This is a genomic window from Pectobacterium sp. S5 (genome assembly GCF_051707265.1).
Lineage (GTDB): Bacteria > Pseudomonadota > Gammaproteobacteria > Enterobacterales > Enterobacteriaceae > Pectobacterium > Pectobacterium polare.
On record NZ_JAULSZ010000001.1, the window covers coordinates 288,357 to 519,042 of the forward strand.

The 230,686-nt window shown below is 51.7% G+C and carries 194 protein-coding genes, 2 tRNA genes, 1 pseudogene and 1 other annotated feature (1 of these 198 running past the window's edge); of the genes and pseudogenes, 87 read left to right on the forward strand and 110 right to left on the reverse strand.

All coding sequences use genetic code 11. The features are described 5' to 3' along the window. Positions 1-953: the 3' portion of a carbohydrate porin gene (locus QWJ20_RS01380; protein WP_433992365.1), read on the forward strand. 427 nt of this gene lie to the left of the window's left edge; 953 of the gene's 1,380 nt are visible here — the last part of the coding sequence; its start codon lies off the left edge, out of view; the stop codon is at positions 951-953. A gap of 76 nt (positions 954-1,029) precedes the next feature. Here the strand turns inward: QWJ20_RS01380 and ruvB are convergent, their stop codons facing one another. The 6 genes from ruvB to aspS all read right to left on the reverse strand — a co-directional run bounded on the left by ruvB (position 1,030) and on the right by aspS (position 6,350). Beyond that, positions 1,030-2,040, reverse strand: coding sequence for a Holliday junction branch migration DNA helicase RuvB (gene ruvB, locus QWJ20_RS01385; RefSeq protein ID WP_433991678.1), 1,011 nt, complete (start codon positions 2,038-2,040; stop codon positions 1,030-1,032). A 7-nt stretch (positions 2,041-2,047) separates the two neighbouring features. Next, a complete protein-coding gene (gene ruvA / locus QWJ20_RS01390; protein WP_039480444.1) occupies positions 2,048-2,665 on the reverse strand; it encodes a Holliday junction branch migration protein RuvA in 618 nt (205 codons plus the stop codon). Between the two features lie 91 nt (positions 2,666-2,756). Further along, on the reverse strand, positions 2,757-3,278 hold the full coding sequence (gene ruvC, locus QWJ20_RS01395; protein ID WP_010307920.1) for a crossover junction endodeoxyribonuclease RuvC: 522 nt from the start codon (positions 3,276-3,278) through the stop codon (positions 2,757-2,759). A 63-nt stretch (positions 3,279-3,341) separates the two neighbouring features. Then, entirely contained in the window at positions 3,342-4,085 is a 744-nt protein-coding gene (locus tag QWJ20_RS01400) for a YebC/PmpR family DNA-binding transcriptional regulator (RefSeq protein ID WP_039480440.1), read from the reverse strand. A gap of 23 nt (positions 4,086-4,108) precedes the next feature. Beyond that, positions 4,109-4,552, reverse strand: coding sequence for a dihydroneopterin triphosphate diphosphatase (gene nudB / locus QWJ20_RS01405; RefSeq protein WP_010275904.1), 444 nt, complete (start codon positions 4,550-4,552; stop codon positions 4,109-4,111). 1 nt (position 4,553) lies between these two features. Beyond that, positions 4,554-6,350, reverse strand: coding sequence for an aspartate--tRNA ligase (aspS, locus tag QWJ20_RS01410; protein WP_433991679.1), 1,797 nt, complete (start codon positions 6,348-6,350; stop codon positions 4,554-4,556). A 543-nt stretch (positions 6,351-6,893) separates the two neighbouring features. Here aspS and QWJ20_RS01415 point away from each other — a divergent pair. The 5 genes from QWJ20_RS01415 to cmoB all read left to right on the forward strand — a co-directional run bounded on the left by QWJ20_RS01415 (position 6,894) and on the right by cmoB (position 11,567). Beyond that, complete coding sequence (locus QWJ20_RS01415; protein WP_262252385.1) at positions 6,894-8,111, forward strand: EAL and HDOD domain-containing protein; 1,218 nt, start codon at positions 6,894-6,896, stop codon at positions 8,109-8,111. Positions 8,112-8,202: 91 nt separating this feature from the next. Next, complete coding sequence (locus QWJ20_RS01420; RefSeq protein WP_174868266.1) at positions 8,203-9,015, forward strand: DUF72 domain-containing protein; 813 nt, start codon at positions 8,203-8,205, stop codon at positions 9,013-9,015. A gap of 154 nt (positions 9,016-9,169) precedes the next feature. Beyond that, positions 9,170-9,565, forward strand: coding sequence for an MAPEG family protein (locus tag QWJ20_RS01425; RefSeq protein ID WP_011094055.1), 396 nt, complete (start codon positions 9,170-9,172; stop codon positions 9,563-9,565). 278 nt (positions 9,566-9,843) lie between these two features. Next, positions 9,844-10,587, forward strand: coding sequence for a carboxy-S-adenosyl-L-methionine synthase CmoA (cmoA, locus tag QWJ20_RS01430; RefSeq protein ID WP_095994405.1), 744 nt, complete (start codon positions 9,844-9,846; stop codon positions 10,585-10,587). Further along, on the forward strand, positions 10,584-11,567 hold the full coding sequence (gene cmoB, locus QWJ20_RS01435; protein ID WP_039480427.1) for a tRNA 5-methoxyuridine(34)/uridine 5-oxyacetic acid(34) synthase CmoB: 984 nt from the start codon (positions 10,584-10,586) through the stop codon (positions 11,565-11,567). Before cmoA ends, cmoB begins: the two co-directional genes overlap by 4 nt. Before the next feature lie 172 nt (positions 11,568-11,739). Here the strand turns inward: cmoB and cutC are convergent, their stop codons facing one another. Both cutC and QWJ20_RS01445 read right to left on the reverse strand, forming a co-directional pair. Next, the gene (gene cutC / locus QWJ20_RS01440) at positions 11,740-12,498 is read right to left on the reverse strand and encodes a copper homeostasis protein CutC (RefSeq protein ID WP_039544582.1); all 759 of its coding nucleotides are present in this window, start codon (positions 12,496-12,498) and stop codon (positions 11,740-11,742) included. Positions 12,499-12,782: 284 nt separating this feature from the next. Next, positions 12,783-13,331, reverse strand: a complete 549-nt coding sequence (locus tag QWJ20_RS01445; protein WP_095994403.1) for a VOC family protein — start codon at positions 13,329-13,331, stop codon at positions 12,783-12,785. Positions 13,332-13,984: 653 nt separating this feature from the next. Here QWJ20_RS01445 and argS point away from each other — a divergent pair. Further along, the gene (gene argS, locus QWJ20_RS01450) at positions 13,985-15,715 is read left to right on the forward strand and encodes an arginine--tRNA ligase (protein ID WP_433991680.1); all 1,731 of its coding nucleotides are present in this window, start codon (positions 13,985-13,987) and stop codon (positions 15,713-15,715) included. Between the two features lie 110 nt (positions 15,716-15,825). On the opposite strand, the gene murJ is transcribed toward argS, so the two are convergent. From murJ to rimJ, 4 genes are all read right to left on the reverse strand, one after another. Beyond that, positions 15,826-17,361 (reverse strand): murein biosynthesis integral membrane protein MurJ, encoded by a 1,536-nt coding sequence (gene murJ / locus QWJ20_RS01455; RefSeq protein ID WP_174865713.1) that lies wholly within the window; start codon positions 17,359-17,361, stop codon positions 15,826-15,828. Positions 17,362-17,488: 127 nt separating this feature from the next. Further along, positions 17,489-18,469 (reverse strand): Gfo/Idh/MocA family protein, encoded by a 981-nt coding sequence (locus tag QWJ20_RS01460; RefSeq protein WP_433991681.1) that lies wholly within the window; start codon positions 18,467-18,469, stop codon positions 17,489-17,491. Between the two features lie 28 nt (positions 18,470-18,497). Next, positions 18,498-19,133, reverse strand: coding sequence for a YceH family protein (locus tag QWJ20_RS01465; RefSeq protein ID WP_433991682.1), 636 nt, complete (start codon positions 19,131-19,133; stop codon positions 18,498-18,500). Positions 19,134-19,142: 9 nt separating this feature from the next. Further along, entirely contained in the window at positions 19,143-19,727 is a 585-nt protein-coding gene (gene rimJ, locus QWJ20_RS01470) for a ribosomal protein S5-alanine N-acetyltransferase (protein ID WP_095699289.1), read from the reverse strand. 315 nt (positions 19,728-20,042) lie between these two features. Between rimJ and mdtH the strand changes: the two genes are divergently transcribed. The 3 genes from mdtH to QWJ20_RS01485 all read left to right on the forward strand — a co-directional run bounded on the left by mdtH (position 20,043) and on the right by QWJ20_RS01485 (position 22,844). Further along, a complete protein-coding gene (mdtH, locus tag QWJ20_RS01475; RefSeq protein ID WP_095699288.1) occupies positions 20,043-21,248 on the forward strand; it encodes a multidrug efflux MFS transporter MdtH in 1,206 nt (401 codons plus the stop codon). A gap of 182 nt (positions 21,249-21,430) precedes the next feature. Beyond that, positions 21,431-22,078, forward strand: coding sequence for a glutaredoxin 2 (gene grxB / locus QWJ20_RS01480; RefSeq protein ID WP_433991683.1), 648 nt, complete (start codon positions 21,431-21,433; stop codon positions 22,076-22,078). A gap of 199 nt (positions 22,079-22,277) precedes the next feature. Beyond that, the gene (locus tag QWJ20_RS01485) at positions 22,278-22,844 is read left to right on the forward strand and encodes a lipoprotein (RefSeq protein ID WP_120358349.1); all 567 of its coding nucleotides are present in this window, start codon (positions 22,278-22,280) and stop codon (positions 22,842-22,844) included. A 93-nt stretch (positions 22,845-22,937) separates the two neighbouring features. Here QWJ20_RS01485 and QWJ20_RS01490 read toward each other — a convergent pair whose 3' ends face one another. Both QWJ20_RS01490 and QWJ20_RS01495 read right to left on the reverse strand, forming a co-directional pair. Next, entirely contained in the window at positions 22,938-23,516 is a 579-nt protein-coding gene (locus QWJ20_RS01490; RefSeq protein ID WP_433991684.1) for a TorD/DmsD family molecular chaperone, read from the reverse strand. Between the two features lie 47 nt (positions 23,517-23,563). After that, complete coding sequence (locus tag QWJ20_RS01495; protein ID WP_039480392.1) at positions 23,564-24,301, reverse strand: phosphatase; 738 nt, start codon at positions 24,299-24,301, stop codon at positions 23,564-23,566. A gap of 279 nt (positions 24,302-24,580) precedes the next feature. On the opposite strand from QWJ20_RS01495, the gene QWJ20_RS01500 reads away from it, so the two are divergent. Then, a tRNA-Ser gene (locus QWJ20_RS01500) sits at positions 24,581-24,670 on the forward strand. Positions 24,671-24,955: 285 nt separating this feature from the next. On the opposite strand, the gene QWJ20_RS01505 is transcribed toward QWJ20_RS01500, so the two are convergent. The 7 genes from QWJ20_RS01505 to rlmKL all read right to left on the reverse strand — a co-directional run bounded on the left by QWJ20_RS01505 (position 24,956) and on the right by rlmKL (position 35,125). Continuing rightward, positions 24,956-26,515 (reverse strand): methyl-accepting chemotaxis protein, encoded by a 1,560-nt coding sequence (locus QWJ20_RS01505; RefSeq protein ID WP_095699281.1) that lies wholly within the window; start codon positions 26,513-26,515, stop codon positions 24,956-24,958. 420 nt (positions 26,516-26,935) lie between these two features. Next, positions 26,936-27,103 carry a ribosome modulation factor gene (gene rmf, locus QWJ20_RS01510; RefSeq protein WP_010276992.1) on the reverse strand — a complete coding sequence of 56 codons (168 nt, stop codon included), beginning with the start codon at positions 27,101-27,103 and terminating at the stop codon, positions 26,936-26,938. A gap of 317 nt (positions 27,104-27,420) precedes the next feature. Next, positions 27,421-27,990 (reverse strand): membrane integrity-associated transporter subunit PqiC, encoded by a 570-nt coding sequence (gene pqiC / locus QWJ20_RS01515; RefSeq protein ID WP_433991685.1) that lies wholly within the window; start codon positions 27,988-27,990, stop codon positions 27,421-27,423. After that, positions 27,990-29,657, reverse strand: a complete 1,668-nt coding sequence (gene pqiB / locus QWJ20_RS01520; RefSeq protein WP_370761854.1) for an intermembrane transport protein PqiB — start codon at positions 29,655-29,657, stop codon at positions 27,990-27,992. The genes pqiC and pqiB overlap by 1 nt, the downstream gene beginning before the upstream one ends. Further along, on the reverse strand, positions 29,617-30,999 hold the full coding sequence (gene pqiA / locus QWJ20_RS01525; protein WP_433991686.1) for a membrane integrity-associated transporter subunit PqiA: 1,383 nt from the start codon (positions 30,997-30,999) through the stop codon (positions 29,617-29,619). The genes pqiB and pqiA overlap by 41 nt, the downstream gene beginning before the upstream one ends. A gap of 94 nt (positions 31,000-31,093) precedes the next feature. Beyond that, entirely contained in the window at positions 31,094-33,004 is a 1,911-nt protein-coding gene (locus QWJ20_RS01530; protein ID WP_433991687.1) for an ABC transporter ATP-binding protein, read from the reverse strand. A gap of 3 nt (positions 33,005-33,007) precedes the next feature. After that, a complete protein-coding gene (rlmKL, locus tag QWJ20_RS01535; protein ID WP_433991688.1) occupies positions 33,008-35,125 on the reverse strand; it encodes a bifunctional 23S rRNA (guanine(2069)-N(7))-methyltransferase RlmK/23S rRNA (guanine(2445)-N(2))-methyltransferase RlmL in 2,118 nt (705 codons plus the stop codon). A 110-nt stretch (positions 35,126-35,235) separates the two neighbouring features. Here rlmKL and QWJ20_RS01540 point away from each other — a divergent pair, with 110 nt between their 5' ends. Beyond that, on the forward strand, positions 35,236-36,339 hold the full coding sequence (locus QWJ20_RS01540) for a YcbX family protein (protein WP_433991689.1): 1,104 nt from the start codon (positions 35,236-35,238) through the stop codon (positions 36,337-36,339). 169 nt (positions 36,340-36,508) lie between these two features. Here QWJ20_RS01540 and QWJ20_RS01545 read toward each other — a convergent pair whose 3' ends face one another. The 3 genes from QWJ20_RS01545 to pepN all read right to left on the reverse strand — a co-directional run bounded on the left by QWJ20_RS01545 (position 36,509) and on the right by pepN (position 41,129). Continuing rightward, on the reverse strand, positions 36,509-37,096 hold the full coding sequence (locus QWJ20_RS01545) for a cell division protein ZapC (protein WP_224071938.1): 588 nt from the start codon (positions 37,094-37,096) through the stop codon (positions 36,509-36,511). 201 nt (positions 37,097-37,297) lie between these two features. Beyond that, on the reverse strand, positions 37,298-38,308 hold the full coding sequence (gene pyrD, locus QWJ20_RS01550; RefSeq protein WP_095699274.1) for a quinone-dependent dihydroorotate dehydrogenase: 1,011 nt from the start codon (positions 38,306-38,308) through the stop codon (positions 37,298-37,300). Positions 38,309-38,513: 205 nt separating this feature from the next. Then, positions 38,514-41,129 carry an aminopeptidase N gene (gene pepN, locus QWJ20_RS01555; RefSeq protein WP_433991690.1) on the reverse strand — a complete coding sequence of 872 codons (2,616 nt, stop codon included), beginning with the start codon at positions 41,127-41,129 and terminating at the stop codon, positions 38,514-38,516. A gap of 223 nt (positions 41,130-41,352) precedes the next feature. On the opposite strand from pepN, the gene pncB reads away from it, so the two are divergent. The 4 genes from pncB (at position 41,353) to QWJ20_RS01575 (ending at position 47,263) form a co-directional block, all read left to right on the forward strand. Continuing rightward, entirely contained in the window at positions 41,353-42,558 is a 1,206-nt protein-coding gene (gene pncB / locus QWJ20_RS01560; protein WP_433991691.1) for a nicotinate phosphoribosyltransferase, read from the forward strand. Between the two features lie 392 nt (positions 42,559-42,950). Next, positions 42,951-44,351, forward strand: coding sequence for an asparagine--tRNA ligase (asnS, locus tag QWJ20_RS01565; protein WP_039481263.1), 1,401 nt, complete (start codon positions 42,951-42,953; stop codon positions 44,349-44,351). Between the two features lie 295 nt (positions 44,352-44,646). Further along, positions 44,647-45,750 carry a porin gene (locus tag QWJ20_RS01570; protein WP_306797354.1) on the forward strand — a complete coding sequence of 368 codons (1,104 nt, stop codon included), beginning with the start codon at positions 44,647-44,649 and terminating at the stop codon, positions 45,748-45,750. 322 nt (positions 45,751-46,072) lie between these two features. Continuing rightward, positions 46,073-47,263 carry an amino acid aminotransferase gene (locus QWJ20_RS01575; protein ID WP_095994386.1) on the forward strand — a complete coding sequence of 397 codons (1,191 nt, stop codon included), beginning with the start codon at positions 46,073-46,075 and terminating at the stop codon, positions 47,261-47,263. A gap of 98 nt (positions 47,264-47,361) precedes the next feature. On the opposite strand, the gene QWJ20_RS01580 is transcribed toward QWJ20_RS01575, so the two are convergent. From QWJ20_RS01580 to cmoM, 7 genes are all read right to left on the reverse strand, one after another. Continuing rightward, positions 47,362-48,009: an MBL fold metallo-hydrolase gene (locus tag QWJ20_RS01580; RefSeq protein WP_205591273.1), complete on the reverse strand. Its 648-nt coding sequence runs from the start codon at positions 48,007-48,009 to the stop codon at positions 47,362-47,364. A gap of 81 nt (positions 48,010-48,090) precedes the next feature. Further along, positions 48,091-48,639, reverse strand: coding sequence for a YcbK family protein (locus tag QWJ20_RS01585; protein ID WP_039481274.1), 549 nt, complete (start codon positions 48,637-48,639; stop codon positions 48,091-48,093). A 179-nt stretch (positions 48,640-48,818) separates the two neighbouring features. Continuing rightward, complete coding sequence (gene ldtD / locus QWJ20_RS01590; RefSeq protein WP_262252397.1) at positions 48,819-50,555, reverse strand: L,D-transpeptidase; 1,737 nt, start codon at positions 50,553-50,555, stop codon at positions 48,819-48,821. Between the two features lie 435 nt (positions 50,556-50,990). Further along, positions 50,991-55,430, reverse strand: coding sequence for a chromosome partition protein MukB (mukB, locus tag QWJ20_RS01595; protein ID WP_433991692.1), 4,440 nt, complete (start codon positions 55,428-55,430; stop codon positions 50,991-50,993). A gap of 167 nt (positions 55,431-55,597) precedes the next feature. Beyond that, positions 55,598-56,320 carry a chromosome partition protein MukE gene (gene mukE, locus QWJ20_RS01600; RefSeq protein ID WP_039481284.1) on the reverse strand — a complete coding sequence of 241 codons (723 nt, stop codon included), beginning with the start codon at positions 56,318-56,320 and terminating at the stop codon, positions 55,598-55,600. Next, positions 56,301-57,626 carry a chromosome partition protein MukF gene (gene mukF, locus QWJ20_RS01605; protein WP_095699264.1) on the reverse strand — a complete coding sequence of 442 codons (1,326 nt, stop codon included), beginning with the start codon at positions 57,624-57,626 and terminating at the stop codon, positions 56,301-56,303. Before mukF ends, mukE begins: the two co-directional genes overlap by 20 nt. Next, positions 57,623-58,408 (reverse strand): tRNA uridine 5-oxyacetic acid(34) methyltransferase CmoM, encoded by a 786-nt coding sequence (gene cmoM / locus QWJ20_RS01610; RefSeq protein ID WP_095699263.1) that lies wholly within the window; start codon positions 58,406-58,408, stop codon positions 57,623-57,625. The genes mukF and cmoM overlap by 4 nt, the downstream gene beginning before the upstream one ends. Before the next feature lie 167 nt (positions 58,409-58,575). On the opposite strand from cmoM, the gene elyC reads away from it, so the two are divergent. Further along, positions 58,576-59,424: an envelope biogenesis factor ElyC gene (gene elyC / locus QWJ20_RS01615; protein WP_174870453.1), complete on the forward strand. Its 849-nt coding sequence runs from the start codon at positions 58,576-58,578 to the stop codon at positions 59,422-59,424. Here elyC and QWJ20_RS01620 read toward each other — a convergent pair. The 9 genes from QWJ20_RS01620 to betC form a co-directional block, all read right to left on the reverse strand. Next, a complete protein-coding gene (locus QWJ20_RS01620) occupies positions 59,376-60,269 on the reverse strand; it encodes a YcbJ family phosphotransferase (RefSeq protein WP_433991693.1) in 894 nt (297 codons plus the stop codon). The two genes, elyC and QWJ20_RS01620, sit on opposite strands and share 49 nt — an antisense overlap. A gap of 201 nt (positions 60,270-60,470) precedes the next feature. Next, positions 60,471-61,784 (reverse strand): pectate lyase PelN, encoded by a 1,314-nt coding sequence (pelN, locus tag QWJ20_RS01625; protein ID WP_039481296.1) that lies wholly within the window; start codon positions 61,782-61,784, stop codon positions 60,471-60,473. 430 nt (positions 61,785-62,214) lie between these two features. Next, complete coding sequence (gene kdsB, locus QWJ20_RS01630) at positions 62,215-62,967, reverse strand: 3-deoxy-manno-octulosonate cytidylyltransferase (RefSeq protein ID WP_039500731.1); 753 nt, start codon at positions 62,965-62,967, stop codon at positions 62,215-62,217. After that, positions 62,964-63,146 carry a Trm112 family protein gene (locus QWJ20_RS01635; RefSeq protein WP_005967647.1) on the reverse strand — a complete coding sequence of 61 codons (183 nt, stop codon included), beginning with the start codon at positions 63,144-63,146 and terminating at the stop codon, positions 62,964-62,966. Before QWJ20_RS01635 ends, kdsB begins: the two co-directional genes overlap by 4 nt. 111 nt (positions 63,147-63,257) lie before the next feature. Then, complete coding sequence (gene lpxK / locus QWJ20_RS01640) at positions 63,258-64,259, reverse strand: tetraacyldisaccharide 4'-kinase (RefSeq protein WP_433991694.1); 1,002 nt, start codon at positions 64,257-64,259, stop codon at positions 63,258-63,260. Then, complete coding sequence (gene msbA, locus QWJ20_RS01645; protein ID WP_433992366.1) at positions 64,256-66,004, reverse strand: lipid A ABC transporter ATP-binding protein/permease MsbA; 1,749 nt, start codon at positions 66,002-66,004, stop codon at positions 64,256-64,258. Before msbA ends, lpxK begins: the two co-directional genes overlap by 4 nt. Positions 66,005-66,041: 37 nt before the next feature. Further along, positions 66,042-68,315, reverse strand: a complete 2,274-nt coding sequence (locus QWJ20_RS01650; protein ID WP_433992367.1) for a ComEC family protein — start codon at positions 68,313-68,315, stop codon at positions 66,042-66,044. Positions 68,316-68,562: 247 nt separating this feature from the next. Further along, positions 68,563-69,510 carry a choline ABC transporter substrate-binding protein gene (gene choX, locus QWJ20_RS01655; protein ID WP_433991695.1) on the reverse strand — a complete coding sequence of 316 codons (948 nt, stop codon included), beginning with the start codon at positions 69,508-69,510 and terminating at the stop codon, positions 68,563-68,565. Further along, positions 69,510-71,054, reverse strand: a complete 1,545-nt coding sequence (betC, locus tag QWJ20_RS01660) for a choline-sulfatase (RefSeq protein WP_433991696.1) — start codon at positions 71,052-71,054, stop codon at positions 69,510-69,512. The genes choX and betC overlap by 1 nt, the downstream gene beginning before the upstream one ends. Before the next feature lie 106 nt (positions 71,055-71,160). Between betC and QWJ20_RS01665 the strand changes: the two genes are divergently transcribed. The 3 genes from QWJ20_RS01665 to QWJ20_RS01675 all read left to right on the forward strand — a co-directional run bounded on the left by QWJ20_RS01665 (position 71,161) and on the right by QWJ20_RS01675 (position 73,886). Continuing rightward, positions 71,161-72,084 carry a LysR substrate-binding domain-containing protein gene (locus QWJ20_RS01665; protein WP_433991697.1) on the forward strand — a complete coding sequence of 308 codons (924 nt, stop codon included), beginning with the start codon at positions 71,161-71,163 and terminating at the stop codon, positions 72,082-72,084. A 110-nt stretch (positions 72,085-72,194) separates the two neighbouring features. Further along, complete coding sequence (locus QWJ20_RS01670) at positions 72,195-73,046, forward strand: ATP-binding cassette domain-containing protein (RefSeq protein WP_433991698.1); 852 nt, start codon at positions 72,195-72,197, stop codon at positions 73,044-73,046. Positions 73,047-73,055: 9 nt separating this feature from the next. Then, the gene (locus QWJ20_RS01675; protein ID WP_095699256.1) at positions 73,056-73,886 is read left to right on the forward strand and encodes an ABC transporter permease; all 831 of its coding nucleotides are present in this window, start codon (positions 73,056-73,058) and stop codon (positions 73,884-73,886) included. A gap of 148 nt (positions 73,887-74,034) precedes the next feature. Here the strand turns inward: QWJ20_RS01675 and tmaR are convergent, their stop codons facing one another. The 5 genes from tmaR to QWJ20_RS01700 form a co-directional block, all read right to left on the reverse strand. Next, on the reverse strand, positions 74,035-74,352 hold the full coding sequence (tmaR, locus tag QWJ20_RS01680; RefSeq protein ID WP_005967626.1) for a PTS system regulator TmaR: 318 nt from the start codon (positions 74,350-74,352) through the stop codon (positions 74,035-74,037). A gap of 132 nt (positions 74,353-74,484) precedes the next feature. After that, positions 74,485-75,243, reverse strand: coding sequence for an iron ABC transporter ATP-binding protein (locus QWJ20_RS01685; protein WP_010277081.1), 759 nt, complete (start codon positions 75,241-75,243; stop codon positions 74,485-74,487). Next, positions 75,240-76,247, reverse strand: a complete 1,008-nt coding sequence (locus QWJ20_RS01690; RefSeq protein WP_433991699.1) for an iron chelate uptake ABC transporter family permease subunit — start codon at positions 76,245-76,247, stop codon at positions 75,240-75,242. Before QWJ20_RS01690 ends, QWJ20_RS01685 begins: the two co-directional genes overlap by 4 nt. Then, complete coding sequence (locus QWJ20_RS01695) at positions 76,234-77,196, reverse strand: ABC transporter permease (protein WP_010277087.1); 963 nt, start codon at positions 77,194-77,196, stop codon at positions 76,234-76,236. The genes QWJ20_RS01690 and QWJ20_RS01695 overlap by 14 nt, the downstream gene beginning before the upstream one ends. A gap of 21 nt (positions 77,197-77,217) precedes the next feature. Next, positions 77,218-78,162, reverse strand: a complete 945-nt coding sequence (locus tag QWJ20_RS01700; protein WP_433992368.1) for a siderophore ABC transporter substrate-binding protein — start codon at positions 78,160-78,162, stop codon at positions 77,218-77,220. 303 nt (positions 78,163-78,465) lie between these two features. On the opposite strand from QWJ20_RS01700, the gene sbcB reads away from it, so the two are divergent. After that, a complete protein-coding gene (sbcB, locus tag QWJ20_RS01705; protein ID WP_433991700.1) occupies positions 78,466-79,893 on the forward strand; it encodes an exodeoxyribonuclease I in 1,428 nt (475 codons plus the stop codon). Between the two features lie 71 nt (positions 79,894-79,964). Here the strand turns inward: sbcB and QWJ20_RS01710 are convergent, their stop codons facing one another. From QWJ20_RS01710 to QWJ20_RS01760, 11 genes are all read right to left on the reverse strand, one after another. Beyond that, positions 79,965-81,335: an APC family permease gene (locus QWJ20_RS01710; RefSeq protein WP_095699252.1), complete on the reverse strand. Its 1,371-nt coding sequence runs from the start codon at positions 81,333-81,335 to the stop codon at positions 79,965-79,967. Next, complete coding sequence (locus QWJ20_RS01715) at positions 81,325-81,531, reverse strand: hypothetical protein (protein WP_095699251.1); 207 nt, start codon at positions 81,529-81,531, stop codon at positions 81,325-81,327. The genes QWJ20_RS01710 and QWJ20_RS01715 overlap by 11 nt, the downstream gene beginning before the upstream one ends. A gap of 409 nt (positions 81,532-81,940) precedes the next feature. After that, positions 81,941-82,696 carry a flagellar brake protein gene (locus tag QWJ20_RS01720; RefSeq protein WP_127156813.1) on the reverse strand — a complete coding sequence of 252 codons (756 nt, stop codon included), beginning with the start codon at positions 82,694-82,696 and terminating at the stop codon, positions 81,941-81,943. A 468-nt stretch (positions 82,697-83,164) separates the two neighbouring features. Continuing rightward, positions 83,165-84,070: a triphosphoribosyl-dephospho-CoA synthase CitG gene (gene citG / locus QWJ20_RS01725; protein ID WP_433991701.1), complete on the reverse strand. Its 906-nt coding sequence runs from the start codon at positions 84,068-84,070 to the stop codon at positions 83,165-83,167. Then, positions 84,048-84,575 (reverse strand): citrate lyase holo-[acyl-carrier protein] synthase, encoded by a 528-nt coding sequence (citX, locus tag QWJ20_RS01730; protein ID WP_433991702.1) that lies wholly within the window; start codon positions 84,573-84,575, stop codon positions 84,048-84,050. Before citX ends, citG begins: the two co-directional genes overlap by 23 nt. Positions 84,576-84,601: 26 nt before the next feature. Next, on the reverse strand, positions 84,602-86,131 hold the full coding sequence (gene citF, locus QWJ20_RS01735; RefSeq protein ID WP_226308870.1) for a citrate lyase subunit alpha: 1,530 nt from the start codon (positions 86,129-86,131) through the stop codon (positions 84,602-84,604). A 53-nt stretch (positions 86,132-86,184) separates the two neighbouring features. Beyond that, positions 86,185-87,060 carry a citrate (pro-3S)-lyase subunit beta gene (citE, locus tag QWJ20_RS01740; protein ID WP_103940548.1) on the reverse strand — a complete coding sequence of 292 codons (876 nt, stop codon included), beginning with the start codon at positions 87,058-87,060 and terminating at the stop codon, positions 86,185-86,187. Next, positions 87,060-87,350: a citrate lyase acyl carrier protein gene (gene citD, locus QWJ20_RS01745; RefSeq protein WP_323634921.1), complete on the reverse strand. Its 291-nt coding sequence runs from the start codon at positions 87,348-87,350 to the stop codon at positions 87,060-87,062. The genes citE and citD overlap by 1 nt, the downstream gene beginning before the upstream one ends. Before the next feature lie 23 nt (positions 87,351-87,373). After that, a complete protein-coding gene (gene citC / locus QWJ20_RS01750) occupies positions 87,374-88,438 on the reverse strand; it encodes a [citrate (pro-3S)-lyase] ligase (RefSeq protein ID WP_433991703.1) in 1,065 nt (354 codons plus the stop codon). Between the two features lie 87 nt (positions 88,439-88,525). Then, a complete protein-coding gene (locus tag QWJ20_RS01755; RefSeq protein WP_095994365.1) occupies positions 88,526-89,410 on the reverse strand; it encodes a fumarylacetoacetate hydrolase family protein in 885 nt (294 codons plus the stop codon). A gap of 116 nt (positions 89,411-89,526) precedes the next feature. Next, positions 89,527-90,897 (reverse strand): 2-hydroxycarboxylate transporter family protein, encoded by a 1,371-nt coding sequence (locus tag QWJ20_RS01760; protein WP_095699243.1) that lies wholly within the window; start codon positions 90,895-90,897, stop codon positions 89,527-89,529. Positions 90,898-91,316: 419 nt separating this feature from the next. On the opposite strand from QWJ20_RS01760, the gene QWJ20_RS01765 reads away from it, so the two are divergent. The 4 genes from QWJ20_RS01765 (at position 91,317) to QWJ20_RS01780 (ending at position 98,520) form a co-directional block, all read left to right on the forward strand. Next, complete coding sequence (locus tag QWJ20_RS01765; protein ID WP_226300906.1) at positions 91,317-92,912, forward strand: ATP-binding protein; 1,596 nt, start codon at positions 91,317-91,319, stop codon at positions 92,910-92,912. 92 nt (positions 92,913-93,004) lie between these two features. Continuing rightward, positions 93,005-93,706: a response regulator gene (locus QWJ20_RS01770; protein ID WP_109412793.1), complete on the forward strand. Its 702-nt coding sequence runs from the start codon at positions 93,005-93,007 to the stop codon at positions 93,704-93,706. A gap of 595 nt (positions 93,707-94,301) precedes the next feature. After that, positions 94,302-96,236: a methyl-accepting chemotaxis protein gene (locus QWJ20_RS01775; protein ID WP_433991704.1), complete on the forward strand. Its 1,935-nt coding sequence runs from the start codon at positions 94,302-94,304 to the stop codon at positions 96,234-96,236. Positions 96,237-96,567: 331 nt separating this feature from the next. Continuing rightward, on the forward strand, positions 96,568-98,520 hold the full coding sequence (locus QWJ20_RS01780; protein WP_433991705.1) for a methyl-accepting chemotaxis protein: 1,953 nt from the start codon (positions 96,568-96,570) through the stop codon (positions 98,518-98,520). A 113-nt stretch (positions 98,521-98,633) separates the two neighbouring features. Here QWJ20_RS01780 and QWJ20_RS01785 read toward each other — a convergent pair whose 3' ends face one another. After that, a complete protein-coding gene (locus QWJ20_RS01785; RefSeq protein WP_433991706.1) occupies positions 98,634-99,470 on the reverse strand; it encodes an SDR family oxidoreductase in 837 nt (278 codons plus the stop codon). Between the two features lie 281 nt (positions 99,471-99,751). On the opposite strand from QWJ20_RS01785, the gene hisL reads away from it, so the two are divergent. From hisL to hisIE, 9 genes are all read left to right on the forward strand, one after another. Then, positions 99,752-99,799 carry a his operon leader peptide gene (gene hisL / locus QWJ20_RS01790; RefSeq protein ID WP_106389040.1) on the forward strand — a complete coding sequence of 16 codons (48 nt, stop codon included), beginning with the start codon at positions 99,752-99,754 and terminating at the stop codon, positions 99,797-99,799. Beyond that, positions 99,775-99,896, forward strand: a sequence feature (His leader region). It overlaps the preceding gene by 25 nt. A 49-nt stretch (positions 99,897-99,945) precedes the next feature. Beyond that, complete coding sequence (gene hisG / locus QWJ20_RS01795) at positions 99,946-100,845, forward strand: ATP phosphoribosyltransferase (RefSeq protein WP_109412789.1); 900 nt, start codon at positions 99,946-99,948, stop codon at positions 100,843-100,845. Positions 100,846-100,850: 5 nt separating this feature from the next. Further along, on the forward strand, positions 100,851-102,179 hold the full coding sequence (gene hisD, locus QWJ20_RS01800) for a histidinol dehydrogenase (RefSeq protein ID WP_095701897.1): 1,329 nt from the start codon (positions 100,851-100,853) through the stop codon (positions 102,177-102,179). Next, positions 102,176-103,249, forward strand: a complete 1,074-nt coding sequence (hisC, locus tag QWJ20_RS01805; protein ID WP_174870441.1) for a histidinol-phosphate transaminase — start codon at positions 102,176-102,178, stop codon at positions 103,247-103,249. The genes hisD and hisC overlap by 4 nt, the downstream gene beginning before the upstream one ends. A gap of 15 nt (positions 103,250-103,264) precedes the next feature. Next, a complete protein-coding gene (hisB, locus tag QWJ20_RS01810) occupies positions 103,265-104,332 on the forward strand; it encodes a bifunctional histidinol-phosphatase/imidazoleglycerol-phosphate dehydratase HisB (protein ID WP_433991707.1) in 1,068 nt (355 codons plus the stop codon). Continuing rightward, positions 104,332-104,922 carry an imidazole glycerol phosphate synthase subunit HisH gene (gene hisH, locus QWJ20_RS01815; protein ID WP_014915086.1) on the forward strand — a complete coding sequence of 197 codons (591 nt, stop codon included), beginning with the start codon at positions 104,332-104,334 and terminating at the stop codon, positions 104,920-104,922. The genes hisB and hisH overlap by 1 nt, the downstream gene beginning before the upstream one ends. Before the next feature lie 6 nt (positions 104,923-104,928). Further along, positions 104,929-105,666, forward strand: coding sequence for a 1-(5-phosphoribosyl)-5-[(5-phosphoribosylamino)methylideneamino]imidazole-4-carboxamide isomerase (gene hisA, locus QWJ20_RS01820; protein ID WP_433991708.1), 738 nt, complete (start codon positions 104,929-104,931; stop codon positions 105,664-105,666). After that, positions 105,648-106,424 carry an imidazole glycerol phosphate synthase subunit HisF gene (gene hisF, locus QWJ20_RS01825; protein ID WP_039481360.1) on the forward strand — a complete coding sequence of 259 codons (777 nt, stop codon included), beginning with the start codon at positions 105,648-105,650 and terminating at the stop codon, positions 106,422-106,424. The genes hisA and hisF overlap by 19 nt, the downstream gene beginning before the upstream one ends. Further along, a complete protein-coding gene (gene hisIE, locus QWJ20_RS01830; protein ID WP_433991709.1) occupies positions 106,418-107,050 on the forward strand; it encodes a bifunctional phosphoribosyl-AMP cyclohydrolase/phosphoribosyl-ATP diphosphatase HisIE in 633 nt (210 codons plus the stop codon). Before hisF ends, hisIE begins: the two co-directional genes overlap by 7 nt. A 160-nt stretch (positions 107,051-107,210) precedes the next feature. Here the strand turns inward: hisIE and ihfB are convergent, their stop codons facing one another. The 5 genes from ihfB to serC all read right to left on the reverse strand — a co-directional run bounded on the left by ihfB (position 107,211) and on the right by serC (position 112,730). Continuing rightward, on the reverse strand, positions 107,211-107,495 hold the full coding sequence (gene ihfB, locus QWJ20_RS01835; RefSeq protein ID WP_005967571.1) for an integration host factor subunit beta: 285 nt from the start codon (positions 107,493-107,495) through the stop codon (positions 107,211-107,213). An 89-nt stretch (positions 107,496-107,584) separates the two neighbouring features. Beyond that, positions 107,585-109,258 (reverse strand): 30S ribosomal protein S1, encoded by a 1,674-nt coding sequence (rpsA, locus tag QWJ20_RS01840; protein ID WP_095701896.1) that lies wholly within the window; start codon positions 109,256-109,258, stop codon positions 107,585-107,587. A 116-nt stretch (positions 109,259-109,374) separates the two neighbouring features. Next, positions 109,375-110,052 (reverse strand): (d)CMP kinase, encoded by a 678-nt coding sequence (cmk, locus tag QWJ20_RS01845; RefSeq protein WP_010277170.1) that lies wholly within the window; start codon positions 110,050-110,052, stop codon positions 109,375-109,377. A 221-nt stretch (positions 110,053-110,273) separates the two neighbouring features. Continuing rightward, positions 110,274-111,563 carry a 3-phosphoshikimate 1-carboxyvinyltransferase gene (gene aroA / locus QWJ20_RS01850; RefSeq protein WP_127156801.1) on the reverse strand — a complete coding sequence of 430 codons (1,290 nt, stop codon included), beginning with the start codon at positions 111,561-111,563 and terminating at the stop codon, positions 110,274-110,276. Positions 111,564-111,644: 81 nt separating this feature from the next. Further along, a complete protein-coding gene (serC, locus tag QWJ20_RS01855) occupies positions 111,645-112,730 on the reverse strand; it encodes a 3-phosphoserine/phosphohydroxythreonine transaminase (protein ID WP_095994354.1) in 1,086 nt (361 codons plus the stop codon). 329 nt (positions 112,731-113,059) lie between these two features. Between serC and ycaO the strand changes: the two genes are divergently transcribed. From ycaO to pflA, 4 genes are all read left to right on the forward strand, one after another. Further along, on the forward strand, positions 113,060-114,823 hold the full coding sequence (ycaO, locus tag QWJ20_RS01860) for a 30S ribosomal protein S12 methylthiotransferase accessory factor YcaO (protein WP_095699233.1): 1,764 nt from the start codon (positions 113,060-113,062) through the stop codon (positions 114,821-114,823). A 439-nt stretch (positions 114,824-115,262) separates the two neighbouring features. After that, a complete protein-coding gene (gene focA, locus QWJ20_RS01865) occupies positions 115,263-116,123 on the forward strand; it encodes a formate transporter FocA (RefSeq protein WP_039481374.1) in 861 nt (286 codons plus the stop codon). Positions 116,124-116,180: 57 nt separating this feature from the next. Further along, positions 116,181-118,463 (forward strand): formate C-acetyltransferase, encoded by a 2,283-nt coding sequence (pflB, locus tag QWJ20_RS01870; protein WP_095699232.1) that lies wholly within the window; start codon positions 116,181-116,183, stop codon positions 118,461-118,463. A gap of 269 nt (positions 118,464-118,732) precedes the next feature. After that, positions 118,733-119,473: a pyruvate formate lyase 1-activating protein gene (gene pflA / locus QWJ20_RS01875; RefSeq protein ID WP_010277183.1), complete on the forward strand. Its 741-nt coding sequence runs from the start codon at positions 118,733-118,735 to the stop codon at positions 119,471-119,473. Positions 119,474-119,563: 90 nt separating this feature from the next. On the opposite strand, the gene QWJ20_RS01880 is transcribed toward pflA, so the two are convergent. Genes QWJ20_RS01880 through QWJ20_RS01890 form a run of 3 tightly spaced genes read right to left on the reverse strand, consistent with a single transcriptional unit; the run spans position 119,564 to position 123,594 of the window. Then, entirely contained in the window at positions 119,564-121,132 is a 1,569-nt protein-coding gene (locus QWJ20_RS01880) for a hydantoinase/oxoprolinase N-terminal domain-containing protein (protein WP_433991710.1), read from the reverse strand. 10 nt (positions 121,133-121,142) lie between these two features. Next, complete coding sequence (locus QWJ20_RS01885) at positions 121,143-122,252, reverse strand: DUF917 domain-containing protein (protein WP_433991711.1); 1,110 nt, start codon at positions 122,250-122,252, stop codon at positions 121,143-121,145. Between the two features lie 37 nt (positions 122,253-122,289). Then, complete coding sequence (locus QWJ20_RS01890) at positions 122,290-123,594, reverse strand: cytosine permease (protein ID WP_174876783.1); 1,305 nt, start codon at positions 123,592-123,594, stop codon at positions 122,290-122,292. A 275-nt stretch (positions 123,595-123,869) separates the two neighbouring features. Between QWJ20_RS01890 and QWJ20_RS01895 the strand changes: the two genes are divergently transcribed. After that, positions 123,870-124,811, forward strand: coding sequence for a LysR family transcriptional regulator (locus QWJ20_RS01895; protein WP_433991712.1), 942 nt, complete (start codon positions 123,870-123,872; stop codon positions 124,809-124,811). On the opposite strand, the gene QWJ20_RS01900 is transcribed toward QWJ20_RS01895, so the two are convergent. From QWJ20_RS01900 to lrp, 6 genes are all read right to left on the reverse strand, one after another. Next, entirely contained in the window at positions 124,797-125,951 is a 1,155-nt protein-coding gene (locus QWJ20_RS01900; RefSeq protein ID WP_249715763.1) for an MFS transporter, read from the reverse strand. The genes QWJ20_RS01895 and QWJ20_RS01900 overlap by 15 nt on opposite strands. 321 nt (positions 125,952-126,272) lie before the next feature. Beyond that, the gene (gene serS, locus QWJ20_RS01905; RefSeq protein ID WP_010277199.1) at positions 126,273-127,568 is read right to left on the reverse strand and encodes a serine--tRNA ligase; all 1,296 of its coding nucleotides are present in this window, start codon (positions 127,566-127,568) and stop codon (positions 126,273-126,275) included. Between the two features lie 103 nt (positions 127,569-127,671). Further along, the gene (locus QWJ20_RS01910) at positions 127,672-129,015 is read right to left on the reverse strand and encodes a replication-associated recombination protein A (protein WP_433992369.1); all 1,344 of its coding nucleotides are present in this window, start codon (positions 129,013-129,015) and stop codon (positions 127,672-127,674) included. Positions 129,016-129,022: 7 nt separating this feature from the next. Then, on the reverse strand, positions 129,023-129,634 hold the full coding sequence (gene lolA, locus QWJ20_RS01915; RefSeq protein WP_433991713.1) for an outer membrane lipoprotein chaperone LolA: 612 nt from the start codon (positions 129,632-129,634) through the stop codon (positions 129,023-129,025). A 249-nt stretch (positions 129,635-129,883) separates the two neighbouring features. Continuing rightward, on the reverse strand, positions 129,884-133,357 hold the full coding sequence (locus QWJ20_RS01920; protein WP_433991714.1) for a DNA translocase FtsK 4TM domain-containing protein: 3,474 nt from the start codon (positions 133,355-133,357) through the stop codon (positions 129,884-129,886). A gap of 114 nt (positions 133,358-133,471) precedes the next feature. Further along, positions 133,472-133,966, reverse strand: a complete 495-nt coding sequence (gene lrp / locus QWJ20_RS01925; protein ID WP_010277211.1) for a leucine-responsive transcriptional regulator Lrp — start codon at positions 133,964-133,966, stop codon at positions 133,472-133,474. A gap of 584 nt (positions 133,967-134,550) precedes the next feature. On the opposite strand from lrp, the gene trxB reads away from it, so the two are divergent. The 6 genes from trxB to QWJ20_RS01955 all read left to right on the forward strand — a co-directional run bounded on the left by trxB (position 134,551) and on the right by QWJ20_RS01955 (position 141,922). Next, a complete protein-coding gene (trxB, locus tag QWJ20_RS01930) occupies positions 134,551-135,513 on the forward strand; it encodes a thioredoxin-disulfide reductase (protein WP_010277214.1) in 963 nt (320 codons plus the stop codon). A 237-nt stretch (positions 135,514-135,750) separates the two neighbouring features. Next, positions 135,751-137,517, forward strand: a complete 1,767-nt coding sequence (gene cydD, locus QWJ20_RS01935; protein ID WP_039468949.1) for a heme ABC transporter permease/ATP-binding protein CydD — start codon at positions 135,751-135,753, stop codon at positions 137,515-137,517. Further along, positions 137,517-139,256 carry a heme ABC transporter ATP-binding protein/permease CydC gene (gene cydC, locus QWJ20_RS01940; RefSeq protein WP_289362609.1) on the forward strand — a complete coding sequence of 580 codons (1,740 nt, stop codon included), beginning with the start codon at positions 137,517-137,519 and terminating at the stop codon, positions 139,254-139,256. Before cydD ends, cydC begins: the two co-directional genes overlap by 1 nt. A 34-nt stretch (positions 139,257-139,290) precedes the next feature. Continuing rightward, the gene (gene aat, locus QWJ20_RS01945) at positions 139,291-139,995 is read left to right on the forward strand and encodes a leucyl/phenylalanyl-tRNA--protein transferase (protein ID WP_433991715.1); all 705 of its coding nucleotides are present in this window, start codon (positions 139,291-139,293) and stop codon (positions 139,993-139,995) included. 112 nt (positions 139,996-140,107) lie between these two features. Further along, positions 140,108-140,326 carry a translation initiation factor IF-1 gene (infA, locus tag QWJ20_RS01950; protein ID WP_002211347.1) on the forward strand — a complete coding sequence of 73 codons (219 nt, stop codon included), beginning with the start codon at positions 140,108-140,110 and terminating at the stop codon, positions 140,324-140,326. A 150-nt stretch (positions 140,327-140,476) separates the two neighbouring features. Next, a complete protein-coding gene (locus QWJ20_RS01955; protein WP_433991716.1) occupies positions 140,477-141,922 on the forward strand; it encodes a PLP-dependent aminotransferase family protein in 1,446 nt (481 codons plus the stop codon). Here QWJ20_RS01955 and QWJ20_RS01960 read toward each other — a convergent pair whose 3' ends face one another. From QWJ20_RS01960 to clpS, 3 genes are all read right to left on the reverse strand, one after another. After that, complete coding sequence (locus QWJ20_RS01960) at positions 141,923-142,402, reverse strand: carboxymuconolactone decarboxylase family protein (protein ID WP_010306367.1); 480 nt, start codon at positions 142,400-142,402, stop codon at positions 141,923-141,925. A 237-nt stretch (positions 142,403-142,639) separates the two neighbouring features. Then, a complete protein-coding gene (gene clpA / locus QWJ20_RS01965) occupies positions 142,640-144,913 on the reverse strand; it encodes an ATP-dependent Clp protease ATP-binding subunit ClpA (protein ID WP_010277232.1) in 2,274 nt (757 codons plus the stop codon). Positions 144,914-144,942: 29 nt separating this feature from the next. Continuing rightward, entirely contained in the window at positions 144,943-145,263 is a 321-nt protein-coding gene (clpS, locus tag QWJ20_RS01970) for an ATP-dependent Clp protease adapter ClpS (protein WP_005967385.1), read from the reverse strand. A gap of 422 nt (positions 145,264-145,685) precedes the next feature. On the opposite strand from clpS, the gene cspD reads away from it, so the two are divergent. Further along, positions 145,686-145,907 carry a cold shock-like protein CspD gene (gene cspD, locus QWJ20_RS01975; protein ID WP_010277240.1) on the forward strand — a complete coding sequence of 74 codons (222 nt, stop codon included), beginning with the start codon at positions 145,686-145,688 and terminating at the stop codon, positions 145,905-145,907. Positions 145,908-146,021: 114 nt separating this feature from the next. Here the strand turns inward: cspD and QWJ20_RS01980 are convergent, their stop codons facing one another. Then, complete coding sequence (locus QWJ20_RS01980; RefSeq protein ID WP_433991717.1) at positions 146,022-147,686, reverse strand: ATP-dependent endonuclease; 1,665 nt, start codon at positions 147,684-147,686, stop codon at positions 146,022-146,024. 313 nt (positions 147,687-147,999) lie between these two features. Between QWJ20_RS01980 and QWJ20_RS01985 the strand changes: the two genes are divergently transcribed. The 4 genes from QWJ20_RS01985 to QWJ20_RS02000 all read left to right on the forward strand — a co-directional run bounded on the left by QWJ20_RS01985 (position 148,000) and on the right by QWJ20_RS02000 (position 153,573). Further along, positions 148,000-148,899, forward strand: coding sequence for a lysine exporter LysO family protein (locus QWJ20_RS01985; protein WP_433991718.1), 900 nt, complete (start codon positions 148,000-148,002; stop codon positions 148,897-148,899). A gap of 189 nt (positions 148,900-149,088) precedes the next feature. Continuing rightward, positions 149,089-150,741, forward strand: coding sequence for a hydroxylamine reductase (gene hcp / locus QWJ20_RS01990; protein ID WP_039287019.1), 1,653 nt, complete (start codon positions 149,089-149,091; stop codon positions 150,739-150,741). Positions 150,742-150,880: 139 nt separating this feature from the next. After that, the gene (gene hcr, locus QWJ20_RS01995) at positions 150,881-151,906 is read left to right on the forward strand and encodes an NADH oxidoreductase (protein WP_433991719.1); all 1,026 of its coding nucleotides are present in this window, start codon (positions 150,881-150,883) and stop codon (positions 151,904-151,906) included. A 230-nt stretch (positions 151,907-152,136) separates the two neighbouring features. Continuing rightward, a complete protein-coding gene (locus QWJ20_RS02000) occupies positions 152,137-153,573 on the forward strand; it encodes a DUF2867 domain-containing protein (protein ID WP_433991720.1) in 1,437 nt (478 codons plus the stop codon). On the opposite strand, the gene QWJ20_RS02005 is transcribed toward QWJ20_RS02000, so the two are convergent. Both QWJ20_RS02005 and QWJ20_RS02010 read right to left on the reverse strand, forming a co-directional pair. Then, entirely contained in the window at positions 153,570-154,397 is an 828-nt protein-coding gene (locus QWJ20_RS02005; RefSeq protein ID WP_039514593.1) for an N-acetylmuramoyl-L-alanine amidase, read from the reverse strand. The genes QWJ20_RS02000 and QWJ20_RS02005 overlap by 4 nt on opposite strands. A gap of 61 nt (positions 154,398-154,458) precedes the next feature. Continuing rightward, positions 154,459-154,782 (reverse strand): heavy metal-binding domain-containing protein, encoded by a 324-nt coding sequence (locus tag QWJ20_RS02010; protein WP_014915058.1) that lies wholly within the window; start codon positions 154,780-154,782, stop codon positions 154,459-154,461. Positions 154,783-154,988: 206 nt separating this feature from the next. On the opposite strand from QWJ20_RS02010, the gene artP reads away from it, so the two are divergent. The 5 genes from artP (at position 154,989) to artJ (QWJ20_RS02035) (ending at position 158,828) form a co-directional block, all read left to right on the forward strand. Beyond that, complete coding sequence (gene artP / locus QWJ20_RS02015; protein ID WP_280927623.1) at positions 154,989-155,717, forward strand: arginine ABC transporter ATP-binding protein ArtP; 729 nt, start codon at positions 154,989-154,991, stop codon at positions 155,715-155,717. A gap of 20 nt (positions 155,718-155,737) precedes the next feature. Then, entirely contained in the window at positions 155,738-156,469 is a 732-nt protein-coding gene (gene artJ, locus QWJ20_RS02020; RefSeq protein WP_433991721.1) for an arginine ABC transporter substrate-binding protein, read from the forward strand. 11 nt (positions 156,470-156,480) lie between these two features. After that, the gene (gene artQ / locus QWJ20_RS02025) at positions 156,481-157,197 is read left to right on the forward strand and encodes an arginine ABC transporter permease ArtQ (protein ID WP_010277263.1); all 717 of its coding nucleotides are present in this window, start codon (positions 156,481-156,483) and stop codon (positions 157,195-157,197) included. Beyond that, positions 157,197-157,865 (forward strand): arginine ABC transporter permease ArtM, encoded by a 669-nt coding sequence (artM, locus tag QWJ20_RS02030; RefSeq protein ID WP_010277266.1) that lies wholly within the window; start codon positions 157,197-157,199, stop codon positions 157,863-157,865. Before artQ ends, artM begins: the two co-directional genes overlap by 1 nt. Before the next feature lie 231 nt (positions 157,866-158,096). Next, positions 158,097-158,828, forward strand: coding sequence for an arginine ABC transporter substrate-binding protein (gene artJ / locus QWJ20_RS02035; RefSeq protein WP_010277268.1), 732 nt, complete (start codon positions 158,097-158,099; stop codon positions 158,826-158,828). A 361-nt stretch (positions 158,829-159,189) separates the two neighbouring features. Here artJ (QWJ20_RS02035) and rlmC read toward each other — a convergent pair whose 3' ends face one another. The 9 genes from rlmC to nfsA all read right to left on the reverse strand — a co-directional run bounded on the left by rlmC (position 159,190) and on the right by nfsA (position 168,121). Then, the gene (gene rlmC / locus QWJ20_RS02040; RefSeq protein ID WP_433991722.1) at positions 159,190-160,323 is read right to left on the reverse strand and encodes a 23S rRNA (uracil(747)-C(5))-methyltransferase RlmC; all 1,134 of its coding nucleotides are present in this window, start codon (positions 160,321-160,323) and stop codon (positions 159,190-159,192) included. A gap of 125 nt (positions 160,324-160,448) precedes the next feature. Then, a complete protein-coding gene (locus tag QWJ20_RS02045; RefSeq protein ID WP_039509103.1) occupies positions 160,449-160,901 on the reverse strand; it encodes a YbjO family protein in 453 nt (150 codons plus the stop codon). 189 nt (positions 160,902-161,090) lie between these two features. Continuing rightward, entirely contained in the window at positions 161,091-161,936 is an 846-nt protein-coding gene (gene potI, locus QWJ20_RS02050; RefSeq protein ID WP_010277277.1) for a putrescine ABC transporter permease PotI, read from the reverse strand. Further along, positions 161,933-162,898, reverse strand: coding sequence for a putrescine ABC transporter permease PotH (potH, locus tag QWJ20_RS02055; protein ID WP_433991723.1), 966 nt, complete (start codon positions 162,896-162,898; stop codon positions 161,933-161,935). Before potH ends, potI begins: the two co-directional genes overlap by 4 nt. Positions 162,899-162,912: 14 nt before the next feature. Next, entirely contained in the window at positions 162,913-164,046 is a 1,134-nt protein-coding gene (gene potG / locus QWJ20_RS02060) for a putrescine ABC transporter ATP-binding subunit PotG (protein WP_039275501.1), read from the reverse strand. A gap of 201 nt (positions 164,047-164,247) precedes the next feature. After that, a complete protein-coding gene (gene potF / locus QWJ20_RS02065; protein WP_010277286.1) occupies positions 164,248-165,357 on the reverse strand; it encodes a spermidine/putrescine ABC transporter substrate-binding protein PotF in 1,110 nt (369 codons plus the stop codon). Between the two features lie 371 nt (positions 165,358-165,728). Further along, positions 165,729-166,208 carry a YbjN domain-containing protein gene (locus QWJ20_RS02070; RefSeq protein ID WP_039275494.1) on the reverse strand — a complete coding sequence of 160 codons (480 nt, stop codon included), beginning with the start codon at positions 166,206-166,208 and terminating at the stop codon, positions 165,729-165,731. Between the two features lie 265 nt (positions 166,209-166,473). Continuing rightward, entirely contained in the window at positions 166,474-167,385 is a 912-nt protein-coding gene (gene rimK, locus QWJ20_RS02075; RefSeq protein ID WP_014915049.1) for a 30S ribosomal protein S6--L-glutamate ligase, read from the reverse strand. Between the two features lie 16 nt (positions 167,386-167,401). Further along, entirely contained in the window at positions 167,402-168,121 is a 720-nt protein-coding gene (gene nfsA / locus QWJ20_RS02080; protein WP_320721805.1) for an oxygen-insensitive NADPH nitroreductase, read from the reverse strand. A gap of 308 nt (positions 168,122-168,429) precedes the next feature. On the opposite strand from nfsA, the gene QWJ20_RS02085 reads away from it, so the two are divergent. Beyond that, on the forward strand, positions 168,430-168,696 hold the full coding sequence (locus QWJ20_RS02085) for a GrxA family glutaredoxin (protein WP_010277298.1): 267 nt from the start codon (positions 168,430-168,432) through the stop codon (positions 168,694-168,696). Positions 168,697-168,789: 93 nt separating this feature from the next. On the opposite strand, the gene QWJ20_RS02090 is transcribed toward QWJ20_RS02085, so the two are convergent. Next, positions 168,790-169,161, reverse strand: a complete 372-nt coding sequence (locus QWJ20_RS02090; protein WP_014915047.1) for an inner membrane protein YbjM — start codon at positions 169,159-169,161, stop codon at positions 168,790-168,792. Between the two features lie 376 nt (positions 169,162-169,537). On the opposite strand from QWJ20_RS02090, the gene QWJ20_RS02095 reads away from it, so the two are divergent. The 3 genes from QWJ20_RS02095 (at position 169,538) to deoR (ending at position 173,039) form a co-directional block, all read left to right on the forward strand. Beyond that, complete coding sequence (locus QWJ20_RS02095; protein ID WP_014915046.1) at positions 169,538-171,226, forward strand: aspartate:alanine antiporter; 1,689 nt, start codon at positions 169,538-169,540, stop codon at positions 171,224-171,226. 338 nt (positions 171,227-171,564) lie between these two features. Then, positions 171,565-172,233 (forward strand): deoxyribose-phosphate aldolase, encoded by a 669-nt coding sequence (deoC, locus tag QWJ20_RS02100; protein ID WP_433991724.1) that lies wholly within the window; start codon positions 171,565-171,567, stop codon positions 172,231-172,233. 32 nt (positions 172,234-172,265) lie between these two features. Next, complete coding sequence (gene deoR, locus QWJ20_RS02105) at positions 172,266-173,039, forward strand: DNA-binding transcriptional repressor DeoR (RefSeq protein WP_110163059.1); 774 nt, start codon at positions 172,266-172,268, stop codon at positions 173,037-173,039. Here deoR and QWJ20_RS02110 read toward each other — a convergent pair. From QWJ20_RS02110 to QWJ20_RS02125, 4 genes are all read right to left on the reverse strand, one after another. Further along, positions 173,036-174,241 carry a serine hydrolase gene (locus QWJ20_RS02110; protein ID WP_043901850.1) on the reverse strand — a complete coding sequence of 402 codons (1,206 nt, stop codon included), beginning with the start codon at positions 174,239-174,241 and terminating at the stop codon, positions 173,036-173,038. The two genes, deoR and QWJ20_RS02110, sit on opposite strands and share 4 nt — an antisense overlap. Positions 174,242-174,526: 285 nt before the next feature. Continuing rightward, positions 174,527-175,186, reverse strand: coding sequence for a methionine ABC transporter permease (locus tag QWJ20_RS02115; RefSeq protein WP_014915042.1), 660 nt, complete (start codon positions 175,184-175,186; stop codon positions 174,527-174,529). Next, positions 175,179-176,195, reverse strand: a complete 1,017-nt coding sequence (locus QWJ20_RS02120; RefSeq protein WP_180789524.1) for a methionine ABC transporter ATP-binding protein — start codon at positions 176,193-176,195, stop codon at positions 175,179-175,181. The genes QWJ20_RS02115 and QWJ20_RS02120 overlap by 8 nt, the downstream gene beginning before the upstream one ends. 81 nt (positions 176,196-176,276) lie before the next feature. Further along, a complete protein-coding gene (locus tag QWJ20_RS02125) occupies positions 176,277-177,122 on the reverse strand; it encodes a MetQ/NlpA family ABC transporter substrate-binding protein (protein WP_205550884.1) in 846 nt (281 codons plus the stop codon). 143 nt (positions 177,123-177,265) lie between these two features. Here QWJ20_RS02125 and QWJ20_RS02130 point away from each other — a divergent pair, with 143 nt between their 5' ends. Further along, positions 177,266-177,883, forward strand: coding sequence for a glutathione S-transferase family protein (locus QWJ20_RS02130; protein WP_127156869.1), 618 nt, complete (start codon positions 177,266-177,268; stop codon positions 177,881-177,883). A gap of 194 nt (positions 177,884-178,077) precedes the next feature. Here QWJ20_RS02130 and QWJ20_RS02135 read toward each other — a convergent pair whose 3' ends face one another. Continuing rightward, a complete protein-coding gene (locus QWJ20_RS02135; protein WP_433991725.1) occupies positions 178,078-179,244 on the reverse strand; it encodes a PQQ-dependent sugar dehydrogenase in 1,167 nt (388 codons plus the stop codon). Positions 179,245-179,466: 222 nt separating this feature from the next. Here QWJ20_RS02135 and rimO point away from each other — a divergent pair, with 222 nt between their 5' ends. Together rimO and sanA are read left to right on the forward strand one after the other, a co-directional pair. Continuing rightward, positions 179,467-180,780, forward strand: coding sequence for a 30S ribosomal protein S12 methylthiotransferase RimO (gene rimO / locus QWJ20_RS02140; RefSeq protein ID WP_109412757.1), 1,314 nt, complete (start codon positions 179,467-179,469; stop codon positions 180,778-180,780). Positions 180,781-180,962: 182 nt separating this feature from the next. Next, entirely contained in the window at positions 180,963-181,742 is a 780-nt protein-coding gene (gene sanA / locus QWJ20_RS02145; RefSeq protein ID WP_095699194.1) for an outer membrane permeability protein SanA, read from the forward strand. Between the two features lie 9 nt (positions 181,743-181,751). On the opposite strand, the gene yeiB is transcribed toward sanA, so the two are convergent. The 3 genes from yeiB to QWJ20_RS02160 all read right to left on the reverse strand — a co-directional run bounded on the left by yeiB (position 181,752) and on the right by QWJ20_RS02160 (position 185,735). After that, positions 181,752-182,927: a DUF418 domain-containing protein YeiB gene (yeiB, locus tag QWJ20_RS02150; protein ID WP_433991726.1), complete on the reverse strand. Its 1,176-nt coding sequence runs from the start codon at positions 182,925-182,927 to the stop codon at positions 181,752-181,754. A 136-nt stretch (positions 182,928-183,063) separates the two neighbouring features. Further along, a complete protein-coding gene (gene folE, locus QWJ20_RS02155) occupies positions 183,064-183,726 on the reverse strand; it encodes a GTP cyclohydrolase I FolE (RefSeq protein ID WP_005967317.1) in 663 nt (220 codons plus the stop codon). A gap of 326 nt (positions 183,727-184,052) precedes the next feature. Next, positions 184,053-185,735, reverse strand: coding sequence for a methyl-accepting chemotaxis protein (locus QWJ20_RS02160; RefSeq protein WP_433991727.1), 1,683 nt, complete (start codon positions 185,733-185,735; stop codon positions 184,053-184,055). 702 nt (positions 185,736-186,437) lie between these two features. On the opposite strand from QWJ20_RS02160, the gene ptrR reads away from it, so the two are divergent. From ptrR to QWJ20_RS02185, 5 genes are all read left to right on the forward strand, one after another. Next, positions 186,438-187,328, forward strand: coding sequence for a putrescine utilization regulator PtrR (gene ptrR / locus QWJ20_RS02165; RefSeq protein WP_433991728.1), 891 nt, complete (start codon positions 186,438-186,440; stop codon positions 187,326-187,328). Positions 187,329-187,441: 113 nt separating this feature from the next. Next, positions 187,442-188,563, forward strand: coding sequence for an S-(hydroxymethyl)glutathione dehydrogenase/class III alcohol dehydrogenase (locus QWJ20_RS02170; RefSeq protein ID WP_161529211.1), 1,122 nt, complete (start codon positions 187,442-187,444; stop codon positions 188,561-188,563). Positions 188,564-188,605: 42 nt separating this feature from the next. Beyond that, positions 188,606-189,451 (forward strand): S-formylglutathione hydrolase, encoded by an 846-nt coding sequence (fghA, locus tag QWJ20_RS02175; RefSeq protein ID WP_039485562.1) that lies wholly within the window; start codon positions 188,606-188,608, stop codon positions 189,449-189,451. A gap of 199 nt (positions 189,452-189,650) precedes the next feature. Further along, the gene (locus tag QWJ20_RS02180; RefSeq protein WP_433991729.1) at positions 189,651-190,295 is read left to right on the forward strand and encodes a glutathione S-transferase family protein; all 645 of its coding nucleotides are present in this window, start codon (positions 189,651-189,653) and stop codon (positions 190,293-190,295) included. 213 nt (positions 190,296-190,508) lie between these two features. Next, on the forward strand, positions 190,509-190,721 hold the full coding sequence (locus tag QWJ20_RS02185) for a KTSC domain-containing protein (RefSeq protein ID WP_039275478.1): 213 nt from the start codon (positions 190,509-190,511) through the stop codon (positions 190,719-190,721). An 85-nt stretch (positions 190,722-190,806) separates the two neighbouring features. Here the strand turns inward: QWJ20_RS02185 and QWJ20_RS02190 are convergent, their stop codons facing one another. Continuing rightward, positions 190,807-191,895, reverse strand: coding sequence for an oxidoreductase (locus tag QWJ20_RS02190; RefSeq protein WP_174868197.1), 1,089 nt, complete (start codon positions 191,893-191,895; stop codon positions 190,807-190,809). Positions 191,896-192,161: 266 nt separating this feature from the next. Here QWJ20_RS02190 and QWJ20_RS02195 point away from each other — a divergent pair, with 266 nt between their 5' ends. Both QWJ20_RS02195 and QWJ20_RS02200 read left to right on the forward strand, forming a co-directional pair. Then, positions 192,162-193,673 carry a sugar ABC transporter ATP-binding protein gene (locus tag QWJ20_RS02195; protein ID WP_433991730.1) on the forward strand — a complete coding sequence of 504 codons (1,512 nt, stop codon included), beginning with the start codon at positions 192,162-192,164 and terminating at the stop codon, positions 193,671-193,673. A 71-nt stretch (positions 193,674-193,744) separates the two neighbouring features. Further along, positions 193,745-194,665, forward strand: a complete 921-nt coding sequence (locus tag QWJ20_RS02200) for an ABC transporter permease (RefSeq protein WP_207193806.1) — start codon at positions 193,745-193,747, stop codon at positions 194,663-194,665. 407 nt (positions 194,666-195,072) lie between these two features. On the opposite strand, the gene QWJ20_RS02205 is transcribed toward QWJ20_RS02200, so the two are convergent. The 4 genes from QWJ20_RS02205 to yieE form a co-directional block, all read right to left on the reverse strand. Beyond that, positions 195,073-196,062: a 2-hydroxyacid dehydrogenase gene (locus tag QWJ20_RS02205; protein WP_095699186.1), complete on the reverse strand. Its 990-nt coding sequence runs from the start codon at positions 196,060-196,062 to the stop codon at positions 195,073-195,075. Between the two features lie 463 nt (positions 196,063-196,525). Beyond that, entirely contained in the window at positions 196,526-198,655 is a 2,130-nt protein-coding gene (locus tag QWJ20_RS02210) for a TonB-dependent receptor (protein WP_433991731.1), read from the reverse strand. A 342-nt stretch (positions 198,656-198,997) separates the two neighbouring features. After that, positions 198,998-200,473 carry an amino acid permease gene (locus QWJ20_RS02215; RefSeq protein ID WP_095699184.1) on the reverse strand — a complete coding sequence of 492 codons (1,476 nt, stop codon included), beginning with the start codon at positions 200,471-200,473 and terminating at the stop codon, positions 198,998-199,000. 135 nt (positions 200,474-200,608) lie between these two features. After that, complete coding sequence (gene yieE, locus QWJ20_RS02220) at positions 200,609-201,481, reverse strand: DNA-binding transcriptional regulator YeiE (protein ID WP_039485583.1); 873 nt, start codon at positions 201,479-201,481, stop codon at positions 200,609-200,611. Between the two features lie 120 nt (positions 201,482-201,601). On the opposite strand from yieE, the gene QWJ20_RS02225 reads away from it, so the two are divergent. Then, a complete protein-coding gene (locus tag QWJ20_RS02225) occupies positions 201,602-202,675 on the forward strand; it encodes a YeiH family protein (protein ID WP_233967553.1) in 1,074 nt (357 codons plus the stop codon). A gap of 90 nt (positions 202,676-202,765) precedes the next feature. After that, a complete protein-coding gene (gene nfo, locus QWJ20_RS02230; RefSeq protein ID WP_224071993.1) occupies positions 202,766-203,611 on the forward strand; it encodes a deoxyribonuclease IV in 846 nt (281 codons plus the stop codon). Positions 203,612-203,718: 107 nt separating this feature from the next. On the opposite strand, the gene fruA is transcribed toward nfo, so the two are convergent. From fruA to fruB, 3 genes are read right to left on the reverse strand one after another with little or no spacing between them, the layout of a single operon-like run. Then, entirely contained in the window at positions 203,719-205,410 is a 1,692-nt protein-coding gene (gene fruA, locus QWJ20_RS02235; protein WP_039485590.1) for a PTS fructose transporter subunit IIBC, read from the reverse strand. Positions 205,411-205,428: 18 nt separating this feature from the next. Then, positions 205,429-206,367, reverse strand: coding sequence for a 1-phosphofructokinase (gene fruK / locus QWJ20_RS02240; RefSeq protein ID WP_005967280.1), 939 nt, complete (start codon positions 206,365-206,367; stop codon positions 205,429-205,431). After that, complete coding sequence (fruB, locus tag QWJ20_RS02245; protein WP_174865784.1) at positions 206,364-207,497, reverse strand: fused PTS fructose transporter subunit IIA/HPr protein; 1,134 nt, start codon at positions 207,495-207,497, stop codon at positions 206,364-206,366. The genes fruK and fruB overlap by 4 nt, the downstream gene beginning before the upstream one ends. 334 nt (positions 207,498-207,831) lie before the next feature. Here fruB and setB point away from each other — a divergent pair, with 334 nt between their 5' ends. Next, on the forward strand, positions 207,832-209,010 hold the full coding sequence (gene setB, locus QWJ20_RS02250; RefSeq protein WP_109412824.1) for a sugar efflux transporter SetB: 1,179 nt from the start codon (positions 207,832-207,834) through the stop codon (positions 209,008-209,010). Positions 209,011-209,020: 10 nt separating this feature from the next. On the opposite strand, the gene QWJ20_RS02255 is transcribed toward setB, so the two are convergent. Next, positions 209,021-209,275, reverse strand: coding sequence for a hypothetical protein (locus tag QWJ20_RS02255; protein ID WP_010294776.1), 255 nt, complete (start codon positions 209,273-209,275; stop codon positions 209,021-209,023). 287 nt (positions 209,276-209,562) lie between these two features. On the opposite strand from QWJ20_RS02255, the gene yeiP reads away from it, so the two are divergent. From yeiP to yejF, 8 genes are all read left to right on the forward strand, one after another. Then, on the forward strand, positions 209,563-210,135 hold the full coding sequence (gene yeiP / locus QWJ20_RS02260) for an elongation factor P-like protein YeiP (RefSeq protein ID WP_039485600.1): 573 nt from the start codon (positions 209,563-209,565) through the stop codon (positions 210,133-210,135). An 87-nt stretch (positions 210,136-210,222) separates the two neighbouring features. Beyond that, positions 210,223-211,224, forward strand: coding sequence for a CobW family GTP-binding protein (locus tag QWJ20_RS02265; protein WP_433991732.1), 1,002 nt, complete (start codon positions 210,223-210,225; stop codon positions 211,222-211,224). A gap of 38 nt (positions 211,225-211,262) precedes the next feature. Further along, positions 211,263-211,964 carry a phosphatase PAP2 family protein gene (locus QWJ20_RS02270; RefSeq protein ID WP_174865787.1) on the forward strand — a complete coding sequence of 234 codons (702 nt, stop codon included), beginning with the start codon at positions 211,263-211,265 and terminating at the stop codon, positions 211,962-211,964. Positions 211,965-212,286: 322 nt separating this feature from the next. Next, complete coding sequence (mepS, locus tag QWJ20_RS02275) at positions 212,287-212,868, forward strand: bifunctional murein DD-endopeptidase/murein LD-carboxypeptidase (protein ID WP_095699177.1); 582 nt, start codon at positions 212,287-212,289, stop codon at positions 212,866-212,868. A gap of 393 nt (positions 212,869-213,261) precedes the next feature. Next, positions 213,262-215,070 carry an extracellular solute-binding protein gene (locus QWJ20_RS02280; protein WP_433991733.1) on the forward strand — a complete coding sequence of 603 codons (1,809 nt, stop codon included), beginning with the start codon at positions 213,262-213,264 and terminating at the stop codon, positions 215,068-215,070. A gap of 9 nt (positions 215,071-215,079) precedes the next feature. Then, a complete protein-coding gene (locus QWJ20_RS02285) occupies positions 215,080-216,177 on the forward strand; it encodes a microcin C ABC transporter permease YejB (RefSeq protein WP_095699175.1) in 1,098 nt (365 codons plus the stop codon). Then, entirely contained in the window at positions 216,174-217,199 is a 1,026-nt protein-coding gene (locus QWJ20_RS02290; RefSeq protein WP_433991734.1) for an ABC transporter permease, read from the forward strand. The genes QWJ20_RS02285 and QWJ20_RS02290 overlap by 4 nt, the downstream gene beginning before the upstream one ends. Position 217,200: 1 nt before the next feature. Continuing rightward, entirely contained in the window at positions 217,201-218,817 is a 1,617-nt protein-coding gene (gene yejF / locus QWJ20_RS02295; RefSeq protein WP_433991735.1) for a microcin C ABC transporter ATP-binding protein YejF, read from the forward strand. Between the two features lie 40 nt (positions 218,818-218,857). Here the strand turns inward: yejF and QWJ20_RS02300 are convergent, their stop codons facing one another. The 3 genes from QWJ20_RS02300 to rsuA all read right to left on the reverse strand — a co-directional run bounded on the left by QWJ20_RS02300 (position 218,858) and on the right by rsuA (position 221,510). Continuing rightward, entirely contained in the window at positions 218,858-219,202 is a 345-nt protein-coding gene (locus QWJ20_RS02300) for a YejG family protein (RefSeq protein ID WP_039485625.1), read from the reverse strand. Between the two features lie 381 nt (positions 219,203-219,583). Further along, positions 219,584-220,774 carry a Bcr/CflA family multidrug efflux MFS transporter gene (locus QWJ20_RS02305; protein ID WP_095699172.1) on the reverse strand — a complete coding sequence of 397 codons (1,191 nt, stop codon included), beginning with the start codon at positions 220,772-220,774 and terminating at the stop codon, positions 219,584-219,586. A 40-nt stretch (positions 220,775-220,814) separates the two neighbouring features. Continuing rightward, positions 220,815-221,510, reverse strand: coding sequence for a 16S rRNA pseudouridine(516) synthase RsuA (gene rsuA / locus QWJ20_RS02310; protein ID WP_109412736.1), 696 nt, complete (start codon positions 221,508-221,510; stop codon positions 220,815-220,817). 224 nt (positions 221,511-221,734) lie between these two features. On the opposite strand from rsuA, the gene QWJ20_RS02315 reads away from it, so the two are divergent. From QWJ20_RS02315 to QWJ20_RS02330, 4 genes are all read left to right on the forward strand, one after another. Beyond that, positions 221,735-221,974 (forward strand): YecH family metal-binding protein, encoded by a 240-nt coding sequence (locus tag QWJ20_RS02315; RefSeq protein ID WP_249715054.1) that lies wholly within the window; start codon positions 221,735-221,737, stop codon positions 221,972-221,974. Between the two features lie 2 nt (positions 221,975-221,976). Continuing rightward, positions 221,977-223,737 (forward strand): DEAD/DEAH box helicase, encoded by a 1,761-nt coding sequence (locus QWJ20_RS02320; protein WP_433991736.1) that lies wholly within the window; start codon positions 221,977-221,979, stop codon positions 223,735-223,737. Positions 223,738-223,996: 259 nt separating this feature from the next. Beyond that, positions 223,997-224,281 (forward strand): 50S ribosomal protein L25, encoded by a 285-nt coding sequence (gene rplY, locus QWJ20_RS02325; RefSeq protein ID WP_005967246.1) that lies wholly within the window; start codon positions 223,997-223,999, stop codon positions 224,279-224,281. A 99-nt stretch (positions 224,282-224,380) separates the two neighbouring features. Continuing rightward, positions 224,381-225,529: a DUF1624 domain-containing protein gene (locus QWJ20_RS02330; RefSeq protein WP_433991737.1), complete on the forward strand. Its 1,149-nt coding sequence runs from the start codon at positions 224,381-224,383 to the stop codon at positions 225,527-225,529. Between the two features lie 82 nt (positions 225,530-225,611). Here QWJ20_RS02330 and yejK read toward each other — a convergent pair whose 3' ends face one another. Then, complete coding sequence (yejK, locus tag QWJ20_RS02335; protein WP_433991738.1) at positions 225,612-226,622, reverse strand: nucleoid-associated protein YejK; 1,011 nt, start codon at positions 226,620-226,622, stop codon at positions 225,612-225,614. A 238-nt stretch (positions 226,623-226,860) separates the two neighbouring features. Between yejK and QWJ20_RS02340 the strand changes: the two genes are divergently transcribed. From QWJ20_RS02340 to QWJ20_RS02350, 3 genes are all read left to right on the forward strand, one after another. Beyond that, on the forward strand, positions 226,861-227,091 hold the full coding sequence (locus QWJ20_RS02340; protein ID WP_005967239.1) for a YejL family protein: 231 nt from the start codon (positions 226,861-226,863) through the stop codon (positions 227,089-227,091). A 14-nt stretch (positions 227,092-227,105) separates the two neighbouring features. Further along, positions 227,106-228,854, forward strand: a complete 1,749-nt coding sequence (yejM, locus tag QWJ20_RS02345; RefSeq protein WP_433991739.1) for an LPS biosynthesis-modulating metalloenzyme YejM — start codon at positions 227,106-227,108, stop codon at positions 228,852-228,854. 78 nt (positions 228,855-228,932) lie between these two features. Beyond that, positions 228,933-229,009: transfer RNA gene (locus QWJ20_RS02350), tRNA-Pro, on the forward strand. A gap of 358 nt (positions 229,010-229,367) precedes the next feature. Here QWJ20_RS02350 and QWJ20_RS02355 read toward each other — a convergent pair. Together QWJ20_RS02355 and QWJ20_RS02360 are read right to left on the reverse strand one after the other, a co-directional pair. Then, positions 229,368-230,084 carry a YnfC family lipoprotein gene (locus QWJ20_RS02355; RefSeq protein WP_433991740.1) on the reverse strand — a complete coding sequence of 239 codons (717 nt, stop codon included), beginning with the start codon at positions 230,082-230,084 and terminating at the stop codon, positions 229,368-229,370. A gap of 69 nt (positions 230,085-230,153) precedes the next feature. Further along, positions 230,154-230,269 (reverse strand): annotated as a pseudogene (locus QWJ20_RS02360) (phage tail protein); the annotation flags it as partial. Positions 230,270-230,686: the final 417 nt, after the last annotated feature.

Consider the following 230,686-nt stretch of genomic DNA (forward strand, 5'->3'; position numbering starts at 1 on the left):
TGATCGACCACTGGGGCGACGAAGTTAACCTGAAAAAAGCCTATGCGGGAGTCACCAACCTGTTTGCTTCTCAGCCAAATGCCTATCTCTGGGCCGGACGTGATTTCCACCAACGCCCACAGCAAGGGATTAACGACTACTTCTGGATGAACCACGATGGTCAGGGCGCGGGGATAAAGAACTTTGATATCGGCGGTATTCAATTCGATGTCGCGACCGTCGCTGCGGTGGAATCCTGTAACCCCGAAATCATCACGAATAATGCGAACCCCTCGCGTATCAGCTGTACTGGCAGCTCCGGCACGGGCGATAAAGGCAATTACGCGCTGACGTCCAAAGTACATGGCATCAAGCTGGGGCCGTTGGATCTTGCGCTGTACGCGAACTACGGTTTTGACTCGAAAGCGGTGGATAACGATGCACGCCTGAAAGCCTGGCAAGGCGGCGCGGTCCTGAGCCACACGGGGAAAAATAGCCTCAATCAGTTTATCACTCGCTATTCGAACAATGCGGATAACAGCGTTTACAACAAAACGGACAACCTGAAAACCTTCTATGCCAGCTTTGAAGGTAAATACAAATTCACGCCGCAAACACAGGTCGAATATCTGCTGGCCTACCACGACTACTCGAATGACTCAGCCAGTCAGGACGATCGTCGTAACTACAATGCCATCGTTCGCCCGATGTATTTCTGGAATGATGTGCATTCCACCTGGCTTGAAGCGGGCTATCAACATGTAGATTACGGTCAGGGTGGTGATAACAAAGGGTGGAAGCTGACGCTTTCCCAGAATGTCTCGATCGCCATGGGGCCGGAGTTCAGACCGATGCTGCGCTTCTATGTCACCGGCGGAGAAGTGGATAACAAACACACCGCACGGACAACGACTGGCGTCAACACGCAGCTCGATTCGTTCAACGTTGGGGCAATGTGGGAAGCCTGGTTCTAATCACATAAAGTCAGGGAGACCGCGTGGTCTCCCTGAGTATGGAAAGCATTTCTTAATGCGATACGTTTTTCACACGTTAACTTAAATCTTCACGCGTTAAGCCAAAATGACGATAGGCATGCTGTGTCGCCATCCGACCGCGTGGCGTACGCTGAATGAACCCTTGCTGAATCAGAAACGGTTCCAGCACGTCTTCAATGGTTTCGCGCTCTTCGCCAATCGCTGCAGCTAAATTATCCAGCCCGACGGGGCCGCCCATGAATTTATCGATGATCGCCAACAGCAGCTTGCGATCCATGTAGTCAAAACCTTCGGTGTCCACCGCCAGCATATCCAGCGCCTGCGTCGCCACGTCACCGGTAATCGCCCCTTCCGATTTAACCTCGGAGAAATCGCGCACCCGTCGTAATAATCGGTTGGCAATACGCGGCGTACCCCGCGCGCGCCGCGCCACTTCAAGCGCGCCCTCGGATGTCAGATCCAGTCCTAAACACTGTGCGCTGCGACTGACGATATACTGCAAATCATCAACTTTATAAAACTCCAAACGCTGCACAATGCCGAAACGATCGCGCAGCGGTGAAGTTAACGAGCCTGCACGCGTTGTTGCGCCAATCAGCGTAAAAGGCGGCAAATCGAGTTTGATCGAACGGGCGGCCGGCCCTTCGCCGATCATGATATCCAACTGATAGTCTTCCATCGCCGGGTACAGCACTTCTTCCACAACGGGTGACAGGCGATGAATTTCATCGATGAACAGCACGTCATGCGGTTCGAGATTGGTCAACAGCGCAGCGAGATCGCCCGCTTTTTCCAGCACCGGCCCCGATGTCGTGCGCATATTCACGCCCATCTCGTTAGCAACGATGTTCGCCAGCGTCGTTTTACCCAGACCAGGAGGACCAAAAATTAACAGATGGTCCAGCGCATCCCCGCGCTTGCGGGCCGCCTGAATGAAAATTTCCATCTGCTCACGCACCTGCGGCTGCCCCACATATTCAGTGAGGAATTTAGGGCGGATCGCACGGTCGATAAATTCTTCTTCGGGAACGGCGTCAGCGGAAATCAAACGATCGGCTTCTATCATGAATACCTCACAGCGCCGCGCGCAGTGCATCCCTGATCAGGGTTTCACAGTCAGCATCAGGACGCGCAATCTTGGAGATCATGCGGCTAGCTTCCTGTGGTTTATAGCCCAGCGCAACCAGTGCAGCGGCGGCTTCCGCCTCGGGTTCGCCAACACGGCTGTCTGCAGTAGCAGGCGATGCCAGCGGAATATCGCTGACCGGATTAAACAGATCGCCACTCAAGCCTTTGAAGCGATCTTTCATTTCAACAACCAATCTTTCCGCCGTTTTCTTACCGACGCCCGGCAGTTTAATCAATGTGCCGATTTCTTCGCGTTCGACGGCGCTGACAAACTGCGTCGCAGACATCCCGGAGAGAATCGCCAGCGCCAGCTTCGGCCCGACGCCATTCACTTTGATCAGCTCACGGAACAGCGCCCTCTCCTGCTTATCATTAAAACCGAACAGCAGCTGTGCATCTTCGCGGACAACAAACTGGGTAAAGATGATCGCTTCCTGATTGAGTTCAGGGAGTTCGTAAAAGCACGTCATCGGCATATGGACTTCGTAACCCACGCCGTTAGCTTCTATCAGCACCTGCGGCGGCTGTTTTTCCAGAATAATGCCTCTGAGACGACCTATCACGTTGCGCTTCCTTTTACGTAGGGAAAGAATGGCTTGAAGTATGACGAGTATATAACATAAAAAAGGCTGGATGAATATCCAGCCTCCTGTTTCAGCGCAGTCTTCCTGCCAGTGGGTTCACTTTCGCCGCCGCGGTGCGCAGCAGGCTTTGGCTAAAGTGGCAGTGAGTAATGGCAATCGCCAGCGCGTCGGCGGCATCCGCCTGCGGACTGGCCGACAGTTTCAGCAGTGAGCGAACCATATGCTGCACCTGTTTTTTATCCGCCGCGCCCGTTCCTACCACCGTTTGCTTAACCAACCGCGCCGCGTATTCAAACACGGGCAGATCCTGATTCACACCCGCGACGATAGCCACACCGCGTGCCTGTCCCAGCTTCAAGGCTGAATCCGGGTTTTTCGCCATGAAAACCTGCTCAATCGCCATACAGTCTGGGCGAAATTGCGTAATGATCTCACTGACACCGGCGTAAATCAGCTTAAGCCGCGTGGGCATGTCATCCACCACGGTACGGATACAGCCGCTGCCGAGATACGTCAGATGACGTCCCTGCTGACGGATAATGCCATAACCCGTCACGCGCGAACCGGGGTCAATGCCGACTATTATTGTCATAGTGCCGCTCCGCCGATTCGCCCGTGTGGATAGCTGTTGCTACGTTGCATTACCAACCTGCCATTACAGCAGTTCAGCTATCTCATCGGAGATCTCACCGTTATGGTAAACCTCCTGCACATCGTCGCAGTCTTCCAGCATGTCGATCAGACGCATCAGCTTCGGTGCCGTTTCTGCATCCATATCCGCTTTGGTAGACGGAATCATAGAGACTTCAGCTGATTCCGCTTTCAGGCCAGCCGCATCTAATGCATCCTTCACATCACCGAACGTTTCCCACGGCGTGAAGACATCGATCGCACCGTCGTCGTACGTCACGACATCATCGGCACCAGCTTCCAGCGCTGCATCCATGATCGCATCTTCATCCAGACCCGGCGCGTAAGAAATGACGCCTTTCTTAGTGAAGAGGTACGAAACGGAACCGTCGGTACCCAGATTGCCGCCAGTTTTCGTAAACGCGTGACGCACTTCGGAAACGGTACGGTTACGGTTATCACTCAGGCATTCCACCATGACGGCCGTGCCGCCCGGGCCGTAGCCTTCATAAATGATGGTTTCCATGTTGGCATCATCGTCACCGCCGACGCCACGGGCAATCGCGCGGTTCAACGTATCGCGCGTCATGTTGTTGGACAGAGCTTTATCGATCGCAGCGCGCAGACGTGGGTTAGAACCCGGATCGCCACCGCCCAAACGGGCTGCGGTAACCAGTTCGCGGATAATCTTGGTAAAAATTTTACCGCGTTTGGCGTCCTGTGCTGCTTTACGATGCTTTGTGTTAGCCCACTTACTATGACCTGCCATAAAAATCTCCGAAAAAAGCCTGTTCAGGCCGGATAAATAACAAATTCCTCAATCGCCTGCCGGTTGCTCCAGGACTTGGTCAACTGCGCCGCGTGGGGCACATCCAGCCACTGGTAAGCAAGATGCTCGGATAATTGCACCTCGCGCTCAGCAGGTAACGCCAGACAAAACCAGTGTTCGGTATTGTGCGTAACCCCCGGCGCATAGCGACGTCTCAAATGAGCAAATAGCTCAAACTCAATACAGCGCTGACAGTCAAAGAGTGATAACGCTTCCGCGGATATATCGATGTTAACTTCTTCTTTGACTTCACGCTGTGCGGCATACGGCGCGCTTTCCCCTTCTTCTATGCTGCCAGTTACCGACTGCCAGAATTCAGGATCGTCGCGCCGTTGCAACATCAGCACCCGCCCGGTGTCACGGGCATAGATCACCACCAGAACCGAAACGGGTCGCTTATATACCATCTTATTCGTTCTCGGATTTTCCATCCTGAGCCGCTTTCCCTTTCACGACAACCGCAATGGCAAGCTCGTCCAGCGAAGCCGAGTTGGCGAAACTTGGCGCTTCCGTCATCAGACACGCTGCTGCCGTCGTTTTCGGGAAGGCGATAACGTCACGAATGTTATCGGTGCCCGTCAGCAACATCACCAGACGGTCAAGGCCAAACGCCAGACCCGCGTGCGGCGGCGTACCATATTTCAGTGCGTCGAGCAGGAAGCCAAACTTCTCACGCTGCTCTTGTTCGGTAATGCCCAGAATGCTGAACACGGTTTGCTGCATCTCACCACGGTGAATACGCACGGAACCGCCGCCCACTTCATAACCGTTAATGACCATGTCATACGCGTTGGCGATTGCCGAAACCGGGTTGGCAGCCAGTTCAGCAGGCAGCATGTCACGCGGTGCGGTAAACGGATGGTGCATCGCAGCAAGGCCGCCTTCGCCATCTTCTTCAAACATCGGGAAATCGACAACCCACAGCGGTTCCCAACTGTTGTCTTTTGTCAGGCTCAGATCGCGACCCAGCTTGAGACGCAGCGCGCCCAGCGCATCGGTCACCACTTTCGCGCTGTCCGCACCAAAGAACAGGATGTCGCCATCTTGTGCCGCAGTACGCTCCAACACGGCAGACAGAACGTCTTCGCTCAGGAATTTTGCTACCGGGCTTTGAACGCCTTCCAGACCCTTGGCACGCTCATTGACCTTGATGTAAGCCAGCCCTTTCGCGCCATAGATTTCAATAAACTTGCCGTATTCATCAATCTGCTTACGGCTCAGCTGTGCGCCGCCCGGTACGCGGATAGCGGCAACGCGGCCTTTGGCATCGTTTGCCGGGCCGGAGAAGACTTTGAACTCAATGTCTTTCACCAGATCGGCAACGTCGACCAGTTCCAGCGGGTTACGCAAATCTGGCTTGTCGGAACCGAAACGGCGCATGGCTTCTGCGAACGTCATGATCGGGAAATCGCCCAGATCGACGCCTTTCACGTCCTGCCACAGTTCACGGACCAGTTTCTCCATCACTTCACGCACCTGTGGTGCGGTCATGAAAGAGGTTTCCACATCGATCTGGGTAAATTCTGGCTGTCTGTCAGCACGCAGGTCTTCGTCACGGAAGCATTTGACGATCTGATAGTAGCGGTCAAAGCCGGACATCATCAGCAGCTGTTTGAACAGCTGTGGGGACTGCGGCAGCGCATAAAATTTGCCTTTATGTACGCGGCTTGGCACCAGATAGTCACGCGCGCCTTCCGGCGTCGCTTTCGTCAACATCGGGGTTTCGATGTCCAGGAAGCCGTGGTCGTCCATAAAACGACGCACAAAACTGGTGATGCGTGCACGCGTTTTCAGGCGCTGCGCCATTTCAGGACGGCGCAAATCCAGATAGCGGAATTTGAGACGCGCTTCTTCGGTATTGGTTTGGTTGGAGTCCAACGGCAGCGCTTCAGAACGGTTAATAATCGTCAGTGCGTTGGCAAAAATTTCGACTTCACCCGTCGCCATATCTTTGTTGATTTGGCTTTCTGGACGGGCGCGTACGACACCAGTAAGTTGGATGCAGAACTCGTTACGCAACTCGGATGCCAGTTTAAATGCGTCCTGACGGTCTGGGTCAAAGAACACCTGAACCAGCCCTTCGCGGTCACGCATATCAATAAAAATCAAACCACCCAGATCGCGGCGGCGGTTAACCCAACCGCACAATGTCACTTCCTGGCCCACATGGGACGAATTCAACTGCCCGCAATAATTAGTACGCATCACGATGTCCTTTTACTCATCCGCCAGCTCACACGTTCTCACGGTAGATTACTTTTCACGGTAAATCACAGTGCAAAAACAGTGGCATTTTCGCTGCACGGCATGGTTTTTCTGGGTTACTGTCCGATGAAAAAAGGCGGCTATTATAAAGGATATTCGCCCGAACGATAAGCATGAAGGTAACGCTCTGCGACGCCACCGCCTACTCTTTTTACGAAATTTCCTTTCTGGTTAACAGAATGTTCACGAATAGAGATGGAGTTGTTGCAAAACTGAACGACAGAGGAAACCCAAGTCAGCAGAACACGATGGTCCGAAAACCACCAGAAAGGCAACTTCTCAGCAGGCCAATTTTCTGAAACGTCATCGGCCCAAAGGCATACGACATGCCAACGCGCACAGCATGAGGATTTGAGGAAACCGATCTTCCCTTTTAATAAAACCTGCTAAAATTACCAAGTAACTGCTTATTTTTATAAAAATTTTAATAAAAAACGCTTTTCCATTATTGGCTAATGCGTATGGTTTACATGGAGAACAAGTATGTATTCATTTGTTGCCCGTCAACCCATTTTAAATCAACACCTCCAAACCGTTGCCTACGAGCTACTTTTTCGCATGGACATCACCAATAGATTTCCTGACGTGAGTCCTGAATTTGCAACCGCACAGCTTATTTCCGATCAGTTCTTAACCAATCCGTTGACAAAATCTGTGGTTGAACAGCCTTACTACATTAATTTCCCCCATCAGATGTTGATCAATGGTCAGGCTGAGGTACTGCCACAGGAAAAGGTCGTTATTGAGATCCTTGAAAATTCGATTCCCAATAATGATCTCTTTGCTGCCGTAAAAAAGCTAAAAAGAAAGGGCTTCAAAATTGCACTTGATGATTTTTCGATGGATTCAGAATGGGATCGGTTTTTGCCTTACGTTGATATCATCAAATTCGATTTAACTCTGTCAACCTTTGATGATATTGAAAATTTCATCAAAAGAACCACACAGCGCAAGCTAATCTACTTGGCAGAGAAAGTAGAGACACATGAGCAGTACCTGAAAAGTAAGAAACTGGGCATCTCACTGTTTCAGGGGTATTTTTTCAGTCGTCCTGAAATGATCAAATCAAAAAAATTGGTCAATAACTCCAGCAATACCATCAGGTTGCTGAGAGAAGTCAATAAACCTGAGATCAACTACGCCACTATCGAAGAATTAGTCTGTGCCGATCTGTCGCTTTATTATAAATTGATGCGCCACATCACCAATATCAAATACAACACCCGCTTTGGTATCACGGCAACCACCATGTCTTTCCGCGCGATGGCGATGCTGCTTGGACAACGAGAGCTTAAACGTTTTGTGTCATTAATTAGCATAACCAACAGTAATGAGAATAAACCCAGCGAGCTTTATCGCACGAGTTTAATTCGCGCCAGATTCTTCGAGTTGTTGCATGCCTCTTTCAATGTGAAGGACGATACTACCGAGGCGTTTCTCTGCGGATTATTATCGCTGCTTGATGCCGTATTAGATTCACCCATGCCGCTGTTGCTCTCACAAATCGCCCTATCGGAAAAAATTAACCAGAGCTTATTAGAAAATACCGGCGAGCTTGCGATTTATCTGACGTTAATCGCGAAATATGAACAGCAAGACTGGGAAGAGCTTGAACAACTGTTAACCCAGTTGGGTGTCGATGAAGAAAACTTCTTTAGCATGATCATGGAGGCCACACAGTGGGCGGACGAGATTTTATAAACGATATCTCTCGGTTCGCTCGCGCTGCCCCGACAATTACGCAATAATCGTAGGCATTCTGCTTGAGATTCAATGACGTTATGGTGCGATGATGTATATCGGATTACCACAATGGCAGCATCCTGCCTGGAGTCGGTTAGGCTTAAACGACCTTGCCGACTACAGCCGCTATTTTACCTGTGTTGAAGGTAACACGACCTTTTATGCGTTGCCTTCACGCGAAGTTGTCGGACGCTGGCGTGATATGACGCATGATGACTTTCGCTTTTGTTTCAAGTTTCCCTCAGCGATCAGCCATAAAGCTGCCTTGCAGAACTGTGATAGTGATGTAAGCCTTTTTTATCAATGCCTTGAACCGATTGAACACCGTATCGGACAGCTCTGGCTACAGCTTCCCGCGACTTTCAGCCCTGCGCAGTTGCCCGTTTTGTGGCGCTTTCTTGATGCCTTACCGCAAGGATTTAGCTACGGTGTGGAAGTCCGTCACCCGCTGTTTTTTGCTAAAGGCGATGAAGAGCGTGCGCTGAATCAGGGGCTACAGCAGCGCAGAATTAACCGTGTGATTCTCGATAGCCGTCCGGTTCACCACGCCGCACCAGATAGCGCGGCCATGCGTGAAGCCCAGCGGAAGAAGCCTCGCGTGCCGGTACACGCCGTGCTGACTGCCACGCAGCCGCTGATTCGCTTTATCGGTAGTGAAAAGCAGGAAGAAAATCTTCGCTGGTTCGAGTCATGGCGTAACAAGCTGCCGCAGTGGCGTGAGGCAAATCCCTTCTTCTTTATCCATACACCCGATATCGGTGATGCCCCACCACTGGCACAACAACTTTGGCCATTACTCACCGAGATCGACCCAACGTTGCCACCCCAGCCGGATTGGCCACAGCAGGCGACACTCTTTTGAACCGCCCAATACCGCATGTGTTAGTTCATTTAGTTATAAACAATTTCGTAACGTAATCCATTTCCGCTAAAAAAATCAGCCTTTACAGGCGACAGCTGCGTTAGGTAAAGCTATTATTCTGCAAGCCGTTTTCGGTTAGGTCACGGAGTAAAAAATGGTAAGTGCGCTCTATATCGTGCTTGGCGCAATCTTGTTGATAAAGCTGTCTATTGATGTTGTAAAACTCAGAATGCAGTATCGCGTGGCGTATGGCGACGGCGGATTTTATGAATTGCAAACGGCGATCCGAGTACATGGCAACGCGGTGGAATATATTCCGATTGCGGCGATTCTGCTGGTGCTGATGGAAATGAACGGCGCCCTTATCATCATGATCCACTTCTGCGGTATTTTATTGATTACCGGGCGTTTAGCGCACTATTACGGCCTTCGGCATCGCGAATTCCGCTGGCGGCGCTCCGGTATGTCGGCAACCTACGCCTCACTCATCCTGATGATTGCAGCAAACCTCTACTACCTCCCCTGGGATCTGGTTTTCACGCTGTATTGATGGCGTGAAACAAGAGCGGTACCTGTTCCTCCCGGACGCACGAACATTTATGCGCCCGGGAATCAAAAAGCTTGTCCACATGTGGAAGGCGAAGATCATATACCCTAAATAATTCGAGTTTCAGGCAGGCGGCAAGCGAGGGAGTCCCGATGAGCTTACTCAAGTAAGTGATTCGGGTGAGTAAGCGCAGCCAACGCACATGCAACTTGAAGTATGACGGGTATGGCGTATTCTGCTAGAATACGCGCCTCTTTATTACTCTCAGTGCACTTTCCGCCATGCCAAACCGCGATATGCTTTTCTCTGTGCCAATTGCCAATTTAGGCGACTGGACATTCGACGAACGCGTTGCCGACGTCTTCCCCGATATGATCCAACGCTCCGTTCCCGGCTATTCCAACATCATCTCGATGATTGGCATGCTGGCAGAACGCTTCGTCCGCCCGGATAGCCATGTTTACGATCTAGGATGCTCGCTGGGTGCGGCTACGTTGTCTATGCGACGTAATATTGCTGTACCGGGCTGCAAAATTATCGCGGTAGACAATTCTCCGGCAATGGTGAAGCGCTGCCGCAGCCACATTGACGCTTTCCGTTCCGATACGCCTGTCGACATTATAGAAGCCGATATCCTGAATATTGATATCGAAAATGCGTCTATGGTGGTTCTGAACTTTACCCTTCAGTTTCTGGAACCTTCTCAGCGTCAGGTGCTCATCGAGCGTATTTATCAGGGATTGAATCCCGGCGGCGTGCTCGTGCTCTCAGAGAAATTCAATTTTGCGGACAAAGACGTCGGTGAATTGCTGTTCAACATGCATCTCGATTTCAAACGGGCAAATGGCTACAGCGAGTTAGAAATCAGTCAGAAACGCAGCATGCTGGAAAACGTCATGCTGACCGACTCGGTAGATACCCATAAAGCTCGACTGGCAGATGCCGGTTTTGAGCACAGCGAGATTTGGTTTCAGTGTTTTAATTTTGGTTCGTTATTAGCCGTGAAAGCAGAGGAAAAGGCGTGATCGATTTCGGCAATTTTTATCAACAAATCGCAAAAGGCCCACTCAGCCACTGGCTTAACACGCTACCTTCACAGCTCAGTAGTTGGCAGCAGGAATCGTTGCACGGTAAGTTCAAACTCTGGTTTAACTCGCTGGAACACCTCCCGTCGCTGACGCCAACCTCTCTGGATTTGAACGACAGCGTCACGGCGCGCATGGAACCCGATATTTCCATCGGCCAGCGTGAAGGCATCGAAAAGTTGCTGCGTAACCTGATGCCTTGGCGTAAAGGCCCCTTTTCGCTTTACGGCGTAGATATCAACACGGAATGGCGTTCTGACTGGAAATGGCAGCGTGTTCTGCCGCATATCAGCCCGCTGAAGAATCGCCTGATTCTGGATGTAGGCTGCGGCAGCGGCTATCACCTGTGGCGGATGGTCGGCGAAGGCGCCACGATGGCAGTCGGCATCGATCCTATGCAGCTGTTCTTATGCCAGTTCGAAGCTGTGCGTAAGCTGCTCGGCGACGATCAGCGTGCGCACGTTCTGCCGCTCGGTATTGAGCAACTCCCCGAACTTGCTGCGTTTGACACCGTGTTTTCTATGGGCGTGCTGTACCACCGTCGTTCCCCGCTTGATCACCTGTGGCAATTGAAGAATCAGCTGGTGGCGGGTGGCGAACTGGTGCTGGAAACGCTGGTTATTGAAGGCGATGAAAATCAGGTGCTGGTACCGGGAGAACGCTACGCGCAAATGCGCAATGTGTATTTCATCCCTTCCGCCGCGGCCTTGACGAAATGGCTTGAGAAATGCGGCTTTGTTGATGTCCGCGTCGTGGATATCTGCACCACGACAACGCAGGAACAGCGCCGGACAGACTGGATGATCACGGAATCACTGGCTGAATTCCTCGATCCTGAAGATCCGACGAAAACGGTGGAAGGTTACCCCGCTCCGGTACGGGCCGTTCTGGTTGCACGTAAACCAGGGATCTACCAGTAAGTCTCATTCGTTCTAAATTACTGCGCTTGACAAAAAAAGCCCCAGCAACACGCTGGGGCTTGGTACTTGCCATGCACACCTGATGGTATGCGGCGCGGCAAAATTGAAGAATGACGGTGTGGTGTTTAGAACAACGCTGTCTCTCTCCCCCTACACCGTGAAATCCCTTACGTTATGACACGTACTGCATTTCACGGTCCGGGCTGACGGCCCGCTTCATGGCTTCCACCACATCACCATCCACGCAATACTGGCTAAACTCATCCAATTCCGTATCAGAACACATCGACACGCCGATTTTACGATAGCGCATCGGAGACGGTGTCCACTGGCCTGCCGAACTGTGCAGTTCTCGGATACCGGCCTGCTGAAATTTGTGCACGTTAGTCAGTCGCACGCCGGAACCCGCCATAATAATTGGACCGCGACTGGCCTGTGTTAGTTCACGTAATAACCGGAGCCCATTTTCCGCTGTCTGCTGCTGCCCAGAGGTTAATATGCGCGATACGCCAAGTTCAGTGAGCTGTTCCAGCGCAATGTACGGGTTCAGACACATATCGAACGCGCGATGAAAAGTCACCGCCATCCCTTGAGCCGCCGCCATAATTTCGCGCATTTTGGGCAAATCAATGTGTCCTTCCTCATTGAGTGCGCCAACAACAACGCCGGGAAAACCCATCTCACGAATCTGCTCAATGTCATATTTGATGGCAGCAAATTCCGTCGCGCTGTAGCAAAAATCGCCCCCTCGCGGGCGCACAATCGGGTGAACAGGAATCGCGACCTTTTCGCGCGCGCCACGCAGCGCACCATAGGATGGCGTTAACCCGCCTTCTCGCTGTCCTGCACAGAGTTCAATCCTGTCAGCCCCAGACTGCGCTGCTGTTATCGCACAATCAACGCTATAACAGCATACTTCCAGTTTCGTCATCGCTGCTCCTCCATGTAAACTCCCAGACCACTTTTCTTAATTATCGAAAAATCGACGAATCATCACGCCGATTAAAGTAATAACTATGGCATTCGCATTCATATCGTGAGGAGACAGGAGTCACAATGAACGCGATACATTGCCGAAATAAACATGACATAAACCACAGTTTTATTAATCTTTTCCACAGCAAAAGAAATTGGCATGAATAAAGTGACACGCCACGCTACCTTCCAGCCAATGTTATCTTTCTGATTACTTTAGGTACTGGTTATTCGCTATTTTCATAGCGATGACATTTCGCTTGCGACAACATCGCGTATATCAAATGGATGAAATTTTATTGTCACTTTCCCGTTGGTTACCGCCAGCGTCGGATTAGGGATTCGTTCTTTTTCGCCTTGCGGAGAACTGAATTTAAGCTTGATGCCCGGCGTACGCAGTGCGTCATCAGACAAGCAGGCCAGCGCACGCTGATGCAACGTTTCCGCGTCACCAGGTAACACCAGCTCCACATGCTCCCATCCTTCATGCGGGTAATGCTTTTTCCCCGGCCACGGTAGCTCGATACAGGTAATCTGCCAGGGGCCGACCGCGATGGCATTATCCAGAATAAACAAGCAGATTGTGCGGCCATTGATTTGGTTTTCAGACAGCAGGCTGCCGACCTGTAGCAGCGCCGCTTTCCATGATTCAGCCGTCGCATTCTGATGGCAGCGCAACGAGATATGATCAGCATGAAATGCGCCTAAATCCAGTTGAAGCACATCGGCCAATTCCTGTAGCGTTTGCTCAAAACGCGCTAAATCCGTTATCAAATCATCGGGTAACATATCGGGTAAAACTCCTGCGGCATCTCATATTGTCAATCACCATTTACGCAGTGAGAATATCACACCCATAACACATTCTAATTAAATTCTATTTTTCTCCAGGTACATTTATTTACACCTTCATTACATGGAACGCATTAAATGCAAAGAAAAGGTAATGATACCGTTTGATTAATAAGCGGAAATGTTTTTTACCTGGTGTAATCTGCGATACTTCTCGCAATCTATTCTGGGAGGAATCTTAAATAAAGCACGCCCCATTGAACGCCGAAAAAAAAACGTATAAATTAATAAAACAAATAATAACGCAGAGATATCACCATGGTTTTACTCATTATATCCATCGCACTTATCGCTATTGCGGCATATGCTATTTTTCGTCATTTTAAAACCAGAGACTCACATAAGATTGGTTCACATAGTCGGTCAAAAAAACGTTAAGATCGCGATTTGATTTATTTTTATTCTACCTAAAACTACTTTTTCTTTTTTGTCGTGTTCTCCTTATCCTTTTTTATCTCGTTCCCTCTTCTTTACTCTCACACTTGCCGGGTGTTTTTTCACCTGAACATCCCTTTGCCTCGCCCCGTCTGCTGACGAGGAAAGGCAAATATGGTATAAGCAAGGCTTAATTTTTTATTTAAGGTAAACCGGTGAATATTCAGGCTCTTCTCTCCGAAAAAGTCAGCCAGGCGTTAACCGCCGCGGGCGCGCCAGCAGACAGCGAAGCTCAGATTCGTCAGTCGGCAAAAGCACAGTTTGGTGATTATCAGGCCAATGGCGTCATGGCCGTGGCCAAAAAACTGGGCATGCCGCCGCGACAATTGGCAGAAAAAGTCGTCCAATTTTTGGCGCTGGAGGGCATTGCGGAAAAAACAGAAATCGCAGGCCCGGGATTTATTAATATTTTTCTCGATAAGCAGTGGGTTGCGAGCCAGGCTGAGAACGCCCTGAATGCACCAAAACTGGGTTTAACGCCCGTTGAACCACAAACGATTGTGATTGACTACTCTGCTCCTAACGTCGCGAAAGAAATGCACGTTGGTCACCTGCGCTCAACCATCATTGGTGATGCATCGGCCCGTACGCTGGAGTTTCTCGGCCACAACGTAATTCGTGCGAACCACGTTGGCGACTGGGGTACGCAGTTCGGCATGCTGATCGCCTACCTTGAAAAAATGCAAAACGAAAGCGCCAACGAGATGGATTTGTCCGATCTTGAAGCGTTCTATCGTGAAGCGAAAAAACACTATGATGATGATGCCGATTTCGCCGAACGCGCGCGCGCTTACGTGGTGAAATTGCAGGGTGGCGATGAATATTGCCGTCAGATGTGGCGCAAGCTCGTCGATATCACCATGACGCAGAACCAGATCAACTATGAACGCCTTAATGTCACGCTGACCAAACAGGATGTGATGGGTGAAAGCCTGTATAACAGCATGCTGCCGGGCATCGTTGCCGACCTGAAGGCAAAAGGTCTGGCGGTTGAGAGCGAAGGGGCAACGGTTGTTTTCCTTGATGAATACAAAAATAAGGAAGGCGAACCGATGGGCGTCATCATCCAGAAAAAGGATGGCGGCTACCTCTACACCACAACGGACATTGCCTGCGCCAAATACCGTTATGAAACCCTGAACGCCGACCGCGTGCTTTACTACATCGACTCCCGCCAACATCAACATTTGATGCAGGCCTGGACCATCGTGCGTAAAGCGGGTTACGTACCTGATTCTGTCAGCCTGGAACACCATATGTTCGGCATGATGCTGGGCAAAGATGGCAAACCATTCAAAACGCGTGCAGGCGGAACGATCAAACTGTCCGAGCTGTTGGATGAAGCCTACGATCGTGCATTGAAGCTCATCGCAGAGAAAAATCCACAGATGGAAAGCGATGAATTAACCGCGCTGGCGAAAGTGGTTTCTATCGGCGCGATCAAATACGCCGACCTGTCGAAGAGCCGTACCACAGACTACGTTTTCGATTGGGACAACATGCTGGCGTTTGAAGGCAATACCGCGCCTTACATGCAATACGCCTATACGCGCGTCGCGTCTATTTTCAAACGTGCGGGCATACAGGAAGACAGCTTAACGCAGCCGATTACGCTGAGCGATGAGCGCGAATTTGCGCTTGCCACGCGTCTGCTGCAATTTGAAGAAACCATCACCTCCGTCGCCCGTGAAGGCACGCCGCACGTGATGTGTAGCTACCTGTACGATCTGGCAGGTCTGTTCTCTGGTTTCTACGAGCACTGTCCGATTCTCAATGCCGAAAGCGACGACGTGCGTCAAAGCCGTCTGAGACTAGCGCTGCTGACTGCGAAAACGTTGAAGCAAGGTCTGGATACGCTGGGCATCGAAACCGTCGAGAAGATGTAATTCTCCATCGACTGAAAATCGATCCGTCGATTGACAGCAAAAACGCCATTGGTGCTGCCACCAATGGCGTTTTACGTTATAGGCAAAGACAGGCACGCTACGACTCGTTGTCACACGCTACGGCGGGCGAAATCCCGAGGGCGGAATCCCAACAACGCTAGCGTGGCAAAATAGGATCCGGCCCCTGCGACCACGACCAGCAACAAGCGCAGAATTCGCATCGTCATATTGCCGTCATCCCACGCGGGCATCCACCACAGCATACCCAGCAAAACCAGCGACATTACGATAACCGCAACGAGAAGGCGAACCAGAAACCCCCGCCAACCCGGTAGCGGCTGGAAAATATCCTGTTTACGCAGTTGCCAATACAGCAGCCCTGCATTCAGGCAGGAGGCCAGACCGATAGACAACGCCAGACCCGCATGCTGTAGCGGACCGATAAATATCAGGTTCATCACTTGCGTCAGAATCAGCGTGACTATCGCTATTTTGACTGGCGTCTTGATATCCTGCCGGGAATAAAAACCGGGCACTAACACTTTGACGACAATCAGTCCCATCAACCCAACCGAGTAGGCAATCAACGCCCGCTGGGTCATCAACGCGTCAAAGGCGCTAAATTTGCCGTACTGGAACAGCGACACGGTTAAGGGCTTAGCCAAAATGCCTAATGCCACCGCACTCGGCAGCGCCAACAGAAAACACAGGCGGAGCCCCCAATCCATCAGGCGGGAGTATTCGTCATGATTACCACTGGCAAAACTCTTCGCCAGTGATGGCAGTAAGATCGTCCCTAACGCCACGCCGAGAACGCCGGAAGGAAACTCCATCAGACGGTCGGCGTAATACATCCATGACACCGCCCCTTCGCTGAGGAAGGACGCGAAAATGGTGTTGATGATTAACGAAATCTGGCTCACCGAGACGCCCAGAACCGCAGGCCCCATCAGCTTCATGACGCGCCAGACGCTCGGGTCACGCCACTTCAGGCGCGGCAACACCAGCATGCCAATCTTTTTCAGATGCGGTAGCTGATAGCCGAGCTGCAGTAAGCCGCCAACCAAAACCGCCCAGGCCAGCGCCATCACCGGTGGGTTAAAATACGGGGCAGCAAACAGCGAGAAGCCAATCATGCTGACGTTAAGTAGTGTCGGAGCAAACGCGGGCACCGAGAAACGGTTCCAGGTATTTAGCACCGAACCGACCATCGAGGTCAGCGAGATCAGCAGGATGTAGGGAAACGTGACTCTTAATAGATCCGAAGTGAGCTCAAAGCGCTCTGGCGTCGCGGCAAAACCGGGCGCGGTCACCATGATGACCCACGGTGCGGCGACCATCCCCGCCACAGTGACTAACGCCAGAATCAGCGTCAGCATGCCGGAAACATAGGCAAGGAATGTTCGCGTGGCCTCGTCGCCCTGCTGGCTTTTATATTCGGCCAGAATCGGCACAAAAGCCTGTGAAAATGCGCCTTCCGCGAAAATTCGGCGGAGCAGGTTAGGCAGTTTAAACGCCACAAAGAAGGCGTCCGTCGCCATACCTGCACCAAAAATACGAGCGACGATAGCATCACGCACAAAACCTAAAACGCGCGATAGCATGGTCATGGAACTGACAGCAGCCAGTGATTTAAGTAGATTCATCCGATTATGTTCTGAACGGTTCAGGACCGATTATTAGCCCGTTGAGGTTATCCTGATTGCGAGGTGGGACTAGTCTACGCATTGCACGTGTAATAGCTACCGCACATTGTCATAACCGCCGAACTTTTCAGCTTTTTCCCAGCAATTTTTCAATCATGCGCTGGGACAGCAACGCTTGGTTACCTGATGTTTCCGCTGGTTTCCGTTGTTCAATGGCCGCGATGAAATGCTGCACCGCACCGACAAATCCGCGTTGTTCCAGCGTCGTTTGCCAGGATGGTACGGCCGGGCGGATCGTTATTCCGTCGCGATCTTCGCGCCATTCACGCATCTCATCTACCTGATAGAGGCCCCCATGGGTAACAGCCTGAACCCATTCGCGCTGGCTTCCAGCCTGACGGTGCATGCTGGTCGTCACCTGACAGCCGCCGCTCTGGAAATGGTGCTCGGCATACAGCAGTTGACCGTCCGCATTCGCATGCAACACGCCATCAATCAGTTGAGCGTCGCCGCCCGCAAGCCAGAGTGCAGTATCTACCACGTGCAGATAATCATCCAGCAGAGTAAAACGGACATCCTGCGGCCCAACGCCATTAATACGGTGTTTATCCATGCGCAAAGACGCCGGCTGATCCAGCCGCTGTTTTAGCTGCTGATAGCACGGTGCGAAATGGCGATTAAAACCAACCATCAAAATTTTTTGTTGTTGATCTGCCAATTCGACCAGTGCTTCCGCCTGCTCCAGCGTCTCTGCCAGCGGTTTATCCACATAAACATCGACACCGGCATTAAGCAATTGGCTCACAACGGAAAAATGGCTGGCGGTACTGCTATGGACGAAGACCGCATCGCACTGTGCTGCCAGCTCATCCAGCGCCGAGAAGTTCGTCATCCGATACTGCTGACAAATCCGCTGCGTTTTTTGCTGGTCGGGAGAAAACGCGCCGACCAAGTCCCAGCGTTCAGCCTGACTGAGAATCGGCAAATAGGCTTTCTGCGCGATGGATCCCAGCCCAACGACGCCGATACGAGGACGTCGGGTGGAGGCGTTATGTTCTGAAATACGATGTTCTGCGATGCTTTCCGCAGGCGTAAGCTGAGGCTTCATGACGAGCTTTCTCCCTGATACAGATTCGTTACGCTAACAGTGCGGCAATCTGCCGTTTGAGTTCAGCGACCTCTTTTTCTAACGCTTCAACCCGTTCGGCCAGCGGTGAATGATCACTTCCGCAGTCCACTTCGGGAGCAGCAACATCACTGACATCACCGCTGAAAAGATGCTGATAGCGGCTTTCCCGTTTACCCGCTTCCCGCGCCAACCGGACGACAAACGGCCCATCCTCACGCTGTTGCAACTGTTCAAGGGTGGATTCCGCTTCACCGACATCTGAAAATTCATACAAACGGGCCGCACGCGTCCGCAGTTCACCCGGTGTCTGTGGTCCGCGCAGAAGCAGCGTCGCCACCAACGCCACTTCCGCAGGCGAGAGCTTCAGGTCACCAAATTCAGAATTGCAAAAACGATGTTCATACTTCACGACACGGTTACCAAACCCGCTGAGCGTGCGCAGAAAATGTTTCTTCACGAGCAAATCCAGCGTTTGCTGAACCTCGCTTTCGCTCAGTTCCATCACAGGTTCACGGTTGGTTTTCTGATTACAGGCCGTGGTGATACCGTTTAACGACATCGGGTATTGATCGGGTGTGGTGATCTGCTTTTCCAGCATGCAACCAATCACGCGGGCTTCACGAGCATCTAATTGGTATTTCATCATTTTTCCTTAACGCGGAGACTTCCACTCGGCGTTGGTCAGCGCGGTTAATACATGATCCTGCCATTTGCCATCAATGAGCAGATAATTCTTCGCATAGCCTTCACGCTCAAACCCCAAACGCGTCAGTAACCCCCCACTACGCTGGTTATGCGGCATATAGTTAGCCATGATGCGATGCATATGCTGCTGACGCTGCATATAACGTATTGCCGGTTGCAACGCTTCATACATCAGCCCCTGCCCCTGCCATTTCTGACCGAGTGAATAACCCAGATAGCAGGCGTGAAACGATCCCCGCAGCACGTTGCTGAAATTCGCCACGCCGTATACTTCGTTTTCATTCGGATCCAACAGGAGGAAGTAATAGGCGCTGCCCTGCTTATGCATATCATTAATCACGCTCAACCGCGCCTGCCAGCCTGATGGGTAGCAATGGCTGGCGTCTCTCACAGGTTCCCACGGCTTAAGAAAATCACGGTTTTCAGAATAGTATTCGGCCAGACGCCATGCATCGCGTTCATGGGCCAGACGCACCACCAGCCTGTCAGTTGTCAATTGCACTCTTGCTGGCGTTGAACGGTAGCCAAACATTTTTCCCCCTGCCTCTCCATGTTATCGATAAGTAAAATTCATCGCCGCTGAAAAAGTGACTATTCCACACAAGCAGAAAATATCGGTATTTCTGATAATCCTTACTATAACCACATAAATTCATAGACGTAAAATCCCCGTCGTCGAGTTATTGCGCAGTTGAGTCAGGAAAGGCATTTTTTCTCGCCGAAATGCTACTCGGATAACGTTAAATCGATAAAAAAATATTATCCAACAATAGGCTATACCAAAGTCGAATTAGAGTACAAAATAGTCACGTCTGTTATTTTCCTCCTTTCTTTGTTGTGGTGAAACATGCCTCTGATGTCGCAAGCTCGGAGCTTGGGTAAATATTTTTTATTACTCGATAATATGCTGGTGGTTTTGGGATTCTTCGTTGTCTTTCCCCTTATTTCCATTCGTTTTGTCGACGATCTCGGCTGGGCTGCATTATTAGTCGGTATCGCATTGGGATTGCGCCAGTTTATTCAGCAAGGACTCGGTATTTTCGGCGGGGCCATTGCTGACCGTTTTGGTGCCAAACCGATGATTATTACCGGGATGCTGCTACGCGCCTCCGGTTTTGTATTCATGGCGATTGCCGATGAACCCTGGCTGCTCTGGCTGTCCTGTGCGTTGTCCGGTTTGGGTGGCACGCTATTCGATCCGCCGCGTACCGCACTGGTCATCAAGTTAATTCGTCCGCAGGAACGTGGCCGTTTTTATTCTCTGCTCATGATGCAGGATAGCGCGGGTGCCGTTATCGGTGCCCTAATCGGCAGTTGGCTGCTCCAGTACGATTTCGAGATTGTCTGCTGGACAGGTGCGGTCATCTTTGTGCTTGCCGCTGCGCTCAATGCCTGGCTGCTGCCAGCCTACCGCATCTCAACGGTCAAGACACCAATCCGGGAAGGCCTGACGCGCGTGATTCGCGACCGCCGTTTCCTGATGTATGTCTTAACGCTGACGGGCTACTACATGCTGGCCGTTCAGGTTTTGCTGATGCTGCCCATTATGGTCAACGAACTCGCCGGAACACCGTCTGCGGTGAAATGGATGTACGCCATTGAAGCGGTGCTGTCGCTGACGCTGCTTTACCCTATCGCCCGCTGGAGCGAGAAACGCTTCCGGCTGGAACAGCGCCTAATGGCGGGGCTTTTCATCATGTCCGTCAGCATGTTCCCAATCGGGATGACGACGGAGTTGCAAACTCTGCTGCTGCTGATCAGCCTGTTTTATATTGGTTCCATTATCGCCGAACCTGCGCGTGAAACTTTAAGCGCTTCGCTGGCAGACTCCAGAGCCAGAGGCAGCTATATGGGCTTCAGCCGACTTGGATTGGCGCTTGGTGGCGCGATTGGTTACAGCGGCGGCGGCTGGTTATTCGATACCGGACACGCACTGAATCAACCGGAACTACCGTGGTTCATGCTCGGCACCATCGGGTTCCTGACGTTAGCCGCACTGTATTGGCAGTTCAATCAACGCCGTATCGAACCCGCAATGCTGGGTGGTCATTAATCTGAATTTTACCGACGAGTTTGATCTCGTCGGTAAAGCCCTTCTATACTTTCCTAATACATTCAAACAATTGTTATCGGCGCGAGCCTTCTCGCACACTCGGTCTATCTTGTTTGATGATGGGTTACACGCTTGGTCGCCCCGCGGCCTTTGTCTACAACCTGTGATTTAGGAGACGATGCATGAAGCTCTACATTTACGATCACTGTCCCTACTGCGTTAAAGCGCGCATGATCTTCGGCCTAAAAAATCTTCCTGTCGAACTGCAAATAGTGGCGAACGATGACGCTGCAACGCCAGAGCGATTAATCGGCCAAAAGATGGTGCCCATTCTGCAAAAAGACGATGGCAGCTACATGCCAGAAAGCATGGACATCGTTCATTTCATCGATAATTACGACCGCAAACCGCTGTTGACTGGCTCAACCAGTCCAGCCATCGCCGCCTGGCTGCGTAAAGTCACCGAGTATACGCCACGTCTGATTATCCCTCGTTTTGCTCAGGCAGCCTTTGAAGAGTTTGCCTCCGCTTCCGCCCGGCACTATTTCGTCAATAAGAAGGAAGCCCAGCTAGGCAAATTTGCTGACCATCTGAGCCATTCACAGGGGCTGATTAAGAAATTGAACAATGATTTACAGGATCTGGATCCGCTGATTGTTCAGCCGAATGCCTGTAACGGTACGTTATCAACAGACGACATCAACCTCTTCCCGCTGCTACGTTCGTTGTCCATCGTTGCGGGTGTTACGCCGCCTTCCCGCGTTGCAGACTATCGGGATAATATGGCAAAACAGACTCAAGTCACGCTACTCAGCAGCCTGGCAATCTAACCGTTTAGTTTTACTCCGCCGCTTCGTTCTGAAGCGGCATTATCCGCCATTTCAGTGCTATCCTATTGTTTACCCTGCGCATCAGGCGCACGCTGCTCTTGCAGAATCGTGTTGATTGTTCACATAAAGCGATTGTTCATGTGAATAGACCACCGTAGAAATGAATTGTGCGCGTTAATAGCATCAAGAGGTCAGAATAATGAAAAAATCAGGATGGATGGCAGCGGCCGCAGTGCTGCTGGCTTTTACACTCAGCGGCTGTAATAAACTCACGCAATACACGCTCAGTGAGCAAGAAGTGAATGAGTACCTGCAAAAACACAATGATTATCAGAAACAGCTGGGCGTGCCTGGCGTGGTGGATGCCCATATCGTGTTGACCGAGCTATCCAGCCAGATTGGTCGGGCAGAACCGGGGAAAGTGACTCTGACGGGCAATGCGAAGGTCGATATTTCGTCTCTGTTGGGCAATCAGGCTGCCGACATGAAGCTGACGCTGAAAGCACAGCCGGTTTTTGATAAAACGCAGGGCGCGATTTACCTGAAAGACATGGAACTGGTTGATTACACCGTACAGCCGGAAAAAATGCAGGCGGTAATGAAAACGCTAAGCCCATATCTTAATCAATCGCTAAAAAGCTATTTTGACCAAAAACCAGCTTACGTATTGAATGCGGATAAGAGCACGGCGGAATCGATGGCGAAGAAGATGGCAAAAGGCATCGAAATCAAACCTGGCCAGATTGTTATCCTATTTACTGACTAATACTGACTCGCCGATAGCACACATCATGTCTGCTATCGGCGCACTAGGTTTCATACTGCGAAGTTTCATACTGCGAGGTTTCATACCGCGGTATTATTCTTCCGCTTCCGACTCGTCTTCTTCGTCGCTTTCACCCAGTTCATCTCGCATCGCTTCCAACGCTTCACGGCACACTATCGCCAACGTACGATAAAATGCGGTGGTGGCGTGACTTTCCACTTTCCCGAGAAAACGATCGCTCCACGGTAAAAGATACTCATCGAACAGGGTAATCTGTGCCGCCGTTTCGTCTTCTTGTGCCTGATCTTCCAACCATGACGCTGCAAGCAATAAGCTACCAAAATGACCAACCGCACCACCGTCATTTAGCGGCATGCCGCGCTGTTGTAAAAAGGTACGAATTTCCGCGTCATCAGCATCGCTTTCATAGGACGAACGCAACGGTGACACCGCGCCGTTTTCGCTATCAAACAGTGCCTGATAATCCGCCTCCATTGCGGGCAAATCCAGTCCCTTTTGCAAACGCTCCAACAACGCATCCTGTTCTAACGGCCAGTGCTGCACCAGTTTCCCGTCTTTAATCAGCGTGAATAACGGCGTCAGCAAAGGATCTTGCGGTTGGCGATAAAACAGTGTGCCCAATAGGCGGCACACAATAGAAAACTCGTTCATTCATAACCCTATTTATTGTTAAGTGACATTACTTTTAGGTGACAGCGTCACAAATCAGCAAGTTCAGCGATAGCAGGCATTCCACGCTGTTCGAGGAAATCCAACACGCGCCGAGGGCTTACGTTCAATATCCGATCCTGCGGAAAATTAACTTCCTGCAAAATACGTTCGCAGTGGGTAAAGTCTCCCAGAGAAAACGCAATATGGGAATCAGAACCTAAAGAAAGTAATCCACCCGCGTCACGAACGGCTTCAGCAATCGCCCGACAGTTTGGCTCACTGCCTTGGCGTGAATGCATGAAAGAGGAGTTATTTAGCTCCAGCGCAACGTTGTATTTCGCCGCAGCTTCCGCAATCGCGCGGATATCGACAGGAAATTTCGGGTTGCCGGGATGGCTAATGATATGCGCATCGCCACGTGCCATAGTCGCAATCATCGCTGTAGTATGCGTGTCTTTATCCTGTGGTGGAAAAACCGGCTCATGAAAGCCCGCAATAATCACATCCACCTGACCCAGCATCGGTCCGGTGCAGTCGATATCGCCTTCAATGTTTTTAATATTCGCTTCGATACCGCGCAGGATTCCGACGCCATCAACCAAACGCGGCCAAACGCGCATGTTCATGAAGTGCCAGTAATGCGGCGCATCCGCCATATCCGGGCCATGATCGGTAATAGCAAACAGGCGGATGTTCTTCTGCTGTGCTTCGACGATGTAATCATGCAGGGTACTGTAAGCATGTGTGCTGGCAACGGTGTGCATATGTAAATCGACGGGATACATAGGTTCTCCTGGGTCAACGTTTGCAAATCAGCATACCATTTTCAGGGCTATTCCGCAGCCAGTGAACGAAATTACAACGCATGATTAACAATACTGAAACATGATCTTTGGGCGCATAACTTGGGAATGCGCGATGGCGAGAATGAAAAGCGGTGAGCAAAGCAACAAATTGCGTTAACTTTAGCTAATTGCGCGCATTGAATGCAGAAGTTTGTTGACGCTGTTCGGCAATTTCCCTACATTAGCGCCGTCCGCTGCTATGCGATACAGCGAGGCCACGGTGAGGTGTCCGAGAGGCTGAAGGAGCACGCCTGGAAAGTGTGTATACGTGAAAACGTATCAAGGGTTCGAATCCCTTCCTCACCGCCATATAAAAGAAAACGCCCTTGACGCAAGTCAGGGGCGCTTTATTTTATATCGTTGGAACGGATGAGAAGCCTTGACAGGGTTCGACAAAACGACAGGACTGGCGTTTTGGACCGCCAAAGGCGGCCCGCAGGGCGAGCGGCAGGACGCCGCGAGTCAATCCCGCCACAGATGTACGCCGAACTGCCCTTGACGCAAGTCAGGGGCGTTTTCTTTTATATCGTTGGAACAGATGAGAAGCATCGGCAGAGTTCACGCTGACATCTGAACTCTGCCGTTTTGTCGCAGCTATCTTGCCCCCAACGCCAAATAGTTGCCCGCAGACTCATCTACACGAAATTGTTCAACGGTGCGTGACAGATCCTGTGCCTGCTCATTCAGCGATCTCGCCGCAGCCAGCGCTTCTTCAACCAACGCCGCATTCTGTTCGGTACTCTGATCCATCTGCGATATCGCGAGATTGACCTGTTCAATACCAGAACGCTGCTCCGCACTCGCCACGCTGATCTCTCCCATCATGGACGTGACGCGGTGCACGCTTTCAACCACTTCACTCATGGTATCGCCAGCCTGCTTCACGAAATCTGTGCCCTCACCCACCTTGGCAACCGAGTCATCAATCAAGCCTTTAATTTCCCGAGCGGCGGATGCCGAGCGCTGTGCCAGCGTGCGGACTTCACTCGCGACTACTGCGAAGCCGCGGCCTTGTTCACCGGCACGTGCCGCTTCTACCGCCGCATTCAGCGCCAGAATATTCGTCTGGAAAGCGATGCTGTCAATAACACCGATGATATCCACAATCTTACGCGATGATGTGCTGATGGAGTCCATCGTCACCACGACCCGGCTGACAACATCCCCACCACGCACTGCCACATCCGATGCCGACACCGCGAGTTCATTCGCATAGCGCGCGTTGTCCGCATTCTGTGTCACTGTCGCGGTCAGCTGCTCCATCGCCGCAGCCGTCTGCTCTAATGCGCTGGCCTGCGATTCGGTACGAGCAGACAAATCGCCGTTACCCGATGCTATCTGCGTCGAGGCTGTGGCAATGGAGTTTGTGCTGCTGCGAACCTGATTAACCAGATGCGACAGATTGTCACGCATCGCACGGATAGCGTAAAGAATACTGGTTTGATCGCCCGGCTTCGTTTCAACATCGACGCGCAAATTGCCTTCCGCAATTTCGCGCACAACCTCCACCGCATATTGCGGCTCGCCGCCAAGCTGGCGCATCAGCGTTCGCAACATATTCCATGCAAACGCGGAAATGATTAACAGCAGAACCAGCCCTAAAGACAGCAAGATCAGCGCATTACGCCAGAACGTTTGTTGGATATCGTCAATATAGTCACCGTAGCCAATCGTCCAGTCCCAAGGTTCGAATTTAATGACGGCATAAAGCTTCTCAACTTTATTCTGCTGCCCCGGACGCGTCCCTTCCGCGATCACCGTGCCAATCGTATTGCCTTGAAGCGACGCGCGGTAGCGTTCTCCCGCTTCTTTACCGCCATTAGCGTCGATGATGCCAATGCGTTTAGGATTAGGGTGAACGTAGTTCACATCATTCGTATAGCCGCGCACGAAGAAATAGCGATCGTCCTGATGGAAACTGCCAATCGCCCGTTTAGCCTCTTTCTCTGCTTCCTCGCGTGATAGTTGACCGCTTTTCTCAAGGTCATATGCCTTTTGAGCCGCCGCGTGAGCCAGTTGAACCAGCGTAGAAAGCTGGCCGGTGCGTTCGCTCATCATCGTGTTATAGAGCGTATTCAGCGCCACCGCAGATAAAATTAACATCCCTAACAAGGTCGTACTGCACAGCAGTGCAATTCTGGTTCGTAATTTCACGATATTCTTCTCTCTAACCGCTTTTCAGAAAATTCCGAGCAAAAAACTACACTACATTGCCGCCTTGAGCCATACCATCCAGGTAGTAATGATAGATTTTTTAACAATAAATAATGAATAATTACCTAAATCGCTCAATTTAAAATCAATATCGAGCAGTAACGACTAAAAAAATGATCGAAATCGAAATTAATAGGTAAATAACGTTACAGAAGTAACAACGCTCTGGATCGTTGTGAGAGGACATCTATTTGTTGAGGACGTGTATCGATCGAGTGTATCGATCGTGTCTGTCGGTTGAACTTTGTATCGATTGAACTCTGTATCGATTGAACAGAGAGAAGCAGAATCAGGGCATTTAGCCCCTAAAAACAAAAGCCTCCGCAAAAGCGGAGGCGTTCCCTTTAATGACAAGGCGCGCTAAGCGGTAACAGCCCTGTCCTCCATGGCTTTTCGCCAACCTCCCAACCAGTAAGACCGGGCATTAATTGATTGATAAGGACAAAATTCCTTTGGTCTACCGACAATACCTGCTTGATAACCACGTGAATGAGCCCGTTCCAGGCGATCGCGTTTCTGTCTCTTCATGCCTTATTTCCCTCATCATTTATCTGGTGGAAAGAAAACAATGATTACTTTATAAGCAACCACAGACTATCAATACCGATTCTGTCGCCAAAGGTCAAGGCGCAAAATTCACGCCAGTGTCATATTTGTGATCCAAAATAGGAATTTTCCCCACTAAAAAACGGAAAAACTTAACTGATTGAAAACAATAAAAAACCTCTAAAAACGTAATGCAATCACAGCATTACATCTTTAGAGGCCTGATTTTTTAGGGATTTGGTTTTTAGAACCATCGTTATTTCAAACCGTGACCGGATAATACCGAGCACCTGTCATCGTTATTTCAGTGTCCCCGCCTGCTGAGCAATCGACTGGGAAACCTGCTGCCAGCCTTGCGCCAGCGTTCTTACCAGCGCGTCATAACCATCTTCTGTTTGTGGCAGCATCACGCTAAAGGGGCGTTTAACCACTTTCCCCTGATAGGTCAGCATCCATTCGCCACGGACGATAACATTGCCATCATAACGGCCGTGAAAGCCCGTAACCGCCACGTTCAGAACCGCTTGTTCGCTTCCCTGCGGCTGCGTGGTCACGACCCAGCCGGGCAATTTATTCCCCAGATTAGTCACCAGCGCCTGCTGTAATTGCTGATCCAACGGGCTGGCCCACAGGTTGTTACTGGCAATGACATACTGCACATCGTTAGTCTGATAAACCAAGCCTGCATTGACGAGATAATCCGCCACGCTGACATGTTCAACCCATAGCGGATGGCCCTGAGTCACCGCAGCCTGTATCGTATTGGTCTCCGCGATTGTCGGCAGCTGATAATACGTTTTCTGCGTATTGCTACTGCTGCTGCACGCGCTCAATACCAGAGCCAGAACCAGTGTCCATGCTTTCATCATTATTTTGCCCTCTTCGGCTGAGGATCCTGACTACCCGAGGCCTCAAAGACCAACGCATTACTTTTCTCGTTCAGGGTACGCAGCACAGGCTGTAGCTCCCTCAGCACCTGATCCAAGCGCTGCATGTCCGCCACCATCTTGTTATACGCTGGTGAACCAGGCTGGAAGCCTTTCATGCTGCGATTCAACTCAAGCAACGTTTTTTGCATATCTTCCGGCAGATCCTGCATCGCTTTGCTGGACGTCAGCTTGTTCAGCGTCGCCAGCGTTTTTTGCATTTCACGCAGCGTTGCCTGACTTTCCGTCAGCGTCTTCGTTGCTTCATTGACCATCGGGTTCAGCGGCAGGTTATTCACCTTATCCAGCACCGCCATCAGCTTCTGCTGAATCTGTGACAGGCCACCGTCAATGGTAGGCAGAACCGGGTAGCCATCCAGGACGAACAGCCGTTTATCCACTTTCTCTTTTGGATAAAAATCGAGATCAATATAGAGCGCGCCCGTCAGGAGGTTAGCCGACTTCATCGACGCACGCAGCCCCAGAGACTGGGCTTGCTGCAGATGCTGTTCAAAGTCGAACGAGCCGCCAATTTTTTTCTCGAACCGATCGGGCTCAATACGAATCAGCACCGGAATGCGATAATCATCATCCAGTTCCTGCTTCATATTGCGTGGGAAAAACGGTGCTTCAGCAACCGTTCCCAGCCGAATCCCCCGGAATTCAACCGGTGCCCCCGCCTGCAAACCACGGATCGATTCGCTAAAGAACAGCAGATACTCTTTATATTCGGTGTATAGCGAGTCCTGAATACTGCGTTGGTTATCAAACAGTCGGTACTGTGCCATTGTCTTGGCCGCATCGCCCAGTTCCCATCCAGCGGGAACATCAAAGCTGACGCCGCCGCTGAATAGCGTAGTCAGCGAGCCCATTTCGACACGCATGCCCTGCGCCGACATATCGAACGCAACGCCGCTGTCTTTCCAGAAGCGAACATTGCTGGTGACTAGACCGTCATACGGCGCAGAGATAAACAGCTGATAGCGCATTTTGCGCGCTTTCGGATCGAATTCGCTGGTTTCCACCGATCCTACCCGATAACCGCGGAACAGGACCGGATCGCCCGCATTCAGCTGCCCGGATTGCTCACTGTCTAATATCACCCTGATACCTTTCGCATCCGGTGAGGCCAGCGGCGGCGCATCCAGCAGGGTAAACTCGTTTTTATCATCTTTACTGGCACCGGGCTGTAGCTCGATGTAAGCGCCGGATAAGAGCGTCCCCAGACCGGACACCCCTTCGCGGCCAATTTGCGGCTTCACCACCCAGAAAGCGGAGTCCTGCTTGAGCAGTTTATCCATACCGTCATGCAAACGTGCTTTGATCTCCACCCGATGGAGGTCATCACTCAGCACGACACTCTCTACGATCCCAACGTCTACGCTACGACTCTTGATGGCAGTTTTTCCCGCTTCAATGCCTTCTGCGTTGCTGGTAATCAGCGTAATTTGCGGCCCCTGATGGCTGAAATGGTAAAACAGTATCCAGGCACCGATCAGCACTGTGACAATCGGCACAATCCAGACCGGCGACCAGCGTTTAATCGTTTCTACATCCGCAATCGCATGGTTATCTTTCGCCAACGGCAGGCTCCTTATGAAGAACATCATCGCGACGATCCCACAACAAGCGGGGATCAAACATCATCGCGGCAAACATGGTCAGAATCACCACGGCCGCGAACAACACCGCCCCAACGGCGGGATAAATACTCATCAGGCGACCGATACGCACCATCGCAGACAGGACGGCAATAACGAACACATCAATCATCGACCAGCGTCCAACAAACTCAACCATCTCATAGATAACATGCATCCGCTCGCTGTCTTCCGTTTTCTTGGTTTTGCGATTCGCCTGCCAACAAAGCCAGCCTAACGCCAGCATTTTTAGCGATGGCACCATGACGCTGGCGATAAAAATCACCAGCGCGACGGGATAAGACCCCATTCCCCACAGCAGGATAACGCCCGACATAATCGTCGATCCCATGCGATCGCCGAAGGCTTCTGTCACCATGATCGGCATCAGATTCGAGGGGATATACAGCATGATGGAGGTAATCAGCAGGGCCAGCGTCCATTGCAGACTGTGCTTCTTACGGGCATGTCCACGTGAGTGGCAGCGCGGGCAGATTAACTGGTTGGCTGGCAGAATGGCGGTGCAACATGTGCATGAACGCAGCCCTTGCGATAACCCACTTTGTCCCAGAATCGGTGGCGCAGGCAGCGCGGGGGGCGGCACGATGTCATTCCACAACCAGCGGCGGTCGAGGCTTTGGAAGGCCAGCAGCTGTAGCAGACAGAACAGGACAAAAGGCATAAAACTGGTGCCGATGCCGATATCACCATAGGCCATCAGTTTGACAAAGCTGACCAGCACACCAGCCAGAAAAATTTCTGCCATACCCCAGCTTTTGAGGTGGAACAGCATTTTTCCCATGCTTTTTTTCAATGCCAGCGGCAGCGAAGCGTGTAGGCAAAGCAGAATGAGGGTCGCCATACTGAAAGCCGGGACCAGTTGGACAAAAAGCATAAACAGCGTCGCGACGCTGGCGTAGTTTTCCGCCACCATCACTTTAGGAATTTGTATCAGGGTAATTTCGCTGGTGATTCCCGCTACACGCATAGAAACGAAGGGGAAGAGGTTTGCCAGCAATAGCATGATCAGCGCGCTCACCGCGTAGCCAACAGGCCGTTTACGCGGTTCCGTCTGGTGGTTGGTTAGCGTGGTTTTACAGCGTGGGCAGGTCGCTTTCTGGCCGCGTGACAGCTCAGGTAACTCCACCAGCAGGTCACACTGCGGGCAAAGCATATAGTCATCGTGGTGATGATGTTCGTGTTCAGGGTTATGTTCAGAACCATGTTCAAGGCTATGCCCATGAGCAGGGTCATGTGGAAGATCGTGCTTGTGTTGAAGATCAGGGTCATGCCGATCGTGATGGGAACACACGCATTCTCTCCTTCAAAATTCGTCAGCTTATAACCAAAAAACCATCAATACGAGACGTTACGCCCGTATTGATGGTGCTACACAGCAACGCGTATTAGTCGTTTTTCTGTGCTTCCAGCTCTTCCCAACGTTCGAAACAGGTTTCCAGCGCACTTTCCGCTTCCGCCAGCGCACTTAAGACCTGCTGCGTCTCTTCGCGTGGGCGGTTAAAGAAACTGGCGTCATTCATTTGCGCTTGCAGCGACGCAATTTCCTGCTCCAGTTGCTCAAGACGCTGCGGCAATTGGTCTAATTCGCGCTGCTGGTTATAACTTAATTTCCCCGTGCTTCGTTTAGCGGACGGTGCGGTGTTGACCGTCGCCGCTGGCGCGGTTACCGCCGATGCAGCCGTCATCCGCAGTGGTGTCGCCGTTGCACGCTGCTGTTGCGCATCAAAATACCCGCCGACAAAGCGAGAAATCTTGCCCTCACCTTCAAAGATCCAGCATTCGGTAACCGAATTATCAACGAACTGACGATCGTGGCTGACCAGCAGAACCGTTCCCTGATAGCTTTCGATTAACTCTTCCAGCAATTCCAGCGTTTCCACATCCAGATCGTTGGTCGGTTCATCGAGAATCAACAGGTTACTGGGTTTGAGGAACAAACGCGCCAACAGCAGGCGGTTACGCTCCCCACCCGACAACGCTTTTACTGGCGTCATGGCGCGTTTCGGATGGAACAGGAAGTCCTGCAAATAGCCCAGTACATGACGTGAACGGCCGTTGACCATCACTTCCTGTTTGCCTTCTGCCAGATTGTCCATCACCGTACGTTCTGGATCGAGTTCAGCACGGTGCTGATCGAAATAGGCAACTTCCAGCTTAGTGCCACAGTGCACGCGTCCGCTGATCGGCTCTAACCCACCCAGCATTAATTTTAGCAGCGTGGTTTTACCGCAGCCATTCGGCCCGACTAACGCAATCTTATCGCCGCGCTGCACCTGAGCGGAGAAATTGCTCGTCAGCACTTTATTGTCAACCTGATAGCTTACCTCTTCCAGCTCAAACACAATCTTGCCGGAGCGGGCAGCTTCTTCAACCTGCATTTTCGCTGAGCCCATCACTTCACGGCGCTGCGCGCGATCCTGACGCATGGCTTTCAGCGCTCGTACGCGGCCTTCATTACGGGTACGACGAGCTTTAATGCCCTGACGGATCCACACTTCTTCCTGCGCCAGCTTGCGATCGAACTCTGCATTTTGCAGATCTTCTACCCGCAGCGCTTCTTCTTTCCCTTCCAGATATTTTTCGTAGTTACCCGGCCAGGAAACCAGTTTTCCGCGATCGAGGTCGACAATGCGGGTCGCCATATTGCGAATAAATGAGCGGTCATGGGAGATAAAGACAATGCTGCCCTGGAACGTTTTCAGGAAGGTTTCCAGCCAGTCAATCGTCTCAATATCCAGATGGTTAGTTGGTTCATCCAGCAGCAGCACGCGCGGCGAACTCACCAGCGCCCTGCCGAGTGCAGCTTTACGCAGCCAGCCACCGGAAAGCGAAGCCAGCGGCGCATCGGCGGACAGACCAAGCTGTTCCAGCACCTCGTGAATACGGCTTTCCAGTTGCCACAGGCCCTGATGCTCCAGAACGTCCTGCAACTTAGCCAGTTGATTCAGGTTCTTTTCACTCGGATCGCTTTCTACCAGACGCAGCATGGCGTGATAGTTTTTCAGGTGATCCGCCTGCGCGGCGACCCCTTCAGCAACAAAATCAAAGACGCTACCAGCAACATCACGCGGGGGATCCTGTTGCAGGCGCGCGACAATCAGATCCTGTTCATAGGTGATACGACCATCATCCAGCGGGATCTCTTTGGCCAGAATTTTCAGCAGGGTCGATTTGCCCGCGCCGTTACGGCCAACCAGACAAACGCGCTCATTCTCTTCGATATGGAGTTCGGTGTTATCCAACAGCGGCGCATCGCTGAACGACAGCCACGCACCTGAAACACTGATTAAAGACATCGGTTACTTTTCCTCACCGGCATGCGTTAGCAGCCAGCAGTTATGAATTTGACGATTACGGGCAAAATCCTGCGATTGGGTCTGTGCGGTAATTTCTTTGGCGTTCAGCCCCAGCGCAGTCAGACCGGCGGTATCCATCTGGAAGCCGCGTTTATTGTTCGAGAACATGATGGTGCCGCCACGGCGCAACAGACGTTTGAGATCTTTCATCAGCGCCAAATGATCGCGCTGGACATCAAACGACTCTTCCATACGTTTTGAGTTAGAGAAGGTCGGCGGATCAATGAAGATCACATCAAATTGCTCATGACCGTTATGTAACCATGACAGGCAATCTGCTTGGATCAGACGGTGCTGACGCCCAGTCAGGCCATTTACCCGCAGGTTTTTCTCTGCCCATTCCAGATAGGTACGTGACATATCAACGGTGGTCGTTGAACGTGCGCCGCCCAGTCCCGCATGCACACTCGCCGTGCCGGTGTAGGCAAACAGGTTAAGAAAATCTTTGCCACGGCTCATCTCACCCAGCATTTTGCGGGCGATGCGGTGGTCGAGGAATAGGCCGGTATCGAGGTAGTCGGTCAGGTTGACCCACAGCTTGGCACCAAACTCTTCCATCAGCAGGAAGTCGCCTTTCTGCGCCAGTTTCTCGTACTGGTTTTTACCTTTCTGACGTTCACGCGTTTTCAGCACCAAACGGTTCGACGGTAATTCCAGCACGCTCAGCGTCGCGTTGATCACATCAAACAGGCGCTGACGGGCTTTTTGTGCATCAATGGTTTTCGGCGGCGCATACTCTTGTACGACGACCCAACTGCCGTAGCGGTCAACCGCCACATTATATTCAGGCAGATCGGCATCGTAGATGCGATAGCACTCAACCCCCTGCTGCTTCGCCCACTTCTCCAGCTTGCGCAGGTTCTTACGCAGGCGGTTGGCAAAGTCTTCCGCGATTTGCCCCGCAGATTCACTCTGTGTTTCCGCCAGTTGATAATTTTTCTGTACGCAGTCCAGCGGGCCATTTTTCGCTTTGAATTGGCGCTCAGCACGCAGTTGCAGACAGCTCAGCAGTTCCGGCGATGCGCTGAACAGCGAGAGCTGCCAGCCACCAAAGTCGCTTTTCATCTTACGACCCAGCATATTATGCAGGGCGATCAGCGCGGGTTCACTTTCCAGACGCTCACCGTAAGGCGGGTTGCTGACAACCGTACCTTTCGGGCCTTCCGGCAGTGGATTTTTTAGCTGTGCAGCATCTCTCACGTCGAAAGAAATCAGTTCGGCAACGCCTGCGCGACGCGCATTCGCTTTGGCGATCTCGATCACTCGGCGGTCATTATCCGATCCGAAGAAACGCGACGTCGTCGTCTGCAAACCTTGGCTAGCCCGCTGCTGTGCTTCCGTCGTCACCTCTCGCCACAGTTCGGCATCGTGCTTTAACCAGGCGTTAAATCCCCAGTGCGTACGATGCAAGCCGGGCGCGCGATCGGATGCGATCATAGCCGCTTCGATCAGCAAGGTACCGGAACCACACATCGGGTCGACCAGCGGCGTGCCGTTCTGCCAGCCGGAGCGTAAAACAATCGCCGCCGCCAGATTCTCTTTTAGCGGTGCCAGCCCAGCCAGATCGCGGTAACCACGCTGATGTAAGCCGTCGCCGCTTAAATCCAGCGAAACGCTGGCCATATCACGCTGTAAAAAGACGTTAACGCGAATATCCGGCTGCTGTTTCGCCACGTCTGGGCGCTGCCCGGTTTTGCGTGTGAAGCTATCCACAATCGCATCTTTAACTTTTAATGCGCCGTACTGGCTGTTGCGGATATCTTCATTGGTACCGGTAAAATGCACGGCAAAGGTTTTATCGATGCTGAAGATCGTTGACCAGTCAATCGCCTGCACGCCCAGATATAAATCCAGATCGCTGTGTACCTTGAATCCATTCAGCGGCAGCAGAATGCGCGATGCCAGACGGCTCCACAGCAGGCTCTGGTACAGCAGGCGGTTGTCACCCTCAAAATGGACACCGCCCTGCACAACCGCACAGGACTGCGCACCCAATGATTCGAGTTCGCTTTTTAATAACTCTTCCAATCCCCGCGCCGTACTGGCAAACAAAGCATTCATGTCGTCACTATCACCAAAAAATAGATTCATAAAAGAAATTGAGGCGCATTATAGCTAATCCGAGACGCTTGTCATAAAGTTGCCGTTTTAGTTTGGCAAGGAACAGGTCAGTGATTGGCGTAACGCGGCTTTATATTCATCCGGTAAAATCGATGCGGGGGCTACAACTCTCCCACGCAATGGCGTCTGTCAGCGGTTTGGCGAACGATCGTGCCTTCATGATTACCGAATCGGATGGCACATTTATTACTGCCCGCCAGTATCCGCAAATGGTGCTATTTACCCCCGCCTTGTTACCCGATGGACTGTTTATTGCCGCGCCGGATGGTCAAACGGCCACTATCCGTTTTGCCGACTTCACCGAAACACCTCAGCCGACAGAAGTCTGGGGGACGCACTTTACGGCACTCGTCGCCCCTGAAGCCATTAATGTCTGGTTAAGCCACTATTTTCAGCGTGCCGTACAGCTTCGCTGGGTGGGCAATGAGCCATCGCGGCGAGTTAAGCATTATCCAGACGTTCCTCTGGCCTTTGCCGACGGCTATCCGTTTCTGTTAATTAATGATGCCTCATTTCAGGCGCTACGCCAGCGCTGTTCCGCCGGCATCAAAATCGAACAGTTTCGCCCCAATTTGGTCGTAACGGGCGCGGAAGCCTTTGCCGAAGACAGTTGGAAGACCATTCGGATTGGCGAGGTTATTTTTGACGTCGTCAAACCCTGTAGCCGCTGCATTTTCACCACCGTCAGCATCGAACGTGGCCGTAAGCATCCGTCAGGAGAACCACTGGCAACGCTGCAATCTTTCCGTACCGCCGAGAACGGCGACGTTGATTTTGGGCAAAATTTGGTCGCCAGAAATACGGGTATCATTCGCGTAGGCGATACATTGGAAGTGTTAGCAACCAAACCGCCACGTCCTTATGGTTCTGGTCAGGTGGTCGAAAGCCTTGTGGTTCCCGAAAAAAGCGAACAGGCCGTCACTATCCACTATCAGGGAAAATCGTTACAAGGGAACAATCAGCAGATTTTACTGGAACAGTTGGAGCAACAGGGTATTCGAATCCCCTATTCTTGTCGGGCAGGATTGTGCGGTTGCTGTAAATTGACCTTAGTCAGCGGAGAGGTTTCCGCACTGAAGCAAAGCGCCGTCAGAGAAAACGGCGAAATTCTTACCTGTAGCTGTATTCCACAGAGTGACGTTCATCTGCAATAGTCGAAGAAAATGCAGTTTGAAGTCTGATTAATCTATACCCTAAATAATTCGAGTTGCAGGAAGGCGGCAAGAGAGGGAATCCCGATGAGCTTACTCGAGTAAGTGATTCGGGTGAGTGAACGCAGCCAACGCGCATGCAGCTTGAAGAATGACGGATATATGACGAGGTTTAGACGACCTTGGCGTACTCAAATGCCGACGTGCCTTCACCCAACGTGGTTTCCCACTCAGCCCTATTCTGAACGACGGCAGGCATGAGTCTGTCGTGCATGATTTTTATGGCGTCGCCCAGCCCCATGGTTTTTCCACTTAATGACAGTTGTTCTTGCGCCAGCAAACAGAGGCAAGCTTTATCCCCGGCTTCCGCCACCAGGAAACAGGCCATTTCATGGGTTTCCGTGAGCTGTACTTGTACAACATCACCCGCCTGCGGCGAATACATTACGGCATCCGGCTGTTGGATGAAGTGCCAGCTTTTTGGCATAAGCGGTTTTAGGAACCGGCTTGCGACCAGTGCATTCAAAACTAATTCGCCTTGGAGGTCACGATGCAGTGCCGCTTTCTGACATTTATCGTTATAGGTAAAAAATAGCGCGGCATCGTCAACACAAAATGCACATTCATTGAATGCATCCGGCGTTAGCATTTTAGACGGAAAACGAGAACGGAATAACATGCCGTTAGCCAAATCCAACATCAGGCGGTCGTGTTCGGTATCAAAATACCAGCGCCAGTTATCGTCAGGTTTTAGCTTCATATTATTTACCCTTCGCCTTCACAGTAGAAATATCAGAAATGGCTGATTGTGTTTTCTCACATCACAATAATCGTTCATCGTCACAAACATTGCGGCAAGAAGATCAGTCATCGGTTGATAGATTATTTACGCAAACGGATAAAATATAGACTAGCCGGGGGGATAAATAAACCCCCAGCTAAAAATGAAAGGCATTTCGGATTAAATATGTGTAACGATATCTTTAATCAGGCGAGGACCATGGAAAATAAAGCCTGAATATATCTGTACCAGCGACGCGCCAGCTTCCATTTTTTCGCGTGCGGCGACCAAAGAATCAATTCCGCCAACGCCAATAATCGGCAAACGTCCCGCTAATTCCTGTGACAAACGGCGGATAATTTCCGTGCTGCTTGTCTGCAACGGACGTCCACTTAATCCTCCCGTTTGCCCACAGTGGTTTAACCCCTGAATCAGTTTTCTGTCGAGTGTCGTATTGGTGGCAATCACGCCGTCGATGTTATGGCGAACCAAACTGTCGGCAATTTGGATCAATTCTTCTTCAGAAAGATCCGGCGCGATCTTTACCGCCACGGGAACATATTTCTGATGCTTATCTTTTAATTCTGTCTGCTTGTTCTTTATCGCCAACAAAAGATCGTCCAGCGCTTCACCATATTGCAGGCTGCGTAATCCCGGCGTATTCGGTGACGAAATGTTGATCGCGATATAGCCTGCGTGAGGATAGACCTTATCCATACAGATCAAATAATCGTCTTTACCTTGCTCAACCGGCGTATCTTTATTCTTGCCGATGTTGATCCCTAATACACCGCCAAAACGTGTTTTCTTTACATTCTCGACCAGATAATCCACGCCTTTATTATTGAAACCCATCCGGTTGATCAATCCTTCCGCTTCCACTACGCGGAATAATCTCGGTTTGTCATTACCGGATTGTGGACGCGGCGTTACCGTCCCCACTTCAATAAAACCAAATCCCATTGCGCCTAACGCATCAATACATTCACCGTCTTTATCTAATCCCGCCGCCAGACCGAGTGGATTTTTAAAAGATAATCCCATGCAGGTAACGGGTTTAGTCGGAACGGATTGGCGGACGAGAAATTCAAAAGGCGTGTTGGTAATACGGCGTAATTGTTGGAAGGTCAGCTCATGTGCTCGCTCTGGATCGAGCTGAAACAGGGCTTTTTTGATAACGGGATAGAACATATTGTCTCCTGAGATCCCTATCGCAAAGGTATCTTGCTTACGCTGGAAGTAAGCAATAGTGGATTACGGTTTAACTCACGGTCGGTGATGGTAATTCCATCTTTGCGGAAAGTAAAACGTTTGCGGGAACCGGAGATCGTGATGCGGGAATTATCGCCACACGCGGCAGGATACCGCGTGTGGCTGTACTAATCGCGTGGCAGGATTAGTCTTGCAGTGCCTTGCTGATTTTCTCGAACAGATCGCCAGACAGATTTTCCAACGTCTTCAGTTGCTCCAGCGCCTGACGCATTTGCGCCTGACGTTTAGCATCATAGCGTTTCAGACGGATCAACGGTTCGATCACCCGCGCCGCGACCTGCGGGTTACGGGTGTTCAAGTCGCTCAGGATCTCCGTCAGGAAGCGATAACCGCTACCGTCTTCAGCATGGAACGCCGACGGATTAGCGGCCGCAAACGCTCCCACCAGCGAACGCAGGCGGTTAGGGTTGTTCAGGCTGAATGAACGATGTTGCAGCAGCTCACGCACGCGGGTCAGCACATCGGCTGCCGGGCTGGTGGCTTGCAGCACAAACCATTTATCCATGACCAGGCCATCCTGATGCCAGCGATTATCAAACTGCGTCAGCAGGTCATCACGCACCGGCAGTTGAGCCTCAACCGCCGCCGACAGCGCCGCCAACGAATCAGTCATGTTATCCGCCTGACGGAACTGCGCTTGCACCAGTTTATCCGCCTGATCGGCATCGTTGAATGCCAGATAATGCAGGCAGACGTTGCGCAGCGCGCGTTTACCCATATCTGCGTGTTCGATACGATATTGCGGCGCGTGATTCGCGTGGTATACCGCCAGCCACTCATCCGCCATCTCTTTCGCCATCGTACGCGTCATACTCTCACGCACGGCAGCGATCGCCGTCGGATCGATGATGTCAAACAGCTCGGCAATCTCATTTTCGCTCGGCAATGTCAGAATCTGAGACGCCAGCATCGGATCCAGCTTTTCATCCAGCAACACGCCACGGAAAGCATCCACAACATGCATCGGCACGGAAAGCGGCTGTTTCTGCTGATAGCGGGAAACGTTCAGACGGATATAGTTAGCCAGCAGGCTTTGTGCTGCATCCCAACGCGAGAACGCATTGCTGGCGTGGCGCATCAGGAACGTCAGCTGTTCATCGCTCCAGGCATAGTTCAGTTTTACCGGTGCAGAGAACTCACGTAATAAAGAAGGAATCGGGCGGCAAGGTACCTGATCGAAAATGAACGTCTGTTCAGATTCGGTCACATTAAGCACCGACGCCAACAGTTGGCCGTCTTTTTGTAGCGGAATGACCTGCCCTTGCAGATCGTACAGTTCAATATCCAACGGAATGTGCAGCGGCAGCTTCGGCTGTTTATCGGCACCGACTGGCGTCGTTTGGCTAACACTCAGCAGATATTGTTGCGTCTGCGGATCGTAATCATCACGCACAGTCAGCACCGGCGTACCCGATTGGCTGTACCAGCGGCGGAACTGTGTGAGATCGACACCGGAAGCATCTTCCATCGCCAGCACAAAGTCATCACAGGTCGCTGCGCTGCCATCGTGACGCTCAAAATACAGACGAATACCGGCCTGGAAGCCTTCTTCACCTAGTAAGGTGTGCATCATGCGGATCACTTCCGATCCCTTTTCATAGACCGTCAGCGTGTAGAAGTTGTTCATCTCGATCACCTGATCGGGACGAATCGGATGCGACATCGGGCTGGCATCTTCAGCAAACTGCGCACCGCGCATCACACGCACATTATCAATACGGTTCACCGGGCGCGAACCCAAATCGGAGCTGAACTCCTGATCGCGGAACACCGTCAGCCCTTCTTTCAGGCTAAGCTGGAACCAATCGCGGCAGGTGACGCGGTTGCCTGTCCAGTTGTGGAAATATTCATGGCCGATCACCGCTTCAATATTCAGATAGTCTTTATCCGTCGCAGTTTCTGCCTTGGCCAGCACGTATTTAGAGTTGAATACGTTCAGCCCTTTGTTTTCCATCGCCCCCATATTGAAGAAATCAACGGCGACGATCATATAGATGTCGAGATCGTATTCCAGACCGAAACGCTCTTCGTCCCACTTCATCGAATTCTTCAGCGAGGTCATCGCCCAGCCAGCACGATCGAGGTTGCCACGGTCAACATACAGTTCCAGCGCCACATCGCGACCAGAACGTGTCGTAAAGCGATCCTGAAGGACATCAAAATCTCCGGCAACCAGCGCGAACAGATAAGCCGGTTTCGGGAAGGGATCCTGCCATTCAATCCAGTGGCGGCCGCCTTCCAGCTCTCTTTGCGCGATACGATTGCCGTTAGAGAGTAAATAAGGATAGCGAGCTTTATCCGCTATGATGCGCGTCGTGAATTTCGCCAGCACGTCCGGTCGGTCGAGATAATAGGTAATGTGGCGGAATCCTTCGGCCTCACACTGCGTACAGAGCGCATCGCCAGAAAGATATAGCCCTTCCAGCGCGCTATTGGCGGCGGGATTGATTTCCGTTTCGATGCTGAGCGTGAAACGTGCAGGTAATTGCGTCAGAATCAGGCCATCGTCCTGTTGCTGGTAATCTGTCCAAGGCTGACCATCGACGCTCAGGCTAATCAGTTTCAGCCCTTCGCCATCCAGCTTCAACGGCGCGCCAGCGTCCCCCTGCAACACCACCTGACTAACGGCTTTTACGTGAGTTTTTTCAGCATGGAGATCGAAATCCAGTGCAATGTCGGTAATGGTGTAATCCGGCGCACGGTAGTCATGGCGATATTTTATTTGCGGCTGTTGATTCATATAAAGTTTCCACCTCGTCATAAGCATCAAAGATCAAGTCTAAGCCTGTTATCTTAATGTTACCACGACAAAATAATGAGGATAATCATCGTACCGCGGTTCACTCCCGCACGTCTCGCTATGTTGTCGTAATGTAATAAACGGATAATCAAGGTATACTGACCGAACATTGCTGATTGTCCCAATGGTGGATAGGCATCTTACAAGGATGCTGTAACGCATTATGACTTTGCACACTTCCCCGATTCTGCACTCATTGCTGGATACCGATGCCTACAAGCTGCACATGCAACAGGCGGTGTATCATCATTATTATGATGTCGACGTTGCGGCTGAATTTCGCTGTCGCGGTGATGAGTTATTAGGCGTTTACGCTGATGAGATAGCCCATCAGGTCGATCTGATGCGTTTCTTGTCATTAAGTGACGATGAGTTCACCTATCTTTCTTCTCTGCCGTTCTTTAAGCCGGATTATCTCCACTGGCTGCGGGACTTCCGTTTTAATCCGCAGCAGGTTTCGATCAAGAATCATGCTGGCAAGCTGGATATCCGCATCACCGGGCCATGGCGTGAAGTGATTTTGTGGGAAGTTCCCTTGCTGGCCGTGATCAGTGAAGTCGTGCATCGCGATCGCTCGCCCGACGTCACGACTGAGCAGGCGCTCACCCAGCTGTATGCCTCGCTGGAAAGCTTCCGCCAGAACAGCGCTAATGTGGATCTCAGTCGGTTTAAGCTGATGGATTTCGGCACACGTCGACGTTTCTCGCGTGATGTCCAGCAGACGATTGTTACGACGCTGCGAGCCGACTTCCCTTATCTCATCGGCACCAGCAACTACGATCTGGCACGCCGTTTGGATATTACACCTGTCGGCACGCAGGCACATGAGTGGTTTCAGGCGCATCAGCAGATTAGTCCGACGCTGGCAAACAGCCAGCGCGCCGCGCTACAAATGTGGCTACGTGAATATCCCACGCATTTGGGCATTGCATTGACCGATTGCATCACAATGGATGCCTTCCTGCGCGATTTCGATTTGCCGTTCGCCGAAGCCTATCAGGGGCTGCGCCACGACTCTGGCGATCCGGTCGATTGGGGCGAAAAAGCCATTGCGCATTATCAGCGCCTGAACATCGATCCGATGAGCAAAACGCTGGTCTTCTCCGACAACCTAAATCTGGATAAAGCGCTGACGCTGTACCGTCATTTCGGACAGCGCGTGAATCTGGTATTTGGTATCGGCACGCGCCTGACGTGTGATATCCCTGGCGTAAAACCGCTGAATATCGTCATCAAACTGGTGGAATGCAACGGCAAGCCGGTGGCAAAGCTCTCCGATAGCCCGGGTAAAACCATCTGCCAAGATCAGAACTTCGTGTGTGAGTTGCGCAAAGCGTTTGACTTGCCCCGCGTGAAAAAGGCCAGTTGAAACGTCCCCACTATCCCCTAATACCCTAAATAATTCGAGTTTCAGGCAGGCGGCAAGAGAAGGAATCCCGATGAGCTTACTCAGGTAAGTGATTCGGGTGACAAATCTGCCGGGAGCAGATTTGAACGCTGCTTGCAGCGGCCCTTCAGGGCGAGGCCCACGATGGGCCGAGTATTTGAGCACTGCCAACGCACATGCAACTTGAAGGATGACGGGTATTGACCAACTTTGCAGCAGATTCACCAGTATGAGCGAAAACTTCGCGCCATTCCGGTGATTTCTGCTTGTGTCCTGTTGCATCGCAAGTAACATAGCAAATGGCTCGGATTGGGCCATTTGGCGTTTTAACCACGATATTTTTCTTAAACACGATTAATTAAAGAGAGAATTTTATGAGCGTAGTGCCTGTAGTCGATGTACTGCAAGGCCGTGTCGCCGTTGACAGCGAAGTCACCGTGCGCGGCTGGGTACGTACCCGGAGAGATTCTAAAGCCGGTATCTCCTTTATCGCCGTTTATGACGGCTCCTGCTTTAATCCATTACAGGCTGTCGTTAATAATAATCTCTCCAATTATCAGGATGACGTACTGCGCCTGACTACTGGCTGCTCCGTTGAAATCACCGGTAACGTCGTCGCGTCTCCGGGTGAAGGCCAGAGCTTCGAACTGCAAGCCACCAACGTCAATGTTGTCGGCTGGGTTGACGATCCCGATACCTACCCGATGGCGGCAAAGCGTCACAGCATCGAATACCTGCGTGAAGTAGCGCATTTGCGTCCGCGTACGAATCTGATCGGTGCCGTTGCGCGCGTTCGCCATACGCTGGCGCAGGCGATTCACCGCTTCTTCCACGAGAACGGTTACTTCTGGGTATCAACCCCGCTGATTACCGCATCCGATACCGAAGGCGCGGGTGAAATGTTCCGCGTTTCTACTCTCGACCTAGAAAACCTGCCGCGTACCGAACAAGGTAAAGTGGATTTCAGCGAAGATTTCTTCGGTAAAGAAGCGTTCCTGACCGTATCCGGCCAGTTGAATGGCGAAACCTACGCCTGTGCGCTGTCCAACGTCTATACCTTTGGCCCAACGTTCCGTGCGGAAAACTCTAACACCAGCCGCCATCTGGCTGAGTTTTGGATGATCGAACCGGAAGTCGCTTTCGCCTCTTTGGATGACGTCGCGGCGTTGGCCGAAAACCTGCTGAAATATGTTTTCCAGGCCGTCCTGAACGAACGTGCCGATGATATGGCGTTCTTTGCTGAGCGCGTTGATAAAGAAGCCATCACTCGACTGGAGAAATTCGTCAGTTCCGATTTCGCACAAGTGGATTACACCGATGCCGTCGAGATCCTGCTGAATTGCGGACAGCAATTCGAGAACCCAGTTTACTGGGGCGTTGACCTCTCCTCCGAACACGAGCGTTATCTAGCGGAGCAACACTTCAAAGCACCGGTTGTCGTTAAAAACTACCCGAAAGACATCAAAGCCTTCTACATGCGCATGAATGAAGACGGTAAGACCGTTGCCGCAATGGATGTTCTGGCGCCGGGAATTGGTGAAATCATCGGTGGCTCTCAGCGTGAAGAGCGTCTGGCGCAGTTGGATAGCCGTCTGGAAGAGATGGGACTGAATAAAGAAGACTACTGGTGGTATCGTGATTTACGTCGTTACGGCACCATTCCACATTCCGGTTTCGGTTTAGGTTTTGAACGATTGATTGCCTATGTTACCGGTGTACAAAATGTGCGCGATGTTATTCCTTTCCCACGCACACCACGGAACGCCAGTTTCTAAATAAAAATTTAATATAAGTAAAACAAATATGTAGAAAAGAAGAGTCGGGTTTCCCGGCTCTTTTTTTTTAATTTTTGTTATGTCTCACAAAGTTCCCTGAATTTTACATTTAGACACACATTATTTCCATTTGTTACTCGATTACGAACTTTGTAGCATCTTTAGGGTGGATTAACTGGCGAGTGAATGGAAAACTGCGTTCAGACACAGGAAGACACCAAACTTTCAGGAATAGTTCCGTAAAGAATTATTTATGGCAGTGGCAGGTGTCTAAATAACACCAATGAGGGTAATAATGATGAAACGCAACATTCTTGCAGTAGTAATCCCAGCTCTGTTAGTCGCGGGCACAGCCAACGCAGCAGAAATCTATAATAAAGATGCTAACAAGCTGGATCTGACTGGTCGTGTACACGCTGGCTATACTTTCAATAACCAGAGTGATGAAAATGCAGACAACACCTATGCGCGTCTAGGCTTTAAAGGCCAGACTCAAATCACCAGCGACCTGACTGGCTATGGTACTTTTGAATATCAGTTTGATGCTAACAAAACTGAAAGTCGTAACGGTAATGCGGGCAAAACTCGTAAAGCATTTGCCGGTCTGAAATTTGGTGACTTCGGTTCTTTCGACTACGGTCGTAACACAGGTGTAGCTTACAACGGTATGGCTTACACCGACGTTCTGCCAGAAAACGGCGGCGACAGCAGCATCACTGATACCCTGACTGGCCGTATCGGTAACGCAGCAACCTTCAACACTACCAACTTCTTTGGTCTGGTTGATGGTTTAGGTTTCGGTCTGCAATACGTTGCTAAAGACGATGAACAAGGTACTAACGCCACCACAGGTTTGCCAGTTTCAGTTGATCGACTGGACCGTCAACACGGTGATGCGTGGGCAACCTCCCTGTCTTATGATACCGATTTCGGCGTAGGTGCAGTTGCATCTTACGGTTCGTATGACCGTACCCAAACTCAGCAAGCTGCTGCTGGCGCTAAAGGCGATCGCGCTGACGTATGGTCAACTGGTCTGAAATACGACGCTAACAATATCTATGTTGCAGCAACTTACGGTGAAGCTCGCAATTTCTTCTTGACCAGCAGCAATGATGGCAGAATTGCTGACGAAAGCAAAATCTTCGAAGTGGTTGCACAGTACAACTTTGATTTTGGCTTGACTCCAACTATTGCTTACGTATCTCGTAAAGACAAAATTGATAACGTCGCAAACGACTATGCCGTTAAATACGCAAGCATCGGCGGTACTTACGCATTCAACAAAAATTTCTCTACCTATGTTGAGTACGATATCAACCTGCTTGATAAAGACCAGAATAAAGCATTCAGCCAAGAAAACGGCGATATCGTGAACGTGGGTGTTGTTTACCAGTTCTAAGTTGCCTCAGCATAACGTAACGAGTTAATCGTTCGTATTGCATGAAAAGACAGAGCCTCGGCTCTGTCTTTTTTATTGAAAGCCCGATAGCACACCATTTTTACGAGCAATCGCCTGCAACGTTGAAAAACGCTCTCCCGCATTTTCTGTTTCTGCTTTACGCCACGCTGCGCCAATTATTCTCGCCTAACCAGTCTTTTATTTCGTCTCTCTCGTTCTCCCTGTTATTTCCCTTTCTTTTTGACATCAACGGTTGGCAAAGCCTTTTACTGACGGTACTCTGAGAATTCTTATTTCATCTCAGTTATGGAACATTCTGGCAATGTTTGAAAATATCTCTGCCGCACCGGCCGATCCTATTCTCGGGCTGACCGATCTTTTCCGCGCCGATGACCGCGCGAATAAAATCAATCTGGGTATTGGTGTCTATAAAGATGAAACCGGTAAAACTCCGGTTCTGACCAGCGTAAAAAAAGCAGAACACTATCTGCTGGAAAATGAAACCACCAAAAATTATCTGGGCATTGACGGTCTGCCAGCATTCGGTCAGTGCACACAGGAGCTGTTGTTTGGCAAGCAGAATGCCATCATTGCCGACAAACGTGCCCGCACGGCGCAAACGCCAGGCGGAACAGGTGCGTTGCGCGTAGCCGCTGATTTCATTGCAAATCAAACGTCTGCAAAACGCATTTGGATCAGCAACCCAACCTGGCCAAATCACAACAACGTCTTCTCTGCTGTCGGTTTGGAAGTTTGCCAGTACGACTACTACGATGCTGCAAACCACGCGCTGGATTTTGATGGCCTGCTGAACAGCCTGAATGCCGCACAAGCCGGTGACGTGGTACTGTTCCACGGCTGTTGCCACAACCCAACCGGTATCGATCCTACCGCTGAGCAGTGGGCTACATTGGCCGAACTGTCAGTAGCAAAAGGCTGGCTGCCACTGTTTGACTTCGCCTATCAGGGCTTTGCTCGTGGGCTCGAAGAAGATGCGGAAGGCCTGCGTCTCTTCGCCGCGAAGCACGATGAACTGATCGTATGCAGCTCGTACTCTAAAAACTTCGGTTTGTACAATGAGCGCGTCGGTGCTTGCACGCTGGTTGCTGCAGATGCCGCAACGGCAGACACCGCATTCAGCCAGGTGAAAGCGGCTATTCGCGCAAACTACTCCAACCCACCGTCACACGGCGCGACCGTTGTTGCGACCATTCTGGGCAACGATGCACTGAAAGCCGTCTGGGAACAGGAATTGACGGCGATGCGTGAGCGTATTCAACGCATGCGTCAGCTGTTCGTGAATACCTTGCAGGAAAAAGGGGCAAATCAGGATTTCTCCTTCATCATCAACCAGAATGGGATGTTCTCATTCAGTGGTTTGACCAAAGAGCAGGTTCTGCGTCTGCGTGATGAATTCGGCGTTTACGCGGTGAATTCTGGCCGTATCAACGTTGCAGGAATGACGCCGGAAAACATGGCTCCACTCTGCGAAGCGATTGTTGCCGTACTCTGATCGTTCTGCGATTAAAAAAGCCGACACACTGTGTCGGCTTTTTCATTTCTGTCTTTTATTGATAAATTTCTGCCCTTTATTGATAAAAAGAACAGAAACTACCAAATCGCGGCATCTTCACGCAGGAAAGGGTTGGTCTTGCGTTCATGTCCTAAGGTCGACATCGGGCCATGTCCTGGAATAAACGTCACATCGTCACCCAGCGGCAGCAGCTTATTTTTGATAGACGCAATCAACGCCTGATGATCCCCCTGTGGGAAATCGGTACGCCCTACGCCGCCGTTAAAAATAACATCGCCCACCTGTGCCAACCGCGATTCTGCATCAAAGAAAACAATGTGGCCCGGTGTATGGCCTGGACAGTGGAAAACCGCCAGCGTTGTCTCGCCCACGCTAACCTCATCACCTTCCTGTAACCAACGCGATGGCGTCAGCGGAGCACATTCTTCCAGACCAAACATCCGGCTCTGTGCCGGCAGCCCTTCCAGCCAGAACGCGTCTTCAATTTGCGGGCCAATAATTACGACCTGATAGTGCTCGGCCAATTCCGCCGCTGCACCCACATGATCCAGATGGCCGTGCGTCAATAGAATCTGCTTAACTGAAATGCCTGCATCCGCGACGGCACGTTTGATTTTTTCTGCATCGCCACCGGGATCGACAATCGCCGCTTCATTCGTTTTTTCACACCATAACAACGTACAGTTCTGGCTAAATGCCGTCACCGGGACAATTTGATATTTCATATCACTCCATGTTGAATAAACTGAGCGGTTCGCTCTGCATAACGAACCGTATCAGGAAAAATTTAGCGCTGCGGTAGCGAATTACCAGGTGCGAACGGGGCCAGTATCGATGTGAACGAAATCACTGCGTGGGTAATAGCCAACGCCGCCGGCACGCATTTTCATCGCCGCTTTACGAATGTTAGCGAGTTGAACGCCTTCAATATGGAAATCCATCGCCTGCCCTTTCGTGTGGTAGCTCTGCTTTGCTACACCTCTGCTATGCGCACGTAATTCGTTATTCGTATCTATCGCGCGATAACCAGAAATCAGCTGTACGGGCTTGTTGGTGCCCAACATGACCTGTAAGCGATAGAGCTGATCGAAAAGTTGAGGATCAATCGTTTTGACTTTATTGGCGCGATAGTCGCGGAAAAAGTGATTCAGGCGGGAAAGTTCTGACTTATTATACCGTTTGCCATCAAAGAATTCCGTTTTCAGCAGCTCTCCGGTATTCAGATTGTTCAGCGTCAAAATTCGTGGTCGGGGTGTAGATAACGTCGCAAATGCCTGACCGGGAAGCAGTGCGATACCCAACGCGGCACCACCCAGTGCAAGCCACTTACGGCGATGATTGTCAATGTGATCCATAGAACAAGTACCCTGGCTAAAGAACGGTATAAAAGGAGGCACAAAACGTGCCGCCTTGAACCTTAACTGCCAGAGAAAAGTGAGTCAACCCGCTTTGCTTACGGGTTTGCGGGAGATCGCATCGATCCCCCGCAAAAACGATAAAATACCGATACCGCTAATGCCCGTGTTTTCAATACTTACTGAAGCAACAGCCCTGCTCTGGACAGCACTTTCGTCCCGGCACGAGCGGTGTCATCATAATTGTAAATATCTGTTCGGAACTGTGGTCTGCCATCTTCGGCCACCCACGCGGTCAGGTAATAGAGGTTGACCGGAATCCGATGTTTCATCGACACGAAGGTGGTATTTCCCTGATCCAGTGTGGAAGAAATACGACTATTATTCCATCCCGCATCCTGCAATAGCATGCTAGCCAGTTCCGATGCCTTATTAACTCGCACGCAGCCGGAGCTCAGCGCCCGGATATCACGCTGGAACAGATTGTGATTAGGCGTGTCGTGCAGATAAATCGCTTCTGAATTCGGCATATTAAATTTGTAGCGTCCCAGCGAGTTATTCGCACCTGGGGCCTGACGCAGGCGATAGGGGAAACGCTCTGCTGAGACCATCGGCCAATCGATCATGGAAGGATCGATCGCTTCAGCATCCTGACTCCAGCCGGACAACACCGTGTAGCCATGGCGCTGTAGATAACCGGGATCGCGCACCACTTTAGGAATGATGTCCTGCCGAGTCAGCGTCGTAGGAACATTCCACGGCGGGTTGACCACGACGTTATACAGCGAGCTGCTCATCAATGGCGTTTTGCGTTTAGGCTGCCCGACAATCACGCGCGATGATAAGCGCTCAGCGCCATCTTGATAATAGATCAGTGAATAATTGGGGATGTTCACCATGATACCGGTGTGAACATTGTCCGGTAACAGACGCAGACGCTGGATATTCAGCGCCAGCAGCGTTGCGCGCATTTGCGGGGACACATTGAGCCAATCGCGCGTACGCTTACCAATAACGCCATCACCCTCCAGCCCTTGCCAATGCTGGAAGCGTTTAACCGCGTCAACCAGTTCGCCAGTATAACGATCGTCGATAGCAGCGCCCTCGACCTGCGGAGCCTGTCCTGTCGATACTGTCGTCGCTGCGGTATTTTCGTTAAATAGCGTAATGCTCTCCGTTGAAGACAGCATGCCAGTACGTTGCAGAATTTCACGCAGTACCGCCAGTTCCCGACTTTGTTGTTCCGGGCGCAGAGACTCCGCCAGATTCAGGCTCGGCCACGGGCGATTGTCCGTCAGCATTGTCTTCAGCGCTTCATGCATTTTGGCGTATTGCGAATGCTGGGGTGCCAGCGAAACGACATAAGCCGCGCTGGTGCCGGATTTCACGGCCTGTTGCCATTGCGTAACGATATTGAGCGCTGGCGATTGCAGACGGTAAGGCACGCTGCTGTACAGCCAGTCGTTACCGCTGCGTTCTACACCCGAGACGAACTGCAAATAGCCCAGCATCGCATCCGATAGCACAGCATCACGCGCAAATCCGGTCAATTGCGGATCGGTCAGCCAGGTTACCCATGTAGTGAACTGCGGCTGTACGCCAGCTATCGCCAATTCGGCCAGCTGTTGTTGAAACTGTTGAACCGCACGGTTATCTGCCCACATAGGTTGCATCTGATGTTGGGCATAAAGCGATGATAAATCAGAGAGATAATGTAACGACATACCGTGCGGCAGAGCAGCCAGAAGCCCTGCACGGCTATTTTCTACAGACACCACGCCCGAGCTTTGCGATAAGCCGGATACCACCGTCGGAGATGCTGCCAGCACCGAAAACGAAGGAGACAGGCTTCCGACCCAAATACAACCCACGCGTAACAGCAGCCTGACCATTTTTCGTTTATGTAACAACAACATCCATTTATCCCCTGTACTCATTAATCACTATGCTTTCACGATAATCCACGTTGGATATGGAAATAACAAACCGAATTCGCTCGTATACGGTCATACTGGCGTAAGCACATTCTTTAGGTTTTCTTATGTAGAAAATGAGAAAGAATGAAATATGATCATTTTTATATAGCGCCCGTTATTACGGTACGCCACCTTGCAACATAAACCGCAAATCCTTCTACGGTCTGTAATCGTTTCATCGTCAGTATATAAAGAGAAAAATATTTTTGCTTCTTCTTCTGGTTATTATCTTACGCGTTTGATGAAGCTATTCGTATTCAACATTCCCTTTACGCAACGCTTTACGAAAAAAATAAAGCCGCTTAAAAAAGCGGCTTTATCATTATAGAGGAAAATAGCGGCAAGGTTTACAACGATAAAATTTACCGCTCCCCGCTACGAGGCTTGCTCTTGCGTCTCTGGCGCTTCCGTTCCAAAACCACGCAGCCCGACCACATGGACGTGCTCGTTGTTCTGGTAGACTTTACGTACCAGTTTATAGGTGGTTCCCTTCTCGGGGCTGATATTTTCCGGTGCCGCGATGACCAACTGCATTTCCAGACGATCGCAGAGCTCAAACAGCGTCGCAATCGACTTGGCATCCAGGCGCGCCGCCTCATCGAGGAACAGCAGACGACACGGAATAATATCTTTACCACGCAGGCGCTTAGACTCTTCTTCCCAGCTCTGTACCACCATAACCAGAATCGACATCCCGGTCCCGATGGCTTCCCCAGTCGACAGCGCCCCACTTTCTGCTCGCAGCCAGCCATCCGCGCCACGGTTAACCTCAACTTCCATCTCAAGGTAGTTTCGGTAATCCAGCAGCTCTTCACCGATCGTTTGCGGCGTACGCTGCCCCATATCAATTTCAGGATTCAGGCGCTGATACAGTTTTGCCAACGCTTCAGAGAAGGTCAGACGGTTGCTGTTAAACAGATCCTGATGCATTTCCTGCTGTTCGGACAACACATTGAGCAGCGTGGTATGCGTTTCGCGCACGTTAACGTTGAGGCGAACGCTCTTCACCTGACCAAACGCAACCGCTTGCAGCCCCTGATTCAGCATCCGAATACGGTTCTGCTCACGCTGGATCGTTTTACGGATGATGTTTGCCACGCTGCGAGAGCTGATGGCCAGCATCTGTTCACGCGCCGTCAGTTCTTCAGTCAGACGGTTAAGCTCGATTTCCATCTGCTCAATGGCTTCTACCGGATCATCGGTGCGAATAATATCCTGACGGATACGCTCGCGCAGATGCTGGTAAACGGCGATATAGAACTGAATCTTGCGTTCGGGCCGCTTCGGATCTTCGGAAAGCCGCAGCACATCGCGCAGATGTTCGTTATCCGCAACCGCCAGACGCAGCGCACCCAGCGCCTTATCCGACATGGAACGCAGTTCATCGCCTTCCATATATGCGAGTTCACGACGGTGCAGACGACGCTCGACGCCGTTGTCTTTCACCAAACGCATGACCGCGCACCAGCCCGCTTTCGCCGTAACAACCTGCTCACGCATCTGGTGGTAATCACGTTCCAGTTTGCGCAATTTCTTCTGCAAACTGTCCATTTCTGCTTCACAGAACGTAATCTGTTTTTCCAACTGATTACGCCGCGAGCGGTTGGTGCTTAATGCCGCATGCAGCTCATCACGACGCTGACGGGCGCGCGCTTCGGCATCAGCGTCCGCACGTACACCGATATCCTGAAGCTCTTGCGTCAGTTCCTTCAGCATGTCCTGCTTGGCATCGTAAGAACTTTTCAGCGATGCCTGAACCTGACTGTACTGCGTCAGCTGTGCCTGATGCTGGCGTAGCTGCTCACGTGCTTTTGTCCGTTCTGCCTCAGCCTGTTCCAAACGATGGCGCAGTTTGTCATTCAAGCCAGCATTCTCACCCAGCATTCCAGCCGAATCGGCATAGCTGAAGTGCGCGCGACGCTGCACCACCTCAGTCAGTGCAAACGCCTGCTGTTTTGCCTGCCGTTGTGCGTTCTGCGCCTGCGTATAATCTTCCTGCAACTGCTCATGCTGCTGCGGATCGCTTTGCAGGACAGAAACCAACGGTTCCAGCTTAGCCAGCGTTGTACCGTGTTGCTGAATGAAGCGAGCAGACTCTTCGGTTTCATCCAATTCCGCACGAATCTCTTCCACGCGATCCTGCAATGTCTCATCACAAAGCAGGCTAATGCGCGGAATCAGTTTATTCAGCTGTGCGCTGGCTTCTTTCGCTTGTTCGTACTGCTGGCGCTGCTGCTGATTTTCGCCATCAAAGCTGGCCACCGCACGATCCAGCTCGCCGCGACGGGAACTGAGCGTACGGATTTCCACTTCGGGATCGTCATCAAAAACGACTGCCAGATGGGTACCGATAAAGCGACCAAAAGACTGGTGCAAGCGCTGCGTTTTCTGCACGTCAAACGACAGCGTTGCGTACTGTTCCGCCAGCGCTTCGCGCTCATCACGCAGGCTTTCCAGGCGCATTTCCCGCGCGGCGCGGCCAAACAGTGGCACTTCTGGGAAACGCGAATAACGCCACTGGCGCTCCGCGACTTTCACCACGACAGCACGTTCCAGCTCGTCAACGGCAAATACGCTGTCATCAAACGACTGTGGGTCCCCCTCGATCAGATACAGATCTTCAGGACAGTCTTCGAGACCAGCAAGTTGATCGCGCACCAGCGAGAGATCGGACACCACAATCGCATGGCGGGAAGGACCATAAAGCGCCGAGAAGTACGGCGCATCATCCAGTGTCACGTCATCATAAATTTCAGACAACAGCACGCCGCCAAAACGTTCCGCCAGCGCGTTCAGGCGCGGGTCTTCCGAACCGCCGGGCTGACTCAGGCGCTCAACCTGCGCTTCAATCTGGCGTTTGCGAGCAGCGATGTCGTCACGTTCAACCGTAGTTTCACGCTCGCGCTCCAGCAGTTGCTGCATGAATTCCGTCACCTGACGGCTATCTTCAAACGTTTCGCCGCTCTGCTCACTCAGTTGCGTCAGCATTTCCTGTGCGGCCAGCCAGACTGGCGCTCGCGCCGTCAGCTTCTGAATGCGCTGCTGGGTTTGCTCCAGCTCTTGGCGTAGTGCCATACGGCGCTCGCCCGCTTCTGCCACCAGCGATGACAGCGTTTCGATGCGAGCATCCAGTTCTTGCTGGAGGGATTCCAGCTCTTCCGGTTGATAATCCTGACCGTTGCGTTTGCTGAAATCCTGCAATAACCGCTCGGCATCCTGCTGTTCGCGTAGGCGCTGTTCCAACTCAGACAGACGCATCCGCAGCGGCTGTACCCGTTCCGCCTGATAGCGTTGTGAAGAGCTGTCACGCAGCAAATCGCGCGCAACCTGCCAGGCTTCGTTGCGATTCACCGCACCGACAATCTTAGTCACCAGCTGATAGGCTTGCTCAAACTGGCCGTGCGCCGCATCGGCCACGCTCAGTTTCTGCTCCAGCATCAGCAGAATTTCTGTCGCTTCCTGCTCTTTCGCCTGGTAGCTGTCCAGCCACTCATCCGCATTGTCTGCCGTTAAATCTGGCAACTGACACAGCGTGCGGGCACGTTCCAGCGCCTGCTGAGCCTGCTTGTACTGAATGGCGCGCGTTTGCTGCACGTCCAGCGCCTGCTGATAATCGGCAAGCTGGCTTTTCAGCTCATCCACTTCCAGCTCGGTCGCATCGGCACGTTCTTCGTTTTCCGCCTGCTGCTCCCGTGCTTCTTCCACCACCTCGTTCTGTTCTTCGAGGCGATAGCTCAATTCTTCCAGGTCGGCGTTATAACGCTCGATTTTTTCCTGCTGGCGCATGGCAGTCTGCACCAGATTCAGGTGATCGCTGGCCGCCTGATAATCCGTTTCCAGATCGCCTTCGGCACCGCTCTGCTCCGCCAGCTCTCGCGCCATTTCTACATGGCGATATTGCTCGCTGGACAGTTGCTTACGGCTGGAGAACAGGTCACGACGCAGTTCCAACGCCCCATCCAGATGAATACGACGCTCATTGGCGTGCCGCATATAGTCAGCAGCAACATAGGACGTCGCTTCAGAGATCAGGTGCTTAAACAGATCGCGATCTGACTGGGTAACGCGAATCGCTTCCAGCGTCATGCGGTTTTCACGCAGCGCCGCTTCCATATCCTGAAACGCTTTACGCACGCCGCTATTTTCCGGCAGCAGGTAGTCACGCAGCGAGCGAGTAATCGCACTGGAAATACCGCCGTACAGCGAAGCTTCGATCAAGCGATAGAACTTACTGCGATCGGAAGCAGAACGCAGGCGACGCGGCACCACGCCCAAATCAAACATCAGCGAGTGATAGTCGGTGATGGAGTTAAACTGCTTGAACTGAACGCCTTCCATCTCCTCGACGCGATCTTTCAGCTCCTGCAATGAGAGCACACGCGCCTGACGATCGCCGACCACCTGCGTCAGAATTTGCGTCGGCTGTATCGCCGTCGGTAATCCCTGAATAGTGAAAGGTTTGATATCGACTTTACGGTCGCGCCCTGCAACCTGCTGGAGACGAACCCCAACCAGCACGCGCTGATGACGCGAGTTAACGACATCCAGCGTGGAGTAGCAGACGCCGGCGCGCAATTTACCGTGCAGGCCTTTATCGCGCGAACCGCTGGTAGCACCGGCTTCGGTGGTGTTCCTGAAGTGCAACAGCGTCAGGTCAGGGATCAGCGCCGTAATAAAGGCGGCCATCGTGGTGGATTTCCCGGCACCGTTACCGCCGGATAGCGTGGTAACCAGTTCATCCAGATCGAAGGTGCGGGCGAAAAAGCCGTTCCAGTTGACCAGCGTTAGTGAGCGAAATTTACCGCGTTCAATCATTCCTGTTCATCCTCAACACTGAGAGCCCATCCCAGTAGGCGTTATTGGTGCAGTCAGTTTGGACACGGACAGCGCGCAGAAACCGGAGCGTACACGTAGTACGTGATGATTTCGAGCACTGCCCAGGTTCAAAATGGCAAATGAAATAGCTCTAATGGGATAAGCTCTTATTCATCCTCGCCCGTTTCTGGCGCGGTATCATCGGTGCGATCATTGTCGTCACTGTCATCTTTCAGCGACAAACTACCTTCAACAGGCATCGCTTCACCATCGCGAATCATGCGTAGCTGTGCTTCGCGGGCATCATCGCCGCTGCGCACATCGGCCCCGAAGCGGAACACCGATTCAGTAATTCTGAATTTGCTGCTGTCATTGCCCATAAAGTAGATCATGCCTAACCGACGTAAGCGGTTAAGTGACGTTCTGACTTTTTCCTGCAATTTTTGGCGATCCAGATCGGAACCGGTTGAACGCTGGTTAACCAGCTTCAGCAGTTTGCTTTCGTCCGCCAGACTCAGCAGCTCTTCATACAGCTCCTGCTGGCTGAAAATGCCTTCGTGCGCCAAACGCTCTGGGCTCAGATAGAGATAGCAGAGAATTTTCCCTACCATCATATCCAGCTCAGACAGCACCGAGCGCGGGATCAGCGTGGTAGAACGCGGACGCAGATAGAAGAACCCTTCCGGCGCGCGAATCAGCTCTACGTTGTAACGGCTGTAGAACTCTTCCAGCACGTCCTGGAAATCCATCAAAAATACATGGTTCTCCAGTTCTTCAATGCCAACATGACGCCCGGCGCGTAATTGGCTGTCCAGCGCAGGAAAGAGGTTATTCGACAGCGCGGTTGCCAGCTTCACTGGCATAAATTGTTCAATATTTGTCGATGACATGGGCCTGTACCTTGGCTCCGTAATCATTGATCGCCTGCCACAATGCAGGCAATCCGGTGAAATCTGTTTCGGCTACGCCCAGACGTACTGCCTGGTCGACCACGATTCGGGCAACATCAAAATGCCGCGAGCGAGGATGCTGTGCGAGGTACTCACGCATTACTTCACTCAAATCCAGCGGAATCTGTTGCGCTTTATATTTATGCAGCGCCTGCTCGACTAGCGCGATCAACTGCTCGCGCATTTCACTAAACTCTTCGTATTCCAGCTCCGGCGGCAGTTCACCGGTGACTTCTTCACTACGCAGCGTCAGCTCTTCGTCACGCATATCCAGCAGGCGATCCGCGTTGGCAAACGTCAGCGCCCAAGGGCTATCGAAATAGCTCTGCACCGACTGACGCAACCGCTGGGCAAAGACGCGGTTTTTATCCATATCAATCGCGGTACGGATAAACTTATGTACGTGGCGGTCGTAACCAATCCACAGATCTATCGTCTGCTGTCCCCAACTCACAATGCGGTCGAGTTTGTTTTGCAGGTCAAACACCAGCTTGTCGACAAACTCCAGATTATGCGGATTATTCATAATCGCATCCTGAATGCTCAACAGGCTCGTCTGCAATTTGTCGCCTGCGGCTTCCAGCGTATCCTGCAACTCACGCAGCGTCGATGACGTTTCCGTCAGCAGTTGTTCACAGCTACTGATCGCGGCTCGCCAGTCCTGATTTAACAGCGCGGCGATATCGTCTTTAACGCCCTGCTGCTGCTCATCCATCACGCGCTGTGACAGGTCGATACTGTCAAAAATTTCTGCAACGGAATATTTCAGCGGTGCAAATACGTTGCGGTGCCAGTGAAACTCATCACCATCTTCCTCCGCCGCATCGGCTGCGCGACTGAGTTCTTGCGCAACGATAGAGAGCTGCATGGAAAGGCGCAGCGTCGAGAACTCACGCTGCCGAATGTAATAATCGGTAATGCCAATCCCCAGCGGCGTCAGACGATAAATCGCATTACCTTCGGCCTGCTCGCTGGTAAAGCGGTTAAGCAAGCGCTGCCGCACCAGATCGTTAATCGCGTTATTGGCGCGAAGGGTAATAGTTTCATTCGTCTGATCAAATCCCTGACTCACATGACGGAAGGCATCAATCAACTCACCTTCACTCATTTCACCATCCATGCGTTCGCCGTTAAGCGTGGCAATCGCCATCAAAAACGCCAGGCGTTCGGTGGGGAGGGAAATGGAGAAATCGTTTTTTCGTGCCCAGGCGACCAGTTCGGGTACAGTCTGGGAAAAATCACTCATAATGCATCCTTCAAATGGGGTTTATGCGCCATGACATGGATATAACGGCCCAAACTCACAAAAGGCTCTTGCCGACAATACCGCTGTTCAATTTCCAGAATGTCGTCAAATTTCTCAACTTGCTGCTGTTTGTTTTTCAAGTAGTCATGAAACACGCGCACACCCGTTTTCCCGCTAATGGTCAGCCCCATCTCATCAAGCCAGCCGTACACGTCTTGCGGGTTCAGCGGGTGATCCGGCGAGAGCGAGCGCCGTTTGCCCTTAGGCATTCCGGCCTGAACATAATCAAAGTTGCCCACCACCATGTTACGCATCAACAGCCCATGATGGTTATAGAACATCAGGGACAATGCGCCACCCGGAGACAGGCTATCGTACAGTGTTTTCAGCACCTGCTGCGGTTGCGCGACCCATTCCAGCACCGCATGGAACAATATCAGATCGGCGGGGCTATCCATATATTGCGCGATATCCTGTGCGGCACACTGCACAAAACGCATATTATGGGTAACGCCCTGCTCCGCTGCCGCATTTTTGGCGCGCTGAATCATCTCACCGGAAACATCGCACAACAATACCTGATGTCCTAAAGCCGCCAAACGACAGGCCATCTGCCCTTCACCGCCTCCCGCATCAAGGATGCGCAAAGGCCGTGCCGGAAGTCGGGTCAAAAGATCGCTAAGATCCTGCCACAATACCGCCAGCCGAAGTCTCCCCTTCGTCGTGCCATAGATATTCTGAGCAAATTTTTCGGCGATATCGTTAAAATTGCGATCCTGCATCAGTCATTGTTCCGCATCATATAAACGGGGATCTCGTGCAGGACATGTCTGCGCGATGCGATTTTTTTCCAGCCTGCCATTTTGGCACAGGCTGGCTTAGAATAAATGGCCTTACCGCATGATATCTTCCCGGATGCGGTTTTTTCACTCAAAAGGAATGCAATTTTATGCTTTTCACACTCAAAAAGTTCGTCGGTGGCCTTCTTCAGCCCCTGCCATTGCTATTGCTTCTGATGGGTGTTGGTCTGTTGCTGCTTTGGTTTACCCAACGGCAACGCACGGGGAAAGCGATAATATTAGCCAGTTGGCTGATGCTTATTCTGCTCAGCCTACAGCCTGTTGCCGATCGACTGTTGTTACCTCTGGAATCACACTACCCAACCTGGCGGCCAACGCCGCAGACGAGCAAAGCCGAGTATATTGTCGTGCTAGGCGGGGGATATACCTATAACGCGGAATGGGCACCCAGTTCTAATCTCATCAGCAACAGTCTCCCACGCGTCACGGAAGGCGTTCGCCTTTATCATGCCAATCCCGGCGCAAAATTGATTTTTACCGGTGGAGCCGCGCAGGGTAACCCTGTCAGCAGTGCAAAAACCGCGGCGTTGGTCGCCGAAAGTTTGGGGATTCCCCAGCAGGATATCGTCATTCTGGATACGCCAAGGGATACGGAAGAAGAAGCGGCTGCAACCGCTAAGATTGTTGGCGATCGCCCTTTCTTGCTGGTGACCTCAGCCAACCATTTGCCTCGCGCCATTCGATTCTTCCAGGCTGAGGGGTTAGCGCCGATTCCCGCACCAGCAAATCAGATGGCGATCACCTCCGCGCTCAACCCGTGGGAAAAAGTGTTCCCTTCCGCTTACTATTTATCGCACAGCGAGCGAGCCTGGTACGAAACGCTCGGTCGCCTCTGGCAGGCACTGAAGGGAACTTCGGCAGCACCACGCGACGCGGAACAACCGCAGACTCACTCCAGCCAGGGAGATAGCTCTCGGGAAGCCACATCAAATAGCTGACGGTCTAGCTGCCCCGTATGGATATAGCGGGAGACGGCTTCCCAAATGACGTATAGCCAGCGCCGGTAGACAAAGGATTCTGATACCGGTGCCTGTTTCAGATAGTGATAAAGCAGCTGCTCCGGCATACCGGATTCACAAAGCCGGAAGAGTTCATACTCTCTGGGTGCCCACAGCATCATTCCCGGATTGATCATTGCCAATAGCTGATCGCTACGTGCATCCTTCAACATACTGCGCAGCGACAGGTTACCGTGTACCAACACACAGCCATCCTCGAAATCGTCAAACAACATATCTAAGCACTGGCGCGAACGATAAAGTACGCTCCGATCCTGCTGCGTAAGCTGCGGTGCATTGACGTTGAGCAACGTGGACCACAGGACTTCCAGACGCTGTTGGTACCAGCTGAACCAATCATTGTCCTGCGTGCTGTCCACGGAACCGACGCAGCCATGGCTATCAATTCGGTGCCAAGCCAATACATTTTCAACAATTTGGTCCATCAGCAGCGTCCAGCGCTGGCCGTTTCTTGGCGGCGCTTCCACCGATACACCGCGCAAGCGCTCAATCAGCAGCAGTTCCCGATAAGGCTGCTGTTGCGTCAGTACCAATCCATAAACGGTTGGCAAACGTACGTCGCCTTCACGCGCCAGCATCGAAAGCTTGTAGGCTTCCTGCTGCGCCACGCCCTGACAAACATAACTTTTAGCCAACAAAGGCATGGCGTTGCCTTCTTTATCATACAAGGCATACAGATCCGCATACGGCTGTTCGCTTATGCGCTCAAGCCGGCTGAGGCTTTCCCCCAACACCGTACTGAGTTCTGATTTCAATTGTTCCATAAACGGCTATACCTGAGTTGAGCCAAATGGCTCCACTCACCATGATGCGGCGAACAGAAGACAAATACTTCAACGCAGATCAAATAAAAGAGGATCAAGGGCAGCAGGGAGAACTCCCTGCTTCGGTTGTTGCAGCGCGATATTCCCTGCTCGTCAGCAGGGAATATCGGAGTGACAGGCTAGTGCGTTAACACACTGCCATTATTCGCGTTCGAAGGCACCCAGGTCTGGCGCTGAACCTTTGTAAGGTAGTTTGACATCCCCACCCTTGTTGATCAGCGCGCTGCCTGAAGCAAGACGCAGGCTCTTCAGTACTGGCAAACTGCCGTCAGCCTGACGCGGTGCGTCCCATCCGGTCACGGAAACGCTCTCGAAATCAGAATCTGATACCGCAATTTTCAGATCCCACGAGTTGTAGCGCATGTTCGCGCCATCCGAGAACGACAGGTCTTTCCCACCGTGAGAAACATTGTTGCGTAGCGTACCCAGCCCAATCGCTTTTCCGTTGGCATCAATGCCGCGGATATTAAAGTTCGGGTTATTTTTATAGCCCGTGTTGTTGAAGAAATCGTTCGCTACCGGATGGTGATTGGCATAAAAACCGGCCGCTTTATTTAAAAATGCAACCGAGTTACGCACAGTATGTTTCACCGCATTCGCCACATAAACGCCGCCGTAGCCACCGATTTTAAAACCATTGCCGTTACCCGCAGCCAGTGATTGTGTCGTCCCCGGTAAATAACCGTGTGACCAGGCCCAGGAGTTTTCAATCAACACTGGAGAATAGGCATTAATTAAATCGAAGCCATCATCCGAGTTTGACCACGCCCGGCAACCGCGGAAAATATTACCCGGTTGGTTAGCAGGGATATGTGCACCAAAACCATCTCCACTTTGGCCAGCACCATTAGAGGTCAGTGGATCGTAATTATGGTGAGAGTCACTATTCAATACCAGGTTATTCCCCCCACGCTGGATGAACAGCCCCGTCCCCATAATATGGTGAATATTCAACTGCTCGAATATATTATTGCTGCCCCTTATCCACACGCCCCAGGACTCATGGTTAAGGTTATTACGCTGTGGGACACCGGTTATTTCCAGTCCTTTTACGGAAACCCAATCTGCAACGACGTTGAACCCTTTAACCCGGCAATCATCCTGCATCTGGCTGAAATCAAAAATCGGCACTTCTCCGCTAGATGCCCAATACTCAATGCGCTTACCTTCAGTACCGCTCTTACTCAGCGTGATCGCATTCACCACATCGGTACGCGTCGTACAGACGTTTAGCCCTTTGGTAAACACGTATTTACCGCCACGGATCCACAGGCGGTCGCCAGGGTTTAATGTTTTCTGTGCGCGGTCGATTGTTTTCCAGGGGGAGTTTTTACTGCCGTTATTCGCGTCGTTGCCGTTGGGAGCCATGTAATAGACCGCCGCGCTGCTGCCCGCGGCAGCCCCCATTAACATACCGCCGAGAAGAATTTTTGCGATGTAACGTTTAGCATTCATATCATTACCGTCCTTAGTTGAAATAACAAAAACGCCATGCAAAAACATGGCGAATTGATAGTAGCATTTAACTATGAAAATAAAAGTTCCACTCGCGACGATTTAATTCATCATGGGAATAAGCCATCCGCATAAATAAAGCGACGTAGCGTAATTTGAGAATTTTTAAGAATACTTATCTAAATAAGTGCTAAATAATTTAAAAGATAATATGTCGTATTAAGAGAGACGTTATACCCTAAATAATTCGAGTTGCGTGAAGGCGGCAACTGCGCGAATCCCCAGGAGCTTACACCAGTAAGTGACTGGGGTGAGTAAGGGCAGCCAACGCACAAGCAGCTTGAAGTATGACAGGTATATAGGGAAAATCTATTCCGGCAAGAATAGATTCCCCCCATGACGTATTTATCGCAGCATAGCGTGGTAGATCTTACTGACCTGCCATGACCTGTCGCACACGGGCCAGATCTTCTGGGGTATCCACGCCGACGCTAGGAATAGCTTTGGCGACCGCAACGTGAATCTTCTCGCCGTACCACAGCACACGCAGTTGCTCCAGTAGCTCGATTTGCTCCAGCTGGCTCGGTGCCCAACTGACATAACGACGCACAAAGCCCGCACGGTAAGCATAGATGCCGATATGGCGCAGAAAGTGATCGCCAATGGTTTCCTTAGACTGAGCAAAACGCTCTCTGTCCCAGGGAATCGTCGCTCGGGAAAAATACAGCGCGTATCCCTCAGCGTCAGTAACGACTTTTACTGCATTCGGGTTAAATGCTTCTTCGCTGGTTTCAATCGGCACCGCCAGCGTTGCCATTCCTGCTTTACTGGCGGCAAGATTCTCCGCCACCTGACGAATGATAACGGAAGGAATGAGCGGTTCATCGCCCTGAACGTTAACGATGATGTCATCATCGGTAAAACCGTAACGTTCGATGACTTCAGCCAAACGCTCTGTACCAGAATTATGATCGGCGCGGGTCAGGCACACTTCGCCACCAGCTTGCTGCACAGCGGCCTCGACGTCGGGATGATCGGTGGCCACAATAACGCGCTGTGCCCCCGATTCCAGCGCCCGCTCCATCACATGGACGACCATCGGTTTGCCATTGATGTCCGCCAGCGGTTTACCCGGCAGTCGGCTTGACGCAAAACGCGCAGGAATGATCACAGTAAAGGTCATTGTGTTATCTCATCAGCCCCGAGTTTACGCGCTTCGTTTTCCAGCAGCACAGGAATACCATCACGAACCGGATAGGCCAAACCATCGACCTTGCAGATCAGTTCCAGTTTCTCTTTATTAAAGTACAGCCGACCATTACAAACAGGACAGGCAACAATCTCAAGTAAACGGTGATCCATGCTTCCTCCATCTTTGACCGATCGATGACCGATATTTTCTTTCTCGCTACAGCAGCGATCTAATAAGGTGATATCCACAAGGGATATCTGAAACCGTGGTAGCAGACCAATTTATGTTCTACTGCCCGCATTCCGATTAAGCACATTTTCCAGTTTGTCGAGCAACTGCGTGCCGTAGGGCTCAGCTAAAACGGCATCGACGGGCAGATACCACCAGTTATCCTGAGCAAATGCCTTACATTTTACGGCATCTTTCTCCGTCATCAGCAGCGGCTGCATCGCATCCTGAGTCAGCGAGTCGAGCTGTTCTGGCTGGTACGATTGATGGTCAGCAAAGGCGACTTCACGTGCAATGCTAACACCGGCATCACGCAGCGTCGCAAAAAAACGCGGGGGATGTCCGATGCCCGCCATCGCAACGACATCATGCAGTTGGCTCAGCGGTCGTGATTCACCAGAAAACAAGTTAACCGCCATACCCGCCGTTAATGTCATGCCTATCTCGTTTGCTCGCGGCGTACCGCCGTTAACAATGACGGCATCCACTGACGCCAGACGGCTTTCTCGTTCCCGCATTGGGCCAGCAGGCAGCCACCATCCGTTGCCAAAACGCCGCATCCCGTCAATCACAACCAGCTCGATATCTCTTTCCAACGCATAGTGCTGTAATCCATCGTCGGTGATCACCACATCTAGCGTGTGCTGTGCCAATAATGCACTCACCGCATCCCGCCGACGGGGAGCGACCGCAACGGGCGCACTGGTACGCTGGAAAATCAGCACCGGCTCATCACCGGCCTGCGCCGTCGTTACCGACTCATCCAGCAGCAGCGGATAACGTTCAGCTTTCCCACCGTAACCGCGTGACACCACACCGACACGATAGCCTCTGCGTTGCAACTGTTCGACGAGCCAAATGACGACCGGTGTTTTCCCATTGCCACCTGCCGTCAGATTCCCCACAACCACGACGGGAACGGGAGATCGCCAGCTTTTCCGCCACCCTAGTTGATAGCTCTGGCGAATCAGAAACGTGATGAGTCCGTATAGCCACGAAAGCGGCAACAGCAGCCAATAGAGCCGCGACCGCCCAGACCAGATGCGCTCAATCATTCGCCAAACTGCATTCTATGCAGTTGAGCATAGGCACCGTTCGCCGCCAGTAACGCAGTATGATCACCACGCTCAATGATTCTGCCGTCTTCCACCACCAGAATCTCATCCGCTTTTTCAATCGTGGAAAGGCGATGTGCAATCACCAGTGCGGTACGATCTTTTTGCAGCTCGTCTAATGCAGCCTGAATGGCACGTTCAGATTCCGTGTCCAGCGCCGACGTCGCCTCATCCAATATCAGGATCGGGCTATTACGTAGTAGAGCACGGGCAATTGCGATACGCTGCCGCTGTCCGCCAGAAAGCATCACGCCATTTTCACCAATGATCGTATCCAGACCATGTTCCATCTTATTGATGAAATCCATCGCATACGCCATTGTCGCCGCACGCTCAATATCCTCACGGCTATAGTGCTCATTGCGTGCATAGGCGATGTTGTTCGCTACCGTATCGTTGAACAGATGGACGTTTTGAGAAACCAGCGCGACCTGATTACGCAACGAAGACAGGCGATACTCACGTAGGTCGTGACCATCGAGCAGAATTTCACCTGATTGGATGTCGTAAAAACGCGTGATCAAACTGGCAATCGTTGACTTCCCAGAACCAGAACGGCCAACCAACGCCACGGTTTTACCCACGGGAATATGCAGATTGATATTCTTCAGCGCCAGATTTTCTCTTCCTGGATAGGCGAAATTTACCTGACGAAATTCAAGTTCACCTTTCGCACGATCGATCTCGAGTTTGCCCGTGTCACGCTCCTGCTCCATATCCAGAATCGCAAACAGCGTCTGGCACGCGGCCATACCCCGCTGGAACTGCGCGTTAACGTTGGTCAGTGATTTTAACGGACGCATCAGTGCGATCATGGAAGAGAACACCACCGTGATCGTCCCCGCCGTTAGCGTTTCCATCACGCTGGGGAAGCTGGCAGCATACAGCACAAATGCTAACGCCAGCGAAGCAATCAACTGGATGATAGGATCGGAAATCGACGATGCGGACACCATTTTCATGCCCTGCTGACGCATCCGGTTGCTGACCTGATCAAAACGCTTGGTTTCTACTTCCTGACCACCAAACATCAGTACTTCTTTGTGGCCTTTAAGCATTTGCTCCGTGCTGGTGGTGACATGCCCCATCGTATCCTGCATATTTTTACTGATATTGCGGAAGCGTTTGGATACCACGCGCATGGCGATCGACACGATCGGCGCAATCACAATCAGAATGATGGACAACTGCCAACTGTAGTAGAACATCAGAATAAACAGGCCGATAATTGAGGCCCCTTCTCTGACAACCGTAATCAACGCGCCAGATGACGACGCCGCGACCTGCTCCGAATCGTAGGTGATTCGGGATAACAACGTCCCAGTTGACTGCTGATCGAAGAACGACACCGGCATGCCCATAATATGGGAGAACAAGCGGCGACGCATATTCATCACCACTTTGCCGGAAACCCAAGAAACACAGTAGCTGGAGACAAACCCAGAGAGCCCTCTCACTAGCATCAACCCAATGACGACCAGCGGCATCCACAGCAATACGGAACGTTCTGCTTTACCAAATCCCTCATCCAATAAGGGCTTGAGCAGAGAAAGCATTAACGTATCGCCAGCGGCGTTAATAATGAGTGCGATTGCAGCAGCAGCAAGCCCTGCCTTAAAAGGAGAGATCATCGGCCATAGGCGGCGAAACGTCTGCCAGGTGGAGAGATCTTTATCATTCAGCATGTAGTAAACCTGAATCGGGAAGAAATAGCCGACCATTTTACTCATTATACCGCTCTACGCCAAACCACTGATGATACCAACGAGGCGATATGTGATCCCTGAACCGCAGAATGTGCCATGAATCGCTGAAAAAACGTGCACTTAACTGCCCGAATGATGCGGTATCCCGCCATGAGTAGCCATATTGCCGATATCGTTCAACAATCTTTACTGAAGGCAACCGCCACGGGTTATAACGCGCCGCTGAAGCCATAGCAAACTCGGCATTAACCGCACGAATAAAGGGAGGAGATGATGATGTCGTACTGCCATGGTGAGGGATTTGTAACAAATTCGCATGCAGGGCACTGCGATCTAACCTAATCAATGCCTTTTCCGCATCTGACTCCAAATCGCCCGTCAGTAGGACACTGTATTTTCCATCATCAACGCGAATAACGCAGGAGTCGTTATTTTCCGCTCGTTCTACAAGCTCCAACGGCCACAGCACGGTAAACGTGAGATCCTGCCAGCGCCAACGTTCGCCGCGTTGGCAAGAACGATGATTCATCGCATTGGTCGCGCTATATATCGTTGCTTCAGGGTAAGCAAGCTGTAGCGTTTCCAGCCCCCCAATGTGATCCATATGGCTATGGCTCAGGATAATGTTTTCCACGTCGACACCCCGCCATCGCAGGTAAGGTAGAATTTCTCGCGTCGCCATATCACCCCCTTCCCAGCGGTTTCCCGTGTCGTATAACACCGCTTTCCCACGCTGTTCGATCACAATCGCCAGACCATGACCAACATCCAACATGTCCACACGCCAATCCGGCTCATCAGTCTTTATGCGAAAGACCAGTAAAACCACAATCAGAGCACCGACACTCGCCGGATAGATGCGCCACCAGCTAAAGCGCCATATCACAACCGCGCCCCAACCCGCGACGCTCACGAGCAGCAGCGATGCATCAAGATAAATCCATCCCGTCTGTAGATACGTCAGCGGGGCGAATACCACACGCAGCGAAATATCCGCCAGCCACCAGAGTATTTCACCCAGCGGCGCGAATGCCATCGTGCTCAATGCCAGCAAAATGAGTGGTGTGGTAACGAAGGACACCAAAGGCACAGCCCAAAGGTTTGCGGGCAGAGAAGTAATACTGAAACCGTGGAAAATATGAAGCTGCAAGGGCATCAGTAGCAGCGTGATTCCCGTTTGCAGGTGGATCCAGCGCAGCCAAAACCAGCGCCGTCGAGTCTGTAACCGATGAGGAAGCGGTGCCCATTGAAACCAGAAAATCAGCGACGCAACAGCAAGGCAAGATAGCCAAAAACTGTCTGACAGTACGCTCAATGGATCGCTGACCAGAATCAACGCGACACACCATAGCCAGACCTGCCAGGCTGAGCCATTGACGTTCCACACTTTTAGGCAAATCCATACGCTAAGCGCCAGTGCCGAGCGCACCGCAGGCGGATTTCCCCCTGCCAGCCAGACATATCCCCAGGCAACCACAGCGCTCGTCAGTAATGGGAAACGATAGCCAATCCACTGCACGGGAAAGCCATACTGTAACGCCCGCGCCATTCCCCAACCAACCAGACCCGCAAGCACGATATGGAGACCAGAGATCGCCATCAGGTGCATCGTCCCGGTATTCTGAAGTAGCGCCTTGAGTTCCGGGCTAACCGTTTTCATCTCACCAAACGTCAGCGCCAGTAAAATAGAACGCCACGCTAATCCCTGCACCTGCTGCTCCGCCTGTACAATCGTGCGCTGGCGAAAGTCACAATGACTATCAACTGCCTTTGCCGTGAGCACACGACCCGACAACGGTTGCCGTTTGGCTATCGCCCAGCGTTGGCTATCAAAGCCGCCTTCATTGAGTCGACTGTGAATGGGTCGCAAACTGGCGGTGATTGCCCAACGTTGGCCACCACACCAGTTTTCCATAGCCGGTGATAAGGTCAGTTGGGCATATAATGGAGGGAAGATCCGGCGCTGATCGATCTCTTCCAGCCGAACCGTGATCCAATCATCACCATGCTCGTTGAACCGTATACTGCTGATCGTCACGACAGCGTTAACCTGACCCTGTGTAACGCGATCGACTTGTAACAGTAAAGTTTGAGCATTCAACGATGCCCAGCAAAAACTCATGGCAACCAGCGCCACACAGCGTATCCCCGCGTGACGATATCCGACTAGCATCACGCAGGTGGATAGCCCAATGCCCCACCACAGCAGCATTTGTGCGGGAATCTGCGGTAAGAAAAGCAACGGCAGAATACCCAGCACGCTCGTCCAAGCCAGACTATTTACGGACATCATCCCTTTGACTAGCATCGTCCCTTGCCATAACACACCCTTCCCTCTTTCCCTGTGGTTCGTCCTGGCATGTTGCAGCAACTCAAACTGATGCAACAGAACGAAAACGTCGGGTAGGGAAACGCTTCGCAAGAAAACAGCTAAATGTCAGTAAATGACATCCAAGCTGTGAACCTGATTCCACTTTCAGCTTCCTGCGTTTCCCTCAAATAGTGCGATGACAACAATCTGGCTGCGGCGTACCACATTAAATCCCGAGCGCTTTTTTCACGACAGCTTCGGCAGGCTGGCCTTCGCGGTTGGTTACGCCGTTAAGCCAGCTTGAAAGCCGTTCTGGGTGCTTCGCCAGTTCTGCGCGCGCCGCTTCTTCGGCAGTTTGTTTATCATCCAGAATGCGGGTAATGATGGCATTCTCCAGCGCGACATCAAACGTTAACTGACTGAAAAAACGATTAATATTCGGACACTGCGTGGCGAAATCCTTACGCGTCACCGTATTCACCGTAGCGCTACCGTAGTTAGGGCCGAAATAGGCATCCCCACCACTTAAATACTTAAGTTTGAAGCGCGTATTCATCGCGTGCGGTTCCCAACCGAGGAAAACGACCCACTGATTGCGGCTCGTCGCACGGGTCACCTGCGCGAGCATCCCGCTCTCGCTGGACTCCACGAGGTTCCAGCCTTGCAGCCCAAGATCCTGTTTATCCAGCATCTTTTTAATATTTTGGTTAGCTGGCGCACCCGGTGCGATACCGTATATTTTGTGGTCGAACTTATCGGCGTATTTTTGTAAATCGGCAAAGTCTTTTACACCTGCCTCTGCAACATATTCCGGCACCGCCAGTGTGAATTTAGCGGCCGGGAGATTCGCCCCGAGCACCTTGATTGAACCATCCGCAATATATTTGCTGATAACCGGTTCCTGCGCGGGCATCCAGTTACCGAGAAACACATCAACCTGCCCGGTTTTCAGCCCCTGAAAAGCCAGCGCCACGGAAAGATTCTGCACCTTTTGCTGATAGCCCAGCGCCTTGAGCACCACGCCAGACACGGCGTTGGTTGCCGCGATGTCCGTCCAGCCGGGATCGGATTGCGTAACCACCGCACAGCGTGGGTCTTCCGCGGCGAAACTGGTCACAGGCAGTAGCGCAGCACTGGCCAACAGCATGAATACCGACAATGATTTCTGCTTCATTATTCTTCCCCGATTGGTTTTTTTAACGGCTGTGGGTAGCGAGCAAAGGCTTCCTGCTCATCCAGTGTTTGATGGTTGCGAATATAGCGTTGCGAGGCTGCCTGATGAGGCTGGAAATCCCATTTAGGAATCGCGTCACGGCCTGCTATACGGGTTAAAAACAGTCTCTTTTGCTGGCTCGCCAGCACCTGTTGGTTCAGGTCGTCCAACTGCCAGCGCGCGGCCACTTCTTTAAAAAAATCCTGAACAACGCCCTGATATTCGCTGTCTGCCGCAAGATTGCGCTTTTCATCCGGGTCCTCTTGCAGGTTGAACAGCTGGGGTGCTTCACTCAGGGAGTGAATGTATTTCCACGGCCCACGCCGTATCATCACCATTGGGCCTATTGCCCCCTCAGCCAGATACTCGCTGTATACGCCATCTGGGCCAACGTCTCCACGCAGATGCGGTACTAAGCTGCGTCCATCCAGCGGCGCAATCGCCTGCGCTGAGCGATCCTCACCGCTAGCCAGTTCGCAGAGGGTGGGCAGCAAATCGACCAGCGAAACGTTCTCTGTGACACGACGCGGCGCGAAACGTTTCGGGTTATGCACAATAAACGGAATGCGAACCGCATTTTCGAAGAACGTCATCTTGTACCACAGACCGCGTTCGCCCAGCATTTCACCGTGATCGGCGACCACAAAAACGAGGGTATCGTCTGCAAGCCCAGTTTCTTCTAGCGTGCGCACAATCTCACCAAAACAGTCATCCACATAGGCCATCGCACCGTAATAGGCATGGCGGGCTCGGCGAATGTCATCTTCGCTAAGCAGCCCCTCCTCCAGTTGATACATTGCCCGCAGGCGGGCGGAATGGGGATCGTCCTCAACGTCGCCAGCCTGTGTTTTCGGCAAATCGATATCCTCGGCGTTGAATCGGTCGAGATAGCGGCGGGGAATGGCGAACGGATCGTGTGGATGCGTCAACGACAGCAGCAACAGGAACGGCTGATCCTCGGGGCGACGGGCGGCGTCATACAACCGTTGGCGCGCCAAGAACAGGGCTTCATCATCAAAATCAAGCTGGTTGGTTCGCACGCATTCGCCCGCCTCCAGCACTGAACTCATATTGTGATACCAGTCCAGATGCCGCTCGGGATGACGCCAGTCAGGCGTCCAGCCAAAATCCGCAGGATAGATATCCGTCGTCAGCCGCTCATCGAAGCCATGTAGTTGGTCGGGGCCACAAAAATGCATCTTGCCGGAAAGCCAGGTGCGGTAACCCTGTTCGCGTAGATAGTGGCAGAACGTCGGCGAATCGGCGTGAAACTCGGCGGCGTTATCGAATACGGCATTCCGTGAGATGAGCTGGCCCGTCATCAATGATGCCCGCGACGGCGCGCACAGCGGACTGTTGCAATACGCGGATTCAAATACCACGCCTTCACGCGCCAGCCTGTCAATATTCGGGGTCAGACTGACATTATTTCCATACGTTCGTAATGCCGAGGCTGTTAATTGATCGGCCATGAGAATAACGATATTCGGTTTATTTATAAGCATAATTAACCAGAAATTAAAATTGATTAAATGAATCGTGATATTTTTATCGCACGCCCTTTTCATTCTGTGAAGGGGGTATTTTATTATCATGGGATAAGGTCAGATTATGGCAAGTAAATTACAGTTACCGCCGTTACAAGTATTAGTGGTGTTTGAGGCGGCGGCGCGCCATGGCAATTTTACCGCAGCGGGAAATGAGCTTAGCCTTTCTCAACCAGCCGTGAGTCAGCGCATTCAACTGCTTGAAAATCTGCTGAATACACCGTTATTTGAACGTCGTCACCGTGGTGTAGAACTCACCGAATCAGGTAATGGGCTTTATCAAATTGTTCGCTCTTGTCTTAACGATATCAGCGAACAACTGGAACGCACGCGCTACCAGCGGAGCACATTGCGAATCGATACCGATATGGGGTTCGCTAGTTACTGGCTGCTGCCACGTCTGAACGACATTCAGGCGCTGATTCCCGGTGTAGAGGTACAAATTTCCACCTCGCCCAACGACTACAACTTTCGCGACAACAATGCGCATCTGGCCATCTATTTTGGCAACGGAAACTGGCCGGGTACGCAGGCGCAGCGCCTGTTTCCCGAAGACGTCGTTCCCGTTTGTAATCAAAATCTTATCGATGAAATCGGAGCCAATGCCTCGCCTGACAAACTACTGGAATATCCGCTAATAAAACTGCCAGAAACGCATCCGCAGCGCTGGTTAACGTGGGAAGACTGGTTCCGACAGCATCAGGTTGTCAGCCAGCAGCATACGGCATCACGTACGTTTAACGCTTACTCTCTGGTGATTCAGGCCGCGATTGAAGGTCAAGGCATTGCCCTCGGCTGGCGCCCCTTAATTGACTCGTTTCTCGCCAGCAAACAACTTTTCCGCTGCGGGCCAGAAATGCGAACCGAGCGGGGATATTACTTAATCTCTGCCAGTGGAAAGCCGTCATCAGCTCAGCAGGAAAAAGTAAAAGCGTGGTTATTAGATGAGGCGTGGAATTTCCACCTCAAAAAAAGTGCATTGCAATAATATCGCTAAACTAATGCGGAATAGTTCTATTCTCTGCAATGAAATCTTTAACTTGGCCTGGTTATTTTAGGTTAGCGTATAATGATTCTCAGAAAATAGGTGATATGGCCATGTCAGAGCCAATTATCGAATTGCGTGCAATCAATAAAAATTATTCCAGAAAAGAAAAAGGCAGTCTTTTTTTTCGCGCTAAACAGCAAACGTCGGTTAATGCCTTGAATAATATTAATCTGCAAATTTATCCGGGCGAAATTTTTGTCATCGTTGGCCTTTCAGGTTCAGGAAAATCAACGCTTTTACGCACGCTGAATTTTCTGATTCCCCCCACTGGCGGTTCGGTGTTATTTGACGGTCAGGAACTGGCATCACTCTCATCCGCGCAAATGATCGCCCTGCGTCGTCAAAAAATGGGCATGGTCTTCCAGTCTTTCGCGCTTTTCGATGAGCGCACGGTATTGGATAACGTGGCATTCGGTCTGGAAGTCGCCGGAGTGAGTCGTGCAGCACGTCATCAGAAAGCACAGGACATGCTGGAACAGGTCGGGCTCGGTCAGGTCGCAAACCACTATCCCCACCAGCTTTCCGGTGGGATGCAACAGCGTGTCGGGCTTGCCAGAGCGCTGGTGGTGAACCCGTCAGTGCTGCTAATGGATGAGGCGTTTTCCGCGCTGGATCCCATCATTCGTCGGGAAATGCAGTCGCTATTGCTGACATTACAGGCGCAGCAGCAGCGCACCATCGTGTTTGTCACTCACGATATGGAAGAAGCGCTACGGTTGGGAACACGCATTGCCATCATGGAACAGGGCAATCTGGTGCAGGTCGGTCAGGCGGAAACCCTCATCAATACCCCAGCGACACCCTACGTGCGCCATTTTTTCTCCGGCGTGGACACCTCACGCTGGCAACTCGCGGAAAATTATGCGGAAAGCTACGCCGATACCTCGGCAACGCGCCGATAAGGTCAATGTATGCGTTATCCACTCGATTTTAGCCGCCAGATTGACAGCGCGATCCACACACTCTTGTCGCAAAGCGGGGGCTTTTTTGACGCGTTGGCGGCGAGTATTGATGCCTTCGCGGGGGGCATGGAGACGCTCACGGGATGGTTAACACCCTGGGGGCTGGTGATCCTGTCCGTGGGTATCGGGTTCTGGCGTATCGGAAAAGGGTTCGCCCTGTTCGCATTGCTTGCCACGCTCTACATCATCTATAGCGGGTACAGCGAACACGCATCGATCACTCTCGCGCTGACGCTCTCTTCCACGTTTTTCAGCCTGCTGTTCGGTATTCCTCTGGGCATCTGGAGCGCACGCCGCGCGGTAGTGGGCAGCATAGTGCGTACGCTGTTAGATTTTATGCAGACCATGCCCGCCTTTGTTTATCTGATTCCCGCGACGATCTTGTTTGGTCTGGGTCGGCCGCCCGGTATTTTCGCCACCATTTTATTCTCCATGCCGCCAGTCGTACGTCTGACCGATTTAGGGATCCGTCAGGTAAATGCTGCCCGCATTGAAGCGGGTGTCGCCTTTGGCTGTACGCCGTGGCAACTGCTGTGGAAAGTACAGTTACCCGCCGCTCAACCATCGATCATGGCAGGGGTGAACCAGACCATTATGATGGCGATGTCGATGGTGATCATTGCCTCCATGGTCGGTGCGGGCGGGCTTGGCAATGACATTCTCAGTAGCATTCAGCAGCTTGATATCGGCTTGGGTTTACAAAGTGGAATGGTGGTGGTGCTAATGGCAATTTTGCTCGATCGGCTTTCCGCCAGTTTTGTTCGCCACAGGGAGCGCTAACGTGCCGCTTTAGTCAGGATTAACAAGCTTTGTTAAAAACCTGACGCGCTGCAAAAGAAAAAGGACCGCAGAAGCGATCCTTTTACAGCAGAGCCGTTTACAGTAGCTATTTACCGTAGCTGTTTACCATAAGAAATGGCGCATCAGGTTACTTAACTTCGCCCATCGCTTTCAGCTTTTTAGACAGTTCACGGCGCTCTTTCGACAGATCGGCGTTTTTGATGATGTAGTCATCGACGCGGTCTTCATAATCACCGCGCATGTTGGCGATGATATTCTGTACGTCCTCAATGGACATGCCAGGTTTAAGATATTCGCTCAGGTTGTCCAGCAGCAGAACGCGCTTCTGGTTATCACGAATTTTCTTCTCGTTGTCGACGATTTCACGCTGAAGTTTGTTTTTACGACGAAACATGCGCACGAATTCCAGCACATCCTGGAAACACGGCTTAGTGTCCTTATCCATCTTTTACCCTTACCTTAAGTCATACATAAATTCTTTATGCATTCACCATACAGGTTATACCCAGCGTCTTTCAAGCAGTGCTTACGCCCTTTGCGCTAACACCTCGCTGAGCGGATAATCTGTCATCAACCATCAACGATAATATACCGCGATACGCTGGTTATGAACCTGCTCGATGGCCACTTCCGTATCGAAAATATCTTCTAACACCTCGGACACCATGATGTCTTCCGGTTTTCCCGTGTAGATAATCTGCCCTTTGCGCATTGCAATAATGTAATCCGAATAGGCGGAAGCGAAGTTGATATCGTGGATAACCAGCACGATGGTTTTACCTAGCTCATCGGCCGCACGGCGAATCTGTTTCATCATCGCCACCGCATGTTTCATATCCAGATTATTCAGCGGCTCATCCAGCAGTACATATTCCGTGTCCTGACACAGCACCATCGCGACATAGGCTCGTTGACGCTGGCCGCCGGAAAGCTCATCTAAAAAGCGATCTTTCAATTCGGTCAGGTTGAGGAATGCCAGCGCAGCGCTGATGCGTTCACGATCGTCAGCATTCAGCCGCCCTTTGGTATAAGGGTAGCGGCCGAAACCCACCAGCTCCGCTACCGTTAAGCGGCTGGTAAACTGGTTTTCCTGACGCAGCACGGACAAACACGTCGCCAGCTTATCGCTTGGCGTGGTCATCACGTCCATGCCGTTGACCTTTACCTGTCCGCGATCAGCGTCCAGCAGGCGACTGATGATGGACAATAATGTCGACTTCCCTGCACCGTTCGGGCCGATAATCGACGTGACACCACCACGAGGCACCGTCGCGGTGACATTATCTAATACCTTAACGTTATTATACGCTTTGGTTACATTGCCGATCTCAATCACACGGAAACCTTTTTCAGTAGCAACACAATAAACAGCGATCCACCCACAAATTCGATCACGACCGACAGCGCCCCAGACATATCCAGCAGATGCTCAAGCACCAGCTGTCCACCAACCAGTGAAATCACACCTAGCAGGAAAGCGGCGGGCAGCAACAGGCGATGCTGGCTGGAACCAATCACTAAATAGGCAAGGTTCGCGACCATAAAGCCCAAAAAGGTGAGCGGACCGACCAGCGCCGTTGAAATGGCAACCAGCACGGAAACCAGCAGCAGAATGATCGTGACGCTGCGTTTGTAGTCGATACCCAGGTTAATCGCGTTATTACGCCCCAGCGCCAGTACATCAAACCGAAAGCGCATACGCCAGATCACCACGGCGACCACCAGCGTAATCACAACCGACAGCGCTACCAGTTCAGGCACTGTACGGGTGAAGGTGGCAAACATCCGCCCCTGTAAGATGGCAAACTCGCCGGGCGTCAGCAGACGCTGCATTAAGCCCGCCATGCTGCGAAACAGCGTGCCGCAGATAATTCCGACCAGTAAAACCAGATGCAGGTTATTGCGGCTGCCGGTAAACAGCCAGCGATACAGCAGCGCGGAGAAGAGAATGAGCAGCAGCGTCTCAAGAACGAATTTGCCTTCAACGCCCAGACCCGGAATGCCGCTAACCCCGAAAACAAATACTAACGAGGTCTGAATCAGGATAAACAGGGCTTCAAACCCCATAATCGACGGCGTCAGCACCCGGTTATTCGTCACCGTTTGGAACAGCACGGTCGACGCACTGGCGGCAAACGCTACCAGCAGCATCGTCGTTAGCATCAGCCCGCGGTGCGTCAAAATGTAGCGCAGGTTGCTGCCTAGATTGATGGTCATAAACAGCACGATCACCACAGCAGCCGCAACAGCCAGCCACATCAACCGCTGCGTCGGCGATAACCCCGCACGTTTTTCGCTGACGGCTCCGGTCAGCACCGTATTACGTTCATTGACTGACATGGCGTTTCTGGCTTAGCAATAAGAGAAGGAAAACGGCAGCGCCAATGACGCCAAGAATCACGCTCACCGGAATCTCGAAAGGATAGCGAATCACGCGGCTGATGATATCGCAGCACAGCACCAGACCGCCGCCGAGCAGGCACACCCACGGGATCGTTTTGCGCACATTGTCGCCCATCATCATGCTGATCAGGTTCGGCACGATCAGTCCGATAAACGGCAAGCTGCCGACCACCACGACCACCACACCGCTGACGATGGCGATAATGCTCAGCCCCATCATCATCACCTGCCGATAGTTAAGGCCGACATTAACGGAGAACTCGCGGCCCATGCCCGCAACCGTGAAGCGGTCAGCGATCCAGCAGGCCACCAGCGTTAACGCGCCAACCAACCAGAGCAGCTCGTAACGCCCCTGCAAGACACCGGAGAAATCGCCGGATTCCCAACTGCCAAGCGCCTGTAGCAGATCAAAATACATCGCGCCAAACGTGGTAATTGAACTGATCACCGCACCCAGCATAATGCCGACCAGCGGCACTACTAGCGCGGATTTCAGCACAATCCGCTGGAGCAGCATCATGAACAGGAAAGTACCCGCTAAAGCGAACAGGCTCGCCACCACCATCTTGGTGAAAATCGTCGCACCGGGCACGGCGATCATCACCACCAGCAAACCTAAGCTAGCCGACTGTGTGGTCCCCGCCAGAGACGGTTCAACAAAACGGTTTTGCGTCAGCAACTGCATGATGAGACCAGCCACACTCATGGCGCTGCCCGCCAGCAGCAAAGCTAGCGTGCGAGGAACGCGGCTGATAAAGAAAATATCGCGCATTTCCGGGTCGTTCCACACAGCCTGCATATTCAGTTGCCCTGCCCCAACAAACAGGCTGACAACGATCATACAGGCCAGAAAGACAAGACCCAGCGAATAGTAAAAAGACTTCATTGATTCTGCCGTAACCTGCCGTTATTGCTTATCTAACGCGTCACTGACGGTAGTCACGAGGTTTTTATAGCTTTGCAGCCCCCCAGCGATATACAGCGATGCAGAATCCAGATAGATCACGCGATTATTTTTCCAGGCGTTGGTTTTGTGAATCAGCGGGTTATCCAGCACCTGTTGGGCCGATTCCCCACCTGGGCGACCAATCGCACTGTCACGATCGAGGATGAACAGCCACTCCGGGTTCACGCTCAGTAAGAATTCAGAGGTCACCACGTTGCCATGTCGGCCGGAATCAGGGAACTCGGTCGCGGGTTTAAAGCCCAGCTCATCAAACACGAAGCCAAAGCGCGATTTAGGACCGTAGGCAGACATTTTGCCGCCGCTGACCATCAGGACCAGCGCATTGCCTGCATTTTCGGTTTTAGCGCGCGTTTGGGCGATCTGCTGTTTGAAATCATCAATCTGTTTCTTCGCTTCATCTTCTTTACCGAAGATTGTGCCCAGTTGCTCGATGCGTTGGATAAAGCTCGTCATAAACTGGTGCTCATCCACGTCCATCGAGATCGTCGGTGCGATGCCGCTCAACTTGTCGTAGGCGTCGCGCGTACGTCCACCGGCAATAATCAGATCGGGCTTCGCGCTGCTGAGCGTTTCATAGGCAGGTTCAAACAGCGTCCCGGCGTTCAGGTAAGTATCGCTGTTGTACTTTGATAAAAACGCAGGCAACGGCGTACTGCTTTTCGGTACACCGGCAATCCCGTCGACCTTCAACGCGTCCAGCGTATCCAATGAGGCAGGATCAAACACAATCACTTTTTTCGGCGGCTGTGGAACCTGAGTGGTGCCCTGCGCATGCTCAATGCTGACCGTGTGACTTCCTTCTGAAGACGATGCCTGCTGATCGCAGCCGGCCAGAACAAACATAGATGCCAATAACGTCGCCTTCACTGCAAACGTTGCATTCAATCGCACCGCATTTAACCGCATAAGTGTGTTCTCCATTTCGCTGTTTGTTGCCGAATGCTACCCCGCAGAGTGATCTACGGGGCAATAAAGAATTTAATTATCATTCGCATTAGAACGAAAATTGTAACCGAATGGACACAGTCATGCCTAGCGATTCTATCTACCCTCCTATTGATGTAAGTCAGGGAAGTGATGCAAATCAGGAAAGCGCCACAGAAAAGTGGATTCAATGGTATCCTTGCCGTTTTCCAGATTGTTTTGCCTGATTTCAGGCTCAGCGCGCACACGTAGCTAACTGCATATATGGCCGAGAAAACACAACCCACTTTTTTCATTCATGACTACGAGACGTTCGGTAAACATCCTGCGCGCGATCGCCCCGCGCAGTTTGCCGGTGTCCGTACCGATATGGATTTCAATATTATCGGTGAGCCGCTCGTCATTTATTGTCGTCCGGCGGATGATTACCTGCCGGAACCGGAAGCGGTGATGATCACCGGAATTACGCCACAGGTCGCGCTGGCAAAAGGCGTCAATGAAGCGGAGTTCGCTCGTCAGATCCATGAAGCGTTCAGCGTGCCCGGCACCTGCATTATGGGCTACAACAACATTCGCTTTGATGATGAAGTCAGCCGCAATATTTTCTATCGTAACTTCTACGATCCTTACGCCTACAGCTGGCAAAACGGCAATTCACGCTGGGATTTGCTGGACGCACTACGCGCCTGCTATGCCCTGCGGCCGGAAGGTATCGTGTGGCCGGAAAACGATGACGGCTTGCCCAGTTTCCGCCTTGAGCATCTGACGAAAGCCAATGGTATTTCGCACGAGCAGGCGCATGATGCGATGTCCGACGTTTATGCCACCATCGCTATGGCGAAGCTGTTCAAGCAGGCCCAGCCTAAACTGTTTGAATATCTGTTCCCGCTGCGTAACAAAAACAAAATTTCCGCGCTGATTGATATCCCGCAAATGAAGCCGCTCGTTCACGTGTCTGGTATGTTTGGCGCGGCAAGGAGTAACACCAGTTGGATTGTACCGCTCGCCTGGCACCCGGATAACCGTAATGCGGTCATCATGTGCGATCTGGCTGGCGATATGACACCGCTGCTGGAGCTGGACAGCGCAGCATTGCGTGAGCGGTTATACACCCGCCGCGATGCGTTAGAAGCGGATCAGAGCGCCGTTCCACTCAAGCTGGTGCACATCAATAAATGTCCGGTCTTAGCACCGGCCAATACCTTACGGAAGGAAGATGCAGAAAGGTTGGGTATCGATCGTCAACGCTGTCTGGACAATTTGGCGCTGCTGCGCAACAACGCAAGCGTCAGAGAAAAAGTAGTGGAGCTGTTTGCTGAAGCCCCCGCGTTCGCCGCATCTGATGATGTCGATTTACGGCTTTATGATGGCTTCTTTGGCGATGCTGACCGCATGGCGATGAAGATTATTCAGGAAACTGCCCCGCAGAACCTCCCCGCGCTGGATCTCACGTTTGCCGATAATCGTCTGGAACCGCTGCTCTTCCGCTATCGCGCCCGCAATTTCCCCGGCACGCTGGACGACCGCGAACAACAGCGTTGGTTACAGCATCGGCGTGCAGTATTTACGCTGGAGCGCTTGCAGTCCTATCTGTCAGAACTCAGCAACCTTTATCAACTGCATGAAGACGATAAAGAGAAAATGGCACAGCTAAAAGCGCTGTACGCCTATGCGCAGGAGCTGGTGGGCTAAGATAGCCGCAGCCATAAAAAAAGCGGAGCACATGGGCTCCGCTTTTTCTTTCATGCAAGTCGTCGGTTTATTTAAACCGGTTCTTCGCTACATTGCGGTACTGGCTGACGGAAACTGCGTGTCACAAATGCCAGATAGAGCAATCCAATCGTTGCCCACACCAGACCCAGCGTCATCGAGCTGGCTTCCAGATTCACCCACAGTGCACCTACCGTCAACGCGCCCAGCACTGGCATCACGAGGAAGTTAATGGTGTCTTTCACGGTGCGGTTACGGCGCTCACGAATATAGAACTGTGAAATGACCGACAGGTTCACGAACGTAAACGCCACCAGCGCACCGAAGTTGATCAGCGCAGTGGCCGTCACCAGATCGAACGACACCGCAGACAGTGCAATCACGCCAACCAGCAAGACGTTCAAAGACGGTGTACGCCATTTCGGGTGGATATAGCCGAAGAAGCGCTCTGGGAATACGCCATCACGCCCCATGACATACATCAGGCGAGACACGCCAGCATGTGCCGCCATACCGGATGCCAGTACAGTGACGCAGGAGAACACCAGAATAACGGACTGGAAGAATTTACCCGCAACGTACAGCATGATTTCCGGCTGAGATGCATCCGGCTCTTTAAAGCGCGAGATATCTGGGAAATACAGTTGCAGGAAGTACGCCACGGCAACAAAGATCACGCCGCCGATCAGCGCCGTCAGGAAGATGGCTTTTGGAATCACCCGACCTGCATCCTGCGTTTCTTCCGACAGCGAACTGATACCGTCAAAACCCAGGAACGAGAAGCAGAGAATGGTTGCACCGGTAATCATCGGCACCACGTGGGCGTTCTCAGACCAGAACGGACGCGTACTGGTCAGCGTACCCGCACCTTCGCCCAGATAAACACCGTGAATTACCAGACCGAGGAATACCGCCATGATCGCAACCTGCACCACCACGATAATGGAGTTCAGGTTAGCAACCAGACTGATGCCACGCAGGTTAAACAGCGTCATCAAGCCGACCAGCGCCGCGACAAAAATCCATGACGGTACGCCGGGGAAGATCGCTTCCAGATAGATTTTCGCCAGCAGGATGTTGATCATCGGCATGAACAGATAGTCCAGCAGTGACGACCAGCCGACCATAAACCCGACGTGCGGGCTGATCGCTTTTTGCGCGTAAGTATAAGCAGAACCCGCAGATGGGAAACGTTTTACCAATTTGCCATAGCTCAGCGCCGTGAACAGAATGGCGACCAGCGCAAACGCATAGGCCGTCGCCACATGGCCGTCGGTCAGGCCAGACACGATACCGAAGGTATCAAAAATGGTCATCGGCTGCATGTACGCCAGCCCCATCATAACGACAGGCCACAGCGTGAGCGTTCTTTTTAACTGAGCACGTTTTGCGCCAGCATTAGGCAGCTGAGAATCAAGCGACATGGCGCACACCTCCGTTCATCACGGCAGGCGCATACGCACCGGAAACAAATGAATGGATACAGGACTCGCCTGAATCACGATGAGAAGAGGTGGCTGTAACAGCACCAGAGATAACTTGCGACTGCGTCGCGCCATAACCAATACCTTTGCAGCACAAACCGGCGGGCACCGGTGCGAAACGTGTTAATTGCCCCATCTTTCCTTTCCTCACTGTGCTCACAGGCACACACAAATTATCTATCCGGATCGTTGTCCGGCCTCTTTGGTTGAAGACCCTATACCCAGCAAACCTGAGTCACAGAGAAAGGCAAAAAACCACACCAATACCCCTGTAACCTGAAGTATGACGAGCATAAATGTAAAAAAATAACCGACGCTATTAGACGTCGGTTATTTGCAAGGCGCGTATTCTGCACCACTCGATCTCATCTGACAAGGCTCTGAGAACGTTGGAAACCATTTATTTATCCCCACCCTTCTTCGTACTGCCTATACGTTGGCTTTTCGCATGAATTATGGGTAATAAGTAGGATAAATAAGCGAATACTCGTTATAAAAACGTTGCTGTTATGTGTAAAGCCCAAACAAAAAGCTGTGCTTAAAAATTACAACTCCTGGAACCGCTTTTTCTTTTCGTTTTGTAATCTTTCCAACTCAAAAATCACCTGCTGAAGATCGCGTTCCTGCGCCGCGTTCAGTGAAGGGAATTTGAAACTCAAACGCTGCGTCAGTTTCAATTCACCTTTGTTGTCGACGATCTTCACCATTGCCTGACCGACGAACTGCAAATCAACGCAGAAGAAACCGTGGTCAGCCAGGTCCATCTCGACGCTCTTAATGATGTCACCGTCAGTCAGCAGCCCCGTGGTATCCCGGTCGGTATACAGGCTCAATCCACCCAGAGAGAGATCTTTGATGGTGAACAGGAAAACACTCTCATCCGGCAGTTCGCCACGGCACGTCAACGGCGGCCACAGCGGCGTGTTGATGCGGAAATAGGTTCTACGTTGGATAAGATAAAGCAGTTCAGGAATCTGCGCGCTAAAGGCTGGCAGCCCGTCGTAAGTGACCGTTTTCGCAATTTCAGCATTAAATTCAACTTTTGCACCGGCAGGCTCAGCAACAAAAGACAGCGCTCCCGCATACAGTGCGCGGTTGTTTTCACGCTCAATGCCGCCTAAATCGAAGACAAACAGGTTGTTATCGGGTACGACATCAAGAATTTTACTGATGAACTGTCCATGAGGATGATGAACCATCAGAGACGTATCATTTTTCTTTAACTCGCGCAGTGTTGCACAGATGGCCAGTTTGTTGCGCTTAACAAACTGCTCTTTCAAATTTTCATTCACCGCTTTCATCCCCACCATTGTTTACACAGAATATGTGTCAATGGCTTATATTGATGCACGCCTCTTCGTTATCTTTCAAGTCCCATGTGTGCCAACACGATGTACTGCACTGGCTGCATATTGAAAACGATTACTCGGAGTACCTGAAACAGCATGAAACCTACCTTAAATACCTCGAGTGACAGGACAAAACGCTATCGTTTTGAACAACGTAAACGTTGGCCCTTAGGGCGAGGCACACTTATGCGCCTCGTCACGTGACAAGCGAAGAACAAACTCGTGGAAAGGAATTTGAGCAGCCAGCACGTACGTAACTTGAAGTATGACGGGTAGAAGTTGGTGAAAACGATATCGGCAATTTTCTCAATAACTTTAGTGGAACAAGAGGAAAAGTGTTAAGGCGCGGTCAAATAATAAAATGCACCGCGACCACCATCGCAAGGCCTGCCCGCGCCTTTTATCGCACTCGTTCGCTTGCTACTCGGCAGGATAGTGATACAGCAGCCAGGTTAACGCCAGTAGATCGGCGCTGCCGCCTGGGCTAAGGTTTCTGGCAATCAGCGCGTCGTCCATCTCTCTCAGCGCCTGACGATCCAGCGGACCCGCCAGCAATCTCTGTGCGTAATCTTGCACAAACACCAGTCCGTCCATTCCGCCGCGTGAAACGACATTGGTGTCAGGATTGTGAGCCATCAACACCAGTAGCGTCCGTAACAGCGCGGTTTCGTCATCCGCTCCGGCAGCAATCGCCTGCTGCAAGGCAGGCAACGCATACTGGCATACGGTACTAAAACCGCTGGCGGCTTCTCCCCTCGCCCCCGTCAGGCCATGGCGCTGATAGAGATGTTCGCCCGCCGTCGCCGCACCAGAACACGTCTCCAGCTCACCCCGCACCAAATCGTGACACATTGCGGCGACGCTATCGCACAGGCTGCGCTGCGTGACACGCTCTCCTCGTCCCGCCAGCCAACCGGCTGCGGTACACAGCAGGCCAAACGCGAAAATCCCACCTTTATGGGTATTCACGCCTTTCGTCGCCGACAGCATCGCCTGTTCGCAGGCGATGCCGATAGGCCGAACCTGAGACAGCAGCTGCGCTAGCGGTGTGTTAGCGTGCTGATAACCCGCATCGGTAAAATGCCGGAACCAGGGCGAAATCGCCTGAATGCTGGTCTGAAACAGCGCGACATCCATATCGTGGTGAGATCCGTTATTGGCGCGATCCACCAGTCCGGGCTTCGGCGTCAGCATCACTTCCATCGTCAGCGCATTCGCCACCCGCTGGTCGATATCCGGTAACGCGTCGCGCTCCCGATAATCGCCGACTGCGGAACGGGATACCGCAGTCGACAGTACACCGTCAGGCTGGCGTAAAGTAGGCATTAACCTTTTCCTCAATGTGCTTAAGTAGTTCAGGCAGCGAATGCCGACGCGAACGGCTACAGGCGTGTGCCATCTGGTCACACAATAGGCACGTTCGCCCGCTGTGCGCCAGCATCGATCGGCCAATCGATCCGTCTTCCGGGCTGAAAATGTCGAAATCCCATAGCCGCCCCAGTTCATGGCTATCTTCCAGCGCAATAGTCGCGGCTTTCACCGACAGCGCATCTTTAGTGATCGCCCACAGCCCTTCTGCCCCGGTTGCCAGCCAGCATGTCTGCTGCTCCAGCACCGTCCAACCTCTGGTCTGACATAGAAACGTGAATGCCTTGATCGCTTCGGCCATCACCTGCCGATAGCCTTCGCTATCTTTTACCGGCCCCGGCGTGACCAGCGTCAGCGACACCAGCGTCGCACCGTAGCGGGCAAGCCATTCTTGTTGGCGAACTGCGCGGCGTTCCTTCGCCGCGAGTAAGGTTTCCAGTGAGATGGAAACAGTCTTTGTCATCGTCGATTCCCTCATGCGTTTACCGCTTATTCGTCGGCTTCTTTCACCTGACGAACGACGTCAATCACGCTGCCATCGCGATAGCGAATCACACCGACGATGCGATCGTGAAACTCGATCGCGCGTGGTTCACCCACCAGCGCAATCGCACGCTGATACAGCGCTTCAATCGTCATCACCGTCAGCCCCGCCTGTTTCAGGCGTTCAGCAACCTCAGGTCGCGCCGGGTTGACGGCAATGCCGTGATCGGTCACCAGTACGTCAATGCTTTCTCCAGGCGTAACGCGCGTCGTCACCTGACGCACCACAGTCGGGATGCGGCTACGAATCAGCGGCGCAACGACGATGGTCAGGTTTGCTGCCGTTGCGACGTCACAGTGTCCGCCGGACGCACCGCGCATCACGCCGTCTGAACCGGTGATCACGTTGACATTAAAGTCGGTGTCAATTTCCAGTGCGCTGAGAATCACCATATCCAGCTGATCGCAGCAGGCCGCTTTAGAGCTGGGATTGGCGTAAACGTTAGTGGAAATCTCGACGTGATTCGGGTTCTTCGCCAGCGATGCGGCCGCATTGGCATCGAAACACTGGGTGTCGATCAGCTTTTCGATCAGCCCTTTTTCGTGCAGATCGACGATACCGCCCGTGATACCGCCGAGAGCGAAGCGTGCCACGATGTTCTGCTGACGCATTTTATCTTCGAGGAAACGCGTACAGGCCGTCGAAGCCGCGCCCGAACCGGTCTGGATCGAGAAACCATTTTTGAAATAACCGGCATGCTCAATCACGTCTGCCGCGGAACGGGCAATCAGCAGCTCACGCGGGTTGCTGGTGACGCGCGCCGCGCCGACGCTGATTTTGGCTGGATCGCCAACTTCATCGACCTGAACGATGTAGTCCACCTGATCCTGCACAATGCTGGCCGGCATGTTCGGGAACGGCACCAGCGCTTCGGTCAACAGCACCACTTTACGGGCAAACTGCGCATCGACCATCGCATAGCCCAGCGAGCCGCAGCTTGATTTTCCTGCGGTGCCGTTGGCGTTGCCAAATTCATCGCTGCACGGCACTCCCAGAAAAGCGACATCGATATTCAGTTCACCGCTTTGCAGCAGATGGACGCGACCGCCGTGGGAATGAATCTGTACCGGTTCTTTCATTAATCCGTGAGAAATGGCATCGGCCAGCTTGCCGCGCATCCCCGAGGTGTAAATCCGGCTGACCACGCCTGCTTTGATGTGGTCGATCAGCGATGCGTTACAGCTCATCAGCGAGCTGGATGCCAGCGTCAGATCGCGAAACCCCATCCGTGCCAGCGTATCAATCACCCGATTAATGACTTTATCGCCTTCGCGGAAATGGTGGTGGAAAGAGATCGTCATTCCGTCTTTCAGTCCGCTATGACGAATCGCCTCTTCCAGATCGGCGCACAGTTTGCGCTCATGCTTTTGGGTGACATCATTCAGCCACGGCGTATGTTGATTAGCGTTGACGAAGGGTTGCAGGTGGCGTTTTTCCGGGTACTGCTTTTGCAGTGCTTCAATAAAATGACTCATTGTCTAATCCTGTGATTCCTGAAAGCGGCAATTGCGGTGCAATCACGCAATGGCTATTTGCGAACGCCGGAGGCCTGAGCACGTCCCAGCACGCTTCTGGCGTGGTCGATAATCGGCCCGTCGATCATTTTCCCGTTCAGGGAAATAACGCCCAGACCGGCACGTTCGCCCTCGTCAGCGGCTTTGATCACCAGGTGGGAATAGTCCACTTCATCCTGTGTCGGGGCATAAGCGTTGTGTAACAGCTCAATCTGGCGTGGGTTGATCAGGGATTTGCCGTTGAAGCCCAGTCTGCGGATCAGATCGACCTCTTTCAGGAAGCCCGCATCGTCATTAACGTTGGGATAGACCACGTCAAAAGCGTCGATACCGGCAGCGCGAGCCGCGTGCAGCACCGCGCAACGGGCATAAAACAGCTCTGTGCCGTCACCGCGTTCCGTTTGCATATCCATCACATAGTCAAACGCCGCCAGCGCAATCCCAATCATGCGCTCGGAAGAGCGTGCAATCGCGACGGCGTTAATCACGCCCACCGCCGACTCAATCGCGGCCATGATGCGCGTAGAACCAACTTCACGGCCGCAGGCTTTTTCGATACGAACCAGATGGTGTTCCAGCTCATCAACATCGTCAGTAGAGTCAGTTTTCGGCAGACGAATCACATCGGCCCCGCCGCGCACCGCCGCTTCCAGATCCAGCAGGCCAAACGGCGTACTGAGCTGGTTAATGCGTACCACGGTTTCAATATCACGATACATCGGGTGTTGGAGCGCATGGAAAACCAGCAGGCGCGCGGTATCTTTCTCGCGCAGGGAAACCGCATCTTCCAGATCGAACATAATGGAGTCAGGCTTGTAGATAAACGCATTGGACAGCATGGCGGCGTTCGCGCCCGGGAGGAATAACATACTGCGGCGAAGTTTATTCATTACAATTTCTCCCATTCAATCTGCTGTCCGTCTGCGGCGCGCAGTACCGCGCTTTGCACGCGGGCACGGATAACACAATCCAGCGCACCTTTGTCATCCACAATGATCGTCCCTTCCTGTACGCCCAGTTCTTTCAGCGTGTCATTCACGACCTGTTTGATTTGATGGCCGAACTGTTTAATCACTTCGCTGTTGATGACCACGGTGAGTTTCCCGTCAGCCGGTGCCACTTTGACCAGCAAATCGCTGGATTCAAAGGTGCCTGCAAGGGACTCCTTAACAATCTTCATAGACTTATCCTGATTAATTTTAATTACGCGTATTCGGGTTCGTAATAGCGCTGTAAATGCGCAAAGGTTGAGGCTGGCACGATGTCCTGAATACGGCTGTACTGCCGAAGTTTGAGTAATTTCCTGACTTCCGAGGCGGAAATTGCCAGTCCTGAGGTTTGCCGTTTACGTTCAATTTCAACCACACTTAACGCCGGGGAAGACACCGTCTGGTCTTTCTCCAGCCAGTAGTGCATGTCCTGGTTGTACTGATACGTCACCGGGCAAAAGGGTTCGGTGCCGACGAAGCGCTGGGTAATACCGAGCGCTGGCGCGATATATTTCCTGAAAATGATTAAATCCAGCGCCGCATGGGCACGGGTGATGAGTTTCTCTTCCTTCAGGAAATAGCCGGGAAAGGTCGCCTTAGAGATCATGTAGTTCGAACCGGCATGTACCGTCACATTGCGGATGTGTTCCACGCCGCGTTGCACCATCTCCAGGCGTTCACTGAACGGGAAAAAGGACACGTCTTCCCGCACTACGAATACGTGCAGCCAGTCACACGACTGTGCCGCATGTTCCGCCAGATAGCGGTGGCCCAGCGTGAAGGGATTCGCGTTCATCACAATCGCGCCGATCTTTTTATCTGTTCGCGTGGCAAGCAGTTCAGGGTGCGCAAAGGCCGCCAAAGACTGGCAATACTGCTGGATGCCAATCGGCGTGTTTTCCATCAGCACCGCGCTGTCCTGATAGCACGCCAGCGGGTAGAAGCCACATCCGCGAAAGATGTCGACATTTTCCGGTCGGGTATAGAGAAACAGGTGGAAGTGGCCGCGCTGAGCCGCCTGCTGCATGACTTCATTCACCACCTGCACGCCCAGATTGAGGTGTCTGAATTCAGGATCGACCGCAACGCACTTAATGGTGTTGGCGGCCAGCCCCGCGCAGGCAATCAGCCGCCCGCCCCGTTTGCCAACCACAACGATGTCAATATCGTCATCCATGCCGAGCTGGCAGTGTGCAAGGAACTGGCGCACCGCGTCCCTCTCCTGCTCCCGAAGGCGCACATCCAGCGTGTCAAAAAAGACGGAATCATTGGCATACATCACGGTTCTTCCTGCAACTCGAATTATTTAGACAATCTATTGCAGGCTGCCGGTTTAGTGCCGACAGCCTGGTACTGACACGGATATTCAGTGCGCGACGGCTTCAGCGGCTGCCGGAACTGATTTCACCGGCGCAGCGGCATCCACGATCGTGTTACGCAAATGGCCAATGTTTTCGATTTCAACTTCAATGCAGTCACCGGCTTTCATAAACAGCGGTGGATTGCGTTTTTTACCCACGCCGCCCGGTGAACCGGTAATGATCACGTCGCCTGCGCTTAGCTCGGTGAAGGTGCTGATGTATTCAATCAATTCCGCGACTTTGTGGATCATGCTGCTGGTATTGTCATCCTGTACCATGCGGCCATTCAGATACGTACGGATCGCCAGCACATGTGGATCGGGAATTTCATCCGTGGTGGTCAGATAAGGGCCGAACGCACCGGTTTTCTGCCAGTTCTTGCCAGCGGTAAACCAGCTGTGCTGCCAGTCACGCGCAGAACCATCCATGTAGCAGCTGTAGCCTGCAACATGAGAGAGCGCGACATCCTGAGCAATATTCTGTCCACCTTTACCGATAACGACCGCCAGCTCGCCTTCATAATCGAACTCGCTGGAATAATGCGGTTTGATCACCGGCGTCGCATGTCCGGTTTGTGAATCCGCAAAGCGCACAAATAAGGTTGGCGCGGGATTCTCTTCATTAAATTCCTGACGCTTAGCGGCGTAGTTCATCCCCACGCACAGTATTTTCCCTGGTGCGGTAATAACCGGTAAGAACGTCACATCCGCGACCGGAATATCCGGCGTGCTCATACTGAATTCGTGTGCCACGTGTAGCGCATTCTGCGCCAGCAGTGTTTTCAGATCGGGGTAACGGTGGCCAATTTTACCGCCGAGATCGATTAATCCCGTTGGTGTATAAATGCCGTAACTGTCCTTACCGTTATAACGATAGCTTGCAAGTTTCATAATATTTCCTGTGCAAAATAAACCCACGTGCAGTGGCGGTTTTTATTCTGTTAGCTCAGCTCATTTTTCAACGTAATACTTATTTAGCTCCGCGCCTTTTTATTTTCTGAATGACATCAGACTAAAAAGTTGGCGAGCACGAGCAGTGAAATCGAAACGTTAATCGCACCGCCGATACGCGTCGCAATCTGCGCGAATGGCATCAGCACCATACGGTTGCCTGCCGTCAGAATCGCGACGTCACCAGTACCACCCTGTCCGCTTTGGCAGCAGGAAATAATGGCAACATCAATCGGATGCATACCGATTTTTCTACCCACAAAGAAGCCGGTCGCGACCAGCGTCACTACGGTAGAAATAATCACCAGCAGGTTTTGAATCGTAAAAGCGTTCACCAGCTCCTGCCACGGCGTAATCGCCACGCCAACGGCAAACAGAATCGGATACGTCACAGAGGTCTGGAAGAACTTGTAAACGACCTGAGAACCTTCCAGCATTTTCGGTGAAACACCGTGAGCCAGCTTCACCAGCACCGCCGCGAACAGCATGCCAACCGGTGCAGGCAGGCCAATGACTTTGTGACCAAGCATACCCACCATATACAGCAGGATGGCCAGCAGTGCGCCAGAGGCAATCGTCGTGACATCGGCTTTGCCGCTAAAGGCAGAAACCGGTGTGCTGCTTGCGCCACCGCCCAGATTATTGTCTTTATTCGGCATCAGTTCGCCTTCACCAGTCAGGTGTGGAAAGCGTTTACCCAACTGATTCAGAACACCGGCAAGGATGATCGCGGTCAGGCTACCCAGCATAACGATAGGCAAGACGCGCCCCAGTGCAACGCCCTGATCCATATGCAGAATCGTGGCATAGCCGATGGACAGCGGGATAGCGCCTTCACCCACCCCACCTGCCATAATCGGCAGAATCAGGAAGAAGAAGATTTGGAATGGATCCAGGCCGAGCGCAATACCGACGCCCATGCCCACCAGCATCCCAGCGATTTCACCGCACAGCATAGGGAAGAAAATACGCAGGAAGCCCTGAATCAGCGTCTGCCGATTCATACTCATGATGCTGCCGACAATAATGCAGCAGATGTAGAGATACAGGATGTTGGTACTTTTATAGAACTTGGTCGTGGATTCAACGACAACGTCCGGCAGCAGGCCATAATGCACCATCGCCGAGGGGATAAAGGTCGCACAGATTGCCGCCGCCCCCATCTTGCCGATAATCGGCAGACGTTTACCAAATTCACCGCAGGCAAACCCGAAGAATGCCAGCGTCGCCACCATCACGACAATGTCACTCGGCAACTTGCCACTCAGGCAGTCGATGCCGATTAATACCCCCGCCAGCACAAAGAGTGGCACAGGGATAATACCTACTTTATAGGTATCCAGAACGTGCCACCATTTTTCCTTTAATGAGGCCTTCCCAGCCGCCTCATTATTTACCACAATATATGAATCATCAGTCGTACTCATCACTCTGTCCCCGTTTTATTTTGTCCGCGAATGATAGGGGGCGATTACCTATTATTATGTGATTCCCTTCAAATTAAAAAACGAGTTTTAAAGGCGTTTATGGTTTTTATGGTTTATATTCAAAAATCGTTTATTACGCAGGCGGCTAGCTGATTTTACGCTCAAAATAAATTTTACGGTTTCTATGGAGTTTATGGCTTTTATTTCCTAAAAATGACTATGTTGATAAAACGTAATTAAGTTGTTTATTAAAGAAAACAGATGCGTTTAATTTTATCTATTTATTACCATCATCATATTGGTAGCAACATATTTAAACGTGTTATTGCTCACAAGTTTTTTCCTCTCAGCCCATTCTTATTACCATTCGTGATAAATTCATCAGCTATTTTTCGTTCACCAGCAGGCTACCGCACATCATGAGAGTGAGACTTTCCTTTCATATCAAATTATTTATCTATTTGATCGTCTTCTTCTCTTCGTTACTTCTGATGACGGGTATTTATTATTATCACGATATCGATAAGCAGCTCTATTCCGAGCTGGGTACACGAGCGCAGGTACAGGCCAGAGAAATCGCCATCATTCCGTCACTGATTGAGTCCGTGAAGCATAAAGACATTAAGCAGATAAGCACGCTCGTCCAGCAATTGAAGCTGCGCAGCGACGCTAGCTATATCGTGGTCGGGGATAATCAGGCGCATCACCTGTTTCATTCTGAAGATGCCAGCCTTGTCGGCACGCAGATGGTGGGCGGTGATAACGTTGAGGTGCTCGCTGGGAAAAGCACGATCACCGTGCGCCGGGGCGGCATTGGCATTTCGCTACGCAGCAAAGCGCCGATCGTGGCTGATGGTCAGGTGATTGGTATTGTCTCCGTCGGCTATCTGAAAACCCATATCGATAACCTGACGTTCAGTAAACTGGCGCATATCCTGCTGGCGATTCTGGCGATGTTTGTCGCGCTGTTTCTCTTTTCCTGGTGGTTCTCGCGTAATCTGAAGAAACAGATGTTTGGCCTCGAACCTCTTGAGATTCGTATGCTGGTCAGGCAGCAGAAGGCGCTGCTCGAATCGATCTACGAAGGGGTGATCGCCATCGATAAGCAGCACCGCATTGCCGCCATTAACCATGCCGCCAAAGAAATCCTCGGGCTGAACGAACCGTCCTATCTGTTGCGCGGCAAGCCGATTGATACCGTCATTAAGCCCGTGCCCTTTTTCTCCGGCGAGGCCATGTGGAACAGCGACACCCACGATGAAATCTGCCGTTTTAACCACGCTACCGTGATTGCCAGCCGAGTGCGGATCATGCTGGAGGATGAGCTTCAGGGCTGGGTCATCAGCTTCCGCGGTAAAAATGATATCCATACGCTTAGCATGCAGCTTAGCCAGGTGAAGCGCTACGCTAACAGCTTGCGTATTTTGCGCCACGAGCAGCTGAACTGGACGGCGACGCTGGCCGGACTACTGCACCTAAAACGCTATGACGAAGCTATCAAATATATTGAAGCGCAATCGGAAAGCGCGCAGGTGGTGCTGGATTTTGTTTCTCGTCGCTTCTGTTCGCCCGCGTTGTGCGGGCTGCTGCTGGGCAAGTATGCGACGGCACGAGAAAAAGGCATTGAGATTGTTTTCGACCCACGCTGCCAGCTCACCCACATTCCACCCGCACTGAGCGAAACGGAGCTGATGTCCATCATTGGTAATTTGCTGGATAACGCGATGGAAGCCACATTAGCCACCACCGCGCCACATTATCCTGTCGAGGTGTACATCTATAACAGCGAACAAGAACTGGTCATTGAAATCGCCGATCAAGGAACGGGTATCGATCCGGCCATTGCCGATAGCCTGTTTGAAATGGGCGTGACCAGCAAAACACAGGGCGATCACGGGCTGGGGCTGCATCTGGTCGCCAGCTACGTCAATCAGGCTCAGGGAATGATCGAAGTCTCGGCCAACCAGCCGAATGGCAGCATATTTTCCCTATTTATTCCGATGTCCCCCCCATAATTTGAGCGGCAGCATATTGAATAACGCACAGACCGCTTGGGGTATAGCGGACACATTATTTTATAATTCAGAGACTAACAGGGATTTACACCATGCAGCACACTGAACATTTCGATGTCTTAATCGTTGAAGATGAAAGTAAGCTGGCAAATATTCATGCTGAATTTATTGAGAAACATTTCAATCTGCGTGTCGTCGGGATTGCCGCTACGCTTTTTGAAGCCAAAAAGCTCCTTCAGCAGCACAGGCCGCGCCTGATCTTGCTGGATAATTATTTGCCCGACGGCGAAGGGGTTTCGCTGATTGAAAGCCAACTGCTTAAAGGAATGGACTGTTCCGTCATCTTTATTACCGCCGCCAGCGATATGAATACCTGCGCTCAGGCGATTCGCTGCGGGGCCTTTGACTACATTATCAAACCGCTTTCCTACCCACGGCTGCGCTCTTCGCTGGAGCGATTTATTCAATTCGTGAAAACCCAGCACACTTACAAAATTGTCGATCAGCAGAACGTCGATATTCTCTATCAGCTGCAATCGTCCGGCACAGCCACCTCATCATCAGCAAAAGGCATTGAAGAGAACACGCTGGGGCTGATCAAGCAGATTTTTGCCAACGATGGCGGCGATACACTCTTTTCTGTCGATGATATCGTCGAAAAAACAGGACTCAGTAAAACGACGGCGCGCCGTTATCTGGAGTTCTGCGTTGAAAACCAGTTCCTCGACATCGAAATGCGTTACGGCAAAATTGGTCATCCACGCCGGCTGTATCGTACAAAAAGCACCGGCTAGATCTTGTAGCCCTATCCTATGACGGCGAGGTTAGCCGTCATAGGGCATGCGGTACAGTCAGACGACGGTGTGCGATAAAAATTGGGATAAAAGTCAGATAAAGTAATAACGTCATTCACTACTTGGGAACGCCTCCTCAGTATTACGTCCAAACTTAACCATTCGTTATTTTCATCCTATTTATATTTCAATATATGTCTAAATTAACCTATTCCTTCTCAAATTTTTAAAAATTAAAAAAACAATCACAATTTCCTGTGCTTATTCTTATAACGGTTCGCATAACGCAGATTGGTAATTCAACCGGAGCCTGCTGTGCAGTTGTCCAAAAATAAGAGAGAAGCCTCACAAATTATTATTAGTTTCTTCACTCACACTAAAAAAAACCACTATAAATCCGATAAGCATTATGGGTCATATACTCTAAATAATTCGAGTTTCAGGAAGGCAGCAAGCGAAGGAATCCCGATGAGCTTACTCAAGTAAGTGATTCGGGTGACTGAACGCAGCCAACGCACATGCAACTTGAAGTATGACGAGTATCTTTTTATTAGTTTGTTACCTGACACCAGTAATTCATCCCCGGAGAGACATCATGTTCTTAGCCAAAAAAATTAGAAATCTTAAAATATCCCAAAAGCTGTATCTTGGGTTTGGGGTGATCCTGCTACTGGTCATCATTGCATCGCTACTGAGCGCAGGTCGTTTCAGAGAAATTCGTGATATCTATGAAAAAACCAATCTTATTTACAACATCAACATCGAAGTCTTTCAGGCCAAAATAAACCGCCTGAAGTATTTTTATTCGTATGAAGAGAAGTCGCGTGAAACTATGGCGGGCTTCGTTAAACATGCATCAGAGTTAACCACGGAAGCGAAAACGCTCTCATGGAGTCCAGAAGGCGCCCCCCTCGTCAACGATCTCGGCCAGAATCTGACTGAATTCCAGAACGCGATCACCGAGATGGGGAAAGCCACGCAACGCGTGGTAGAAAATCGCGACAAAATCAGCGCCGCCAACGGGCAAAACGTTACCACGGATTTTTACGCCAAGCTGCGCCAGCAGCCTTCTGATAGCACGACGCAATATCAGGCTGAAGATTTGGCAGCGCAGGTTTCAGAACTCAAGCAGTTATCCTATGAACTACAGCTTAAGCAAAATGCCGATGCCGCGAAGAAGCTTGATGAGGCTTTTGGTCGCTTTGACAGCAGCTATCAGGCCGTCACTGCGACGCTAACGCCGGAACAACAGGTCGCCGCAGAGGGTCTGCGAAGCTATGTCACCAGCTATAAAAAGCTCAACGCTGACTACTTCCAGAGCATCAGCGGCCTGAAAAAAGCCGAAGACGGCGTGAAGGTCGGCGGAGATAAAAGCAGCGCCTCCATTAAAGCGCTTATCACTATCGTCAAAGAGAAGAATGACGCACTGGCATACGGTTCCGCGACTATCACGATGATCATTGGCCTCATCGCCGTCGTGATCGGCATTATCATTTCGCTACTGATTACCCGCCAAATCACCCGCCCCGTGATTCACAACCTTTCTCTGGCGGAAAAAATCGCCGCAGGCGATCTAACCTCAACCATTGTGGCCGATCGCGATGATGAGCTGGGTCAGCTAACGGCCGCCATGGGGAGAATGAACGAAAAGCTGCGCCATATGATCAGCGATGTGCGTGACAGCGTGGACAGCGTGTCAACCTCTGCGGCCAAGATCGCCGCGGGTAATAGCGACCTCTCCTCGCGCACCGAGCAGCAGTCTGCCGCCGTAGTAGAAACCGCCGCCAGTATGGAAGAACTGACGTCGACCGTGAAAAACAACGCCGAGAACGCCAAACAGGCGAGCCAAATCAGTACCGAAGCCTCGCAAAATGCGCACAAAGGCGGCGAAGTGGTTCGGAATGTGGTGGATACCATGTCAGGCATTTCAGACAGCTCACGGAAGATTGCCGACATTACTGCCGTTATCAACAGCATTGCGTTCCAGACCAATATTCTAGCACTGAACGCCGCGGTAGAAGCCGCGCGAGCCGGTGAGCAAGGCCGTGGATTCGCCGTGGTTGCCAGCGAGGTGCGGACGCTTTCTCAACGCACCTCACAAGCCGCAAAAGAAATCGCCAGCCTGATATCTGAATCGGTGTCGCGTATTAATGTGGGCACGCAGTTAGTCGCCAATGCAGGAACGGCGATGGATCAGATCGTCTCCTCTGTCTCGCGGGTTAACGACATCATGGGGGAAATTGCCTCCGCCTCTGATGAGCAAAGCCGTGGCATTGAGCAAATCTCCCGTGCCATCAGCGAACTGGACACCACCACACAGCAGAATGCAGCGCTGGTGATGGAATCCTCGATCTCCGCTAACTCGCTGGAAGAACAGTCTGCGATACTGGAAAGCATGGTAGCGAACTTCCGCCTATCCGATCATGAGGGGCGTAAACCCAAAGCAAATCTCTCCGGTTTGCCGCCACAGCAGAAACGCCTGCCGCCTGCATCAAAACAGTCCCAGGACTCAGGCTGGACAACGTTCTAACTCCTAACTTCTAACGTTCGATCCCTCAGCCCTGATATGACGTCAGGGCTGAATTCACCAATAGAATATTATTTCAATGATAAATAAATCGTTAAATAATCAGTAAGCTACGTTATTTTGGCCGTATTCCCATAAAAGACTATGCATTTGCACAGCGCGCCTTGATACCCATCACAAAATGTTATTATCCCCTACTTTGGCTCTAACATCGTGATAAGAAAACCCGATAACTCATAGTAGTTAGAAACGACATCGTCGTTAATAGTGAAATAATCGTTAGCAATAAAACCGTAGTCATTATTACTAAAATCGTTATACATGGAGAGTTATAATGCAGAATCTTGCTAGTCGAATCCGTAACACAAAAATCGCACATAAACTGTATGCGGGATTTGGCATTATTTTATTACTCGTTATTGTTGCCTCATCGCTTAGTACAAAAAGATTTAAAGACATCAAAGATATCTATGAAAAAACCAATCTTATTTACAGCATCAATATTGAGGTATTTCAGGCAAAAATAAACCGCGTGAAATATTTCTACGCCCCCGATGAGAAGACAAAAGATATTCTGGCGAAATTTGTTAAAAGCGCGACAGACTTAACAGACAGCGCAAAAACTCTGGCCTGGAGCGCCGATGAGTTAGGCCACATCAATAGCTTAAAAGAAAACTTAGAGGGCTTTCAGACATCGGTATCCGGTATGTCTGTTGCAACACAAAAAGCGGTTGGGATTCAGGGAAAAATGAATCAGCTGCATGCACAAGCCACGCTGGAACCTGTTGCACAGACCATTCATAGCACCAGCTCATTCCCCGATAACGATGCTTATTACGCGATGAGCAGATTGGCTTTCTTGTTAAGTGAAGTGCAAAAGCTGAGTTATGAGCTGCAAATAACAAAAGATGAGAAAACAATCACTGCACTGAATAACCGTTATGCGGAAACGGAATCAGCCTATCAGGCCTTACCGATTTTACCTGCCGATCTGAAAGGTCAGGCTGACGCATTGCGGAATTACATCAAGCAATATCAACAGATTAATGCAGACTATTACACCGCTTTTGATGACGTGAAAAAAGCAGAATATCTGGTCATGAGAGCAGGAACGAAAAGCAGCGCAGACATCAACGCGCTGACGGCCATTATCAAAGCGAAAAACGATGAACTGGCCTATAACTCCGCCACCATTACCATGATTATCGGTCTCATCGCCGTCATCATCGGTATCATTATTTCGATCTACATCACCCGGATTATCACCAGACCCATCATCCATAACCTGTCGCTGGCGGAACGTATTGCCAGTGGCGATCTAACCACCTCAATTCAGACCGATCGCCACGATGAACTGGGGCGACTCACTCACGCGATGGGGACGATGAATGAACAGCTGCGTCACGTTATCTCCGAAGTGCGGGATAGCGTCGGTAGCGTCAGCCAGTCGGCAAGCAAAATTGCCACAGGCAATAGCGATCTATCATCGCGCACCGAGCAGCAGTCGGCAGCCGTCGTTGAAACCGCGGCTAGCATGGAAGAATTGACGTCAACGGTGAAAAACAACGCCGACAACGCCAAACATGCCAGCCAGATCGCTGCCGATGCCTCCAAGAATGCGCTGAAAGGCGGCGAAGTCGTGAAACAGGTTGTGACGACCATGGATAATATCGCGGCCAGCTCCAAAAAAATCGCCGATATTACTACCGTCATCAATAGCATTGCTTTCCAGACCAACATTCTGGCGCTGAACGCGGCGGTAGAAGCCGCGCGTGCCGGGGAACAAGGCCGTGGTTTTGCCGTGGTCGCAGGCGAAGTACGCAGTTTATCGCAGCGCAGTTCTCAGGCAGCCAAAGACATCGAATCCCTGATCGCAGAGTCCGTCGAGCGTACCAATGCAGGGAGTCATCTTGTGGCGGTTGCGGGCGAAACCATGGAGCAAATCGTCGATTCCGTTTCCCGCGTGAACGACATCATGGGGGAAATTTCCTCCGCCTCTGAAGAACAGAGCCGGGGAATTGGGCAAATTGCACAGGCGATCAGTGAACTGGACACCACGACACAGCAGAACGCCTCGCTGGTAATGGAATCGTCCATTTCTGCCAACTCGCTGGAAGAACAGGCCGTGCTGTTAGAGAAGTTGCTTGAGCACTTCCGCGTGTCCCAATCGGATAACCGCGCAGGCTCACGCGCCTCATCCTCCACGTCACGACACGCGCTGCCAAAACGTGTGTCAACGACAGACAAAAAAGCCGCGTCGTCAGAAGGCGACTGGACGTCGTTTTAACACCTCACGCCCGGATGCTTCACACACATCCGGGCGTATCAGAATCCCTGTTGCGGTATCAAAAATCGTGGCAAACATCGTGGCAAACAAAGCAGCACGCATTGCGGTTAGCGCTACAAACCCTCGTTCAATGGCATCGTTGAAGGATTAGGGTACTGATACTCAAACCCAAGTTCATGGCAGATACGCTGCCCATCAACAATCTTCCCCTGATCGCTGTCGGTTACGGGTGCAAACTGCGGCGGAGACAGGTGCAATCTGCGCGCCTGCTCAGGGTAAAAATCCTGTTTGGCCGGATGTTCTGGTGCACACAGATTATAGATATGCCCACCGTTTGGTAGCTTCAGCAGCAGCAGGATCGCCGCCAGCACATCCTCTTGATGCACCAGATTCACGCCCTGGTTACCGCGCAGCAAATTGGTTTTGCCCGCAAGGAAACGCCCAGGATGGCGTTCACCACCGACCAGCCCCGCAAGACGCAAGATATCCACGGAGGTATCAGGTAGATGCTGCAACCACTGTTCAAGGGACACCAGCGTTTTCCCTGCTACCGTCGTCGGCTGTAGCGGCGAATTTTCTTTTGCCGTGCCGCTGCTATCGCCATAAACCGAGGTTGAACTGGTGAAGATAATACGCGGGACATGAAACACACGCGCCATATTCACCAGTTGCTGTACCGCTTGCGCATACCCTTCGCCCCCTTCCGCCGTTCGGCTGGCGGGCAAGGTCACGATCAACACGTCAACCTGTAGTAATGCTCTAAGCTCGTCTGCGTCGCATTCCAGTTCCGGCGTCAGCGCCAGTTGATAGCACTCAATGCCGCTCATTCGTGCTGCTTCCACGCCATCCTGAGTGGTTTTCGTCCCTGTCACGTGGTAGCCGTGCCCATTCAGCGCCAGAGCCAGTGGCATACCCAACCAGCCCAATCCAACAATCGATACTTTTTTCATCAGCCGTTCTCCCCTGCAAGGAGCCTGTTAATTAACATCATGCACCGACAACAGAGTAAACGGCTTTTACTCCCATCGCTACAGAGCCTGTCCGATTTCAGCAGCGCGTTCTCTCTATCAAAGGCCGATATCCAGCGTGATTATGCTGGCGTATCACCCAAGCAAAATGAACTTCCCATATCTGCTAAAAAAATGTTGCACAACAACCCGAACATGGTTTAGGTTATTCGACAGAAATCATTATTGATTTAATACACATTGACACAACAAAGAGACATCTTATGACACGCGTTCTGTTTAACCACCATCATCACCATCATCCTGATTAGTCTTTCGGGCAGTTGGTGCTGGAAGACGTTAAGATCTTCCAGTGGCGCAGAACACAAAGAGAGCCCTCGGAAGATCACCTTCCGAGGGCTTTTTTTATGGCTCAATGTTTCTAAAATTTTAAATTTGACAGGTTAATGAGGTTTCCATGCTGGATAAAACACGTTTACGGATAGCAATGCAGAAGTCAGGCCGCCTGAGCGACGATTCACGCGAACTGCTGGCACGCTGTGGGATCAAAATCAACTTACAGCAACAGCGTCTGATCGCGTTCGCAGAGAATATGCCGATTGATATCCTGCGCGTACGCGATGACGATATCCCCGGTTTGGTGATGGATGGCGTGGTCGATCTGGGCATCATCGGCGAAAACGTGCTGGAAGAAGAGCTGTTAAACCGTCGTGCTCAGGGTGAAGATCCGCGTTACTTCACGCTGCGTCGTCTGGATTTCGGCGGTTGCCGCCTGTCGCTGGCGATGCCGCTGGACGAAGCCTATACCGGTCCTGAATGTCTGCAAAACAAACGTATCGCCACCTCTTATCCTCACCTGCTCAAACAATATCTCGACAGACAATCTGTCAATTTCAAATCCTGTCTGCTCAACGGTTCCGTCGAAGTGGCTCCACGCGCCGGTCTGGCCGATGCTATCTGCGATCTGGTATCAACCGGTGCCACGCTGGAGGCCAACGGCCTGCGAGAAGTCGAAGTCATTTACCGTTCCAAGGCCTGCCTGATTCAGCGCGACGGCGACATGCCAGCAGAGAAACAGCAGCTAATCGATAAGCTACTGACCCGTATGCAAGGCGTAATTCAGGCACGTGAATCAAAATACATCATGCTGCACGCGCCTAGCGAACGTCTGGACGAAATCATTGCCCTGTTGCCTGGTGCCGAGCGTCCGACCATTCTGCCGCTGGCCGGCGATCAGCGTCGTGTTGCCATGCACATGGTCAGTAGCGAAACGCTGTTCTGGGAAACCATGGAGAAGCTGAAATCATTAGGTGCCAGCTCCATTCTGGTCCTGCCTATTGAAAAAATGATGGAGTGATGACGATGGCTGACAACACCAAAAGCACTGGCAGCTTCAGCACGCTCGTTGACTGGCAGCGCTGTTCAGTAGAAGAGCAGCGTCAGCTACTGACTCGTCCGGCGATTTCCGCGTCAGATCGCATTACCGCTGTCGTGAGCGATATTCTGGCAAACGTGAAAAGCCGCGGTGATAACGCCTTACGCGACTACAGCGCGCAGTTCGATAAGGTTCAGGTGAATGCGATTCGCGTCACCGAGGCTGAGATCGCTGCCGCCTCCGCTCGTCTGGGCGATGAAGTAAAACAGGCGATGGCGATCGCCGTGCGTAATATCGAGACATTCCACAACGCGCAAAAGCTGCCCATTGTCGATATCGAAACGCAGCCAGGCGTACGTTGCCAGCAGCTCACTCGCCCCATCGCAACCGTCGGACTGTATATTCCTGGGGGCTCTGCCCCGCTGCCGTCAACCGTGTTGATGCTGGGAACGCCTTCACGCATCGCTGGTTGTGGTCGCGTGGTGCTGTGCTCACCGCCGCCGATTGCCGATGAAATTCTGTATGCCGCACAGCTATGTGGCATTAAAGAAGTCTTTCAGCTCGGTGGCGCGCAAGCGATTGCCGCGATGGCGTTTGGCACCGAGAGCGTGCCAAAAGTGGATAAGATTTTTGGCCCCGGCAACGCATATGTGACGGAAGCCAAGCGTCAGGTTAGCCAGCAGCTTGATGGTGCAGCCATTGATATGCCCGCTGGGCCATCCGAAGTTCTGGTGATCGCCGACAGTGGTGCGACGCCCGCGTTTGTCGCCTCCGACCTGTTATCACAGGCAGAGCACGGCCCAGACTCACAGGTCATTCTGCTCACGCCTGACGCAGCAATGGCTAAGGCCGTGGCGGACGCTGTTGAAGAACAGCTCACGCAATTGTCCCGTGCGGACATCGCGCGTCAGGCGCTTGCCAGCAGCCGCGTCATCGTTGCGCGTGATTTGGCACAGTGCATTGAAATCAGCAATCAATATGGCCCAGAGCACCTGATCATCCAGACGCGTGACGCCGAGTCACTGGTTGATAGCATCACTAGCGCAGGTTCCGTGTTCCTTGGCGACTGGTCACCGGAATCCGCTGGCGATTACGCCTCCGGCACCAACCATGTTCTGCCGACCTATGGCTATACCTCGACCTATTCCAGTTTGGGTCTGGCCGATTTCCAGAAGCGAATGACCGTACAGCAGCTCACGCCGCAGGGGTTACTGCAACTGGCGCCGACCATAGAAATATTGGCACAGGCCGAACAGCTGACCGCCCACAAAAACGCCGTTACCCTGCGTGTTGCAGCACTGAAGGAGCAAGCATGAGCAGCATTGAAGAACTGGCACGTGCCAACGTCCGTGCGTTGACCCCCTACCAATCTGCCCGTCGTCTGGGTGGGAACGGCGATGTCTGGCTGAATGCCAATGAATATCCTCAAGCACCGGAATTTCAGTTAACGCTGCAAACGCTGAACCGCTACCCGGAATGTCAGCCGGTCATGGTGATCAACCGTTACGCTGAATATGCTGGCGTAACGCCGGAGCAGGTTCTGGTCAGCCGCGGTGCCGACGAAGGTATCGAGCTACTGATCCGCGCGTTCTGCGAACCGGGGAAAGATGCCATCCTGTTCTGTCCGCCAACCTACGGCATGTACGCCGTCAGCGCCGAGACGTTTGGCGTGGAGCGTCGCACCGTAGCCAGTAAATCAGACTGGCAGTTGGATCTCGACGCGATTGAAGCGCAGTTGGACGGCACCAAAGTCATTTACGTATGCAGCCCAAATAACCCAACCGGCAACCTGATTGCACGGGAGGATTTACGCCAGTTGCTCACGCTAGCACAGGGCAAAGCGCTGGTCGTTATCGATGAAGCCTATATTGAATTCTGTCCGCAGGCGACCACCTCAGTCTGGCTGGCCGAGTTTCCTCATTTGGTGATTCTGCGTACCTTGTCAAAAGCCTTTTCACTCGCTGGACTACGCTGTGGCTTCACGCTGGCGAACCCTGAAGTGATTCAGCTTCTGCTGAAGGTGATTGCCCCTTATCCACTGTCTACCCCGGTGGCAGATATCGCCGCGCAGGCGCTGAGTCACGAAGGGATCGCTAAAATGAAGGCGAATGTTGAGGAGATTACCTCCGCTCGCCGCTGGCTAAGCGATGCCTTAAAAGACATTCCCTGCATTGAAGAAATCTTCCCCAGCGAGAGTAACTATCTGCTGGTGCGCTTTACCGCCTCCCCTTCTGTATTTAAAACGCTGTGGGATCAAGGCATTATTCTACGTGACCAAAATAAGCAACCAAGCCTCGCGGGCTGTTTGCGCATTACTATCGGCAACCGCTACGAATGTGAACGCGTTGTTGCTGCATTACAATCATTGCCGGGCATCAACGCTTAATTTTAAGGAGCTCACGTGGGCCAGAAATACCTCTTTATCGACCGTGACGGAACATTGATTGCTGAACCGCCTGAGGATTTTCAGGTTGACCGTCTGGATAAACTGGCGCTGGAACCAGATGTCATCCCCTCGCTGCTAGCGCTGCAAAAAGCGGGCTATACGCTAGTGATGATCACCAATCAGGATGGGCTGGGAACCGATAGTTTTCCGCAGGAAACCTTCGACCCACCGCACAACCTGATGATGCAGATTCTGACATCGCAGGGCATCAATTTTGAGCACGTGCTTATTTGCCCGCATTTGCCAGCGGATAACTGCACCTGCCGCAAGCCCAAGACTGAACTGGTCACCGCCTATTTGAATAATGGCCTGATGGATGTGGCTAATAGCTACGTCATCGGCGACCGCCAGACCGATATTCAACTGGCGCAGAATATGGGCATAATCGGCCTGCTCTACCAACGCGGTGGACTGAACTGGCAAGCGATTACCAACCAACTGACCAAGCGTGACCGTCATGCGCACGTCAACCGCGTCACGCGTGAAACCGCGATTGATGTGAACGTCTGGCTGGATCAGGAAGGCGGCAGCAAAATCAACACTGGCGTCGGCTTCTTCGATCACATGCTGGATCAAATCGCCACCCACGGCGGGTTCCGCATGAACATTGAAGTGAAAGGCGACCTGTACATTGACGATCACCACACGGTGGAAGATACCGGTCTGGCGCTGGGCGAAGCCCTGAATAAAGCGCTGGGCGACAAACGCGGCATTGGCCGTTTTGGCTTCGTCCTGCCGATGGATGAGTGTCTGGCACGCTGTGCGCTGGATATTTCAGGCCGTCCGCATCTGGAATACAAAGCAGAGTTCAGCTACCAGCGCGTCGGCGATCTGAGTACGGAAATGGTCGAACACTTCTTCCGCTCGCTGTCTTACTCCATGGCTTGTACGCTGCACCTGAAAACCAAGGGGCGCAACGATCATCACCGTGTGGAAAGCCTGTTTAAAGTCTTCGGACGCACGCTGCGTCAGGCCATTCGCGTCGAGGGTGACACGCTGCCGAGCTCGAAAGGAGTGCTCTGATGAAGGTCGTCATTCTTGATACCGGCTGCGCTAACCTCTCTTCGGTGACCTACGCCGTGCAGCGGTTGGGGTATACGCCCGTTGTGAGCCGTGAGGCCGAGATTGTCCTGCAAGCGGACAAGCTGTTTCTGCCGGGCGTTGGCACCGCGCAGGCCGCGATGAATCAACTGGAAGAACGCGACCTGATTGCGTTGATCAAGGCCTGTACCCAGCCCGTTCTCGGTATTTGCCTCGGCATGCAGTTGCTGGGCACAAACAGCGACGAAAACGGTGGCATCCCAACGTTGGGGATTGTCGATACGCCAGTGAAAAAAATGGTTGACCACGGCTTACCGCTGCCACATATGGGCTGGAATCAGGTCATTCCGAAAGCCGGACATCGTTTGTTCCGCGATATCGATGACGGTGCCTATTTCTATTTCGTTCACAGCTATGCCATGCCGGTCTGCGAAAACACGATTGCACAAGCCAACTATGGCGAAGCCTTCACTGCCGCGCTGGAAAAAGATAACTTCTTTGGCGTGCAGTTCCACCCTGAGCGTTCGGGTGCTGCGGGCGCGCAGCTGCTGAAAAACTTTCTGGAGATGTAGAACGTCATGATTATTCCCGCATTAGATCTGATTGATGGACAAGTTGTCCGTCTGCATCAGGGTGATTATGGCCAACAGCGCCAGTATGGCAGCGATCCGCTCCCCCGCTTGCAGGATTACCAGCAACAAGGTGCAGGCGTGCTGCATTTGGTGGATTTGACTGGTGCAAAAGATCCTTCTGCCCGTCAGATCCCGCTGTTAACCACGCTGCTGGCTGGCGTTAGCGTACCGGTTCAAATCGGCGGCGGTATCCGCACCGAACAGGACGTGGAAGCGTTATTAAAAGCCGGTGCCAGCCGTGTCGTTATCGGCTCCACCGCGGTTAAGCAGCCGGAACTCGTTCAGCAATGGTTCACCCGCTACGGCGCAGAAGCGCTGGTGTTGGCGCTGGACGTGCGTATCGACGCCAACGGCACAAAATTCATCGCCATCAGCGGCTGGCAGGAAAATTCAGACGCCACGCTTGAGCAGGTCGTCGAACAATATCTGCCGTTCGGTCTGAAGCATGTACTGTGTACCGACATTTCTCGCGACGGCACGCTGAGCGGCTCCAACGTCGAACTCTATCGTGAAATCAGCCAGCGCTACCCGCAAATTGCCTTTCAGGCATCCGGCGGCATCGGTAATCTGACAGATATCGCCAATTTACGCGGCAGCGGTGTACAGGGCGTGATCGTGGGTCGTGCGCTGCTGGAAGGTAAATTCAACGTCGCGGAGGCTATTTCATGCTGGCAAAACGGATAATTCCCTGCCTGGACGTGCGTAACGGTCAGGTCGTCAAAGGCGTACAGTTTCGCAATCACGAAATCATCGGTGACATCGTCCCGCTGGCGCAGCGCTACGCGCAGGAAGGGGCCGATGAGTTAGTCTTTTATGATATCACCGCCTCTTCCGATGGCCGTGTGGTCGATAAAAGCTGGGTATCCCGCGTCGCGGAAGTGATTGATATTCCTTTCTGCGTGGCGGGCGGCATTAAAAGCGTGGAAGAAGCGGGTCAAATCCTCTCTTTCGGCGCGGATAAAATCTCCATTAACTCACCGGCGCTGGCCGATCCAGAGCTGATTACTCGTCTGGCCGATCGTTATGGTGTGCAGTGTATCGTCGTCGGGATTGACACCTGGCACGATGCGGCGACGGGCCGCTACCACGTCAATCAGTACACCGGCGATGAAGCGCGTACCAAAGTCACCACCTGGGAAACGCTGGATTGGGTTGAAGAAGTGCAGAAGCGCGGTGCGGGTGAGATTGTCCTGAACATGATGAATCAGGACGGCGTGCGCAACGGCTACGATTTACACCAGTTAAATCTGGTGCGTGATGTCTGCAATGTTCCGCTTATTGCTTCCGGCGGCGCAGGCACCATGGAACATTTTCTGGATGCGTTCCAAACCGCCCACGTTGATGGCGCGCTGGCGGCATCGGTGTTTCACAAGCAAATTATTAATATTGGCGAACTGAAACAATATCTTAAGCAACAAGGTGTGGAGATTCGAGTGTGTTAAGCGAAAAGTTCTTTCTAAACGACGAACAACGAAACCAACTCGATTGGGAAAAAACGGATGGCATGCTGCCGGTTGTCGTGCAACATGCCGTATCTGGTGAAGTATTGATGCTGGGCTACATGAATCAGGACGCCTTGCAGGCCACGGAAGAGAGCGGAAAAGTTACGTTCTTTTCACGCACCAAGCAGCGATTGTGGACGAAAGGCGAATCTTCCGGCCATTTCCTGAATGTCGTCTCTATCACGCCAGACTGCGATAACGACACGCTGCTGATTCTGGTTAATCCTATCGGCCCAACTTGTCACCTTGGCACCAGCAGCTGTTTCTCGCCTGCTGCCAGCGACTGGACGTTCCTCTATCAGTTAGAGCAACTGCTGGCCGAGCGTAAGCATGCTGACCCGGATAGTTCTTACACTGCACGTCTGTATGCCAGCGGCACCAAGCGCATTGCGCAGAAAGTCGGTGAGGAAGGATTGGAAGCGGCATTAGCAGCGACGGTGCATGACCGCGAAGAACTGACTAACGAAGCAGCAGATTTAATGTACCACCTGCTGGTGCTGTTGCAGGATCAGGATTTAGATCTGGCGACCATCATCAATCGCCTAAAAGCGCGTCACAATAAGTAAACCTATTCCCCGCGTTATCCGTCGTTGATAGCGCGGGATGATATATCCGATGTCAGATAACCACGTCATAACGATGGAAGTGCGGAGAAGATGATGGTTATAAATGTAAAAAAGCACCCGATATGGGTGCTTTTATAAGGCTGGTATTTAAGACTAACGATTAGCCGTAAATATTAGCGCGGTCGCGGAGTTCCTTGCCCGGTTTAAAGTGAGGGACGTACTTACCTTCCAACTCAACTTTGTCACCCGTTTTCGGATTACGACCTACACGCGGTGCACGGTAGTGAAGTGAAAAACTGCCAAACCCACGGATTTCAATACGGTCGCCTTCGGCTAACGTAGAAGCCATTTGTTCGAGCATTTCTTTCACTGCATCCTCAACCACTTTGGCTGGGATATGAGATTGCTGTCCAGCAAGCCTTTCAATAAGTTCAGACTTGGTCATAGCTCCTCCAAGTGCGGTTATCAATAACCAGGATAACTGACTACCGTTACAAGAATGAGCAACTTACGTTGCTCATTCCACCGTAGTGATTACTCGCCTTTAGCTGCTTTGAACGCTTCTGCCATCGCGCTGGAGAAATTGTTTTCTTCCGGCTTGTTGTTAACAGTTGCGATTGCATCTTTCTCGTCAGCTTCGTCTTTCGCACGAACAGACAGGCTAACAACGCGGTTTTTACGATCAACACCAGTGTATTTCGCTTCAACGCTGTCGCCAACGCTCAATACCAGAGTTGCATCTTCAACGCGGTCACGTGAAGCGTCAGAAGCACGCAGATAGCCTTCAACACCGTCTGCTAATTCAACTGTAGCACCTTTGGCGTCAACTGCTGTAACTTTACCAGTAACAATAGCACCTTTCTTGTTAACAGACAGGTAGTTATTGAACGGGTCTTCAGACAGTTGTTTCACACCCAGGGAGATACGCTCGCGCTCTGCGTCAACTTGCAGAACAACAGCGGCGATTTCATCACCTTTCTTGAATTCGCGAACGGCTTCTTCGCCAGCCACGTTCCAAGAGATGTCGGACAGGTGAACCAGACCGTCGATGCCGCCGTCCAGACCGATGAAGATACCAAAGTCAGTGATAGACTTGATTTTACCTTCAACGCGGTCGCCCTTGTTGTGGGTTTCTGCGAACAGCTGCCATGGGTTAGATTTGCACTGTTTCAGGCCCAGAGAGATACGACGACGTTCTTCGTCGATGTCCAGAACCATAACTTCCACTACATCACCAACGTTAACAACTTTGGATGGGTGGATGTTTTTGTTGGTCCAATCCATTTCGGAAACGTGCACCAGACCTTCAACGCCTTCTTCGATTTCAACGAAGCAGCCGTAGTCAGTCAGGTTGGTTACGCGGCCAGTCAGACGCGTGCTTTCTGGGTAACGCTTAGCGATAGCGACCCATGGATCTTCGCCCAGCTGTTTCAGACCCAGAGACACACGGGTACGTTCGCGGTCGAATTTCAGCACTTTAACAGTGATTTCGTCGCCCACATTGACGATTTCGCTTGGATGTTTAACACGTTTCCAAGCCATATCAGTGATATGCAGCAGGCCATCAACGCCGCCCAGATCAACGAATGCACCGTAGTCAGTAAGGTTCTTAACGATACCTTTAACTTCCATGCCTTCCTGCAGGTTTTCCAGCAGTTGATCGCGCTCAGCACTGTTTTCAGATTCGATAACTGCACGGCGGGAAACAACAACGTTGTTGCGTTTCTGATCCAGCTTGATAACTTTGAACTCAAGCTCTTTGCCTTCCAGATGCAGCGTGTCGCGAACCGGACGAACGTCTACCAGAGAACCTGGCAGGAACGCGCGAATGCCGTTCAGCTCAACAGTGAAACCGCCTTTAACTTTACCGTTGATAATACCGGTAACCGTTGCAGCTTCTTCGTAAGCTTTTTCCAGCGTCAGCCATGCTTCATGACGTTTAGCTTTTTCGCGAGAAAGCAGCGTTTCACCGAAGCCATCTTCGATAGCGTCCAGAGCAACGTCAACTTCATCACCAACCTGAATTTCCAGTTCGCCTTGTGCGTTCTTGAATTGCTCTACCGGAATGGCAGATTCAGATTTCAGACCGGCGTCAACCAGTACGACATCTTTATCAATAGCAACAACAACACCACGTACGATGGAACCAGGACGGGTTTCGATTTCTTTCAGGGATTCTTCAAAGAGTTGAGCAAAAGATTCAGTCATGTTTGATAATCTTAAGGGTTTCAATTTAACGTCCATCTGGCATCCTGCTCGATGGGGTTGTTTAACATGCCCCGCTGTGCATCCTTACAGCGAGGTAAAAATTCAGTTTTCTGTGATTACGCTAAAATTTCGCGGGCATAAGCCAACGCGCGCGCTATCACTTCATCGATTGTCATTTCCGTTGAATCCAGCACCAACGCATCGGCAGCAGGCACTAACGGCGCAACGGGGCGGCTGCGATCGCGCTCATCCCGTTCTTTTATCTCAGACAAAAGACGTTCAAAGTTAACATTAAAGCCCTTCCCCTGCAACTGTAGCATGCGACGTTGTGCACGTTCTTCCGCACTGGCATCCAAAAAAATCTTCACCGGGGCATCAGGAAAGACTACCGTTCCCATGTCTCTGCCATCAGCAATCAGCCCCGGAGCCTCGCGAAATGCACGCTGCCGACGTAATAATGCTTCGCGAACGCGAGGGAAAGCCGCAGCCTGAGAGGCCGTGTTGCCTACCGCTTCAGTACGAATTTCATGGCTAACGTCTTCACCTTCCAGGATGACTTTCAGCTGCCCGTCTTCTGCAACAAAGCGCACATCAAGATGAGAGGCTAACGGAACCAGCGCGTCTTCCGAACCGATATCCACATGGTGGTGCAATGCCGCCAGAGCCAAAACACGATAGATAGCCCCCGAGTCCAGCAGGTTCCATTGTAAAGCTTCAGCCAATGCCTTACACAAGGTACCTTTGCCTGCGCCGCTCGGTCCGTCAACCGTAATTACCGGTGCCATCACCGTCATCTCTCTCTCCTTTAATACTGGGAAGTTCCGCTTATGCCGTTTTATGGCATCACGGAGCGTCATTATACGCATCAATACAGAGAAAGGTTACCCCAATGCCGGAATGGCGGGAAAAATAAGGCATTCTCTGAACGCGGTACGCAATTTCAGAAGAAAAGCTGAGCGTAGCTCGGAGAAATCGATAGAGAAAAAAGGCACGGAAACCGTGCCTTAGAGAGGAATCAAGCCAGCTCGCTGAGACGCGCCAGTTGTTCAAAGTAGTCAGGGAAGGTTTTAGCCGTACATTTCGGATCCAGAATCGTAACTGGCGTATCCGATAACGCCACCAGCGAGAAACACATCGCCATACGGTGATCGTTGTACGTACCGATTTCTGCCGCTTTCAGCTTGGTCGGCGGCGTAATGCGAATGTAGTCATTGCCCTCTTCCACTTCCGCACCAACTTTACGCAGTTCAATCGCCATTGCCGCCAGACGATCGGTTTCTTTCACGCGCCAGTTGTAAATATTACGCAGCGTAGTGGTGCCACCTTGAGCGAAAAGCGCCGCCGTCGCGATAGTCATCGCCGCATCAGGAATGTGATTCATATCCATGTCAATCGCGTGCAGTTCACCGCGTTCGCATTCAATATAGTCCTCACCCCAGCGCACGGTTGCTCCCATTTTTTCCAACACATCAGCAAAGCGAATGTCGCCCTGTACGCTATTACGGCCTACGCCGGTCACACGCACAACACCGCCTTTAATCGCCGCCGCGGCCAGGAAGTAAGAAGCCGATGACGCATCGCCTTCCACCAGATAATCACCCGGAGAACGATACTGCTGACGACCCGCCACGAAGAATCGCTGATAGTTTTCATGACGCACTTCAATTCCAAACGCTTTCATCATATGCAGCGTGATATCAATATACGGTTTGGAGACCAAATCGCCCTGAATGCTGATTTGCGTATCCTGCGCGGCCAGAGGTGCAGTCATCAACAGCGCGGTCAGGAACTGGCTTGATACGCTGCCATCTACGCTGATTTCGCCGCCCTGAAAACCGCCGTGCAGACGAAGCGGTGGGTAGTTTTCCTGCTCCAGATAGTCAATTTTCGCCCCGCCCTGACGCAGTGCATCGACCAGATGCCCGATCGGGCGCTCTTTCATCCGCGGTTCGCCTGTCAGCACAATGTCGCCATCGGTCAGACACAGCGCGGCAGCCAGTGGACGCATCGCTGTACCCGCATTCCCTAGAAACAGTTCCAGCGGTTGCGATGCAGTAAACGCACCACCCAGCCCCGTAATCTCACACACGGTCCGGTCAGACGACAGATGATATTCCACTCCCAACGCCGTTAGAGCGGTAAGCATATGGCGGACATCGTCACTGTCTAACAAGTTAGTCAGCCGGGTCTTTCCTTCAGCCAAGGCTGCCAGCAAAAGCGCACGGTTAGAGACGCTTTTTGAGCCAGGAAGGTTAAGAGTACCGTTAATCAGTTTGATGGGTTGTAGCGTCAGGGATTCCTGCATGTAAAGCCTATTCTTTCAACGTGGACATAAAAACCCCGGAAAGTCCGGGGCTGATCAAAATGTATCGAGGGGCGGTCTTAATCAACCGTGGCGACGAGCGAAGTCAGCCATAAATTCCGTCAGCGCTTTTACGCCTTCTAACGGCATCGCATTGTAGATAGAAGCACGCATGCCGCCTACTACGCGATGGCCTTTCAGCGCATGCAAACCTGCAGCAACGGATTCTTCCAGGAAGACTTTATCCAGCGCAGAGTCCGCCAACAGGAACGGTACATTCATGCGAGAACGGTTCGCTATCGCGACGTCATTACGATAGAAATCGTTACCGTCAATCGCGCTATACAGCAGGTCGGCTTTCTCTTGGTTACGTTTTTCCATTTCAGCCAGACCGCCGTACTCTTTCAGCCACTTGAAGACCATACCGGACAGGTACCAGGCAAAGGTTGGTGGCGTATTGAACATCGAGTCATTGTCCGCCAGAACCTGATAATCCAGAATCGATGGCAGCTCACGGCGCGCTTTGCCCAGCAAATCTTCACGTACGATAACCAGCGTCAGGCCAGCTGGGCCGATATTTTTCTGCGCACCGGCATAGATCACGCCGTAACGGCTGACATCAATACGGCGAGACAGGATGCTGGAAGAATAGTCGGCGACCACAATTTTATCGCCAAAATCCGGCTCTTCTTCGATCGCAATACCGTCAATGGTTTCATTTGGACAGTAATGTACAAACGCTGCATCATCAGACAATTTCCATTCGCGCATCGGCTTAATGCCGCGCAGATCGCCTACGCGCGTTTTCACGTCAATCACGTTAGGCGTGCAGTACTTTTCTGCTTCATTGATTGCGCTGTGTGCCCAATACCCGCCGTCGATGTAGTCGGCCGTTGAGCGTTCGCCCAGGAGATTTAATGGCACTGCGGCGAATTGCGCACGGGCACCACCGTGGCAAAAAAGCACTTTGTAGTTGGAGGGGATTTTCAGCAAATCACGCAGATCTTGTTCGGATTCAGCGGCAACCTGCATAAACTCTTTACTGCGGTGGCTGATTTCCATAACCGATGTGCCCAGGCCATTCCAATTACACAATTCCTGTTCAGCACGACGCAGTACTTCAACCGGCAGCATTGCTGGACCGGCGCTAAAATTAAAAATCTGAGTCATTTCCCCTCACCACACCTGAAAAATAGCGGCTCTTTTTATCACCGTTGTTACAAATACCATTTTTATAAACCTGACGGTTATAAAAATACCGCTGTTACAAGATAGTAGTTATAACGGAACGACCGCCATAACCACACTACTTTTACCCTGCTATCGGTTTTATCACTCGTCAATCGCGGCTGCAACGCTTATTGCGCTTTCATTATGCAAAACGGCACGTTACGCAGTCTGTTCTTTTTCACTGTTACCGATCGGTTATGAATAAATAGAGTCTGAACAGAAAAATCCGTATCATGCCGCTTCCGCTAATCTCGATAAGAGTGAACACCATGACTCAAACGTTTATCCCAGGCAAAGACGCCGCCCTGGAAGATTCCATCGCCCGTTTTCAACAACAGCTCCAGGACCTGGGGTTTAACATCGAAGAAGCGTCATGGCTGAACCCGGTGCCAAACGTCTGGTCTGTCCATATTCGAGACCGCGATTGCCCGCTTTGCTTCACTAACGGTAAAGGTGCCAGTAAGAAAGCGGCGCTGGCCTCTGCGTTAGGCGAGTATTTCGAGCGTCTGTCCACCAACTATTTCTTTGCTGACTTCTATCTCGGCAAAAACATCGCTAACGGCGATTTCGTTCACTACCCGAATGAAAAATGGTTCCCAATTCCAGAGGATGATGCGTTGCCGGAAGGCATTCTGGATGCCCGTCTGCACCAGTTTTACGATCCTGAGCAGGAACTGAGCGCCAGCGATCTGATCGATCTGCAATCCGGCAATGCCGACAGAGGCATTTGCGCGCTGCCATTTACGCGTCAGTCCGATCAGCAAACCGTTTATATCCCGATGAACATCATCGGTAACCTGTACGTTTCTAACGGGATGTCCGCAGGTAACACCGCCAACGAGGCCCGCGTTCAGGGGCTGTCTGAAGTGTTTGAGCGCAGCATCAAGAACCGCATCATTGCCGAATCCATCAGCCTGCCAGAAATTCCGCAAGAGGTGCTGAACCGCTACCCAGGCGTGGTCGAAGCGATTGCAACGCTGGAAAAAGAAGGTTTCCCAATTTTCTCTTACGATGCCTCACTGGGCGGGAAATATCCGGTTATCTGCGTGGTGCTGTTTAACCCCGCTAACGGCACCTGTTTTGCCTCCTTCGGCGCACACCCTGACTTCGGCGTGGCGCTGGAGCGTACCGTTACCGAACTGCTGCAAGGTCGCGGCCTGAAAGATCTGGACGTGTTCACCCCACCGACGTTCGATGATGAAGAAGTGGCCGAGCACGCCAATCTGGAAACCCACTTTATCGATTCCAGCGGCCTAATCTCCTGGGATACGTTCAAGAAAACAGCGGATTATGAATTTGCCGACTGGAGCTTTAAAGGATCAACGGAAGAAGAATTCGCTACATTGATGGCGATCTTCAAGCAGGAAGATAAAGAAGTCTACATTGCTGACTATGAGCATCTGGCCGTTTATGCCTGTCGCATCATCGTGCCGGGAATGTCGGACATCTACCCTGCCGACGATCTGTTGTTAGCCAATAACAGCATGGGTGCTCACCTGCGTGACACGCTGCTGGCGCTGCCTGACAGTAAGTGGGAACAAGAAGACTATCTTGCCCTGTTGCAGCAGTTGGACGACGAAGGGCTGGATGACTTCACCCGCATACGCGAGCTGCTTGGTATTGCCACTGGCAAAGATAATGGTTGGCTCACTCTGCGCGTTGGCGAATTGAAAGCCATGCTGGCTCTGGCTGGCGGCGATCTGGATCAGGCGCTGACCTGGACAGAGTGGACGCAGGATTTCAACGACTCAGTCTTTACGGCACAGCGCAGCAACTACTACCGTTGCCTGCAAACGCTGCTGTTACTGGCGCAAGAGCCTGAACGCGATCCGGCAGAATACTACGATGCCTTTACCAAAATGTACGGCAGTGAGACGGTCGATGCCGCCAGTGCCGCAGTCGCTGGCGAAGCGTGCTTCTATGGTCTGTTTGCCGTGGATGACACCTTTGCTTCTTTACCTGCACACCAATCGCTGCTGGCCGCCTATGAAAAACTGCAACAGGCGAAACGTCGTTATTGGCAAGCAAAATAATGCCAGAGTGATGCCGTCAGTACGCATCTTATATTGATGAGTGCGTTCGAGTACAAATAGCAACCGACAAATAGCCCTTTATCTTAAAGGGCTATTTTATTGTCCAAAGGGCAATATTTATTATTCGTAATGCATAATCAGAACATTGTTATTGAATGGTGAATTTTTAATTAAATTACATCGACAAGGTGGTACTGAAATTCTACAAAACATGATTTTTATTAACGCTAAATCGGTAGGTTTAACGTATGCCATTCAACTCTTTTTGTAAAATTTAAAATATTTTTTCATTATAAAATTCAATAAATTAACCATAAAACCTCGGTATTCCACCCTCCCCACCAACCTGTTAATTTCTTGCAATATGATCCACGTCAAATTTTACCGTATACTGCTTTGTTAGTATCTCAACGCTGATAATTTTTAAGAGAGAGTTAGTGTGAAAGCTGACAACCCCTTTACTCTATTACTCCCGGCCGCGATGGCAAAAGTTGCTGAAGACGCCGGAGTCTATAAAGCTACCAAACAACCGTGTACGACGTTTTATTTAGCGATCACAGCGGGTGTGTTTATTTCGATCGCCTTCGTCTTTTATATTACGGCCACCACGGGAACCGCGACGATGCCTTTCGGTATCGCGAAATTGATCGGTGGTATCTGTTTCTCCCTTGGCCTCATGTTGGTGGTCGTTTGCGGTGCGGACTTGTTTACCTCAACCGTTCTCATCGTGATTGCCAAAGCCAGTGGACGTATTACCTGGAAGCAACTAGCCTGTAACTGGGCAAATGTCTATGTCGGCAACCTGATTGGCGCACTTTTCTTCGTTGGGCTTATCTGGTTCTCGGGAGAGCATATGGTCGCAAACGGTGCGTGGGGGCTTAATGTCCTGCAAACAGCTGAACACAAACTTGAACACACGTTTGTTGAAGCGCTGTGTCTGGGGATTCTAGCCAACCTGCTAGTTTGTCTGGCCGTGTGGATGAGCTATTCCGGCCGTACGCTTACAGACAAAATGTTTGCCATGATTCTGCCTGTCGCCATGTTCGTTTCCAGCGGCTTTGAGCACAGTATCGCCAACATGTTCATGATTCCTATGGGCATCGTTATCAAAAATTTTGCGGCCCCAGAATTCTGGAATGCCATTGGCATGGTGCCGTCTCAGTTTGAACATTTAACCGTTAGCCACTTCATTACCGATAACCTGATTCCCGTCACCCTAGGGAACATCATCGGCGGCGGCGTAATGGTCGGTTTGACATATTGGGTAATTTATTTGCGCGGTGGAGACAAGCACCACTAAGGTGCAATCGGCCGCAACGTCGGGTTTTAAGAAATCCATATCAAAGGTAGGTGTAAAATGACCGAGCTGAATGAAAAATTGGCCAATGCATGGCAAGGCTTTAGCAAAGGTGAATGGCAGGATAACGTCAATGTTCGTGACTTTATCCAGAAAAACTACACGCCGTATGAAGGTGATGAGTCTTTCCTGGCTGGCGCAACCAAAGCGACCTCAGCGCTGTGGGACAGCGTCATGGAAGGCATCAAACAGGAAAACCGTACTCACGCGCCTGTTGATTTTGATACCAATGTTGCTGCAACTATCACGTCTCACGACGCGGGATACATCAACAAAGGTCTGGAAAAAATCGTTGGTCTGCAGACTGACGCTCCGCTGAAACGTGCGTTAATTCCGTTCGGCGGCATCAAAATGGTTGAAGGTTCATGCAAAGTTTACGGTCGTGAACTGGATCCTCAACTGAAAAAAATCTTTACCGAATACCGCAAAACGCACAACCAGGGCGTGTTTGATGTTTATACCCCAGACATCCTGCGTTGTCGTAAATCAGGCGTTCTGACAGGTCTGCCAGATGCCTACGGCCGTGGCCGTATCATCGGTGACTACCGTCGCGTTGCGCTGTACGGTATCGACTACCTGATGAAAGACAAGTTTGCTCAGTTCACTTCTCTGCAATCCAAACTGGAAAACGGCGAAGATCTGGAAGCAACAATCCGTCTGCGTGAAGAAATTGCCGATCAGCATCATGCGCTGAGCCAAATTAAAGAAATGGCCGCTAAATATGGCTGTGACATTTCTGGCCCAGCAGCGACAGCTCAGGAAGCCGTGCAGTGGACTTACTTCGGCTACCTGGCTGCGGTGAAATCACAGAATGGTGCGGCAATGTCCTTTGGACGTGTCTCTACCTTCCTGGATATCTACCTTGAGCGCGATCTGGCAGCAGGCAAAATCACTGAAGATGAAGCTCAGGAAATGATTGACCACCTGGTCATGAAACTGCGTATGGTGCGTTTCCTGCGTACGCCTGAGTATGATGAGCTGTTCTCTGGTGACCCAATCTGGGCAACCGAATCTCTGGCTGGTATGGGTCTGGATGGTCGTACACTGGTGAGCAAAACCAGCTTCCGCTTCCTGAACACCCTGTACACCATGGGGCCGTCTCCAGAGCCAAACATGACCATTCTGTGGTCTGAAAAACTGCCACAAAGCTTTAAAAACTATGCGGCTAAAGTCTCCATCGATACTTCTTCTCTGCAATACGAGAATGACGATCTGATGCGTCCTGACTTTAACAACGATGACTACGCTATTGCTTGTTGCGTAAGCCCAATGATCGTTGGCAAACAAATGCAGTTCTTCGGTGCTCGCGCAAACCTAGCGAAAACCATGCTGTATGCGATCAACGGCGGCGTGGACGAAAAACTGAAAATGCAGGTCGGTCCGAAATCAGAACCGATCAAAGGCGACGTTCTGAACTTCGACGAAGTGATGGAGCGTATGGACCACTTCATGGATTGGCTGGCTAAACAATACGTCACCTCCCTGAACATCATCCACTACATGCATGACAAATACAGCTACGAAGCGGCGCTGATGGCACTGCACGATCGTGACGTGTTCCGTACTATGGCGTGTGGTATCGCGGGTCTGTCTGTTGCTGCTGACTCCCTGTCTGCCATCAAGTATGCCAAAGTTAAACCTATTCGTGATGAAGATGGCTTGGCTATCGACTTTGATATCGAAGGCGAATATCCGCAATTCGGTAACAACGATGCTCGCGTAGATGAACTGGCTTGTGACCTGGTTGAACGTTTCATGAAGAAAATTCAGAAACTGAATACCTACCGTGGCGCAACACCAACGCAGTCTGTTCTGACCATCACCTCTAACGTGGTATATGGTAAGAAAACGGGTAACACGCCAGACGGCCGCCGCGCAGGTGCTCCGTTCGGACCAGGTGCTAACCCAATGCACGGTCGTGACCAGAAAGGCGCGGTTGCTTCTCTGACTTCTGTTGCCAAACTGCCGTTTGCTTACGCGAAAGATGGTATTTCTTATACCTTCTCCATCGTACCTAATGCGTTAGGTAAAGACGACAACGTGCGTAAAGCTAACCTTGCTGGCCTGATGGATGGTTATTTCCACCACGAAGCCAGCATCGAAGGCGGTCAGCACCTGAACGTTAACGTCATGAACCGTGAAATGCTGCTTGATGCGATGGAAAACCCGGAGAAATATCCGCAGTTGACTATCCGTGTATCTGGCTACGCAGTGCGTTTCAACTCACTGACGAAAGAACAGCAACAAGACGTCATCACCCGTACTTTCACCCAGTCAATGTAATTTCCATGACTGTCTGAAAAGGCGTAAAATAAAGGCTCCACGTCAGTGGGGCCTTTTTCTCACCCTCGCTTGTCGTTCAGATTGTTAGCCTGTTTTGCCAGCCCGCTATGTTGTTCCCTTCATGTGGATGGCTCGCAAAACAGATTCGACGCAGCATCTGTCACACGGTGTTCTTCTGTCAGAAATTCTTGTCAGAGCATCATCTGCCTTCTTATGACTGCGCTCATAAAGACCGCTATTGTTCGGTCAAATTTGGAGAAAACCTCGCAATGTCACTTATCGGTCGCATCCACTCCTTTGAATCCTGTGGCACCGTCGATGGCCCAGGCATCCGTTTCATCATCTTCTTTCAAGGCTGCCTGATGCGCTGCCTGTATTGCCATAACCGTGATACCTGGGATACACACGGCGGTAAGGAAGTGACGGTTGAAGAGCTTATGAAAGAAGTCGTGACCTATCGCCACTTTATGAATGCATCCGGCGGCGGCGTAACGGCATCCGGCGGCGAGGCCATTCTCCAGGCCGAATTTGTGCGCGACTGGTTCCGTGCCTGTAAGGCAGAAGGCATCAACACCTGTCTGGACACCAATGGTTTTGTGCGTCGTTACGACCCCGTCATTGACGAGCTATTGGACGTCAGCGATTTAGTGATGCTCGACCTGAAGCAAATGAATGACGACATACACCAGAATTTAGTGGGCGTATCCAATCACCGTACTCTGGATTTCGCTCGCTATTTAGCAAAGCGCAACCAACGTACCTGGATACGTTATGTGGTCGTTCCCGGCTGGTCTGACGATGATGCGTCCGCACACAAGCTGGGCGAATTCACCAAAGACATGACGAACATCGAGAAAATTGAGCTTCTCCCCTACCATGAGCTTGGCAAACACAAGTGGATTGCGATGGGTGAAGAGTACAAATTAGACGGCGTTAAACCGCCGAAGGCCGATACGATGGATCGCGTTAAATCGATTCTTGAAAGCTACGGTCACAAGGTCATGTACTAACTTCTGACATTTTCTAGAAAAATAGCGCGCTCATGGCGCGCTATTTTCATTTTGGCGGGTAAACCATCTCTGCAATGTTAATACGCTGCGCTAAGCCAGATTTCCTGCTGCCTTGATTTTCACCTGTACCGCATTCCCCGGCAGATAAGCCAATGGAATTTCCTGATAGTCGATGATTTCAACGCTGCCCGGCCTGGCTCCCATCTCTTCTGCAAGACAAATGGTTTGCTGCTGCAATTCGTTTTTTATCTTTTCACGATCGCTATCCGGCATTTTAACCACGCGTTCGATCTGTGCGCCCACCGCCCCTAGCGCAACACCAACCGCATTAGCCGCATCAAAGTTCTGCGGACGCATGACCTGACTGACGCCAGATAAAACGTCAGGCAGTAAAATGCTACCACCGCCCACAAGCACCGCGGGGATTGCTGCGCTTGACGATTTAATCCGATCGATAGCGCTTTCCACTTTCTCAATCATCTGATGATAAGCCTGCTGGCAAAGTGCGTTATCTAGTTCGGGCAGTGGATGGGGAAGAGCAGTAATCCATCGTTCACGATGAAGTTGCAGCATGATATCGCTGAGCGTTAACGTCTCCCCGCCAAAGCTGACGCCCTGTTCAAGCAGGCGATAGCCGACGCTATCCGGCCCAAGGGTAAGTTTTCCATCCTCAGACTGCCGAACGCAGGTTCCACCGCCAATGCCGATAGAAATAATATCCGGCATTCTAAAATTCGTCCGTACATCCCCGACTTCAACGGCAATTGCCGATTCACGCGGGAAGCCATTCACCAACACACCAATATCCGTTGTCGTGCCGCCAACATCGATAATCAACGCATTATCCAGCCCGGAAAGGTGGCACGCTCCGCGAATCGAGTTCGTTGGCCCACAGGCCATCGTCAGAATGGGATATTGCTTCACCATGTTCTCGGACATCAATGTGCCATCGTTTTGCCCGAAGAATGGTGTAGCCTTGATACCGTGCCGAACTAACGCTTGCGTAAAGCCGTTAACAAAACGGTTCGCGGTACTTTGCAACGATGCATTCAGTATCGTCGCGTTTTCCCTTTCCAGTAATCCTGTGCTGCCTATCCGGTGGGATAACGACAGAGAGACATCCGGTAATGCCGCATTCACCCACTGGGCAACCAGCAGTTCCTGCTCATTATTTACGGGAGAAAACACGCCACAGATAGCCACGCTATCGACATGCCCGCGCATCTTGTCACAAATCGCGAGCACTTCATCCCGCAGTACAGAGTGAATTTCTCGGCCATCGAATTCATAGCCACCATGAATCTGGTAGAAATGCTCGCCTAATGTCCTTTGCCACTCATCATCCCAGCCACACAGCGGCGGGACGCTATCGCTACTTGGCAGACTCAGGCGCAATAATCCGACGCGATCCAGCCCTTTTCGCTCAACAATCGCATTGGTACATTGGGTTGTGCCCAACATCGCATAGCGAATATGCTGTGGCGCGATGCCAGACTGCGCCAATACCTGAGCAATCACCCGTTCGATGCCGCTATAGATATCCAGGCTGGTAGGAAATTTGGCCGTCGCGACGCAGCGCAGGTTAGCATCTAAAATTGCCGCATCCGTGTTGGTGCCGCCGACATCAATCCCGAGTCGGTAATCATTTTTATGTAACATCGGGAAAGCCTCAGCGATTCGCAAGCAGTTCTATCGGTACATACTGCACCGGATAACCGAAATACTCCGGTCCCGCAACGTCAATCCCTTTTGGCGTTCGCCACTTGTCATTGCACGGATAGGCAATCACATCAACTCGCTGCCCATAACGTAAATGTTCCGTGATGATCGGACGTCCGGTTTCACTATCTACTATGGAGATTAAATCAGGCACAACGGCCAGCAGATTATCCTGCGTAGGTTCAGCCGTCTGTGACGAACGATAAGCCAGCAGGAGCTCATTCTGGAAAAGCACCGTAAACGATTCGCCTTTGTCGTTTCCCATACCATCCAGCACTACTTTGCCCCGAGCAAAACCGCCCGTTGTGCGCCGTGCTACATCAACAATCTTTCCAGATGCCACGATATGACCATTCAGCACAGTAAGCAGGGACTGCACTGGATGACTACCTGACTGGTGAGACTCTCGCAGCGTTTTTCCGATATCCTGCGCCAGCGTCAGCGTCCCTTTGATGGCGCTACGCTTAAGCTGACTACCGAGTAAGGGGTAATCGCACATCGCGCAGGCGGCCCCCATTTGTTCCGAAATCATCCTGGCTAAACGTTCAGACCACATACCGTCAATGGGATTTAAGGTAACGGTGTTTCCCTTTTCATCCGCTAACGTATTTGGCGCAGAGGATAAACCATCGAGAAAAAAGGTCACCATCTGGGCTTCAGGGAAGGCTCTCCCCATCGCGTCACAGTCAATAACAGGTAACCCTTTTGCAGCCGCAACGACAAACGGCATTAGCGAATTAATACCGCCGACTTCGATAGGAAAGGTCGCCGCAATAGGTCGCTCAAGCGCTTTTTCCATCGCGTCAAATGCCCGCACGAATTGACTCGCTGACATGATCTTTTCTACAACAACCGTCGTTGCACCGATCATGCTGCAAGGAACAAATATATCGTCATCTTTAATTTCATCTAACCCGAATATAGGAATCTTATCCGCATTTTTTAATGCGTGTTTTGCCATTAAAGAACCTACATACGGATCGCCGCCGCCTCCTGTACCGAGAACAGCGGCCCCTAGTGCTATATCATCAATTATTTGTGCATTAATATAACGAGACATACCCTACCCAAGATCTCGTGTTATCTGCGTAACACGTTCAATCTGCCAATTGAGGAAAAATTTTATGTATGCCGATATACATCGCCATACTGACAATTACGCCATCCAGGGCAGAGATCGAGCTTATCGTAAATAAATCGAAAAAATCAGGGGAGGTCAACAGGCTCACAATACTACCAAGTGACCAAGATATAGCCGCCGCCACATTCAAGAATGATGCCTCTGATACATTTTTCTGCAAACGTGAGGACTTAATAAAATAATATTCGACGAGATAGACACCTGCGATAGGAGAAATCAGTACACCGAGCAGTGACAAGAATTGAGTAAAATTATTAATCATACCGTTGTAGGCTAACAGCAAACCGGCAATAGCCATTAGCACAACCAATACTGGCCGAGATAGCGTTCGAATAACAACAGATAGCCCCAGTGATGCAGAGACCAGATTGGTACTATTTGTCGTCCATTGCGCAAAAATAAGTACCACAATGGCAGACATACCCAAACCGATACCAAAGAACACTTCGACGAGATCCTCTGTACCAACCAGATGAGTCAAAATGAGTGCAACTAATATCGTTGAGCTATTGCCTAAAAAGAACCCTAAACCAGCGCCGAGAAGCGCGTCTTTGCGTGTTTTGGCATAGCGGGCAATATCCGGTGACATCACGGCAGATACAATCCAGATAGAAACAACGTAAGAGATAGCACTTCCCATGCTAATTGGCGTTTTAATTATCGGAATCGGTATTTCGGGATGATTACTTGCGGCCAAAACTAAACCTGTAATTATCAATATCAGCATTAATGGCACGCTGAATATACTCAGTTTGCCCAATGCCCTGACACCCCAAATAGCGGTAGAGGTCATCAGCACCATACCGAAAACCAAAATAGGGAAACGTCCAGGTTCTAATTGATAATGTAGCAATGCTTTTTGCAGCATTACGCCAAAAAAGTCGAGTTGAAAAGCAAACCAGCCAATCAATGATATAGCAGAGAAAATACCGATTATCTTTCCACCAAACCGCCCAAACACGGAGATACTGAGTAGCGTTGTTGATAATCCGCATCCATAACCGACGTTAGCACATAATGCTGCCAACACACCTAGAAAGGCAGAGCCGATAAGCGTGGCACTAACGGCCTGAGAAAAAGGTAACCCACCGCTTAAGAAAGCGCCAAGAAATAGGCCTGAAATGTCAATTCCCATTGCCAGCCATATTAAAGCGATAACATACCAGCTTTTTCTAGCTTCAGCAGGAACACGTTCGTATTCGTAATCATAAATTTGCCGCCCCTGTTGTTCTTTTTCAGGTACAGCATTCCCTTGAGACATAACCCCTCCATTAAATAAGCAGCAAATAATTATTGTATCATTGTGATATTTTATAGAGGTTGCCTGACGGCGTATAGAACAATGGTGCCGTCAGCAAGCTAACAACACCATTATGCTTTATGAGAGACCCTGATGTGACGCATAAAACCACGATTTTTTGTGGCGACCACATCAGTGATGTGGCGTAACAACAAGATAAATGGGTTTCATATCGATTAATACAGATATATTTTGATGTTAACATTCAGATATGTAATGTATGCGAAGGACATGCTATGCGCTTAGATAAACTGGAGATTCGCTGGTTAAAGCTTTTTTGTAAAATTGTTGAAAAACAAGGAATTACTAACGCGCAAGTCGCAACAGGCTTAAGCCAGCCCGTGTTGAGTCACTATCTGTCTCGCCTTGAGGATACACTCGGGCTAGTCCTGTGTGAACGAGGACGTGGAGGGTTCGCTCTCACGACGGAAGGCGAAGTGGTCTATCAGGAAGCCAAATCGGTTATCGCCACGCTGGACGACTTTGCAAATCGGTTAGCAAGGATCAAGCATCAGCTCATTGGTGAAGCTCGTGTTGGCTGTTTGGATAACACCGTCACTCACCCTGCTAAAGTTATCTCCAACGCGATTGGGAAACTGTATGCCCAAAGCCCTGACGTTGCCGTCGAGCTGGAAATCGGTGATTACACACCGCTGATGGAGCGTTTGAAAAATGGGCATATCGACATTATTCTGAGCGTCTTACCGGACGATGTCCCACCAGACATCTATTTCCAGCCTGTTTTTGTTGAAAAAAGCTATTTTTATTCCACATCGGAAAATGCGGCAAGAATAGAAAAAGAATGGCGTGACGGAACACTTAACCCAAACAGATTGCTTATTGGCGGTCATGCATTGCATGAAATTAGTAAACAGTTAGGCCCAGTAGCAAAGAAAGGTTTGCAAAATACTGCCTGGAACGTAGAAGGCAGTTTACTGCTCTTACTGGCTGGCACACATGTTGGTTTCCTTCCCGATCACTATGCCGCCAAATGGGTTGAAAATGGGCAGCTCACAGCAATTTCACCGGAAAAACTCATGCTAACAAGCATATTTTATCTGGTGCGAAACGCGAAACAGCGCCTTAGCCCAGTAGCTGAAGCGCTGTGGAATAATATGGTAGAAGCTGGACAAAGTTCGCTTGCCAGCCTTGATGCCGCTAGCTCAAGCAGCAGCTAATGGCGTTGGGTGGTGATCGGCCTTTCTGAGCAACAACATCAGGTAGATCATGGCAACAACAGCGATCAGAACAAACAGCAATCGATCTGAGTAGCTCTGCATCAATACCGCAGCAACGCTTGGTCCGCAAAGACTGCCAAGCGTATAGCTGAGGAGCAGCGCCTGATTCATCGCGACCAGTTCGTCAGGGCGCACTTTTTCACATGCCCAAGACATAGCAACGGGATACAGCGTAAACCCTGCACATCCCAGCAGGAACAGCGATGGTGCCATGGCATAGTGGCTAATACTTAGCATGGCAATACAGCCAATAATCACCACAAAGACTAATACCCGCAGAACCAGCAATCGGCCATAACGATCGGCCATACGTCCGACAGGCCATTGACCGATAATCCCAGAGCTGATCAGCAGCGCCATCCAGTATCCAACCTGCGCATCATTCATCCCCTGATGAGAGAGGTACAGCGGCATCAGGCCATACAGCGATCCTAAAATCGCGCCGGAAATAATACAGCCGTGAACGCCTAAACGGGCACTGCGATACGTCAGCATTTTCCACATATTGATATGCTTTTCTTGCTGCTCTGGCGGTGTAGGAAGACGAGTAAACAGCAGTGGTAATACGGCCAAAGTCACTAGCGCAACCATCCACGGCAGCACGCCCAACAACGCAGCTGGCAATACGCCAAGCAGAAGCTGTCCAATCACGCTACCGAGATAATAAGCGATCATATAAGCAGCCAGCAGTTGCCCTCTCTGCGTCGGTGTTCCGCTACATAATAAAGCGCTTTCAACCACGACCCAGATTAATGCACAGCCGATACCGGCAAGGAAGCGCCAGAATAACCAACTGCCGATATCCCCAGAAATACCGAGACCAACAATCGCGATACCAAATAATAAAGCCGCGAAATAATAGCTACGGTTAAATCCATAAAGTTTGATTAACTTACCGGCTAATAGCGTACCAACTAGATTGCCGCCGAAGTAGGATGACCCAACAAGGCCAACCTGCCAGACAGGAAGAGATTGATAACTCAGCCACAGTGGTACCAGGGTATTTAATACCGCAATACAAACCGTCAGCAGCAAAAGTCCGCAGAGCAATAACAGCACTGGGCGGGAATAAGCAGACATAGCGAAGTGGATAACCAAACAACCGGAGAAGAGTGAGCGCATCATGCCACTGCGTATATAAAAGTCAATCCGGGCAAAAAGTGCTAAAAGTCCTTTCCCAAATTATGGATTGAAAGAATTCATCAACGTCCACAGCAAGGCAGTCACGCTTAAAAGCGGGGCACTGTTACTTCGCTGATTTCAAATCATTTTTAACTTAAAATTTAAGTCGAATGAGTTGTTTAAGATAGAGAAGCTATTTTTACGATGAAAAAATATTACCGAACAGGAGGCGTAAAAAAAGCGCCTTTAAACGGGCGCTTTTTTTCAGGTCATCGGCGATTAACCAATAAATTCCAGACCGCCCATATACGGACGCAACACTTCTGGAACTTCAATACGGCCATCAGCCTGCTGGTAGTTTTCCAGAACAGCAACCAGTGTACGACCAACTGCCAGACCAGAACCGTTCAACGTGTGAACCAATCGAGTCTTCTTGTCGGACTTGCTACGGCAGCGAGCCTGCATACGACGCGCCTGGAAATCCCACATGTTTGAGCAAGAGGAGATTTCGCGGTACGTATCCTGCGCCGGCAGCCAGACTTCCAGATCGTAAGTTTTGGTGGAGCCAAAGCCCATATCACCCGTACACAGCAAGACCTTACGATACGGTAATTTCAGCAGTTGCAGCACGGTTTCAGCGTGAGTCGTTAATTCTTCCAGCGCCTGCATGGAATCTTCAGGGCGGACGATTTGTACCAGTTCAACCTTGTCAAACTGGTGCATACGAATCAACCCACGCGTATCGCGACCATACGAGCCCGCTTCTGAACGGAAGCACGGCGTGTGTGCAGTCATTTTCAACGGTAAAGATTCTTCATCAAGAATCTCGTCACGCACCAGGTTGGTCAGCGGAACTTCAGCCGTCGGAATCAGCGCATAGCTGCTGCTTTCCGCTTCTTCGCTCAGCGGAGTGGTATGGAACAGGTCTTCACCAAACTTAGGCAACTGTCCCGTACCGTATAGCGTAGCGTGGTTGACCAAATAAGGAACATACGCTTCCTGATAGCCATGCTGCTGTGTGTGCAAATCCAGCATGAACTGGGCAAGCGCACGGTGCAGACGGGCAATCTGCCCTTTCATCACGACAAAACGCGCACCGGTTAATTTCACCGCAGCGGCAAAATCCAGCCCGGCAGCCATCTCTCCGAGTTCAACATGATCGCGTACGGGGAAATCGTACTTACGTGGCTCACCCCAGCGAGTCACTTCCTGGTTCTGCGTGTCGTCCTTGCCAAGCGGCACAGAGTCATCCGGCAGGTTCGGGATCGTTAATGCCAGATCGCGAATTTCATTCTGCAACTGATCCAGCTCGGCTTTCGCGGCATCCAGTTTTTCGCCTAATGTGTTAACTTCACGACGCAAAGGCTCGATATCTTCACCGCGTGCTTTCGCTGCACCAATCTCTTTCGATCGGGAGTTACGCTCTGCCTGCAGGTTTTCAGTTTCTACCTGCAATACTTTACGACGTTCTTCCTGCTTACGCAGGGTCTCAACATCCAGCTTAAAGCCTCTGCGAGCCAGTAACTTTTCGGCGACTGCGTCTAGCTCATTACGCAGTAAATTGGGATCGAGCATGCTAATCCTGTGCTTATGATTATCAAATGAAATGGTGGCGTACACGGCGCGCTACGCGGCCGGTTTCAGAAAATACCGCAATAACCTTACCGCAACGCTTAGTTCAACGGTAGCGTTTTGTCGGGCTATTTTGATCCTGAGTGGCAAGCCAGGCGAGCTTTTCACCAATTTTACCCTCAAGGCCGCGTGAGGTCGGCGCGTAATAGTGCGTATCGGCCATTTCCGGCGGAAAATAGCTCTCGCCAGCGGCATAGGCATTAGGTTCATTGTGTGCGTACCGATACTCTGCGCCGAGCCCCATTTCCTTCATCAATCGGGTAGGCGCATTGCGCAAATGCTCAGGAACATCATAGTCTGGCTTCTCGCGCGCATCCTGCATCGCGGCTTTAAATGCGCTATACACGGCGTTACTTTTAGGGGCACAGGCCAGATAAACAATCGCCTGAGCAATGGCGCGCTCCCCTTCTGCGGGGCCGACACGAGTGAAACAATCCCAGGCGGAGATAGCCACCTGCATAGCACGCGGGTCGGCGTTGCCAACATCCTCCGATGCAATCGCCAACAGCCGTCGGGCAACATACAGCGGGTCGCCGCCGGCGGTAATGATTCTGGCGTACCAATAAAGCGCCGCGTCCGGCGAGGAACCCCTTACCGATTTATGCAACGCCGAAATCAGGTCGTAATAGCGGTCGCCTTTGTTATCAAAGCGGGCACTACGCTCACCAGCGATTTCGTTGAGGAGTGCTGGCGTCAGAACACGCATACCCTCCCCGTCGATTTCCGCCATGTCGGCCATCATTTCCAGACTATTCAGCGCACGTCTGGCATCGCCGTTAACCAATTCGGCCAGCATCCGCGCGGTTTCGGCAGACAGAACAATATTCTGTCCGCCATATCCTCGCTCGCTGTCGCTCATTGCCTGCTGCAAGACCTGCTCGATATCTTCTGCCGTCAGCGCTTTTAGCAAATAGACGCGGGCGCGAGATAACAAGGCGGAATTGAGTTCGAAAGAGGGGTTTTCGGTTGTCGCACCAATGAAGGTGATCGTTCCATCTTCGATATGTGGCAGAAACGCATCCTGCTGACTTTTGTTGAAACGATGGACTTCATCGACAAACAAAATAGTGCGGCGCCCCGCATTGCGATTTTGTCGGGCACGCTCAATCGCTTCGCGAATTTCTTTGATGCCGGACGTCACAGCAGAAATACGTTCAACATCAGCCTGCCCGTAATGCCCAATCAGTTCTGCCAGCGTGGTTTTTCCCGTTCCTGGCGGCCCCCAGAGAATCATTGAGTGCAGTTGCCCTGCCTCAATGGCTCGTGGCAGAGGCTTACCGGCCCCTAACAGGTGCTGTTGACCGATATACTGTGCCAATGTCGCAGGCCGCATACGCGCGGCCAGCGGTTGGAATTCATTATGGGAAAAATCAAGGGACAGGTTGCTCACTCTGGCCTCACTGACGCTGGTCATCCAGCGTGACGCCTTTCGGCGGTGTGAACGTGAATTGCGCGGCATCAACAGCGCCGTTTTGCTGGTTTTTCAGCACATAAGTGCTCCGCTGCCCGTCTTGTTCCGTCGCGGTAAACTGTTTGATTGTGCCGCTTGTCGTCACATTAATCGCAAACTGCTTCAGATTGCCGCTCGCTGACTTCGGCGTCAGCTCAAAATCATCGCCTTTCTGGCGCACATCGTATTTATTCCAGTCGCTGGCATCGTTACGCGTAATCAGAATGAACGGCGTATTGCCTGTCGCATCTTTCAGCCAGGTTGCCGTGACTTGCTCAACAAACGGATTATAGAACCAAAGCGTTTTGCCGTCAGAAATCAACGTACTTTCGTCAGGTGAGATAGTTTTCCAGTTAAATAAGTTCGGGCGTTTCAACCAAAGTTCGCCTTCCCCTTCCTGCACCGCTGCGCCGTCAGCACTGGTGACTTTCTGGCTAAAATTGGCGTGGAAACTGTTTACTTTATTGAGGCGACCCTGCAAATCTTTTGCCGCGTCCGCATAGACAGCGGTTGAGGTAACACCTGCAATCAGGCAACTGATAGCTAACCACTTTTTCATACGCATAATCCTTTGAATTTCTTAATATAACTAACCTTCATCTATCGAGGTCAGGCGCGTTGTATAGCACCAATGTTCTTTACAGATCGGGGTTATTCGTCGAGCTACGTTATCTATAGATCTATGTTATCTGAACCCACTCGGACGGTGATAGGTGAATTATCTGCTTATTGCCGCTTTTACGCTTCTTTGCATAAGGGCTGCTCGCGCAGCCCTTATCGTGGAGTGACGTCAATCAGTACCGCGTGCTTATTCCATTGATGGCGGAGCCAATACTTCGCGGTTACCGTTGTGCCCTGGAGAGCTGACGATACCCTGCGCCTCCATTTGCTCAACGATTCGCGCGGCACGGTTATAGCCGATTCGGAACTGACGCTGGACGCCCGAGATGGATGCACGACGCTTATCGACCACAAACTCTACCGCCTGATCGAACAGCGGATCGAGTTCTTCATCGCCATCAAGACCGAGGCTTCCGCCTTCAGCATCGTCGCCACCGCTGACAATATTATCGATATATTGAGGGCGACCGCGCGCTTTCCAGTCCTGAACGACGGCGTGAACTTCCTCATCGCGCACAAAAGCACCATGAACACGGACAGGTATCGAGGAGTTAGGTGCCATATACAGCATATCCCCCATCCCCAATAGTGACTCTGCTCCCCCTTGATCGAGGATAGTTCGTGAGTCGATCTTGCTGGAAACGGTAAACGCGATACGCGTCGGAATGTTCGCTTTGATCAATCCGGTGATAACATCAACCGAAGGACGCTGCGTCGCCAGCACCAAGTGAATCCCCGCAGCACGCGCTTTTTGTGCCAGTCGGGCAATCAGTTCTTCAACTTTCTTACCCACCGCCATCATCAGGTCAGCAAATTCATCGACCATAACAACAATATACGGCAGTTTTTCCAGCACTGGCGGCGTCATATCCATGCTGTCACCCGGCTTCCAGAACGGATCGGGAATCGGACGCCCCATCGCATTTGCCGTCATCACCCGTTCGTTGTATCCCGCCAGATTACGCACACCAAGCGCCGACATCAGCTTGTAGCGACGTTCCATTTCACCGACACACCAGCGCAGCGCATTGGCCGCATCCTTCATGTCAGTGACAACTTCCGTCAACAAATGCGGAATGCCTTCGTACACCGAGAGTTCCAGCATTTTCGGGTCGATCATGATAAAGCGTACGTCTTCCGGCGTGGCTTTATACAACATACTGATGATCATGGCATTGACGCCGACCGATTTACCCGACCCCGTCGTACCAGCAACCAGCAGGTGTGGCATTTTCGCTAAATCGGCAACGACAGGTTCGCCCGCAATATCTTTACCCAACACAATCGACAGCGGCGATGGATTATCACGGAACTGATCGCAATCCAGCACTTCTCGCAGATAAACCGTCTGGCGATGCGCATTAGGCAACTCCAGCCCGACGTACGGTCGGCCGGGAATAACCTCAACAATACGCACCGCGACAACTGACAGTGAACGTGCCAAATCGCGCGACAGATTCGAGATACGTGCTGCTTTAACACCCGGAGCCAGATCCAATTCGAACCGTGTGATCACCGGCCCTGGAGAGTGATCGACCACATCGGCTTTTACCCGGAAATCAGCCAGACGCGCTTCAATCAGTCGCGCCGTCTGTTCCAGTGCAAAATTATCAACAGGCGCCTCGCTAGCCGGCGGTGGCGTCAACAAATCCAACGTTGGCAGCGGCGTAGTCGGCTTCTGCAGCGGTTGTTCATTACGCATCAGGAACGGGTGAATCAAGCCATCCATTGCTGGATGATGCGTTGGTGTTGCCACCGTTTCCTGTTTCGCGGCCTCAACAGACGCTGACGTTGGTTGCGCTGGCTGACTAAACGTCAGCGGGTTGTGCTCATCCTCGTCGTCCTCATCTTCACCAGCATGCATCGGCGGAAGCTCGGGTTCAGAACGGTAGGACGGCGGTGTATACGTGGACTCGCTGAACGTAGTCGGTTCAGGCTCGCGCTCACTCTCCGCGCTAAACGGCGAGAATGAAAAAGCGTTATGCGATGTGACAGGATTTGGCTGAACAGGCGCACTGACCGCAGGCGGTGCTATCGGAGCAGGAATTTCCTCATCGCGCTGCAATGCGCTGGCGTCATAACGTGACTGCTGCTGTGCCGCGAAATCTCTGGCTAGCTGCGCTTGCAGAAGCGCGTCTTCATCGTCTTCCTGTAACGGGTATTCCTCTCCGTAACGCTGGCGTTGCTGATCCAGATACGCTTGCTGCAATGCGGCTTCCTGCTGGGCGATATCATCCGGTGTCTCTTCCTGATACACGTCATTCGCCACTTCCGCTTCTTCGCTACCGTTCTGCGCCTGCAGCCTTGCTTGCTCTTCAGCCAGCCGCTGCGACGGCAGTTTTATTCCGTATGACGCCAGCTCGCGGCGAGTAGGGATACGTACAGGATTAGGACGTGGCAGTTCAGGCCCTACGCCGCGTTTAATCTGCGGGTTATCATCCCCATCGGCACTGAACGCCGGCATAAAGGTGTTATTCGCGTCGAAATCCGTATCGCGTGCCGGTTGTGGCGGCTCAGCAAACGGCTGAGCCACAGGTGCCGTAACAATCGGTGGGACGGCACTCTCTCCGTAACTATTTCCGTAAGGTGCATACGCACTGCTATGGCGTTCAGGCGAGCTTGCGATCTCTGGCATTACCGCTGGCGTTTCAGGGATTTCAAACGAATACAGCGGCGGATTTAGCGACGGCATCGAATCAATCGCGGACGGAGTAACAGGCGGCACAATGCCAGCCGATGAACCAGAGAATGCTGACCCTGGTAATGCTGAATCAGACGCTGCCACATCAGACAATGTTGACCCTGCCACCGACGTTTCAGCGGAGAGAGCCGGTTGTGTCGCTGTCGGTGCGTTCCCAGTTAACGGTGATGACGCTTCTATCTTATTGTCTGCCGTCGTGTCGTTTACCGCATCAGCCACGGAAGGCGCAGAAAACAGAACATCATCGTCATCACGCTGTTGTGTGACTGCCTCACCCGACGCCTCATCGTGACGCAGATTAAGCGCATCGCGCTCATCCTCTTCACGATAGTCCTCGTCGCGGCGTGAACGGTTTGACATAAACGTCAGGCAACCCAAGACACCCGCGCCAATTTTTTCAGCAATCGTTAACCATGACCAGCCGGTAAACAGCGTTAACCCTGCCCCCCACACGCACAGCAGAATCAGCGTAGCGCCCATGCTGTTGAAACGCGGGATCATTGAGCTGCTCAACAGGCTTCCCAACACACCACCGGAAGCAAAATAGTAGAGATCGTCAATATTCAACGCAGCCAAACCACAAGAGGTCAGGATCAGCGCCAATGTCCCAATCAGGCGAAGTGAAAAGGTAAAGTAGTCAATAGTCTGGTTGTTATCACGCTGGCGGAAAGCGACCCAGCACAGGGATAACATAATCGGTGGAATGGCATAGGCCAGCACACCAAAAATGAAGAACAGCGTATCCGCCAGCCATGCACCTGCTACACCACCGAGGTTGTGAATAGGTTCATGCCATGCAGTCTGTGACCAACTGGGGTCGGAGGGGCTGAAACTGAGTAGTGCGACACTAAGATAAACCGCAAAAAGTGCCACAACGATTAAAATCGCTTCAAGCAAACGACGTGTTCCACTGAGCTTTTTCAGGGTAACGTCTTTATCTTCTGTATATTCCTGGCTCAAGAGTCTCTCCAGGGGCCTGTAAGGTTTATGACAAAGCGCCGAGAAAACCCGGCGCTGGGACTGTATAAATTCACAGGAGTGTAGCTGAATTTATCGGGTTTTGCACCCACACGTTTATCGCGTCTTAATAACCAGACGGTTGCTTTGCTTCACTTCTTCCATCACCACGTAGGTACGGGTGTCGTTTACGCCCGGCAAACGCAGCAGCGTTTCACCCAGGAGCTTACGGTAAGCGGACATGTCTGGCACACGCGTTTTCAACAGGTAGTCAAAATCACCGGAAACCAGATGACACTCCTGAATTTCTTCCAGCTTCTGCACCGCAGCATTGAACTGTTCAAACACATCAGGCGCGCCGCGGTTTAGCGTTATTTCAACAAAAACCAGCAGTGACGCATCCAGATAATGCGGGTTTAGCAGCGCTGTGTAGCCGTTAATGAAGCCCTGTCTTTCCAGACGACGTACACGTTCCAGACAAGGCGTTGGCGACAGCCCAACACGTTTGGAAAGCTCGACATTGGAAATACGTCCATCTTTTTGCAATTCGTTCAGGATGTTACGATCAATACGATCGAGATCTTTGCCTGGCCGTTTTTTAGTGTCTACCATTATTATTGTCTCTCTTCACTTTTCCCTGCACCCGCTTTACCCCGATAGACCTCATGTATCAGAGCTACCCTTAAAGAAGACACGCTGCCCATTTTGTATATCAACAGTCATTAACTTCTCGTTCTCGCCCCACGTATTGCTCACCCGCGAAAAGACCATCACGTCATATCCGTGGCCCAAAGGCCTACTACCTGCGCAAAAACGAATAAAAAGCCGAGCTTTTAACTGTTCACATACAAAAAATTTCCTCTTACCCAGATGTTTTCGCAAATGCACAGCCGATTGTCAAAGCAAAACAACGAAAATCAGAAGAAACTGCCAGATTGGATAAGCCAGAGCCATTCTCTGAGGTGACTTCAATCATTTTACTTATGAATGTGGCTGATTTTTCAGCAATTTGTCATCCTCATCGTCATTAACGATTAAACAAATAGCCAGCAACTTTTCTGCATACTTTTTTTACTCTTGTAATTTCCTTACAATCGTTCGCATTGTCCGTGGTAGAGACTGTTCGTAGTAAGGAAGCGGGTTTGTTGTAGAAACCGTTATATGAACATTATCCGCCGTCATGAAATGAGGAAAGCATGGGTACTGTTAAACATCACAAGTTATTGATTCTGGGTTCAGGCCCCGCTGGCTACACTGCCGCTGTTTATGCTGCACGGGCGAATTTACAGCCAGTATTAATCACGGGTATGGAAAAAGGCGGTCAGCTGACGACCACGACCGAAGTAGAAAATTGGCCGGGTGATGCCGATGATTTAACTGGCCCGCTGTTAATGGAGCGTATGCATGCACACGCGACCAAATTTAATACCGAAGTGATCTTCGATCATATTGAACGTGTTGATTTACAGAACCGTCCCTTCCGTTTATTCGGCGATAGCGCCGAGTACACCTGTGACGCGCTGATCATTGCCACGGGGGCATCGGCTCGTTATCTCGGTCTGCCGTCTGAAGACGCGTTTAAAGGCAAAGGGGTTTCTGCCTGCGCAACTTGTGACGGGTTCTTCTACCGTAACCAGAAAGTCGCCGTAGTTGGCGGCGGGAATACCGCAGTAGAAGAAGCTTTGTATTTGTCTAACATCGCTGCGGAAGTCCATTTGATCCACCGCCGCGAGACGTTCCGTTCAGAGAAAATTCTGATCGACCGTCTGATGGACAAAGTTAAAAACGGCAACATCATCCTGCATACCAACCGTACGCTGGACGAAGTGCTGGGCGATGACATGGGTGTAACCGGTGTCCGTATCCGCGATACGCAGAGCGACGCGGCCGAAGAACTGGAGCTGGCTGGCGTGTTTATCGCTATCGGCCATAGTCCGAATACCGCAGTGTTCGGCGGTCAGTTGGAACTGGAAAACGGTTATATCAAAGTGCAGTCCGGTATTCACGGCAACGCGACACAAACCAGCATTCCTGGCGTCTTTGCCGCAGGCGACGTCATGGATCACATCTACCGTCAGGCCATTACCTCCGCAGGTACCGGCTGTATGGCAGCACTGGATGCCGAACGTTACCTTGACGGGCTGACCGTCAACAAGTAATTCGCTGCTGATAACGGAGCGGCAACAGCCGTTCCGTTTTCTTTATCTCTGGTTTGCCTTCCGCAACACAAAATTGATCGCCTCCCCCATTTCCCCTCTCCTTTTCGTTTGCAGCGCGTCCCTGTCGCGGTAACATGGCGTCATTCTGCGTGATAGAAGATAATTTTGTTAACTAACAGTTACATGAGAGTTATTTTCTGTTAAGTCCATTTCTGCAATATAACGAACTGGTGCCTGATGAAAAAAACCAGACAGCAAGAACTGACCGCCTGGCTGAAACAACAGAGTAAGCTGGCGCAACGTTGGCTACGAATTTCACTACTGCTTGGGTTCCTGAGCGGTGCGTTAATCGTGGCGCAAGCCTGGCTGTTAGCTACGCTGCTTCATGCCTTGATCATTGAGCATGCGACTCGCGAATCTTTGCTCTCCCCTTTCCTGCTGCTGATTGCCACATTTATTCTGCGCGCGCTCAACAGTGTGTTACGCGAGCGTGTTGGTTTTCTTTGCGGACAAGCCGTTCGACAGCAAATTCGTAAGCTGGTACTGGATCGATTGCAACAGCTCGGCCCTGCCTGGGTACAGGGCAAACCCGCCGGCAGTTGGGCAACGATGATTCTTGAGCAGGTTGATGATATGCAGGATTATTACGCCCGCTACCTGCCGCAGATGTATCTTGCCGCACTGATCCCACTGCTTATCTTAATCACGATTTTCCCACTCAACTGGGCTGCTGGCCTGATTTTGTTTCTAACCGCTCCGCTTATCCCGCTTTTTATGGCGCTGGTTGGCATGGGCGCGGCAGATGCCAACCGACGCAACTTTCTGGCGCTGGCACGCCTGAGCGGACACTTCCTCGATCGCCTGCGCGGGATGGAAACGCTACGTCTGTTCCATCGTGGTAAGGCTGAAACCGAACAAATCCGTCATGCTTCCGAAGATTTCCGTAGTCGTACGATGGAAGTGCTACGCATGGCGTTTCTCTCCTCGGGCGTACTGGAGTTTTTCGCCTCCATTTCGATTGCCGTTGTCGCCGTTTATTTCGGTTTCTCTTATCTCGGGGAGCTGGATTTTGGTCATTACGGCATGGGAGTGACGCTCTTCGCCGGCTTCCTCGTATTGATTCTGGCACCGGAATTCTTTCAGCCTTTACGCGATTTGGGCACCTTCTATCATGCCAAGGCTCAGGCTATCGGGGCAGCGGAATCACTGGTGACTTTTTTGTCAGAAGAAGGCGAAACCGTCGGCTTTGGCACACATGAATTCAGCAGCAATACCGCCATTGCTATCCGAGCGGAAGACCTGGTTGTCCTCGCGCCGAACGGCACGCCGCTGACCCAACCGTTGACGTTCGATATTCGCGCAGGTGAACGTATCGCGCTGGTCGGCCTCAGCGGAGCCGGGAAAAGCTCACTGCTTAATGTATTGCTGGGATTCCTGCCCTACCGCGGTTCACTCACCGTCAACGGTCAGGCATTGAACACGCTGACGCCTGAATCATGGCGTAAGCAGTTAAGCTGGGTCGGACAAAATCCTCACTTGCCGGAACAGACGCTGCGCAGCAATATTCTGCTAGGTAATCCGCAGGCCAGTCCTTTGGAATTGCAATATGCGATTGAGCACGCGTATGTACAGGAATTTTTACCGCAGCTCCCGCAAGGGCTGGAAACGACGATCGGTGACGGTGCAGCGCGCCTCTCCGTCGGACAGGCACAGCGCGTCGCCGTTGCCCGTGCGCTCATTCATCCTTGCAACTTACTGCTGCTGGATGAACCGTCAGCCAGCCTGGATGCCCATAGCGAGGAGCTGGTTATGACGGCGCTGAACGACGCGGCACGTTCGCAGACCACGCTGCTGGTCACGCATCAGCTCACCGAGATCGCCGAGTATGATGCAATTTGGGTCATGGACGGCGGCCGGTTAGTTCAACAGGGTGACTATCAAACACTCCGAGCCGAAGCAGGTCCCTTCGCGACGCTGCTGGCACAACGACAGGAGGCGCTGTAATGGCTCAGATGAAAACGATGCAGGTATTAAAACCGTTTCTCGCGCTTTATCGTCAGCACTTCTGGTATTTGAGTCTGGGCGTGGTATTAGCCATTGCGACGCTGCTGGCCAGCATTGGTCTACTCGCGCTATCCGGCTGGTTTCTCGCGGGTGCCGCACTGGCAGGGATCGTCGGGTTGCTCACCTTTAACTATATGCTGCCCGCCGCTGGCGTGCGGGGCGCAGCGATTGCACGTACGGCCGGACGCTACGGGGAAAGAGTCGTCAGCCACGATGCCACCTTCCGCGTTTTGCTGCGCCTGCGTGTTTTCACCTTTTCTCGCATCCTGCCGCTCTCGCCGGGGGGACTGGCGCAATTTCGTCAGGCTGAACTGCTAAACCGGCTCGTAGCGGACGTAGATACGCTCGACCACCTCTATCTCCGCGTGATTTCACCCATCGTCAGCGCTTTTGCCGTCATTCTTATCGTTTGCTATGGCCTGAGTTTCATTGATGCCTCGCTGGCTCTGACGCTGGGTGCCATCATGCTGGTACTGCTGCTGTGCCTGCCGATTGTCTTTTATCGTGCGGGAAACGGCATCGGACAGGATTTGACCGCGCTGCGTGCACAATACCGCCTTCAGTTAACGACCTGGCTGCAAGGTCAGGCGGAACTCACCGTCTTCGGCGCACTCAGTCGCGTCCGTCAACAGCTGGCTCTGGTGGAAATTAACTGGCTGCGCCGACAGCGTCAGCAGGCCAACCTTACCGGTCTGTCTCAGGCGGTGATGATTTTATGCAGCGGGCTGACCGTTACCCTGATTCTGTGGCTCGCAGCGGATGGGGTTGGCGGTAATCCGCAGCCCGGTGCGTTGATTGCGCTATTCGTGTTCGCCTCACTTGCTGCTTTTGAAGCACTGGCTCCCATCACGGTGGCCTTCCAGCATATGGGGCAAGTGATTGCCTCCGCTGCTCGGGTCGATCAAATCATTCGCCAGCCCGTTGACGTCACGTTCCCTGATCATGGACCAGAACCCTCACGTGAGGCGTCACTTGATGTCTCACATGTCGGTTTCACGTATCCCGGCCAGCCACAGCCCGTGTTGCAGAATATTACGCTTTCCATTCAACCGGGCGAGCATCTGGCGCTGCTGGGGCGTACCGGATGCGGGAAATCGACGCTATTGCAATTGCTGACCCGGGCATGGAATTGTGAATACGGAGAAATTACGCTGAATGGACATCCTCTTGCCGATTGGCGGGAAGACGATCTCCGCGCCATGATGAGCGTGGTGCCACAGCGCGTGCATATTTTCAGCGCAACACTGCGTGATAACCTGCTACTGGCCGCACCAGCCGCACGGGATGAAAAACTGGCTGAGGTATTACAGCAGGTTGGGTTAGAAAAACTGCTGGAAAACGAAGGGCTGAATGCCTGGCTGGGCGAAGGCGGTCGACAGCTGTCCGGTGGCGAGCAGCGCCGTATCGCGTTAGCACGCGCCTTATTGCATGACGCACCGCTCGTTTTATTGGATGAACCGACTGAAGGGTTGGATGCAGAAACCGAAAAGCGTATTCTGCAACTGCTCCGCCAGCACTGTGCCGATAAGACACTGATCGTCATCACTCACCGGCTATATGGTTTAGAATCGATGGATCGCATCTGTATTCTGGATGATGGCAAAGTGATCGAACAGGGGAGCCATCAGGACTTAATGGCACAACAAGGTCGTTATTGGCAGTTCCGCCAACACGTTTAGGGCAAACTCTGTTGAAATATAACGTTTGAAAAATATGCGTCTATACCAGCTTTCGCTTCAATCGCTTCAGTTCCCTGATCCGAATCATGCGCTAGATGACCCCAACGGCCTGCTGGCCGTTGGCGGCGACCTCTCCGTTGCCCGCCTAAAAGCCGCTTACCGACAGGGCATTTTCCCCTGGTTCTCTCCCGGTGAGCCGATCTTATGGTGGTCTCCAAATCCACGCGCGGTCCTGTTTCCTGGTGAACTCCATCTCAGCCGCAGCATGAAAAAATTTCTGAAGCGCCATACGTTTCATGCCACGCTGAATCAGGCCTTTGATGATGTCATTCACGCCTGCGCTCATGAGCACAATGACGGCACCTGGATTACGCCGAGCATTATCTCGGCTTATCGCCAGCTTCATCAGGCCGGAAAAGCGCACTCTGTCGAAGTGTGGCAGAATGGCGTACTGGTTGGTGGACTATATGGTATTGAACAAGGACGGTTATTTTGCGGCGAGTCGATGTTCAGCCGCACGGATAATGCGTCAAAATACGCGCTGCTGGCATTTCAACAGCATTTTATTCGCCACGGTGGTGAACTGATCGATTGTCAGGTGTTAAACGCCCATACGGCTTCTCTGGGCGTGAGTGAAATATCTCGCGATCGCTTTCTGCAACGGCTTTCTCAGTTTCAGGATCTTGATGTCGATGACGGCTGTTGGCGACCACAACCGCTCGCCGAACCGGCATTTTGACAGAGAAATCGGGTAAATAACGCCCCAAACGTGAACGCTTCTTTACATAATGTCGGTTTTTCGGCATTATCTTGCGGTTAAAAAATAAAGGTAGTTAGACCTAGAGGATTCGATGGCCAAAGAAGACAATATTGAAATGCAAGGCACCGTGCTTGATACGCTGCCCAACACCATGTTCCGCGTTGAATTGGAAAACGGGCACGTGGTTACCGCTCATATCTCCGGTAAAATGCGTAAAAACTATATCCGCATCCTGACGGGTGACAAAGTCACTGTAGAGTTAACCCCGTACGACCTGAGTAAAGGCCGCATTGTCTTCCGCAGCCGCTAACCGGTTCGCTCATCGCTGATCACAGCGATATATGAGGATGTGACTCCCTCCCCAGCCCTTCCCTTCATGGCAAGGGCTTTTGTTTTTTAAAAACAGTTTTTTGGGCCAACCGTTTTAAGGTCAACAGCCCGCTTGTCATGGATTCCCTATATGAAACCTGACTCTCCCCTCTTTTCCCCTCTTTCCTTTCAGGAGAGTACGCCGCTCTATCGTCAGCTTTACGAACGCGTGCGTCGGGCTATCAGCACAGGCCTATTGTCACCGGGTGACCGCCTGCCTTCCGCACGTATGCTGGCGAAAGAGCTTGGCGTCGCACGCGGAACGATAGAACAGGCTTACTCGTTGCTGATTGCCGAAGGTTATTTGCAGGCACGTGGGCAAGCAGGAACGCTGGTGAATCCCGATTTACCCTTAGCGCCAACTTTCGTTACCGATGCGACGGTATCGCCCTCAGCGCCAGACGATGAACAAAACATACTGTGGCGTCCATCGCAACTGTTGCCTTTTCAAATGGGCGTTCCCGCTTTTGACGCCTTTCCGCGCAAACTATGGGCTCGGCTGGGCGCACGTTATCTTCGCAGCATGCAGTTACCGGATTGGGATTACCCCGCACCTTATGGCTTGCCAGCGCTAAGAAACGCCATCGCCTCTTATCTGCAAGTGGCACGTGGCATTGACTGTACCGCCAGTCAGGTATTCATCACCTCAGGTTGGCGCACCAATTTACAACTCGCCGTTCTGGCCTTGCTGAAATCCGGGCAACGCGTCTGGGTTGAGGATCCCGGCTATCCCCCTACTCGCCAGTTGCTATCACAGTCTGGGTTATGTCCGGTTCCGGTAACAGTCGATCGTGAAGGGCTCAACGTGGAGCGCGGTATCGCGCTGGCGAATGATGCCAGTATGGCCGTTGTCACGCCCGCGCATCAAAGCCCCTTGTCGATGTCGCTGTCACTTCCTCGGCGACAGGCATTATTGCAGTGGGCAACCGAGCAGAATGCCTGGATAGTAGAGGATGATTATGATGGGGAATATCGCTACGTTAGTCGCCCACTTCCCGCGCTCGCCAGTCTGGATCGTCATGGTCGGGTTTTGTATGCGGGCACCTTCAGTAAGGTGTTATTTCCGGGGATTCGGTTGGCTTATTTGGTTGTACCACAGGCGCAGATTGCCACCTTTGAACACATCAGCCGAATATTCTTCGCTTCCGCATCGCCAACCATGACGCAATCTATCGTTGCCAGCTTCATCGCTGAAGGCCATTTTGCCCGGCACATTCAGCGTACACGACGCCTTTATGCAGAACGTCGCACCGCCACCATCGCTGCGCTACAAGGCATTTTAGGCGATCGCATACATATCGACGCGCAGCCGGGCGGCATGCATTTAGTGTTGCGCCTGCCGGATAGCATAAGCGATCGACGACTTGCCGACCGCTTGCTGGCTCAGGGGATTGCCGTTCAGCCGCTATCGCGTTGGGCGGTATCAGGAAACGGTGACAACGCACTACTCGCCAGTTTCACCAACTGCGCCACGATGGCAGAACCAGAGCGGCTGGCTACGTTGATTCTGGCCGAGCTTGAACAGCACGGGCGTTAATTAGCTCAGATTGGCTTTTTCCAGACCGTACAGCTTATCTGCGGAGCCGGGAACAACCTGAAACGCGACGCCCAAACGATTCCAGCCATTAATCGCGATAATCATGAAAGATAAGTCAGCCAGATCTTCTTCTGACAGCTGTTCGCGAACGCGCGTAAACACCTCGTCCGGTACGCCGTGCGGCGGAAGATGGGTCAATACTTCTGTCCACTCAAGTGCAGCACGCTCGCGCGGGGAGAAAAGCGGTGATTCACGCCAGACAGCCACATGATGCAGACGTAGTTCGCGCTCTCCATTAATTTTGGCTTCTTTAACGTGCATATCAACGCAAAATGCACAGCCGTTAAGCTGAGAGGCACGCAGCGTAACCAGATGGCCTATTTCAGCCAGAAATGGTTTCTTGTGCAGAATGTTATTGAACTCCAGATACTTCTTGGCAGCATCGGGAGACTTGCTGTAGTAATCAAGACGTTGGCTCATCGTTCACTCCAAAATGAGAAAGGGTTAAGGCGAAGAGAGACAGCCATATATCGAGTAACGCATAACAGGGCTGGCAGCTCGGTAGCCATGATTGTGCAAAATCTTGGCCTATCCGAAAAGATCCAAGAATCGTGTTTTTAACTGGGCCATAATGCAAAATAGCGCACCAAGATCAGTCTGCGGCCCAATAAAAAAAGGGATGCCTCAGCATCCCTCTTAGATAACACACGATATTGATTAATTAACGCTTTCTGCTTTTCGTTTCTGTGCGCTCTGGAAGCCGTACGTCAGCTGTTGCGTCTCTTTATCCAGTTCCACCGTAACAGAGCCACCGTCCACCAGCGAACCAAACAGCAGCTCGTTAGCCAGCGGTTTCTTAAGGCTTTCCTGCATCACGCGTGCCATTGGTCGCGCACCCATTGCTTTGTCGTAGCCTTTTTCTGCCAGCCAGTCGCGCGCTTCATCGCTCACTTCCAGCGAGACGCCTTTCGCATCCAGTTGCGCCTGAAGTTCTACGATAAACTTATCGACAACCTGCTGAATGACGTCAGTCGACAGATGGTTGAACCAGATAATGCCATCCAGACGGTTGCGGAACTCCGGCGTAAAGACCTTTTTGATCTCTTCCATCGCATCAGTGCTGTTGTCCTGATGGATAATACCAATGGATTTACGCTGTGTTTCCCGCACGCCTGCGTTGGTGGTCATGACAACAATGACATTGCGGAAATCCGCTTTACGGCCATTGTTGTCCGTCAGCGTACCGTTATCCATCACCTGCAACAGCAGGTTAAAGACGTCAGGATGCGCTTTTTCGATCTCATCCAACAGCAGCACCGCATGAGGATGCTTAATCACGGCATCCGTTAACAGACCGCCCTGATCGTAGCCCACATAGCCCGGAGGCGCGCCAATCAAGCGGCTGACCGTATGGCGTTCCATGTATTCGGACATATCAAAGCGCAGCAGTTCGATATCCAGCGCTTTGGCCAACTGTAACGTGACTTCCGTCTTACCCACACCGGTAGGACCAGCAAACAGGAAGGAACCAACCGGTTTACGCTCCTGACCCAACCCTGCACGACTCATCTTGATAGATTCGGACAGCGCTTCGATTGCCTTGTCCTGCCCAAACACCAGCATTTTCAGGCGATCGCTGAGGTTCTTCAGCACATCACGATCGCTGGCGGAGACGGTTTTTTCTGGAATACGGGCGATGCGGGCGACAACCGATTCGATGTCACTCACGTTGACCGTTTTCTTACGTTTGCTAACCGGCACCAGACGGCTGCGCGCGCCCGCTTCGTCGATCACATCAATCGCTTTATCCGGCAGGTGACGGTCATTAATGTATTTCACCGCCAGTTCTACCGCCGCACGAACCGCTTTCGACGTATAGCGAACGTCATGGTGAGCCTCATACTTCGGCTTCAGGCCATTAATGATTTGTATGGTTTCTTCCACGCTAGGTTCAGTGATATCGATTTTCTGGAAACGACGCGCCAGCGCCCGATCCTTTTCAAAGATATTGCTGAACTCCTGATAGGTGGTCGAACCGATAACGCGAATCTTGCCGCTGGAAAGCAGCGGTTTAATCAGATTAGCCGCATCAACCTGACCGCCGGACGCTGCACCCGCGCCGATAATCGTGTGGATTTCATCAATGAACAGAATGCTGTTTTTATCCTGTTCCAACTGCTTCAGCAGCGCCTTGAAGCGTTTTTCAAAGTCACCGCGGTATTTGGTGCCTGCCAGCAGCGCGCCGATGTCCAGCGAGTACAGCGTGCACTCCGCCATCACTTCCGGTACATCGCCCTGCACAATACGCCAGGCCAGCCCTTCAGCAATCGCCGTTTTACCGACGCCAGATTCGCCGACCAGCAGCGGGTTATTTTTACGGCGACGGCACAATACCTGAATCGTACGCTCCAGTTCCTTATCCCGGCCAATGAGCGGATCGATACCGCCAACGCGAGCCAGTTGATTCAGATTGGTGGTGAAGTTTTCCATACGATCTTCCCCTCCTGCCTGTTCTTCATTGACGGGACTTTCAGGGTTCGGCGCCTGATCGGATTCTTCTTTACGCGTGCCGTGGGAAATAAAGTTCACCACATCCAGACGGCTGACGTCATGCTTGCGCAGCAGGTAGGCGGCCTGAGATTCCTGTTCGCTAAAAATAGCGACCAGGACGTTGGCACCGGACACTTCGCTGCGGCCAGAGGACTGCACGTGGAAAACGGCACGTTGGAGTACGCGCTGGAAGCTGAGCGTGGGCTGAGTTTCGCGCTCGTCGTCACTCTGCGGTAATGTTGGTGTGGTTTGCTCAATGAACGCTTCCAGTTCCTGACGCAGCGCGGCTAAATCTACCGTGCAGGCTTCCAATGCTTCACGGGCGGCTGGGTTACTGAGCAGAGCCAACAGCAGGTGCTCCACGGTCATAAACTCGTGTCGGTGCTCACGCGCTCTGGCGAAAGCCATGTTGAGACTGAGTTCCAGTTCTTGATTGAGCATAGGCACCTCTCCCAATAAATCGCCTGACTTCAGGCTTTTTCCAGCGTACAGAGCAACGGGTGCTCATTTTCTCTGGCATAACGATTAACTTGTACGACCTTGGTCTCAGCCACTTCAGCGCTGAATACGCCACAAATCGCTTTACCCTGATAATGCACGGTTAACATAAGCTGTGTGGCACGTTCAATATCATAAGAAAAGAACTTTTGCAGAACGTCAATAACAAATTCCATCGGGGTGTAATCATCGTTATTCAACACCACGTTATACATGGAAGGCGGCTGCAATTTTTCTTTCTGTTTATCGGCGGTCAGGTTCTCAGATTGTGACCACGTACTGTTGTTTCCCATTCTCTATCCACATCATGTAACGAATATCGCGACTCACGACATTGGTCTGTTTATTCCTAATAGATCCGAGAAGCAGGAAGTAAGCGCCTGCGACTTGAAAGATGACGGGTATCTCTACATTTACAGTAGCACGTCTGCTTTTTATTTTACCACCTGAGGGATTAAATGGTTCCCGGAAAGCAAAATTCAAGGTCTGTAACCGATATCTTGATTACGCAACGCGATCGTGGGTTCATCAATAGCGTTATCTGCATCAAACTTTGACAAACTGCCCTCCTCCCCACGCGGTGGATCGCTTGACGCCGGGATCGATTTCACTAAAGTGTACGGATGAATTGATGGGGTTTTAATCAATTCGTATTCGTAGTAACCAAATAACCACACCTTACTGAAAAGAATACTCTTGCGAAGGATGTCAATGCATGGAGACAGGTACTGTTAAATGGTTCAATAATGCCAAAGGGTTTGGTTTTATCTGTCCAGAAGGGGGCGGTGACGATATCTTCGCGCACTACTCAACCATTCAAATGGATGGGTACCGGACTCTGAAAGCCGGACAGGTTGTCAGGTTTGATGTTCATCAAGGGCCGAAAGGCAATCATGCCTGCCTGATCGTCCCGCAAGTCGCCGAGGCCGCATCCTGACCCCTGCTACACCCTACACGTCTACTCAGAACACGCTACGCTAAACCGTAAAATGACTATAATGCGACAAATGCCGTTCGTTATATCGAACGGCATTTTTTTATATGTATCGCACTAATCCGCCCGCCCGCGGGCCAGCCACAGCACGCGGGAGAACATGCTGCGGATAAGCGGTGGGATTGCCTCGCTGCCCATCGCTGCGGCTTCCATCGCGACTTCAATCGCCAGGTCTGGCTTGGATGACCGGTGGATAGCCTTGATGATGATTTTATGCATCGAGAGTGGCACTTTTTCCGGCAACTGCGCGATGCGATGATAAACGTGGCTGAATCCCTCACGATACATGTAGTGTTCCATGTCCGATGCGGGCAAGACGGTCAAATGATCGCGTTCGCTCTCGTCCTGTACGGTTAACATGCTTTTCGCCGTTGCGGCATACTTTTTCCCCGCATCGTCGCCATCAACCAGCACATGCCATTCAATCCCCATACGACGTGCGAACCTCAGCAATGGCCGGAGCCCGGACTGGGCAAATTCAATCACTTTCACCCCTTCCGCCTCAAAATGATGTCCGCATTGGCGCGCCAGTTCATTCAGCATCCAAACTTCGGTTTCCCCTTCCACCAGCAGCCAGCAGCGGGCAAAGAGTGACGCGGGTCGATTCATACGAATGTGAAACGCAATGCGTCGGCTATCTTCCGCACTCATACCCTGACGACCAATACGGTATGTCGCCACCCGTGAGGATTCCCGCACCAAACGACACACCTGCTCCATCGGCACCAGCGACAGCAGCTCGCCTGAATTCGTTGTTGTGACCTTTTGGAGCGGCAACTGCACCAACAGCCCCCAGGCGACGGATAGCATAATCGGGTGCAGCCGGGTTTCCGGATCTTCAATCAGCAAGAGCGGACGCGCATGGGGATCCAACGCCACCGCCCCTTTCGCCTGTAACAGCGTAGAAAACAATTCCAGCAGGATAATTCGGCGACTGCGGCTATTAGGGTCGGCAATCAGGCGATTGATGTTATCCAGCGATCGCCACGATTTACCGTTATGCGTTCTCGCATGCCGATGATGGCGCCGGTCATTACCCGTGGCGTTCTGCTCGGAAAAATAGTGCTCCAGCAGTTGCCGCATCGCCACCAGCCCCTGACGCAGTTCTTTATCCGTCAGCTTCTGCGGATTTTGCACCAGCTCGCGCATCAGTTGCTCAAACTGCTGAGCCAACTTTTCATTGCTGTTATCTAACGTCGCGGCCAGCGTCCCGGAGCGCAAACGCCGCATAAAACGCGCATCACGCAGCCGCAGTACCGGATGCAGGCGGATAATTTCTCTGGCCAGTTCATCAATATCATCCAGCGGTATCGGGTGCCCGTCAGCGTCCAGAAAGCTACGCCAGGTGAAGACCGACTGGCTTTCGTCGACCTCACCTTCTAACCGATAAAAAACGCGGTATAGCGACGCTTCGCCCTCCACCCACACGGGGCTAAGCGAACGGTAGCGAGGGGATAAATGATGGCCAGGTGCCGTCTCGCAAAACGTGAAAATAACCTGAAGATGCTTTTCCCGACTATTTTCATCTCCCGGCGTGAAGTGAAAATCCTGCATATCAAAATGGTAAAGCGGCAACGTCGGTGCCAGCAGCAGCGAGAGCGCATCCAGCAGGCTTGATTTCCCCCAGGCGTTCTCACCAATCAGTACGTTGTTCTCGTCCAGCGTCAGCGACAGACGATTGATTCCCCGAAATCCCAGGATTTCAATACTTTCCAGATGCATCTTTCTCTCCTGTAGCAGCTGCCTGCGAGTTTCTGCTGCAAAAATGCTCAATGTATAGAATATCCTGCCAGACAGCGCTTTACTCACTCCGATAATTTGTTTAATTTTAATAGATTATCGTTTTTCTTCCCGCCAAGTGTAGCCGATGAATCCTACGATGTTGTCAACGAACGCACGGTTTGTCTTTCCGCTGTGTCGATGCCTATCGGGGTAGAACTGAAGAAGAAAAGCCTCATGGTTTAACGACGGGCCCCTGCCAATCCTAAAATACGGGTTAGCGCCGTTTTTCTCGCGTAAGGACATCAATTCTGTGATGTATTCAGGATTATTAATTATTTTATTACCGCTCATCATTGGCTATCTGGTACCGCTGCGCGGCAAAAAAGGATTACAGCGGGTTAACCAACTGCTGAGTTGGATGGTGTACGTTATTCTGTTTTTGATGGGCATAAGCCTGGCCTTTCTGGAAAATCTCAGCAGCAATTTGTTACTGATCTTCCGCTACACCGCCGTCTTCGCCTTCTGTATTGTCGCGGCAAACGGCATTGCCCTGTGGCTGTGGGAAAAACGCAGCGCGTGGCGTAGCAAGTACAAAGACGCCGCTCCGCCGTCCAGACTGCGAATGATCCTTGAATCGTTCAAACTCTGTGGCGTGGTATTCGGCGGCTTTTTGCTGGGCTTAACGCAATGGCCGGGATTCACCTACGCCAGTAAAGGCAGCGAATATGCCCTGATTTTCCTGCTCTTTCTGGTGGGCGTTCAACTGCGTAACAGCGGGATGACGCTGCGCCAAATCGTATTAAATCGTCGCGGTCTGGTCATCGCGCTCATCGTCGGTACCAGTGCGCTCGGTGGTGGCCTGCTGGCCGCGTGGATTTTGGGTCTGCCGCTAAAAACCGGTCTGGCGATGGCATCCGGCTATGGATGGTATTCACTGTCAGGCATTCTGCTCACCGATTCCCTCGGGCCCGTCATCGGCAGCACCGCGTTTTTCAACGATCTGACTCGTGAGCTACTGGCGATTATGCTGGTTCCCGTGCTAGCACAGCGTAATCGCTCCTGTGCATTAGGACTTTGCGGTGCAACCTCGATGGATTTCACGCTGCCCGTCTTGCAGCGCAGCGCGGGTATTGATGCGGTGCCTGCTGCCATCGTACATGGTTTCTTATTAAGCCTCGCGGCTCCCATATTGATGGCGTTATTTTCTTCATAAGCGCACACTGAACGCCGTTTTTCCCCTCGTTTATGGGCTGTGATTGAGAGTGATTTTCATTGCCCATCACCAAACTTGCGCTAAATCAAATTTACCTAAAGTTGCAGTAAAAAAGCCTTTTTACCTGCCTCGGCTAACACTATGCTTTAAACAAGCATTTAAAATGCAACTTAAAAAAAGGAAGTCATTATGTTTTGTGTGCAATGTGAACAAACGATTCGTACCCCTGTTGGAAACGGCTGCTCTTACGCGCAGGGCATGTGCGGCAAAACCGCAGAAACCTCCGACCTGCAAGACCTGCTGGTCGCTGTGCTGCAAGGGCTTTCTGCCTGGGCGCTGAAAGCCCGTGAGTTGGATATCATCGATCACGATGTCGACAGCTTTGCGCCACGCGCCTTCTTCTCTACGTTGACCAACGTTAACTTCGATTCTCAGCGAATTATTGGCTACGCACAAGAAGCCATTACACTGCGTGAGTCACTGGCTGTTCGCTGCCGTCTGCACGATGCCACCGTGACCGTCGATCACCCAATGGCAGCCCTGCAACTGGCAGGTAACGATATTCCGACCTTACTGCAACAGGCAGCAGATTTTGCGCTGGACAGCGATAAAGCCAGCGTTGGTGACGACGTTCACGGCTTGCGCATGCTCAACCTTTACGGTCTGAAAGGTGCGGCAGCTTATATGGAGCACGCCCACGTTCTCGGTCAGTATGACAACGCGATCTATGCCGAATATCATGCCTTCATGGCATGGCTGGGCACACAGCCATCCGATGTTGACACCCTGCTGAACAACGCAATGGGCATCGGTAAAATGAACTTCAACGTTATGGCGATCCTTGACCATGGCGAGACCCATGCTTACGGCCATCCACAGCCGACCTCCGTTAACGTCCGCCCAATTGCGGGTAAAGCGATTCTGATTTCAGGTCATGACCTGAAAGATCTGCGCATGCTGCTGGAGCAAACCGAAGGCACCGGCGTGAATATTTATACCCACGGTGAAATGCTGCCTGCACACGGTTACCCAGAGCTGAAAAAATTCAAGCATCTGGCGGGTAACTACGGCAGCGGCTGGCAGAACCAGCAGACTGAGTTTGCCAAATTCCCTGGCGCAATCGTCATGACCTCCAACTGTATTATCGATCCAAACGTGGGCAACTACGGCGACCGCATCTGGACGCGTAGCATCGTAGGCTGGCCGGGCGTGAACCACCTGGAAGGCGACGATTTCAGCCCGGTTATCGAACAGGCACAGGGTCTGGCTGGTTTCCCATACAGCGAAATCGAGCACATGATCACCGTCGGATTTGGTCGTGAAACGCTGTTGAGCGCTGCGGATACCGTCATCGATCTGGTTGCACAGAAAAAACTGCGCCACGTCTTCCTGGTTGGCGGATGTGACGGTAGCCGTGAAGAACGTAGCTACTTCACGGACTTTACGCTGAACGTTCCGCAAGATTGCCTGATCATGACGCTGGCCTGCGGTAAATACCGTTTCAACAAACTGGACTTCGGTACGCTGGAAGGCCTGCCACGTCTGCTGGATGTCGGTCAATGTAATGATGCCTACGCGGCCATTATTCTGGCCGTTAAGCTGGCGGAGAAACTGGGCTGTGGCGTGAACGATCTGCCGCTGAGTCTGGTACTGTCCTGGTTTGAACAGAAAGCGATTGTCATCCTGCTCACCCTGCTGTCCCTCGGCGTGAAGAATATCTACACCGGGCCAACGGCACCGGGCTTCCTGACGGACAACCTGCTTGCCATTCTGAACGACAAATTCGGTATGCGAGCGATTACCACCGTTGAACAGGATATGAACACCATTCTGGCCGCTTGATGAATCAATGCGGACGGAGGAGCGCGTTCCTCGTCACGCAGCGTGAGGTGTCGGAATTGATGCCTCACGCTAAGCCCACTGCCTTATGGGCCGCCATTTTTACACGCTTCACCGTACCCGTTTGTTATGGAGATTGATTATGACCATGCCCGCACTACAGATTGGGCCGACACCGCTGTGTTCTAACCGCATGCAGGTACATTCGATTACTCAGGAAACGCCTGATGTCTGGACGATTTCACTGGTTAATCATGATTTTTATCCGTATCAGCCGGGTCAGTATGCGTTAGTCAGCATTGCCAACAGCGCGGAGACGCTACGGGCTTATACGATTTCTTCTTCACCGGGCCTCAGCCGTTTTATTACCTTGACGGTCAGAAGGCTGGATGACGGTGTCGGTTCCCGCTGGCTGACCCAAACGCTGAAAGTCGGTGATTATCTGTGGCTGTCCGATGCACAGGGCGAGTTTACCTGCGCCAACGCGGTCAGCGATCGCTACCTGATGGCGGCGGCAGGCTGTGGCGTCACGCCGATTATGTCGATGTGCCGTTGGCTGCTGGCAAACAAACCGCAAACCGATATCCACGTTATTTTCAACGTGCGCAATCCGCTGCAGGTGATCTTCGCCAAAGAATGGCAGGATCTGGTGCAGCGTTATCCGCAGCAGTTGCATCTGACGCTGATGGCAGAGTTTGACGCTACGCCCGGTTTCCTCTCTGGACGTATCAGCGGCGACCTGCTGGTCGAACACGTGCCGGATATCGCCAGCCGCACCGTGATGACCTGCGGCCCGGCACCGTACATGAACCAGATTGAAACATTGAGTCAGCAGCTTGGCGTTGCCTCAAATCGCATCTTCAAAGAACAGTTCCGCCCGGCAGATGAAGCACTGGATGAAGATACCGATCAGCTCACGCTGACCATCAGCCGTCCGCTGAAAAACCTGCGCGTTCCGGTAGGCATCAGTCTGCTGGCCGCACTGGAAGCCAATAAGGTGCCAGTTGTCGCCGCCTGCCGCGCCGGTGTTTGCGGGAGCTGTAAAACCCGCGTGCTATCCGGTAACTACACCACCAGCAGTACCATGACGCTAACACCAGCCGAGATCGAACAGGGTTATGTTTTGGCCTGTAGTTGCCAGTTGCAAGGCGACACCGTTCTAGCCTGATACACCCACGTTTTACCCCCTTCTGCCTGGTAGCCTCGGCTATCGGGCAGGTAGGTCATGTTAAATGATGCTGGGTTTCAGGCGAGTATTAACGCCATAGTTTTCATCGCTTTTGCCCTTTCCCCATTCATCTTTTGCCGATTTGTCTTTTTCTGATTTGTCTTTTCCCGATTTGTATTTTCCAGATTATAGTAAGCCATGGTTATATTTTGCTGTGGAGCCACTGGCACATGACATCCCCCTCAGCCCCGATCCTGATTCTGGGCGCAACTGGCTACATTGGCCGCCATTTAACCGAGCGCTTGAGCAAACAAGGCAACCGAGTCATCGCTGCCGGTCGGAATATCGAATCCCTCGCGTCACGGCATTGGCCGGGCGTCGACTGCCAACAGGTTGATCTCGCTAAGCCAGAAAGTTTGCCTGACGGCCTGTGGGGCGCGGAAACACTCTATTATCTGGTGCACAGCATGGGCGACGGCGCGGACTTCGTCGCAAGAGAACGGATAACCGCCATGAACCTGCTGCTGGCACTAACCTCCAGCAACGTAAAACAGATTATTTATCTGGGGTCGCTTCAGGCGAAAGACGATACCTCACCGCACATGCAAGCACGCCAGATCACGGGAGATGTTTTACGCAGCAGCGGTATTCCCGTCACAGAGCTGCGTGCGGGCATTATTATCGGGACCGGTTCGGCGGCGTTCGAGATCATGCGCGATATGGTCTATAACCTGCCGATACTGACGCCGCCGCGCTGGGTGCGCTCTAAATCGTCCCCTATTGCGCTGGAAAACCTGCTGGTGTATCTGATCGGCATCGCACAGCACCCCGCGACAGAAAACCGCATCATGGATGCCGCAGGCCCCGAATACATCAGCTACCAGACCATGTTCGAGCGTTTCATTCAGATCAGCGGCAAGCGCCGGTTGCTGATTCCCGTTCCCATGCCGACGCATCTGGTGTCTGTCTGGTTCTTGCATCTGGTGACCTCGGTTCCCCCCTCCATCGCCCGCGCCCTAATTCAGGGGCTAAAACACGACTTACAGGCCGATGGCCGCGAATTGCAGGCATTAATCCCACAAACGCTGATGAGCTTTGATGACGCCGTGCGCCTCACGTTGCAAAGCGAAATGGAGAGCGTACAGCAGGCCGACTGGGGCGATGACACCGAGGTGCGCGCGCGCTGGAAGCCGAATTATGGCTTTTACCCTAAACAGGCGGGCCATACGATGGAGACGCCCGCGTCCAGTCAGGCGCTCTGGCAGGTCATCCAGCAAGTCGGCGGGAAGGAAGGCTATTTTTACGCGAATACACTGTGGAACATCCGCGCCCGGCTGGACGATCTCTGCGGTAACGGCGTGACTTATGGACGCCCCGAGCGCCCGACGCTGGAAGTGGGCGACAAGATTGACGGCTGGAAGGTTATCTCGATCAAACCACAGCGTCAGCTGGTGCTGCTATTCGGCATGAAAGCACCGGGGCTGGGGAAACTCAACTTTACTATCACGGACAAAGGCACTCACCGAACCGTGGACGTCCGCGCCCGCTGGCACCCTTCCGGGTTCAACGGGCTGGTCTACTGGTTCCTGATGATGCCTGCTCATCTGTTTATCTTCCGTGGTATGGCGGCGCGTATTGCGAAACTGGCAGAGAAGGAAGTGATTTAGCGGCTGCCGTATTTCTCCAGCAGCGCGTCGACAATCGCTTCACTCTGCGCATCGGGCTGGCCTTGATAGTTCTCGGGGCGGAAATGCATTTGGAAAGCGGCAATCACCTGCCGCTTCTCACGCGCAGTCATCGTGTCCTGCACCGAGTAGCCATAGCGCCCCAGCTTTTCCAGCAGAACTGCTTCATCCACTGGCTGCAACGGCTGGCGTCCATTCAAATAGAACGCTACCCGCTGCGCATCCGGCCAGGCACCCACTCCCGCTTGCGCAAGCGCTTTCCAGGGGAAGAGCGGCCCGGGGTCTTGTTTGCGCTGTGGGGCGATATCGCTGTGCGCCACCACGTTCTGCGGCGCAATCTGATAGCGATCAACGATATCGCGGGCGATCGCGGTCACGAGCTGAATTTGCGAGGCGGTAAACGGTTCCCACGTATAGCCGGTTAGCGTGCGCTGATAGCCCGCGTTTTCGATCTCAATGCCAATAGACGAATTATTCAGCCGACTAAATCCACGCCAGCTACTGGCTCCCGCATGCCAGGCAGCCTGGGATTCCGGCACCAGTTGCCAGGCAAGTGGCTTACCGTGCTGCAAAGGTGGATGTGCTGGAACCAGATAATGCGCACTGACGTGATCATCCGTCAGAATATTCAGCGAAGTGGCAAAGTCTTCCGCCGTATAATGAATCACTAAAAAGCGGATGCGAGACTCCTGCGCTCGCGACTGCAATGCGGTCTCCAGCACATAATTATTCTGTTCTTTCAACGAAGAGGCTGATTGGCAACCTGCCAACAGCCCCAGCGCTATGCAGACCATCCATTTCAACATCGTTGTTCTACCACTTTTTCACACCGTCTCTGGCAACTTGAAGTATGACGAGTATAAGCCACTAGCGGCGAACCTTTACTGCGGTGCCGCTAACGGTCACCATCAGCATGCTGCCGTCCTTCCCGACGGTTTCATAGTCAAGGTCGATACCTACCACGGCATTCGCCCCTAAATCTTCGGCTTGCTCCTGTAACTCTTTGAACGCAATCTGCCGCGCCTTACGCAGCTCTTTCTCATAAGCACCGGAACGGCCGCCGACGACATCGCGGATACTGGCAAAAAAGTCACGGAAGATGTTCGCACCCAGAATGGCTTCGCCGGTCACGACGCCACAATATTCAGTAATGGTGAAGCCTTCCAGATTCGGCGTAGTGGATAATTGCATGTCGTCTCCTTTCACTGCTATTGGCTATATAGGGCGCGGCTCTGCTGGCATCGCGATGAGAAAGCACGTGCTCAGCCGTAAGTCACTATTTTGTGCTATTATTTAACCAACAAATCGCTTATTGGCAAATTTTAACCCACGGTGATTGCATAACTATTCTGCCGACGTTAACATTCGCCGCATCAATGTCTATTCAATTCTTACGCATGAGTATTCAACTAAACGGCATTAACTGTTTCTACGGCACATACCAGGCGCTATTTGATATCACCCTCGATTGTCCTGCGGGTGAAACGCTGGTTCTTCTCGGTCCCAGCGGTGCAGGAAAGAGCTCGCTGATACGCGTTCTTAATCTGTTGGAAATGCCACGTTCTGGCAAGCTTTCTATCGCCGGTAATCAGTTTGATTTTCAGCGCACGCCATCCGACAGCGCGATCCGTGAATTGCGTCAGAATGTCGGGATGGTGTTCCAGCAATATAATTTGTGGCCGCATCTGACCGTAGTGCAGAACCTGATCGAAGCGCCCTGCCGCGTGCTGGGGCTGAGTAAGGAAGAGGCGAAAGCGCGGGCGGACAAGCTGCTGACGCGTCTGCGCCTCAATGACTTTGCCGATCGCTTCCCTCTTCATCTTTCTGGCGGACAGCAACAGCGTGTCGCGATTGCTCGTGCGCTGATGATGGAACCTCAGGTTCTACTGTTTGATGAACCGACTGCCGCGCTGGATCCAGAAATTACCGCTCAGGTCGTCAACATCATCCGTGAATTGGCAGAAACTGGCATTACGCAGGTGATTGTGACCCACGAAGTTGAATTTGCCCGTAAAACGGCCAGCCGTGTGGTGTATATGGAAAACGGCCGCATCGTTGAACAAGGGGATGCGACGCACTTTACCCAGCCGCAGACGCCTGAATTCGCTGGTTATTTGTCACATTGATTACTATCAGGAAAATGATAATGAAAAAATTGATTGTTGCAGCCTTATTCGCCGTTGGTGCCGTCTCTGCTAACGCCGCAGATACCATCCGTTTCGCAACCGAAGCCTCCTACCCTCCGTTCGAATTTGTCGATGCCAATAACCAGATCCAGGGTTTTGATATCGATCTGGCCAATGCGCTGTGCAAAGAAATGCAGGCGACCTGTACGTTCAGCAATCAGGCCTTCGACAGCCTGATCCCCGGCCTGAAATTCCGTCGTTTCGAAGCTGTCATCGCGGGAATGGATATTACCCCTGAGCGTCAGCAGCAGGTGTCGTTCACCCAGCCTTACTATGACAACTCCGCTCAGTTCATTGCTCAGAAAGGGAAAGTTGCCGATATCGCCGCGCTGACAGGCAAACGCGTTGGTGTACAAAATGGCACCACCCATCAGAAATACCTGATGGAAAAGCATAGCGATATCAAAACCGTGCCATACGACAGCTACCAGAATGCCGTTCTGGACCTGAAAAATGGTCGTCTGGATGCCGTGTTCGGTGACACCGCTGTGGTTAACGAATGGCTGAAGCAGAACGATGCGCTGGCAACCGTGGGTCAGAAAGTGACGGATAAAGGTTACTTCGGTGTCGGTCTGGGCATCGCCGTGCGCCAGAACAACGATGAGCTGCTGAAAAAATTCGACACTGCGCTCAACAAAATCAAGCAGGATGGCACTTACGAGACCATCTACAAAAAATGGTTCCAGCAGTAATCTGACGCTCAATGATTGAATTTCAACCTCTTGCAAGCGCCGCCGGGATGACCGTCGGCCTTGCCGTTTGTGCACTGGTGCTCGGCCTCGTGCTGGCGATGCTGTTTGCCGTTTGGGAAACTGTCCGCTGGAAGGCCGTTAGCTGGACGGGAACCGCAGTCGTGACGCTGTTGCGCGGCCTGCCAGAAATTCTGGTCGTGCTGTTCATCTATTTCGGCTCTTCTCAGCTGCTGATGATGCTGGCAGACGGATTTACCCTGAATCTCTTCATCGTGCAGATTCCGGTAAAACTGGATATCGGCATGTTTGAAATCAGCCCCTTCCTGTGCGGCGTGATTGCGCTGGCGCTGCTGTATGCCGCCTACGCATCCCAAACGCTGCGCGGCGCACTGAAAGCCGTCCCGCAAGGGCAATGGGAATCGGGTCAGGCGCTGGGACTCAGTAAAGCCGCGATCTTTTTCCGTCTGATCATGCCGCAAATGTGGCGTCACGCCCTGCCAGGATTAGGCAATCAGTGGCTGGTGTTGCTGAAAGATACCGCGCTGGTGTCGCTGATCAGCGTGAACGATTTGATGCTGCAAACCAAAAGCATTGCGACACGGACGCAGGAGCCATTCACCTGGTACGTTGTCGCGGCGGCGATCTATTTGATTATTACGTTGTTAAGTCAGTACGTGCTGAAACGCATTGAACTGCGCACCACGCGTTTTGAGCGGAGGCCTTCCTGATGCTCGCTTATTTACCTGAGCTTGTAAAAGGCCTGCATACCAGCCTGACCTTAACGGCGGTCTCCATCGTCGTGGCGCTGGTGTTATCGCTGCTGTTGACTGTGGTGCTGACGCTCAAAACGCCGGTCATCTCGCTGTTGGCGAAAGGCTACATTACGCTGTTTACCGGTACGCCGCTGCTGGTGCAAATCTTCCTGATTTACTACGGCCCTGGGCAATTTACCTCTATCCAGCAAATCCCCTGGCTGTGGAATCTGCTTTCACAGCCTTGGCTGTGTGCGATGGTGGCACTGGCACTCAATAGCGCGGCTTATACTACGCAGCTTTTCTATGGTGCGGTAAAAGCGATTCCTGCCGGACAGTGGCAATCCTGTGCCGCGTTGGGCATGGATCAGAAGCAGACATTACGTATTTTGCTGCCATTTGCGTTTAAACGTGCGCTGTCTTCTTATTCAAATGAAGTGGTGTTGGTGTTTAAGAGTACCTCACTGGCTTATACCATCACGCTGATGGAAGTGATGGGCTACAGCCAGCTGATGTACGGCCGGACGTATGATGTGATGGTGTTTGGTGCCGCAGGGATTATCTACCTGTGCGTCAATGGGTTACTGACACTACTGATGCGCTGGGTTGAACGGCGCTCGCTGGCATTCGAACGCCGCAATTAATGCTTATTGCATGTATTCACTTAGAAAGCAGGCTTTGATAGCCTGCTTTTTTTATGGCGTGCCATCCCTGGCCGCCCCCCTTACGGGCCGTTGCTGACGTAAAAACATGCAATAAATCGACTTATTAATCATTTTAATTGCATATAAATTCAATCAATGGCATGGTAATCGCCATGACGTCGGAATATTTCCGCGCAACTATTTTATAAGAAAAACAGACAGGAGTAGGTAATGAAAAAATTAGTGCTCGCCACCTTACTGGCAGGAATCGCCTTCAGCGCCACCGCCGCAGACACCATCCGTTTTGCATCATCAGCTACCTACCCGCCATTTGAATCACTGGATGCCAGCAACGAAATCGTCGGTTTCGATATGGATCTGGCGAAAGCGTTGTGTAAGCAAATGCAGGCGACCTGTACGTTCACCAATCAGGCGTTTGACAGCCTGATCCCTGCACTGAAATTCCGTCGCTATGACGCCGTGATTTCTGGTATGGACATCACGCCAGAGCGCAGCAAGCAGGTCGCGTTCACGCAGCCTTACTATGCCAACTCCGCCGTGGTTATCGCGCAAAAAGGGAAATTCAGCGACTTTGCCGCGATGAAGGGCAAACGCATTGGTATGGAAAACGGCACGACGCACCAGAAGTACATGCATGATAAGCACCCGGAAGTGCAAACCGTCTCTTATGACAGCTACCAGAACGCGGTTCTGGATCTGAAAAATGGCCGTATTGATGGTGTATTCGGTGATACCGCTGTCGTCAACGAGTGGATCAAGGCGAGCCCTGAACTGGCAACGGTTGGCGAGCATGTGACTGACGCAGAATACTTCGGCACTGGGCTGGGCATCGCCGTTCGTCCTGACGACAAGGCGCTGTTGGAGAAACTGAATAAAGCGCTGGACGCCATCAAAGCGGACGGCACTTATAAAACCATCAACGACAAGTGGTTCCCGCAATAAGGTTCGATCTGCGCGGTGTGAATGCACCGCGTTATCGAACGCTTCCACGATTACGTGTTAGGTCGTTTAAAGGTTTCGGGCGTGTTAATTACAGTATTCTTCTGTCATTTCATCACACGCCCGACAAGGCGCGCTCAAACGCCGCAGCGCCTTGACCACTGGCTTTTCGGCGTTAATTGCGCCGCTTCGCGGTGCCTTCGGCGTTCGTATCCGCTGTTCGGACCGTCTGCGACGCGTTCCTTACGCGGCGCAGACTTTCGCGGCGTCCATGCCGCTCATCCGGCGGCCACGCCCACCTCAGCGCAATTTTTTACGCCTACTGTGGCAACACCGTAAAGTATTCAGATGTCCTGACTCTGCCTTAGCCATCCTCACGCTTCAATAACGTCAGCACTTCGTAATGTGCCGTATGCGGGAACATGTCGAATAGCTGTACGCGTAGCGCGCGATAATTCGCCAATTCCGTCATGTCTTTCGCCATGCTTTCAGCGTTACAGCTGGAATAGAGAATATAGTCCGGTGCCATGCGGCTCAGGTAGGCGCACAGTTCACTGCCGATACCACGGCGTGGCGGGTTGACTAGTACCAACTCAGGAATTTCCGCTTTAGCGGTCGCGAACTGCGTTGAATCCAGAGCCTGAAACTCTACCTGCTTCAACCCTAACTGTTCCGCAGAGCGACGCGCGCAGGCTATCGCCTCGGCGCTGATTTCAATCCCCGTCAGACGCATCTCCGATGATGCACAGTGCAGGCCAAAACCCCCTACCCCGCAAAACAGATCCCACATACTGGTAATATTCAGCTCTGCTACCCAATCGCGAGCCGTCGCATACAGCGCGGCTGCCACCTGAGGGTTCGTCTGGAAAAAGCTTTGCGGACGGATATACAACGGCACCTGGTTGAACTGTTCAGCCAACGCGGCAGCGTCACTCAGGATAATCTCCGTTTTCCCTTCCATAATCGCCTGATGCACGGGCTGAATATTGACGGATATCACCTCAAGCTGTGGCGACTGCTGCTGTAGCCAAGGCAATGCGGCACGCAGCTGCGGCAGCTTGGTTTCCGAGCGTAAGACAAAGCGCAGCATGAATGTACCGTGCTGCGTACTTTCCGTCAGCAGCAGGTATTTCAGCTCCCCGCGGCGTCGAGCCACGTTATAAGGCGTCAGCCCCGCACGAGCGATGAAGACCTTAATCACGTCGAAAATCGGTGCGAAGCTGGAGGGATAAAGTGGACAATCGCAGAGATCCACCGCCGTTCCATCACGATGTAGCATTCCCAGCAGCGGGCGTTCCACGCTGCCGCTCACCACCATTTTGGCTTTATTACGAAAGGCAGACTGGGCAGAAGGCTGCACGGGCAACCAGCACTGCACGGCATGCGGTTGCAGCAAACCTTCAAGATGTTGCTGCTTATCAGACAATTGCTGCGGGTAGGCTTTTTCCAACCATTGGCAGGAACGACAGGTTCCCGTGCTGTAGCGGGCACAATGCATAAAAATCTAACTATTAAAATAATACGGAATGCGAGGATTATATCACTCTGACGGCGTCACCCTGCGACCTTTTGCCGATTTATGGGCGACGCCTGCAGCCAGAGTGGCTCATAAGAGAGAAATGTCTATTTCTGACGCAGAAAAAAACGCTTACTGCGTCGTGGCAGAAACAGTAAAACAATCACCAGAAGATCTGGGATCTTTTGCAACAGAAGTTGATGCAGCACGGCAGCGTTGTTTTCTCCTGAGATATGGAATATCGCTGGCATAAATTCACTCAGCGACGCCAGCAGCAGGTAACACACCACGACGGCCTGACAGACCACATAACCCCATCGCCCCCAGTTCACTCCAGCCAAAACGGCAAAACCACAGCGAATTTCAACACCGACGACAACCAGTGACAGCAGTAGCACCAGTGTTGAATCCCAGGCTTCTGCATTGCTGCCAATCCAGCCGCTCAAATCGCTGAAACCTAGCTCCCATACAAGCAGCAAAATCCCCAAAACGCGGGTAGCAATAATCGCAATCCCCGCCACCATCACAGGCACCGGGGCATAAACTTTGCGTTGTGTTATTTCCTTCTTCATATACAGAATTTCAACGCTCTCCCTTCATGCGGTATTTACCCGCCAAAAATACAGCATCAATATAACGTCTGATGCCAATATAAAACTTGATTGCCATACAAAACAGCAACGCCCCCATACTCTGGCGGCGTTGCTGGTCATCTTCGCTAGGCTAACAAATTACGGTGAGAGATCGAATCAGCCGCGTCTCGCTTTTTGCATATCGCGATAGCGCTGCTTTTCTGCCCTCGCCATAAACCACCAGGCGATAAACCCAATAATACCAACGACTAACAATATCAGGGAAGCCAATGCGTTAATTTGTGGATTAACGCCCATTCTGACGCTGGAGAACACCAGCATTGGCAGCGTTGTCGAGCCGGGCCCTGCCACGAAGCTAGCGATAACCAGATCGTCCAGCGACAGCGTAAACGCCAGCAGCCAGCCGGAAAGCAGCGCAGGAGCAATCATCGGCACTGTGATAATGAAGAACACCTTGAGCGGGTTCGCGCCCAGATCCATTGCCGCTTCTTCAATTGAACGGTCCAGCTCACGCAGTCGCGCGCTGATCACCACGGTGACATACGCGGTACAGAACGTGACGTGAGCCAGCCAGATGGTGAGCATTCCTCTTTCCGCTGGCCAGCCAATGGCATGCCCTAATGCCACAAAGAGCAACAGCAGCGACAGGCCGGTAATCACATCTGGCATAACCAACGGCGCTGTCAGCATAAAGGCAAAACCATTAGAACCACGGAAACGACCAAAACGCACCATGACCACGGCGGCGATCGTGCCAAGAATCACGGCCATCGTAGCCGAGGCGGCAGCAATCGTCAGGCTCAGGAGCACCGCGCTGATCATCGCCGTATTGTGGAACAGCTCGACGTACCAGCGTGCCGACCAGCCAGCCCATACGGTCACCAGCTTGGAGCTGTTGAACGAGTAGATCACCAGCATCAGCATCGGCGCATAGAGGAACGTAAAGCACAGCACCAAAATCACAATACGCCACGGTGAGCGAACAACAGGTAAATTATTCACGCCTCACCCTCCGCCGTTTTGCTCTGATGTTTGTGGAACCAGATAATCGGCATAATTAACAGCAACAGCATGACTACAGCAACGGCAGACGCCACTGGCCAATCGCGGTTATTGAAGAATTCCTGCCACAGAATACGGCCAATCATGATGCTGTCCGGCCCGCCGAGCAGTTCTGGAATCACGTACTCTCCCACTGCAGGGATAAAGACCAGCATCGAGCCCGCAATGATTCCACCTTTCGTTAAGGGGACGATCACGCTGAAGAAGGTTTTCAGCGGTCGCGCTCCGAGATCCAACGACGCTTCCACTAATGAATAGTCCAGACGCATCAGCGCGGTATAGATCGGCAGCACCATAAATGGCAGATAGGAATACACAACGCCGATATACACCGCCAAATTGGTATGCAGAATAACCAGCGGTTCATCGATCACGCCCAGCCACAGCAGGAAATTATTCAGGATACCGTTATTTTTCAGAATCCCCATCCAGGCATAGACGCGAATCAGGAATGACGTCCACGATGGAAGAATCACCAGCAACAACAGGATATTACGCGTTGACGGTTTACTGTGCACCACTGCCCAGGCCAGCGGGTAACCGATAAGCAGGCAGCACAGCGTCGACACGGCAGCAACCTGAAGCGATTGCATATAAGCATCGAAATACAGCGGATCGTCCAACAAATGCAGGTAGTTCCCAAGGTTCAGGGAAATATCCAGCTTGCCGTCCAGCCACGAGACCAGATCGGTATACGGCGGGATCGCCCGCGCCATCTCTGCAAGACTGATTTTGAACACGATCAGGAACGGCAGCATGAACAGCAGCAGCAGCCACAGATATGGCAGCGCGATGACCAGCTTACGCCCGTGTTTTTGACGCCAACGCGCCATCAGTACACGGAGCCAGAGTCTGGCCTTACCCGGTGGTTCCGCCGTGTTATGTTCGGGAAATAAAGTCATAACATTCTTCCTCGCTACACCGTCAGAACCACACAGCTATCGGCATCCCAACACAGCCGAACCTCATCTCCCCAGGTCGGTGTGCCTTTGCGATAGCGGTAGGCATTTTGTAACTGCGCGCTGATGATTTGCCCGCTATTAAGCCTGACGTGGTAAATCGACAGGTCGCCCAGATAAGCGATATGTACCACTTCCCCTACTGCGAAGTTACAACCGTCGGCTGGAACGTCTTCGCACAGCATGATTTTCTCTGGACGCAACGCGATGTAGACCGGAACGCCATCGACCACCGAGACATCCGAATCCACCTTCAGCGGATGCACGAGTCCAGGGCTTTTGATGATCAACGCATCATCCTGACGTTCCTGCAAGATCCCTTCAAACATATTGACTGAGCCGATGAACTCCGCGCTGAAACGCGTGTTCGGATGCTCATAAATCTCTTCCGGCTCGCCAATCTGTACGAACTTACCGCGATTCATAATGGCAATACGGCCTGCCATCGTCATGGCTTCTTCCTGATCGTGCGTCACCATCACGCAGGTCGCGCCCACACGCTCCAGAATATCGACGACTTCAAGCTGCATGCGGTCGCGCAATTTTTTGTCCAGCGCGCCCATCGGTTCATCAAGCAGCAGCAGTTTAGGGCGCTTCGCCAGACTACGAGCCAGCGCAACACGCTGGCGTTGGCCGCCAGAAAGCTGATGCGGTTTACGATTGGCGAACTCTTGCATGTGCACCAGCGACAACATCTCTTCCACACGATCTTTGATTTCTGCACGCGGCAGTTTGTCCTGCTTCAGACCAAACGCGATATTCTTTTCCACCGTCATGTGTGGGAACAGCGCATAAGACTGGAACATCATATTGATGGGACGCTGGTAAGGCGGCACCAATGATAAATCCTGACCATCCAGAAAAATCTGCCCCTGCGTGGGGAGCTCAAAACCTGCCAGCATACGCAGCAGCGTGGATTTCCCACAGCCGGATGCCCCCAGCAGCGCAAAAATTTCGCCTTTATAAATAGTCAGACTGACATCATCAACGGCGGCCTGACCGTCGAACGACTTCGTCAGGTTACGCACTTCCAGCAGCGGTGTGGCTGCTTTTTGAGGTTTTGATTGAGGGCGGGGGATCGCGTCATTCACTTCGCATTGCTCTCCGGCAAAAGCAGAACAAGCCACACCGCAGATGCCGCCATTCGGCGCTTTTTGCATTCAGCAGTGTGACACAATATAGAGCGCGAACAGGCGGATTATCCGCCTGTTCTTTGCCACGTTTTATACCCATCCATCAGGTTGCCGCAACCAGCAACCTTCAAGCTCTTGGGCACTATCAGATCCAAGAGGCTACTTGCCGCTTTTAACCTTAGTCCATGCACGCGTACGCGTACGGTCAATCTGAGGAGATTGCACCTTAAGCGTAAACAGTTTGGCACGCACATCCGCCGGCGGATAAACGCCTGGGTTGTTACGAATCTCTGCGTTTACCAACGGCAAGGAGGCCAGATTACCGCTCGCGTAATACACATGGTTACTGATTCCCGCCATCACTTCCGGTTTCATCAGGTAATCCAGAAACGCATAGGCTTCATCCAGATTTTTAGCATCTTTTGGAATAGCGAGGACATCAAAGAATGCCAACGCGCCTTCTTTCGGAATGCTGTATTGGATATTCACCCCGTTCTTCGCTTCTTTCGCACGGTTTCCTGCCTGCAGGATATCGCCCGCCCAGCCTACTGCGACGCAGATATCGCCGTTTGCCAGATCGTTGATGTACTGCGATGAATGGAAGTAGCGAATGCTCGGACGCAGTTTCAGCAGCAGGTCGGTCGCAGACGTGGTGTAATCACCCGGTTTGGTGCTGTTTGGATCTTTACCCTGATAGTTCAGCACGGTTGCGAAGATCTCTTCCGGTGCATCCAGGAAGGAGACGCCGCAGCTTTTCAGTTTTTCCAGGTTCTCCGGCTTCAGAACCAGATCCCAGCTGTCAACCGGTGCATCGGCACCCAGCGCAGCTTTAACTTTCTCAACGTTATAGCCGATGCCCGTGGTCGCCCACAGGTAAGGCAGGGCATATTTATTCTCTGGATCGTGCTGCGCAATCAGCTTCATCAGCTCAGGATCCAGATTTTTGTAATTCGGTAACTTGCTCTTGTCTAATGGCTGAAAAACTCCCGCAGAGAGCTGGCGCTCCAGGAAGCTGGCAGAAGGCACCACCAGATCAAAACCCGTACTGCCCGCCATGAGCTTGCCTTCCAACACTTCGTTGGAATCAAACACGTCATAGACGACTTTAATGCCGGTTTCTTTCTGGAAATTGGCTAACGTGTCCGGCGCGATATAGTCGGACCAGTTATAAACATGCAGCGTTTTCTCTTCCGCAGATGCGGTGACGGACGCGGCCATCAGCAAGCCGGTAACAACACCCGATAGCCATTTTTTACGTTGGGTGAACATCCGTTCCTTCCTCCATTCAAGGGGGTGATTCGTGGGAGTAGTATGTATCGTTCCGATACAAAATATGTCCTGCCGCGCTCTCCAATCGGTGAATGAGTATGCACCGATTTTTATTCGCCCAGACACACACATAGCCCTGATTCCGCTGTCTGTGTCTTACAGGAATAAAGCATAACCCCACAACATCGTGTGCACCATACTTGAACGTAAAAAATGGGTTTTAACGATTATTTATTCACATTTTATCGATGTGATGAAGGCGTTTAGCGGCAAACAAAGAGAAATATCTGGCAATAATGCGAAATAACCAGAATAAATGGCGGTGAAAGGAAAATAAGTAAAACCAATTGCTGCCGTTGGCAGCAACCGTATCAATGCAGATGAGAGGTGGTGACTCTGGCAGCAGAGCCCTCTTCTTCCTCGCCGATAAACAGCAGATTATTAGCGCCGGCCTCAAGGATCACCATTGAGATTTGTTCTTCGGACTGCTGCATGAAATGTCTGAATTGTTCCAACGTCATGCCAGCGGCTACGCTAAATGACTGGCAGACAATCAGTTTCGGCAGATTATCATCCTGAACGTCGATAAACGCCTTGACGGTCAACGAGCTGGCATTGATTTGGCTCAGATCGCCAACCAGAGGAATCAACGCGCTGGGCTTCACTTCGGCAAGAGCAGAAAACAGAATCACGTTATCTACCAGATCAACTTTCGCATCGAACACGCCATCAAAATTTTGCATATGAGGAAGATGGAGCGCCTGACAGGAATCACATTCGAAATACAGAATGTTCAGTTGATCCAGCCACCGCCGTAGCATAGCCAAATCCGGGACGATGAGTGAATCCATCATGTTTGCCTCATACCTGCCGCCGTACAGACAGCGTTGTTGAAAAGAAAACACCGTTTACACAGAAGCGATGTTAAAACAGAAACAGCGTTAAAAACGGCCCATAGCTTACGGAATATTGCGCGACGATGCCATGATAAAAGCGCCCCGCCACCCGCTTTCCTCGTTCCACGGCACGTGACGTACCGGATAGCGCCGCTGTCCAGTGCTTACACGCCAAAATAAGGAACGCCGTATTTTACGGCGCGGTCCCTGTTTCAGAAAGCTAACTTTTGCTTATTGTTGCCGATATTGCGAAGCGCCTCTGGGTATTTTGCTCAATAAACTCAATCATCATGCCGGCAATATCGAGTCCAGTCGTCGTTTCAATCCCTTCCAGCCCCGGCGAGGCGTTGACTTCCATCACCAGCGGCCCCCGATCGGCACGCAATATATCAACGCCCGCGATATTCAGCCCCAGCGTTTTTGTCGCCTTGATAGCAATCGCACGCTCCTGCGCCGTAATTTTCACTTTATTCGCCGACCCGCCGCGATGCAGGTTTGAACGGAATTCTCCCGCTTTCGCCTGTCGCTCAATCGCCGCAACAACGCGGTTGCCGATCACAAAACAACGGATATCTTTCCCCTGCGCTTCATGCACGTACTCCTGCACCAGAATGTGCGCATTCAGCCCGCGAAAGGCATCAATCACGCTTTCGGCCGCCTGTCGCGTCTCGGCCAATACCACACCGATTCCCTGCGTGCCCTCCACCAGCTTTACAACCAGTGGCGCACCGCCCACCATCGCAATCAGATCGCCGGTATCATCCGGCGAATGAGCAAATCCGGTGATCGGCAGGTCAATCCCCTCACGAGCAAGCAGTTGCAGCGAATGCAGTTTGTCGCGGGCGCGAATGATGGCGACAGAATTATTCAGCGGGTAGCTGCCCAGCATTTCAAACTGGCGCAATACCGCCGTACCATAAAACGTGATCTGTGAACCGATACGCGGAATAACCGCATCAAATTTATCCAGCCGACGCCCGCGGTAATGCACCGATGGCGCCGCCGAATTGATATTCATGTAGCAGGAAAGCGGGTCGATAATCTCAACGCTGTGTTGGCGCGCCTCAGCCGCTTCACGCAGACGTTTGCAGGAATATAACGCCCCATCACGAGACAGAATGGCTATCTTCATAAATATCCTACGGATACTAACGTATCGCCCATCCTTGTTGATGTAAGTAGTCCAGCATGAATGGACGTAACTCTTTTTTCAGCGTCCGTTCCACGTGCTCACTCCAGCTTTCACGACGACTACCGGTACGTTGCAGATAATATTCCACCATCTGCTGGTCGTATTGCGCCAGCACATCGCGGTCGAGCGGCTGATAGACATTTTCATGCAGCATCATCGCGGTTGGCATGCGCGGTTTCAGCATGGGGTCCGCGTCTGGGTGCCCCAGACACAGACCAAACAATGGCAGAACTAACGTTGGCAGTTGCAACAACTGCGTCACGTCAGCGATTCGATTGCGGATCCCGCCGATAAATACCCCACCCAACCCCAGCGATTCGGCGGCAATCAGTGCATTCTGCGCCATGAGCGCAGTATCGACGCAGCCAATCAGCAATTGCTCAGCAAGCCCGGTTTCTGCCTGTGGGAAGATCGTCACATGCCGGTGAAAATCGGCACAAAAGACCCAAAATTCTGCCGCCTGCGCCACATAGCCTTGCTCGCCAGTATAGTGAACGAGCGTTTCACGCACCGCAGGATCGGTAATACGGATAATTGAGCTGCATTGTAAAAAACTGGAGCTGGACGCACTTTGTGCGGCAGTAATGATGGCATGGCGTTGCTCATCCGTTATGGCCTGAGACGTAAACGCGCGAATAGAACGGTGGCGCTGTAGCAAATCAATCGTTGGTGTCACACTGGCATCCTTCAGTCGGTAAAGTACATCTCATAGGCAGCTTGAAGTATGACGAAATTATATCGTAGCTCGGGCGGAATCTGCATTACCCCACCGCCTAATAGCTTCAGCAAATCGTTGTAACAGGTAATGACTACTTTTTTTCATCAATGAATGCGGGCATAGTATTGATAAATTTCGGTATAGTGACGCGATTCGCAGTACCCTCATTAACCGTAACATTTTTAGCCGTGACCTCGTCTGTAATGGGCGTCACGCTATACGTTTCAAGAATGAGAACATTTTTCTAATTTTACAAAGGAGTTTACATGTTCGCTGTAATTTTCGGGCGCCCCGCTTGCCCTTATTGTGTACGTGCGAAAGAACTGGCAGAGAAATTGGCCGAGCAACGTGATGACTTCAGCTTCCGCTATGTAGACATTCACGCAGAAGGCATTTCGAAAGAAGATTTGTCCAAGACGGTAGGAAAGCCGGTTGAAACCGTACCGCAGATTTTCCTGGATGAAAAACACATCGGCGGCTGCACCGATTTTGAAGCCTATGCTAAAGAGCATCTGGCTCTGTTCCAGTCATAATCATCACACTGGCAGAACACCTAAATCATCGAACTGACAAAACAATAGCGCGGCGACAGTCCGCGCTTTTTTATGGGTTCGGAACCGCGTCCGTCAACGAAGATAGCGCCGATAAAGACTCCGCAAACACAGCACGCCCATTGCCCCCAAAACACACCAAAAGACGGCACTCATCACGTAGGCCAGCTCTTGCCAGAAAGAGCGCATTGGCGTATTCCACAGGTGGAGCACCAGCAAACACACGGGCATTGCCGCCAACGCACCAAACAGCGGGTAAAGCAGGCGACCGCGCGCGGAAAGAAAACAGGCCACCATGCCGGGCAGCAGAAAAAGCAACATTCCTGGACTACCACGTAGCCCATCACTCACCGCAACCTCTGATGCCTCAATCTTTTGACTCAGAAACACGACGGTGAACAATAAAAAACAGCAGGTCGCACCAACCCAGCCTTTATTTCTTGCCATAAATCGCCCCCACTCAATATGCCTCCCAACCTGCCTCAACCAGATACCGAAAATATGCGGCATGGTAAAAATGATTGGTGTATCTATTCCCCGATATGAAAAACATGAGGCTTCGCTACGATTTATTCGACACGCAGGCTATCCACAGAAAAAGACGATAACCCAGCGCATTTCTTCAACAGCGACACCACAATCATTAAATTAAACAATAATTACACTGAACAATTTTTATCGGATAAATTATACTGAACGAGGCTGATTCCTTTCAGCTGACGCGTATTGATACCGTCACGGGAATTCATGCATTTCATGGCTAAATCTAGCCGCTATAATGAATAACATCAAGAACTTACTGGTAAACAACAAGTTACATTCCATGAATATAAACGTCGCTGATTTGTTAAATGGGAATTACATTCTACTTTTATTCGTGGTTCTTTCATTAGGACTCTGTCTGGGGAAATTGCGCCTCGGGCCAGTACAACTCGGTAATTCTATTGGAGTTTTAGTTGTTTCTTTATTACTCGGCCAACAGCATTTTTCGATTAATACCGAAGCGCTGAGCCTCGGCTTTATGTTATTTATTTTTTGCGTGGGCGTGGAAGCTGGGCCAAATTTCTTTTCTATTTTCTTCCGCGACGGAAAGAATTATTTCATGCTGGCGCTGGTGATGGTCGGCAGCGCTATGTTACTGGCGTTAGGCTTAGGCAAATTCTTTGGTTGGGGAATTGGCCTGACGGCGGGGATGCTGGCCGGGTCCATGACCTCAACGCCGGTGCTGGTCGGTGCGGGCGATACGCTGCGCAACACCGCCAGTTTGGGTAACCAGCTCGGTATTGAGCAAGATCACCTGAGTTTGGGCTACGCGCTGACGTATCTGGTCGGGCTGGTCAGCCTCATTTTTGGCGCACGCTACCTGCCCAAACTCCAGCATCAGGATTTGCCTACCAGTGCTCAGCAGATTGCACGCGAGCGCGGATTAGACCCAGACAGCCAGAGAAAAGTGTACCTGCCCGTGATTCGCGCCTATCGGGTCGGGCCGGAACTGGTTGACTGGGCGGACGGCAAGAATCTGCGCGAGCTGGGGATTTATCGCCAGACTGGCTGCTACATCGAACGCATCCGACGCAACGGGATCCTAGCCAGCCCCGACGGTGACGCCGTCTTGCAAATCGGCGATGAGATCGCGCTGGTCGGCTATCCCGACGCCCATTCTCGCCTGAACTCCAATTTTCGCGATGGCAAAGAGGTTTTCGACCGTGATTTGCTGGATATGCGCATCGTAACGGAAGAGATTGTCGTCAAGAACCACAATGCCGTCGGCAAACGCCTGAGCCAATTGAAGCTGACCGATCACGGCTGTTTCCTCAACCGTATTGTCCGTAGCCAAATTGAAATGCCGATTGACGATAACGTCGTGCTGAATAAAGGCGATGTCTTGCAGGTCAGCGGTGACGCCCGCCGGGTCAAAAGCATTGCTGACAGAATCGGGTTCATTTCTATTCATAGCCAGGTTACCGACCTGCTGGCCTTCTGCGCCTTTTTCGTCATCGGCGTGATGGTCGGGCTGATCACCATCCAATTCAGCAACTTCACCTTTGGCATCGGTAACGCAGCTGGATTATTGTTCGCCGGTATCATGCTGGGGTTCCTGCGCGCCAACCACCCGACCTTCGGCTATATTCCGCAAGGCGCACTTAACATGGTCAAAGAATTCGGCCTGATGGTTTTTATGGCTGGCGTTGGCCTGAGTGCAGGTAGCACCATCAACAGCAGTCTGGGCGACGTTGGTATTCAGATGCTGGCTTCAGGGCTGATCGTGAGTCTGCTGCCAGTGGTGATTTGTTTTCTGTTTGGTGCGTATGTGCTGAAAATGAACCGTGCGCTGCTGTTTGGTGCCATGATGGGTGCACGAACCTGTGCTCCCGCGATGGAAATTATCAGCGATACCGCGCGCAGTAACATCCCTGCGCTCGGCTATGCGGGCACTTATGCTATCGCTAACGTGCTACTCACCTTAGCAGGTTCACTTATCGTGGTTATCTGGCCTGAACTGCCTGGCTGAGAAAGTGTAAAAAAACGTCAATATTATTTTCTCAAAGCCAGAACTTTTTCTTTGCCCTACAGTCTGAATAAGTGCCACTGCTTTTCTTTGATTCCCCTTATTGAGGGGCCCATCGTTCCCGCCTTTCAGGTTCAAGAACGATGGGCGTTTTCTTTTCTGCTCTACGTTAGCCAAAACACCTCCTCTTCTCACTCTTCATGCATCCGCTATCACATTCACTTCATTTTTTGTTATTAAAATAACAAAAATTAATTTTATTGTTATTTTTGTGACATAAAAATCATTGAGTGTCATAATCACGCTATCTGATTTCTTATCTCCACCTCCAAGGATTTACCATGACTGACTACGCACGCTATATCGACCACACACTGTTGGCAGCCAATGCCACCGAACAGCAAATCGTGACCCTGTGCGATGAAGCGATCGCTCACCGTTTTTATGCCGTCTGTGTTAACTCAGGTTACGTTCCCCTCGTAGCCGAAAAGCTGAAAGGCACAGAAGTACAGGTATGCTCTGTTATCGGTTTCCCTCTTGGTGCAGGCCTGACATCCAGCAAAGCTTTTGAAGCGAAAGCGGCGATTGATGCCGGTGCACAGGAAATCGATATGGTGATTAACGTCGGCTGGCTGAAAAGCGGGAATGTTGCCGCCGTCAAAGCGGATATTCAGGCCGTGCGTGAGGTTTGCGCCGCTATACCGTTGAAGGTAATATTGGAAACCTGTCTGCTTGATGACGAACAGATTATCCTGGTGTGTGAAATGTGTCGTCAGTTGGATGTCGCGTTCGTCAAAACGTCTACCGGTTTCAGCACCGGCGGCGCACGTGAAGAACACGTTCGACTGATGCGTAGCACCGTCGGCAGCGACATGGGTGTCAAAGCATCCGGCGCGGTTCGCGATCGCCAAACGGCACAGCGTATGATTGAAGCAGGCGCCACACGTATCGGCACCAGTTCAGGCGTCGCTATCGTTTCAGGTGAAGCTGCCGCAGCAGGAAACTACTAACAACAAAAAATAGCTTACTAGCAGGGAATTTTATGGAAACGCGGCGCGACGAACGAATCGGCAGACTGGCTCAGGCATTAAAGAAAACCGATAAACTCCATCTTAAAGACGCCGCACAGCTACTCGGCGTCTCCGAGATGACCGTGCGCCGCGATCTGAATGCCGATTCCACCAGCGTCATGCTGCTCGGCGGCTACGTGGTTAGCGACCTGAAGAATAACGGTGTCACGAACTATTTTGTCTCCGACCAGCAGAGCAAGCACGTAAGAGAGAAGCAGGCTATCGGTACTGCGGCTGCCTATCTGGTGGAAGCAAACGATACCGTTTTTTTCGACTGTGGCACCACGATTCCTTTCATCATTGATGCCATTCCTGATGAGTTGCCCTTTACCGCGATTTGCTATTCCCTGAACACCTTTTTAGCACTACAGGAAAAAAAGGCGTGCAGAGTGATTTTGTGCGGCGGGGAATACCATCCAGATAACGCGATTTTTACCCCGCTCAACCAGCGAAGCGAGCTGGACAACGTCTGTCCGAACAAAGCCTTTATCTCTGCGGCGGGTATCGAACTGACTGCGGGTGCCACCTGCTTTAACTTTGCCGAACTGGGCATGAAGCAACGCGCGATGGCAACCGCACAGCGAATCATTCTAGTGGCGGACAGCAGCAAGTTCGGTCAGATTAAACGCGCCTGTATTGGCCCGATGACGCTGTTTGATACCGTCATTTCCGACAGCGCCCCGAGCGACGCCTACTTACGTTATTTTTCCAACAACGGCATTCAGTTAATCCACCCCGGAAATTAACTGAATAGTCCACCGAACCACTGCTGCACCTTCATCACCACCGTATCCCAGAGGCGGCTAAAGAAACCGGCCTCGGGGATATCATCCATCGCGACTAGTTCGCGCTGTCCGATGCTCTTGCCGTCCAGTTGGAAGTCGATAGTGCCGACAACCTGATTTTTGGTCAGTGGTGCGGCAAGCTGTGGCTGATTTAGCGTAAAGCTGGCCTTCAGGTTTTTCATTTGCCCTTTCGGGATGGTCAGCGCAGCATCCTGTGCGACGCCGAGTCGTGCCTCTTTCTCAGTACCAAACCAGACCCGCTGCGTAGTAAAAGGCGCATCCGTCTTAATAGGCGTTACCGTTTCGAAAAAGCGGAAGCCCCAGGTGAGCAGTTTTTCACTTTCACGGAAGCGAATGGCATCTGTTTGCGCCCCCAGCACCACGGAAATCAGGCGCATATTGCCTTCGGTGGCCGAGGCCACCAGATTGTGCCCCGCTCCGTTGGTGTGGCCGGTTTTCACACCGTCCACATTCAGGTTAGTGCTCCACAGCAGACGGTTACGATTAGGCTGGCGAATGTTATTGAAGGTGAACTCTTTTTCCTTGTGCAACGCGTATTCTTCCGGCACATCGCGAATCAGTGCCTGCCCTAACAGCGCCATATCACGTGCGGTGCTGTACTGCCCCGGCGCATCGAGACCGTGCACGGTCCGAAAATTCGTATTCGTCAGGTTAAGTGCCTTCGCATAATTGTTCATCAGGCTAACGAACGCATCCTGACTACCCGCGACGTAATCCGCCAACGCGATGCTGGCATCATTGCCTGACTGAATGACAATGCCTTTATTTAACTCAGAAACAGGGATACGGTCGCCCGGCTTAAGAAACATCAGCGACGAGCCACGCAGCGCCGGATTGCCGGTTGCCCAGGCATCTTTTCCGACTGTCACTTCATCCGTCGGACGAATTTTACCGGATTTGATCGCCTGCCCAATCACATAGCTCGCCATAATTTTTGTCAGGCTGGCAGGATCAAGACGCTCATCAGCATTGCTTTCCGCCAGCACTTTACCGCTGTGGTGATCGATCAGGATATAGGCTTTAGCATCAATCTGCGGCACCGCTGGCAACTGTTCCGCATAGGTGAATGGCACTAGACCAACAAGCAATACCGTACCTACAGAGAAAGACGTGAGTCTGGTCAGGAAAGGAGTTGTTTTCATGAGTTCGCCGCGATATCCATCAGTCGTTAAAAATTCTTAATTTTCAATATGTTTTGAAAACTTTAGTAACATATAAAGGTAACGCGTCATCTCTGGGATGAAAACCGTTCCTTCTGTAAAGATAGTCAAAGAAATGAAAGCTTCTAAAAAAACGCAGATAAAAAAAGGACTTAGGAGAAATTAAGGAATGTCTGAAAATGCAGGCGGCAGGACTACCAGAAAAATAGCGGATAGCACGAGGGACATAACAGCGTAGCTTCCCTCGTGCCAGTGATGGACATTCCCTTAGCGGCGTTCGCGCTTATCTGCACGTTTTGACAGCCAGTCACCCAGCGTCTGTACCACCTGTACCAGAATAACCAGCGCAATAACGGTAATCACCATTACCTCGGTTTCATAGCGGTAATAGCCGAAGCGGATCGCCAAATCCCCCACCCCGCCACCGCCGACAATTCCTGCCATCGCCGAATAGCCAATGAGGCTCACTAGCGTGATCGTCAGGCCACGCAATAGTCCCGCTTTCGCCTCTGGCAGCAGCACCGTGCCGATAATACGCATCGGGCTGGCTCCAAATGCTTCGGCCGCTTCTACGATACCGGGGTCGATTTCACGCAGCGCGCTATCCACCAAACGCGCATAAAACGCGATCGCGGCGACCGACATCGGCACCGCCGCCGCTACAGGCCCAATCGTATTGCCTAAGAGACACTGCGTCAGCGGTAGCAGTAAGACCAGCAGAATCACGAAAGGAATAGAACGGATGATATTCACCAGTACCGTGCCAAACAGATAAACAGCGCGGTTTTGCCAGAACAGGTTCCTGTCGGTGACGTAAATCAGCAACCCCAACGGTAAACCACCAATCACGGCAAGCAGCGTGGAGATCCCCACCATCTGGAACGTTTCGCCAAACGCCGCGACCAGATCGATCCATAAATCAGCCATGCAGCACCTCCACGTTCGCCGTTCTTACCTGAATATGTGCCACGGCTTCGGTCACTTTTTCGGGGTCGGATGGATGAGCCAGTAGCGCGACGAGGATACCTAGCGCACGATTACCAATGTATTCGATCTTGCCGTGCAGAATGTTAACGGACACGCCAAAGCGCATCGCCACGTCCGACAGCACGGGTTGCTCCGCCGATTCGCCAACAAACAGAATCTTCAGTAGTGTGCCCTGCAAATCCACCAGCAAGCGAGGCGGCAATGCAAGATCGAGCGTGTGGGATACCAGTTGACGCGTAAATGCGTGCTGTGGCGTCGCAAAGATATCGAAAACATCACCCTCTTCTACAACCTGCCCGCCCGTCATTACCGCCACGCGATCGCACACGGCCTTAATCACGCTCATCTCATGAGAAATCAGCACGATGGTAATGCCCAGTGTCTCGTTAATCTCTTTCAGCAGCGCCAGAATAGCGGCTGAGGTTTCCAGATCGAGCGCCGACGTTGGCTCATCGCACAGTAATACTTCGGGATCGTTGGCAATGGCTCTGGCGATACCTACACGCTGTTTCTGTCCGCCGCTGAGCTGTGCCGGATAAGACGACGCTTTATCCGCCAACCCTACCACGTTCAGGATTTCCGGCACGCGCGCCGCGATAGCCGCACTGGATTTCCCTGCGGCTTTCAGGCTGAACGCCACGTTTTCCGCCACGGTACGCGTCTGCATCAGGTTGAAATGCTGAAAGATCATGCCAATTTTCTGTCGCTGTTCCCGCAGCGGCTGCCCCGCTAATTCGCTGATGAGCACGCCATTGACGAGCACGCGACCCGCAGTCGGTCGCTGCAAGAGATTAATGGTCCGCAGCAGCGTGCTTTTCCCCGCGCCGCTGGTGCCGACAATCCCGTAGACCTCGCCCCGTTGGATGTGCAACGACACGTTGTCTACCGCGAGATTTTCTGGTTGCTTCCCTTGTGAGAAGTCAACGCTTACCCCTTCTAGCTGAATCATTATCCGCAAACTCCTGGCCTGAGCGGAAAAGAAGAAAGCCGGTCATAGACCGGCCAAAAGATATTCTGTGTAGCCTAAAACTTACTGTGCGGGCGCTGGCGTTTTCGCCTGCATCCACTCTGGTTTCTGGAACTGGCTATACATCAACGCAGGATCGTTGATCACCGCAGCATACGCCGGTGATTCCACAATCGCTTTGGTATCTTTAACAAATGGCTTATCGAGATCGTCGGTACGCACAGCAATAATATTTTTTAGGTTTTCATCCAGCGTTTCCAGCTTGATAGCCGATGACAGTTTCATTCCGGACGCCAGCGCAAAATTACCGTTCACCAGCGATGCCGTCACGCTATCCAGCGTACGGGGTAACTGCGCTGCTTCCATCGGTTTGAAGACCAAGCCGCGCGGGTTTTCAAGAATATCTTTCTCCGATGCTTTGGTCGGATCGATATCAGCTTTGATCGTAACCAACCCTATCGATTGCAGGAAACGCAGACCACGCGCCAGATTGGTAGCGTCGTTAGAGAGCGTGACCACGTCTCCTTTTTTCAGCTCATCCAGCGATTTGATTTTCTTCGAGTAGAAGCCCATGCTGGCTGTCGGTACGGTAATCAGCGGGGAGATTTTTAACCCTTTATCGGCGGCGAATTTTTCCAGATACAGCGTATGCTGGAAGAGGTTGGCATCAATGCTGCCGTTGGCCAGCGCCAGATTGGGCTGAACGTAATCGCTGAATTCACGCACGACAACCTTGTAGCCTTTTTTCACCAGCTCAGGTTTGATGGCCAGATTCACCATGTCACCATACGGCCCGGGTGCTACGCCAAACGTGATCGTCTGTGGATCGCTGCTGGCCAGCGCCAGTTGCATCCCCGCAGCAAGCAGTGTGATGCCGAGGGCGGCGCGAACAGAATGCGTTAATTTCATTGTGTAACTTTCCTGTCTGAATGTAACTTGCTGTCATTATTAAGAATGACAAGTTAAATCATAAAGACTAAAAAGGCATATCATTATTTCTCATCGGCTGTCGCGGATAATCGGGACAGGCTTCACGAAGAAAGGGGGCAACTATGATAACGATTTGGGGTCGTGATAACTCGACCAACGTAAAGAAAGTCCTGTGGTGTGCGGAAGAACTTGCACTGCCTTATCAGCATATTGCGGCGGGCGGACAATTCGGTCTTAACCATGAGGTCGATTATCTGGCGATGAATCCTAATGGCCTCATCCCGTGTTTGCGGGACGACGATCTGGTGCTGTGGGAATCCAATACCATCGTCCGTTATCTGGCGGCACAGTACGGTCAGGATTCGCTGTATATTGCCGATGCAGGCAAACGCGCCAGTGCCGAAAAATGGATGGACTGGGCGACATCCTTCGCCGTGTCTTTCGGGCCAGTATTTATTAATATAGTCCGCGTCGCACCGGAAAAACGCGATATGGCATTGGTCCAGAAAGGCATCGCCGAATGCGAACGTCTGTTCGATATTGTTGATACCGTCCTGGCTAATCAGCCGTGGCTATCTGGCGATCAATTTGGCGTTGGCGACATTCCGTTAGGCTGTATTGCTTACGGCTGGCTGAATATGCCGATTGAGCAGCAGCTACATCCTCATCTGGAACGCTGGTACCAGCAACTCACCGAGCGTCCGGCGTATCAGAAACACGTCATGATTCCACTGTCTTAAGGTGAGAGGTTGCTGACAAAGACTGTCGAGCGGTAGTAACGGATAGATCGTAAAGACGCTGTGAACACCTCCCTGTGCGCTCGGCTTGCGCCATCCCTGGCGCAAACGCTTTACTCTTCTATTCCGTTAATACCGTCTTCGTTCCGCAAATAGATTTTTCACAGTCTGGCAGGCACCGTAAGGTGCCTGATTTCTTACTCCAACCCGACTTTCAGCAATTTGCCATTGTCGTGATCGGTCAACAAATAGAGGTAGCCGTCTGGCCCCAGTCTTACGTCGCGGATGCGTTCACCGCGATCGCCCAGCAAGCGCTCTTGGGACGCGACTTTGTCGCCATCAAGCGTCAACCGAATCAGGTTCTTCTCTGCTAGCGCACCGATAAAGACGGAATTTTTCCACTGCGGGAAACGGTCGCTGTTATAGAAGGCCATTCCGCTGATGCCCGGTGACTTTTCCCAGTAAAAATCAGGATTCACCATACCGGCGATCTCTTTTCCTTTCGCTTCTGGAATCTTCAGTCCGGAATAGTTAATGCCATGCGTTGCAATCGGCCAGCCGTAATTTTCGCCCGCTTTGGGAATGTTGATTTCATCGCCGCCTTTCGGGCCATGCTCATTTTCCCACAGCACGCCAGACCACGGATTAATCGCCAATCCCTGCGGATTACGATGTCCGTAAGACCAGATTTCCGGTCGTGCGTTAGGCGTATTCACAAACGGGTTATCGGATGGCACCTTACCATCTGCGGTCAGGCGAACAATTTTGCCCTGTAATTTATCCAGATCTTGTGCGGTCGGGCGTTCGTTGTTTTCGCCCAGTGCGATAAACAGGTGCCCTTGTCGATCAAAGGCCAGCTTGCCGCCGAAATGGTTACCCGTCGATAGCTTCGGTTCCTGACGGAAGAAGACGGTGAAATTTTCTAACCGCTTATTATCCTCGGAGAGTTTACCGTAGCCGACAGCGGTTCCCGCTTTACCCTCGCTCCCCTCTTCGGCAAAGCTCAGGTAGATGCGTCGATTCTGCGCAAAATCCGGCGATAGTGCGACTTCCAGCAATCCGCCCTGAGATTTAGCAAAGACCTTCGGTACACCAGTTATCGGTGCAGACAGCGCGCTGCCCGCTTTCCATAAGCGTAAATTCCCAGCGCGTTCCGTAATCAGAATTCCCTGATCTTCCGGCAAAAACGCTAATGACCACGGGTGATCCAGCTTATCCTGCAATTCCGTCACTTTCGGTTCCGCCGCCAAGATCTGGCTGGAAAACAGCAGCGTTGCGCTAAGCAGCAGCCAATGTGGCGCAGCAGAAAATCGTCGTAACAGGGTGTGTGAAGCAGAATTGCGAGGCATCAGGCGATAGGGCATAGCGTTGTCTCCATCCAACAAAAGTCCTGTAAATTTAGGCGGCAGGCCGTGTTTGTGCAAAAAAACGGGGCAAGGTTTACATTTATTGAAGAAATCGGTCATTAGAAACGTCATCTCCACAGCGATAAAATGCTGAGTTTTACACCACTGACTATAAGGATAATCAACTATGGTGTAGAATCCTCCGGTTTTTATTTTCTGTTTATTTTGTGAGCGAATAATATGCAACAACCACGTATCGGCTTTGTTTCCCTCGGTTGCCCGAAAAACCTCGTCGACTCCGAGAGGATTCTGACCGAACTGCGTACTGAAGGTTATCAGGTCGTCCCACGTTATGACGATGCTGAACTGGTGATCGTCAATACCTGTGGTTTTATTGACAGCGCCGTACAAGAGTCGCTGGAAGCCATCGGCGAAGCGCTGAATGAGAACGGTAAAGTCATCGTAACAGGCTGTCTGGGTGCCAAAGAAAACCAAATACGCGAAGTGCACCCCAAGGTTCTGGAAATTACCGGTCCGCACAGCTACGAGCAGGTGCTGTCGCACGTGCATCAATACGTCCCAAAACCAACACACAACCCGTTTACCAGCCTGGTTCCCGAGCAGGGAGTCAAACTCACGCCGCGCCATTACGCCTATCTGAAAATTTCAGAAGGCTGTAACCACCGCTGTACGTTCTGCATCATCCCTTCTATGCGTGGCGATTTGGACAGCCGTCCAATCGGTTCGGTGTTGGATGAAGCGAAACGTCTGGTGGATGCCGGAGTAAAAGAGCTGCTGGTGATTTCTCAGGACACCTCAGCGTACGGCGCGGATGTGAAGCAGCGTACCGGCTTTTGGAACGGGCAACCGGTCAAAACCAGTATGGTCAGCCTGTGTGAGCAACTGGCATCGCTGGGCGTGTGGGTGCGCCTGCACTATGTCTATCCGTATCCACACGTAGACGATGTGATCCCGTTAATGGCAGAAGGCAAAATCCTGCCTTATCTGGATATTCCGCTCCAGCACGCCAGCCCGAAAATTCTCAAGCTGATGAAACGCCCGGGTGCAGTAGAAAGAACGCTGGAGCGCATTAAGCGCTGGCGCGAAATCTGCCCAGACTTAACGCTGCGTTCTACCTTTATTGTCGGCTTCCCAGGCGAAACGGAAGAAGATTTCCAGATGCTGCTCGACTTCCTGACAGAAGCCAAGCTTGACCGCGTGGGCTGCTTTAAATTCAGCCCGGTCGAAGGCGCGTCGGCAAATGAATTGCCGGATCAGGTGCCGGAAGAGATCAAAGAAGAGCGTTTCCACCGCTTCATGCAGCTTCAGCAGGCGATTTCTACCCAGCGTTTGCAGGATAAAATTGGCCGTGAAGTGCTGGTGCTGATCGATGAAATCGACGAAGAAGGTGCAATTGGTCGCAGCATGGCCGATGCCCCTGAGATTGACGGTGCAGTTTACCTGAACGGCGAAACCGATGTGAAAGTCGGTGATATCGTTAAAGTGAAAGTCGAACACGCAGACGAGTACGATCTGTGGGGTAGCCGAGTTTAACGATCCCATTACGCCAGCTTTTCTGCCCGAAAGGCTGGCGTTTTATTTTTACGCCATCTCGCCCCGAACGCTGAAAATTCAATCAATAAACCGCCTGTTCCTCGCCTTCGTCTTGCGTCCCCCGGTCAGGTAAAGTAGCCTTGGGGCATGATTAATCTACTCGCCTTACCTGAGGCATAAGCATGTGGAAACGCCTGACATTCGGTTTGTTAGCCCTCATTGGCGTGCTGCTGCTCTCTGCTTTTGCCCTCGATCGTTGGATCAGCTGGAAAACCGCGCCATTTATTTACGATGAGCTTCAGACCTTGCCGAAACGTCAGGTTGGCGTCGTATTGGGGACAGCGAAATACTACCGTACCGGCGTAATCAATCAGTATTACCTGTTCCGCATGCAAGGGACGATTAACGCTTACAACAGCGGTAAAGTCAGCTATCTGCTATTAAGCGGTGATAACGCGCTACAAAGTTACAATGAACCAATGACGATGCGTCGTGATTTGATCGCCGCAGGCGTTCCGCCTTCAGATATCGTGCTGGACTATGCGGGGTTCCGTACGCTGGATTCCATTATCAGGACGCGCAAGGTATTTGATACCAACGATTTCACCATCATCACGCAGCGTTTCCACTGCGAACGTGCGCTATTCATCGCGCTGCACCTTGGCATTCAGGCACAGTGTTACGCCGTGCCCTCCCCGAAAAATATGATGACCGTGCGGGTTCGTGAGTTTGGTGCTCGTTTGGGCGCACTGTTCGACCTGTATATCCTTAAACGCGAACCACGCTTTTTAGGGCCTCAGGTGCCGATTCCCGCTGAGCATACCATTCCAGACGATGCCCCAGATTATCCTGCCGTCCTGCCGGAACAGGTACTCCCAGCGCCAGGACATCAGGCTAAACCGGAGCAACCAGCAACAACCGAGCCCGAATCCGAACCGCACCACGAACAGGCCGCACCGTAGCGTCTTTCTCTACGCCGTTTTCCCTATCGCATTGGTGAGTGTGCGCCATAACCATTCAAGCGGCCCCTGACGAAAATAGCGCAGCCAGTAGTGAGAGAAAACCAGATTGACGATCCAAATAGCGGGAACCAGTGCCAGCAGTTGCAGACGGCTGAGCGCCATAAACAGGCCAAGCTGATTAAACAACGCGACGCAAATCAGCGTTTGCAGCAAATAGTTGGTTAACGCCATGCGCCCGACATCCGTAATCCAGTACGTGATGCGCCATTGGCACAGCGTGGCCCAGAAGCCATAACACAGCGCCAGATACCCTATCGCCTGCAAAGGTGAACTCAGCTCGCGCGGAATCTGCAATAGCAGTCCGCTCCAGCGATATTCCCAGTCCACCAGCCACTGCCCCACTACACCAATGCTGTTAATTGCCACACCCAGCGGAATCAACCACAGCGCAACCTTACGATAGTGTGCCGTACTGAATTCACCTTTCAGCCATCCGCTGCGCATCAACCCTGCCCCCAGCAGCATCGATCCCGCCAGCAGCCAGCCATACTGCACACCCAGCGACAACAGGCTTTCCGTGAGCAGATCGACGCGATTACTCCACGCTTCCGGCCCGCCTAACGCCCGCCAGTAGGCTTCATAGGCGATATCCGCCATGCCCGGCAGCCAAAATCGTCCCGGTTGCAGGCTCAAAATCTGGCTCAGCACAAACAGTACGCCGATGCCCACCAGATACAGAATCGCCCCGGTCCGCATTAACAACCGGCTACTTTCCGCATGACGAATCATGCCGTAACACACCAGTCCAATCAGCGCATAGTCGAGTAAAATGTCGCCATCCCACAGGAAAATGGCATGAATAAGCCCAATGATCATCAACCAGAACAGACGTGCATGTACCCAGCGTTTCCCCCGCGACAGCAGCAGCTGTAAACCTGCACCAAACAGAAGAGAAAACAGCGTCAGAAATTTTGCCTGCGCAAGCAGATCCATCGCCGCCCAGGTTAAGACATCAGACAGCGTGGGTTCCCCTTGCCAGGCAGGATTCAGGTAGGCCGCATGCGGTAAACCAAATGCCGTAATATTCAGCAGTAAAATGCCCAAGATGGCGACGCCGCGCGCAAAATCCAGCGCAACGATCCGTGAGGGTGGCGAATGAGGTGACGGTATAGTGTGAGAAGGCATACAAATTACATTTTCAAATCATCGAAGTAGCGATTGTATGCACATACAGAGAAAAAGCGAAGATGCTTGCTGATTTGGCGATGACCGATTTGACGATGACGAAGCGTATTTTCTTCATCATCGTCAATAAGAGGGCTTAATTGTGGTGACGTACCGCGCGCAAGAATTCCTGACGCGTATTTTGGCTGGATTTAAACAGCCCACCGAGCGATGTCGTGGTCGTCGCGCTGGTCGCATCACGAATGCCGCGAGCCTTCACGCAGTAGTGCACCGCATCAATCGAGACCGCAACGTTGTTGGTTCCCAACAGCGTTTGTAGCGCAACCAGAATCTGCTGCGTTAAGCGTTCCTGCACCTGAGGGCGCTGAGAGAAAAACTGGACGATCCGGTTGAGCTTCGACAAGCCGATGACGCCATCTTTCGGAATATACGCTACCGTCGCTTTTCCATCGATCGTCACGAAATGGTGTTCGCAGGTGCTGGTCAGCGTGATGTCCCGTACGGTGACCATTTCATCGACCTTCATTTTGTTTTCAATGATGGTGATTTTGGGGAAATTGGCGTAGTCCAAGCCGGAGAATATTTCATCAACGTACATTTTAGCGATACGAGTCGGTGTTTCAGCCAGGCTGTCATCGCTCAGATCGAGACTCAGCAAATTCATAATTTCCGTCATATGCTCGGCAATACGTTGCTTACGCGTATCCCGATCCAACAACGCCCCGCGCAGCGGCGTTTCCAGACCGCGTGCCAGCAGCGCTTCGTGCACCATAACGGCTTCTTTACTTAGTGATGACATTATTATTCTCCTGCAGGTGTAACTATGCCTATCGCTCTATCACGGCCTTGGTCAGACCCTAGCGCCGTCAACACTCTAGTTGAGAGAGTCACGATTATCCAGCGATTGTATGTCATGATTGTTGAAATAGATTCAAGTTATCAAGCGTGGCGGATATGCCTGTACGCAGTAACAAGGTCGAATCATATGCACAAAAAAACGCCTGTTCAGACTTAACTATTCAGTGATAAATAAAAAAGCACCGGGAGGATACCCCAGTGCTTTTAACGATAAATCACCTGATTTTTGCGGCTGTCAGCGCCCTGACGCCGCGTGTTGTCGGGTTATCAGAAGGTTTCCCAGTTATCGTTCGCGTTGCCTTTTTTACCGCCAGCGGCGGCTAATAACATCGGCTTCTGTACTGCTGATGCGCTCTCCGCCAGATGCTTCTGAGGACGACGAGGGGCATCTGCGGCCGACAGTTGGAATACCGATACAGCTTCAGTTAACTGACGGGCCTGATCTTCGAGCGATGCAGCAGCGGCGGCAGATTCCTGTACCAGTGCGGAGTTCTGCTGTGTGACGCCATCCATCTCGGTAACAGCCTGACCAATCTGGGTAATACCACGGCTCTGTTCATCCGATGCAGAGGCGATTTCGCCCATCAGATCGTTCACTCGGGTAATGGCGGAAATGATGGAATCCATCGCTTCGCCGGTTTGTGTAACCTGATTCGAACCCACGTTGATACGTGCAACCGATTCGGTGATCAGGCTTTCAATTTCTTTCGCTGCCTGCGCGCTGCGCTGCGCCAGATTACGAACTTCACCCGCAACCACCGCAAAACCACGCCCTTGTTCACCGGCTCTGGCGGCTTCTACGGCTGCGTTCAACGCCAGAATATTGGTCTGGAAGGCAATGCCGTTAATTACACTGGTGATATCGGCAATTTTCTTCGAGCTGGTCGTAATACTTGCCATCGTCGCCATCACATCTGCCGTGACGTCGCCGCCTTTTTTCGCCGCAACAGAAGCGTCCTGCGCCAGCTTGGTAGCCTGATGGACGTTATCGGCATTCTGTTTCACCGTCGCGCTCAACTCTTCCATACTGGCAGCGGTCTGCTCCAGTGCGGCGGCCTGCTGTTCGGTACGTGCGGACAGATCGTTGTTGCCGCTTTTAATTTCGCTTGAGCCCTGATGAATCGATGCAGAACTGTCGCGGATGATGGAAACGGTATTAACCAAACTTCCCTGCATCTCTTTCAGGTAAGGAATCAGCTGTCCGGCACAGTTGCGGCCAAACTCTTCAAGCGGGTGACCAAGCTGCCCAGCAGCCAGAACCTGGAAATAGCCTTTGATCATATTCAACGGCTTGACCAGATAGTGAACCAGATAGCGATCCGTCAACAGCAGGATAAGCAACCCAATAACCGCCGCACCCAGCAGAATACGATTACTCCAGTCAACCAGGCCGTAGACCTCGCTCATCGACGCCTCTGACGACGACATAATTGCAGTCTGGTATTTATCCATATTCGCGCCAAACGCCACGCTCAGCGGTGGGTAGGTTTTACGGAAAAGCTGACGAAAATCCTCTTGACGATTCTCACGCGCAGCGTTCAGCATCGGCGTCAACCCGTTATCCAATATCTGGGTCCACGCGGCGATCATATTGTCTGCCGTTTCTTTATCGACGCCGACATGCCCAACGGCTTTAAACGCAGCCAGTTGATCTGACGTGTTTTTAAATGCGGTGGTTGCTGCCGTAAATACTTTTTCTGCTTCCGCAGTTTCGCCTGTTTGCTGGAAATCCATAGAACGCAATAAGCGAGTAACCGTACGAAAATACTGGTCATTGCCTTTTACCAACATCTCTACGTTTTTACGCTGAGTTTCGCCGGATTCCAATAGTTTGGTCATGCTGTTTAATGAGGTGGTGGTAAAGAAAGACGCTCCACCCCATACAATCAGAAACAGACCCAATATTGTTAAAAGCATTGCCCTGATGGTGATATTTTTTAAAAAATTCACAGAAGACTCCTATAAATTATCTGGCGATTTTCCTCTGCGCTTTCTGCAAGACAGCCGCACATTTTTAATTGGAAATACGCCGGGTGTTACGTCATTTAATGAAGAGCAGAGGCTCTCATTAGTTAGAGTTATTTTCCTTTAATGACAAAAAGACACACTTCCTTACAATAATGATAAAGCATTCCTACCATACATTAACATTATCGGCACTTTAGGCGGGCACTTTACGCCTTCCCATCAACAAATGCGATAAAAATGAAGAATTGCGATAGTTTCTAGCTATTGCTCCGATACAACAATTTATCTTCACATTTAACTGTTTATTTTAATTATCTATTTATTTCCACGCTTCCGCTATGCGTCAGGATAAAATACGGTTTTATTTTTCTGTGATTATTCTTATTTTTTCATTCTGCCCTATTCATTAGAAAATATGCCCCTATTCGAGGTAATAGTTGATTGTGGTGCTATTAATTCCGGCCGCGATCATTTTATCGCTTTCTTCTCTTTCTAATCTCCCCACTATTAATCCTGATGATAATTACGTCCGTCATTTTTATCATTCAGAGCACATCTCATCACGCGGGTTTACGTTACGTTCACATCAGTGTGGCGTAAGCCAGTTGCGAAATGCGCTGCTTGCCGCTACACTTCACAAAAAGTGAACAATCAAACACCAGTTCATTACGAAAAGAGAAAGATATGGATTTGACCCAGTTGCGCATGTTCTGCCTCGTTGCCGAAACGGGTTCCGTCGCGCGCGCCGCAGAGCAGCTTCATCGGGTACCCTCCAATCTGACCACGCGGTTGCGCCAGTTGGAACTGGAACTGGGCACCGATCTGTTTATCCGTGAGAAACAGCGCTTGCGCCTGTCCCCTATTGGGCACAATTTCTTATGTTATGCACAGCGTATTCTAGCTCTCAGTGAGGAAGCGATCAGCATGACGCGCACGGGGGAACCCGCTGGTAACTTCGCGCTCGGCTCGATGGAAAGCACTGCGGCAACCCGTTTGCCTACGCTATTAGCGGCTTACCATCAGCGTTACCCCAACGTTTCGCTATCCCTGAATACCGGTACATCCGGGGAAATCATCGAACGTGTGCGGGCGGGAACGCTGGCTGCCGCGTTAGTCGATGGGCCCGTCGTCTACGATGAGCTGAATGGGTGTTCATGTTTTGCGGAACGATTAGTGCTGATATCTGACCCTGCACACGCGCCGATTACCCATGCGCGGGATGCCATCAACGATACGTTGTTTGCTTTCCGCCCCAGCTGTTCTTATAGAAAGCGCCTTGAGAACTGGTTCCGGCAGGATGGCGTGGTGCCCGGTACTATCATGGAAATCCACTCATACCATGCCATGCTTGCCTGTGTCGCCAGCGGCGCCGGGCTCGCCATGCTCCCGTATGCCGTCCTCGAATCACTGCCCGCAGGCACGCGCGTTCAGGTGCATGAATTACCGCCCGACATCGCCGCTGCGTCCACCTGGCTCGTCTGGCGACGCGACGCCTTTGGCCCGAATGTCGAGGCGCTTAAAAAGCTCATTATTGAACAGGGCAGCAGTATTGAACCACCCGCTCCGTCGGAATGAACCCTTTATTGCCGATGAACGACCCTTTTCACGAGAGGACGACACAGCGATCAATGCCACGTCCTATCATTTAATTTACAACCCATAACGGAATGCCATTAGGAGTCACCACCATGCAAATGATTAAAACCCGCGCCGCCATCGCCTGGGGTCCAAACCAGCCACTGTCGGTTGAAGAAGTGGACCTGATGCCACCGCAGAAAGGTGAAGTGTTGGTGCGCATCGTCGCAACTGGCGTATGCCACACTGACGCCTACACGCTGTCCGGCAAAGATCCTGAAGGCGTGTTCCCAGCGATTCTTGGCCATGAAGGCGGCGGGATTGTTGAAGCCATCGGGGAAGGCGTGACCAGCGTTGCCGTTGGCGATCATGTTATTCCGCTATACACCCCAGAATGTGGCGAATGTAAATTCTGCCGCTCCGGCAAAACCAACCTGTGTCAGGCTATTCGCTCCACGCAGGGTAAAGGTTTGATGCCAGACGGCACCACCCGCTTCTCCAAAAACGGCCAGCCGATTTTCCATTACATGGGCACATCCACCTTCGCAGAGCACACCGTTGTGCCTGAGATTTCACTGGCGAAAGTGAATAAAGAAGCACCGCTGGAAGAAGTCTGCCTGCTGGGCTGTGGCGTCACCACCGGGATGGGTGCCGTGCTGAATACTGCAAAAGTGAAAGCGGGCGATACGGTTGCGATTTTCGGCCTTGGCGGCATTGGTCTGTCAGCGATTATCGGTGCGCAAATGGCCGGTGCCGGACGCATCATCGGTATCGATCTCAACACCAGCAAATTCGATCTGGCGCGTAAACTGGGTGCTACCGATCTGATCAACCCGAAAGATTACGATAAGCCGATTCAGGACGTCATCGTTGAACTGACCGATGGCGGCGTGGACTTCTCCTTCGAGTGTATCGGTAACGTCAATGTCATGCGTTCCGCGCTAGAGTGCTGTCATAAAGGCTGGGGTGAATCCATCATCATCGGCGTGGCAGGTGCTGGCGAAGAAATCGCAACCCGTCCGTTCCAACTGGTTACCGGTCGCGTATGGCGCGGTTCTGCCTTCGGCGGCGTGAAAGGCCGTAGCGAGCTGCCAGGCATTGTCGATCGTTACCTGAAAGGTGAATTCCCGCTGAATGACTTCATCACCCACACCATGGGGCTGGACGACATCAACACCGCATTCGATTTAATGCACGAAGGCAAATCGATTCGCTCTGTGATTCATTTCGGTTAATTGCACTACTGTCAGGAACAGAATAAAGGAGGCTGTACAGCGATGACTTCATCACTGGAACTGCTGGAAGAACACCGTATGTTTGGCGGCTGGCAACAGCGCTACCGCCATGTGTCAGAAACGCTGAACACATCGATGACGTTCAGCATTTATCTGCCACCAACACAGGATGACACACCGCCGCCCGTGCTTTACTGGCTGTCTGGGTTAACCTGCAACGACGAAAACTTTACGACGAAAGCCGGTGCGCAGCGCGTTGCCTCCGAGCTGGGTCTGGTGCTGGTCATGCCGGACACCAGCCCGCGCGGCGATGGCGTAGCAGACGACGCGGGGTACGATCTGGGTCAGGGTGCAGGATTCTACGTGAATGCCACGCAAGCGCCTTGGGCAGCACACTACCGGATGTATGACTACATCAGCAGCGAATTACCAGCGCTGATCCAGCAGCATTTTAACGTGAACGGCCGTCAGTCCATCAGTGGACATTCGATGGGCGGGCACGGTGCACTGATGCTGGCACTACGCAACCCGGATCAATTCCTGTCTGCGTCAGCGTTCGCACCGATCGTTAACCCAAGTCAGGTTCCCTGGGGTCGCAAGGCGCTTACCGCCTACCTCGGCGAGGATGAAACGCAGTGGTTGCAGTATGATAGCTGCCATTTGCTGGCAAATAGCCAGAAGAAGCTGCCCATGTTGGTCGATCAGGGCGACTGCGATCAGTTCCTCCCCGATCAGCTACAACCGGCGAAACTGGAAGCACTGGCAAGCCAGTATGACTGGCCGCTGACGCTGCGGACCCAGTCTGGCTATGACCATAGCTATTTCTTCATCGCCAGTTTCATCGAAGATCACCTGCGCTTCCACGCTCAGTATTTATTGGAAGAATAGGTGTTTGCCGAATAGCGGTTGGCTCAAACAGCGCAACGAATAATGAGCTATGCTCATCTAGCTGATAACAGCACTCGGGGATAGATACCTACGGTTCCCGAGTGCTATTTCCCTTCTCTATTACAGCAAATCACAGTAAAAACGATCACACCTGCCCGTGCTGAATGACGGAACCAAGACAAACAAAAAGGAAACCTTGATGATACACGTTCATCACCTCGAGAAATCCCGTTCAACCCGCGTGACCTGGCTGCTGGAAGAGCTGGGCGTTGATTATGAAATCATTCGCTACGCTCGTGATCCAAAAACGTTTAGCGCCCCGGCATCACTTAAACAAATCCACCCGTTAGGGAAATCGCCAGTGATTACCGATGGCGAACTGACGATTGCCGAATCCGGGGCCATTGTGGAATACCTGATTGAGACTTACGGCAACGGCAGACTCCGCCCACAGAGCGGGCAAGCGCTGTTGGATTATCGCTTCTGGCTGCATTTCGCGGAAGGTTCCCTCATGCCGCTGCTGGTGATGCGTTTAGTCTTGGCGAAAACAGAATCCGCGCCGATGCCATTTTTCGTCCGCCCCATCGCACGCAAAATTGTACAAAGCATCGAGCAGGCCTTTATTGTGCCGCGGTTGACGACGCAGCTTCAGTTCATCGAACAGCATTTGAGTAAACAAGACTGGTTTGCGGGAGAATCGCTCAGCGGTGCCGATATCCAAATGGCCGTCCCGCTGGTTTTGGCGAAAACGCGTTTGGATTTCAGCCACTACCCGCACATCAAGCAATACATTGAGCGGATAGAAAGCCAGCCAGCTTTTCAGCGTGCTCTCGCTCAGGATTAACAATCCGATCGGGATATCACCTCATCGACAACAACAAACAAAGCGGGTCGATGGGCGACAGAGCAAGAATTCTGTGAGCGTTTACTGATTATTCATGAACTGATAACGATATGCTGTTGTTTACCCCCGATATACTTCGAGCTATAACACGATATAGCTAAAAAGGTGGTATACCGTCAGGATGCGGCATTGATACGTTGGGAGTGATTAATTTTGCAGAGAAAGCGAGTTTCATCAACAGAGTTGTTTTCAGTCGGATACGATGCAGAAAAAAGCCAATTGGAAGTCGAATTGCTAAACGGGAGCATCTATCTCTACAGCGGCGTAGCACGCATGATTTATGAAGAGCTGATGGCAAGCAAGACGAAGTACCGTTACTACGCCAGCTTTATCAAAAATTCATTCCCCTACGAGAAAACGCAGTAGTCCTTAAAGATAAGGAATCGTTTTTAAAGATAAAAATAGTCTTCAAGGGCGGAGATGATTCTCCGCCGCTTCTTTCCCCACCGATTTATTTCCCAATAGACTCAACGGTGTTAAATGCCGCCAGCAGGACCTCTTCATTGAGCGTCAACGGCAGATAATGAATAGATTCCCCCGCCTGCAAGGTGCGGGCAATAACCGCCTGAAGCGCGGCGCGATCGTGAATATCCACATCCAGCGCGGCCAGCGAGGTCGGCAAACCAAACGCCTTAAACGCCTCCTTCAACTGGAGCAGCGTGTCGCTATCCCCTAACAAGGCGCTCTGCACCAGGATGCCATAAGCCACTTTGGTGCCGTGCAGGAAACGTTCGGTTTGTGGCAACACCGTCAAACCGTTATGCACCGCATGCGCCGCCGCCACGCGGGTATAGCGCTCTCCCAACCCGCCAACCATGCCGCCACCGGCAATGATCGCATCGACGACATCCAGAAAATCCTGCGTCAATTCGCCACGCTCGACGGCTTCCAGCGCCGCTGCACTTTGTTGCAGCAACACATTACGGATATCCAGCGCAGCCTGTAAGCCCAGCCGAACAGAAAGCGGCAGCGTTTCCGGCTGAGGACTGAGAACGACGGCTTCATACCACTTCGCCAGCGTATCACCGACGCCAGCCAGCAGGTATTCCACCGGTGCCGCCAGCATAATCCGCGGTTCCACCAGCACCAGATGGTTCGCATCAGTGAAAATCTCGAAGCGCAGCGCCTGTCCGGCATCGTTATACCACACGGACAGCGGCGTCCAGGCCGCACAGGTCGCCGCAATAGTCGGGATTGCCACCAGCGGCACGCCGATATGACGCGCGGCGACCTTTGCAGTATCCAGCACCGCCCCGCCGCCGACGCCAATGACGACCTGACATTCATCGCCCGCTTGCGCGACCAGTTTTGCCACTTCCCCTTCGCTGCAATGCGCACCAAACTGCACGCGGCGGGCTGAAGGCGCATCGAATTCGGCCGGTAAATACGGTCGAGCCGCGGCAATCGCCCGCTCGCCGTAGATCCACAGCGCGTTTTTCAGTACATCCGGTGGATAAAACTCCAGCAGCTTATCGATAGCGCCAGGGAAAGAGAAATAGTTAGCAGGGCCAACCTGTACGCGGACTGTCGTTGTGTGCATGTTTGAATCTTCCTCGCCGCGCCCTCTCTTGAGTGCGACTCTTATCTTATGTTTGTCTGATAGATGAATCTGCTGCGCTACCCTATTGATAAACCCATCTTATTCACTTGCCTGCGCCAGCTTAAGAACTTTTTTATTTAATTTATGCCTTTTCGTTCATAGCCAATAACTCTCAAACACTTGAAGCTGTATTAAATTCTCTGGGATATGTGCTACCTTTCTTTTCCGTTATTTCATGACCTTGACCGCCAAGAGCGTTACCGACCATGATTCCTACCTCCCAAAGCCGACTGGAAATGCACAACATTTCCATCTCCTTTTCTGGTTTCCACGCCCTCAAGCAGGTTAATTTCACACTGGAAGGTGGTTCGATTCATGCCCTGACTGGCGCAAACGGCGCGGGTAAATCTACGCTAATGACGATCTTATCGGGCGCTTACGATCACTATCAGGGTGACATTCTGATTAATGGTAAGCAGGTCGATGTCCATTCGCCTCGTGATGCCAAGCGATACGGCATTCATCTGGTGCAACAGGAAGTCGATGTCGCGCTGGTTCCCACGCTGTCCGTAGCGGAAAACATTATGCTGGATACGCTGGCGCAGGACGGACATCTGCTGAGTTGGCCGCAGATCCATCGTCAGGCGCAGGCGCTGCTCGATCAGCTTGGCGTTCACCTCAATGTTCGTCAACGGCTGGATACCTGCTCGCTCGCTGAGAAACAGCAAATTCTGCTCGCGCGCGCGTTATCTCACGAATGTCGCTTCCTGATTCTGGATGAACCCACCGCCCCGCTGGATCAGGCCGAAAGCGCACGTCTCTTCGAGGTGGTACGCCGTTTACAAGCCGATGGCATCGGGATCGTGTTTATTTCTCACCGTATTCATGAGCTGAGCGAAATCTGCGATACGTTGACCGTGCTGCGTGACGGCGAGTTTGTCAGCAGCGGTGCGATGCAGGGGCTTAGCGGCGAAGAGATTGTAGAGAGAATGCTGGGGCACCGGCTTGACGATATCTTCCCACCGCGCCGAACGACGCCTGCCGCAGAGACGCTGCTTCAGGTTACCGGTTTGCACGACGAAACGCTGCTGCACAATATTTCGCTTACGCTGCGCAAAGGGGAAATTCTGGGTATTGCCGGGCTGGCTGGCGCGGGGAAAACCGAGCTGTGTAAAGCGCTGTTCGGCGCGGAACCCTGCCAGATCGCGCAGGGAGAATATCGTGGTAAACCCTGGCGACCGCATTCACCGCACCAGTCGGTTGAACAGGGGCTGGCGCTGGTTCCTGAAGAGCGGCGCAAAGAAGGCATTTTTATTGATGAGTCCGTCACCATGAATCTCAGTATCACTGCCACCGACAGCTTTTCCCGCTGGGGACTGTTCAGCCGTCGCAAGGCGTTGAACTGGGCAAAACAGATCGTTGAACGGCTGGCAGTTCGTACCACGGGTCCGGCGCAAAAGCTGGCGCGTCTGTCGGGCGGAAATCAGCAGAAAGTGGCTATCGGCAAGTGGCTGCGCAGTGAAGCACAGGTTTTGATTTTTGACGAACCCACCAAAGGCGTTGATATCAAGGCCAAACAAGACTTGTTCACCCTGATTGACGGCCTCGCCCGTCAGGGCAAAGGCATTATTTATGCGTCGGGCGAGTTCTCCGAACTTGTCGGGCTCTGCGATCGCATCTGCGTGCTATGGGATGGCCGCATTGTCGCAGAGTTAAATGCCGCTGAGATTGACGAAGAAACCCTACTTTTATATTCAACTGGAGGAACTCCCGCGTGAGTCACCCACTTTCATCTAACGGGGCGCTCCCCTTCCGTCACCACGTTTTCGAATTTCTCTATAAGTGGGGCATGCTGATCACCGTCGTCGCGCTGATTGCCCTCTTCGGGCTGGCGTCGGAGAACTTTCTCGACCCGTATAACATCATCAATATCCTGCGTTCTATCGCCATCGTTACGGTGATTGCCATTGGCGTCTCCATTTCGCTGTCTGTGGGCGGATTCGATCTTTCCGTAGGATCGACGGCCTCGCTGGCTAATGCGCTGGTTATCTCGCTTTTCGTCTGGCATGGGTTCGGCACCACCGGAGCGATTGTCCTGACGCTGCTGCTGTGTACGCTGGTCGGGCTATTCAACGCCTTCCTCATCGTCGTGCTGAAGATTCCCGATATGCTGGCGACGCTCGCCAGCCTGTTCGTCATTCAGGGCGTAGCGATGACCTACAGCTATGGCGGTTCCATCACGCAGAACATGGTGCTGCCTAGCGGCGAAATGGCGGAAGGCGTCATTCCTGAGTTCTTTGCCACGCTGGGTCAGGTGCCGGTCATTGTTGTCATCATGCTGGCGGTAACGGTACTGGTGCAATTGTATCTGTCCCTCACCAAACACGGTCGCCGGATGTATGCCATCGGCGGCAACCCAGAAGCCGCTCGACTGGCAGGCATTCGCACGGCGCGTTATCGGGTGCAGGCGTATGTGTTTTCTTCACTACTCGCAGCGCTGGGCGGGATCTTACTGGCATCGCGCATCGGCTCTTCGCAGGTCAATGCTGGGGGCGGCTATTTGATGGATGCCGTTGCCGCAGCCTACATCGGTTTCTCGCTGGCGGGATCTGGCAAGCCGAACGCCCTGGGTACGCTGCTCGGTGCCGTTATTCTTGGCGTTTTGCAGAATGGGCTGGTGATGCTCTCCGTGCCTTATTACGCGATGGATATCATCAAAGGTCTGGTTCTGGCGCTCGCGCTAGCCATGACATATATCCAGAAACGCTAATCTCTCTCGTTTTCAGTAACGTCTCGCTTCCGCCCCATTCATCCGAATTCGGGGCGGACTCACAATACCGCCCACCAATGCCTTTTCTCATTAATCGACGTCTTACCGCCGACAAATATTGCTGCACTCGCTCTATTATTTACTTCCGTTATTATTAAGAAATAAATATTCCCTAGCACAACCAAGAGGCATTCGGAATAATCACAAATAATAACGCTTTCACTTTAGATCTGACGTGCGCTGTTTTCATTCCCCATCGATATAGCGAGACCGACAGAGATAATCGATAGAGAAAGATTCAATTCGCTGAAACGTTCAATTTTGATAATCAATTAAAATTGATGAATATCATCATTCCTCTGCCGGGCTATATTCCTTCATACCCGGCGAAATCAAATTACCTCTTATTATCGATGTCCGTTCTGCTGAGCATACTCATCAATATTTTCAATCGTCTTTTCCATCAACAGCTGCAGCGATGAGGCAGACGTCCAGGATATATGCGGGGTAATCAGAAGATTAGGCAGGGTTTTCGCCGCAACCATTAATGGGTTGTCTTTTGCTGGCGGTTCCTGTGTCAGGCAGTCTAGCGCGGCACCGGCAATGGCGCGCTGCTGCAAGGCTTCTGCCAGCGCGCGCTCATCAATCAGCCCGCCTCTGGCGGTGTTAATAATAAACGCGGTGGGCTTACACAGGGCGAGCGTCTCTGCATTAATCAGATGCTGCGTGCTCTCATTCAGCGGGCAGTTGAGTGAAATCACATTCGCTAACCGCAGAACGTCTTCAAACGGCAGATACCCCGCACGACACTGTGAGACACCTCTGCGCTCGGCAAAAATCACCTTCATTCCCAGCGCCTGCGCCAGCCGCGCGACCTCCCGCCCAATCGTACCCGCGCCGATGATGCCCAGCGTCGCGCCTGCGATGTCCTTAACCGGATGATCAAAATAAGCAAATTGCGACTGGCTGGCCCAGCGGTCACTCAGCTGATCGCGATACCACGCCATCAGGCTGTGCTTTAGCGCAAAGATCATGGCAATCACGTGCTCGGATACGGCTTGCGTCGAGTAGCCCGGTACATTTTTGACCGTGATACCCAGTTCTTTAGCAGCAACAAGATCGATATTGTCGGTGCCTGTGGCCGTTACAGCAATCAGCTTCAACGCAGGCAACGCAGCCAAGGTATCTCGCGTTAATAGGGCTTTATTCGTGATGATAACGTGGGTATCTTTTGCTCGGGCGATAACTTGATCGGGCGAGGTATAGTTATATTCAACCCATTCATGGCGGCACTGCGGACGCCTAAAACTCGTCTTTTTCAGGAAAATGGTTTCAGGCAGTGAGCCTTTATCCAAAAAGGTAATTTTTAACATCATCGTGCCCTGGTTGCTATTCATACACTGATTTCCGCTTGCAGATATCAAAGGCTCCGCAGTCGGCAATCACGACAGGTATTCTCATACAAAAATAATGAATTAAATTCTCTGTATGACACAAGACAACGAACGTATTAATAACGTTACACTTCCTGCCTCATTGGAAATCCATCACTCCGTAACGTGAAGCGTAGTCAGCATTAAAGCAATTAACAATACCTAATATAATGAATTTCATTCATCGACATTGTTAGCCACGATATTCAGAAATATCACAAAAACAATAAAGTCTGCTGCTCATTGTTATCATGACACCGGCAAAGAGATAACCGTAATAGCGGGCCACAACTAAGCCCCGTTGTTAATCAGCAAGAATACATTCGCGAGAAAAACCGCAGAAGTGGTGCCATGTCGTTGGAGTGAGGAAGTAAGCGAGGGTCATAATACCCCGGAACGAGCTGGCCCATTCCGGGGAGGTGCTACATCAGAAGTTGACGTTTACCGATAGCCAGTAGTTACGGCCTGGCAGTACGGACCCCGTAGTCACCTGGCTTGACGTAAAGTAATCGCCAGCCGTCGTGGTATCCGTACCAACAGGGAAAACATAGGTTTTGGTGAAGTCTTTATCTAACAGGTTATTAACTGACCCGTTCAATGTTACATCTTTAGAGATCTTATACGATCCGCCCAGATTCACGACAGTGAACGATTTGAAATCCGAGCCAAGATTGTCATAGACGACTCTGTTTGCTTGATTGCTCGCTGCGGCAAGCGTGGAATAATTCTCCGTAAAGCGTGCTGTTTTACCCCGATATTCAGCCTTAAGCCAGGTGGTCAATTGCTCGTTAACATTCCAGTTTAAACGGGCATTTGCCATGTGCTTAGGCGTATTGGTCAAGCGAGCACCGGGATTTTCTCCGCCTTTTTGCTCGCTGTCAGTAAAGGTGTAATTCACATTCAGCGTCCAGTTATCCGACCATAGCGGGATCGTCGAACCCAGTTCCAAACCTTGTGTGTTAGCTTTACCGATGTTGCGATAGCTAGACGTTACTGTATCAATGTCGTAACTATCGATCTTATTGCGGAAGCGGTTATGGAAAAGCGTAGCGTTAGTAGAGAAACCGCTAAAATGCTCATAGTACGCGCCCAGTTCCGTATTCACGCTTTCTTCTGGCTTCAGATTTGGGTTGCCAATCGTATTGCGCGTACCTTGCCCCGTTACGCCACTTATCCCGTTATGTAACCGCGCCAATGATGGTGTCTTGTAGCCTGTACTTACCCCACCTTTGATCGTTAATTCATCCAGCGCATTCCACACTAAATAGGCACGCGGGCTCACATGACCACCAAATGCTTCATGATGTTCATAACGAGCACCTGTCGTTAGCGCGAGAGAATCAACAATACGCCATTCATCTTCAGCAAAAAGTGACCACGAATTCTGTTCGAATTTTTCGCCAGTATTCGCCAGCACAATCCCGTCTTTCATGACGGCATTCCAGTATTGTCCACCTAACGTCAGTAAATGACTCTCTCCTAGCGGGCTCACCAGTTTCGTATCAAGGATGTAGTTAGTGTTTTTAAGCTCGCGCTTTTGCCCTGCCGTTGCTGAGCCCGCAGGTACCGTAGAGCGAGGGATCAAACGTCCTTTATTTTCAGTCTGGTTGAAGGACAAGCTTGAATTCCATGTACCAAAATCGAGTTGATTATCGCTACCCAGCGTAATCTTGCGACGCTCATAACGCAGTGTATCTTCATAACCGCCGCCCCGAGTTGCGGCACCCGCTCCCAGCGCACCGAGTTGTTCTTGCTTGTTATCATATTTCTGATTGGAGACTTCACCATCCAGCCATAGGGTATTACGGCTATCCAGCAGCCAGGATAGTTTGCCACCGAGGAGGTAATTATCTGACTTCACAGGATTCGGGCCGCGTGTACTAAGTTCCTGTCCAGTCGAGGATGAACTCACCTCTGACGCATCACGGCGTAAGATATTACCGCGCAGGGCGAGCCCCAGTTTGTCTTCGATCAGCGCACCGCTGGAATAAATCGAGAACTTGGAAGCATCACCATAGTCCCTGTCTTCCTGGAAGGTATGATCCAGCGTGATATTCCCAACCCACTCTTTCGACGCTTTTTTGGTGATGATATTTACCACACCGCCCATCGCATCAGAGCCATATAACGTTGACATCGGCCCACGGATAACTTCAATACGCTCTATCGCCGCCAACGGTGGAATAAAGCCAGTGTTCATCGTACCAAACCCATTCGGGGTGACATCCGATGAACCATTCTGGCGAATACCATCCACCAGAATCAGCGTGTAGTCACTTGGCATGCCGCGAATGCTGATGTCCAGACCGCCCGTTTTCCCCGTTGAACTACGCACATCCACGCCTTCCACGTCGCTGAGCGCTTCGCCAAGATCGTTATACTTACGCTTCGTTAGTTCATCCTGACTGACAACTGAAATACTCGCAGCCGCCTCGGTGATTTTTTGTTCATAGCCAGAAGCCGTCACTACCATCGTATCGTCCTGTGCGGCGATAACGGGTGCGGATACGGTTGTAGCAAGCGCCAATGCCACCGATTTTCTTATATTTATTGCCATGCGTCTGTGTCCTCAGAACGAATGATTTACATTGAGTTTTTTTGTCGGACACATTGTAATGATCGGGAAATAATTGTAAATGAAAATTAAAATCATTTGCATACGCAATAAAAACAAACTGAAATTAATATAAAACCATTAATAAACAATAAATTAATCGTTATTTTCAATCATTAAATCGAGTTAATGTAAAATACCCTTAGAAAATCAATGTGAATAAATTTGATTTAAATCAACATGCGTAGGTAAAGAAAGACATGGGGCGTAACGACAGAACAGAAAAAAACCAATAAAAAAGGCGACACCCGTCAGGGAGTCGCCCGTTAACCGCGTTCTTACGATTTAGTCTTTATGATCAGGGTACGTCATCTCTTGATACTTGATGAAGTGCGTTCCACGATACAGCTTATAACCGAACCAAATCAGCAGGAACAGCGGAATACCGATGTACGTCGCCGTCACGCCATACCAGTCGATGTTATCTTCCAGAAACGCCTGATAGTTCTGCCCCAGCGTGATGATCAGACAGAGCACAAACGCGAAGATCGGCCCGAGCGGGAAGAAACGCGATTGATAAGGCAGACGATTCAGATCATGGCCTTGCATGACATAGCCACGACGGAAACGGTAATGGCTAATCGCGATCCCCAGCCAGGCAATAAAGCCTGTCATACCGGAGGTATTCAGCAGCCACAGATAAACCGTTTGGTTGCCATATAAAGAAGACAGGAAACACAGCGCCGCCACCACGGTGGTGGCGTACAGCGCATTACGCGGCACGCCGCCTTTTGACAGTTTGGCGAAAATACGCGGCGCTTTACCTTCCGATGCCAGCGTAAACAGCATACGCGTAGAGGCATACATCCCGGAGTTACCCGCCGACAGCACCGCCGTCAAGATAACCGCATTCATGACTGCCGCAGCAGACAGCAGGCCCGCGTTCTCAAACACCAACGTGAAGGGGCTCACCGTAATGTCTTTTACATCATTACGCAGCAAGTTCGGATCGGTATACGGAATGATTAAGCTGATAATCAGAATCGCGAAGATGTAGAACAACAGAATGCGCCAGAAAACCTGACGGATGGCACGAGGAATGTTTTTACTCGGCTCCTGCGATTCCCCAGCAGCGATACCGATCAGTTCCGTTCCCTGAAAAGAGAAGCCGACGATCATCGCCACACCAATCATTGCAGAGAAACCACCAGCAAAGGGCGCATCGCCAATCTCCCAATTGTGGAATCCGGCATTTTCCGCACCGCTCATGATGCCCGTAATCATCATCACGCCAACGGCAATGAAAACGACGACCGTGACCACTTTAATCAGTGAGAACCAGTACTCTGCTTCGCCAAATCCTTTCACGGAAATGTAGTTAAGCAGGAACATCAGCGCCAGAAACAGCGCGCTCCAGATCCAGCCAGAAACGTCAGGGAACCAATATCCCATCACCAACTGCGCCGCCACCAGATCAACCGCGATGGTCACCGCCCAGTTGTACCAGTAGTTCCAACCCAGCGCGAAGCCGAACCCTTCTTCTACATAGCGGGAACCGTAGCTGGAGAACGAACCGGAAACCGGCATAAACGCCGCCAGTTCACCCAGGCTGGTCATCAGGAAGTAAACCATCAGCCCAATCAGGGCATAAGACAGAAGTGCGCCACCCGGGCCTGCTTGTGAAACCGTCGCACCAGACGCGACAAATAACCCGGTGCCAATCGATCCGCCAATGGCGATCATCGTTAAATGCCGTGCTTTCAGTTCACGGCGCAGGGTCGGTGCGCCCTGTGTAGTTTGTTGAATATCGTGCTGAGCCATTGTTATCCTGCATGCTCGTGCTAAAAATCGAGGCGGGATTGTAGCAAATAGCGTTGTGCTGAATAGTTAAGATCGTCGAGTTATAAGAGAGGTTAATAACTCGAGCCCGATCATTAGCAGCAGAAAATATTTTCGCTATGCCGTTTCGCAGCAATAACTCAAGAAACGCTGTAGCACATTTGAAAGATGTTTCTGTCGGTGATGAACCAGATACAGCGTCCGCGTGAGTTTAGGCAGCGGCACCTTCAACTCCACCAGCGAACCTGACGCCAGTTGTTCAGCAATGACATGCCGCGACAGGCAACTGATGCCAATCCCGTGGCGAACCGCATGCTTAATCGCCTCTGAATTACCTAATTCCATCACCAGATGGAAATGCGACAGGTGCGTCAACAGCAGGTGATCCAGCACTTCGCGCGTGCCTGAGCCACGTTCACGCAGGATCCAGTGCGCATCCGCCAGCGCCGTTAATGAGGCAGAACCGCGGCTGAGCGGATGTTCGGGAGAACAAAACACCACCAGCTCATCTTCCAGCCAGGGCTGTGTAATCAAGTCAGGGTGATGGCAAGGCCCTTCGATCAAGCCCAAATCGACACTGAATTCAGATACGCGGGTGATCACATCTTTCGTATTGCCAACATGCAGCTCCAGCGGAATGTCAGGGTAGTCATGACGATAGCGGGCAATCATCGCAGGCAATAAATAGTTGCCGATGGTGCTGCTGGCATACACACGTAGCGCCCCATTATCACGCCGGAACAGTTGCTCAATTTCCATCGACTGTTCAAGCAGTGCCAGTGCCTTGGGATACAGCAGGCGGCCATGTTCATTAACCACCAGACGTTTACCCACGCGGTCGAAAAGTTGGACACCCAACTGCCCTTCTAAATCCGCCAGAGCCGCGCTGACAGCCGATTGAGACAGGGCAAGCACAACCGAGGCCTGTGTCGTTGAACCACTTTTCAGGACTTCGGCAAAGACTTCCAGTTGACGTAACGTGATATGCATAGTGCGCTCTTTATCTGAAATACTTATAGGTTATAAATATATAATCAATTTCTCTTTTAATCTCATGGATTATAAGCTGGCTTCTCAATTTTCGGTACGGTCAGAATAGGCACCAAACCCATGGCTCTTCCTGCGACATTACACACGATAGACCCGCCCGATGGAGCAAAAGCGCGATTACCCGGTCTGCTGTTAGTAAGTTTAATGACTTTTTCGCTCCTCTGGCTGGCAAATATTCCGAAAATCGCCCATTGGGGACCCGGCTCACTGACATTGGCGATCCTGATTGGGATCGTACTGGGAAATAGCGTTTATCCACGCCTTCATCCGCTGTGTGACCCAGGCGTGCAGTGGGCCAAACAGCATTTACTTCGCTGGGGCATCATACTTTATGGTTTTCGCCTCAGCTTTCAGCAGGTTGCGGCCGTTGGTTTTACCGGTGTTGCAGTCGATCTTACCGTCGTCACGTTGACATTTTTACTCGCCTGCTGGGTCGGCAAGCGCTGGCTGAAACTCGACAATCAGACCGTGATTCTCATCGGTGCTGGCAGCAGCATCTGCGGTGCAGCAGCGATCATGGCAACCGCGCCCGTTGTCAAAGCGTCCAGCAATGCGATTGCCGTCTCCGTTTCCACCGTGGTGATTTTCGGTACGACGGCGATGTTTTTGTATCCGTGGCTCTATCAGCTCAATCTCGAACATCACTGGATTGACGTCACACCGCAGATCGTCGGTCTGTACTTCGGCTCGACGATACATGAAGTTGCTCAGGTCGTTGCTGCCGGACATGCCGTTGATGGTGCGACGGAAAACATCGCCGTCATCAGCAAGATGCTGCGCGTGATGATGTTGGCCCCTTTCCTTCTCATTCTTGGGTTTTACCTGAAAAAAACGGCGCAAAAAAATGACGCGCAAGACGCGATTCCACTGATGTTCCCGTGGTTTGCGCTGGGGTTTATCGCCGTAGCTGCCTTCAATTCCTTCCAGCTACTTCCTCCTGCGCTCGTCACGCAGTTGGTACAGCTCGATAATGTGCTGTTGACCATGGCCATGGTGGCGCTGGGGCTCACAACCCGATTCAGCGCCATCCGTCAGGCTGGAGCAAAACCGCTGCTGCTGGCTCTCGTTCTGTTTCTCTGGCTGGTCGTTGGCGGTGCGGGCATCAATCTGTTCTTCGAGCATTTATTCGGCTAACGATAAATTATTTACCTGTTAACGTCTCAGTAACGTGCCCGACGGCGCCATGACGATGCCATAATGTCTCCGTTACCAAAGGAGACCAACATGAAATACATCGGGGCGCACGTTAGCGCATCTGGCGGGGTCGATCAGGCCGTGATTCGCGCGCATGAGATAAAGGCGACGGCTTTCGCTTTATTTACCAAGAATCAGCGCCAATGGCAGGCCGCACCGCTCAGCGCCGAGGTCATCGACCGTTTTAAAGCCGCCTGTGAGCAGTACGCGTATACGTCAGCACAGATTCTACCTCACGATAGCTATCTGATTAATCTGGGTCACCCGGACGCCGAGGCGCTGGAGAAATCACGCATCGCGTTTATTGATGAAATGTCGCGCTGCCAGCAGCTTGGGCTAAGCCTGCTGAATTTTCACCCCGGCAGCCATCTAAAGCAGATAGAAGAAGCTGACTGTCTGGCACGTATCGCCGAGTCCATCAACATCGCGCTGGCGGAAACGGACGGCGTCACCGCCGTGATTGAAAACACCGCCGGCCAAGGCAGCAATTTGGGTTTCCGCTTTGAGCATCTGGCGGCCATCATCGATGGTGTTGAAGATAAAAGCCGCGTCGGTGTCTGTATTGATACCTGCCACGCCTTCGCTGGCGGCTACGATCTGCGGACAGAAGCCGATTGCGAAGCCACCTTCGCAGAATTCGATCGCATTGTTGGGTTTCGCTATCTGCGCGGAATGCATTTGAATGATGCCAAAAGCGCGTTCGCCAGTCGCGTTGACCGACACCATAGTCTGGGAGAAGGCAATATCGGCAAAACCGCTTTCAGCTATATCATGAAAGATGCTCGCTTTGATGGTATCCCGATGATTCTGGAAACGATCAACCCCGATATCTGGGCCGACGAAATCGCCTGGCTCAAATCCGAAGCCCAGCGCTAATCAGTTTTTATCTCATAAAAAAGCGCCAGTTGGTTTACCCAACTGGCGCTATCTCATCCACATCCTTGTGTTATGGCATTACTTTTTATTCACGACGATGATCAAACTTACGCAACTTTCGCCAGTTGTTCATCAGAACGTTTCAGCAGTGCGTACAGCACGCCAGCCACAGCGGTTCCCGCAATGATCGCTAACAGGTAGCCAATAACTGGGGTAATCGCACCAGGAATTAACAACACGAACAGACCACCGTGTGGTGCCATCAGCTTAGCGCCAACTGCCATTGACAGCGCACCAGTCAGTGCCCCACCGATGATGCAGCAAGGCAGAACGCGCATCGGGTCACGCGCCGCGTAAGGAATCGCCCCTTCAGAGATAAAGCACAGGCCCAGTACAAATGCCGCTTTACCGCCTTCACGCTCGGTCGGGTTGAATTTCTTACTTGCCAGTACGGTCGCCAGACCCATTGCCAACGGTGGCACCATACCGGCTGCCATAACGGCTGCCATCGGCGCATAAATCTGGCTACTGAGCAAGGTCGTACCGAAGACGTAAGCCACTTTGTTAACCGGCCCGCCCATATCCGTACACATCATCGCACCCAGGATTGCACCCAAAATCACCGCATTCGCCGTGCCCATGGATTGCAACCAGCCTGTCAGGCCAGTCAGGATTTTCGCCACTGGCGTACCAACGACGTAAATCATGATAAGACCCGTCGCCAACGTGGCGAACAGCGGAATGATCAAAATCGGTTTTAGCGCAGTCAAACTTTGCGGCAGAATCAGTTTATTGTTGATCGCTCTGGCAATATAACCCGCCAGGAAACCTGCAATGATCCCACCAAGGAAGCCTGCACCCGTACTCACCGCCAACATCCCGCCAACCAGACCCGGCGTTAAGCCCGGACGATCCGCAATAGAGAACGCGATATAACCCGCCAGCACCGGCACCATCAGTGCAAAGGCAGAACCGCCGCCGATCTTCATCAGCGCCGCTGCCAGCGTACCTTCTTGTTTAAAGGCTTCGATACCAAAGACAAACGACAGTGCGATACACAAACCACCCGCGACAACCATCGGCAGCATGTAAGACACACCGGTCAACAGGTGACGATACGGGCCTGCTCCGCCTTTCTGACCAGACTCGCTAGCGCTTGACGCACTGGCTTGCCCAGATGGCTGATACACTTTAGCTTCAGCCTGCGCTTTATCTAACTCCTGCGCCGTCTTCTTCAGTGCCAGCCCGGTCGACGTGCGATACATTTTCTTACCAGCAAACTTCGCCAGATCGACTTCAATGTCCGCAGCGACGATCACCAGATCGGCCTGTTCCACTTCTTCAGGGGTAATCGCGTTGCCCGCGCCAACGGAGCCGCGCGTTTCTACTTTGACCCACCAGCCGCGTTTTTTCGCTTCGCTTTCAATCGCTTCTGCCGCCATAAACGTGTGCGCGACGCCCGTCGGGCACGCCGTTATCGCCACAATACGCTTGGCAGCTGCGGGCTGCTGAACGGGTGCTGACGCAGCGGCCTGATAGACCGAGGCTTCAGCCTGTGCTTTCGCCAAGAAGGCTTCCGGCTGTGAAACGGCCAGTTCGATGTCACCGACATAAACCCGCTTGCCATTCAGTGCGCTGTCCGCCGCAGCGGATGCGCCCAGAACGATCGCCAATTCAGCGTCGTTAGCCTGTTCTGTAAACGTCACCCCTGCTTTCGCAGCGGCAGCGCCGAGTAGGTTCTTCACCAGTTGGCTTCTCGCCAGGCCCAGTGATTTATCCAAAATCAGCAGCGTTTTCATTGTTTATCTCCTGCTGTATCAGTTAAAGGGTTTGAGGTCGACACGCGCCATCATCGCGGCCAACTGAGGACGATCGGTAATACCAACATTGCTTTGGCTGACGGCCAGTGCTGAAACCGCCGTAGCTAAACGCAGAGTGTGCTCACTGGACTCACGCATTAATAAGCCATAAATCAACCCCCCAACCATGGAGTCGCCCGCACCTACCGTACTTACCACATCACAAGCCGGTGGTTTTGCCAGCCACGCACCCGATGCATTCACCCACAGTGCGCCTTCCGCACCCAGTGAGATCACAACATGCGCGATACCCTGCTCACGCAGCGCGTGGGCGGCATCCACCACATCAGCCAGCGTAGGTAATTTACGCCCAGCCCATATCTCCAGCTCCCGGCGGTTTGGTTTCACCAACCAAGGAGAGGCTTTCAGTCCCGCCACCAGCGCTTCACGGCTGCTGTCGAAAATAATGCAAGGACACTGCGTGCGCAGACGCGACATCCAGTCGGTAAACGCATCCGGATCGACGCCAGCAGGCAGACTGCCGCTCACCGCGACCATGTCGAACTGCCCCAGCCAGCTCAGCGAATCATTAACGAAACGCTGCCAATCCTGCTGTGTCACTTCAAAACCGGAAAAGTTGAAGTCGGTTACGTCGCCATCTTTTTCGGTTAATTTGACATTAATACGCGTACGTCCTGGCACAACCTGGAAACGGTTGGCAATGCCCAGCTCGCTGAACAATTGCTGAAAACCATCCTGATTGTCTTTACCCAGAAAGCCACCTACCGTGACATCAATCCCGAGATCTTTCAGCACCTTGGCAACGTTGATACCTTTGCCTGCGGCGTGCAGACCCGCTGTCTGAACCAGATTGACTTCGCCTTTCTCAACTTCTGGGCAATAGCCAACCAGGTCATAAGCTGGATTCAGGGTGATTGTGGCTACTCTCCTGCTCATGCTGCCCCCTCGCCCAAACCGGACGTAATCGCTTCGCCAATAGCGGCCAGTGCTTGTTCTGCATCGCTACCGCTCGCGGTGAAACGCAATTTGTGACCTTTCTTCACGCCCAGCGCGACGACTTTCATCAGGCTGCGGCCATTTGCCGGTTTGCCTGTGCCATCCAGATTGGTGACGGTGATGTCACTGCTGAACTGCTTGATCACGTTCACCAGCATAGTGCCCGGACGCGCGTGCAGGCCGTGTTCGTTGCGAATGCTAAATTCTGCCGTCAGCACTTCACTTTCTTCTGGTACGTCGCTGGTCAAAAGGGCCAGCAGCGTCGGTGCGTCAGCCGTCAGCAGACGTTCCGCTTTTTGCGCAATCAGCAGGTTGCTCAGGTAATCGATCGGTGCAAAAGCCTGATCGTCAGCCGCAGCTACCGTCACCAGTAAGGCGACGTTTTCGCCGTCAACGCTGAAAGGCGTAGCCGGACGTGCCACCGCAGCCGCGCTGCTGAGGTTACCGACAGCGCTATCGCTGAACCACACGCCTTGCCCCAGATTCAGCGGTTTATTGCTGACTGCGGTGCTGACGAAGCTGGCGTCTGCTGCACCAACCTGCTGAAGACGACCGGCGTTCAGTGCCTGAAGCGTCAACAGATTATCGGTCGCCACATCCAGCGCAATCAGTGAGGTATCAAAGCGGAACTCCGCCAGTTGCTGCTCGCCCATCAGCAGGCTACGTAATTCTTCTGCTGACGTTGTGCTTGCCAAACGTGCCGCTACGCGATCGTCACTCAGGACGTGAGTCAGCTGACGCAGCAACGCAAGGTGTTCATCAGAACGGGCTGCAATCCCCAACACCACGTAGGCGGTTTGATCTTCACCCCAGGAAATACCCTGAGGAAACTGAAATACTTGAACCCCGGTCTTCAATACCAGATCGCGGGTATCGGTTGTGCCGTGAGGGATAGCAATGCCGCTTCCCAAATAGGTGGATGTTTGCTGTTCGCGCTGGAGCATGCCGTCGACATACCCTGCGTTAACGCACCCGGCCTCGGTCAGTGCTGAAGCAACAAGCTGGATAGCTTCCTGCTTAGTACTGGCCGCTGCGCCCAAATGAATATCTTGCTGTGACAACTGGAACATGGCACTCCTCTCTTGCTGAAAGTTGAATCGTTTCAGCTTTTATGAGAAAAAAATGTGTCGATTGTTAGGGCGTTTCAAAAAAAATTCCGCTGAAACGTTTCAAAAGTCTCATTCTATTACGTCATTTATGCAAGCTTTCTACGCTGCCGACGTAACAGAATTTTGACATCACGCACATTTTAACGTGGATAATGCGCTGCCCGCCAACAAAAATCACCGAATGGCTGAAGCCGTGCTGACGAAAAATAATGAAACAAGATTTCTGTTTCATTATAAACCCGAGTACTATGTCGCGCTCGACAGCCTCTGCCTATTTTCCAAGCGCTATCAATTTATGTTCACTCCTGCAAACACAACGCGACGTCCGCTCGACCTGACATCGTCAGCATTTTTAGTTATTGCCTTCCTGACCGGAACGGCCGGTGCCCTGCAACTTCCGACGCTCAGCCTCTTTCTTTCCAGCGAAGTACAGGTTCGTCCTTTCTTAGTCGGGATGTTTTATACCGGCAGCGCGGTTATCGGTATTGTCGTCAGCCAAATGCTAGCCACGCGCTCGGACCGTCAGGGCGATCGCAAATCGCTGATTTTCGTCTGCTGCCTGCTGGGCGCACTCGCCTGCATGCTGTTTGCATGGAACCGTAACTACTTTATTCTGCTCTTTATCGGTGTGTTGCTGAGCAGCTTTGGCTCGACCGCGAACCCGCAGCTTTTTGCGCTGGCGCGGGAGCATGCGGATAAAACCGGTCGTGAAGCGGCGATGTTCAGCTCCATCCTCCGCGCGCAAATCTCTCTCGCCTGGGTTGTCGGCCCACCCATCGCCTTTGCGCTGGCACTGGGATTCGGCTTCACGACGATGTATCTGACCGCCGCGGTCGTCTTTATCCTATGCGGCATTCTGGTCAAACTCTTTCTGCCTTCCATGCCCAAAACCGTGGAAAAGACCACTTCTACGCTGGAATCACCGCGCCGCAACCGCCGTGATACGCTCTTGTTGTTCGTGGCGTGTACCCTGATGTGGACCTGCAACGGCATTTACCTCATTAATATGCCGCTGTATCTGGTGCATGAACTGCATCTGCCGGAAAAACTGGCGGGTATCATGATGGGCGTTGCGGCTGGATTAGAAATTCCGGTGATGCTGATTGCTGGCTACGTTGCAAAACGCTTCGGTAAACGCTTCCTGATGCGGCTTGCCGTTGCCTCCGGTTTACTGTTCTTCGGCGGCTTGCTGGTTCTCAATGGCGAAATAGCACTGCTGGCGTTACAGGTACTGAACGCGATCTTTATTGGCATTCTGGCCGGAATCGGCATGCTTTATTTTCAGGACTTGATGCCAGGACAGGCAGGCGCAGCAACCACGCTGTTTACCAATACGACACGCGTTGGCTGGATCATCTCTGGCTCGCTGGCTGGGATTGTTGCTGAAATCTGGAACTATCACGCCGTCTTCTTCTTCGCGCTGCTGATGATCACCGGTTCCATCTATTGTATGTGGCGCATCAAAGACGCCTGATCGCTGCACATTAAGGGGCAGTGTCGGCTTCCAGTTTCAGCAGGTAAATCATCGCCTCATCACGATGGCTGAAACACATATCCGCGCGCGGTTTTAGCCCCGCGCAAACTGCGGGCCGCAATGGAGAATGGAACAGCCCGCAGCGCATCGCGTCATCAAGATGAATACAGGGCGTGTTTGCAGGCTTGCCATGCGGCAGACCCGGCATCGGCGTTGAAATCGATGCCGCGATACAGCAGGCACCGCAATGGGGGCGACAGTCCATCAGCAAGCTCTCCGGTGGGCTGACAAGAAGTAGAGAGCGCCACGATAGCAGCCCCGTCGTAAAAAACCAATATCAGCCCTTTTTTCCTTATACTCTAAATAATTCAAATTTCAGGAAGGCGGCAAGCGAAGGAATCCCGATGAGCTTACACAAGTAAGTGATTCGGGTGAGTGAGCGTAGCCAACGTACATGAAATTTGAAGGATGACGAGTATATACTTGCCTGAACTCTTCGGCGCGAGTAACGTGTCGCCACAAAAATCACACTCCTTATAGCAGGTAATTTTTATGGCAAGAGCGAACGAAGTTAAACGCGGAATGGTCGTTAACTATAACGACAAGTTATTGCTGGTAAAGGACATCGACGTCCAAAGCCCCAGCGCCCGCGGTGCCAGCACGCTGTACAAAATGCGTTTTTCTGATGTCCGTACAGGTTTGAAAGTGGAAGAGCGTTTTAAAGGCGATGACATTATCGATACCATCACGCTGACACGCCGCACGGTCACTTTCTCCTATATTGACGGCGACGAATACGTCTTTATGGATGATGAGGATTACGCACCTTACCTCTTCAAAAAAGATCAAATAGAAGAAGAGCTGCTGTTTATCCCTGAAGGCGGCATGCCGGGAATTCAGGTATTGAGCTGGGACGGCCAAATCATCGCGCTGGAACTGCCACAAACGGTCGATCTGGAAATTGTTGAGACGGCACCGGGTATTAAAGGCGCCTCCGCTAGTTCACGCAACAAACCTGCGACCATGAGCACCGGTCTGGTTATCCCCGTTCCAGAATATCTGAGCGCGGGTGAAAAGATCCGTATTCATATTCCAGAACGTCGCTACATGGGTCGCGCAGACTAACATTCTACATTGTGCTTCCCGCACAATACTTGTCGCCGGATGATCTATCCGGCACACGTCAACCCTCCCCCGCATTAGGAGCCTGCCATGCTAACGAAAGTCAATTTGATTACAGGGTTTCTGGGTAGTGGAAAAACCACCACAATTCGTCATCTTCTGTCGCAAAAGCCTGAAGACGAAGTCTGGGCGGTGCTGGTCAATGAATTCGGTGAAGTGGGCATTGACGGTGCGCTACTGGCGGACAGCGGTGCAGTGTTGAAAGAGATTCCCGGCGGCTGCATGTGCTGCGTAAACGGCTTGCCGATGCAGGTTGGCCTGAATATGTTGCTGCAACAAAAGAAGCCCCATCGGTTGCTCATCGAGCCTACGGGACTCGGCCACCCGAAACAAATTCTCTCCTTGCTGACAAGTGATATCTATCAGCCCTGGCTGACATTACAGGCTACGTTGTGCCTGTTGGATGCTCGCCAGTTAAGTGAAACGCGTTACACGGAAAATGAGAACTTCCGCGATCAGCTTGCTGCCGCTGACATGATTATCGCCAACAAGCGCGATACTTATACCGCCGACGATCTCGCTGCCTTACAGCAGTGGCAGCAGGCGAACGGCGATGGTCGACAAATTATCGAAGCCAGTCAGGGAAATGTTGACCAGCAACTGCTCGACCAACCGCGCCCCCCTTCATCGCAAGAGCGTATGCGCGAACTTCCAGATGGCGTCCACCACCACGCGCATAAGCCAAAAAATAACTTGGCTGCGTTGCAATTACCGAATGGTCAATCCTGGCGACGCTCTCTCAATGAGGGACAGGGATACCACGCCTGTGGCTGGATATTCGCACCTGAAACCGCTTTTGATACCGCCGCCCTGCTGGACTGGGTCCGCCTTTCTCCCGTGAATCGGGTTAAAGGGGTGATGCGTATAAAAGAAGGGACGCTCGTCGTGAACCGTCAGGGACACGATCTGCATATAGAAACCCGATCGACGGCACCGATTGATAGCCGTATCGAAATCATTAATGAAACACCAGCAGAATGGAATACGTTACAAGCCTCATTGTTAAAGGCTCGTTTAGCTAACGTGGGCTAGACTGGAGTTTTTTCGTCTTTGTTTGGATATTTAGCCTTATGTCATTTGCCCGTTTTTCTTCTATTTTAGTGCTCAATGTGTTGGGCATCGGTCTGTTTTTATCCTGGTATCTACCGGAAAATCACGGTTTTTGGCTCACGCTCGACAGCCATATCTTTTTCTATTTTAACCGTCTCTTGGTTGATAGCCCGACGTTTTTACATCTGGTTGCCATTACCAATAATCGCGCTTTTGACGGCTTTGCGCTCGTTGCGATGGGATTGCTGTATCTGTCATTTTATCTAAAAGCGACGTCCACAGAGCGTCGCCGTTTGTTGATCCTCGGTTTTATCATGCTGTTAACCGCCGTCGTGTTGAATCAGGCAGGACATTTATTGCCCGTGCAACACGCGAGTCCGACGCTCTATTTTAGTGACGTCAACCGCGTTTCAGATTTAACCGGTATTCCGACCAAAGATGCGTCATCGGACAGCTTCCCCGGCGACCACGGCATGATGTTAATGATCTTTGCTGCTTTTATGTTGCGCTATTTTACCCGCACCGCTTTCGCTATCGGCCTGGCCATCATGGTGATCTTCTCATTGCCTCGCATCATGATTGGTGCACATTGGTTTACCGATATTGCCGTCGGTTCTCTGTCGGTTGTTCTGGTCGGATTGAGTTGGTGGTTATTAACGCCAGCGAGCGATGCCGCTATTGCCCTGTTAAATCGACTATTACCTAAAAAATCGACAGTATAAATCCCTATGATTTCAGATTTTTTACATCGACATTTTTTAGCTGAATACATCATTAAATCTTATAAATAAAATGGTTAAAACTTCTCGCAATCCTGCTGTTGTTGCGGTAGTCTCGTTCAGGTTTGCTTTTTAGCGCACACTGAACTATCGGCGGCAAGAGAAATAATGTGCATTCCGGCACACTTTCGCCGATGAGTGTTTGGCTAAGAAGAAACTCTGATTTAGTCTGAGTCTCGTTTTCGTTTGGCATTTATACCCCAGTGAAATGGGGACACTACATAGCGATATTTATCGTTAAGGACAGCAAGGGAACATAACAATAATGGTCAAGTCTCAACCGATTCTGAGATATATCTGGCGGGCAGTGCCTGCCGTTGCGGTAGCAATAATGCTCTCCGCATGTGGAAGTAATAGTGCATACAACAATAAAGCTCAAACTGATATGCATGCAGTTAATGACAAAGATGGTCTTTTACTGCAAGCCTCTCAGGATGAATTTGAAGCACTGGTTCGTAACGTGGACATCAAGTCTAAGTTACTTAACCAATATGCCAGTTGGAAAGGTGTTCGTTACCGTTTAGGCGGTGATAGTCGCCGTGGCATTGACTGCTCAGCTTTCGTTCAGCGCACGTTCCGCGAACAGTTTGGAATGGATTTACCGCGTTCAACCTATGAACAGCAAGAGATGGGCCAGCAAATTCAGCGTAGTAAACTGCGCGTTGGCGATCTTGTTCTGTTCCGTGCAGGTTCGACCGGTCGCCACGTTGGCATTTATCTCGGCAACGATCAGTTCGTCCACGCGTCAACCAGCAGTGGTGTCATCATTTCTAAAATGACAGAAGACTACTGGAATAAGCGTTATCAGGAAGGACGCCGTGTCCTGAGTAAAGGAAAAACCAGCTAAACAATATCGCTCCCTTGCTGTGATATTGTTTTGTTAGTAAAAGAACTTTGCTGTTAGCCAACGAAACCAGACGACATCAACGCCGCTTATCACCATAAGCGGCGTTTTTTTATGTCCAATTCACCCCAAATACCACCGAGTTCCTCCCCTTCTGCGGCGCGCTGCGCAAAATATGACTGACTCAACAACCTGAAACATTAACAGGCCGTGATTAAGGTAGGTTTATCACCTGATTTCATGATAAAAAGAAAATACGCAACTTCCCGATGGGAATGTTAATTATTTCAAGAACTTTATGCCGAGGAAATCGGCATTGTTGACGTTACGATATGGCGTGTCTACATCAGACGATGCCTAGCCAGATAACGTCTACTCGCAGGAGATTGCCGTCAGATGTTAAAACGCGTTATCGCTGCCGTATTGCTTTGCACGGCCCATTTTGGGGCGCATGCCGAGACGATTGAAAACAGCACCAGCTTTGCACTGTTGGGTGAACCCAAATATGCCGAGAACTTCAGCCATTTTGATTACGTCAATCCTGATGCTCCTAAAGGCGGCAGCATCACCCTAAGTTCGCTGGGTACCTTTGACAATTTCAACCGTTACGCGCTACGTGGTGTGGCAGCGGCACGTACTGAACGCCTCTACGATTCACTCTTCACGTCTTCTGATGACGAGCCCGGCAGTTATTATCCGCTGGTCGCACTGACGACGCGCCATTCAGCGGATTTTCGCTGGATTGAAATCGAGATGAATCCCAAAGCCCGCTTTCATGACGGCTCACCGATCACCGCTGCTGACGTCGCGTTCACCTACAATATGTTTATGACGCAGGGCGTGCCACAGTTCCGCATCTATTTTAAAGATATCACCGCCAAGGCCGTTGCACCGCTGACCATACGCTTCGATTTTCCCGTATCCGACAAAAACCGCATGTTCAGCCTTCTGACGCTGCCAATCATGCCGGAGAAGTTCTGGAAGAATCATAAATTCAACGAACCGTTACCGTATCCGCCGCCGGCTAGCGGGCCTTACCGCATCACCGCCTATCGTACCGGACAGTATGTCACCTACTCCCGCGTGAAAGACTATTGGGGTGCCGATCTGCCAGTCAATAAAGGTCAGTACAATTTCGATAAAATCCGCTACGACTACTATCTCGACGACAGTGTCGCACTGGAAGCCTTTAAAGCCGGCGCTTTCGATCTGCGTGAGGAAGGATCGCCAAAACATTGGGCGACCCAATATCAGGGAGGCAATTTTGCACGTGGCTACATCATCAAACAGGATCAGGTCAACCAATCTGCACAAGATACACGCTGGCTGGCATTCAATATCCAGCGACCACTGTTTCAGGATCGCCGGGTGCGTCAGGCGCTAGCGCTGGCATTTGACTTCAACTGGATGAACAAGGCGCTGTATTACAACGCCTATCAACGGACCGACAGCTATTTCCAAAACACCGAGTATGCCGCTAAAGGCGAACCCAGCGCAGAGGAGTTGGCCTGGCTGACGCCGCTGAAGGACAAAGTGCCCGCCGAGGTCTTTGGCCCCAGCTATCAACCTCCCTCCTCCGACGGCAGCGGCTATGATCGACAAAACTGGCTTAAGGCACTCAAACTGCTGGAAGAAGCCGGTTGGGAATTGAAAGATCAAAAGCTGGTCAATAGCAAAACCGGACAGCCGTTTACATTTGAACTGCTATTGCCAAGCGCCGGCAACTCGCAGTATGTCCTGCCCTTTCAGCAGAGCCTGAAAAAGCTGGGCATCACCATGAACGTACGCAACATCGACAGCACGCAGTTCAACAATCGCCTGCGCAAGCGTGATTTCGATATGACAGCCACGATGTACAGCGCGTCCCTCTACCCCAGTGCCGACCTGCAAATCCGCTGGAGTTCACAGTATATCGACTCAACCTATAACAGACCGGGTGTCAGCGATCCCGCAATTGATTCGCTCATCGAGGACATCGTTAAGCACCAAGGGCAGAAAGTCCCGCTGCTGTCATTAGGCCGCGCGCTGGACAGGGTATTGACCTGGAATCAGCTCATGATCCCCATGTGGTATTCCAATCATGACCGCTTCGCCTATTGGAACAAGTTTGCCATGCCCGCTGTACGCCCGGCTTATTCGCTTGGTTTTGATGGCTGGTGGTTCGATACCAAACAGGCAGCCACGCTGCCCGCAGAGCGACGTTAAGGAATAAAAATGGGAACGTATCTGTTACGCCGCCTCTTGCTGGTCATTCCAACTCTGTGGGCAATCATCACGATTAATTTCTTCATTGTACAAATTGCCCCCGGCGGCCCGGTGGATCAGGCCATCGCGGCAATTGAAATGGGGCACGGCAGCGGTTATACCGCCAGTAACGGCATGGATGCCGGTATGGCCCGAACGGGCACCAGCGGCGCACCGAATATCGAGAACGCTTACCGAGGTTCACGCGGCCTCGACCCGGAAGTCATCGAAGAAATCACCAAACGCTATGGTTTCGATAAGCCGATTCATGAACGTTATTTTAAGCTGCTGTGGGATTACGTGCGCTTTGACTTCGGCGACAGCCTGTTCCGTGGTTCCTCGGTGATGCAGCTCATTAAGGAGAGCATGCCGGTTTCGATTACGCTGGGGCTGTGGAGTACGCTGATCGTCTACCTTATTTCCATTCCACTTGGCATCAAAAAAGCCGTGAAGAACGGCACACCGTTCGATACCTGGAGCAGCACGTTAATCATTATCGGCTATGCCATTCCGGCGTTTTTGTTTGCGATCATTTTGATTGTGCTATTCGCGGGCGGCAGTTATCTGGACTGGTTCCCGCTTCGAGGGTTGGTTTCCAGCAATTTTGACACCCTGCCGTGGTACAGCAAGATTACCGACTACTTGTGGCATATCGCGCTACCGGTTCTAGCTTCCGTCATTGGCGGTTTCGCCACGCTAACGATGCTCACCAAGAACTCCTTTATGGATGAGATTCGTAAGCAATACGTTGTTACCGCACGCGCTAAAGGGCTGGATGAAAAGAGCATTCTCTATCGCCACGTATTCCGTAATGCCATGTTGTTGGTGATTGCCGGCTTCCCCGCCACGTTTATCAGTATGTTTTTCACTGGCTCGCTACTGATTGAGGTGATGTTCTCACTCAACGGGCTGGGCCTGTTGGGCTATGACGCCACGCTACAACGTGACTATCCCGTCATGTTCGGTACGTTGTATATCTTCACGCTGATCGGCTTATTGCTGAATATCGTCAGCGACATCACCTATACGCTGGTGGATCCGCGTATCGATTTTGAGGGACGCCAATGAGCCGCTTAAGCCCGATTAATCAGGCGCGCTGGGCGCGTTTTAAAAGTAATCGTCGCGGTTACTGGTCGCTGTGGATTTTCATGGTGCTGTTTATCGTCAGCCTGTTTTCCGAGTTGATCGCCAACGACAAACCGCTGCTGGTGAAGTATGACGGTCAGCTCTATACGCCGGTGCTCATTGACCACAGCGAGAGGACGTTTGGCGGACAGTTGGATACCACCGCTGACTTCCGCGATCCTTATATCGCCGAACGCATCAGCAGCCACGGCTGGGCGATCTGGCCGCTGATTCACTACAGTTACGACACCATAAACTATGCCACTACCGCATCCTTCCCCTCTGCACCAAACTGGCAGAACTGGTTGGGCACGGATAGCCAGGGGAAAGATGTGGTCGCGCAGGTGCTGTATGGCTTCCGTATCTCACTGCTGTTCGGTCTGGCGCTCACGATCCTGTCCAGCGTGATTGGTATCACCGTCGGTGCAACACAGGGCTATTACGGCGGGCGTCTCGACCTGTGGGGTCAACGCTTTATCGAAGTCTGGTCCGGCATGCCGACGCTGTTTCTGATTATCTTACTGTCCAGCGTGATTCAGCCGGATTTCTGGTGGCTATTAGGCATTACCGTCCTGTTCGGCTGGATGAGTCTGGTTGGCGTGGTACGGGCGGAATTTCTGCGTACCCGCAACTTTGACTACATTCGTGCCGCGCAAGCGATGGGCGTCAGCGACCGCGCTATTATGTTCCGCTGCATGCTGCCAAACGCGATGGTCGCTACGCTGACCTATCTGCCCTTTATTCTTTGCGGCTCGATTACCACGCTGACATCGCTGGATTTTCTCGGCTTTGGTCTGCCGATGGGCTCGCCATCATTAGGCACTTTATTGCTGGAAGGGAAAAATAACCTTCAGGCACCGTGGCTGGGCATTACCGTGTTTATGGTGCTTTCCATCGTGCTTTCCTTACTCATTTTTATCGGCGAAGCGGTGCGCGACGCCTTTGACCCCAGCAAGGCGCATTAATATGTCCAGTTCACCTTTATTGCAGATAGATAATCTCAGCATTGCCTTCCGCAAAGGCGGTCAGGAACAGCGCGTTGTCGACCAGCTTTCACTGGCAGTGAACGCGGGTGAGACGCTGGCGCTGGTCGGTGAATCAGGTTCGGGGAAAAGCGTCACCGCGCTGTCGGTTTTGCGTTTGCTCCCCTCCCCGCCCGTGGTTTATCCGCAAGGGGATATCCGCTTCGCAGGGCAGTCGCTGCTGCATGCTGATGAAAAAACACTGCGTCAGATACGTGGCAATCGGATCGCGATGATCTTTCAGGAACCGATGGTGTCGCTTAACCCTTTGCAAAGCATCGAAAAACAGCTGATTGAAGTGCTTTCGCTCCACCGTGGCATGCGCACCGAGGCAGCCCGCAGCGAAGTCATCACCTGTCTGGATCGCGTGGGTATTCGGCAGGCTAAAAGCCGGTTGAATGATTTTCCGCACCAGCTTTCCGGCGGGGAACGCCAGCGTGTCATGATTGCGATGGCGCTGCTGACACAGCCGGATTTACTGATTGCCGATGAACCCACAACGGCGTTGGACGTGACCGTTCAGGCGCAAATATTAAAATTGCTGAACGAGCTGAAGCAGGAACTGGGGATGAGTTTACTGTTCATCACCCATAACCTGAATATTGTCCGCCAGTTGGCAGATAACGTGTCGGTCATGAAGGCCGGTCAGGCCGTGGAACATAATAGCTGTCAGCAGCTTTTCAGCGCACCTCAGCATCCCTACACGCGCCAGTTGCTGGATGCAGAACCGTCGGGCGAGCCGCTTCCGGTAACAGATGACGGTGAACCAATTCTGCGGGTAGAAAAATTGCATGTTTCGTTTCCCATCAAACGCGGCCTTTTGCGCCGTACCGTTGACGAAAAGCAGGTAGTGAGCAATATCAATTTCACCTTACGACGCGGCGAAAGTCTGGGTCTGGTGGGGGAATCCGGCTCAGGAAAAAGCACGACTGGATTAGCGTTGCTGCGCCTGATTCAATCACGCGGCGATATCTGGTTTGACGGCCAGCCTTTGCAAGGGCTAACCCGTAAGCAAATGCTGCCTTTCCGCCACCGGATTCAGGTTGTCTTTCAGGATCCAAATTCCGCGCTGAACCCACGGCTGAATGTGGAGCAAATTATTGCTGAGGGATTGACCGTCCATCACAAGCTGAGCAAAGAGGTGCTCGACCAGCGCGTGATTGAGGCAATGCAGGAAGTCGGGCTAGATCCCACGACCCGCTACCGCTATCCCTCCGAGTTTTCCGGCGGTCAGCGTCAGCGTATCGCTATCGCTCGCGCCCTGATACTGCAACCGGAGCTGCTGATCCTTGATGAACCGACATCCTCGCTGGACAGAACGGTTCAGGCGCAAATTCTGGCGCTGCTGAAATCATTACAGGAAAAGCACAAAATCGCCTACCTGTTTATCAGCCATGACTTACAGGTTATCCGTTCACTGTGCCATCAGGTTATTGTGCTGCGACAAGGCGAAGTGGTCGAACAAGGGGAATGCAAACAGGTATTCGCGCACCCTGCCGAACATTACACGCGGGAACTACTACAGTTTTCATCCTATTCGGCGGAAACGCAGTCAGCATAAATGAGGGAATACCGCAGCGTCAGTCTGCTGACGCTGCGGTTTAAAAAGGGTATTGTGCTGATACGGACTCAGCGATAGCGACACCAACATTCTTCAGACGGCACATTGCTGTGCTTTCATCATTGCGATGTAAAAACAGACACGGCTCGCCTTCCCATTCCAGAACGGCGCATTCAACCTGTATTTCAGACAGGGATTGATTCAGCTGGCGCATGATATTCCATGCGATATCACCATCGTGGCTCAACAGTTTGAGACCAATCAGGTTGTTGTCTTCTTCTCTGCCGCTCAGCGGAATCGGTTCAACATTGATACCTGCAAAACCCGATAACCAGCGATAACTTTGCGGCAAACGATGAACTACCGAAAGTTGGAAACTGTCCACTACTGTTTTCCTCAGGTAATAATTCACAAAATAGTAACATATTTATCATAGTAGCGTGTTCACACCATTTCTTGCCACTTTTAGCGAACAAAAAAACAACAAACACGCTTTTTCATATCGTGATAGTGGCTAACAGTTCTGATTGCAAGGACTATTAATGCCAAATTGATCACGAATTTTTCTTCTTTTCCGGCTATATGTAACCTTTTCCATTTAATATCTCAACCCTTTTTAGCCCACTTGTTCACTTTTAGGTCAAATATTTTACATTAGCAAAACAAAAAACTATGCCTGGGTATCACCTTAAGAAAGAAAATGAGGAATCAGAGAGACAGACTCAGATGCAGGAACATCTTTCCTACATCTGAGAAGAAGGGAAGATCAGGATGCGGGAGAACGGTTCGCGTACAGATATAGCAGAAAAGCAGCTACCGAACAGATTGCCATCGATAGCACCATCGGCCAGGCGCTATTGAATGAGGCCAGCGATAGGATAACGCCTACGATCGCACCCAAACCGAAGCGTAGCGTGCCAGCCAACGACGATGCCGTCCCTGCCATATGGGGGAAACCATCGAGAATCACCGCCATCGCATTCGACGCCACCATCGCAATACAGCCGACAAACAGTGCCACGCCAAATACCAGCGGTAAGAATCCGAGATCGAACAGACAGACAATAACCAGCCATATTCCCATCGCAAACTGGATCACCAGCCCTGCGCGGAACATCGCCAGCGCACCCAACCGCCGTACATTGCGGCTGTTAAACAACGTCACTACAAAGAGAAAGACGACGTTCAGGGCAAAGTAGTAGCCAAAATTCTGAGGAGAAACGCCATATAGATTGATATACACAAACGGCCCGGCACTCAGGAAGGAGAACATGCCGCAAAACGACAGCCCGCTTGCCACCATATAGCTGAACACCCGCTTGTGGCGGAACAGGATAGCGAAATTCCCGATGGTGGTGCGCAGATGAAATTTCTGCCGCTTAGCGGGCGGTAAGGTTTCTTTGATAAAAAAGAAAATCAGCGCTGACGCCAGAAAAGCCGCACCCGAGATCGTCCAGAAAATGGAATGCCAGCTAAACCACAGCAGCAGCCAGCCACCAGCAATGGGCGCAATGAGCGGCGCGACGGTCATCACCAACACGACAAACGACATCATGCGAGAAAAATCATCCCGCGAGAACATATCGCGCATCAGAGCATTGATCACCACTGCAGCCGCAGCCGCGGAGACACCGTGCAGAAAACGCATGTAGATCAGCTGCTCTACCGTTTGTGCCAGCGCACAGGCCACGCCTGCAAACGCAAAAACCAACGTACCGCCGAGAATCACAGGCTTACGTCCCAGACTGTCCGCCATCGGCCCATAGAACATCTGGCCAATCGCAAAGCCCAGCACATAGGTACTGAGCGTCATTTGGACATGCCCGTCCCCCACGCCAAACTCGTTAGCAATGGTCGGCAACGCAGGTAAATACATATCGATAGCTAACGGCATTAGCATCGAAATCAGGCCGAGAATAAAAATCAGCCCGAAATGAGAAGAGCGGCGTAATTGCACTAATAACTCCAGATAAGAAAAAAGGTCATGCTATGCAGCATTATTTTACGCTGGCGATCTCCTCAGCACTTAACTCCCGGTATTCCCCCGGTTCCAGTTCGCTATCCAGACAGATGCCACCGATACGTTCGCGATGCAGCTCAACGACCCGATTCCCGACCGCCGCAAACATCCTTTTCACCTGATGATAGCGACCTTCGCTAATCGTCAGTCGAACGACATGATCCGTTATCTTCTCAAGCGTAGCGGGTTTGGTGAGGTTCTTCTCGTTATGCAGTTGCACACCTGCCGTAAATTGCGCGGCGGTGTCCTCGGCCAGCGGCTGTTCCAGCGTTACCAGATAGGTTTTTTCACACTGGTGCTTAGGCGAGGTAATCCGATGCGACCATTGCCCGTCGTCAGTTAACAGCACCAGTCCAGTGGTATCGATATCCAGACGCCCAGCCGCGTGCAGTTTGTACGCCACTGGGACATCCATGAAATACAGAATGGTGGGATGATCGGGATCGTCCGTTGAACAGACGTAGCCCTGAGGCTTATTCAACATGAAATAGCGCGGGCCATTCTGTTGTTTCAGCGGTTCGCCATCAAACTCAACCTGATGCTCAGGGGATAACTTGAACGCGCCGCTTTTTACCACTTCACCATCAACGGTAACACGCTCTGCATGGAGTTCACGCGCTACCAGTGAGCGGCTAATTTCCAACTGCTGGGATAAAAATTTGTCCAATCGCATTAAAACTCACTACCTATCTCAAATAACTGCCAATCTCAAATCGTGAGACCCTAAATTGTGAAAGGATAGTATAACGGGGCTTTGCCCACTCGTCCTGCAATTCACTGCCCCTACGTTGCTCTTTTTAGCCGACTTTCAGGCTGCACGCCCTTTGTTTATCCCTCGCACCAGATATTATCAACAGGCATAATACGGGTAATTTTTTATCTCTTGAGGGCAACCGCATGTCATCTATCCACGGTCATGAAGTTTTGCAAATGATGCTCGCGTCCAGTGAGTCGTTTACCACTGAACAGCTGATTACCACCATAGAAGATCGCTTCGGCAGCGCGGCGCGCTTTCATACCTGCTCCGCCGAAAATATGACAGCCTCAATGCTGGTGCAATTTCTGTCTGAACGCGGGAAATTCATCCCGCACGATGCAGGCTTTACCACCAGCGCCAGTAAAATCTGCCAGCACTAGTTATGTCGTTCACGCTACGGCCTTACCAGCGTGAGGCTGTTTCCGCCACACTCGACTATTTTCGCCGCCACACCCAACCGGCCGTCATCGTTTTGCCTACTGGTGCGGGGAAAAGCCTGGTTATCGCCGAGCTGGCGCGGCTTGCTCGTGGTCGTGTACTGGTGCTTGCACACGTCAAGGAACTGGTCGCGCAAAACCATGCCAAATACTGTGCCCTGGATTTGGACGCGGATATCTTCGCAGCAGGGCTACAGCAGCGCGAGAGTCAGGGAAAGGTGGTCTTTGGCAGCGTGCAGTCCGTCGCGCGTAATCTCGACCAGTTCGATAGTGCCTTCTCCCTGCTGATCATTGATGAATGCCACCGCATTAGCGACGACGATAACAGCCAATATCAACAAATCATCCAGCATCTGCAAAAGACTAACCCCCAGCTGCGGCTGCTCGGCTTAACGGCGACGCCCTATCGGCTTGGCAAAGGCTGGATATATCAGTATCACTATCACGGCATGATCCGTGGCGATGAACGCAGTTTGTTTCGCGACTGCATCTATGAGCTGCCGCTGCGTTACATGATCAAGCATGGCTTTCTGGTACCGCCTGACAGACTGGATATGCCAGTGGTGCAATATGATTTCAGTAAGCTCGTCGCCCGCAGCAACGGACTCTTCAGTGAAGTCGACCTGAACCTCGAACTCAAGCGTCAGCAGCGCGTCACGCCGCATATCATCAGTCAGGTCATCGATTATGCGCAAACGCGGCGCGGCGTGATGATTTTTGCGTCCACCGTTGAGCATGCCAAAGAAATTACGGCCTTGTTACCAAACGGTCAGGCTGCGCTGGTCAGCGCCGATACGCCAGCAGCGGAACGTGATACGCTGATTGAGGCTTTTAAACAGCAGTCGCTACGCTATCTGGTCAACGTGGCGGTACTGACAACCGGGTTTGATGCCCCGCATGTCGACCTTATTGCTATCCTTCGCCCAACAGAATCCGTCAGCCTGTATCAGCAAATCGTCGGGCGCGGCTTACGTTTGTATCCGGGAAAAACGGACTGCCTGATTCTGGATTACGCGGGTAACCCGCACGATCTCTATACGCCAGAAGTCGGCAACAGCAAACCGCATGCTGGCAGCCAGCCGGTACAGGTCTTCTGCCCCGAATGTGGCTTTGCCAATCTGTTCTGGGGGAAAACCACCCCAGACGGCAACATCATCGAACACTATGGCCGCCGCTGTCAGGGCTGGGAAATGGCGGAAAGCGGCCAACGCCAACAGTGTGATTTCCGGTTTCGGTTTAAAGTCTGTCCGCACTGCGGCGCGGAAAACGACATTGCCGCCCGGCGCTGCCATCAGTGTGACGAAGTATTGGTCGATCCTGACGATATGCTGAAAGCGGCGCTGAAGCTGAAAGATGCATTGGTTTTACGCTGTAGCGGCATGAGTTTCGAACAGGGGCAGGATGCGAAGGGAGAATGGCTGAAGATTACCTACCACGATGAGGAAGGTGCCGAAGTTAGCGAACGTTTTCGCCTGCACACTACCGCTCAGCGCCACGTTTTCCTGCAACAATTTTTGCGTGTTCACCAACGCGCACCGGGAACCCCGTTTAACTGGCAAAATGCCGCTGACGTCATCTCACAGCAGCCTTTATTACGCGCGCCTGATTTTGTCGTCGCCCGCAAACACGGAAAATTCTGGCAAATACGCGAAAAGCTCTTTGATTATCAGGGACGCTTTCGCCGCGCCAACGAGCTCCGCGGCTAAGGTATACTCTAAATAATTCGAGTTTCAGGCAGGCGGCAAGTGAGGGCATCCCGATGAGCTTACTCAGGTAAGTGATTCGGGTGACAGAGCGCTGCCAACGCACATGCAACTTGAAGTATGACGAGTAATTTTGGGATTCATTTGCCCGCAGAGCCATATTCCGCTAGAATTCAGCCCGCTTTTGTTCGCAAAAGCTGAATAGTCCCACCTGTTGCTGGGTCGCCTGTAGCAGGAATACTTTATATAAGTAGAGAAGAAAATGATTACTATCAAAGCAGAAGCACGTCAAGGTCAGGGTAAGGGTGCGAGCCGCCGCCTGCGTTCAGCTGGTAAATTCCCAGCCATCGTTTACGGTGGTTCAGAAGCACCAGTATCTATCGAACTGGATCACGATTCAGTAAAAAACCAAGAAGTGAAAGATGGCTTCTACGGTGAAACACTGATCCTGTCTATCGATGGCAAAGAAGTTCAAGTTAAAGTTCAGGCTGTACAACGTCACGTTTACAAGCCAAAACTGACTCACATCGACTTCGTTCGCGTTTAGTTTGCGCTGAAGTTGTTTTCCGGGACGCCGGAAAAGAAGAACGCCGCTTATGCGGCGTTTTTTTTATAAAAATTTATTCATTCACAAAGGAATGTGAACATGTCTCGTGATATCTCACAGCGACTTATCGCTATCGATGCCCTGCGCGGTCTGGTTATGGTACTGATGCTACTGGACCATGTACGGGAAACCTTTTATCTGCACCTGCAACTCGCCGATCCGATTGATGTAACCAGTACCGACCCCATGCTATTCATCAACCGTACGCTGGCGCATCTGTGTGCTCCCGTATTTGTCTTTTTAACCGGGCTTTCTGCCGCGCTTTATCATCAGAAAGTGCAAGATCGTCGACAAACCGCCCTCTTCCTGTTCCAGCGCGGCTTAATTCTCATTCTTCTTGAGCTCACGCTAATCAACTTCGCGTGGACGTTCCAATTCCCACCGCAGGTCATCTATTTACAGGTCATCTGGGCAATCGGTATGAGCATGCTTGCCCTCAGCGCGCTGATCTGGCTCCCTGCTGGGCTGGTTTTCATACTGGGCATCGTTATCGTGGGCGGACATAACCTGCTGGATCCTCTGCATGCTTCCGCAGACTCCATTTGGTCTATTCCGTGGGCGATTCTGCACGATCGCGGTTGGATAGACATCGGCGAAACATTCCGTATGCGTACTTCATACCCGGTATTGCCTTGGATTGGCGTCATTTCGCTTGGCTATGTGGCTGGGGCGCTATACCGAAAAGAAGTATTTCCGCTTCAGCGCCAGAAAGCCCTGCTCACTCTGGCAGGGATCACGCTAGCGCTGTTCTTCGTTCTGCGTAGCATCAATCTGTATGGCGAAAAGCCCTGGCAGCAGGGTGATGTCATCACGCAGACGCTCATGAGTTATTTCAACATCACGAAATACCCGCCATCATTGCTGTTCCTCTGTCTGACGCTGAGCATCGGGCTTTGCTTGCTTGCCGTATTCGAGCGTCAGCAACAAAAGCGCTGGCTCGTTATACTGGCAAGCTTCGGTGCCGCACCGATGTTTTTCTACCTATTGCATCTGTATGTTTTAAAAGGGATGTATTTAACCGCTGTCGCGATCTGGGGAAAAAATCAGGGAGAATGGTTTGGCTTTTCCGCCGTCTGGCAATTGTGGGTGTGTACTCTGGTGCTGATGGTCGTGTTATTTTCGCCAGTTCGCGCGTTTGCTCGCTTAAAAGCACGCCGCAGAGACATCCGCTGGCTTAAATACTTCTAGTCACTATCGTTTCAAACCGTTATCAGCGACTGCCCTTTTCCTGAAGTCAGAAAAAGGGCAGCGTCGTCTTCTGGCGCGATGTCTACTGCTTACCGCTGCTCGTCCGACGTTGTAACTGATCGCGCAGATTCGGTGGCGTGCCTTTAATCGTCAACGTATCCGTCGCGGGATCCCAGAAAATTCGCTCGCCGAGCAATAGCGCATCAAAATTCAGGCTGATGCCGCCGCCGCTGCCAGCAAATTTGGTCAGCTGGCGCAGTGTCCCGCGATCGGCAGGGAAACTGTCTTCCAGCTCATAGCCCTGATCGGCTGAAAACTGCTGAAAGGTTTTCTCACCCAGCGGCGGCAGTTCCTGCGACAGCGATGCCAGCTCGATTTCCTCACCGGACTGCAACTGCTCATTACAGTAGCTATACACCTGCTGACGATAATTCTGGCGCTCGTTTTTATCTAGCTGTGCCTCATCACAATACTCATCGACTGCCTTCAGCAAGCCACGGTTTTGTGCTTTGGTGTCCAGCCCTTCTGACGCTGCCAGAAAATCCATAAAGAAGTCAGAGACTTTACGCCCGACGCGGCCTTTAAGGAACGTCAGATAGCGAGTGGATTCCGGATTAACTTCCCATTCCGTCAAATCGATACGCGCAACGATATCGGCATGATTGATATCCAGATAGTGCGTGGTGCTGATATCCAGCTGTTCATTAACTCGCATGCTGTTGCAGCTATTGAGCACCGATATCAGTAAATACTCGACCGCCAGATAGCGATACTGGCAGAACAACACGATACCGCCTTCGGCAAACGGGTATTTCGCCAGCTCGTCACGCAAACGTCCGGTCGCAGCGCGTGAGAAACTTAGAAAATCCTCATCCCCTTTGCGACAAGCCCGCAGTGCATCCGCCAGCTCGCTTTGCTCATTAAACAGCCCATAGGCCTTACTCTTGGCGCTGTAGACGCGATGCAATTCAGCCATCATCTCTTCTACTGCCGCATTGGTTGGCAATAGGGAATCACGCAACACCATTTCCAGCGTTTGCTCGTCACGTTTAATTAGCTGATGCAGGGCAATCTGGGCGATATCCAGACTCATGATAAACTCTCCTTTTGGCAAGGCGCGTATTCAAACACTGATACGAACGACCCGCAACACATTAAAGCTGGCCCTTTACATCTGTACGCGCGCTAAGCGTCTACACTACTTATTGATAAAATTCCGTTTATTGATAAAAGTATGCCAGCGATAAAAGTACGTTAATGATAAAAGTGCAGAAAAGCATAAGCCTATACGGTAAGATAAGCGACTTTACCAGCTTGAGATACGCCATTTTATGCCACAATCATCCCGTTATAGTGACGAACACGTTGAACAACTGCTTTCTGAGATGGTCAATGTTCTGGAAAAGCACCACGCCCCAACCGATCTTGCTTTGATGGTGCTCGGTAACATGGTGACGAACCTGATTAACACCAGCATCGCGCCTGCACAACGTCAGGTTCTGGCGCGTTCTTTCGCTGAAGCCTTACAGGCTTCGATTAAAAAAGCCGATAAAGCTCACTAAGTTTTGACCAACGTATGGTAACCAACCGTCAGCGCTACCGCGAAAAAGTCTCCCAGATGATCAGTTGGGGACACTGGTTCGCCTTATTCAACATTTTGCTCACTTTGGGGCTGGGTAGCCGCTACCTGTTTGTTGCCGATTGGCCGACCTCCCTGTTCGGTCGACTTTACGCGCTGGTTAGCTGGCTGGGTCATTTTAGCTTTATCGTCTTTGCTGCCTATCTGCTGGTCATCTTCCCGCTCACATTTATTGTGATGTCGCAGCGCCTGCTACGGTTCCTGTCTGCGGCGCTGGCAACAGCCGGGCTGACGATACTGCTCGTTGATGTGGAAGTCTTTACACGCTTTCACTTGCACCTCAACAGCACCGTTTGGGAACTCGTCGTCAACCCCGGACAAGGTGAGATTGCCCGTGACTGGCAGTGGATGTTTATCGGCATTCCGTTGATTTTCATGGCGGAAATGCTGTTCGGCACTTGGTGTTGGCAAAAACTCCGCAGCCTGAACCGTCGCCATTTTGGCAAACCGCTGGCGGGCGTTTTCATCTCGGCGTTCTTCGCATCGCATCTGATGTACATCTGGGCCGATGCGAATTTCTATCGCCCAATTACCATGCAGCGCGCCAACCTGCCACTGTCTTATCCGATGACAGCACGTCGTTTTCTGGAAAAACATGGCCTGCTGGATGCACAGGAATATCAGCGTCGTCTGACGCAACAAGGCAATCCTGAAGCCATGACGGTGGAGTATCCACTCAGTAACATCACCTTCCGCGATAGCGGCAGCGGCTACAACCTGCTGATGGTGATGATCGACGATACGCAGCCCGATGCCATACAAAACCGCATGCCGAACCTGTCGCGCTTCGCCGAGGAAAACGTGCGTTTTAGCGATCATTACGATTCAGGATCTCAGCCAGACGCCGCCTTGTTTAACCTGTTTTACGGCCTCTCGACGACCTATATGGACGGTATTTTGAGTGCGCGTAAACCTTCCGCCTTGATCACCGCGTTAAGCCAGCAGGGCTATCAGTTTGGGCTATTTTCGGCGAACGGCTTCAACAGCCCGCTTTATCGTCAAGCGCTGCTTTCTGATTTCTCCTTGCCTGCGCCGCAGCAGCAAGGCGGCGATGCCATCATCACGCAATGGCAGGAATGGCTCAGCCGCGATAATAATTCAGCGCCTTGGTTCTCTTACGTTGAACTGAGCAGCGCACCGAAAACCGCAGATGGCAAAGGTACTGAATCAAACGGCCGCATGAATATTCAGGACGTTGACCGCCAGATTGGGCAAATCATTAGTACCCTGCAGGAAAAAAACATTCTGAATAACACGGTCGTCATCGTGACAACTGCACAAAACCAGAATGCCAATACCAGCAACGCGGCACGTTTTGCCCGTACCCAATGGCAAACGCCGCTCATTGTTCACTGGCCGAACACGCCTGCGCAGACCATTACGAAAATGACGGATAACAAAGACGTCATGACCACGCTAATGCAGCGCCTGCTCCACGTTAAAAACAGCACGGATGATTATTCACAGGGCGAAGACTTGTTCTCAGCCCAACGACGCTACCCGTGGTTGATTAACGGCAACGGCGGCACGCTGCTCATCACCACGCAGGATCAGCTCATCGTGTTGGAAAGCAACGGCAACTACCGGGCTTACGACATGGCGGGAAATCGGTTGAACGATGAAAAACCGCAGCTTGCCCTACTCTTGCAGGTGCTAACGAACGAAAGGCGCTTCATTGCCAACTAACTGCCTAAATCTAAAGCAGTCGTTCCATCCGGCTATTGCAATAAGGTCAGGAAAAGGTAGTATAAATGCCCATAGCATCGGCACGTAGCGCAGCCTGGTAGCGCACCGTCATGGGGTGTCGGGGGTCGGAGGTTCAAATCCTCTCGTGCCGACCAAATAATCCCAGAAAAACCAACCTCTTACGGTTGGTTTTTTTTCGTCTGGATTTCACTGGGGGAATAACCCGTCATAAAATCAAGGATGAGAAAATGGAAACGATCAACTATAACGGAACGACAATCTGCGTACTCGACGGCAACGACATACTGACTGATTGCCCTATCAATTCATACGCAGTGATCGAAGACTCAGGGGTTTATGTCGCTGTACGCGTCGGGGAGACTGACGCGCCAGCGATACACTGATCCCGTTCCCACATCAACGCTATCGATGATGAGTTCTGCTGGTATGTCTCGCACAGATTTCTCCAATAAAAAAGGCCGCTCGCGGCGGCCCTATGGGGTTAACATGAAATTAATAAAAAACTGTATTTATGTCAGCGTGAAATTTAAAAACGCTATTTTCCTTGATAAATCGATAAGCTAAATCGCAGCTTACTGGATTTTTATTTTCATACTTACATGACATATTTGTCTGGCTTTCACCAAGTAGAAAGCCATCTGACATAGCCAGGTAATCAAGCGGTTTGTTAATTGGGTCATGGAAAGTTATTTTAGTCTCGTCAGCCAACTTATCAGCCATCAGAACTTTTATTATTGACTCCGTGCCATCCGGGTTGTAGGAAATATGATAATCCTTTCCTGGTTTTTCATCTTTTATTGTGGCAATCGAGCCGTTTTCATCATATGAGAAAACAACCACATTGCGACTACCTTCTGTTTTTTTATTTAAAATCAAGCAGTGCTCATTTATGTCGAACACTACTTTCTCATTGTTTTCTGTCCCAACTATTTTATCTTTTTCCCGCTTAAGGCTTACCATTCCGACTGGCTTACCAGCTACCTCCATATTAGCCAGACACCCTTTGTCATCAAACTTAATCAAAACATCCTGGAAGTTATTCCCCCCATCACCTTTGACAACAAGATGTGTTTCTTTCACATGCCCTTTTATTGGTTCAAAAGCATACAGTATTGCAAAAAGTTTCATGTTGGATTCGGAGTACTTGTTATCTTCGAAACATCCTGCCAACAAAAACACTGATAATAAGATAGGTATTTGAAACTTCATTCGAGGGTTCCTTTCCCGTAACACACTATTTAATTTACAGATTACTACTGGCTTTACCCAATGTCATTACTATCGCGATACTTGTTCAAATGTCGCCGTCAGCTCATGAAGGCCAGCTGTTTTTGTCAAACTCCATGATCGGCAGACAAGAGCGCCTGCGTTCCCGTGTTCGATGGTGTCCAGTAGCCCGCCAAAGGCATTACACGTAAATTACTGAGGATTGACGGCAAACAGCCGCGCTTTGTGGTGCTCATGACACTCGACGACGAGGAAGAGTAAATCACGCGTAAGGTAAAATAAGGTCGGCTCGGTAGGCTCGGTAGGCTCGGTAGGCTCGGTAGGCTCGGTAGGCTCAGTCTGTTCATTATTTTAATACATTGATTTATCTTTATTTTTATTTGAATAGTGAACCGACTTTAACCATTTTGAACCGACCTAATCAAACACCCCTTTTCTGGCTGGCTTGATGAACCGACTTTCACACCGCGTGAACCTACCCATAGGTCGGTTCAATTCTGAAAATAATTACATTATCAATCAGTTGACTACGTGAACCGACTGAACCTACCGAACCTACCCACTTTTGCTTATCTATAATAATT

Excerpts from the sequence above, each read along its gene's own strand:
- ruvB (WP_433991678.1), bottom strand. The coding sequence starts at position 2,040 with ATGATAGAAGCCGATCGTTTGATTTCCGCTGACGCCGTTCCCGAAGAA.
- ruvC (WP_010307920.1), bottom strand. The coding sequence starts at position 3,278 with ATGACAATAATAGTCGGCATTGACCCCGGTTCGCGCGTGACGGGTTAT.
- QWJ20_RS01400 (WP_039480440.1), bottom strand. The coding sequence starts at position 4,085 with ATGGCAGGTCATAGTAAGTGGGCTAACACAAAGCATCGTAAAGCAGCA.
- nudB (WP_010275904.1), bottom strand. The coding sequence starts at position 4,552 with ATGGTATATAAGCGACCCGTTTCGGTTCTGGTGGTGATCTATGCCCGT.
- aspS (WP_433991679.1), bottom strand. The coding sequence starts at position 6,350 with ATGCGTACTAATTATTGCGGGCAGTTGAATTCGTCCCATGTGGGCCAG.
- QWJ20_RS01415 (WP_262252385.1), top strand. The coding sequence starts at position 6,894 with ATGTATTCATTTGTTGCCCGTCAACCCATTTTAAATCAACACCTCCAA.
- QWJ20_RS01420 (WP_174868266.1), top strand. The coding sequence starts at position 8,203 with ATGTATATCGGATTACCACAATGGCAGCATCCTGCCTGGAGTCGGTTA.
- QWJ20_RS01425 (WP_011094055.1), top strand. The coding sequence starts at position 9,170 with ATGGTAAGTGCGCTCTATATCGTGCTTGGCGCAATCTTGTTGATAAAG.
- cmoA (WP_095994405.1), top strand. The coding sequence starts at position 9,844 with ATGCCAAACCGCGATATGCTTTTCTCTGTGCCAATTGCCAATTTAGGC.
- cutC (WP_039544582.1), bottom strand. The coding sequence starts at position 12,498 with ATGACGAAACTGGAAGTATGCTGTTATAGCGTTGATTGTGCGATAACA.
- QWJ20_RS01445 (WP_095994403.1), bottom strand. The coding sequence starts at position 13,331 with ATGTTACCCGATGATTTGATAACGGATTTAGCGCGTTTTGAGCAAACG.
- murJ (WP_174865713.1), bottom strand. The coding sequence starts at position 17,361 with ATGAATCTACTTAAATCACTGGCTGCTGTCAGTTCCATGACCATGCTA.
- QWJ20_RS01460 (WP_433991681.1), bottom strand. The coding sequence starts at position 18,469 with ATGAAGCCTCAGCTTACGCCTGCGGAAAGCATCGCAGAACATCGTATT.
- QWJ20_RS01465 (WP_433991682.1), bottom strand. The coding sequence starts at position 19,133 with ATGAAATACCAATTAGATGCTCGTGAAGCCCGCGTGATTGGTTGCATG.
- rimJ (WP_095699289.1), bottom strand. The coding sequence starts at position 19,727 with ATGTTTGGCTACCGTTCAACGCCAGCAAGAGTGCAATTGACAACTGAC.
- mdtH (WP_095699288.1), top strand. The coding sequence starts at position 20,043 with ATGCCTCTGATGTCGCAAGCTCGGAGCTTGGGTAAATATTTTTTATTA.
- grxB (WP_433991683.1), top strand. The coding sequence starts at position 21,431 with ATGAAGCTCTACATTTACGATCACTGTCCCTACTGCGTTAAAGCGCGC.
- QWJ20_RS01485 (WP_120358349.1), top strand. The coding sequence starts at position 22,278 with ATGAAAAAATCAGGATGGATGGCAGCGGCCGCAGTGCTGCTGGCTTTT.
- QWJ20_RS01490 (WP_433991684.1), bottom strand. The coding sequence starts at position 23,516 with ATGAACGAGTTTTCTATTGTGTGCCGCCTATTGGGCACACTGTTTTAT.
- QWJ20_RS01495 (WP_039480392.1), bottom strand. The coding sequence starts at position 24,301 with ATGTATCCCGTCGATTTACATATGCACACCGTTGCCAGCACACATGCT.
- rmf (WP_010276992.1), bottom strand. The coding sequence starts at position 27,103 with ATGAAGAGACAGAAACGCGATCGCCTGGAACGGGCTCATTCACGTGGT.
- pqiC (WP_433991685.1), bottom strand. The coding sequence starts at position 27,990 with ATGATGAAAGCATGGACACTGGTTCTGGCTCTGGTATTGAGCGCGTGC.
- pqiB (WP_370761854.1), bottom strand. The coding sequence starts at position 29,657 with ATGATGTTCTTCATAAGGAGCCTGCCGTTGGCGAAAGATAACCATGCG.
- QWJ20_RS01530 (WP_433991687.1), bottom strand. The coding sequence starts at position 33,004 with ATGTCTTTAATCAGTGTTTCAGGTGCGTGGCTGTCGTTCAGCGATGCG.
- rlmKL (WP_433991688.1), bottom strand. The coding sequence starts at position 35,125 with ATGAATGCTTTGTTTGCCAGTACGGCGCGGGGATTGGAAGAGTTATTA.
- QWJ20_RS01545 (WP_224071938.1), bottom strand. The coding sequence starts at position 37,096 with ATGAAGCTAAAACCTGACGATAACTGGCGCTGGTATTTTGATACCGAA.
- pyrD (WP_095699274.1), bottom strand. The coding sequence starts at position 38,308 with ATGTTCTATCCCGTTATCAAAAAAGCCCTGTTTCAGCTCGATCCAGAG.
- pepN (WP_433991690.1), bottom strand. The coding sequence starts at position 41,129 with ATGAATCAACAGCCGCAAATAAAATATCGCCATGACTACCGTGCGCCG.
- pncB (WP_433991691.1), top strand. The coding sequence starts at position 41,353 with ATGACTTTGCACACTTCCCCGATTCTGCACTCATTGCTGGATACCGAT.
- asnS (WP_039481263.1), top strand. The coding sequence starts at position 42,951 with ATGAGCGTAGTGCCTGTAGTCGATGTACTGCAAGGCCGTGTCGCCGTT.
- QWJ20_RS01570 (WP_306797354.1), top strand. The coding sequence starts at position 44,647 with ATGATGAAACGCAACATTCTTGCAGTAGTAATCCCAGCTCTGTTAGTC.
- QWJ20_RS01575 (WP_095994386.1), top strand. The coding sequence starts at position 46,073 with ATGTTTGAAAATATCTCTGCCGCACCGGCCGATCCTATTCTCGGGCTG.
- QWJ20_RS01580 (WP_205591273.1), bottom strand. The coding sequence starts at position 48,009 with ATGAAATATCAAATTGTCCCGGTGACGGCATTTAGCCAGAACTGTACG.
- QWJ20_RS01585 (WP_039481274.1), bottom strand. The coding sequence starts at position 48,639 with ATGGATCACATTGACAATCATCGCCGTAAGTGGCTTGCACTGGGTGGT.
- ldtD (WP_262252397.1), bottom strand. The coding sequence starts at position 50,555 with ATGTTGTTGTTACATAAACGAAAAATGGTCAGGCTGCTGTTACGCGTG.
- mukB (WP_433991692.1), bottom strand. The coding sequence starts at position 55,430 with ATGATTGAACGCGGTAAATTTCGCTCACTAACGCTGGTCAACTGGAAC.
- mukE (WP_039481284.1), bottom strand. The coding sequence starts at position 56,320 with ATGTCATCGACAAATATTGAACAATTTATGCCAGTGAAGCTGGCAACC.
- mukF (WP_095699264.1), bottom strand. The coding sequence starts at position 57,626 with ATGAGTGATTTTTCCCAGACTGTACCCGAACTGGTCGCCTGGGCACGA.
- cmoM (WP_095699263.1), bottom strand. The coding sequence starts at position 58,408 with ATGCAGGATCGCAATTTTAACGATATCGCCGAAAAATTTGCTCAGAAT.
- elyC (WP_174870453.1), top strand. The coding sequence starts at position 58,576 with ATGCTTTTCACACTCAAAAAGTTCGTCGGTGGCCTTCTTCAGCCCCTG.
- QWJ20_RS01620 (WP_433991693.1), bottom strand. The coding sequence starts at position 60,269 with ATGGAACAATTGAAATCAGAACTCAGTACGGTGTTGGGGGAAAGCCTC.
- pelN (WP_039481296.1), bottom strand. The coding sequence starts at position 61,784 with ATGAATGCTAAACGTTACATCGCAAAAATTCTTCTCGGCGGTATGTTA.
- kdsB (WP_039500731.1), bottom strand. The coding sequence starts at position 62,967 with ATGACCTTTACTGTGATCATTCCTGCGCGTTTTGCGTCAAGCCGACTG.
- QWJ20_RS01635 (WP_005967647.1), bottom strand. The coding sequence starts at position 63,146 with ATGGATCACCGTTTACTTGAGATTGTTGCCTGTCCTGTTTGTAATGGT.
- lpxK (WP_433991694.1), bottom strand. The coding sequence starts at position 64,259 with ATGATTGAGCGCATCTGGTCTGGGCGGTCGCGGCTCTATTGGCTGCTG.
- msbA (WP_433992366.1), bottom strand. The coding sequence starts at position 66,004 with ATGCTGAATGATAAAGATCTCTCCACCTGGCAGACGTTTCGCCGCCTA.
- QWJ20_RS01650 (WP_433992367.1), bottom strand. The coding sequence starts at position 68,315 with ATGTCCGTAAATAGTCTGGCTTGGACGAGCGTGCTGGGTATTCTGCCG.
- choX (WP_433991695.1), bottom strand. The coding sequence starts at position 69,510 with ATGAAGCAGAAATCATTGTCGGTATTCATGCTGTTGGCCAGTGCTGCG.
- betC (WP_433991696.1), bottom strand. The coding sequence starts at position 71,054 with ATGCTTATAAATAAACCGAATATCGTTATTCTCATGGCCGATCAATTA.
- QWJ20_RS01665 (WP_433991697.1), top strand. The coding sequence starts at position 71,161 with ATGGCAAGTAAATTACAGTTACCGCCGTTACAAGTATTAGTGGTGTTT.
- QWJ20_RS01670 (WP_433991698.1), top strand. The coding sequence starts at position 72,195 with ATGTCAGAGCCAATTATCGAATTGCGTGCAATCAATAAAAATTATTCC.
- QWJ20_RS01675 (WP_095699256.1), top strand. The coding sequence starts at position 73,056 with ATGCGTTATCCACTCGATTTTAGCCGCCAGATTGACAGCGCGATCCAC.
- tmaR (WP_005967626.1), bottom strand. The coding sequence starts at position 74,352 with ATGGATAAGGACACTAAGCCGTGTTTCCAGGATGTGCTGGAATTCGTG.
- QWJ20_RS01690 (WP_433991699.1), bottom strand. The coding sequence starts at position 76,247 with ATGTCAGTCAATGAACGTAATACGGTGCTGACCGGAGCCGTCAGCGAA.
- QWJ20_RS01695 (WP_010277087.1), bottom strand. The coding sequence starts at position 77,196 with ATGAAGTCTTTTTACTATTCGCTGGGTCTTGTCTTTCTGGCCTGTATG.
- sbcB (WP_433991700.1), top strand. The coding sequence starts at position 78,466 with ATGGCCGAGAAAACACAACCCACTTTTTTCATTCATGACTACGAGACG.
- QWJ20_RS01710 (WP_095699252.1), bottom strand. The coding sequence starts at position 81,335 with ATGTCGCTTGATTCTCAGCTGCCTAATGCTGGCGCAAAACGTGCTCAG.
- QWJ20_RS01715 (WP_095699251.1), bottom strand. The coding sequence starts at position 81,531 with ATGGGGCAATTAACACGTTTCGCACCGGTGCCCGCCGGTTTGTGCTGC.
- QWJ20_RS01720 (WP_127156813.1), bottom strand. The coding sequence starts at position 82,696 with ATGAAAGCGGTGAATGAAAATTTGAAAGAGCAGTTTGTTAAGCGCAAC.
- citG (WP_433991701.1), bottom strand. The coding sequence starts at position 84,070 with ATGCCTACTTTACGCCAGCCTGACGGTGTACTGTCGACTGCGGTATCC.
- citX (WP_433991702.1), bottom strand. The coding sequence starts at position 84,575 with ATGACAAAGACTGTTTCCATCTCACTGGAAACCTTACTCGCGGCGAAG.
- citF (WP_226308870.1), bottom strand. The coding sequence starts at position 86,131 with ATGAGTCATTTTATTGAAGCACTGCAAAAGCAGTACCCGGAAAAACGC.
- citE (WP_103940548.1), bottom strand. The coding sequence starts at position 87,060 with ATGAATAAACTTCGCCGCAGTATGTTATTCCTCCCGGGCGCGAACGCC.
- citD (WP_323634921.1), bottom strand. The coding sequence starts at position 87,350 with ATGAAGATTGTTAAGGAGTCCCTTGCAGGCACCTTTGAATCCAGCGAT.
- citC (WP_433991703.1), bottom strand. The coding sequence starts at position 88,438 with ATGTATGCCAATGATTCCGTCTTTTTTGACACGCTGGATGTGCGCCTT.
- QWJ20_RS01755 (WP_095994365.1), bottom strand. The coding sequence starts at position 89,410 with ATGAAACTTGCAAGCTATCGTTATAACGGTAAGGACAGTTACGGCATT.
- QWJ20_RS01760 (WP_095699243.1), bottom strand. The coding sequence starts at position 90,897 with ATGAGTACGACTGATGATTCATATATTGTGGTAAATAATGAGGCGGCT.
- QWJ20_RS01765 (WP_226300906.1), top strand. The coding sequence starts at position 91,317 with ATGAGAGTGAGACTTTCCTTTCATATCAAATTATTTATCTATTTGATC.
- QWJ20_RS01770 (WP_109412793.1), top strand. The coding sequence starts at position 93,005 with ATGCAGCACACTGAACATTTCGATGTCTTAATCGTTGAAGATGAAAGT.
- QWJ20_RS01775 (WP_433991704.1), top strand. The coding sequence starts at position 94,302 with ATGTTCTTAGCCAAAAAAATTAGAAATCTTAAAATATCCCAAAAGCTG.
- QWJ20_RS01780 (WP_433991705.1), top strand. The coding sequence starts at position 96,568 with ATGCAGAATCTTGCTAGTCGAATCCGTAACACAAAAATCGCACATAAA.
- QWJ20_RS01785 (WP_433991706.1), bottom strand. The coding sequence starts at position 99,470 with ATGAAAAAAGTATCGATTGTTGGATTGGGCTGGTTGGGTATGCCACTG.
- hisG (WP_109412789.1), top strand. The coding sequence starts at position 99,946 with ATGCTGGATAAAACACGTTTACGGATAGCAATGCAGAAGTCAGGCCGC.
- hisD (WP_095701897.1), top strand. The coding sequence starts at position 100,851 with ATGGCTGACAACACCAAAAGCACTGGCAGCTTCAGCACGCTCGTTGAC.
- hisC (WP_174870441.1), top strand. The coding sequence starts at position 102,176 with ATGAGCAGCATTGAAGAACTGGCACGTGCCAACGTCCGTGCGTTGACC.
- hisH (WP_014915086.1), top strand. The coding sequence starts at position 104,332 with ATGAAGGTCGTCATTCTTGATACCGGCTGCGCTAACCTCTCTTCGGTG.
- hisA (WP_433991708.1), top strand. The coding sequence starts at position 104,929 with ATGATTATTCCCGCATTAGATCTGATTGATGGACAAGTTGTCCGTCTG.
- hisF (WP_039481360.1), top strand. The coding sequence starts at position 105,648 with ATGCTGGCAAAACGGATAATTCCCTGCCTGGACGTGCGTAACGGTCAG.
- ihfB (WP_005967571.1), bottom strand. The coding sequence starts at position 107,495 with ATGACCAAGTCTGAACTTATTGAAAGGCTTGCTGGACAGCAATCTCAT.
- rpsA (WP_095701896.1), bottom strand. The coding sequence starts at position 109,258 with ATGACTGAATCTTTTGCTCAACTCTTTGAAGAATCCCTGAAAGAAATC.
- cmk (WP_010277170.1), bottom strand. The coding sequence starts at position 110,052 with ATGACGGTGATGGCACCGGTAATTACGGTTGACGGACCGAGCGGCGCA.
- aroA (WP_127156801.1), bottom strand. The coding sequence starts at position 111,563 with ATGCAGGAATCCCTGACGCTACAACCCATCAAACTGATTAACGGTACT.
- serC (WP_095994354.1), bottom strand. The coding sequence starts at position 112,730 with ATGACTCAGATTTTTAATTTTAGCGCCGGTCCAGCAATGCTGCCGGTT.
- ycaO (WP_095699233.1), top strand. The coding sequence starts at position 113,060 with ATGACTCAAACGTTTATCCCAGGCAAAGACGCCGCCCTGGAAGATTCC.
- pflB (WP_095699232.1), top strand. The coding sequence starts at position 116,181 with ATGACCGAGCTGAATGAAAAATTGGCCAATGCATGGCAAGGCTTTAGC.
- pflA (WP_010277183.1), top strand. The coding sequence starts at position 118,733 with ATGTCACTTATCGGTCGCATCCACTCCTTTGAATCCTGTGGCACCGTC.
- QWJ20_RS01880 (WP_433991710.1), bottom strand. The coding sequence starts at position 121,132 with ATGTTACATAAAAATGATTACCGACTCGGGATTGATGTCGGCGGCACC.
- QWJ20_RS01885 (WP_433991711.1), bottom strand. The coding sequence starts at position 122,252 with ATGTCTCGTTATATTAATGCACAAATAATTGATGATATAGCACTAGGG.
- QWJ20_RS01890 (WP_174876783.1), bottom strand. The coding sequence starts at position 123,594 with ATGTCTCAAGGGAATGCTGTACCTGAAAAAGAACAACAGGGGCGGCAA.
- QWJ20_RS01895 (WP_433991712.1), top strand. The coding sequence starts at position 123,870 with ATGCGCTTAGATAAACTGGAGATTCGCTGGTTAAAGCTTTTTTGTAAA.
- QWJ20_RS01900 (WP_249715763.1), bottom strand. The coding sequence starts at position 125,951 with ATGTCTGCTTATTCCCGCCCAGTGCTGTTATTGCTCTGCGGACTTTTG.
- serS (WP_010277199.1), bottom strand. The coding sequence starts at position 127,568 with ATGCTCGATCCCAATTTACTGCGTAATGAGCTAGACGCAGTCGCCGAA.
- lolA (WP_433991713.1), bottom strand. The coding sequence starts at position 129,634 with ATGAAAAAGTGGTTAGCTATCAGTTGCCTGATTGCAGGTGTTACCTCA.
- lrp (WP_010277211.1), bottom strand. The coding sequence starts at position 133,966 with ATGGTAGACACTAAAAAACGGCCAGGCAAAGATCTCGATCGTATTGAT.
- trxB (WP_010277214.1), top strand. The coding sequence starts at position 134,551 with ATGGGTACTGTTAAACATCACAAGTTATTGATTCTGGGTTCAGGCCCC.
- cydD (WP_039468949.1), top strand. The coding sequence starts at position 135,751 with ATGAAAAAAACCAGACAGCAAGAACTGACCGCCTGGCTGAAACAACAG.
- cydC (WP_289362609.1), top strand. The coding sequence starts at position 137,517 with ATGGCTCAGATGAAAACGATGCAGGTATTAAAACCGTTTCTCGCGCTT.
- aat (WP_433991715.1), top strand. The coding sequence starts at position 139,291 with ATGCGTCTATACCAGCTTTCGCTTCAATCGCTTCAGTTCCCTGATCCG.
- infA (WP_002211347.1), top strand. The coding sequence starts at position 140,108 with ATGGCCAAAGAAGACAATATTGAAATGCAAGGCACCGTGCTTGATACG.
- QWJ20_RS01955 (WP_433991716.1), top strand. The coding sequence starts at position 140,477 with ATGAAACCTGACTCTCCCCTCTTTTCCCCTCTTTCCTTTCAGGAGAGT.
- QWJ20_RS01960 (WP_010306367.1), bottom strand. The coding sequence starts at position 142,402 with ATGAGCCAACGTCTTGATTACTACAGCAAGTCTCCCGATGCTGCCAAG.
- clpA (WP_010277232.1), bottom strand. The coding sequence starts at position 144,913 with ATGCTCAATCAAGAACTGGAACTCAGTCTCAACATGGCTTTCGCCAGA.
- clpS (WP_005967385.1), bottom strand. The coding sequence starts at position 145,263 with ATGGGAAACAACAGTACGTGGTCACAATCTGAGAACCTGACCGCCGAT.
- cspD (WP_010277240.1), top strand. The coding sequence starts at position 145,686 with ATGGAGACAGGTACTGTTAAATGGTTCAATAATGCCAAAGGGTTTGGT.
- QWJ20_RS01980 (WP_433991717.1), bottom strand. The coding sequence starts at position 147,686 with ATGCATCTGGAAAGTATTGAAATCCTGGGATTTCGGGGAATCAATCGT.
- QWJ20_RS01985 (WP_433991718.1), top strand. The coding sequence starts at position 148,000 with ATGTATTCAGGATTATTAATTATTTTATTACCGCTCATCATTGGCTAT.
- hcp (WP_039287019.1), top strand. The coding sequence starts at position 149,089 with ATGTTTTGTGTGCAATGTGAACAAACGATTCGTACCCCTGTTGGAAAC.
- hcr (WP_433991719.1), top strand. The coding sequence starts at position 150,881 with ATGACCATGCCCGCACTACAGATTGGGCCGACACCGCTGTGTTCTAAC.
- QWJ20_RS02000 (WP_433991720.1), top strand. The coding sequence starts at position 152,137 with ATGACATCCCCCTCAGCCCCGATCCTGATTCTGGGCGCAACTGGCTAC.
- QWJ20_RS02005 (WP_039514593.1), bottom strand. The coding sequence starts at position 154,397 with ATGTTGAAATGGATGGTCTGCATAGCGCTGGGGCTGTTGGCAGGTTGC.
- QWJ20_RS02010 (WP_014915058.1), bottom strand. The coding sequence starts at position 154,782 with ATGCAATTATCCACTACGCCGAATCTGGAAGGCTTCACCATTACTGAA.
- artP (WP_280927623.1), top strand. The coding sequence starts at position 154,989 with ATGAGTATTCAACTAAACGGCATTAACTGTTTCTACGGCACATACCAG.
- artJ (WP_433991721.1), top strand. The coding sequence starts at position 155,738 with ATGAAAAAATTGATTGTTGCAGCCTTATTCGCCGTTGGTGCCGTCTCT.
- artQ (WP_010277263.1), top strand. The coding sequence starts at position 156,481 with ATGATTGAATTTCAACCTCTTGCAAGCGCCGCCGGGATGACCGTCGGC.
- artM (WP_010277266.1), top strand. The coding sequence starts at position 157,197 with ATGCTCGCTTATTTACCTGAGCTTGTAAAAGGCCTGCATACCAGCCTG.
- artJ (WP_010277268.1), top strand. The coding sequence starts at position 158,097 with ATGAAAAAATTAGTGCTCGCCACCTTACTGGCAGGAATCGCCTTCAGC.
- rlmC (WP_433991722.1), bottom strand. The coding sequence starts at position 160,323 with ATGCATTGTGCCCGCTACAGCACGGGAACCTGTCGTTCCTGCCAATGG.
- potH (WP_433991723.1), bottom strand. The coding sequence starts at position 162,898 with ATGACTTTATTTCCCGAACATAACACGGCGGAACCACCGGGTAAGGCC.
- potF (WP_010277286.1), bottom strand. The coding sequence starts at position 165,357 with ATGTTCACCCAACGTAAAAAATGGCTATCGGGTGTTGTTACCGGCTTG.
- QWJ20_RS02070 (WP_039275494.1), bottom strand. The coding sequence starts at position 166,208 with ATGGATTCACTCATCGTCCCGGATTTGGCTATGCTACGGCGGTGGCTG.
- rimK (WP_014915049.1), bottom strand. The coding sequence starts at position 167,385 with ATGAAGATAGCCATTCTGTCTCGTGATGGGGCGTTATATTCCTGCAAA.
- QWJ20_RS02085 (WP_010277298.1), top strand. The coding sequence starts at position 168,430 with ATGTTCGCTGTAATTTTCGGGCGCCCCGCTTGCCCTTATTGTGTACGT.
- QWJ20_RS02090 (WP_014915047.1), bottom strand. The coding sequence starts at position 169,161 with ATGGCAAGAAATAAAGGCTGGGTTGGTGCGACCTGCTGTTTTTTATTG.
- QWJ20_RS02095 (WP_014915046.1), top strand. The coding sequence starts at position 169,538 with ATGAATATAAACGTCGCTGATTTGTTAAATGGGAATTACATTCTACTT.
- deoC (WP_433991724.1), top strand. The coding sequence starts at position 171,565 with ATGACTGACTACGCACGCTATATCGACCACACACTGTTGGCAGCCAAT.
- deoR (WP_110163059.1), top strand. The coding sequence starts at position 172,266 with ATGGAAACGCGGCGCGACGAACGAATCGGCAGACTGGCTCAGGCATTA.
- QWJ20_RS02110 (WP_043901850.1), bottom strand. The coding sequence starts at position 174,241 with ATGAAAACAACTCCTTTCCTGACCAGACTCACGTCTTTCTCTGTAGGT.
- QWJ20_RS02115 (WP_014915042.1), bottom strand. The coding sequence starts at position 175,186 with ATGGCTGATTTATGGATCGATCTGGTCGCGGCGTTTGGCGAAACGTTC.
- QWJ20_RS02120 (WP_180789524.1), bottom strand. The coding sequence starts at position 176,195 with ATGATTCAGCTAGAAGGGGTAAGCGTTGACTTCTCACAAGGGAAGCAA.
- QWJ20_RS02125 (WP_205550884.1), bottom strand. The coding sequence starts at position 177,122 with ATGAAATTAACGCATTCTGTTCGCGCCGCCCTCGGCATCACACTGCTT.
- QWJ20_RS02130 (WP_127156869.1), top strand. The coding sequence starts at position 177,266 with ATGATAACGATTTGGGGTCGTGATAACTCGACCAACGTAAAGAAAGTC.
- QWJ20_RS02135 (WP_433991725.1), bottom strand. The coding sequence starts at position 179,244 with ATGCCCTATCGCCTGATGCCTCGCAATTCTGCTTCACACACCCTGTTA.
- rimO (WP_109412757.1), top strand. The coding sequence starts at position 179,467 with ATGCAACAACCACGTATCGGCTTTGTTTCCCTCGGTTGCCCGAAAAAC.
- sanA (WP_095699194.1), top strand. The coding sequence starts at position 180,963 with ATGTGGAAACGCCTGACATTCGGTTTGTTAGCCCTCATTGGCGTGCTG.
- yeiB (WP_433991726.1), bottom strand. The coding sequence starts at position 182,927 with ATGCCTTCTCACACTATACCGTCACCTCATTCGCCACCCTCACGGATC.
- folE (WP_005967317.1), bottom strand. The coding sequence starts at position 183,726 with ATGTCATCACTAAGTAAAGAAGCCGTTATGGTGCACGAAGCGCTGCTG.
- ptrR (WP_433991728.1), top strand. The coding sequence starts at position 186,438 with ATGGATTTGACCCAGTTGCGCATGTTCTGCCTCGTTGCCGAAACGGGT.
- QWJ20_RS02170 (WP_161529211.1), top strand. The coding sequence starts at position 187,442 with ATGCAAATGATTAAAACCCGCGCCGCCATCGCCTGGGGTCCAAACCAG.
- fghA (WP_039485562.1), top strand. The coding sequence starts at position 188,606 with ATGACTTCATCACTGGAACTGCTGGAAGAACACCGTATGTTTGGCGGC.
- QWJ20_RS02180 (WP_433991729.1), top strand. The coding sequence starts at position 189,651 with ATGATACACGTTCATCACCTCGAGAAATCCCGTTCAACCCGCGTGACC.
- QWJ20_RS02190 (WP_174868197.1), bottom strand. The coding sequence starts at position 191,895 with ATGCACACAACGACAGTCCGCGTACAGGTTGGCCCTGCTAACTATTTC.
- QWJ20_RS02195 (WP_433991730.1), top strand. The coding sequence starts at position 192,162 with ATGATTCCTACCTCCCAAAGCCGACTGGAAATGCACAACATTTCCATC.
- QWJ20_RS02200 (WP_207193806.1), top strand. The coding sequence starts at position 193,745 with ATGCTGATCACCGTCGTCGCGCTGATTGCCCTCTTCGGGCTGGCGTCG.
- QWJ20_RS02205 (WP_095699186.1), bottom strand. The coding sequence starts at position 196,062 with ATGAATAGCAACCAGGGCACGATGATGTTAAAAATTACCTTTTTGGAT.
- QWJ20_RS02210 (WP_433991731.1), bottom strand. The coding sequence starts at position 198,655 with ATGGCAATAAATATAAGAAAATCGGTGGCATTGGCGCTTGCTACAACC.
- QWJ20_RS02215 (WP_095699184.1), bottom strand. The coding sequence starts at position 200,473 with ATGGCTCAGCACGATATTCAACAAACTACACAGGGCGCACCGACCCTG.
- yieE (WP_039485583.1), bottom strand. The coding sequence starts at position 201,481 with ATGCATATCACGTTACGTCAACTGGAAGTCTTTGCCGAAGTCCTGAAA.
- QWJ20_RS02225 (WP_233967553.1), top strand. The coding sequence starts at position 201,602 with ATGGCTCTTCCTGCGACATTACACACGATAGACCCGCCCGATGGAGCA.
- nfo (WP_224071993.1), top strand. The coding sequence starts at position 202,766 with ATGAAATACATCGGGGCGCACGTTAGCGCATCTGGCGGGGTCGATCAG.
- fruA (WP_039485590.1), bottom strand. The coding sequence starts at position 205,410 with ATGAAAACGCTGCTGATTTTGGATAAATCACTGGGCCTGGCGAGAAGC.
- fruK (WP_005967280.1), bottom strand. The coding sequence starts at position 206,367 with ATGAGCAGGAGAGTAGCCACAATCACCCTGAATCCAGCTTATGACCTG.
- fruB (WP_174865784.1), bottom strand. The coding sequence starts at position 207,497 with ATGTTCCAGTTGTCACAGCAAGATATTCATTTGGGCGCAGCGGCCAGT.
- setB (WP_109412824.1), top strand. The coding sequence starts at position 207,832 with ATGTTCACTCCTGCAAACACAACGCGACGTCCGCTCGACCTGACATCG.
- QWJ20_RS02255 (WP_010294776.1), bottom strand. The coding sequence starts at position 209,275 with ATGGACTGTCGCCCCCATTGCGGTGCCTGCTGTATCGCGGCATCGATT.
- yeiP (WP_039485600.1), top strand. The coding sequence starts at position 209,563 with ATGGCAAGAGCGAACGAAGTTAAACGCGGAATGGTCGTTAACTATAAC.
- QWJ20_RS02265 (WP_433991732.1), top strand. The coding sequence starts at position 210,223 with ATGCTAACGAAAGTCAATTTGATTACAGGGTTTCTGGGTAGTGGAAAA.
- QWJ20_RS02270 (WP_174865787.1), top strand. The coding sequence starts at position 211,263 with ATGTCATTTGCCCGTTTTTCTTCTATTTTAGTGCTCAATGTGTTGGGC.
- mepS (WP_095699177.1), top strand. The coding sequence starts at position 212,287 with ATGGTCAAGTCTCAACCGATTCTGAGATATATCTGGCGGGCAGTGCCT.
- QWJ20_RS02280 (WP_433991733.1), top strand. The coding sequence starts at position 213,262 with ATGTTAAAACGCGTTATCGCTGCCGTATTGCTTTGCACGGCCCATTTT.
- QWJ20_RS02285 (WP_095699175.1), top strand. The coding sequence starts at position 215,080 with ATGGGAACGTATCTGTTACGCCGCCTCTTGCTGGTCATTCCAACTCTG.
- QWJ20_RS02290 (WP_433991734.1), top strand. The coding sequence starts at position 216,174 with ATGAGCCGCTTAAGCCCGATTAATCAGGCGCGCTGGGCGCGTTTTAAA.
- yejF (WP_433991735.1), top strand. The coding sequence starts at position 217,201 with ATGTCCAGTTCACCTTTATTGCAGATAGATAATCTCAGCATTGCCTTC.
- rsuA (WP_109412736.1), bottom strand. The coding sequence starts at position 221,510 with ATGCGATTGGACAAATTTTTATCCCAGCAGTTGGAAATTAGCCGCTCA.
- QWJ20_RS02315 (WP_249715054.1), top strand. The coding sequence starts at position 221,735 with ATGTCATCTATCCACGGTCATGAAGTTTTGCAAATGATGCTCGCGTCC.
- QWJ20_RS02320 (WP_433991736.1), top strand. The coding sequence starts at position 221,977 with ATGTCGTTCACGCTACGGCCTTACCAGCGTGAGGCTGTTTCCGCCACA.
- rplY (WP_005967246.1), top strand. The coding sequence starts at position 223,997 with ATGATTACTATCAAAGCAGAAGCACGTCAAGGTCAGGGTAAGGGTGCG.
- QWJ20_RS02330 (WP_433991737.1), top strand. The coding sequence starts at position 224,381 with ATGTCTCGTGATATCTCACAGCGACTTATCGCTATCGATGCCCTGCGC.
- yejK (WP_433991738.1), bottom strand. The coding sequence starts at position 226,622 with ATGAGTCTGGATATCGCCCAGATTGCCCTGCATCAGCTAATTAAACGT.
- QWJ20_RS02340 (WP_005967239.1), top strand. The coding sequence starts at position 226,861 with ATGCCACAATCATCCCGTTATAGTGACGAACACGTTGAACAACTGCTT.
- yejM (WP_433991739.1), top strand. The coding sequence starts at position 227,106 with ATGGTAACCAACCGTCAGCGCTACCGCGAAAAAGTCTCCCAGATGATC.
- QWJ20_RS02355 (WP_433991740.1), bottom strand. The coding sequence starts at position 230,084 with ATGAAGTTTCAAATACCTATCTTATTATCAGTGTTTTTGTTGGCAGGA.